This is a genomic window from Sphingobacterium puteale, from assembly GCF_003627955.1.
GTDB classification, from domain to species: Bacteria; Bacteroidota; Bacteroidia; order Sphingobacteriales; family Sphingobacteriaceae; genus Sphingobacterium; species Sphingobacterium puteale.
The window spans coordinates 1-187,585 of sequence record NZ_RBWS01000015.1; the positions used below are offsets into that span (position 1 = coordinate 1).

Annotated in this window: 155 protein-coding genes, 1 tRNA gene and 1 other RNA gene; 76 read left to right on the forward strand and 81 right to left on the reverse strand. The window is 40.3% G+C overall.

Annotated features, from left to right (window positions below; translation table 11 throughout):
- Positions 1-389 precede the first annotated feature (389 nt).
- Complete coding sequence (locus D7322_RS18750) at positions 390-998, forward strand: MauE/DoxX family redox-associated membrane protein (RefSeq protein WP_183078766.1); 609 nt, start codon at positions 390-392, stop codon at positions 996-998.
- A 140-nt stretch (positions 999-1,138) separates the two neighbouring features.
- Complete coding sequence (locus tag D7322_RS18755) at positions 1,139-1,534, forward strand: hypothetical protein (protein WP_147430486.1); 396 nt, start codon at positions 1,139-1,141, stop codon at positions 1,532-1,534.
- Between the two features lie 80 nt (positions 1,535-1,614).
- Here the strand turns inward: D7322_RS18755 and D7322_RS18760 are convergent, their stop codons facing one another.
- Genes D7322_RS18760 through D7322_RS18770 form a run of 3 tightly spaced genes read right to left on the reverse strand, consistent with a single transcriptional unit; the run spans position 1,615 to position 6,973 of the window.
- Positions 1,615-2,952 (reverse strand): RagB/SusD family nutrient uptake outer membrane protein, encoded by a 1,338-nt coding sequence (locus D7322_RS18760; protein ID WP_121125784.1) that lies wholly within the window; start codon positions 2,950-2,952, stop codon positions 1,615-1,617.
- Positions 2,953-2,963: 11 nt separating this feature from the next.
- Positions 2,964-6,197, reverse strand: a complete 3,234-nt coding sequence (locus tag D7322_RS18765; RefSeq protein ID WP_147430487.1) for a SusC/RagA family TonB-linked outer membrane protein — start codon at positions 6,195-6,197, stop codon at positions 2,964-2,966.
- Positions 6,194-6,973 carry a TlpA family protein disulfide reductase gene (locus D7322_RS18770; RefSeq protein WP_183078767.1) on the reverse strand — a complete coding sequence of 260 codons (780 nt, stop codon included), beginning with the start codon at positions 6,971-6,973 and terminating at the stop codon, positions 6,194-6,196. The genes D7322_RS18765 and D7322_RS18770 overlap by 4 nt, the downstream gene beginning before the upstream one ends.
- 706 nt (positions 6,974-7,679) lie before the next feature.
- On the opposite strand from D7322_RS18770, the gene D7322_RS18775 reads away from it, so the two are divergent.
- Both D7322_RS18775 and D7322_RS18780 read left to right on the forward strand, forming a co-directional pair.
- Positions 7,680-8,063, forward strand: a complete 384-nt coding sequence (locus D7322_RS18775) for a hypothetical protein (RefSeq protein ID WP_147430488.1) — start codon at positions 7,680-7,682, stop codon at positions 8,061-8,063.
- A 43-nt stretch (positions 8,064-8,106) separates the two neighbouring features.
- Positions 8,107-9,351, forward strand: coding sequence for a hypothetical protein (locus D7322_RS18780; protein ID WP_121125788.1), 1,245 nt, complete (start codon positions 8,107-8,109; stop codon positions 9,349-9,351).
- Between the two features lie 477 nt (positions 9,352-9,828).
- On the opposite strand, the gene D7322_RS18785 is transcribed toward D7322_RS18780, so the two are convergent.
- From D7322_RS18785 to D7322_RS18795, 3 genes are all read right to left on the reverse strand, one after another.
- The gene (locus tag D7322_RS18785) at positions 9,829-10,392 is read right to left on the reverse strand and encodes a PIN domain-containing protein (protein ID WP_121125789.1); all 564 of its coding nucleotides are present in this window, start codon (positions 10,390-10,392) and stop codon (positions 9,829-9,831) included.
- Complete coding sequence (locus D7322_RS18790) at positions 10,382-10,837, reverse strand: helix-turn-helix domain-containing protein (protein WP_121125790.1); 456 nt, start codon at positions 10,835-10,837, stop codon at positions 10,382-10,384. The genes D7322_RS18785 and D7322_RS18790 overlap by 11 nt, the downstream gene beginning before the upstream one ends.
- A 247-nt stretch (positions 10,838-11,084) precedes the next feature.
- Positions 11,085-11,291 (reverse strand): hypothetical protein, encoded by a 207-nt coding sequence (locus tag D7322_RS18795; protein WP_220700119.1) that lies wholly within the window; start codon positions 11,289-11,291, stop codon positions 11,085-11,087.
- 155 nt (positions 11,292-11,446) lie between these two features.
- Between D7322_RS18795 and D7322_RS18800 the strand changes: the two genes are divergently transcribed.
- Positions 11,447-11,797, forward strand: a complete 351-nt coding sequence (locus D7322_RS18800) for a hypothetical protein (RefSeq protein ID WP_121125791.1) — start codon at positions 11,447-11,449, stop codon at positions 11,795-11,797.
- 260 nt (positions 11,798-12,057) lie between these two features.
- Positions 12,058-12,597, forward strand: coding sequence for a hypothetical protein (locus D7322_RS18805; RefSeq protein WP_147430489.1), 540 nt, complete (start codon positions 12,058-12,060; stop codon positions 12,595-12,597).
- A gap of 64 nt (positions 12,598-12,661) precedes the next feature.
- Here the strand turns inward: D7322_RS18805 and D7322_RS18810 are convergent, their stop codons facing one another.
- The 4 genes from D7322_RS18810 to D7322_RS18825 form a co-directional block, all read right to left on the reverse strand.
- A complete protein-coding gene (locus D7322_RS18810; protein ID WP_245971380.1) occupies positions 12,662-14,104 on the reverse strand; it encodes a SusD/RagB family nutrient-binding outer membrane lipoprotein in 1,443 nt (480 codons plus the stop codon).
- Between the two features lie 20 nt (positions 14,105-14,124).
- Positions 14,125-17,358, reverse strand: a complete 3,234-nt coding sequence (locus D7322_RS18815) for a SusC/RagA family TonB-linked outer membrane protein (RefSeq protein WP_121125793.1) — start codon at positions 17,356-17,358, stop codon at positions 14,125-14,127.
- A gap of 647 nt (positions 17,359-18,005) precedes the next feature.
- Positions 18,006-19,277, reverse strand: a complete 1,272-nt coding sequence (gene serS / locus D7322_RS18820) for a serine--tRNA ligase (RefSeq protein WP_121125794.1) — start codon at positions 19,275-19,277, stop codon at positions 18,006-18,008.
- A gap of 91 nt (positions 19,278-19,368) precedes the next feature.
- The gene (locus tag D7322_RS18825) at positions 19,369-20,442 is read right to left on the reverse strand and encodes a class I fructose-bisphosphate aldolase (RefSeq protein ID WP_121125795.1); all 1,074 of its coding nucleotides are present in this window, start codon (positions 20,440-20,442) and stop codon (positions 19,369-19,371) included.
- 92 nt (positions 20,443-20,534) lie between these two features.
- Between D7322_RS18825 and rsmI the strand changes: the two genes are divergently transcribed.
- The 4 genes from rsmI (at position 20,535) to D7322_RS18845 (ending at position 24,903) form a co-directional block, all read left to right on the forward strand.
- The gene (gene rsmI / locus D7322_RS18830) at positions 20,535-21,200 is read left to right on the forward strand and encodes a 16S rRNA (cytidine(1402)-2'-O)-methyltransferase (RefSeq protein ID WP_121125796.1); all 666 of its coding nucleotides are present in this window, start codon (positions 20,535-20,537) and stop codon (positions 21,198-21,200) included.
- Between the two features lie 36 nt (positions 21,201-21,236).
- Positions 21,237-21,956, forward strand: a complete 720-nt coding sequence (locus D7322_RS18835; RefSeq protein ID WP_121125797.1) for a PH domain-containing protein — start codon at positions 21,237-21,239, stop codon at positions 21,954-21,956.
- Between the two features lie 14 nt (positions 21,957-21,970).
- Positions 21,971-23,593, forward strand: coding sequence for an apolipoprotein N-acyltransferase (gene lnt / locus D7322_RS18840; protein ID WP_121125911.1), 1,623 nt, complete (start codon positions 21,971-21,973; stop codon positions 23,591-23,593).
- 173 nt (positions 23,594-23,766) lie between these two features.
- A complete protein-coding gene (locus D7322_RS18845; RefSeq protein WP_121125798.1) occupies positions 23,767-24,903 on the forward strand; it encodes a cysteine desulfurase family protein in 1,137 nt (378 codons plus the stop codon).
- A 97-nt stretch (positions 24,904-25,000) separates the two neighbouring features.
- On the opposite strand, the gene D7322_RS18850 is transcribed toward D7322_RS18845, so the two are convergent.
- The gene (locus tag D7322_RS18850) at positions 25,001-25,420 is read right to left on the reverse strand and encodes a copper resistance protein NlpE (RefSeq protein WP_121125799.1); all 420 of its coding nucleotides are present in this window, start codon (positions 25,418-25,420) and stop codon (positions 25,001-25,003) included.
- A gap of 84 nt (positions 25,421-25,504) precedes the next feature.
- Positions 25,505-25,837, reverse strand: coding sequence for a tetratricopeptide repeat protein (locus D7322_RS18855; RefSeq protein WP_121125800.1), 333 nt, complete (start codon positions 25,835-25,837; stop codon positions 25,505-25,507).
- A gap of 472 nt (positions 25,838-26,309) precedes the next feature.
- Between D7322_RS18855 and D7322_RS18860 the strand changes: the two genes are divergently transcribed.
- From D7322_RS18860 to D7322_RS18880, 5 genes are all read left to right on the forward strand, one after another.
- Entirely contained in the window at positions 26,310-27,047 is a 738-nt protein-coding gene (locus tag D7322_RS18860; RefSeq protein WP_121125801.1) for an electron transfer flavoprotein subunit beta/FixA family protein, read from the forward strand.
- A gap of 21 nt (positions 27,048-27,068) precedes the next feature.
- Positions 27,069-28,043 carry an electron transfer flavoprotein subunit alpha/FixB family protein gene (locus D7322_RS18865; RefSeq protein WP_121125802.1) on the forward strand — a complete coding sequence of 325 codons (975 nt, stop codon included), beginning with the start codon at positions 27,069-27,071 and terminating at the stop codon, positions 28,041-28,043.
- 201 nt (positions 28,044-28,244) lie between these two features.
- Complete coding sequence (locus D7322_RS18870) at positions 28,245-28,871, forward strand: bifunctional nuclease family protein (protein ID WP_121125803.1); 627 nt, start codon at positions 28,245-28,247, stop codon at positions 28,869-28,871.
- 45 nt (positions 28,872-28,916) lie between these two features.
- Positions 28,917-30,287, forward strand: coding sequence for a nucleoside permease (locus tag D7322_RS18875; protein WP_121125804.1), 1,371 nt, complete (start codon positions 28,917-28,919; stop codon positions 30,285-30,287).
- Between the two features lie 53 nt (positions 30,288-30,340).
- Entirely contained in the window at positions 30,341-31,639 is a 1,299-nt protein-coding gene (locus D7322_RS18880; protein WP_121125912.1) for a mechanosensitive ion channel family protein, read from the forward strand.
- A 441-nt stretch (positions 31,640-32,080) separates the two neighbouring features.
- Here the strand turns inward: D7322_RS18880 and D7322_RS18885 are convergent, their stop codons facing one another.
- The 3 genes from D7322_RS18885 to D7322_RS18895 form a co-directional block, all read right to left on the reverse strand.
- Positions 32,081-33,640 (reverse strand): calcineurin-like phosphoesterase C-terminal domain-containing protein, encoded by a 1,560-nt coding sequence (locus D7322_RS18885; protein ID WP_121125805.1) that lies wholly within the window; start codon positions 33,638-33,640, stop codon positions 32,081-32,083.
- Between the two features lie 431 nt (positions 33,641-34,071).
- Positions 34,072-34,491: a hypothetical protein gene (locus D7322_RS18890; protein ID WP_120260009.1), complete on the reverse strand. Its 420-nt coding sequence runs from the start codon at positions 34,489-34,491 to the stop codon at positions 34,072-34,074.
- A 175-nt stretch (positions 34,492-34,666) separates the two neighbouring features.
- Positions 34,667-35,332 carry a C40 family peptidase gene (locus D7322_RS18895; RefSeq protein WP_245971381.1) on the reverse strand — a complete coding sequence of 222 codons (666 nt, stop codon included), beginning with the start codon at positions 35,330-35,332 and terminating at the stop codon, positions 34,667-34,669.
- Positions 35,333-35,532: 200 nt separating this feature from the next.
- Here D7322_RS18895 and D7322_RS18900 point away from each other — a divergent pair, with 200 nt between their 5' ends.
- On the forward strand, positions 35,533-36,429 hold the full coding sequence (locus tag D7322_RS18900; RefSeq protein WP_121125806.1) for an EamA family transporter: 897 nt from the start codon (positions 35,533-35,535) through the stop codon (positions 36,427-36,429).
- 162 nt (positions 36,430-36,591) lie between these two features.
- Here the strand turns inward: D7322_RS18900 and mtaB are convergent, their stop codons facing one another.
- A complete protein-coding gene (gene mtaB, locus D7322_RS18905; RefSeq protein WP_121125807.1) occupies positions 36,592-37,914 on the reverse strand; it encodes a tRNA (N(6)-L-threonylcarbamoyladenosine(37)-C(2))-methylthiotransferase MtaB in 1,323 nt (440 codons plus the stop codon).
- A gap of 357 nt (positions 37,915-38,271) precedes the next feature.
- Between mtaB and D7322_RS18910 the strand changes: the two genes are divergently transcribed.
- From D7322_RS18910 to D7322_RS18920, 3 genes are all read left to right on the forward strand, one after another.
- Positions 38,272-39,093, forward strand: a complete 822-nt coding sequence (locus tag D7322_RS18910) for a thymidylate synthase (RefSeq protein ID WP_121125808.1) — start codon at positions 38,272-38,274, stop codon at positions 39,091-39,093.
- Between the two features lie 71 nt (positions 39,094-39,164).
- Positions 39,165-39,659: a dihydrofolate reductase gene (locus D7322_RS18915; protein ID WP_121125809.1), complete on the forward strand. Its 495-nt coding sequence runs from the start codon at positions 39,165-39,167 to the stop codon at positions 39,657-39,659.
- 44 nt (positions 39,660-39,703) lie between these two features.
- Positions 39,704-40,915 (forward strand): serine hydrolase, encoded by a 1,212-nt coding sequence (locus D7322_RS18920; RefSeq protein WP_245971382.1) that lies wholly within the window; start codon positions 39,704-39,706, stop codon positions 40,913-40,915.
- A 31-nt stretch (positions 40,916-40,946) separates the two neighbouring features.
- Here D7322_RS18920 and D7322_RS18925 read toward each other — a convergent pair whose 3' ends face one another.
- Both D7322_RS18925 and D7322_RS18930 read right to left on the reverse strand, forming a co-directional pair.
- Positions 40,947-41,423: a hypothetical protein gene (locus tag D7322_RS18925; protein ID WP_121125811.1), complete on the reverse strand. Its 477-nt coding sequence runs from the start codon at positions 41,421-41,423 to the stop codon at positions 40,947-40,949.
- 4 nt (positions 41,424-41,427) lie between these two features.
- On the reverse strand, positions 41,428-42,435 hold the full coding sequence (locus D7322_RS18930; RefSeq protein WP_121125812.1) for a D-alanine--D-alanine ligase: 1,008 nt from the start codon (positions 42,433-42,435) through the stop codon (positions 41,428-41,430).
- Positions 42,436-42,551: 116 nt separating this feature from the next.
- Here D7322_RS18930 and D7322_RS18935 point away from each other — a divergent pair, with 116 nt between their 5' ends.
- From D7322_RS18935 to D7322_RS18960, 6 genes are all read left to right on the forward strand, one after another.
- The gene (locus D7322_RS18935; RefSeq protein WP_245971383.1) at positions 42,552-43,538 is read left to right on the forward strand and encodes a PASTA domain-containing protein; all 987 of its coding nucleotides are present in this window, start codon (positions 42,552-42,554) and stop codon (positions 43,536-43,538) included.
- Positions 43,539-43,634: 96 nt separating this feature from the next.
- Complete coding sequence (gene mltG, locus D7322_RS18940) at positions 43,635-44,675, forward strand: endolytic transglycosylase MltG (RefSeq protein ID WP_121125813.1); 1,041 nt, start codon at positions 43,635-43,637, stop codon at positions 44,673-44,675.
- On the forward strand, positions 44,675-45,082 hold the full coding sequence (locus D7322_RS18945; RefSeq protein ID WP_121125814.1) for an acyl-CoA thioesterase: 408 nt from the start codon (positions 44,675-44,677) through the stop codon (positions 45,080-45,082). Before mltG ends, D7322_RS18945 begins: the two co-directional genes overlap by 1 nt.
- Before the next feature lies 1 nt (position 45,083).
- Complete coding sequence (locus tag D7322_RS18950) at positions 45,084-46,052, forward strand: YihY/virulence factor BrkB family protein (RefSeq protein WP_108636519.1); 969 nt, start codon at positions 45,084-45,086, stop codon at positions 46,050-46,052.
- Between the two features lie 253 nt (positions 46,053-46,305).
- On the forward strand, positions 46,306-48,237 hold the full coding sequence (gene rpsA / locus D7322_RS18955) for a 30S ribosomal protein S1 (protein ID WP_121125815.1): 1,932 nt from the start codon (positions 46,306-46,308) through the stop codon (positions 48,235-48,237).
- Between the two features lie 98 nt (positions 48,238-48,335).
- On the forward strand, positions 48,336-49,175 hold the full coding sequence (locus D7322_RS18960) for a sulfurtransferase (protein WP_183078768.1): 840 nt from the start codon (positions 48,336-48,338) through the stop codon (positions 49,173-49,175).
- Here the strand turns inward: D7322_RS18960 and D7322_RS18965 are convergent, their stop codons facing one another.
- The 4 genes from D7322_RS18965 to gyrB form a co-directional block, all read right to left on the reverse strand.
- Positions 49,176-51,077 (reverse strand): RecQ family ATP-dependent DNA helicase, encoded by a 1,902-nt coding sequence (locus D7322_RS18965; RefSeq protein WP_121125817.1) that lies wholly within the window; start codon positions 51,075-51,077, stop codon positions 49,176-49,178.
- The gene (locus D7322_RS18970; RefSeq protein ID WP_183078769.1) at positions 51,074-53,164 is read right to left on the reverse strand and encodes a ComEC/Rec2 family competence protein; all 2,091 of its coding nucleotides are present in this window, start codon (positions 53,162-53,164) and stop codon (positions 51,074-51,076) included. Before D7322_RS18970 ends, D7322_RS18965 begins: the two co-directional genes overlap by 4 nt.
- Positions 53,161-55,197 carry a ComEA family DNA-binding protein gene (locus D7322_RS18975; protein WP_121125819.1) on the reverse strand — a complete coding sequence of 679 codons (2,037 nt, stop codon included), beginning with the start codon at positions 55,195-55,197 and terminating at the stop codon, positions 53,161-53,163. Before D7322_RS18975 ends, D7322_RS18970 begins: the two co-directional genes overlap by 4 nt.
- A 155-nt stretch (positions 55,198-55,352) precedes the next feature.
- Entirely contained in the window at positions 55,353-57,311 is a 1,959-nt protein-coding gene (gene gyrB / locus D7322_RS18980) for a DNA topoisomerase (ATP-hydrolyzing) subunit B (protein WP_121125820.1), read from the reverse strand.
- 191 nt (positions 57,312-57,502) lie between these two features.
- On the opposite strand from gyrB, the gene D7322_RS18985 reads away from it, so the two are divergent.
- The gene (locus D7322_RS18985) at positions 57,503-58,120 is read left to right on the forward strand and encodes an OmpH family outer membrane protein (RefSeq protein ID WP_121125821.1); all 618 of its coding nucleotides are present in this window, start codon (positions 57,503-57,505) and stop codon (positions 58,118-58,120) included.
- 164 nt (positions 58,121-58,284) lie between these two features.
- On the forward strand, positions 58,285-59,190 hold the full coding sequence (locus D7322_RS18990; protein WP_121125822.1) for a CorA family divalent cation transporter: 906 nt from the start codon (positions 58,285-58,287) through the stop codon (positions 59,188-59,190).
- On the opposite strand, the gene tsaB is transcribed toward D7322_RS18990, so the two are convergent.
- The 5 genes from tsaB to mscL form a co-directional block, all read right to left on the reverse strand.
- Complete coding sequence (gene tsaB, locus D7322_RS18995; protein ID WP_121125915.1) at positions 59,185-59,886, reverse strand: tRNA (adenosine(37)-N6)-threonylcarbamoyltransferase complex dimerization subunit type 1 TsaB; 702 nt, start codon at positions 59,884-59,886, stop codon at positions 59,185-59,187. The two genes, D7322_RS18990 and tsaB, sit on opposite strands and share 6 nt — an antisense overlap.
- Positions 59,887-59,899: 13 nt before the next feature.
- A complete protein-coding gene (gene yidD / locus D7322_RS19000) occupies positions 59,900-60,154 on the reverse strand; it encodes a membrane protein insertion efficiency factor YidD (RefSeq protein WP_121125823.1) in 255 nt (84 codons plus the stop codon).
- Positions 60,117-60,533, reverse strand: a complete 417-nt coding sequence (locus D7322_RS19005) for a ribonuclease P protein component (protein WP_121125824.1) — start codon at positions 60,531-60,533, stop codon at positions 60,117-60,119. The genes yidD and D7322_RS19005 overlap by 38 nt, the downstream gene beginning before the upstream one ends.
- A 60-nt stretch (positions 60,534-60,593) precedes the next feature.
- Positions 60,594-60,752, reverse strand: coding sequence for a 50S ribosomal protein L34 (rpmH, locus tag D7322_RS19010; protein ID WP_075991291.1), 159 nt, complete (start codon positions 60,750-60,752; stop codon positions 60,594-60,596).
- Positions 60,753-60,989: 237 nt separating this feature from the next.
- Entirely contained in the window at positions 60,990-61,397 is a 408-nt protein-coding gene (gene mscL, locus D7322_RS19015; protein ID WP_108636508.1) for a large-conductance mechanosensitive channel protein MscL, read from the reverse strand.
- Positions 61,398-61,679: 282 nt separating this feature from the next.
- Between mscL and D7322_RS19020 the strand changes: the two genes are divergently transcribed.
- The gene (locus D7322_RS19020; protein WP_104384264.1) at positions 61,680-62,321 is read left to right on the forward strand and encodes a response regulator; all 642 of its coding nucleotides are present in this window, start codon (positions 61,680-61,682) and stop codon (positions 62,319-62,321) included.
- Between the two features lie 23 nt (positions 62,322-62,344).
- Here the strand turns inward: D7322_RS19020 and D7322_RS19025 are convergent, their stop codons facing one another.
- The 14 genes from D7322_RS19025 to mraZ form a co-directional block, all read right to left on the reverse strand.
- Complete coding sequence (locus D7322_RS19025; protein WP_121125825.1) at positions 62,345-63,487, reverse strand: sugar phosphate isomerase/epimerase family protein; 1,143 nt, start codon at positions 63,485-63,487, stop codon at positions 62,345-62,347.
- An 89-nt stretch (positions 63,488-63,576) separates the two neighbouring features.
- Positions 63,577-65,274 (reverse strand): cell division protein FtsZ, encoded by a 1,698-nt coding sequence (gene ftsZ / locus D7322_RS19030; RefSeq protein WP_121125826.1) that lies wholly within the window; start codon positions 65,272-65,274, stop codon positions 63,577-63,579.
- 140 nt (positions 65,275-65,414) lie between these two features.
- Entirely contained in the window at positions 65,415-66,788 is a 1,374-nt protein-coding gene (gene ftsA / locus D7322_RS19035; RefSeq protein ID WP_121125827.1) for a cell division protein FtsA, read from the reverse strand.
- A 25-nt stretch (positions 66,789-66,813) separates the two neighbouring features.
- The gene (locus D7322_RS19040) at positions 66,814-67,650 is read right to left on the reverse strand and encodes a cell division protein FtsQ/DivIB (protein ID WP_121125828.1); all 837 of its coding nucleotides are present in this window, start codon (positions 67,648-67,650) and stop codon (positions 66,814-66,816) included.
- Positions 67,643-68,998 carry a UDP-N-acetylmuramate--L-alanine ligase gene (gene murC / locus D7322_RS19045; RefSeq protein ID WP_121125916.1) on the reverse strand — a complete coding sequence of 452 codons (1,356 nt, stop codon included), beginning with the start codon at positions 68,996-68,998 and terminating at the stop codon, positions 67,643-67,645. Before murC ends, D7322_RS19040 begins: the two co-directional genes overlap by 8 nt.
- 9 nt (positions 68,999-69,007) lie before the next feature.
- Positions 69,008-70,111: an undecaprenyldiphospho-muramoylpentapeptide beta-N-acetylglucosaminyltransferase gene (murG, locus tag D7322_RS19050; RefSeq protein ID WP_121125829.1), complete on the reverse strand. Its 1,104-nt coding sequence runs from the start codon at positions 70,109-70,111 to the stop codon at positions 69,008-69,010.
- A 14-nt stretch (positions 70,112-70,125) separates the two neighbouring features.
- Positions 70,126-71,334, reverse strand: coding sequence for an FtsW/RodA/SpoVE family cell cycle protein (locus D7322_RS19055; RefSeq protein WP_121125830.1), 1,209 nt, complete (start codon positions 71,332-71,334; stop codon positions 70,126-70,128).
- A gap of 31 nt (positions 71,335-71,365) precedes the next feature.
- On the reverse strand, positions 71,366-72,739 hold the full coding sequence (gene murD / locus D7322_RS19060; protein ID WP_121125831.1) for a UDP-N-acetylmuramoyl-L-alanine--D-glutamate ligase: 1,374 nt from the start codon (positions 72,737-72,739) through the stop codon (positions 71,366-71,368).
- 2 nt (positions 72,740-72,741) lie between these two features.
- Positions 72,742-73,986 (reverse strand): phospho-N-acetylmuramoyl-pentapeptide-transferase, encoded by a 1,245-nt coding sequence (gene mraY / locus D7322_RS19065; protein WP_121125832.1) that lies wholly within the window; start codon positions 73,984-73,986, stop codon positions 72,742-72,744.
- A 4-nt stretch (positions 73,987-73,990) separates the two neighbouring features.
- Positions 73,991-75,451 carry a UDP-N-acetylmuramoyl-L-alanyl-D-glutamate--2,6-diaminopimelate ligase gene (locus D7322_RS19070; RefSeq protein ID WP_121125833.1) on the reverse strand — a complete coding sequence of 487 codons (1,461 nt, stop codon included), beginning with the start codon at positions 75,449-75,451 and terminating at the stop codon, positions 73,991-73,993.
- Positions 75,451-77,568 carry a penicillin-binding protein gene (locus D7322_RS19075; protein WP_121125834.1) on the reverse strand — a complete coding sequence of 706 codons (2,118 nt, stop codon included), beginning with the start codon at positions 77,566-77,568 and terminating at the stop codon, positions 75,451-75,453. The genes D7322_RS19070 and D7322_RS19075 overlap by 1 nt, the downstream gene beginning before the upstream one ends.
- An 8-nt stretch (positions 77,569-77,576) precedes the next feature.
- Positions 77,577-77,990 (reverse strand): FtsL-like putative cell division protein, encoded by a 414-nt coding sequence (locus D7322_RS19080; RefSeq protein WP_121125835.1) that lies wholly within the window; start codon positions 77,988-77,990, stop codon positions 77,577-77,579.
- A gap of 16 nt (positions 77,991-78,006) precedes the next feature.
- Positions 78,007-78,921 (reverse strand): 16S rRNA (cytosine(1402)-N(4))-methyltransferase RsmH, encoded by a 915-nt coding sequence (gene rsmH, locus D7322_RS19085; RefSeq protein ID WP_121125836.1) that lies wholly within the window; start codon positions 78,919-78,921, stop codon positions 78,007-78,009.
- A gap of 4 nt (positions 78,922-78,925) precedes the next feature.
- The gene (mraZ, locus tag D7322_RS19090; protein ID WP_121125837.1) at positions 78,926-79,387 is read right to left on the reverse strand and encodes a division/cell wall cluster transcriptional repressor MraZ; all 462 of its coding nucleotides are present in this window, start codon (positions 79,385-79,387) and stop codon (positions 78,926-78,928) included.
- Positions 79,388-79,820: 433 nt separating this feature from the next.
- Between mraZ and aspS the strand changes: the two genes are divergently transcribed.
- Both aspS and D7322_RS19100 read left to right on the forward strand, forming a co-directional pair.
- The gene (gene aspS / locus D7322_RS19095) at positions 79,821-81,572 is read left to right on the forward strand and encodes an aspartate--tRNA ligase (RefSeq protein WP_121125838.1); all 1,752 of its coding nucleotides are present in this window, start codon (positions 79,821-79,823) and stop codon (positions 81,570-81,572) included.
- A 96-nt stretch (positions 81,573-81,668) separates the two neighbouring features.
- Positions 81,669-83,060, forward strand: coding sequence for a LutB/LldF family L-lactate oxidation iron-sulfur protein (locus D7322_RS19100; protein WP_121125839.1), 1,392 nt, complete (start codon positions 81,669-81,671; stop codon positions 83,058-83,060).
- 113 nt (positions 83,061-83,173) lie between these two features.
- Here the strand turns inward: D7322_RS19100 and D7322_RS19105 are convergent, their stop codons facing one another.
- Both D7322_RS19105 and D7322_RS19110 read right to left on the reverse strand, forming a co-directional pair.
- Positions 83,174-83,680, reverse strand: a complete 507-nt coding sequence (locus D7322_RS19105) for a hypothetical protein (RefSeq protein WP_121125840.1) — start codon at positions 83,678-83,680, stop codon at positions 83,174-83,176.
- A gap of 128 nt (positions 83,681-83,808) precedes the next feature.
- Positions 83,809-84,717, reverse strand: coding sequence for an energy transducer TonB (locus D7322_RS19110; RefSeq protein WP_121125841.1), 909 nt, complete (start codon positions 84,715-84,717; stop codon positions 83,809-83,811).
- A 72-nt stretch (positions 84,718-84,789) separates the two neighbouring features.
- Between D7322_RS19110 and D7322_RS19115 the strand changes: the two genes are divergently transcribed.
- Positions 84,790-85,611, forward strand: coding sequence for a hypothetical protein (locus D7322_RS19115; protein ID WP_121125842.1), 822 nt, complete (start codon positions 84,790-84,792; stop codon positions 85,609-85,611).
- Positions 85,612-85,662: 51 nt separating this feature from the next.
- Here the strand turns inward: D7322_RS19115 and tsaD are convergent, their stop codons facing one another.
- The gene (gene tsaD / locus D7322_RS19120) at positions 85,663-86,664 is read right to left on the reverse strand and encodes a tRNA (adenosine(37)-N6)-threonylcarbamoyltransferase complex transferase subunit TsaD (protein ID WP_121125843.1); all 1,002 of its coding nucleotides are present in this window, start codon (positions 86,662-86,664) and stop codon (positions 85,663-85,665) included.
- A gap of 52 nt (positions 86,665-86,716) precedes the next feature.
- Between tsaD and D7322_RS19125 the strand changes: the two genes are divergently transcribed.
- The gene (locus D7322_RS19125; protein WP_121125844.1) at positions 86,717-91,102 is read left to right on the forward strand and encodes a translocation/assembly module TamB domain-containing protein; all 4,386 of its coding nucleotides are present in this window, start codon (positions 86,717-86,719) and stop codon (positions 91,100-91,102) included.
- A gap of 198 nt (positions 91,103-91,300) precedes the next feature.
- Here D7322_RS19125 and D7322_RS19130 read toward each other — a convergent pair whose 3' ends face one another.
- Together D7322_RS19130 and D7322_RS19135 are read right to left on the reverse strand one after the other, a co-directional pair.
- Entirely contained in the window at positions 91,301-92,626 is a 1,326-nt protein-coding gene (locus tag D7322_RS19130) for a trigger factor (RefSeq protein WP_121125845.1), read from the reverse strand.
- 68 nt (positions 92,627-92,694) lie between these two features.
- A tRNA-Leu gene (locus tag D7322_RS19135) sits at positions 92,695-92,776 on the reverse strand.
- A 149-nt stretch (positions 92,777-92,925) separates the two neighbouring features.
- On the opposite strand from D7322_RS19135, the gene D7322_RS19140 reads away from it, so the two are divergent.
- The 5 genes from D7322_RS19140 (at position 92,926) to D7322_RS19160 (ending at position 98,118) form a co-directional block, all read left to right on the forward strand.
- Positions 92,926-93,537, forward strand: a complete 612-nt coding sequence (locus tag D7322_RS19140) for a hypothetical protein (RefSeq protein ID WP_121125846.1) — start codon at positions 92,926-92,928, stop codon at positions 93,535-93,537.
- A complete protein-coding gene (locus D7322_RS19145) occupies positions 93,534-93,836 on the forward strand; it encodes a winged helix-turn-helix domain-containing protein (protein WP_121125847.1) in 303 nt (100 codons plus the stop codon). The genes D7322_RS19140 and D7322_RS19145 overlap by 4 nt, the downstream gene beginning before the upstream one ends.
- Before the next feature lie 50 nt (positions 93,837-93,886).
- Entirely contained in the window at positions 93,887-94,378 is a 492-nt protein-coding gene (locus D7322_RS19150; protein WP_121125848.1) for a hypothetical protein, read from the forward strand.
- Positions 94,379-94,382: 4 nt separating this feature from the next.
- Positions 94,383-95,870, forward strand: a complete 1,488-nt coding sequence (gene creD / locus D7322_RS19155) for a cell envelope integrity protein CreD (protein WP_121125849.1) — start codon at positions 94,383-94,385, stop codon at positions 95,868-95,870.
- Between the two features lie 166 nt (positions 95,871-96,036).
- Positions 96,037-98,118, forward strand: a complete 2,082-nt coding sequence (locus D7322_RS19160; protein ID WP_121125850.1) for a S9 family peptidase — start codon at positions 96,037-96,039, stop codon at positions 98,116-98,118.
- A 62-nt stretch (positions 98,119-98,180) separates the two neighbouring features.
- Here the strand turns inward: D7322_RS19160 and D7322_RS19165 are convergent, their stop codons facing one another.
- Together D7322_RS19165 and D7322_RS19170 are read right to left on the reverse strand one after the other, a co-directional pair.
- On the reverse strand, positions 98,181-99,128 hold the full coding sequence (locus D7322_RS19165; protein WP_121125851.1) for an MlaD family protein: 948 nt from the start codon (positions 99,126-99,128) through the stop codon (positions 98,181-98,183).
- A 62-nt stretch (positions 99,129-99,190) separates the two neighbouring features.
- Entirely contained in the window at positions 99,191-99,991 is an 801-nt protein-coding gene (locus D7322_RS19170; RefSeq protein ID WP_121125852.1) for an N-acetylmuramoyl-L-alanine amidase family protein, read from the reverse strand.
- Between the two features lie 156 nt (positions 99,992-100,147).
- Here D7322_RS19170 and D7322_RS19175 point away from each other — a divergent pair, with 156 nt between their 5' ends.
- From D7322_RS19175 to D7322_RS19185, 3 genes are all read left to right on the forward strand, one after another.
- Positions 100,148-102,823, forward strand: coding sequence for a putative LPS assembly protein LptD (locus D7322_RS19175; protein WP_245971384.1), 2,676 nt, complete (start codon positions 100,148-100,150; stop codon positions 102,821-102,823).
- Between the two features lie 144 nt (positions 102,824-102,967).
- The gene (locus tag D7322_RS19180; protein WP_121125853.1) at positions 102,968-104,215 is read left to right on the forward strand and encodes a competence/damage-inducible protein A; all 1,248 of its coding nucleotides are present in this window, start codon (positions 102,968-102,970) and stop codon (positions 104,213-104,215) included.
- A gap of 123 nt (positions 104,216-104,338) precedes the next feature.
- Positions 104,339-105,688, forward strand: coding sequence for a dihydrolipoamide acetyltransferase family protein (locus D7322_RS19185; protein ID WP_121125854.1), 1,350 nt, complete (start codon positions 104,339-104,341; stop codon positions 105,686-105,688).
- Positions 105,689-105,839: 151 nt separating this feature from the next.
- Here D7322_RS19185 and D7322_RS19190 read toward each other — a convergent pair whose 3' ends face one another.
- The gene (locus D7322_RS19190) at positions 105,840-107,213 is read right to left on the reverse strand and encodes an MATE family efflux transporter (RefSeq protein WP_121125855.1); all 1,374 of its coding nucleotides are present in this window, start codon (positions 107,211-107,213) and stop codon (positions 105,840-105,842) included.
- Between the two features lie 239 nt (positions 107,214-107,452).
- Between D7322_RS19190 and D7322_RS29115 the strand changes: the two genes are divergently transcribed.
- The 9 genes from D7322_RS29115 (at position 107,453) to D7322_RS19235 (ending at position 121,786) form a co-directional block, all read left to right on the forward strand.
- Entirely contained in the window at positions 107,453-107,968 is a 516-nt protein-coding gene (locus D7322_RS29115) for a Sec-independent protein translocase subunit TatA/TatB (protein ID WP_121125856.1), read from the forward strand.
- 85 nt (positions 107,969-108,053) lie between these two features.
- A complete protein-coding gene (locus D7322_RS19200) occupies positions 108,054-110,291 on the forward strand; it encodes a Tex family protein (protein WP_121125857.1) in 2,238 nt (745 codons plus the stop codon).
- A 127-nt stretch (positions 110,292-110,418) separates the two neighbouring features.
- Positions 110,419-111,126 carry a hypothetical protein gene (locus tag D7322_RS19205; protein WP_147430490.1) on the forward strand — a complete coding sequence of 236 codons (708 nt, stop codon included), beginning with the start codon at positions 110,419-110,421 and terminating at the stop codon, positions 111,124-111,126.
- A gap of 4 nt (positions 111,127-111,130) precedes the next feature.
- Positions 111,131-111,409 carry a hypothetical protein gene (locus D7322_RS19210; RefSeq protein WP_121125859.1) on the forward strand — a complete coding sequence of 93 codons (279 nt, stop codon included), beginning with the start codon at positions 111,131-111,133 and terminating at the stop codon, positions 111,407-111,409.
- 1,382 nt (positions 111,410-112,791) lie between these two features.
- Complete coding sequence (locus tag D7322_RS19215) at positions 112,792-115,926, forward strand: SusC/RagA family TonB-linked outer membrane protein (RefSeq protein WP_121125860.1); 3,135 nt, start codon at positions 112,792-112,794, stop codon at positions 115,924-115,926.
- Positions 115,927-116,004: 78 nt separating this feature from the next.
- Positions 116,005-117,444: a SusD/RagB family nutrient-binding outer membrane lipoprotein gene (locus tag D7322_RS19220; protein WP_121125861.1), complete on the forward strand. Its 1,440-nt coding sequence runs from the start codon at positions 116,005-116,007 to the stop codon at positions 117,442-117,444.
- 97 nt (positions 117,445-117,541) lie between these two features.
- Positions 117,542-117,967 carry a tetratricopeptide repeat protein gene (locus tag D7322_RS19225; protein WP_121125862.1) on the forward strand — a complete coding sequence of 142 codons (426 nt, stop codon included), beginning with the start codon at positions 117,542-117,544 and terminating at the stop codon, positions 117,965-117,967.
- Positions 117,968-118,291: 324 nt separating this feature from the next.
- Positions 118,292-120,622 carry a TonB-dependent receptor gene (locus D7322_RS19230; RefSeq protein WP_121125863.1) on the forward strand — a complete coding sequence of 777 codons (2,331 nt, stop codon included), beginning with the start codon at positions 118,292-118,294 and terminating at the stop codon, positions 120,620-120,622.
- Positions 120,623-121,786 carry a PepSY-associated TM helix domain-containing protein gene (locus D7322_RS19235; RefSeq protein WP_220700121.1) on the forward strand — a complete coding sequence of 388 codons (1,164 nt, stop codon included), beginning with the start codon at positions 120,623-120,625 and terminating at the stop codon, positions 121,784-121,786.
- 354 nt (positions 121,787-122,140) lie between these two features.
- Here D7322_RS19235 and D7322_RS19240 read toward each other — a convergent pair whose 3' ends face one another.
- The 5 genes from D7322_RS19240 to D7322_RS19260 all read right to left on the reverse strand — a co-directional run bounded on the left by D7322_RS19240 (position 122,141) and on the right by D7322_RS19260 (position 131,919).
- Entirely contained in the window at positions 122,141-122,866 is a 726-nt protein-coding gene (locus tag D7322_RS19240) for a LytR/AlgR family response regulator transcription factor (RefSeq protein ID WP_121125864.1), read from the reverse strand.
- Between the two features lie 76 nt (positions 122,867-122,942).
- On the reverse strand, positions 122,943-124,262 hold the full coding sequence (locus tag D7322_RS19245) for a RagB/SusD family nutrient uptake outer membrane protein (protein WP_121125865.1): 1,320 nt from the start codon (positions 124,260-124,262) through the stop codon (positions 122,943-122,945).
- A 20-nt stretch (positions 124,263-124,282) separates the two neighbouring features.
- Complete coding sequence (locus tag D7322_RS19250) at positions 124,283-127,621, reverse strand: SusC/RagA family TonB-linked outer membrane protein (RefSeq protein ID WP_121125866.1); 3,339 nt, start codon at positions 127,619-127,621, stop codon at positions 124,283-124,285.
- Positions 127,622-127,655: 34 nt separating this feature from the next.
- Entirely contained in the window at positions 127,656-130,259 is a 2,604-nt protein-coding gene (locus D7322_RS19255) for a zinc-dependent metalloprotease (RefSeq protein WP_121125867.1), read from the reverse strand.
- Positions 130,260-130,569: 310 nt separating this feature from the next.
- The gene (locus tag D7322_RS19260) at positions 130,570-131,919 is read right to left on the reverse strand and encodes a sensor histidine kinase (RefSeq protein WP_121125868.1); all 1,350 of its coding nucleotides are present in this window, start codon (positions 131,917-131,919) and stop codon (positions 130,570-130,572) included.
- Between the two features lie 180 nt (positions 131,920-132,099).
- On the opposite strand from D7322_RS19260, the gene D7322_RS19265 reads away from it, so the two are divergent.
- Positions 132,100-135,270, forward strand: a complete 3,171-nt coding sequence (locus D7322_RS19265; RefSeq protein ID WP_121125869.1) for an AsmA family protein — start codon at positions 132,100-132,102, stop codon at positions 135,268-135,270.
- Between the two features lie 80 nt (positions 135,271-135,350).
- Positions 135,351-135,884: a hypothetical protein gene (locus tag D7322_RS19270; protein WP_121125870.1), complete on the forward strand. Its 534-nt coding sequence runs from the start codon at positions 135,351-135,353 to the stop codon at positions 135,882-135,884.
- A gap of 23 nt (positions 135,885-135,907) precedes the next feature.
- On the opposite strand, the gene D7322_RS19275 is transcribed toward D7322_RS19270, so the two are convergent.
- Together D7322_RS19275 and D7322_RS19280 are read right to left on the reverse strand one after the other, a co-directional pair.
- Positions 135,908-136,324: an NUDIX hydrolase gene (locus D7322_RS19275; protein ID WP_121125871.1), complete on the reverse strand. Its 417-nt coding sequence runs from the start codon at positions 136,322-136,324 to the stop codon at positions 135,908-135,910.
- A 207-nt stretch (positions 136,325-136,531) separates the two neighbouring features.
- A complete protein-coding gene (locus D7322_RS19280) occupies positions 136,532-137,698 on the reverse strand; it encodes an aspartate aminotransferase family protein (RefSeq protein ID WP_121125872.1) in 1,167 nt (388 codons plus the stop codon).
- A gap of 220 nt (positions 137,699-137,918) precedes the next feature.
- Here D7322_RS19280 and pdxR point away from each other — a divergent pair, with 220 nt between their 5' ends.
- Together pdxR and D7322_RS19290 are read left to right on the forward strand one after the other, a co-directional pair.
- The gene (gene pdxR, locus D7322_RS19285) at positions 137,919-139,358 is read left to right on the forward strand and encodes a MocR-like pyridoxine biosynthesis transcription factor PdxR (protein ID WP_121125873.1); all 1,440 of its coding nucleotides are present in this window, start codon (positions 137,919-137,921) and stop codon (positions 139,356-139,358) included.
- 307 nt (positions 139,359-139,665) lie between these two features.
- Complete coding sequence (locus tag D7322_RS19290) at positions 139,666-140,664, forward strand: beta-ketoacyl-ACP synthase III (protein WP_121125874.1); 999 nt, start codon at positions 139,666-139,668, stop codon at positions 140,662-140,664.
- Positions 140,665-140,995: 331 nt separating this feature from the next.
- On the opposite strand, the gene D7322_RS19295 is transcribed toward D7322_RS19290, so the two are convergent.
- From D7322_RS19295 to D7322_RS19320, 6 genes are all read right to left on the reverse strand, one after another.
- Positions 140,996-143,230 (reverse strand): multicopper oxidase family protein, encoded by a 2,235-nt coding sequence (locus tag D7322_RS19295; protein ID WP_245971385.1) that lies wholly within the window; start codon positions 143,228-143,230, stop codon positions 140,996-140,998.
- 106 nt (positions 143,231-143,336) lie between these two features.
- Positions 143,337-143,612, reverse strand: coding sequence for a hypothetical protein (locus tag D7322_RS19300; protein WP_220700122.1), 276 nt, complete (start codon positions 143,610-143,612; stop codon positions 143,337-143,339).
- A 190-nt stretch (positions 143,613-143,802) separates the two neighbouring features.
- Positions 143,803-144,234 carry a hypothetical protein gene (locus D7322_RS19305; RefSeq protein ID WP_121125876.1) on the reverse strand — a complete coding sequence of 144 codons (432 nt, stop codon included), beginning with the start codon at positions 144,232-144,234 and terminating at the stop codon, positions 143,803-143,805.
- 8 nt (positions 144,235-144,242) lie between these two features.
- Positions 144,243-145,139 (reverse strand): DUF3347 domain-containing protein, encoded by an 897-nt coding sequence (locus tag D7322_RS19310; protein WP_121125877.1) that lies wholly within the window; start codon positions 145,137-145,139, stop codon positions 144,243-144,245.
- A gap of 277 nt (positions 145,140-145,416) precedes the next feature.
- Positions 145,417-145,905 carry a hypothetical protein gene (locus D7322_RS19315; RefSeq protein WP_121125878.1) on the reverse strand — a complete coding sequence of 163 codons (489 nt, stop codon included), beginning with the start codon at positions 145,903-145,905 and terminating at the stop codon, positions 145,417-145,419.
- A gap of 159 nt (positions 145,906-146,064) precedes the next feature.
- The gene (locus tag D7322_RS19320; RefSeq protein WP_121125879.1) at positions 146,065-146,871 is read right to left on the reverse strand and encodes an alpha/beta hydrolase; all 807 of its coding nucleotides are present in this window, start codon (positions 146,869-146,871) and stop codon (positions 146,065-146,067) included.
- A 230-nt stretch (positions 146,872-147,101) separates the two neighbouring features.
- Here D7322_RS19320 and D7322_RS19325 point away from each other — a divergent pair, with 230 nt between their 5' ends.
- From D7322_RS19325 to D7322_RS19335, 3 genes are all read left to right on the forward strand, one after another.
- Positions 147,102-147,542, forward strand: coding sequence for an SRPBCC domain-containing protein (locus D7322_RS19325; protein WP_121125880.1), 441 nt, complete (start codon positions 147,102-147,104; stop codon positions 147,540-147,542).
- 170 nt (positions 147,543-147,712) lie between these two features.
- Positions 147,713-148,171, forward strand: a complete 459-nt coding sequence (locus D7322_RS19330; RefSeq protein ID WP_104384189.1) for a MaoC family dehydratase — start codon at positions 147,713-147,715, stop codon at positions 148,169-148,171.
- A 48-nt stretch (positions 148,172-148,219) separates the two neighbouring features.
- The gene (locus tag D7322_RS19335; protein ID WP_121125881.1) at positions 148,220-148,690 is read left to right on the forward strand and encodes a GNAT family N-acetyltransferase; all 471 of its coding nucleotides are present in this window, start codon (positions 148,220-148,222) and stop codon (positions 148,688-148,690) included.
- A gap of 38 nt (positions 148,691-148,728) precedes the next feature.
- Here D7322_RS19335 and D7322_RS19340 read toward each other — a convergent pair whose 3' ends face one another.
- Positions 148,729-149,703, reverse strand: a complete 975-nt coding sequence (locus tag D7322_RS19340) for a YeiH family protein (RefSeq protein ID WP_183078770.1) — start codon at positions 149,701-149,703, stop codon at positions 148,729-148,731.
- Positions 149,704-149,983: 280 nt separating this feature from the next.
- On the opposite strand from D7322_RS19340, the gene D7322_RS19345 reads away from it, so the two are divergent.
- A complete protein-coding gene (locus D7322_RS19345; RefSeq protein WP_121125882.1) occupies positions 149,984-150,343 on the forward strand; it encodes a bleomycin resistance protein in 360 nt (119 codons plus the stop codon).
- 262 nt (positions 150,344-150,605) lie between these two features.
- Here the strand turns inward: D7322_RS19345 and cysM are convergent, their stop codons facing one another.
- The 4 genes from cysM to D7322_RS19365 form a co-directional block, all read right to left on the reverse strand.
- Complete coding sequence (gene cysM / locus D7322_RS19350) at positions 150,606-151,478, reverse strand: cysteine synthase CysM (protein ID WP_121125883.1); 873 nt, start codon at positions 151,476-151,478, stop codon at positions 150,606-150,608.
- A gap of 7 nt (positions 151,479-151,485) precedes the next feature.
- On the reverse strand, positions 151,486-152,295 hold the full coding sequence (locus D7322_RS19355) for a serine O-acetyltransferase (protein ID WP_121125884.1): 810 nt from the start codon (positions 152,293-152,295) through the stop codon (positions 151,486-151,488).
- Positions 152,296-152,591: 296 nt separating this feature from the next.
- A complete protein-coding gene (locus D7322_RS19360; protein WP_121125885.1) occupies positions 152,592-152,975 on the reverse strand; it encodes a DUF3037 domain-containing protein in 384 nt (127 codons plus the stop codon).
- A complete protein-coding gene (locus D7322_RS19365) occupies positions 152,953-153,750 on the reverse strand; it encodes a HipA family kinase (RefSeq protein WP_121125886.1) in 798 nt (265 codons plus the stop codon). The genes D7322_RS19360 and D7322_RS19365 overlap by 23 nt, the downstream gene beginning before the upstream one ends.
- A 286-nt stretch (positions 153,751-154,036) precedes the next feature.
- Here D7322_RS19365 and D7322_RS19370 point away from each other — a divergent pair, with 286 nt between their 5' ends.
- Genes D7322_RS19370 through D7322_RS19385 form a run of 4 tightly spaced genes read left to right on the forward strand, consistent with a single transcriptional unit; the run spans position 154,037 to position 157,246 of the window.
- Positions 154,037-154,579: a DUF1599 domain-containing protein gene (locus tag D7322_RS19370; protein WP_077438693.1), complete on the forward strand. Its 543-nt coding sequence runs from the start codon at positions 154,037-154,039 to the stop codon at positions 154,577-154,579.
- A gap of 4 nt (positions 154,580-154,583) precedes the next feature.
- On the forward strand, positions 154,584-155,768 hold the full coding sequence (locus D7322_RS19375; protein WP_317125735.1) for a BT_3928 family protein: 1,185 nt from the start codon (positions 154,584-154,586) through the stop codon (positions 155,766-155,768).
- A 6-nt stretch (positions 155,769-155,774) separates the two neighbouring features.
- The gene (locus D7322_RS19380) at positions 155,775-156,290 is read left to right on the forward strand and encodes a shikimate kinase (protein ID WP_121125887.1); all 516 of its coding nucleotides are present in this window, start codon (positions 155,775-155,777) and stop codon (positions 156,288-156,290) included.
- Between the two features lie 17 nt (positions 156,291-156,307).
- A complete protein-coding gene (locus tag D7322_RS19385; RefSeq protein WP_121125888.1) occupies positions 156,308-157,246 on the forward strand; it encodes a glycerophosphodiester phosphodiesterase family protein in 939 nt (312 codons plus the stop codon).
- 578 nt (positions 157,247-157,824) lie between these two features.
- Here the strand turns inward: D7322_RS19385 and D7322_RS19390 are convergent.
- The gene (locus D7322_RS19390; RefSeq protein ID WP_121125889.1) at positions 157,825-158,025 is read right to left on the reverse strand and encodes a hypothetical protein; all 201 of its coding nucleotides are present in this window, start codon (positions 158,023-158,025) and stop codon (positions 157,825-157,827) included.
- A gap of 328 nt (positions 158,026-158,353) precedes the next feature.
- Here D7322_RS19390 and D7322_RS19395 point away from each other — a divergent pair, with 328 nt between their 5' ends.
- Positions 158,354-158,878, forward strand: a complete 525-nt coding sequence (locus tag D7322_RS19395) for a hypothetical protein (protein ID WP_121125890.1) — start codon at positions 158,354-158,356, stop codon at positions 158,876-158,878.
- Positions 158,879-159,388: 510 nt separating this feature from the next.
- On the opposite strand, the gene D7322_RS19400 is transcribed toward D7322_RS19395, so the two are convergent.
- Positions 159,389-161,686 carry a TonB-dependent receptor gene (locus D7322_RS19400; RefSeq protein WP_121125891.1) on the reverse strand — a complete coding sequence of 766 codons (2,298 nt, stop codon included), beginning with the start codon at positions 161,684-161,686 and terminating at the stop codon, positions 159,389-159,391.
- A 117-nt stretch (positions 161,687-161,803) separates the two neighbouring features.
- Here D7322_RS19400 and D7322_RS19405 point away from each other — a divergent pair, with 117 nt between their 5' ends.
- The 3 genes from D7322_RS19405 (at position 161,804) to feoB (ending at position 165,088) form a co-directional block, all read left to right on the forward strand.
- Positions 161,804-162,463: a metal-dependent transcriptional regulator gene (locus D7322_RS19405; RefSeq protein WP_121125892.1), complete on the forward strand. Its 660-nt coding sequence runs from the start codon at positions 161,804-161,806 to the stop codon at positions 162,461-162,463.
- A gap of 195 nt (positions 162,464-162,658) precedes the next feature.
- Positions 162,659-162,907, forward strand: coding sequence for a FeoA family protein (locus D7322_RS19410; RefSeq protein ID WP_121125893.1), 249 nt, complete (start codon positions 162,659-162,661; stop codon positions 162,905-162,907).
- 6 nt (positions 162,908-162,913) lie between these two features.
- Positions 162,914-165,088 carry a ferrous iron transport protein B gene (feoB, locus tag D7322_RS19415; RefSeq protein WP_121125922.1) on the forward strand — a complete coding sequence of 725 codons (2,175 nt, stop codon included), beginning with the start codon at positions 162,914-162,916 and terminating at the stop codon, positions 165,086-165,088.
- 91 nt (positions 165,089-165,179) lie between these two features.
- On the opposite strand, the gene D7322_RS19420 is transcribed toward feoB, so the two are convergent.
- From D7322_RS19420 to fbaA, 6 genes are all read right to left on the reverse strand, one after another.
- The gene (locus tag D7322_RS19420) at positions 165,180-165,770 is read right to left on the reverse strand and encodes a 2,3-bisphosphoglycerate-dependent phosphoglycerate mutase (RefSeq protein ID WP_121125894.1); all 591 of its coding nucleotides are present in this window, start codon (positions 165,768-165,770) and stop codon (positions 165,180-165,182) included.
- Positions 165,771-165,981: 211 nt separating this feature from the next.
- Positions 165,982-166,431: a tetratricopeptide repeat protein gene (locus D7322_RS19425; protein WP_121125895.1), complete on the reverse strand. Its 450-nt coding sequence runs from the start codon at positions 166,429-166,431 to the stop codon at positions 165,982-165,984.
- On the reverse strand, positions 166,421-166,597 hold the full coding sequence (locus tag D7322_RS28505) for a hypothetical protein (protein WP_183078771.1): 177 nt from the start codon (positions 166,595-166,597) through the stop codon (positions 166,421-166,423). Before D7322_RS28505 ends, D7322_RS19425 begins: the two co-directional genes overlap by 11 nt.
- 238 nt (positions 166,598-166,835) lie before the next feature.
- Positions 166,836-167,504 (reverse strand): sterol desaturase family protein, encoded by a 669-nt coding sequence (locus D7322_RS19430; RefSeq protein ID WP_245971386.1) that lies wholly within the window; start codon positions 167,502-167,504, stop codon positions 166,836-166,838.
- 233 nt (positions 167,505-167,737) lie between these two features.
- Positions 167,738-168,412: a head GIN domain-containing protein gene (locus tag D7322_RS19435; RefSeq protein WP_183078772.1), complete on the reverse strand. Its 675-nt coding sequence runs from the start codon at positions 168,410-168,412 to the stop codon at positions 167,738-167,740.
- Between the two features lie 218 nt (positions 168,413-168,630).
- A complete protein-coding gene (gene fbaA, locus D7322_RS19440; RefSeq protein WP_104384168.1) occupies positions 168,631-169,710 on the reverse strand; it encodes a class II fructose-bisphosphate aldolase in 1,080 nt (359 codons plus the stop codon).
- A gap of 243 nt (positions 169,711-169,953) precedes the next feature.
- On the opposite strand from fbaA, the gene D7322_RS19445 reads away from it, so the two are divergent.
- From D7322_RS19445 to D7322_RS19470, 6 genes are all read left to right on the forward strand, one after another.
- The gene (locus tag D7322_RS19445; protein WP_317125736.1) at positions 169,954-170,337 is read left to right on the forward strand and encodes an ArsC family reductase; all 384 of its coding nucleotides are present in this window, start codon (positions 169,954-169,956) and stop codon (positions 170,335-170,337) included.
- 93 nt (positions 170,338-170,430) lie between these two features.
- Positions 170,431-172,377, forward strand: coding sequence for a M1 family metallopeptidase (locus tag D7322_RS19450; RefSeq protein ID WP_220700123.1), 1,947 nt, complete (start codon positions 170,431-170,433; stop codon positions 172,375-172,377).
- Positions 172,378-172,534: 157 nt separating this feature from the next.
- Positions 172,535-173,221, forward strand: coding sequence for a hypothetical protein (locus D7322_RS19455; protein ID WP_121125899.1), 687 nt, complete (start codon positions 172,535-172,537; stop codon positions 173,219-173,221).
- A gap of 117 nt (positions 173,222-173,338) precedes the next feature.
- On the forward strand, positions 173,339-173,752 hold the full coding sequence (locus D7322_RS19460) for an RrF2 family transcriptional regulator (protein WP_121125900.1): 414 nt from the start codon (positions 173,339-173,341) through the stop codon (positions 173,750-173,752).
- Between the two features lie 6 nt (positions 173,753-173,758).
- Positions 173,759-174,406 (forward strand): NAD(P)-dependent oxidoreductase, encoded by a 648-nt coding sequence (locus D7322_RS19465; protein WP_121125901.1) that lies wholly within the window; start codon positions 173,759-173,761, stop codon positions 174,404-174,406.
- Between the two features lie 142 nt (positions 174,407-174,548).
- Positions 174,549-176,033, forward strand: a complete 1,485-nt coding sequence (locus D7322_RS19470) for an amino acid permease (RefSeq protein ID WP_121125902.1) — start codon at positions 174,549-174,551, stop codon at positions 176,031-176,033.
- A gap of 125 nt (positions 176,034-176,158) precedes the next feature.
- On the opposite strand, the gene D7322_RS19475 is transcribed toward D7322_RS19470, so the two are convergent.
- Positions 176,159-176,701 carry a DUF1543 domain-containing protein gene (locus D7322_RS19475; protein ID WP_108636420.1) on the reverse strand — a complete coding sequence of 181 codons (543 nt, stop codon included), beginning with the start codon at positions 176,699-176,701 and terminating at the stop codon, positions 176,159-176,161.
- Between the two features lie 150 nt (positions 176,702-176,851).
- Here D7322_RS19475 and D7322_RS19480 point away from each other — a divergent pair, with 150 nt between their 5' ends.
- A complete protein-coding gene (locus D7322_RS19480) occupies positions 176,852-177,724 on the forward strand; it encodes a serine hydrolase (RefSeq protein ID WP_121125903.1) in 873 nt (290 codons plus the stop codon).
- Between the two features lie 262 nt (positions 177,725-177,986).
- On the opposite strand, the gene D7322_RS19485 is transcribed toward D7322_RS19480, so the two are convergent.
- The 4 genes from D7322_RS19485 to D7322_RS19500 all read right to left on the reverse strand — a co-directional run bounded on the left by D7322_RS19485 (position 177,987) and on the right by D7322_RS19500 (position 182,544).
- On the reverse strand, positions 177,987-178,508 hold the full coding sequence (locus tag D7322_RS19485) for a hypothetical protein (RefSeq protein ID WP_121125904.1): 522 nt from the start codon (positions 178,506-178,508) through the stop codon (positions 177,987-177,989).
- 151 nt (positions 178,509-178,659) lie between these two features.
- Positions 178,660-179,547 carry a bifunctional 5,10-methylenetetrahydrofolate dehydrogenase/5,10-methenyltetrahydrofolate cyclohydrolase gene (locus tag D7322_RS19490; RefSeq protein ID WP_121125905.1) on the reverse strand — a complete coding sequence of 296 codons (888 nt, stop codon included), beginning with the start codon at positions 179,545-179,547 and terminating at the stop codon, positions 178,660-178,662.
- A gap of 69 nt (positions 179,548-179,616) precedes the next feature.
- Complete coding sequence (gene lepA, locus D7322_RS19495; RefSeq protein WP_121125906.1) at positions 179,617-181,407, reverse strand: translation elongation factor 4; 1,791 nt, start codon at positions 181,405-181,407, stop codon at positions 179,617-179,619.
- A gap of 141 nt (positions 181,408-181,548) precedes the next feature.
- A complete protein-coding gene (locus D7322_RS19500) occupies positions 181,549-182,544 on the reverse strand; it encodes a cation diffusion facilitator family transporter (RefSeq protein ID WP_121125907.1) in 996 nt (331 codons plus the stop codon).
- A gap of 213 nt (positions 182,545-182,757) precedes the next feature.
- Between D7322_RS19500 and D7322_RS19505 the strand changes: the two genes are divergently transcribed.
- Positions 182,758-183,963 (forward strand): pyridoxal phosphate-dependent aminotransferase, encoded by a 1,206-nt coding sequence (locus D7322_RS19505; protein WP_245971387.1) that lies wholly within the window; start codon positions 182,758-182,760, stop codon positions 183,961-183,963.
- Between the two features lie 116 nt (positions 183,964-184,079).
- Here the strand turns inward: D7322_RS19505 and D7322_RS19510 are convergent, their stop codons facing one another.
- A complete protein-coding gene (locus D7322_RS19510; protein WP_183078773.1) occupies positions 184,080-184,559 on the reverse strand; it encodes a hypothetical protein in 480 nt (159 codons plus the stop codon).
- 143 nt (positions 184,560-184,702) lie between these two features.
- On the opposite strand from D7322_RS19510, the gene D7322_RS19515 reads away from it, so the two are divergent.
- The 3 genes from D7322_RS19515 to D7322_RS28780 all read left to right on the forward strand — a co-directional run.
- Entirely contained in the window at positions 184,703-186,733 is a 2,031-nt protein-coding gene (locus D7322_RS19515) for a M3 family metallopeptidase (RefSeq protein WP_121125910.1), read from the forward strand.
- A 160-nt stretch (positions 186,734-186,893) separates the two neighbouring features.
- Positions 186,894-187,261, forward strand: a transfer-messenger RNA (tmRNA) gene (ssrA, locus tag D7322_RS19520).
- A gap of 138 nt (positions 187,262-187,399) precedes the next feature.
- A partial coding sequence (locus D7322_RS28780; RefSeq protein WP_455430954.1) for an ISAon1 family transposase N-terminal region protein occupies positions 187,400-187,585 on the forward strand: 186 nt, incomplete at its 3' end.

Sequence of the window (187,585 nt, forward strand, 5' to 3'; positions counted from 1 at the left end):
CCAGTTCATCATCATTGTTAACAATGTTTCTGATACGATTTTTTAGCTGGCTACCATGTTTACCCATAATAAGCCGCAAACCCCGTTCGGGCTCTTTAACTAAAATTTCAAAAGGATCTTCCCCCATATCTCATCATTTAAGTATAACAAAGGCTTTATATAACCATCTAAATAAAAAAATAAACACCTAATAAACAGCTATTTAAAAAATAAAACCATTTATAGCAGGTACATATTGCTTACTTATGGTAGTTATATATAAACAGGAATGAAATAATTGAATTTGGTAAAACTAAGATACAAACACAAAACCGAATAAACAAATCTAAATATCTGATTTATAAATAGTTGTATTAAATATACGACCTGGAATTATAATGCTAAAAAAAATGAAAACAAGAGCTTCACATATCACCATCATCAGTATCCGCGCCTTTATGATACTCTTTTGGGCATACGTTGCGCTGGATAAGCTATGGGATCTGCCGGGCTTCCATCAGGCACTGAAACTGCAGCCCTTTCCCGGCTGGTGGGCAGGAATATTGTTCTGGTCCCTGCCACTGATGGAGCTGGGTATAGTGATACTGTTTTCTATTCATCCTTTCAGGAATACAAAACATCTATTTTTTGATCCGTTTGTGCTGTCTGCATTGCTGTTAACGGTCTTTACTGTCTACATCGGTCTTGGCGTCGCCGGTTTATACGCGCAGAAGCCCTGCGGCTGTGCTTCGGTACTGAGTAGGCTCTCCTGGGGCGGACACCTAGTTGTCAACCTGCTGTTATTGCTGCTGTCCATATTGGGGTGGTACTTGACTGGCCCAACTGCCCCCATGGCTAGGTGTAAGCGATATAAAAAGCAGGTCATTTTATTTTTAGCCAGGCCTCAGGTGGTACGTATTCCGGTCTATGCGGTTATGCTGGAGCGCGTCAAAAAATTTAAAATGCGGTTTGCTGTCTTCCCGGCCTGGCCGGTTAGAGCTATAAATTATGACACGTGAAGGCACAGCCCGTAAAAACAGATCCCGAGGCACAGGACAGACTGATGCACCTCGTTAAAGCAAAGTGTTGGTCAAAAAAAATTAACATAGAGTTTTTTGTGGAGGTAAACTTTTTTTGCTACTATAAAAAAGGCCTCGGTATGAAAGCAATATCTTTCATCAAAAAGCATGCAATGGCTATGGTAGCCGGCGCTGCAATTATCGGGTTCAGTTCGTTCAACCTTATTGACCGGGCGACCCAGAGTGAGGTAACCTTTATCTACACGCCCGGAGCTGGCGATACGCCATACGAACAGAGTTCCGTAGAAAATCCCGCAAACTGGGAACCCGGAAGTCCATGTAGCAATAGCCTCGCCCAGGATAAAGCCTGTTCGATCAAGGTGCCCCTTACAAACACCATGAACGGCGGAACAGAACTGGATCCCGCAAAGGTATCCATTCAGAGCCAGGAGCATCTTTCCTCCGGCCAGTACCGTGTGATCACAGGATCATCTTCCTCAGGATATTCTGATCCAGTAAACCGCCCCTTGAATTAAATGGTTTTCATGTGATAAGCATTTATTCAAAGGTTTTAAAACAGTCCCCGGCCATTTGCCCGGGGACTGTTGCTTTTGGATCATTCAAAAAATTTCTCCAGATCTTTGGGCAGCGGTAATATATAGGAGTCACTGCCGGGCTGCAAAACTATGGTTTCCTCCCCCAGCACACGTTTCAGCGTGATGCCATACCCCTCCCGGTTGAGCCGCTTGATATCGGACCAGCGGATCCCACGCATCGCCAGTTCTCTCCTGCGTTCATCCAGTACATTGCCCAATATTTTCTCCTTACTATCGGCAGGGATATCCTGATATGCAGTGGAAGCATCCCATCGGCTCTTCCGAAACGTATTTAAATACCGGACGCCCTCTGCCAGATTACCTGCCCGGGCATGGCATTCCGCGCTGATCAGATACATCTCGGCGGTCGTGAGTCCCGAAAAGAGCGAACTTATGGTATTCGAATGCGTGCCCTTGAACTTATAGTACCCGCCATCAGACTGGTAGTAGGCTTTTAGCCTCAGATCTCCGGCCTCAAAGAGTGCCATCAGCGCCGTATCCGCAAATGCTCTTCCCGGGTGAAATATGTTAAAGTTCTGGCTCATTTCCGAATAAAAGATGGTTTCCTTTGTAAACTTCCCAAATGGTGTTTCGGAGTTTATCGCTATTCCATCGGCCGGACTATTAAAGTTGATCAGGGCCTTATCGATCAGGAGTGCTTTCTCCGAATGGATCAGCGCCTGCCCGTATCTTCCCATGGAAAGCAATGCTCTGGCGAGTAGCGAATGGGCTGCAGGGACGGAAGGTCGCGCTTTAACAAGCGGTTTCTCCGGCAGATATTGCAGGCAGTCTTCTGCCAGCCGGATGATCTCCGCATAGCTCTCTCCAACAGTATAAAACACACTGGGCACATTAAAATCGGAACTGTTTCGCAGCACGATACCCCTGCTGTCATTTGAACCATCAGGGTCATATTCTCTGCAAAAAGCCCAGACCAGTCCAAGGTAACAATAAGCTTTCAGAAACCGGGCCGAACCATAGACGTTGTCCCATGAAGCCGTATTCTCCGCTGTCTTCGGGATTTTTTCCAATCGCTCCAGACAGTAATTGGCGGTATAGACTACATGATAAGCGGCAGACCAGTCATTACCGAAATAGTAGTCAAAGGGTTTCCAAGTATAGAGCAGCTTTTCTTCTGCTGCCAGCCCATTCAGTACATTTTCGGGTAAAAAATAGTCATCTGCACTTGCCTGCAAAAAAGCTGGGGTACGCTTGTCATTGATCATCGACTGATTGTCCAGCAGGGCCTGCAGGTCAGAAATACTGACCGGCACCGCCAGTTTGTTACTGCTCTTTTCATCCAGAAACTTACCACAGGATGTAAAAAGGCATAATATTATGATTAGTGTTATTTTCATCTTGACTGTGATTAAAATGATGTACGAAAACCAACGGACCACATGCGCTGTGGCGGAATACCGCTGAAATAGTCCGGGTCCAGGCCTTCCCTGTTGGCCGTCCAGAGCAGGGCCACATTGTTGACATTGAGGTAGAGCGAAGCATTGTTCAGATAGCGGAGCTTACTGATCCCTTTTAGGTCGTAGACAAGGTTCACAAACTTTAACCGCACGTGGCTTGCATTTCGGGCCAACACCTCGCTTGCCAGATAGAAATTGTCGCGTCCCGGCATTTTTAGCGGATACTCAAATGCAGGCACCTCGGTCTCATCTCCCGGTTGCTGCCACCTGTCCGCATAATCAGGATGCCCAATCCCAAAATTGATCAGCGAAGAATAATTAATGGAAGGTTTCCTGAAATAATAACCGGCTTTATAGGTCAGCGCAAAAGAGAGCGACAGGCCTTTGTAGCGGAATTCATGCTGCCAGGAGCCGAAACTTGTCGGAATGGCGGATCCCAGAAACCGGATGGTTTCCATACTGCCCTGCCCGTCACTGGCAATATTGCTCATGGCACTGTAGTTTGTGGATAGCTCCCCGTTCAGGTACCCCTGCGGGTTACCGCTGGCATCCAATCCGCACCATCTGTACGCGGCCAGGGAATACAGGGGATAACCCTCGACAGGGGTGATCATCTTGCCACCCTGCACGACCAGGCGCGCCAATGGGCTCTTGCGTGAAGGGCCATAATATTTGCTTGTCCTGCTCTGGTTGTAATTGTAGATCAGCGTATTGATCCAGCTGAAATTTCCTTTGTCCAGGACGTATTTCAATAGCAGGTCCACTCCATTCCCCTTCATGGAAGCCACGTTCATCACGATGGTCTGAAAGCCTCCTGCCGTGGTATAGTCAAAGTCACTGGGACCATAGAGGTCAGTTCCGTCTTTGCGGTAATATTCCATGCTCCCGCTGATCCCCCAGCGGCTCAGGGCAAAGTCGATCCCAAAGTTTACCTGCCGGATCTGCTCCCAGCGCAGGGATGGATTGTTCAGCGAATTGATCACCGCGCTTGGCAGTCCGCCCACATCCGCCGGGTTATTGCCGAATGTCGCTACCGGCAATGCTGACCGGCTAAGGTCAACATTGCCGCTATAGCCATAGGTTGCCTTCAGCCGGAGCTGGTCAACCGCCGTGGACCGGAAAAAATCTTCTTTAGTGATATCGTAGCCCAGGCCGACCGACCATAATGGTTTCCACTTATCGTTGGTACTGACGCCATAGATATTGGATCCATCCCGGCGCATGCTCCCGCTCAGCGAATACCGGTCCCGGTAAATGTAGTTAAAATTCCCGTAGATACTGGTGAACCTGTTCACCAGCGAGGGCTCCACCACCGGCGCACCCGGCATATACTCGTAGCCACTGAGCGGAAGGGTACGGTAGACATTCACAAAATCCACCGGAAGATAACCGAGCGGATCCTTTCTGTACCCCGCATACGTCCAGGACTCGCCGCCACTGCTGGATTCACGGGCTTCCATCCCCGCCATGGCCACGATACGGTGCGAGCCATAGGTTTTATTGAGGTTCAGCTGTGCCCTGAAGGACCGGGAGCCCACATAGGCGATGGACCTGGCCAGGATATCACCCTTGGGAAACCTGTAGGTCACTTCCCCCGACTGTTCGTTGATTTCTGAAAATCTATTGATATAACTCCGCGTGTAGTAACTCTGCTGCCCGTAAAGGTTTTCATTCCCGATATCCTGCCGCTGGAGCTGGTAGTAGGTAGCAAGGTTCAGGCCATCCAGGATCTTGACCTCTATTGCCGCATTTCCCAGAAGCTCGGACAGCCGTGATTTCCAGTCCGTATACTGTGGATCAGAATAGGGATAGTAATGCCAGTCCAGCAGACGCCCGCCCCCTACCGTATCGATAAGGAATGGATTGTAATCCCGGTAAAAAGCATTTTCCCGGCCATTTTGGTCAAACAGTGACATGTAGGGCACAGACTGGCGACCTCCTACTCGGCTCAGCTGTGCGAAGGTCGGGATCTGCCTATTGTTATTCCGGCTGTTGGTATACATCGTGGACAGGGAAAACTTCACCCGTTCGCTCAGCTGCATACCCAGTGAGAACCTGAGATTATCCTTTGCGCCTGCCTGTCCATAGTTATCTTTACTATCGTTATGTCCGGCGCTGATGGCATAGTTCATCCCCTTGCCACTGCCGGTGATCCCCAGGTTATATTGGCTGGTAACGGCATTTTTATAAAAATAATCGGTATAGTCCTTTCTGAAATCAGCTTTTTCCAGAAAAGCCCGCTCGGCAGTATACTCCTGCTCCGTTATCTGGCCACTGCGTTTCTTTGCGAGCAGATATACCAGTGGCGTGATGGGCGGGAATGTTGTCCTGCCCAGGTCACGGTCAAAGTATTTATTTTCGAACAGGAACTCCTCTACTGCGATATAGTCGGCACTGCTCATCTGCGGTACGGAAAAGAGGTCGGGTTTTTCAGCTATGGTTGTACCCGCATTCGCTTCTATGCGGAGCGGCTCGCCTGCTTTTGCTTTTTTTGTCGTCAGTACAATGACGCCATTGCCGCCCCGCGCGCCATAGATCGAAGTCGCCTCGGCATCTTTGAGGACAGTGACCGATGCAATATCACCGGGATTGATATTTTCGATCTTCCCTTCATAGACAAAGTTATCCAGCACAATGAGCGGATCGAGCGGTCCGTTGATGGTGCTGTATCCCCGTACCGTGATATTGGTTTTATTCTGCGGACCATACGGGTTTTCCCTGCCCACCTGAAAGGTCAGTCCGTTTGTAATCCCATCGAGCCGTTCCAGGATATTGGGGCTCACCTGAAGGTTCAGGGCTTTCTCACCAAGAACCGTCACAGACCCGTTTATCCGGTTTGCCGAAACGGTCTGATAACCGGTATTGACCTGTACTTCTTCCAGTACGCGCTGCAGGGTATCCAACTGGATGATGAGATCCTGATCGTCTCTGTTTATTGCTATTTTACGGGTCTTAAACCCCAGCGCCGAAATGACGAGCGTATCGGCATGCGCAAGGTTAAGCTGGAAATATCCATTTCCGTCTGTCCTGAAATCTTTACCGGAAAGGACGGTTTTGACCGTAGCATGGGAAATCCCTTTATTAGCTGTGTTTGTGGCTTTTCCTTTTATCAGGATCGATTTCGTCTGGGCCATACCGTTCAGCTGGAACAGTATAAAGATCAGCCCTATTACAACTGTTTTCATCTGCACTGTTTTTTGTTGTTATGGACTACTTCATCTTTAATAATCTGAGCAATAGTGTCGAATACTTCTACACTTCCCAGTGCCAGCACGGTGCCGTTGCTATCAATTAGTATGTAATGGGGGATATAGGTATGGGGGAAATAATCCATTAAGGTATCATCCTGAACGATCTTATCCATGTCTAACCTTAGCTTCTGCCGCTGTCCTTGCTCATCCAGTTTCTGGCTTATGTACTCAGCCGTACCGCGCCGGTATTGTTTGCTGCTGACAAGGACGATATTTCCCAGCTCCCCCAGCTGTGCATGGAGGGAATCCAGTGCGGGGAATTTCAGCAGGCAGGCGTAACAGTAGGGCTCCCAGAAGTCAAGCAGCAGCAGCTTACCACGGAATTTAGATAAGGCCGATTTGACCGCCTTGTTTCCAACCAAAAATGAATGTTCAGCATTCCAGAATGCTTCCGGAACCTTATTTCCGGGCTGTAATGGTTTGATTCTGGTGGTATCTTTTACCGGTTCAATCGCAGCAGGAAGAACAACCTGCGAGGTTTTAGCATTTGTTAAAAGCCCATCGGCCCCGCTGTCCTTGCGGGGCGTCTGAGCCGATAAACTAAACATAGAAACTAAAAGATATAAGATTACTAAAATTGTAATCTGTATGATTGGAACGCTCATCGTCTTATCTAAAAAAGCAATAGATCGCTTCCATCTTGTTTGTTTTGAACTGGGATATCTCTTCGTAATAGGCAGTTCTCCCCCAGCCTTATAAAAATTGTTCATTTTTAAGGTTCTAACAATGGTCATAATTCACCCCTTTCCTAAGCGAGTACCTAGGAGGAGCTTGTTATAATAACTCGTAAAATTCTTCCGATATAGTCGTCTAAAAATTGGTTAACACAGCAGTTGATATAAATACACTGACACTGTTTCGGATATGGTCGCTTTGACCTGTCACTACGGATAAGCTAAGGAGGGATTCCCATGAAAATTCCATGTTCATTGATGTTCATAACTCTCTTTTTTAAGTTTATAAAAAAGCTTGAGCGATGAATCTTAGTTGGTTTTGAACTATCTCAAAAAAAGAGATGGGACTTACCTATGAATTCTACAGACGGCCCTAGGAAGCCAAAAAGCGAATCAAGAGTAAGCCCATCTCTCCTTTGTATCTACAAAGGTAGAGATATGGCCTTTAACTCCCGATCTTGCGCTTTTGAAAATTTCCTAGGTTTTCTGTAACAAGATTCAGCGTTAAAAGCTATTCAAGATATTAATATACAATACTATATAACAAATATACAATACAAATATAAACAATTAATTAGTACAAATATACAAATTTTATCGGATTAAAACTTTTCACTCTATACACCATTTGAATGTATTATCGCAAATGGTGAAAATTAGTAGTTTGTCGTTGTATATCATTAATAGGGTAATCTATCGGTTATACGTATTAGGAATATTGCAATCGAAGTTTTCTTTAATTTTGGAAAAGAGAGACACTTATGTCAACAACGTTAAAAACGAGAACATGGATGCCGTTTTCAATCCTATTGATTTCCCTTTAATTGCTGCTGCCCTTAATTGGAAAGTGCATGATCTTCTACCTCCTGATAATTCCCCATATAGTGATGGCACACTGGTTGACAAGGTAGTTTTTAGCTTAATTAATCCATCAGACGCAGCAGAAGTAATCGTAGGAATGAAAGAGATTGGCTATTTCAAAAAGAAAAAGTCATTGAAAGATATTTTTGAGTATCTCTATTTGACAGAGGATATGATTGAAAAACGCCAAGTCATAAATGACGTTTTAGAAAAATTGACTTCGAATAGCGTTTTAAAGCTCCAAAACGGAAATTACATAGCATAATTTAAAATTTTCTTACTTTTGGGTCGAGTAAATTTACCACCTAATGGAAGAGAAAACAGATAACCATATTATTTCCACCACGGAACAACTCAGTAGGCAGAAAGTCCCAAGAATTGACTTCGAAATTCTTGTCCGTTTCTATGAGATCTGCAAAAAGAAAAAAATATCTGAGCGGGAAGTTTCGTTTTTAATGGGAAAGGTAAACAAATACTTTTCAGAGATTCTCAATCCATTTTTTAAGGAGCATATCAAGACGGAATACTTGGATATCCTACCTGCTATTGCATCGACTGGGATTCGAAAAATTATACCAAACGATCTGGCGCCGAAAGAAACTATTGATATTCACGGCACACACCTCCATCAAAAAGACGAGCATTTAGAGTTAGATTATTATAAATTTACCGTCACCTATAAAGATCGCACAATTAGAAATTATCGTTGGAAAATAGAGGTTAAAAAAGGGGGGCGTTCAAAAGTTAATCATGAATTATTAGAGATTCTAAAAATATTAGTCTCACGCGGTTATTTTAATAAACCTAAATTCGCGCTTACAATCTATCTTCTGATCAAGAAAAACTATAAAAGTGCATTCACCCCTTTAGAGTTACAAATTGCGCTGGCGAAATTGACGAATAAAAGCACTAACCCTGAATTTGCATTGGAGGAAGGCGTTGACAATATGAGGATTACATACAAGAAGATTCTTACCGAAAGTGAAAAATTTCTGGAGCATTGTCAAGATTATAGAATTTGGATTTCGCAATATGCACCATTAGACACCCCCTCAGGCCAATTTTTCATTTGGTATGAAGACACCGACGAAAATGACAAATTGCTTATTTCTTTCGATGGAAAAGTGCTTCTCTCCTCATCGATAGAAAGTTTGCTTAGTTTACTGATGAATAACAGCGGGAATTTTAAAGCACCTTTCAATTTAGAAGCATGGTTGTCCGGTATAGGAGAACTACCTCCGATTGAAGCCATTATTTATTCTTCAAAAGAAATTATCGAAGGCTTTGAAGCAGATCCTGTCCAAGTGGACACACTCAACAATTTTGTAAACTTTTTCAATTTAGTTGGTGATCTGGGTTGCCAAGATAAAAGATTTGAAGACCTCCTCGAATTACGTGAAGCTGGAGAACTAATAAAAGTTTGGGATTACTATTGCAATAATCACCTCTTCAAAGCGAAAAAACGCAAGGAACTATCGTTTGATAAGACGAAGTTTATTGTTGATTTCAGGGAATTGGTGGGTAGATTTGAGGTACTGATGCTGATTGTTTAGGTATTTAAGAGAAATACCCTTTTAATGAAATAATTCTTATGGTAAATTTACTTGAAACCTATATACCCAGTACTTGGCTAAACAATGAAATAAAATTGCTTGCCATTGATATACGATAAAAATTCCTTTTATGGTCGTTTTATGTCTTTTGAAGCAAGCTACTTCTCAATACATCACAATTATCACACATCAATTATAAACCGTTTGGGGACGAATATCAATATCCGAATATTGAAAAAGAAAATCTAGCTACAAATTTATATTATAATTCGATAAAGCGCGAAAATCCAGAAATTGATGATTTTGATATATACATTGCTTTATGAAAAGTTCAAATCTCTCTATGAGCCGAAGATCACCCGTGAATATTCCCAAGGAAACTGCTGATAAAATTATATTCTACTTTCAGAATCGAATCACTCTTTGGGCAGTCATAAAGTTTCAATAGGGAGATTGTTTTTTTATTTTGCGTGATCCTTAAAGTAATGCATGAAGATAGTTTGCCGTATCTGTTAGACCCGATTTACGGAGGCTATCCAATACCTCAAATTCATTCATAGCTGGATTACGACGGTTCAGTACCATTTCTTTAAATGCCAATATTGCCTGTTCCGGATTTAAATCTATAATATCCGTCAGAAAGTCGTCTGCACTCTTGGCTGTCAATCCAAATGATGTGAGGTACTCTGCTGGAAAATCCTTTAAATTATTGGTAACAATGACGTTTGCATTCGTTTTTATTGCTGCTGCCAGTACATGACAATCTCTTGGATCTGGCAAATTCAAATGTTCAATCAGTACCTCATAGTTCTTAACTAGAGCTTCTGGAAAAGCTTTATTTGCGCGCTGTATCCTTTTTTCAGCTTCTACTACCGAAACATCTTTGCGCAGCATAACATCTTTCCATTCGTCAAAAATATGTGCACTCCATTTTGGCGTATAAAGCTCATAATAGGCTAGCCAAAAAAGTAGATCGCGAATGACAATGGGAAACACGACATTCGTATCTAAAACAGCCTTGAACCGAACACTATGAATCATACAAACCGGTTTCTTCATCGGCATTCATCATATCGATGATATGTTTCTTTTGTTCCTCCTTCATATTTTCCTTATATCTCAAAACATCTTCAAATCGGATACGGCGATGTTTCCCTACCTTCGTATAAGCAATTTCACCTCCCTCCAGAAGTTTAACAAGATGTGGTCTAGAGCAGCCAAGGATCTCAGCGGCCTTTTGTGTAGTTACCTCTGTAGCAACGGGAACTATAGAAACGGGCTTCCCCTCCCCCATTGCTTTTAGAATATCTCCCAAAAATCGAAGAGCTTTAAATGGTATTTTGATACGATCATTTGTCTCTTCTATTTCGATCTCAGTATTATCGGACTGGATCTGTAATAACGCAGCCGCTAATGTAGTATAAGAAGCATTAGCTACTTTTTGCTCCGATTTCGTAGGGCGTTGTATTTCTTCAAATATAGTCATGATATAAGATTTTATACTACAAATTTAAACGAAATAAACGAAACAAACAAAATAAACAAAAATCAAACTTTATAAACATTAAACTTTTTGGAGGAGTTATTAAGATTAAAGTTCATTCTCCTTACCTAAAATAACAACTCGGATTGTAATTTCCCCAAGTTCGAGGTCACGGAGAATCAGAAATAATAAAAACACAAAAAGCGATCCCTTTCGAGATCGCTTTTTGCCTTATATTGAATTAAGTGTACTAGCGAGTACCGCCTGCCCACCAAACATTTTCGGTATAAACATATTGTCCGTTACCGTATGCTGCCTGAACATTTGGATTCGTTGTTGTATCATCATTACCATATGGTAAGCGTAATGGAAATTTACCTGGGTTTTTAAGATCAATTCCAGTTTTCTCCCAATGCTTTCCAAAGACAAATATTACTGTACATTTCTGTAGATTCACCCGATGCACCAAAGAATGCCAAATATTTTGGTTTGCAATAACTTCAATCTCAGCAACCCGCTCATCTAAAGGTTATATTACCCACAAAAAGCTCTTATCTTAATCTAATATCGACCGTGGACAAAAGCTATCAAAATCTCATATAACTCGAAAATGTGAATAAATTGGACTCAAATCTGGATCAAACTAAAACATCTTTAAAAGCCGCCAATATACCAACTAGCGGTGGGTCGGCCCAATCATTAAGTGGTTTTATTGATAATAAGCAAATCACGCTGGATGCTATGAAATCGAATATTTTTTATGTCAGTACTGGGAACATGACCAATGGGAAACTCGACACATCCGTTAATATAACTCTAAATCCATACACCCAAGCAAATGGGGTTATTAAAGGTGATTTTCAGCGAGGTAATGAATATACCATCTCGATACCTCTAGATATTGTTGGTATCGATAAAAAAGCTTTCTCGCTGTCAGCAGCAAATCGTACTTTCCAGAAATAACATTCTTCACATTAAAAAACGTTTCTGGGGCTACCCTAGTTTCCGATATTAGTAAATTAAATAAAGGAAGTGAGGATATTGAGACTAGATGGTACAGACAAGGCCCTCTTGATATTAACCGTAAACAGTCAGCAACACTCACACTAAAATTCACGCCAGATAAATGTTTCAAATACATAGGTTTTACAGCTGCATCTAATGGTTTAGATGAAAAAGCAAGTATCCATATAAAACACAGTAAAATAACTGCAACACCTCTAATGCTACTAGATGGAGAACCTGAAATGTGTTTAGGATCGACTCAAAATATTTCTTACAAAACAAAATCTGGCTATACTATAAATGAACCTGTATATTGGTATGTAAAAGGGGATCTGGAAATTGTTGGAAATAGCTTTGGTCACAATGTCACAATAAAAAGCATAGGTTCAAACGCTGGTACTGTGGGCTACAATAGTTGCTCAAATAATAATCCTAAAGGAATTGAATCTAAAATAGCTATTCGTAACACAGAAAACGTAGAAATATCTGGCAATACATTTGTGTTCAGCGGAAATTCTTCTCAATACAAATTATTCAATGCTAAAGATGTTGTATCCCAATCCTGGTCTGTTAGTGGTGGAAGAATTATATCTGATAAAAATTCAAGTTCTGTGGAGATACAAGCAGACTCTTTCCCTGCAGGTGCTTATGATGGCTTGATGATTATCAGATGTACAATAACGGATAAATGCGGAATGACAAAAACAATATCAAAAAACATAAAGATAAGAGCATGTTCGGACTGTCCTAATATATAAAAAATCAAAGAGCGGCAATTTCGAAAGAAATTGCCGCTCTTAAAATATATAACCTAATAACCGATTATTTTACGTCCCACCAAACACGATCTGTTAAAGGCTTAATGCCCGGGAAGTTCGCGTTAGAGGTTGCTTCACTATTTGGATAAATCAAACGTTGCGGCATTTGACCATTGCCAATCACAGACCCTTTTGAAACAATAAAGAAACTAGGATATCCAGTTCTCCTCCATTCATTCCATGCCTCAAAATTCTGAAAGCCAGCCAAAGCAAAGTATTTTTGGGTAATGATCGCTTCCAATTGTCCATCTTTAGCTTTAGGAAATGTAGCATTTGTCATATAGGCTTTCAAGTCTTCAGCTGATAAACCTAATCCTGCAAAGCTAGCTTGAATTCCTTTGTTGTAATTCACTTCGGCGTCACCTGTTGCCCAACCTCTGTAAGCAGCCTCTGACTGCAAGAAATAACTTTCTGCTTGAGTAAACAAATTAGCTGGAGCAAGTGCTGATTTCGCATCTCTGACATTAGCTCCTACCAATGCAGAAGGTGGAGATACTCTTTTCTTAGTATTAGCCCTAAAGTCGCCTTGGTCGATAAAAGCTATAGTATCTTGTTCTGAAAGCTTATCGAACAATTTAAATCTTCTTGGATCATTGTTGTTTAAAAATGCTTTAACAATAGTTCCGCTGGCAACCAAATTCTGTACACTTCTCAGCCCAATCATTTCATTATACAGCGGATTCTCATTTCCTCCAGTGGTGGTATAAGTAATAGAAACATTTCTTTCCAAAAATTTTGGATTAGTTGCATACAAAGCTTTTATACCTGCGGCAGCAGTAGTTGCATCAACTTCAGAAAGTCTTAAGTACGCTTTTAATTTCAATGTATTAGCAAATGCTTTCCAAGATTCCAAATCACCTCCGAAGAACATATCTTGTTGACCGGGATTCGTACCCGTTTTGTTGTTTAACAATTCAATGCCTTTGTCGATATCTGCAAAAATTTGTGTATATACTTCTTTTTGCGATTGATATCTTGGGCTACGGAAATCTACTCCTTGTAACGCATCATCTAAAGGTACGTCGCCAAAAGCGTCTGTTGCCAATTGAAAAGTGTAGGCCTTTAAGATGTATGCTATCCCCTTATAATAATTATCTAATGTACTTTCAGATTTAGTAATTACCTGTGCATTATAAAGAGCGTAACGATACATGTTAGACCATACGCTATTTGTAGCTGTACTTTTAACATTATATTGATCAATAGTAATATATTGAGAGGAAGTTGGATTTTGTGTCCAAACTTGGGACCATAATCCTCCATATACCTGCAATTGATTGCCGATGATCTGTCCGATACTTGCTTGCACTGTTGGCAACAAGAGACGAGGCTCAGCTGTCTCTGGATAATTTGGATTCTGGTTGATATCCAGATATTTATTACAACTTGTAAATGCTATTGTACCTAGTAGGAACGCAAATACAATTTTTTTAAAATTTCTTTTCATTTCTTTTTATCTTAAAAACCTTAGAATGAAACCTTTACATTAACTCCGTAGTTACGCAATGAGGGTTGGGCAGTATAGTCAAATCCTTGCGCATTTCCTGCACCGGCAGAGTTAACTTCCGGATCAGCATATTTATTTTCTTTAGGCGTCCAAATAAATAAGTTATTACCGAACAGCCCAACAGTTACATCTCCAAAAGGTGTATTTTTCAATTGATCCTTTTTGAACTTATAAGAGATTGCTAGGCTACGTAATTTGATGTACGAAGCATCTACAACATTTTCGCCCGCTTCCAGATAAGGATAATAATCGACTTTATCGTATTTGGCTGTAGTATTAACTACACTATTGCCATTCTCATCCAAATAAACAGAATTTGGAAAAATTTGAGCAAAACGTTCGCCACCAGTTTCAGCAGAAGTACCCGTAAAAGCCATAATGTCTTTTGTTCTTGAAAAGAAAACACCACCATGTTTCATATCGAACAACGTATTTAAAGACCAATTCTTATAGCTTAAAGTAGTCCCCAAAGATGCCTGGAATTTAGGATTATAACTTCCTAAGTATTGAGCTTCCGTCGTAGGAATTGGTAATCCTGTTTCTTGATCAACAATTGTTCGTCCTTGATCATCTTTTTGGTTAGCAATTGCATAGAACTCACCATATGGACGACCTTTTGCCGCAACGATAGACATTCCCGAGAAACCTCCCAAAGTAACTTGGTCAACACCTTCCATTAACTCGACGACTTTATTATTGTTTTTGGTAAACGTACCCATCAGCTCCCAAGTAAAATCCTGTGTTTTGATTGGTGTGCCTCTTAAAGCCAGCTCAACACCGTTATTCGTTATTTTACCAGCATTAACTACTGAGAAGCCAAATCCTGTGGAGTTAGCAATCGGAATGCTTAAGATCTGATCTTTCGAACTATTTTTATAGTAGGTAAAGTCCACAGACAATCTATTTTGAAAAAATCCCAACTCTGTACCCACTTCAAAAGATGTAGTAATCTCAGGTTTCAATTCAGAATTTCCGATAGTTGAATTAGCCATCAAGCCATACACATTCCCAAATGGAAATGTCGTACTACCAAAATTTCCATCAATTTCACCTCTACGGTAGGTAGTCAGTAATTTATAAGGATCGGTATCACTACCTACCTTCGCAATATTGGCTCTCACTTTACCATAACTCAAGATTCTCTTTGCATCTGGACTCATCAATTCAGAAAATACAAATGAACTGCTCACACTAGGATAGAAGAACGAATTATTTTTCTTTGGCAAAGTAGATGACCAATCATTACGCGCTGTAGCTTGCAAAAACAAAAAGTTTTTGTATGACAAGTTTAAATCTGCATATACCCCTACTAATCGGCGCTTTTCCCAAGAATCTTCAATTAAATCCAATGGCCCTAAGGAATTTGCCAAATTATACCATCCTGACTTCACCAATCCTCCACTTGCATTTGTCGCTGTACTATTGACTGTGGCATAACGTTGTCTGATATTGTTACCAATCATTAATGACGCGTCAAAATCCTCATTAAATTTATGATTAGCAGTAACCATAAAATCATGGATTACCTCGGTTACATTATATTGATCTAGACGATATTGCCCATTGCTAGTCCTAACGTTTGAATCCGAATAATTATCGGTAGTATTATCCGCTGGAAAAAAAGTATATTTAGGTGATTCAGATCTTCTGCGATCAGAATAATGATCAACACCTACCCGTTCTTTAATGTCTAACCATTCAAAAGGCTTATAGCCTACGTTAAAATTACCTTGTACACGATTAACGTCATTATAGTTATTATAATTTTGAAGCACCCAATAAGGATTCATTGTGTAGGCTCCATAGTAACCAAATCTATCACTATGATCAACGCCGTCTGCCCCAACATAGCCATAACCAAAGTAAGGATTATTTAAATCTTTTAAGTCAGTAACAGGAATATCTCTTGGTGTTTGCAACAAGTTGTTATACACCGAAGCATCTCCTTGCCCACCACCAATATTATTACTATTGATCTTATTGTAATTAGCTGAGATCCCAGCATAGAATTTATTGGAAAACTCTGTAGTTCCATTAAATCTAACACCGTACTTGTTATACGTATCTTTGTTTCCCGGATAAACACCATTAGAATTCAAAGAATTCAGCCCTAAATAAAAAGTGCTTTTTTCCGAACCGCCAGATAGGCTTAAATTATTATCTGAAGCTATACCTGTTGAAAAGAAGTCTCGTACATTATTTTTAACAGCTGAATACGGCTTCGACAAACGTTTGCCGTCGATAGCTTGTCCCCATTCTTTCATTTCACCAGTAAATGGAGCACCCCAAGACCAGTTTTCCTTTGGATCATCTACGAATACCAAATTCCCTTTACTATCATAAGTAGATGCACCCTGTCCATATTCATTTTGAAAATCAGGTAATTTTAAAATAGATGAAAACGTATTTGATGAACTAAAAGAAATATCAGTTTTACCACCTCCTTGTTTACCTGTTTTGGTGGTAATGATCAATGCACCGTTGGAAGCGCGTGAACCGTATAAAGCTGCAGCAGCGGGGCCTTTTAAGACAGTAACGGATGCAATGTCATCTGGATTGATATCATTACCACGGTTACCGAAATCCACACTGGCAAGTGAAGATGCTCCTCCAATTACGCTTGAGTTGTCAATTGGCACACCATCTACAACGATCAATGCCTGGTTATTTCCAGCAATAGATGAACCACCTCGTAATACCACTCGTGAAGAACTACCCGGAGAATTTGATGTTGATGTGATATTCACACCTGCTACTTTACCCGCCAATGAGTTAATCGCACTTGCATTTCTACCACTTGTCAATTCTTCACTATTGATAGTCGGAGCAGAATATCCCAATGTACGTTTTTCTCTTTTGATTGCATTTGCAGTCACAACAACTTCTTCCAATGCATTGTCCTGTCCTGACAAAGATACATTGAACACAGTGCTGTTGTTGTTAACAATAATGGTTTTATCATCAAAACCAACTGAACGGAAGACGACAACTTTGCCTGCAGGCACATTCAAAGAATAATTACCATCAGCATCTGTTTGTGTCGCTTGATTAGTGCCTTGTACTACCACTGTCACCCCAGGTATTGCTTTACCATCAGCAGATGTAACACGACCACTAATCTTTTTTTCCTGTGCGAATGCGACCGAAGTCAAGATCATTCCGCCAACAAGAAAACTTAGTAATGTTTGTTTCATGTTTTAGTTAGTTAATTTTATTATTTTTCTAATCCTATATATTGATATAAATTATATCCGTCAACATAACTGTCTAAACACACATTGCTTAGACAATAAACAACAATATGCAAAATAGCATACCGCCATTCATGGGATAACAGTTGAAAATATTAATGGAAAAAATATACCCTAGGTAGATGTAGAGTCAATCCGTTGAAAATACTCAGCTGTAAAATTTGCTCTTTTCAGCATTTACAGTATATAATAGTTAGTGCGATTTTTATTAACGGTCTCAAATATAGAAAGCCAAAGTTGCTTTTACAAGTTTTTTAACATTCTCTCCTAAAAACAAAAAATAAGGCAACAAAGCCTTCAGTATCTTGCAAATTCAAACGCAAGATTCATTTTAGAATAAAAACTCTTCAAACAATTTCAAAACAGAATTTTATACGGAATCACACATATTTAACAAAACATTAACAATGTATTAAGAAAACATTAACATGACATTCCCTTATTTTTCATCCCTAAAAAAAAGAGTAATTTATAACGATTCTAAAGTTCGGTTGAATGGAATTCTCAAAAAAAAGAGACTTTACCTACTCAGATAAAGTCTCTTGCTATCACAAATCCTACGATGGGAATCTGTTATTTGATAGGTTTCATTAATCAATATATTCGAATTTCGTATAAGGAACCAAAACTGCAGGTATCCGCACTCCTTTATCCGTTTGATTATTCTCTAAAATCGCAGCAACAATGCGTGGCAGAGCTAATGCTGATCCATTTAGCGTATGGGCCAATTGCATTTTTCCATCTGCATTCTTGAAACGGACTTTCAGACGATTGGATTGATATGTTTCAAAATTGGAAACAGAAGAGACTTCGAGCCAGCGTTTTTGTGCAGAGCTGTATACTTCCATATCGTAAGTCAGTGCAGAAGTGAAACTCATATCACCACCACATAAACGCAACACGCGATAAGGCAGTTCTAATTTTTGAAGCAAACTTTGTACATAATGGCTCATTTCTTCCAGGACTTCATACGATTTTTCCGGATGAACAAGCTGTACGGCTTCAACTTTATCAAACTGGTGCAGACGATTCAAACCGCGTACATGGGCGCCATAAGAACCGGCCTCGCGACGGAAACATGGGGTATAAGCACAATGTTTAATTGGAAACTGTGCTTCCTTGACAATCACATCTCTGTAGATATTCGTAACCGGCACTTCCGCTGTGGGGATCAGGTATAAATTGTCATTGTTGACGTAATACATCTGTCCCTCCTTGTCCGGCAATTGCCCCGTAGCAAATGCAGAATCTTCATTAACCAGAATGGGCACCTGTACCTCTTCATATCCTTGCTCAGCTGCCTGATCCAAAAAGAAATTGATCAATGCTCGTTGCAATTTTGCTCCCTTACCCTTGTAAATCGGAAATCCGGCTCCTGCAACTTTTACACCGAGCTCCAGATCTACAATATCATATTTGCTTAACAATTCCCAATGTGGTAACGCATCTTCTGATAAAACGGGAATTTCCCCGTTGGTTAAAACCACCTCATTGTCATCAGCACTTACACCTGCAGGAACCGATTGATGCGGTAAATTAGGCAATTGAACAATTTTATCGTTCAACTCGATTTCGATTGCTCCTAATTTATCCAACAGTTGCTTCACCTGTTCTTTATATCCGGACGATTGGGATTTAACGGCTTCAGCTTCTTCTTTTTTTCCTTGGCGCATCAGATCTCCAATCTGTTTTGCTGCCGCATTAGCTTCTGCCGAAAGGGCGTCAGATTCCGCTTGGATCTTACGGCGGTCTTCATCTAAACTGATGATTTCATCGACCAATCCAATTTCCTTGAAATGCTTGACAGCCAATCTTTCGATAACCGTATCCCTGTTTTCACGGATATAATTTAATTGCAACATAATATAAATGTGTTATTTAAAAAATAGTGAACAAAGATAGTGAAAATTGCCGCTTTTTGGCAATAATTACAGTGATTATCCACTACACATCTTATACTATCGTAACTTCTTTACATAAATAGACATCTTGAATTGCATGAAGCAATTCTACACCTTCGCTCATTGGCTTTTGGAAAGCCTTCCGTCCTGATATCAAGCCTGTCCCACCCGCTCTTTTGTTGATCACAGCGGTTTTCACAGCTTCCTGTATATCATTCTGGCCCGAAGCCCCACCTGAATTGATCAGTCCTGCCCTACCGGCGAAACAATTGAGCACCTGATAACGGCATAGATCAATCGGATGGTCTGATGACAACTGCGTATACATGCGTTCATCTAATTTTCCATAGCTACTTTTACCCATATTCAACGCCTTAAAACCACCATTCAATTCCGGAAGCTTTTGTTTAATAATATCTGCCTTTATGGTTACGCCGAGATGATTGGCCTGCCCCGTTAGATCCGCTGCTAAATGATAATCTTTGTCTCCTGCTTTAAACGCCGAATTTCGCAGATAGCACCACAATACCGTAGCCATACCAAGTGAATGTGCTTCCTCAAATGCCTTTGCCACTTCGATAATCTGACGGTCAGATTCTTCTGAACCGAAATAAATAGTCGCCCCAACGGCTACTGCTCCCATATTCCAAGCTTCGCGTATAGTTCCGTACAGAATTTGATCAGCACGGTTGGGATAGGTCAACAATTCGTTATGATTGATTTTGACCAGAAAGGGAATCTTGTGGGCATATTTTCGGGATACCGCGCCCAATACGCCAAAAGTCGATGCTACCGCATTACAGTTGCCCTCCAATGCCAGTTTCACGATGTTCTCCGGATCAAAATATTGCGGATTGGGTGCAAAAGAGGCCCCGGCACTGTGTTCTATTCCCTGATCTACCGGCAATATGGACAGGTATCCTGTATTGGCTAAGCGGCCGGTTCCAAAAAGCTGCCCCAAACTGCGTAAAACCTGTGGTGTACGGTCACTGCTACCATATACCTGATCGATAAATTTCCCTTCGGGAAGATGGAGCATCGTTTTAGAAACTGCCGGTTTGTCAAACGCCAATAGGTAATCTGATTCGGCACCTAGATGTGCTTGTATTTTTTCAATGTATTGCATAATTTATACGTGCATTTATATTAGAAAATAACTCCAAAAGAGGCAGAATGTTTTAGCACATATTATATAGTAAAAAAAACTTAACTTTGACCATGTTATATTTAGTTCCAACACCTATTGGCAATCTGGAAGACATGACCTTTCGTGCAGTCAATGTTCTGAAAGAAGTAGACATCATCTTAGCAGAGGACACAAGGACAAGTGCTCCTCTTTTAAAGCATTTTGGGATAGATAAAAAGGTCTTTGCGCACCATCAGCATAACGAGCATAAAGCGGTTTCTGAAATCATCAAATTTCTGAAAGAAGGGCAACATATCGCTCTCATTTCAGATGCTGGAACACCAGCAATCTCCGATCCCGGTTTTTTATTGGTCCGCGCGGCCATCAAAGAAGGGCTGGAGGTACAATGCCTACCCGGCGCCACCGCTTTTGTTCCGGCACTGGTCAACTCAGGCCTGCCTAATGACCGCTTCTGCTTTGAAGGTTTCCTTCCCGTAAAAAAGGGACGCCAAACACGTTTAAAGGCATTGGCGGAAGAAAAAAGAACAATGATTTTCTATGAATCTCCACACCGTATACTCAAGACAATAGAAGAATTTATTACTGTTTTCGGAGCAGAAAGGCAAGCCTCTATCTCCAGGGAATTAAGTAAGCTGTACGAGGAAAATGTCCGCGGAACTTTAACTGATTTAAAATTACACTTTGAAAACAATCCAATCAAAGGAGAATTTGTATTTTGTGTAGGTGGATTGGAATAAATTTTGACAATCTTTGATTACTAAAACGTATTTGACATGAACATGGAACAATTTGCACAAGACGGACAGGATATAAAAATCATTGAAAAATTGATTACTAAAGTCCAGGACATGCTTACTCCAGGAGAAAAAATAGATTATATCGCGGTACAGAAAAAACCTGCTGTGACAATTTTACCGGACAGTATCACCATTAGTAATAAACGCATTTTTATGTGTGAATTTACCAAATTGGGCTTAGCGACGGATTTTGAAATTTTCGGATGGCAGGATATTAAGGATATTGCGTTCAAAGAAGAGATCTTTGGTTCAAAGGTCACTGTCATTCCTTTTACTGGAGAAAACTTAAGCATTGACTACATTCCAAAAGTTCAAGCCAGAAAACTCTACCAATATATCAAGGCTGCTCTCGAAAACTATAAAAAAGCGGAATTGGCCGCTGAAAAGGAAAAGATCGTCATTGCGCCAAGCAGTCCCCGGGAGACCATTGTTGAGAAAGCTGAACCAAGCCAGCAAGCTCCGGCTCCGGCAGCAGCACCGGCACCGGTCATTGCTCCTCCGTCCGCTACTGTACAACCTGCGGCCTCTGCGCCGGTTACACCTCCGGCGACTCCCGTTCCGGTTGCTCCGATAATAGAAGAGGAAGATGATGAAATTACTTTAAAACTTAAAAAACTAAAAACACTCTTCGACAAGCAATTGATCACTCAGGACGAATACGAGCAAAAGAAAAGAGAAGTTTTATCCAGTTTATAAAATAGGTGGGTATTGTGAAGAATAACTATTTATTGGCACTTTTAAGTGCCTTTTTATTGTGGTTGGGCTGGCCTCCTATCCCCTATTCCAGCCTGCTGCTCTTTATTGGGTTTCTGCCCTTATTGATTGCACTGGAAAACATCATCCGCAGCGAAACAATTAAAAAAAAAGGGAAGAAGATTTTTCTAACGGCGGGTCTTATGGCTGTTGTCTGGAATACGGCATCCATTTACTGGGTATACAATTCCATCTCCGCAGTTATGCCTCCTTTTGCGGCTATTGTGATCAGTTTGATCCCTTTCTGCCTTGGGGCAGCTTTAATGGCGCTTGCGTTTTCCCTATATTATCAATTAAGGCGTAAAACTTCACTGCTATTATCCCTTTTTGGATTAATGGGATTCTGGATCAGCTATGAATTTCTCCACGCCTCCTGGGATCTGGCGTTTCCATGGATGACTTTAGGAAACGGCTTTGCCAACTTTCATCAATTGATCCAATGGTACGACATGACCGGCATATACGGCGGGTCTATGTGGATCTGGCTGGTAAATATCCTGGTTTTCGTACTATACCTCAATCGGAAAGGAATCTACCAGCTCAGAAACAGGCTTGTCCCTATCCTTTGCCTGGTTTTGATTTTAGCGGTTCCTGCTACTTATTCTCTGTTTCGTTATTTCAGCTACGAGGAGCATCAAAACCCTGCCCAGGTCGTGGTAGTACAGCCGAACGTGAATCCTTACATTAAGTTTCGGATCAGCCCTGAAGAACAATTGAACACCTTGTTTTCTCTTTCCAATTCTGTAGCGAAACCAAACACGGAGTTTTTTATCTGGCCCGAAACCGCCCTTTCACAAAACGGTGATTTTGATGAAGAAAACCTCCGTGAGACCTATTCCTATCAACGGATTCTACAATTTTTGGATCAGTACAAAAATGGCAATGTCTTATCGGGCATAGAGAGTTATCAATTATATAATTATGCGAAGACAACGACAGCACGTGAAATTACACCTCATATTTACCAGGACAACTTTAACGCTGCAACATTGATCGATTACTCATCCAAACTGCAATTTTATCATAAATCCAAATTGGTCCCCGGTGTGGAACAGATGCCCTTTGGCGCGGCGATGAATTTTTTAAAACCATTATTTAAAGCTTTTGGTGGCACGACAGGCGGTTACGGGAAACAGGCCGAGCCTTCGGTTTTCTATGCCCAGAGTGGTATCGGTGCTGCCCCGGTCATTTGCTACGAATCCATCTGGGGTGACTATGTAGCGAAATATGTTAAAAAAGGAGCTCAGTTTATCGCGATCATTACCAATGACGGCTGGTGGGGCAATACTTCGGGGAAAGACCAGCATCTGCAATATGCTAAACTAAGAGCCATTGAAAATAGACGCTGGGTTGCCCGGTCGGCAAATACTGGGATATCCGGTTTTATCAATCAACGCGGTGATATTGTACAGCGGACAAAATGGTGGGAACCCGCAGCACTGAATCAGGAAATCAATTTAAACGAAGAAATTACAATATATACCAAAACTGGCGATATAGCTGCTTACCTGGGCTTAGCAATTGCCCTGGGTGGATTCCTTATTATAATTATACGTCGGCAACATGCTCATTTACCATAATCTACGCGGGTTCAAAAAAATATTTCCCCAAAAACGGGAATGATCGACGCTCCCCCGGTTCATACGGAATTTGTCGCAACGATTTCAGCACAGCCTAAAAAAACGACCAAATTCTGATGAAAATAAGTCATTTAATGCATTTGATTTACTTTTGAGATTTGTAATTTTGCACCATGCAAGTATATTTTGACAATGCTGCGACTACAGCCTTAGATCCTGAAGTTATTAAAGTAATGGTAGATGTCATGGATAACAACTTTGGAAATCCATCTTCTATTCACAGTCACGGAAGACAAGTAAAAACAATCGTAGAAAAAGCGCGGAAAACGATCGCCAACCTACTCCATGTATCTCCGGCAGAAATTTTCTTTACTTCGGGGGGCACCGAAGCCGACAATATGGCCATCGTACGTTCGATCACGGACTTTGGCATCACGCATGCGATCACTTCACCAATAGAACACCATGCTGTCCTGCATACGCTGGAGGAGCTGGAGAAAGCGGGAAAAGTTCATCTTGATCTACTCAACGTAGACAGCAAAGGTAATTTAGACCTTAATCAACTGGAAGAGCTCTTAAGTAGCAATCCCCGTACGTTTGTTTCTATCATGCACGCCAATAATGAAATCGGCAACCTCAACGATATCCAACGTATATCGGAATTATGTCAGCGCTACAATGCCGTATTTCACTCCGACACGGTACAGACCATGGGGCATTATCCGCATGATCTGGGACAGCTTAAAATTGATTTTATTACTGGTGCAGCCCACAAGTTTCACGGTCCGAAAGGCGTAGGTTTCCTCTATATCAATGCCAATAACAAAATCAAACCGTTGATTTATGGTGGCGCCCAGGAACGGAATATGCGTGGCGGCACCGAAAATGTTTATGGGATAGCAGGTCTCGCGAAAGCGTTGGAACTCGCTTATGAGCATATGGATGAGCACCAGGCTTATATTCAAGCTCTTAAATCCTATATGATTGAAGAGTTACAAAAAGCTATTCCAGCTATCGAATTCAATGGCGTTGTCGAACCAGAAAAATCTTTATATACCGTACTGAATGTCTCTTTCCCTTGCAGTGATCTTGCAGATATGTTATTATTCAATTTGGATATAGCAGGCATATCCTGTTCCGGTGGAAGTGCCTGTAGCTCGGGGACCGATATTGGCTCACATGTGCTTGGGGCGATCAAAACAAATTCTGACCGGCCTTCGGTGAGATTCTCCTTTTGCAAGAACAATACAAAAGAAGAAGTGGATTTTGTTGTGTCGACGTTAAAAGAACTTTGTTTAAAAAGTAGCTAAAACTGTGGGAATATAAAAGCAAAAAAATCCGAAGAGTATTCTCTATTCTCTTCGGATTTTTTTGCTTTTATATAAATGTTATTTCCCGCGGCGGATTTCAATTCTTCGTCAGCACATAGTATTTGGAAATATCTCCCGTAATATCATTACCTGATAGATCCAATTGACTCAAGATATGGTTGCCCAATTTGAATTTATAATCGACACCATCCAACGTGATTATATTTTCATCCAATTTCCATTTTCCCTCGCGCACAAAAACATCATCGCTTTTGTTAAGATATTTGGACGAGTATTTATAGGTATTGTCTTTATGTAAAGAAATAAGCGTCTCTATACCATCGCAATCCGCACAGGGCATCACCCCTTTATATTCTCCGATCACAATTTCAGCTTTGTCTCTTCCTTTTAATTCCTGCAAATTATCTTTATAGGCAGCCACACTCTGTTTCGGATTATCACACCCTCCTAATCCAATCATTATCATCACTCCTACTGTCCAAATAAACCTTTTCATCTCTTTCCAAATTCAAAAAATCAGCATCTATTAGTTACACCCTTAAAATTCATAACAAATTAGATACCAAAAATTTAGAAAGAACTAAAAATCATCATCTTCTTCTTCGTCCAAAAATGATAAAGCGCCCTGCAACTCGCCCAATGCATGGAAATTGCGGCTTTTACGTGCCACATCAATTCCCTGTTTATATGTTTTGATCGCAAGTTCCTGTTTGTCCAGTTTTTCGTATAATTTTCCCAGATGATAATACGTTCCGACGTAGTCCGGATGGCTATTGATCAGCTTCTCAAATCTGTCCAAAGCTTCCTGCTCATTATTTTGTTTCAGGTACTCCGCAGCAATGGCATATTTTAAAAAAGGATCTTCAGGGCTCTCTTTCAAAAATTCGTTGAGTTGATCCAATCGTGTTGACATATCTTTTTTATTTCAAACTTAATTAAAATTGGGCTCATCTGTAAACAATTATTTTTTTGCGCCCGCGTTCCCAAATGTAAATTATCTGATCGCTCCCCCTTTTTTCTGCATTTTCCACACATAGCAGGTGTTAGCTAACACTTTAGGTTTCTTTGTCGCCACTCCGTCCTTCCCTATCGAGCAATAACTTCGCAACAGATATATTCTATTAAAAATACTATGCTAGCATACAAAATGACATTATGCTGACGGATTGTTTCTATTCAAAAAATAGATATAGAGTTGAACAAAATTTATTAAAAAAACCATAAAATTGAACTTAATTTACAAATAAAACAAAATAAGTAGTAAAAAACCATTGTAAATTCAAAATAACGTAATAGCAAAACCACGCGGTAAACCAAAATTTTAAGCGGTTGGGGGCTTTTTATTTGGGAGAAAATATGGTAAGTTTGGGTAAAACCAATCGTATATGAAAATATTAGTTTGTATAAGTAATGTCCCTGACACTACATCGAAGATCACTTTTACAAATGACAACACTGCCTTTAATACAACTGGGGTGCAGTTTATTATAAACCCTTATGACGAGATTGCCCTTTCAAAGGCAGTTGAATTAGCTGAGGGAGGAAAAGGTACAGTGACTGTTATTAATGTCGGAGATGCATCAACTGATGCGACCATTCGCAAAGCATTGGCTATAGGCGCTGACAATGCAGTACGTATTAATGCCATTCCGAGAGATGCCTGGTTTGTTGCGAATCAAATCGCAAATTATGCCAGGGAAAATGCTTTTGACCTTATTTTAACCGGACGGGAATCCATTGATTATAATGGTGCGCAAGTTGGTGCAATCGTTGCAGAATTACTGAATATACCATCGGTATCCATTGCCAAGAAGATCGATATCGCTGCTGATGCTGTCAGTATTGAACGTGAAATAGAAGGTGGCAAAGAAGTGTTAACAGCCAAACTGCCAATTGTTATTGGTACAGCAGAAGGAGTCGCGGATCCTAAGATACCTAACATGCGTGGTATTATGAGCGCACGCACCAAACCATTGGATGTGCTGGAACCATCCGCAGTTGATACGCTTTCCCACATTGTTAATTATGAGACTCCAGCTCCACGCAGCACTGTAAAACTAGTTGATGCTGCAGACGTTGAGAAACTGGTTGCTCTATTACATGATGAGGCCAAAGTTATTTAATCATTAAATTCCGAAAAAACTATGTCAATACTTGTATATGTAGAAAATACCGATGGAAAATTCAAAAAGTCTGCTTTTGAAGTCGTTTCTTATGCGAAAGCCATCGCCGATAATATCAGCACCGACCTTGTTGCCATCTCGATCGGCAACGTCGCGCAGGATGAACTCGCTACACTGGGCAGCTACGGTGTTTCAAAAGTGCTTACGGTCAATAATGAGCAGCTTTCCTCTTTTGTCAACCAAGCTTATGCGAGCATTATCGCGGAAGCCGCAAAGAATATAGGCGCTAATTTGCTGGTACTTTCCAACTCTTTTTCCGGCAAAGGTCTAGCACCTCGCATCGCGGCAAAACTTCATGCTGCACTCGCTGATGGGGCTTTGTCGTTACCGACTATCGAAGGTGAAAAGTTAACCGTCAAAAAGACCGCGTTTTCAAATAAAGCATTTGCTACAGTGGAATTGACCGCAGCGATCAAAGTGATCGCTTTAAATCCCAATGCTTATGAAACCAAGGTAACTGGAGGTACCGCCGTTGTTGAACCTTTTGCAGCCAATATTGCTGCCACGGACTTCTCGACAATTGTTAAAGAAATTGTGCGCGCAACAGATAAAGTTTCCCTACCGGAGGCAGAAATCGTTGTCTCTGCTGGCCGTGGGCTAAAAGGTCCGGAAAACTGGGGGATGATCGAAGAACTCGCAGATGTCCTTGGTGCCGCGACAGCCTGTTCAAAACCTGTTTCTGATGCAGGATGGCGCCCACATTCCGAACACGTCGGCCAAACGGGTATCGTTGTAAGTCCCAACCTCTATATTGCTATCGGTATCTCCGGTGCTATCCAACATTTAGCCGGTGTTAGTTCTTCAAAAACAATTGTAGTGATCAACAAAGATCCCGAAGCACCATTCTTTAAAGTTGCGGATTACGGTATCGTTGGTGATGCATTTGATATTGTACCCAAATTGACACAGGCTTTAAAGGCTTACAAAGGTCATTAAGATTTTACCGCATATTTTCCTCCCCATTCATTCCAAACATGATTGGGGAGTTTTTATTTACCCTTTACCTAATTGCAATTTCCTCGATTAAAAAGGTCGGCGCAATCGAGGGAGATCGATAAATTTGTTTCACACGGAACGTAATTATAATTGCATATAAAAGCAAATTTATCTAAGTTTGTAGACCGCTTTGGAATTAAAATGAAGAAAATCAGATTAGATATCGTTGGTTTATCCTATAGTCAAACGCAATCTGGGGCTTACGCCCTTGTATTGGGAGAAGTGGAGGGCAACAGAAGACTGCCCATCATTATTGGTAGCCATGAAGCTCAAGCCATCGCTATTCGGATAGAAAAAATGATTCCAAGCCGTCCCCTTACGCACGACCTGTTTCAGTCCTTTGCAGAATCTTTTGGCATTAAACTCGTCGAAGTACTCATCTACAATCTGATTGAAGGCATTTTTTATGCAAAGATCATTTGTTCTGACGGCAATAAGATGGTCGAAATTGATGCGCGTACTTCCGACGCGGTTGCCTTGGCAGTTCGTTTTGAAGCACCAATTTATGCCTACGAATTTATTATGTCATCTGCAGGGATTATTATTGAAGGACATGAATTCGCATTTTTGGAAAATCTCGACAAAGCCAACAAGGTACAAGATCCCAGTATGGTCGAGGTCGAAGAGAAGACTCCTTCCCAATCCGCTAACAACCCTTTTTCTTCGTTGACAGATGAACAACTGGAGCAGGCGCTCAACCAGGCATTAACGGAAGAGAACTACGAACAAGCCGCGTTGATTAGGGATGAAATTTCCAAAAGAAAATAACTCCTCTCATTAAAGCGAAACAAAAACTCTAAATAATATCGTTTTATGTCTATTAAATTAAGATTGACCATTATGAGCTTCTTTCAGTTTTTTGTCTGGGGAGCATGGTTGATTACAATAGCTAACTATTGGTTTGGCACAAAGCAATGGGATGGTACACAATTCGGTGCCATCTTCGCTACAATGGGGATAGCTTCGCTATTTATGCCAACATTGATGGGGATAATTGCTGACCGCTGGATAAATGCTGAAAGACTATATTTTTTCCTTCATTTATCTTATGCTGCTGTTCTTTTCTACTTACCACAAGTTAATGATCCCAACACTTTTTTTAATGCGATGCTCGCAGCAATGTGTTTCTATATGCCGACATTGGCTCTATCCAACTCTATTGCCTATACCGCATTGAATGAAAACAACTATGATCTGGTCAAAGCATTCCCCCCTATCCGTGTTTTCGGAACTGTTGGATTTATCGTAGCGATGTGGATCACAAATCTGACAGGTAACAAAGCAACAGCATACCAATTTTATATTGCGGGAACAGCGGCCTTGGCCTTGAGTCTCTATGCCTTTACATTACCGAAATGCCCACCTAAAAAATTACAGCAGGAAAGTGCATCTTGGATACAGCTGTTGGGCTTAGAAGCCTTTAAATTATTTGGAAACTATAAAATGGCGCTGTTCTTTATATTTTCCATGTTCTTAGGAGCCGCATTGCAGTTGACCAACGCGTATGGGGATGTATTTTTGGACGAATTTAAATTCTATCCAAAATTTGCGGAATCCTTTGTGGTGAAATATTCGACAATTATTATGTCGATCTCGCAGATATCGGAGACGCTTTTTATCTTGGCTATCCCATTTTTTCTGAAGAGATTCGGGATCAAAAAAGTTATGTTGATCTCTATGTTTGCCTGGGTATTACGTTTTGGGCTGTTCTCATTTGGAGACCCTGCTGGCGGCCTGTGGATGATTGTACTTTCCTGTATCGTTTATGGAATGGCATTTGACTTTTTCAATATCTCAGGCTCTTTGTTTGTTGAGACATCCACAACATCAAGTATACGTAGTTCTGCTCAAGGCTTATTTATGATGATGACCAATGGTTTCGGAGCAGTATTCGGCAGTTTTGCATCCGGGTGGATAATCGACCATTATTTCACCAAAAGCTTTCAGAATGGGCAGGATCTGGCCAACTACCTGGATACGGATATCAATGATATGCATTTCCTGAATTTCTTAAAAGAGAAAAGTATCTCGCTGTTGCCTGATGGTACCCTGAACAATAATATTATGCTCAAGGACTGGCATGACATCTGGCTAGCCTTTGCCATCTACACCCTGGTTATCGCAGTACTTTTTGCAATATTCTTTAGACATAAACATGAGCGCGAGCCGCTAAATTCAAAATAACAAAAAGTCGCAAATGCGGCTTTTTGTATATTTGCAGGATGCAAAATACATCAATGGAATTGTTAACGGATTCACAATCCCAAATTTACAACTGGACTTTTCAATGGATTAACAAGCTAGGTTTGGATAACCAGACCAATCATTTTATCAATTCCATTGTTTTATTATTGCTGGTTGTCTTATTTCTGTTCATTGTCGATTACTTCAGCAAAAAAACGCTTCTGCTACTCACCATTAAAGCGATCCGGAGAAGCGCCAACCGATTTGACGACTTATTAATCCGGAATAAGACCTTAAAACTGATCGCGCATTTCGTCCCCATATTAGTTGCCCAATATATCATTCCCATTATTTTTATGGGCTTTCCGAACTGGAAAGAAAATATCAACAAATTATTGGCCATCGCAACCACCGTCGTCAGTTTGTTGATCATCCATTCCTTATTAAAAAGTATCCGGGATATCCTGCGTACCAAAAAGTCCTTTGCCGATAAACCGTTGGAGAGCTACTTACAGGTCTGTCAGATTATCATGTACTTTATCGGCGGCACCATCTGTTTCTCGATCTTGACAGGAAGCTCTCCCTGGTCATTTTTGTTGTCATTAGGAGCAGCATCAGCGATCTTAATGTTGGTATTCAAAGATACGATCCTGGGTTTTGTTGCAAGTATACAGGTATCGGCCAATGATTCAATACGTGTAGGGGACTGGATCGAAATGCCCAAATACGGCGCAGATGGGACGGTAAAGGAAATCAACCTCAATAATGTCAAAGTGCAGAACTTTGACAAGACCATCACGACAATTCCGACACATACCCTATTATCGGATTCCTTTAAAAATTATAGGGGTATGCAGCAATCTGGAGGAAGGCGCCTGAAAAGGGCGATAAATATTAAAATTTCCACGATCCGATTTTTGGACAACGAAGAAATCGAAAGACTAAAACACATACAGATTCTCCGTGCCTATATAGAAGATCGCGCGAAGACAATAGACGAATTTAACCGTATTCATCAGATAGATCCTTCCAGTCCAATAAACGGCAGGAAAATGACCAATCTGGGCATGTTCAGAGCTTATGCGCTTGCCTACCTGCGTCAAAATCCTCAGATCCACAAAACCATGCCCTTAATGGTGCGACAATTGGCATCAACCGAACATGGTGTACCGGTCGAACTGTATTTCTTTGTCAATGACATACGGTGGGAATATTATGAAGGTATTGTCTCCGATGTTTTTGATCACCTCTTTGCCGCCACAAAATATTTCGACCTTGAGATATTCGAAAATCCGGCTTCGGATGATTTTAGACAATTTGTTAGGAAACAACAGATCAATGTACTGAATTAGTAAAAAAGAAAACAAGATCCATAAAAACAGTGAAAGGTAATCCGGGGAGATTACCTTTTCACTTTAAAAACAAACTAAATTTTCAGACGTGTTTCACAACAGATCTACACATTAACCCTAACTCTTTATGAATCAAAAATTACTCTACACAAATATAGGACTGCTATGTTAAGTCCATCTTAAGGGAACTTTAAACTTAAAACAATTCGACAAATAGTTATTTAAATCATTTAATTCGCATCTTTTATCAATAAATCAGACTTCAATACGCTTAAAATAACTCTTGGTTCGTCAACTGAACCAATCCTATAATATTGTGTGCCAAACCTGCTGGAATTGTTTTTCAATTAATTTCTTACCCCTATTGCAATAGGGCTACTCTGGTATTTCCAAAAAAAAGGCAATCCGAAGATTGCCTTTCCTGGGATAGTAAATACTCAATTATTCTACCACAATACTTTTCGTCGCGAAATGTTCTCTGTTGAACATATCAACTGCTTTAATTTCTAACTGATATGTCCCAGCTTTAAGTTTCGGCAAATTCGTTACCCACAAATGGCTGGATTTTTCTGGATTAGATGGGCGGCGAGTTGTCATCAGCTTTTCAGCGGTATCGTATTTCGCTAGGGACTTTAAGAAAGCAGGATCACTCTCGTTAACATATTCCATCTCTTTCCAATCTCCTTGGTTAATTCGATAAGCCACTTTGTCCCCTTCCCTACCAATGAAGAAGTTTGCGTAAATGGGGTATCTTTTCGTATACTTTTCGGGTACTACAGAAGCTCCATAAATATCGATCTGATAGCTTGCTGGCTTACCTACCACTTTATAATCGAAACTATATTGATTACCTTCAATTTTCAAAACGGCATAACCCTTTGGCGTACCGTCCCGCATGGTCGAAACCGGAATTCCCTTTTCGTTCAGCTCCCCTGAATACCAATCCCCTGATGTGGTTCCGACATTATATTCGTGGTGCGCATGTTCCTGTTTCCAACCATCTTTCTGTCCATAAAAATATTGGCGTTGAAAATGTGTATGTGCCGAAAGCGAAAGTGTGTGCTCAAAAGGGGCCAAAATATCAAATAGACGCTGTCTGTCTTCATTGCGAAACACATTTGAGTTTTCATGATATAATGGGATATGGAACGAAAGGACAATCAATTTGTCTTTAGCTACCTGCTTTAAGTCATTCTCAACAAAATCCAATTGATCTTTCCGAAAACCTCCAAGATACCCTTTTCCGGTACGTGGATTAGGATAGATAATATTGTCCAATACAATGAAGTGTGCATTGCCATAATTAAAGGAATAATTATTAGGGCCAAAAGTTCGCTCAAAAGACTCATCCGAAAGGCTGTCCGTTTTGGCATCATAGTTCATGTCGTGATTCCCCATGACATTATACCAAGGTAATCCCATCGTAGAAATGACCGACTTGTATTTTGGTTGAAGGGAAAGATCGTCACCGACCAAATCTCCTAGACTGATTCCGAATTTAGCGACAGATTTGTCAGCGATTTCATTGATGATGCCCTCCTTAAAAAATCCCAATTCTTCCTCGGTATATGCTTGTGGGTCACCAAAGACAAAAGCGGAAAAATTGGCTGGCTCATCTTGTTGATATAGCGCAAAGTTCACGCTGGAAGGGATTTTACCCGTTGCAGTAACACCGGGATACTTTGATGTTGGGCTACCATTAACTTTATGGATATAATAGAATTTTGGATGGTTATTCTCATCTACGGGTACTGCATATCCCGAAGGTTTGACAACGAAAATGATATTATCATTTCCCACTGGTAATTGATAGTTACCATCTTTATCTGTAGCAACAACTTCGCGACCGTTACTGACCGAAACAGATGCTATCCCCTTCTCATTCTTATCTAATTTTCCGTTTCTGTTTACATCTAGAAAAACTTTTCCCTTTGCAAATTCTTGTGCTTGTACTGTCTGGGCCAGCGCCAAAGAAATGGCCAATGCCATAAATGTTTTCATATCGAACGTTAGTTTTGCCGCTAAAGTACCCTATTAGCATTAAGATAATATCAATTGAATATAAAGGATTCGTAAATATAAACCCGTATCAAGCAGTGACCAACTTAACAAATAAGACCTAATTAGTTCTTATATAATAGGGATTTAAATCGGACTTTATACGTGTTTATCCGAATGAGGTCCGAGTGAAGTCCGAATAAGATCCGTATCAAGTCCCTATTAGTCTACTGTTTAATATGAATTTGTCCCCTACTTGATATAAAGTTTTCCGACATCATTTCATTCAAATTTTAGCATTATAATGGCGCGAAATTATTTGAATAGTTTGGCTTATCGATAATGGATCCCATTAAATCGGAAAAAGCGTTAAAAAAAGAAGGAGAAACCAAATGCTTGGTCTCTCCTTCTTTCAATAAATATATCTATCCTTATTATCTTGCTTGGGCAGTCGCTAACATACGGTTGACTTCGTCTATCATCGATTTGGCGGCATCATGCATCCGTGGATTACCTGCAAAGTCCGCATCTAAAGTGACACGTTTTGATTTATCTTTGTAATTATATTCCAGATAAAAACGAGGTACTTTAGAATTTGTTGAATCTTTCTTCCATTCCGGACCTGTCATATCTGTATCCAAATTCCAAAACCCCAATTCCATTGCTTTGCGGTGCAAATACAATAGATCATCTTTTGTGAACTTTACAGTATCCGTAATTAATGAATCTTGTTTGTCTAAATATTTATAGATACGCGTTTTTGAATTATATTCATTGACCATATGATTCGGTTCGCCATATTTGAATTCAATGGATTCAAAATCAGCAAAACGGAATGGTGCGTTTTTAATCATATTGCTATAATAATAAACACAATACATTAAAAATGGCACAATAATACAAAGGCCTAAAAAAATCTTTTTACTCTTTATTGTCATTTCTATAAAATTTTGACAAAAATAAGGATTTATATAGGGTATAAAAGTTTATGTCAAGATATGACATAAAACCTACATGGATTTCACCAGGTTAGATCTTTGGAGAACCTGCATCAACGAAAGTTTTGGCGTACCAGCTATCCGTCAGATCTGATATAATAACCCCTTTACGCGTTGAGACATGAACAAATTTATTGTTGTGTAAGTATACGCCCACATGGTCAATCCCATTCTTACCAAAAGAAAAAAACACCAAATCACCTTCTTCCAATTTCTGAGGTTTCTTTCTTTTCACAATGCCTTCCATATCGCGTGATGTCCTTGGAAGATTACCTTTGTAGACTTCGATATATAACAGATTAACAAAACCCGAACAATCCACTCCACTTTTGGTCTGTCCCCCCATTCGATGCGGTATTCCCATCCAATCGTCGATAAATGAATAGAGCTGTGGGTTTAACTTCTTTGTATTTACATTCAGTAAGGAGGCATAATTATCAAGACGAGATCCAGAAAAGGTTTTTCCCCGCGCCGAGCTCGCATCTGTCAACACCGAACCACTGGAGGAACGAGAACCGGAGGTAAGTACCTTTTTCTTCGTTGAACAACTGCTCAAGAATAGGAGTGCGCTTAAACAGAAGATAAAATAAGACTTAGCAATCATTATGTTCGATTTACTTTCCTGTAAGACAAACTTAAATAAATTGCTCCTGATATACAACCTATTTACCCCCTTCATAAAAAACAATTTATTCATTCTCCCTATTTTATTGATAAGCTATTCGTTATAAAGGATTATTTCCATGTACTGAGTAATTAGGATTGGTTGATCTTCATTGAAGCTTTTAGTTCAACTATCCTCAATAGCTGCGGATCTATCCTTTTCCATACCAAGAACGAAGGATCGGAAAAAGAATTGTCCAGAAATCGTAACTTTGCCGCCTAATTTATTTGAGAATGGAAAAATTAAAAGGGGCATTAGCCGTCTTTTTAGGTGCGAGTAGTTTTGGGATACTATCAACGTTTGTAAAAAAAGCATATGGCCAGGGGCTTACTTTAGGAGAAGTAACAGGGATTCAGGTATTATTTGGCATGCTTATGCTTTGGCTTATCTTTATCGTGATCAAGCTATTTTCTGGAAAAACCTTTCGATCTTCAACTAAAAAATCATCTTGGGTCAAAATATTGATCAGTGGTACATCAACGGGGCTTGTGAGTGTCTTATACTATAAATGTGTGCAGCTGGTGCCGGCATCTCTTGCTATTGTCCTACTGATGCAGTATATATGGATCGGTGTGGTCATTGAATTTATCTTTTTCAAAACAAAACCATCAAAAAACAACTTGATCGGTATTGGTATCGTATTGATTGCAACGTTATTGGCAACAGGGCTCATTGAGAAAGGACTGGAGGATCTCAACTTAACGGGCCTGTTATTTGGACTTTTGGCTGCTACGGCTTATTCTGTATTCATGATCGTGAATGGCCGTGTAGGCAATGATTATCATCCGATCCAAAAAAGTGCAATCATGGTAACAGGTTCCTGTATTTTGATTTTCACGTTATTTCCACCGAACTATTTATTTAATGGTCAATTTGACGCTAATTTTCTGCATTTTGGTCTGATTCTATCTTTATTTGGCACCGTCATTCCACCATTGCTATTCGCTTATGGTTTACCAAAAACGGGCTTCTCTTTAGGTGGAATATTAAGTTCTGCAGAATTGCCTGTAGCAACCTGCATGTCTTATTTTATATTACATGAATCCGTTTCGTTGGTACAATGGATCGGTGTTCTTTTGATTTTAGGGACAGTGATCTGGTTAAATGCCGCAAAAAGCAGTGCGCACTAATCAAAAGCGTACATTTCAAAACACGAGCTCAGATATTCTATACAATCATATTGGATAGAATATCACCTAAGATCGAAAGATCTTGCAATGGAGTTTTTCTTTAGTAAAAAAAGGCAATCTTATAGAAGATTGCCTTTTTTTGAATGTATAATTCTTAAAAAATTAATGTGCTAATGTTTCAGGAACCTCCTCGACTTCTACTTCACAAGTATCTGTTACTTCCATAAATTTGACTGGTACAACCTCGTTCACCAATAACGGATCATACACAGTCCTCACCTTGACATAATTTTTAGAGAAACCGTGCATATAACCATCTTTTTCATCTGCTTCGAACAGGACATCTCCCTGAGCTCCAAGCTGTGATTCATAAAAAGCGCGACGTTTCTTCTCTGAAAGAATATGCAGCATCTTACTTCTATCACTACGTTGTGCTCCGGGCACAGCTCCTTCCATTTGGGCTGCAATCGTATTTTCACGTTCCGAATAGGTAAAAACGTGCAAATAGGAAATATCCATATCGTTCAGAAAATTATAGGTATCGATAAAGTCCTCGCGCGTTTCTCCAGGAAATCCAACAATCACGTCAACACCTATACAACAGTTCGGCATTAATGACTTGATGAATTCCACACGTTCAGTATAAAGCTCCCGTTTGTATCTCCGGCGCATCAGACCCAAAATCTTGTTGCTTCCTGACTGTAATGGCATATGAAAATGCGGAACAAATCGCTTAGATTGTGCCACAAACTCGATGATATCGTTTGAAAGAAGATTAGGTTCAATAGAAGAAATACGTATCCGATCAATACCATCCACCTCATCCAGGGCTTTTACCAAATCCAGAAAGCGGTCTTCACGCTTACCATCCCGAATACCAAAATCACCAATATTAACCCCTGTCAATACGATTTCTTTTACACCCGAAGCAGCAATTTCTTCCGCTTGCTTGACAATCTCTTCAATCTTTCCTGAACGGCTTCCACCACGTGCCAAAGGGATTGTACAGAAAGTACATGAATAGTCACATCCATCCTGTACTTTTAAAAAGGTACGCGTACGGTCGCCAATGGAATAAGCCGACACAAATTGATTGGTTTCATCAATCGGGCCATTATAAACAATTGTTTTTTCCTGTTTGGTCAAGTCATTGATATGTTCAATAATATTAAATTTCTCAGCAGCCCCCAATACCATATCTACCCCAGGAATCTCCGCGATCTCCTTTGGTTTTAGTTGGGCATAACAACCAACAATGGTAATATAGGCATTCGGAGAGTGCTTTAAAGCTTCTTTGACCACTTTTCTACACTTCTTGTCAGCATTGTCCGTTACAGAACATGTATTGATTACATAGACGTCCGCACGGCTATTGAACGCTGTTGTATCATAGCCCGCATCCTTAAATAAACGTCCTATGGATGATGTCTCCGAATAATTCAGTTTACATCCAAGTGTATAAAAAGCTACTTTTTTATTCTCCATAATATTTTGCAAAATTACATTTTTTTTCAGTAACCCTTCTTATCATTTTAAGTTTTGACTTTCTCGTTATAAGGATTTTCCTTAGTTTTGACTATCTTGAAAGGTTGGATGCGCTAGAAGATTTAAATTTTATAGCTAAAGACAGATACTGCATCCACTGGTTATGGTTTTAATGCAATTTGGATATAGAAGGGCGTGTAAATTTTCATCTAAGCTAGATGCTTCTAGCAAGGGAAGTTTTAACCGAACAGCATAAATCCTGCTGGTGCAGCTAAAAGCACACACCTATAATAGTAAGCAGTAGAACATACAGATACAGACCTCGGATATTAAGCATTTAATAAATAAAACTTACAAATGAAACAATATTTAGATTTACTCAGACACGTATATACGAATGGTGTTGTAAAAACGGATCGTACCGGAACAGGTACCAAAAGTGTCTTTGGTTATCAGATGCGTTTCAATCTTCAGGAGGGATTCCCGCTAGTAACAACAAAGAAATTGCACTTGCGATCAATTCTTCACGAGTTGATCTGGTTTTTGAAAGGTGAAACCAATATTCAGTATTTAAAAGAGAATGGGGTGAGTATCTGGGATGAATGGGCTGACGAGCAGGGAAACCTAGGCCCTGTTTACGGTTCGCAGTGGCGCTCTTGGCCAACACCTGATGGCCGTCATATCGATCAGATCACACAGGTTATCAACCAGCTAAAAAATTCACCGGATTCCCGCCGCATTATTGTATCGGCATGGAATGTTGCTGAAATCGAAAACATGGCCTTGCCTCCTTGTCATGCTTTCTTTCAATTTTATGTAGCACCAGCACAGCCTGAGAAAGGGATTTTGAAGCCGCAATTATCCTGTCAGCTTTATCAACGTAGCGCCGACATATTTTTAGGTGTGCCTTTCAATATTGCCTCTTATGCCCTGTTGACGATGATGGTGGCACAAGTCTGTGATATGGAAGCAGCAGAATTTATCCATACATTAGGTGATGCGCATATTTATAGCAATCACTTTGAACAAACGGAGTTACAATTGAGCCGCGATCCAAAGCCATTGCCACAAATGAAGATAAACCCAGAGGTGAAAGATATTTTTGATTTCAAATTCGAAGATTTCGAATTGCTGAATTATGAATCACATGCTCATATCAAGGCGCCGGTTGCAGTTTAGGAAAACCGCTAAGAAGCTGTCCTGTACGCAACATCACTTTATACAACAGAACTAATCTACACGACACAAAAATGAGTAACCCAACGATCACATTAATCGTAGCTGCCTCGGAAAACAATGCAATCGGCATCAATAACCAGATGCCTTGGCATTTACCAAATGACTTTAAATATTTTAAAAGAAACACCATTGAGCATTCTGTCCTGATGGGCAGAAAAACTTTTGATGCAATCGGCAAAGCATTGCCTGACCGTAGGAATATTGTCATCACGCGTAATGCTAATTTTCAGGGAGAGGATATTGATGTTGCCAACAGTATCCAAGAAGCACTTCTATATTGCCGTGACGAGCGTGAAGTATTTATCATCGGTGGAGCAAATATCTATCAACAGGCTTTACCATTGGCAAACAAAGTACTTTTAACAAGAGTACACACAACAATTCAGGGAGATGCGTTTTTTTCCGAACTATCATCGGAAGAATGGGAACTAGTTTCCGCGGAACCACACCAGGCCGATGATAAACATGCCTTCGATTATACTTTTGAAGTGTATAATCGCAAATAGCCATTGGAATGTTTAAATATTTATCGCTCGTTTTTATTTTACTTATGTCCAAGACATATGCTCAGAAGGTAGATACGGTTTATCTCGAAAAATTGCTTCAGAGCCGTCCTGATTTATTTCAACAGCTATTAAATCATCCGACAAAACATGAAGTGCAGATCCTCTACACTCAAATTGATCGCGATCAATCCAATGTCCCACATTTCAGGTCTTATAGTTATCGACTAAACCCCAATTGGTATTTCTATCCAGCAAGCACCGTAAAATTGCCAACGGCAATCTTAGCATTGGAAAAAATTAATGATTTGCATATTGAAGGATTAACTGGAGATACTCCCCTGCGCATAGATTCCGCTTTTGAAAAGCAAACCAAGGTATCCGTAGATGAATCTGCGGCCAACGGGCTGCCATCTATCGCTCAATATGTCAAAAAAATATTATTGACCAGTGACAATGATGCCCAAAATAGATTGTTCGAATTCATTGGCCGTGCCGAATTAAATGCAAAACTCAAAAAATATGGCACAAAATATAGCCGAATTGTCAACCGCCTCGCTATTGGAGACAAGGGAATTTGGGCCAAGCATACCAACCCGTTCACTTTCTATCTGGACGACCATATCCTCTATCAGCAAAAAGCGCAATTCGATCCCAAGGATTATGATATCAAGTTAGCCAATACCCTGCAGGGGAAGGGCTACATGAATGATAAGGATCAGCTTATCCATGAACCGTGGAGCTTTGAAGGTTTAAATGTATATGCGTTGGAGGATCAACAATTGATCCTAAAAAAATTATTATTTCCTGAAGCGTTCAAAAGCAAAGAGAGATTCAATTTAAAAAAGGAAGATTATAACCTACTCTATGACTACATGTCCCGCTATCCGTTTGAATCGGACTTTCCAAAATATGATCCCATAGAATTCTGGCCAACATATAGCAAATTGCTGTTCTATGGCCGTGAAAAAGATACCGTGCTGAATCCTAATATCCGAATATTCAATAAATATGGCGATTCCTATGGTTATAATATTGATAATGCTTATATCGTAGATTTTGAACATGGCGTAGAATTTCTCCTTGCTGTAGTAATTCAGTCGAATGAAAACGGTATTTACAACGATGGCATTTATGAATACGAAACCGTCACCTATCCATTTTTGAAAAACATCGGTCAGCTTCTCTACCAGGAAGAGCTAAAACGAACAAAAAAAATCAAACCCGATTTGTCCAGGTTTGATTTCAGAAAATTATAGAAAACAGCTTTCAGAATCTGAAAGCTGTTTTCTATACAATATATTCTTGTTCCTGATTGATCCAGGGATATTCATTTTTATGCAGCCAAAAATAATACGGAATTAATAATAGTCCTTCGAGAGGAATCCTTATAACACCGGAATTTATCAGGCAATCAACGATGAGAATGCTATAAAAAATAATACTTATCAGTACATCTATCTTTCCATACGAAATGGCCCTGCCTTTCTCAAACCAAAACATATAAGCCACTACGACTTTAAATAGCATAGATAGATTGCCAAGCACAACGACCGGACTTTTAAAATTTACAATTTCAAACCGTAGCTGATACACTCCAAGAATAACCGCCTCGCCCTGAACCAATGACAATAACATTAACAGAATCAAGAAAAACGCATTGACAGTAACTACCCAGCAAAACAGCTTCATCCACCAAGGCAGTAAATTTCTGCGTTTTATCTTGTTTAAACCAAAATTCCCTGTCTTTTCAAAAAAATCCGTCATAGCACTAATGTCCCTGCAAAGCGCTTTCGATCAATTCACCATAAAAGTCACCTTCTTTCATACCAAAAGCACGTACCTGTTGCGGGATAAAACTTTGCGCTGTCTGCCCGGGAATTGTATTGATCTCAATGAAATAAAAATTGTCGGTCTCACTTTCCAAAAAGAAATCCACACGCACCATACCTTTACAGTTCAACCTAACATAAATTTCCTTCAGAATACGTGCAGCGCGCTCTCGCTGTTCCACGCTCAGGTCCGCAGGCGTAATTTCCTCCGCCAGACCAGGAACATATTTGGCTTCAAAGTCAAAAAATTCACGTGTCGTACGAACCTCCGTTGCAGGCAATACAACCAATTCTCCCTTTGCATTTCGAAATATTCCTTCCGAGAATTCGCGTCCGGTCACAAATTCCTCAACAATAACCTGTTTTCCCGTATTTTCGGCATCGAAAGCCTTATCAATAGCTTCCTGTAGCTGAGCCGATTCTTTGACCTTCGTCATCCCGATACTACTTCCCCCAGCATTAGGTTTCACAAAATACGGAAGGGAAAGATTGCTTTCCACGGCGCTGACTGCTTCCGCCCGCTGTGATTCAAATAATAAAACTGATTTGGCCAGATGTAATTCAGGAATATTACTTAAAATCGCTTTGGTATAGCCTTTATTCATCGTTAAAGCTGAAGTCAGCGCATCGCATGAAGTATAAGGAATATCCAGCAAATCAAAGTAGCTCTGTAGTCGTCCATCCTCCCCCGGTACGCCATGTACCATAATAAAAGCAAGGTCAAAATTTATCGTTTCTCCAAGTAGTGGTAAGGTAAAGTTTTCGCGCAGAACAGGATGCTGCTGACCGTCTTTATCTGTATAAAACCATGCTTCTTTTGATATGGTAATCGGGTATACATCGTATCTCTCATGATCAAGTTGAGAATAGACAAAAGCGGAACTTTTAAAAGAAACTTCGGCTTCCTCTGTATAACCTCCAGTTATTAATGCTATTTTTGCTTTCATAAATTTTAGCGATTCGAATAGCAAATATAATTTGCTATACACGGAAAAACGAATAATTTTGTGAGGAATAATTTTATTTAATCATTCTGTAAAACTGGCTTCAATATTGCGGTTCTATGCAGAATTCATTTTTATCAAATACAGTAATGTCCAAAGTCGTACAATATCTTCAGACGCCCGCGTTCAGAAAAAATCTCATTGCCGCTTTCGTTGCGATAATCTGCCTATTTCTTGCGGTATATGTCGGGCTGAAAATATATACCAAACATGATGAATCCATTGCAGTTCCAAAAATAAAGGGACTTCATATCAACGCAGCCATCCAAGCGTTGGAAGATGCGGGACTAGAATATCAGATTGACTCCGTTTACCAGATGGATGCCAAACCTGGCCTGGTGATCGAACAGGACCCTGAGCAAGGATTTCACGTGAAATCCGGTCGTACAATATATCTAACAATTATCACGCAAGTAGCACCTGAGGTCTCTTTTCCAAATATCAAAGATAAAACACTGATCGAAGCAACAGCTATTTTGAAAAATCACAATCTTAAAATTGGTGATACCTCTTATGTCGCAGATATCGCCAGAGATATTGTTTTAGATGCCCAATTTGCGGGTCAATCCATTCGAAATGGACGTATGATCCCGAAAGGTTCACGAATAGATCTTATCCTTGGAAATGGCCTTGGAGCAAATGAAGTTGAAATTCCCAATTTGGTCGGACTTCCGCTAAATGAAGCTAAATTTGCACTTACGGGTGCCGGACTTGGTCTGGGAACGGTCACTTACGATCCAAATGTGACTGATACGACAACAGCCGTTATCAGCGCGCAATCTCCGGGTATAGAGAAGGGATTAACGAGCTTAGGGGCTAAAATAGATGTAACCCTTTCGTTGATGGCACCGACACCTACAACTGGTACTCCTGGAACAACAACAACGCCTAAGCCACAGGGAAATCCGACACCGTCAAATCCTCCTGCGGCGAAACCCGCGGCTCAGGGAAAAACAACAACAAATAATCCTCCTGCCAAAGCGACAAATACAACACCTCCAGCAGGCCAGAAAAAGGAAAATAAAAGTAATAGTTTAGGCTTCTAAAATTATTTTTGAAACCTTTACAAACATCAGATTGTTTGCATAAAAATGATTCGGATGTATGCGAAAGTTTCATTATTGATATAAAAAATCATTCTGATGGAAAATAAAAAAGGAATACCGAGTTGGTTAAAAATTGTTGCATTAATTGTCATCGTTATCGGAGGTTATTTTGCATGGACATTTTACAAGGCTTTTTTTGCCTCAAATGTTTCTGGAGAAAAGAAATACCTTTATATTCATGAAGGCGCAAAATACGAGGATGTGCTCAAATCAATTCAAGATTCTAGTCTTCTGGATGATATCGCTTCATTTGAACGTGCCGCCCAATATAAAAAGTACGAACAAAGCGTAAAACCGGGCCGTTATCTATTAAGTCCGGGAATGAACAATCGACGTCTGATCGGTAATTTAATAGGTGGTTATCAGGAACCCGTAAAATTCAGGTTTGCCAATGTAAGGCTAAAAGAAAATATGGCGGCCTTATTAGACAAAAATTTTGAAGCAGATTCAGCACAATTTATTGCGGTATTGAATGATGAAGCTACCGCTCAAAAATTTGGTTTTACCAAGGAAAATTTAATTTCAATTTTCATTCCAAATACCTACGAAATTTACTGGAATACAAGCCCAGAAAAGGTTATTGCGCGTTTCGATGACGAATGGAAAAAGTTCTGGAATACGGACCGTATTGCGAAAGCCAAAGCACTTAACTTAACGCCACAACAGGTCAGCACATTGGCCTCCATCGTCAAAGGCGAGGCGTTGCATCAAGACGAAATGCCTATGATTGCCGGCCTCTATTTAAATCGTCTAAAAAAAGGAATGCTTTTACAGGCAGATCCAACAGTGATCTTTGCGAACAATGACTTTACCATCAGAAGGGTCTTAAATAAGCATTTAAGAACCGACAACCCATACAATACGTACATCTATAGAGGCTTGCCCCCAGGTCCTATTTCTATTCCAAGTATTGCAGCTATTGATGCGGTCCTAAACTTTAAACAACACGATTATATCTATATGTGTGCAAAAGATGATTTCTCCGGATACCATAATTTTGCGAAGACAGAAGCAGAACATCTGATCAATGCGCGCAAATTCCAGCAAGCCTTAGACGCAAGAAATATTAAAAAATAATGTTTGTATTTGATCATCAGATTCGTGTCCGCTATGCAGAAACAGACCAGATGGGCTATGTCTATTATGGCAATTATGCTGCATTTTATGAGATAGCACGAACGGAAATGCTGAGAAGTACAGGAATATCCTATAAAGAACTGGAAGAAATGGGCATTATGCTGCCTGTTACAGAGATGAAAACCAAATATCTCAAACCAGGTAGGTATGACGACCTGATAACGATCCGGGTAACGATACGTAAGAAACCAGCGGTTCGTATTATTTTTGAATACGAACTGTTCAACGAAAGTGGTGAATTACTCAATCAAGGCGAGACAACATTGGTGTTTGTCAATATGGAAAAAAACAAACCATGTATGCCCCCGCAGATCTTTCTGGATAAGATGAGTAAATACTTTAACTGATATGGGGAAATTCCACCAGTGGCTATTAAATTTTGAACCTTATTTTAGATTAATCGAATGGAGTAAACGGGTAGTTTTACCTGGGTTCGGTTCACTTCCACTTTATACAGTGGCAGTATTTTTCTTTCAGGAACTCTCCAGAGATTCAATCGTAAGCAAGGCTTCATCATTGTCATATAGCTTCCTGTTGGCCATATTTCCCGGTATCATCTTCCTATTTACGTTAATTCCCTATATTCCGATCAACAATTTTCAGGAACAATTACTGGATTTCCTAGCGGTTGTTATCCCCAAAAACGCATTCCTAGTAGTCGAAACCACCCTGGAAGATATTATCAAGAACCAAAATGGGGGGCTGTTATCTTTCGGTTTTCTGTTCGCCGCATATTTTGCGACTAATGGCATGGCCTCCTTAATGAATGCTTTCAATAAAGCATCTTTAATGACGGAAAAAAGACCTTGGTTGAGGAAAAGGCTCATTGCGCTTACACTGGCATTCTTGATCATCTTTGCCCTTACCGTGGGCATGACCATATTCACGATTGCGGGGGTGACAATCGACTATCTAAAGGAAACAACAGGTATTAAATCCAGTATGTGGGCGACACTATTAAAGCTCGCGCGATGGATCATTATTTTTGCTATCTATTTTTTTACTGTAAGCTGTATCTATAAGTTCGGCCCCTCTACCTCCAACAGATGGAAGTTATTCAGTCCAGGAGCGTCCATGGCTACCATATTGGCGATTTTAACTTTTTCGATTTTCACATTCTACATTAATCACTTTGGCGCCTACAACAAATTATACGGTTCTATAGGCACCCTGATTGTGATCATGCTATGGATTTACCTGAATACGCTGATCTTATTGTTGGGCTATGAACTAAATGCGGCCATTGCATTGTCTAAGCAAACCATTGTGATTGCCAAACCCCGGATCTTCAATTCCTTTAAAAAGGATAGCGAATAATCTTCGGAAAATCTAAAAAGACAGCATCCCCCATAAAGAAGAAGTTATATTGCCATTGAGATATAAAGTCCTCCTATTCTGACAAATGAAGGGTATTCACATGAAGCTCCTAACGCCAAATTGGCCTATAACCTTCCTGACTTGAGTATAACTAAAAGTCTTTCAATAAAATAAGAAAAATAAAATTTTGCATTAAAAGTTTTTTTGTACCTTTGCAACTCCTACAAAGTAGGAAAAAGGAGAAAATTAATTAATGGCAAAAAAACAAGAAGCAGAAAAAGAATTAGCAGCGAAAAACGCAGAGCTACAAGGTGCTGACACTAAAGTAGTGAAAGACACTGAAAAAATTGAATCAGAAGCTGATTCAAACTTAATCGACGAAATCAAATCAAACACTTGGATCACACCAGAAGGTGAATTTGACTGGGATGCAAATGATAAAGGTTTCGGAAATTATAGCGAAGCTGAACGCGCTAAACTTGAAGCACAATACGCAGATACTTTCAACCAAGTTAACCAAGGTGAAATTATTGAAGGTACTGTCGTTTCTATCAACAACAAAGACGTTGTCTTAAATGTTGGTTTCAAATCTGACGGTTTAGTTTCTTTATCCGAATTCCGTGACTTACCAGAATTAAAAATTGGTGACAAAGTTGATGTATTCGTAGAATCTCAAGAAGATGCTAACGGTCAATTAGTACTTTCTCGTAAACGTGCTAAAACTCAAAAATCTTGGGAAGCTATCAATGAAGCATTGGAAAATGATGCAATCATTACTGGTTTCGTTAAGAGCCGTACAAAAGGTGGTCTTATCGTTGACATCAAAGGTGTTGAAGCATTCTTACCTGGATCTCAAATCGATATCAAACCTATCCGTGACTACGATGTTTATGTAGGTAAAACAATGGAATTCAAAGTTGTTAAAATCAACCACGAGTTCAAAAACGTTGTCGTATCACACAAAGTGTTAATTGAAAACGACTTAGAAAACCAAAAATCTGAGATCGTTGCTAAATTAGAAAAAGGTCAAGTATTAGAAGGAACTGTTAAAAATATCACTGACTTCGGTGTGTTCATCGACTTAGGTGGTGTTGACGGTTTGTTGCATATCACAGATATCTCTTGGGGCCGTATCGAGCATCCAAAAGAAGTTTTAGCTTTAGATCAAACAATAAACGTTGTTGTTTTAGACTTTGATGATGAGAAAAAACGTATCGCTTTAGGCTTGAAACAATTATCTGAGCATCCTTGGGAATCTTTAGATACAGCATTAGAAGTTGGTTCTAAAGTGAAAGGTAAAATCGTAACAGTTGCTGATTACGGTGCTTTCTTAGAAATCATCCCAGGTGTTGAAGGTTTGATCCACGTTTCTGAAATGTCTTGGTCTCAAAACTTACGTTCTCCACAAGAGTTCTTAAAAGTTGGTGACGAGATCGAAGCTCAAATCTTAACTTTAGATCGTGATGAGCGTAAAATGAGCTTAGGTATCAAACAATTGACTCCAGATCCTTGGAAAAACATCACTGAGCGTTACCCAGTAGGTTCTAAACAAACAGCTGTTGTTAAAAACATGACTAACTTCGGTGTATTTGTTGAGTTAGAAGAAGGTATCGACGGTTTGATCCACATCTCTGATCTTTCTTGGTCTAAAAAAATCAACCACCCTAACGAATTCACTAAAGTTGGTGAAACATTAGACGTAGTTGTTTTAGAACTAGATGAAGAAAACCGTAAATTATCTTTAGGTCACAAACAATTGGAAGAAAATCCTTGGGATACTTTCGAGACCATCTTTACGGAAGGTTCTATCCACGAAGGTACTGTGATCAAAGTTGGTGACAAAGGTGATATCGTAGCTTTACAATATGGTGTTGAAGGTTTCTGTCCTTCTAAACACTCTGTTAAAGAAGACGGTTCTTCTTTGAAAGTTGATGAAGTAACTTCATTCAAAATCATCGAGTTCAACAAAGAGAACAAACGTTTGGTAATTTCTCACTCTCGTATCTGGGAAGAAGAGAAAGAAGAAGCTCGCAAAGAAGAGTCTAGCAACCGTAAAAAAGACGCTAAAGCTGAGTCTTCAGCTGTTAAAAAAGTAAAAGATTCTGTTGAAAAATCTACTTTAGGCGACTTAGACGTGTTAGCTCAATTGAAAGAGCAAATGGAAAATGATAAAAACGCTAAATAATTAGCATTTCAATCCATAAAAAGCGGCTGTTCCAAAAGAACAGCCGCTTTGTTTTTAAAGGTATGCTTTGTAATTTTGTATACATAAGAATAATTGTTATGTCATTCAAATCAGCCTTAATTAGTCCATCCGATCTTCAGGATACGTTGACAAGAGATGAAAACGTGATCCTATTAGACTGTACCATCGATAAGGTCGGTCAATCTTTAAAAGACGCAAAGTTAGAATTACTTCCAAATTCATTATTTTTTGATATCGAGGGAAAGTTTTCCGACCACGTATCGAAATTGCCGCATACTTTAGTCGCTGAACAAGTTTTCGAAAACGAAGTTCAAGCTTTGGGCATTGATCAGGATAGTACAGTCGTATTGTATGACAGATGGGGAGTCTATTCGAGTCCACGTGCGTGGTGGATGTTTAAGGTAATGGGATTTGATCAGGTGTATATCTTGAATGGTGGAGTTCCTGCATGGAAAAAAAATAAATATAAACTCGCAGACAGTTATAAACAAGAGGACAAAGTCGGAAATTTTAAAGCTCATTTTCAGAAAAATTTATATGCCGACAAGGACTATATTTTAGCGCATTATAGAGCTTCCAATGTCACTATTTTTGATGCCAGAAGTAAAGGAAGATTTAGCGGTTTAGTACCAGAACCAAGAAAAGGACTCAATGGTGGTCATATCCCCCATTCCAAAAACTTACCTTTTGAAGAATTGCTCGAAGAAATCTATTATAAACCAACTGACGAACTCCAGCAGCAATTTGATCAATTTAAAACGACAGCTAATGAATATATATTCTCCTGCGGCTCGGGTATAACTGCCTCTATACTTGCTTTTGCATCGTATATTTCAGGTCATACCAATATTCGGGTATACGATGGCTCATGGTCTGAATGGGGCAGAGAGGAACTCAACCTTCCAATTGAAAAATAATCAAAATAAGGTATTCCAAGAATAGAGATTTTCCTCCAGGCGAATTACTTCGGCGTCAAGCAGATCACGGATAATCTCTATTCTTCGTTTTTCGGTTCCGAGCGTTAAACTTTCAACCAGATCATGTAGTCTCTTTGGAGCCTTCAACAGGCTGTTCTTTATCTCTTCCTTGATTTGCGTCCGCTGATTTTCTTTGTGTAAACGTATTAAACATAAATCGCATACCTGGCAAAAGCCGGCATTCTTCTCTCCAAAGTAAAGCAGTAGTGACTGGCTACGGCAATGAGCTTTCTCAATATAATCTATCATCCCATTGACCTCCTCCTCTTTCACCCGGTGACGATCGCGAATAAATATATGGTCGATATACAGATGCTTATAATCAACACGATTTTGTAAAAATGTCAGCTGTGGTGAATCGGTAGAAGGCAGATAACTCGCAATCTCCAATGCTTCAAGTGATTTCAAAAGCTCGACCACACGACCGTACGGAATACCGAGCTTATTGGCGAACTCATATTCATTAATCAAGATATAATTTTCGAAGATACCGCCATAGGTTCGTAAAATCGCTTTAATTAATTTATCATATTTCGCATATTGTACTTGGATTTTATACAATTCCGTACTGTCAATTTCAAATTTGAAACGGGAAGGTATTGTCACTGCTTCTGACAATGTTAGCCATCCATCACGTTCCAGAAATTTCATAGCATTCATGACAGGTATCAGTGGCAATTGGTATTTCTTTGCAAATGTGACTACATCAAAATCCAGCGTAAGCCCCTCACCTGCTCCATAAGGCACCTGAAAATGATTACATAGATAGTGATAAGTTTGCTGGATGAAAGAAATGTCGGGAAAACTAGCCTGCAAGGTGTCTACAAGCTTTTTTTTATCATTCTCTTGATAAAGAATAACAGGATATGCTTTTTTCCCATCCCGCCCCGCCCTACCGGCTTCCTGATAATACGCTTCCAACGAATCCGGTAGATCCAGGTGAATAACAAAACGAACATCTGGCTTATCAATGCCCATCCCAAACGCATTTGTTGCGACGATAACACGAATAGCATTAGTCATCCATGCGTCTTGCTTTTGATCGCGTTCCTGCCCTGAGAGCCCCGCATGATAGTAATCTGATGCTATTCCATTATTGATCAGAATACGTGCAATTTCCTGCGTTTCCCGTCGATTCCGGACGTATACGATACCAGATCCCCCCAATTTATGAATAATACGCACCATCCGCCCCATTTTGTCCTCTTCTTCGATAGCCATATAGGCCAGATTATCCCGAAGAAAACTTTTGACAAAGACATTTTCTTTCGGAAAATTTAACTTTTGCTGGATGTCAGTAATCACGCGTTCGGTCGCGGTTGCAGTCAGTGCTAAAAATGGTACTTTAGCGTGAAGCTCTTTCAGCTTTATTAACTCCAGATATGGGGGTCTAAAATCATAGCCCCATTGCGAAATACAATGCGCTTCATCTATGGCAAATAGATTAACGTTCATAAACCGGATTCGCTCCCGGACAAGATCACTGTACAAACGTTCGGGCGAAAGGTAAAGAAACTTTATTTTCCCATACACACAATTGTCGAGGGTAATATCCACCTCTCTCTTTTTCATCCCCGAATAAATGGCAACGGCCTGAATACCATTTTTCCTCAAATGTGCTACCTGATCTTTCATGAGGGCAATCAGCGGTGTCACGACAATACAGATTCCCTCCATCATCAAAGCTGGCACCTGAAAACAGATGGATTTTCCTCCTCCTGTTGGTAATAAAGCGAGTGTATCTCTACCCGAAATAACTGATTGAATAATTTCTTCCTGCAATGGCCGAAATGATTCAAAGCCCCAATATTGCCTTAAGATTGATATGCTATCTAAAGTCATAAACTCTCCTTATTCCAAACATACGCAAAATTATCTTTTATGAGATAACTCTTCATCCCCAAACTATCTAATATAGTTCGTGCCTGCAACGATTTTTTCAAGGAATTGGATCCATCCAAGATCACCTCTTTAGGTAAAATTTTGTTTACTGCAGCTGGTAGCTTTTGAATAGCATTCTTTCTGACAACCAATAATTCCGCTGCGGGTAATTCGTTGCTGAAATATTCCATCACAACTATTTTTCCGACCGGAAGTTCGACCAGATAATTATTCCTTACACTTTTATTTTTTAATGGGATAAATTGAACGTTTTCTTCGGATGCCCATACACGGATTTCCCGACCGCAGGCATATTGCAGCGCTTTGTGATTCAGCGAATCAAAAGTGCTATAAATAATAGCCTGTTTATTTTTAAAATAGGCTATTGTTAGCTCATTTCTTGTATTATATATCCGGAATCGCTCTGTATTTTCATCTATTATCTGTTGGACGATAGTTATAAATACGATCCCTGACACACAAAGAAGCCCAAGGTAGCAATACTTTCTGTCTTTCCATTGATAGGCATATAACCAAGAAAAAACAGCAGCATACGAAAGAAAAAGAAGAACCCCATCAATGAGATCAATTTGAATTGTTGAAAATGCCAATTGGTCAATAGCCTTCAGGCAATAGAGTATATATCCGATTAATTTCTCCAAAAGATAGCCCAAAAACTCATTCAACCAATCAATGGGATTGATCGTCATCAAAAAGCCCAAATACATCGTAACGGTTGAGGGAAGACCAACGAGTAGATTAGCCAATAAGAAATAGGTTGGAAACTGTCCAAAATAATATAGTGTCAATGGTGTCGTTAACACCTGCGCAGCGATTGAAATACCAACCGTATCTCTCAAAAAATGTATGAAGGAATTTTTTACAATAACGATCTTCTCAAAGATCGGCAAAAATAACAGCATGCCCAATACGGCAAGAAAGGAAAGTTGAAATCCCACATTTGTAATCGCACGGGGATCACAGAGCAGAATAATAGATGCCGCAGCAACTAAGGCGTTTAAAGTCGAACTATTTCGTTTAAAATACCGTGCAAATAGAACAAAACTTATCATAATCGCTGCTCGGACGATAGGTGGATCTAAACCAGCAATAAAAGCATAAATCCAAATAATAGAAAAAGTAATAACAACAGGTACCCAGTTCAATCTTAGCGGCCAAGGGATATACCTAAACACGAGTGATAGAAACCCGAAAAGTACCGCTACATGCATTCCAGAAACACTAAGTACATGTATGGTTCCCGTGTTTGTAAATGCCTTTATGCTTGCTTCGTCTATTTCACCTCGAAAACCATACAGTAAAGCTCCTGCAATAGCATAATATTCCCCATTCTTACAATAGCGCCTTAATTTTTTCAGAAAGCTTTCGCGTGTCCGCAAAGCCAGCTCCCTGACGTCCGGGAAATGTGAATCGTCTCTTTCAATCCGTATATAATTACTTGGATGCAAAAAAATTTGATGATAGATAGCTGATCCTTTTAAATATTCCCTGTAGTCAAATTCGAACGGATTGAAAGGAGGAGGCACCGCCGACATGGTCCCTTTCAACCACAACCGATCGGCATATCGCAATGGCCTTTTCGTAGTAGCCTTCAATGAGATCATCAGCTTCCCCGTGGTGACTATGAGACTATCCTGTATATAACCACCTAATACTTCAACCGAGAATCTCGTGGTTTCTGATTTAGTGCTGGGCTCCTGTACAATTTCGACGACATAACTGTCGAGCTGAAAATGCGAAAAATGGTTTTCCACATAAAGCGGGTCACTACGCCAAAATTGCCAGATGCCAAATAACAGGATGAGTATATAATATCCTACCAAATAGCAATATTTAAACAACGTACCCTTAAATAGGAAACAACAGAGGATTATACCTGATAATAAAATCAAGCTAACTTGCAGGTATTGAAAGCTGGAGAACGAAAACTTCAGCATTGGGGCGACAAATAAACCAATAACGTAAATAGTAGCAATCTTTAGTAAAGGAATTCGTTCCAGCTTTTGGTAAAAACTCAATTCAGTCATAACTGCCATCTTAATTGCACCTTGATTTCGGACTTTCGGTTTCCGATGATCTCATCCAGCCCCGTTCCTATTTTCTCATTGTCAGGATAATAATAGATTCCATACTTTGTCCATATATCGAGATGACGGTTTATTCGATATCGTAAATTAAGATATGTACGCCAGCCTCTCATATTATACATGCCAAATCCCGAAGCATATAAGACATCATTCTCATAAGCATAAATCCGATTATCATAGGTGTCTGTTTGAAAATAAGCTAAGCGCGAATTCAATTGTATCTTTCCCTTATCAGGTTTCCAGAAAATATCCTGATAAAACATATAACCTAAGCTATTATCTTCATATTCCTTCTGAAACAAATTACCTTCTGCCCGGTACCGAATTGTCCAGATACGGTTTAGCTTATATTGAAATTCTAGTCTCAGCTGTTGTTTTGAGCTATTTACCAATCCTGATTCCGTCTGCCCCATCCCCATATAGTTGGTTTGCTTTAACCGAGTTCGATACCTCAAACTAAGCTGCCCCTTCTTATACCAGATATAACTAAACTGGCTAAAGAAGTCCGCTCCCAATGAACTGCTGTCAGCCTGATATTTAGCTTCGGGAAACCGGAACATATCGATGTAATTGGACCAAACTAATTTTCTTCCCAATTGGTATATAAGCCCTAGATAGATTCCCTCTTCATTAGCCGTGTTACTCGATTCTCCAAACCCCTGTCCATAAAAAGTATGGTAGTTTTTCTTATAGTCACGAACAAGGACTACGGTGGATAAACGTGGGTGCAAACTAGCGACTGCTCCCATTAACAGAGCGGATCCTCCATCTACACTACTGGCATATTCCCCAAACAGATGCACATTACGAAAAGTATAATTTGTGTAAAGGCTGATATTCCGCAGTACATCTCCTTCAAAATCATATTGCTGTCTTTTGCTCGTGCCCTTGACTTTGACAACGTCCAATTGAGATTGATTAAAACTTATTCCTACCTTGAAACGATTGTGCCGCCATAAAACATTCAGTCCGTAGGTCATTTGATGAGCTGCATTTCGATAACGCTGTTCTGTTGGGGTTCGATGTAGTCCTGTTTTCGAAATCGTCTTAATTACCCGGGATTCAATGTTGTCTTCAACATTGCCGTCAATAGCCCGATAGGAAAAATAAGGGGTGATCTCAAAGCGATCTAAGTGGAATGTTCCTGTTATTCCCCGCATAAAATCAACCTCATTCAACGAAGTATATTGTTTTACCCCCATACCCTGCCGTGCAGTATTCTGCACCAGTCCTCCTTTACCAAAGCTCAAACCATTCCACATGCCAAGTCCCTGACCAAACTGCAATGCGTAATCTCCGATAACAAGATTTCGGACCGGACCTATTGCTTTAATGTATAGACTTAATCCGTAGAAATCAAATCCCAGTTTTTGTTCACCGTAAAAAATTGGTTCCCCAGCATCTTTCTCCATATTAATTGCTAAACGAATTTTATCTTTTAAATTCGCCCGGTATCGGATAGTATATCGGTTGCGATCGCCAAGATATCGGGATTTCGTTGTATCCGTAATTTGGTACCCTTTTTGCTTTTCTAGGATCCGCCCATAACGCATCATAAATTCATGCGAAAAATCGTTGAATTTACTTCCCGCAAATGGACCGGTTTCACCAACTTTAATAAAAGGAAGCAGCAAGTTGAGTATCTTCGCGTCGAAACCATCAATAGACTGGAGCTCCAAGACGTTAATAAAATCACCGGAAACCTGACGATGATCGATCAGACGCCGCAATAGCAGCGGATCTATAAATTGTAATTCGATTAATTCTGTCCCATCAGTCTTATTGAGGTCAATCGGATGCTTTAGATAGTAGGACCATTTTTCACTTAATTCGCTTAAATCGGCATCTTCGGGTAATTCTTCCGATAAGCTCTCAAATAACTCTTCAAGATTGATTTTTTCATTTGTTTGTGCCATACAGGTTATCCCAATAAAATAACCTATAAAGAGCAAAATCTTGCTACAATATTTCATAATAGGTTTTATTTAATATTGGCTATCTGTTGGCTGAGAAACATTTACCCCGGCAGATAAATGATTCATCAGTATGAAGTTAAAAAATAAATTGAAATAAAAAAAGGTCTGATGAAAAATTCATCAGACCTCTTATTCTCGTTATAAAATTGGTATTAGATATCAATTTTTGCGTAACGTGCATTTTTTTCGATAAACTCACGGCGAGGCGCTACTTCATCACCCATTAGCATCGAGAAAATACGGTCACATTCAGCTGCATTTTCAATTGTTACTTGACGTAAAGTACGCGTATCGGGATTCATTGTCGTATCCCACAGTTGCTCTGCATTCATCTCACCAAGACCTTTATAGCGCTGTACATGTACACTATCCTCTTTACCTGTTCCTTTCAAGCGCTGTATGGCGTTGATACGTTGGTCTTCGTTCCAGGCATATTCATGTTCTTTACCTTTCTTCACAAGATACAAAGGCGGAGTGGCAATGTATACATATCCTCTTTCTATTAATTCTTTCATATATCTAAAATAGAATGTCAGAATCAAAGTTGTAATGTGGGAACCATCCACATCGGCATCGGTCATAATTATGATACGGTGGTAACGCAATTTCTCCAGATTCAAGGCTTTTGCATCTTCAGCTGTGCCCACACTTACTCCCAAAGCAGTAAACATATTTTTGATCTCTTCGTTCTCATAGATCTTATGTTCCATTGCTTTTTCCACATTCAGGATCTTACCCCGTAGTGGCATAATGGCCTGATGTTTACGGTCACGTCCGGATTTGGCTGTACCACCCGCGGAATCCCCCTCGACAAAGTAAATTTCGCATTTTGTTGGGTCATTATCTTGACAATCGGCCAATTTACCAGGAAGCCCAGAACCACCCATTACAGTTTTGCGTTGTACCAGGTCACGTGCTTTACGTGCTGCTGCACGCGCTTGAGCAGCGATGACAACCTTTTGAACAATCGCTTTTGCTTCACGTGGGTTTTCTTCAAGGTAAACACCCAAAATCTCACCTACAGCCACATCTACCGCTCCCATTACCTCGGAGTTCCCTAATTTAGTTTTCGTCTGTCCTTCAAATTGAGGTTCTGCAACTTTAACAGAAATTACAGCTGTCAAACCTTCACGGAAATCATCACCTGTAATTTCGACTTTCAAGTTTTTAAGTAAACCTGACTTATCTGCATACGCTTTTAAGGTACGTGTCAAACCTCTACGAAAACCCGCTACGTGTGAACCTCCTTCGATCGTATTGATATTATTCACATAAGAATGGACGTTCTCAGAATAGGTATCGTTATATTGTAAGGCCAGCTCTACAGGAATACCTTGTTTAATTCCCTCGACATAGATAGGTTCAGGAATCAAGGCCTGACGTGTACCATCCAAGAATTTAACAAATTCCTTTAGGCCGCCTTCAGAATGAAAAGTCTCCTTCTTTTCCGAACCGTCTTCATTCGCTTCACGCTCATCCTCTAACGTTAAGCTAACGCCTTTATTTAGGAACGCAAGCTCGCGAAGGCGATTGGCCAAGGTATCGTAATTATATACCGTGGTCTGCGTAAATATTGTTGCATCCGGATGGAATGTTACAATTGTACCCGTCTTATCCGAAACCCCAACTTCTTTAACATCATATAAAGGCTTACCAATTTGATACTCCTGTTGGTATATTTTTCCATCACGGTGTACCTCAGCTTTCAAAAGTGTAGACAATGCGTTCACACAAGATACCCCCACACCATGTAGACCACCAGACACCTTGTAGGTATCTTTGTCAAACTTACCACCAGCATGTAATACCGTCATCACGAGCTCCAACGCTGATTTATTCTCTTTTTTGTTGATTCCAGTTGGGATACCGCGACCGTTATCCCGAACAGAAATTGAATTGTCTTTATGGATGGTAACAAAGATATCTGTACAGTACCCTGCTACAGCTTCGTCGATTGAATTGTCTACAACCTCGTATACCAAGTGGTGTAATCCTTTTACACCGGTATCACCAATATACATGGATGGACGCTTACGAACCGCCTCTAAACCCTCTAATACCTGAATATTATCAGCCGAGTAGGTGGATGCATTTTTCTTTTCTTCGCTCATTGAAAAACTGTTAAATGTAATATTCAAAAATACGAAATTTTGGCCGATTTATCAAGTCTGCGGTGAAGTATTAAGCCGATAATCTGAAACAATCAAATGGCCGATAATTTTACTTTTTTAGGATTAAAAATTAAAATTTCGATTTTTTTATGTTAGGTTTGTTTCAGTATTAATTTGCAAATAATAAAAAAATGAACACTATATTTTCAATTGTATCGAAAGTTTCCTTTGGTCTTTTATTGGCTGGAACAATCGTATCATGTAACCAAGGTACTAAAACGCAAAGCGAGCCTTCAAAAAATGATTCAAACGCCGTAAGCAAAGAGAGTCAAGGTAGTACCAAGGATAAAATTGTCTATCTGAATTCAGATTCGCTTTCTGAAAAATATCAATACTTTAAAGATATTAAGTCAAAACTTGAAAACAAAGTAAAAAAAGCACAGGCTGATCTTCAAGCTAAAAGCGCAGCATTTCAACGCGAGGTTGCTGACTACCAAAAGAATGCAGCTACAATGTCCGCAACAGACAGACAAGCTACCGAACAGAAATTGGCCCGTAAACAAGATGAACTAGCACGATTAGACCAAACTGCCTCTTCATCCCTAGCCAAAGATGAATCAGAGGAGTTCAACAATGTGTACAATAAAATCACTGAGTTTTTGAAAAAACATGCTTCAGATAACGGCTATAAACTGGTGTTGACCTATTCAAAATCCAATCCTACTGTATTGTATGCTGACCCTTCACTGGAAATTACCAACGAAGTTATCAAACAGTTAAACGAAGAATATAAGTCCTCGAACAAATAAGAAGACCATAATAATTTAAGGAAAGCCATCATAGCATTTGATGGCTTTTTTTAGTGATAAGCCTTCGTGAGCCCATCACTAAACAATAAGAACGATATTTACCTTGCTATAGCTATTCGCAGCTAACAAAATTGTTTAGTATCTTGTATTGTAAAATTAGATTTATGATCAAAACGATTGTTGAAAAGGAAATCGCAAACTACGAATGGATTGATATCTTTGAACCTACCTCGGAAGACTTTACATTCATCAAGGAAAGATATAATCTAAATGAAGCCTCCATTAAAGATTCTAAAGAACCGGAACACCTTCCTAAGATAGAGGAATTTGAAAATTATACCTTTATTATTCTCCGCGTCATGTCCGACAATTTTAAAGAGAATTCGGATAGTATAGGAGAAGTAACGGATCGTCTAACCATCTTCTATGGCAGTGATTTTGTGATCACCGTCCATAAGCGTCGCATCGAATTTCTGGAGAAACTCAAAAACATTGAATTTACGAGCGTAAAGACAAAAAATAGCCGAAAACTCTCTGTATTTATTACGACAGCTGCGGTGTTCACTTTTAGCAAGACATTAGAACAATTATCCACACGCATTGATTCCTACGAAGAACTGATCTTTCTGAAACGTATGAAACAGCAGCCTGTTCTGAAAAACCTATATTTTATCAAACGACAGATAGATGTCGCCAGAAAGGTTATTTTTCTTTATAAAGAGGTTATTGAACATTTCCATTCTTCTTCGAAGAAGGATGTTTACACTCGGGATTTAAAAGACCTTCAAGTACGTACATCGACGCTATATGAAAACTTATCTGAAAACGTAGCACAATTATTAAACGTTTTCTTTAACATATCATCGAACCATACCAACGAAATCATGCGTATTTTGACTATTTTCTCTGTTTTTTTTATGCCAATTACGTTTGTGGCTGGAGTATATGGGATGAATTTTAAAAATATGCCAGAGCTGGAGTGGTATTATGGCTACCCCATAGCGATTGCGATCATGATCGCAATTTCAGTAGCCATCTATCTTTGGTTCAAAAGAAAAGGCTGGTTATGAGCCACCCTTTTTCTTGGTCATAACCACAAAGTCTTTCAGATAGAAGGGCTCAAAATAGGCAACGTCCTCAAATTCTTTATTTTGAAACTTATCAAATGCCAATTTAGACAAAAATGCAGCAGAACCTTTAAATTCCATTTGTACATGCACACGATCATTTGTTGCAAACAATACATCAAATTTATCAGCCCCTGAGCCAAATAGATGGACGCGGCTATAAGCAGCCAACAATTCGTCGTAATAGTTAGCATCTATAATTTCTGCCGAAGTAGGTTTCACCAGTTTACACTGATCGTTATAAACAGCGGAATACACTTCCATGCGACGTGCGTCCAACATAGGGATAAAAGCTTCCCCTTCCTGCAGTCCGAACTGTTCCTTGTACCCTAAAAATAATGCTTCTAATGTATTGATTGCAATCAGCGGTATATCCAAGCCATAACAAAGACCTTTTGCTGTAGACACCCCAATACGAAGTCCTGTATAGGATCCGGGGCCCATGCTAACCGCTATTGCTTTAAGTTCTCGCATAGAACGTTCTGTTTTATCCAAAATCTGTTCAATCAAAACAGTCAATTTCGCAGCATGTGCGTTCGGTTCGTCCAGATCAATCACAGCAACAGTCTGTCCATTCTCACTGAGAGCAACCGAGCATACAGTGGTTGAGGTATCAATTTGTAAAATTAAATTATTCATTGTTTTATTGAAATCAAGGTACGGGGTCATGGCCATGGCCACCCCATGGATTACAACGTGCTATTCGCTTCAAAGCCATCCAGCCGCCCTTAAATGGTCCATTTTTCAAAATAGCTTCCTTGCCATATTGCGAACAAGTTGGTGTATATCTGCAATTGGCGCCCAGGAAGGGCGAAATAAATAGTTGATAGAAACGAATAATAGCTAAGAAAATAAAACTAAAGAAAGGTTTAATTCCCTTTTTCCAAATAAGCATCGGCACATTCATCCTGTAATTTTTTTAGCATTTTATTCATCGCAGTATGAAACACATCATATGCTAAGATCTGTTTGCCCACGTATTGAATAGCTAAATACAAAGTTACATTATGTTTTAACAAAAAAGGAATCAAATCATTGGATTTCTGAAGACGATAGCTTTCACGCATCATACGTTTAATTGTATTGCGATCAACTGCTTTTTTAAACCGACGTTTGGAAACGGATATAATCGACTGACAGCGGGATAAAATGTCAGTCTCGTTGTTTTTTTCTAGAACAAAAACAATTCTAAAAGGATACAAAACAAAAGAAGAACCGCTTTTAAAAAGCGTATCAATACGCTTTTTCGCACATAACCGTTCTTCTTTTGTAAATGTATTTCTCATACGATGACTTAATCTTATCAGAAAAAGCTCTTATAAGCGGCCACCGATCTTTGTCAAAGATTAACCTTTGTGACGGTATTCGTCAGACACTGTAAGACGTTTTCTACCTTTAGCTCTACGTGAAGCTAATACTCTTCTACCGTTTGCGGAGCTCATGCGCTCTCTAAAACCGTGTTTGTTTCTTCTTTTTCTTTGCGATGGCTGAAATGTTCTTTTCATGACGCTATTATGCTAATTTGTTCTTACTTCAATTAATACAAAACTCCCCAAGAGGAATGCAAAAGTAAAGTTTATTTTAGACAAAAACAAACAATATTAAGAACATTTAGACTTTAAGTCAGAAGCCTGCGCTAATTAATTCATTGACAGCCTAAAAAACCATTTTAGAAATTCTTTAAATAAAAACAGAGCAATAAGCCCTGCTCTGTTTTATTTCACATCAAATAAGAATTTGGCTTATTTCGTTTTCAGAATATCTCTGATCTCGGTCAATAATGTTTCTTCTTTTGTCGGTGCAGCTGGTGCAGCCGGGGCAGCTTCCTCTTTACGTTTCAAAGAATTTAAACCTTTAATAACACAGAAAATACAAAATGCAACGATCAAAAACTGGATCACTACATTGATAAAATTCCCGTAGTTAAGGGACACTTCGGCTTGTTTGGCAGCTTCATCAGCAGCTTTAAGTATAATTTTCTTTGAGGAAAAGTCAACTCCGCCCGTCAAATATCCTATGGGAGGCATGATAATATCGTCAACCAATGATGTAACAATTTTGCCAAATGCCCCACCGATAACAACACCGACAGCCAAATCAACAACGCTACCGCGCATTGCGAACTCTTTAAATTCTTTTAAAAATCCCATATTAAACCATTTAATCTTTTAAAATTTTACCAAAACTAGTAATTGTCACATAAATCTAATTAAAATATACTAATTTTTTATACTAGTTCATTTATTGTCCTGCATTTTCTAACTTAAGTCCTATTTTTAAAATTACCGCTTAAAACGGTACGCTAAAGTTTTTTATTAACTTAATTTACTATATTTGCTCGTTAACTAGGGCAAAATATCAAGATATATTGTATATTGATAGTACTTTAAATTTCACACGGTAATTAAAGCCCAGAATAAGATAAAGTATCTATGAAGAAGATTCTTATTGCAGACGACCATGGCATTGTACGATTAGGTGCTTCCGTTATTATCAAGGAAACGTTAAAAAAGGCGGAAATATTTCAAGCCGAAAATTTCGATGAGGTGCTAGAAAAGATAAAACTGGAAGAATTCGACCTATTATTGCTGGACATCAATATGCCCGGAGGAAATAATATTCGAGTTGTCGAGGAAATCCTGCAAATCCAACCTGCTATTAAAATTTTAATTTTCTCATCCTATGATGAGTCGTTGTACGCATTGCGTTATATTGAAGCAGGAGCAGTAGGTTATCTTAATAAAACTACTGCAATGGCAGAATTGAGTCACGCTATACTGGCTATCCAGGAGCGCGGCAAATACATGTCAAGTAATGTTCAGGATCTCTATGTCCAAAAGCTGACGCAGAGCAAATCGGAACTCACAAAGTTAAATCCTTTAGCACGTCTGTCAAACAGGGAGGTGGATGTTGCAAAACAATTGATCAAGGGCTTAGGAATTATTGAAGTTTCCGGCTTACTTGAGCTAAGTCCATCAACTGTAAGCACCTATAAAAGCAGGATATTTGAAAAATTAAATGTTTCTAACATTCCCGAACTCATTGAGCTTTTCAGAATACACTCCAACAATTAGAATATTGATGGAGTGTATTTTTTTTAGATTAGATCATTCATTGTAACAACTGGAATATCTTTTACATTTAAATCTTTTAACGGATCAGATTTCTTATAAGAGTATCCAACTTCCGCTTCCAAATCCCATAACATAGGAGCTAAAAAATTAAGACAAGTCGTAAATCCTTGTACCGTTGCGGAGAAATCGCCCGTATCCTTTGAATTCTTTGCCTCATTCTCTATTTCAAAGGGGCCTTTGAAGCCGCGTTCCTGGAGTAGATCCACAAAGCCTCGCCAGTCCATACTATCTGAGCCCCCAAAGCCAGGAAGCATTGCTTCGTAGTGATGCCTATCCCAGTCATGTCCGGGAATACCTACATTTGCTTTTTTTGCTAACTCAGCATCCACATGTTGCATGGGATACATCCCCCCCCAATCTATGCGAGCGGTCGTCTGTAGATTGCGTGTGGTCTTCACATGTATACGCTGTAGTCGACTTATATCGGTATTACGAATAACATCAATTGGGTTTGTGTTTTGCCAAACATCATGGGAAGGATCATAAATTTCGCCATGCGCCTTACTAGGCACCATCGCATACATCAATTTACGGGCGGCCAAAACAGCGGGTAGGTTATTATAGGTAGAGCTATAACGTGAAGAACGCCAGCCCTCCATTGGACAATTTTCATATAGTATTGTTACCCCGAGGCTTTCAGCATAATTAACAATCGGTTCAAATACACGTTTGTATTCATCCAGATTTTTTTGAAATCCATCCAGCTGGTTTCCCAACTCATGATTATAACCGACGAAAGTCCCGACTTTAACATTATTTTCATCACCTCCCAACAAATGCGCTATTCGAATCAGTTTTAATAAATGATTCTGATTTTTGATCCGTTGTTCCGGATCTCCCCCAATCATATTTTCGAAGGCTCCGAGCGAAAGTTTCAGATCCGCCTGATTAAACAGCTCGAGTATCTCTTTAGCTTTAGCTGGTGTAAACCCTTCATAGTCCAAATGCGTAGCTGTATGGTCTTCACGTGTGCCGTCCTTTCTAAAAACACAAAGGTCAATTCCACCAGCACCAATTTTTTTTGTTGTCTGAATCAATTCTGGTAATGACAATTTATCAAAGGCAGAACTCATCACCCATACGGGGTTATTTAATTTTGTAGTCATAGCTTATATAATTGTATTCTATCGGAATTTAAAGATACTAAAAAAGCCATCCGATCGGATGGCTTTTTTAGTATTTTATCTCAATTCGATTAATCTACATTATCGTGTAAAAAGGAGTTGTTTGGACGAATTTCCGTATTTCCATCTTCAAACGACAGTGTAAAGCGAGACACCTGTGATTGAGAAGAATGCGGCGTATCCTCCAGTGACATTTGCTTTCTTTTATAAGCCGGCTCATTTTCAAGCTCATGAAGACCGTTCGAGGATTTCAATTTCATACTCAATTCTTTCAATCTCAGAATACGCTCTTTGGTGCGTACCAGTTGATCTTCAAATGATACCTGCTCTTCTTCCACCTGAGGCACTTCAACTTGCTCATTTGTTGTGCTGGAAGAGAACGTCGGCTTTTCGTCATAATCTGAAGCAGACGGACCTGAATATGAATCAAATACCGTTGGCATCTGAAATTGGAAAACAGAAGGCGAAGTTTTTAATTGAAAATCACTTTCAGTAAATGAGGTTTCCTCTTCATAAGCGCCATCAAAACCTAAGTCATGACGTATCACTTGCGGCTCTTCTACAACAACCTGTTGTTGGACAACATTTTTTGGAGAAGTAAACAAGTCGGACTGCAAATTATTGGTTGTCGATGTATTTGCTGAAGGAGCTGGTGTATCCACACGTTGAACCGGAGTGACAAAGCTATTGGCCACTGGTGCTTCCTTTGGGGCAACCTGCGAAACAGGTCTCACAAAAGAATTAACCGGTTCAGGTGTCAAGGGCATAGATACTTTTGTGTTTTCACGCTCTTTATCGCGTTCTTCAGAAGTCTGAAAACCTGTCGCAATAATTGTTACGGACAGCTCATCTTCAAAGTTTTCATCGATACAGTTACCCCAGATCAAATCAGCAGATAGTCCGGCTTTTTCCTGAATATAATCCGTAATGATTGCCACCTCATCCATCGTCACTTCTTTTGTTCCAGAGGTAATATTCAACAGGATATAACGAGCACCTTCAATCTCATTGTCTTTCAACAATGGTGAAGCCAAAGCACCTTCTACTGCACGTAATGCACGGTCTTCGCCTTCGGCAATCGCGTTACCCATAATCGCTACACCGCTATCATTCATAACCGTGCGAACATCTTTAAAATCGACGTTTACATAACCGGGGATAGTGATAATTTCGGCGATACCTTTTGCAGCAGTAGTCAATATATCATCTGCTTTTGCGAAAGCTGCTGTCATCGTTAAATTTCCAAAGATTTCCCGCAAGCGATCGTTGGAGATAACAAGATAAGAATCTACATATTTACGCAATTCCGAAAGTCCCTCCTCTGCTTGTGAGCGACGGCGTTTACCTTCAAATGTAAATGGTGTAGTAATGATCGCAACAGTAAGAATACCCAATTCTTTAGCGGCCTTAGCCAAAACGGGACTTGCTCCGGTACCTGTACCACCACCCATACCGGCGGTAATAAACAACATCTTAGTATTGGTACCTAACATGCGTTTGATATCTTCAATACTTTCGATAGCAGAATTTTCACCCACATCAGGATCGGCTCCAGCACCCATACCTTCGGTTAGACTTATTCCCAATTGAACTTTATTTGGGATCGGGCTTAATTCCAACGCTTGCGCATCCGTATTACACACGATAAAATCTACTCCACTAATTCCTTGTTTATACATGTGGTTTACGGCATTGCCGCCACCACCACCAACCCCAATAACCTTAATTATTGAAGATTGTTCTTTTAACATTTCAAACTGTATTGACATAACTTATCCCTATTTAACTTATAATGAACACGATATCAAATTGAACCAAACCCACTATATGTAATGTAATAATAATATAATTTCAACAAAAGTTTTCCACATTTGTGAAATTGTGGAAAACTTCAATCATTGTGGAAAACTTACTTTTTATCTAAAAAACTTGCGTCATCAATCTCGTTCCCATCCTTAATAAATCGTTTGAACCATGACAGCAATCCTTGTTCTTTTTGCTGCTGCTCCGAAACCTCTTTCGTAGTCGTAGTCGCCTGCACTTTCTTAGCGGGTGTATGCGCTTCTCTACGACTGTCTTCTTCTTCCTCGTGCGATTGTATACCTTTGATTAACAAGCCAATACTTGTTGCATACAATGGGCTTTTCAATTCTTCAAAAAGCGGTTTTGGCAGTACTTCGTTCTTGGAGAGATATTCGTTCGGAAAACCGACACGACAATCAATTCCAGTAATATACTCCACAAGTTGTACCAGGTGCTTCAATTGAGCCCCACCTCCAGTAATAACGATGCCGCCGATAAGTTTATTTTCATAACCGGAGGACTTAATCTCGTAATACACATGTTCGATAATTTCCTCCATTCTCGCCTGAATAATATAAGCTAAGTTTTTTACGGAAATTTCTTTGGGCTCACGACCTTTCAATCCAGGCACACAAATGACTTCGTTTTCTTTATTTTCATCAGCCAGGGCAGATCCAAATCGTGTTTTCAGTAATTCTGCCTGTGAACGCAATACAGAACAGCCTTGACGAATATCTTCGGTCACGATATTACCGCCTAATGGGATTACAGCAGTATGACGAATAATTCCTTCATGGAAGATTGCAACGTCGGTTGTTCCACCACCGATATCAACTAATACAACACCAGCATTTTTTTCATCTTCATCCAATACAGCTTCAGAAGACGCCAAAGGCTCTAGAATTAATTCAGCAACTTCCAGATTCGAATTATCAATACATTTTTTAATATTTTTGATATCGGTAACTCTTCCCGAAATAATATGAAAATTTGCTTCTATACGACGTCCAGCCATGCCGATAGGTTCGCGGATCCCCGGTTCATTATCTACCGTAAATTCCTGAGGTAAAACATGTATAATTTCTTCTCCTGGAGGCAGTACCAGTTTATACATATCCGAAATCAATCGTTCGATATCTCTTCGAATGATCTCATCATCACCATCAGTTTTGGTAAATATTCCACGGTGCTGGATGCTCTTAATGTGTTGACCGGCGATGCCCACATTGACAACCTTAATATCGACATTAGATTGTGCTTCGGCAATTTCTACCGCTTCCAAAATACTTCCCACAGTTTTTTGGATATTGGCTACCACCCCTCTACTTACTCCCGCAGAGTCGGCCTTACCCACACCTAATAATTCGATTTTGTTCCCTGAGCTACGTCTCCCAACCGTAACACAAATTTTGGTAGTACCAATATCGAGTCCCACGATAATTGGATTCTCTCTTTCAATTTCTGCTGCCTTTGAGTTCATAATTTCCTGTATTGTTGCTGTATTACTATAATGTATTATTTGCTACTTTTTTTGTCTGATCATCCGAGAAACTCCAATTTCCACGTTTCTCACAGATGATTTGACCTCCATATTTTACATTCACCACACCATAAGCGTTAATACCCACTTTCGGCATGATCTGCGTATAAAATGTTTTTAATAATTCAAATTTTTGTTCCAGTGAATCGGCTGATCCAACAATTAACTGCTGGGTTCCGACACGGGGCACAAGTTCGATATCATGATCCGCGTTTACATAAATCTGTACAACCTGATTACTCCACAATTCATCTTTTCCAATAAATTCCGCCACTTTCACCAAATCTTTTACCAAGGGGGTCGAAATCGTATCCAATGCCTCATTATACCCTTCGGAAATATTACCCGTAGCTACCATGATATGCGGAATATACTTCAATGTTGTCGGTATCTTTAAACCTTTGGGGTCAACATAAAACTCACGTCCATTTTTGTTGATAACCCGCATGACCGCCTCGCGCTGATCTATATTGATCCGTACTGTCCCGTCCATGTCAGCGTGAATGCTTGCATTCGACACATAAGGCAATTTTTTCAATGTCTTTTCTACACGTTGAAACGGAATATCATTGACTTTCTTTCCAACAAAACTTCCATAGTTTTGCGCAATCAGTTTTGATATATCCGCTTGATCGATAAAAGCTTCTGTACCCTCTATAACGATTTTCACTTCCTTACAAAGCTGTTGTTCATCACGTTTACCCACAATGGTCATAATCACAACAACTACGATGACCCCAATAAAAAATAGGGTAAAGTAAAGTACACGATTCCATTGTATGTCACGTAATTTTCTAAGCATGCTCAAAAATAGCTTGTAATGGTTTCACCAATTTATCTATATCTCCCGCACCCACCGTTACGATCAAATCCGGCTTTTCATGCCGGGCAAAATCCAGTACCTCTTCGGCCGTCACAATCTGTTTATGCTGTGCAGTAATTTTATCCAATAACCAGCTTGAACTAACCCCCTCAATCGGAAGTTCACGCGCAGGATATATCTCCATCAAGAGTAAATTATCTGCCATGGACAATACTTCAGCAAATCCATCTACAAAATCTCTGGTTCTCGTAAACAAATGCGGTTGAAATACGACGTTCAGCTTCTTTGTCGGATATAATTTGCGCATTGAAGTCAAAAACGCGCGTAATTCTTCAGGGTGATGCGCATAATCGTCGATATACACCACTTCAGGTCTACGGACAATGTATTCAAATCGTCTTTTTACCCCCTTAAATGTGGTCAATGCATTTTTAATTGCCTCCGCTGAAATACCTAACAAACGAGCCACGGTAATAGCGGCTACGGCATTTTCAACATTGTGAATTCCCGGAATGCCCAAATGAATGTCCTCGATTTTTCCATGGACATCCTGATAATCAAAGTAAAATTCACCTTCCCTGACATGGACATTTGATGCATAAGCGTCGGCCACCTCATGCCCGGAATAGCTGATCTGTCCTTTAAATTCCAATCCTTTTTTTATAATACGCGTACCGTCTTGAACAACCTTATCCAAAAACAGCTGGAACGATTCAAGTAAATGGCTCTTATCCCCATAAATATCCAAATGATCTGCATCCGAAGAAGTCACGATCGCAACATTCGGATGGAGGGTTAAAAATGAACGATCGAATTCATCTGCTTCGACGACCACTGTATTATTGTTGCCGTAAAGCACATTGGTACCGTAGTTCGAACTGATACCACCTAAAAAAGCGGAACAGTCATATCCGGAATCTTTCAACAGGTGCGCGACCATCGTAGACGTCGTTGTTTTACCATGTGTCCCTGCTACCGCAATTGTAAACCGGCTTTCGCTGATGATACCCAGTACTTGTGATCTTTTATATAACACGTGTCCCTGAGATTCAAAAAAAGCTTTAATTTTGGAATCTTTAGGAATTGCAGGTGTAAATATGACTAGTGTATCAGCCGCTGGCTGATGGAAAATAGGATCAATGGAACCCACCTCATCCTGATATGTGATCGAAATACCTTCTTCGGCCAAAGTCTTGGTCAATTCGGTCTCCGTACGGTCATATCCATTCACTTCACAGCCCAAATGCTTAAAATAGCGTGCAAGGCCACTCATTCCGATTCCGCCTATTCCGATCAAGTAAACTTGTTTTATTGCATCTAGATTCATGCTCATCATCTATTTCTTATTTGCCAATTTATATACTTGCTCTGCAATCTGAACGTCCGCGTCCAGCTTGCCCAGTTCTTTTATATTTTCACTCAATTGCGTTACTTGCTCCAGGTTCCTGAATAAATTCAAAGCCGCTGGAATTAATTGTTGTGCAGCATCAATATCCTTCACCAACAACGCAGCATTTTTGTTGACCAAAGCCATTGCATTTTTAGTTTGATGGTCTTCCGCAACATTAGGTGAAGGAACAAGAATAACAGGCTTCCCAACAACACAGAGTTCGGAAATGGTACCTGCTCCTGCCCGGCTAATAATTACGTCAGCAGCAGCATAGGCATAATCCATTTTTTGAAGAAATGCCATCATCTTCACATTCGTAGGAAGTTTTCCTTCGAGTTCCAGACGAAGTTTGTCGATATAAAAACTTCCACATTGCCAAATCACCTGCACATCCTCTTTGGATAGCGAATCCAAATAGGCGACCACACTTTCATTCAATGTTCTGGCGCCCAGGCTCCCGCCTAACACCAAGATTGTCTTTTTGTGTTGTTCCAAGCCAAAAAACTCCAATGCCACGTCTCTTTTACCTTCAATTGCGACGGACTCTCTCCGGATGGGATTTCCCGTCAACAATACTTTATCAGCTGGAAAAAACTGTTCCATACCCTCGTAGGCTACACAGATTTTTGCCGCTTTAGCACCAACTTTTTTATTTGTTACGCCCGCATAAGAGTTCTGCTCTTGTACCACTGTCGGAACCCCCAATTTATTCGCCATCATCAATAATGGCCCTGAAGCGAAACCACCAACACCTACGGCGACATCCGGTTTGAAATCCCGGATTACTTTTTTTGCCTTATTCAGGCTCTTCATTAATTTGAATGGCAATAGGATATTTTTCCAAAGTTGCTTTCTATTGATTCCTTGAATATCAAGTCCAACAATAGAATAACCTGCAGCAGGCACCTTATCCATTTCCATCCGGCCATTGGCACCTACAAATAATATTTCATTTGCAGGATCCATCGTCTTCAATGCATTTGCAATTGAAATCGCCGGAAAAATATGTCCTCCGGTACCACCCCCACTTATTATTACTCGAATTGCCATGCTCAATATATTGTTTAGGCAGGAATTGAACCGATCACCACTTTCTTAGGTTTCGGCTTTTCGTCCAGCTGCTCTTTACCTTTTAATTCTTCAATATTTCTGCTCACACTCAGGATAATCCCAAGGGCGACACTTGTAAATAAAATGGATGTCCCACCCATACTCACTAATGGCAACGGCACACCTGTCACTGGTCCCAGCCCTACTGCCACCGCCATATTTGCCAGCGCTTGTATCGTCAAACTAAATCCTAAGCCTGCGGCCAAGAATGTCCCAAAAGCTTTGGGACTCATCGTGACGATGCGGATACACCGATACATAAAAGCCAGATACAGAAATAGCAAGATTACCCCACCAACTGTCCCATACTCCTCAATGATAATTGCATAGATAAAATCGGAATAGGGATGCGGCAATACGTTTCGTTGAACACTATTTCCCGGACCTTTACCGAAGAGTCCTCCCGTCGCGATTGCAATCTTGGCGTTATTAGCCTGATAGTTCTTATCATCCTGAAATGAGACCGGACTAGCTGACTCGTCCTTCTTTTCTACACCCAAAAATGTCTTTACCCGACTATAGTAAGTTGCCCGCCTCGGTCCGATGGAGACAACAATAATTCCCAACAAAACCACACCTGCAGAAACAATTGCGATCTGTTTAAAGGATATTCGGCCAATCAACAACAACAGTACGCTAACACCAAATAACATAATCGCAGTCGACATGTTGGCCCATGCTATCAGTACGAAAACACCACATACTGATCCCATAATAGGAAGAAAAGCTTTCTTCACATCTTTGATTTCCTCTTGTTTGCGAGACAGCATCCGTGCAAGGAAAACAATCAATGACAACTTGGCCAAATCGGAAGTCTGGAAAGTCATCCCAATACCCGGAATTGTCAGCCAACGGCTCGCCTGATTTACACTACTTCCAAACAATAAAGTAAATAGTAACAAAGGTATCGTGATCCCCATTAAGATTTTAGAAATACCCGCATAATACCGATAATCCAGTTTATGCGAGAGATACATCAAAACAAATCCAATGGCGATGATCGAAAAATGCTTCAACAGATACATTTCTGTCCCCTTACCTTCTTTATAGGCCAAGGTCCCGACCGAACTGTATACGGCCAAAAGTGACCATCCCGATAAGATAATCACAATGATCCATATCCAGCGATCACCTTTTAATTTAGACATTATGTTCTGTAACATATCCTTCTCCCTTTTATGGTTGTACCATTTATTATAATTCCATTACAGCTGCTTTAAATTTATCACCACGGTCTTCATAGTTTTTAAACCAGTCAAAACTCGCACAGGCAGGGGACAGTAATACCGTATCTCCCTTTTTGGCTAAATGTGAAGACAGGACAACAGCATCTTGCATGGAAGTACTGTTGACAATGATTTCAACATCTTGTTCAAAAGCCTTATGAATCGCTGCAGTATCCTTTCCCAGACAAACTATTGCGCGCACTTTATCCTTTACCAAATCAGTCAGCATGCTATAGTCATTTCCCTTATCCACACCGCCTAATAACAATACGATTGGCGTCGAAAAACTCTCCAAAGCATACCATACGGAATTGACATTGGTAGCTTTCGAATCGTTGATATAATTGACTCCTCCGATACAAGCAACATGTTCAAGACGATGTGGAATATTCACATACGATCCCATGCTTTCCTTCATCGCTTGATTTCTCAACTCCTGTACTTTTGCAATTAATCCAGAAGCCATACTATTATAAATATTATGCTTCCCTTGCAATGACAATTCCTCAGTTCTCATAGTGAATGTATCGTTATTTGGTGTATTAATAATCATTGTTTTATTGGCCGTTAAATAAGCGCCCAATTCAACAAGCTGTTCTTGTGTAAAAGGCAGATACGTCCCTTTACTATGGTGTCTTTCCAGACCTTTTATTGTCTCAGGGTCATCCAGACAGTATATAAAATAGTCCTTCTCTGTCTGATTTTGAATCATTCTGAATTTAGAATCCACATAATTTTCCATTTTATGGTCATAACGATCCAAATGATCCGGAGTGATATTAAGTATTACAGCAATATCTGCTCTAAAATGGTACATATCGTCCAGCATAAAGCTGGATATTTCCAACACGTAACAATCAAAATTTTCACGTGCTACTTGAAGCGCAAAGCTCTTTCCAATATTACCGGCCAAACCAACATTAAGACCTCCATGCTTTAGCATTTCGTAAGTCAACATGGTCGTTGTTGACTTTCCATTAGATCCTGTAATGCAAATTAACTTGGCCGCAGTATATTGGGCAGCAAATTCTATCTCGGCTATCACAGGAATCCCTTTTTCTTTTAAGGCAATCACCAATGGCACTGTTTCTGGAATCCCGGGACTCTTAACAACAAGTGCAGCGTTCAATATGCGTGATTCGTCATGGTTGCCCTCCTCGAAAGCGATGCCTTCCGCTTTCAACTGTTCCTTATAGTGATCCGCTATCAGGCCTTTATCCGATACAAATACATCATACCCCTTCTCCTTCCCCAGGATTGCAGTCCCCACACCACTTTCACCTGCGCCTAGAACGACCAAGCTGCCGGATTGAGGATAATATGTTGTTGCAATATTTGACATCGTTATCTAATTTTTAATGTTACAATTGTCAGAATGGCCAAAATTATTCCCACAATGACAAAACGAGTGACAATTTTCGCTTCATGGTAACCCTTCTTTTGGAAGTGATGGTGCAAAGGCGACATTAAAAAGATCCTTCTTCCTTCACCATATTTCTTTTTGGTGTATTTGAAATAGGAAACCTGTAAGATGACCGAAAGATTTTCCAACAAAAACACACCACACAAGATTGGAATCAATAACTCTTTACGAATCAAAATAGCAAACGCCGCTATAATACCTCCGATTGCCAGACTCCCCGTGTCCCCCATAAAAACTTGTGCAGGATACGTATTATACCATAGGAAGCCTACACAAGCCCCAACAAATGCTCCAGCAAAAATTACGAGTTCTCCCGAATTGGGGATATACATGATATTGAGGTAATCAGAAAAGATTACGTTACCCGATACATAAGCTAAAATTGCCAAAGTAACTCCGATGATCGCCGAAGTACTCGTTGCCAGACCATCAATACCATCGGTAATATTTGCGCCATTGGATACCGCAGTAACGATAAAAATGACGACAACTAAAAAAACGATAAAAGTCAGGTAGTCGCTTTGCAAACCAAACATCTTGAAGACCTTGGCGTAGTCAAATTCATTATTTTTATAAAATGGGATATTTGTTTTAGAAGATTTTACATTTTCAGCGTATGTTTTTTCTCCTGTGCCCTCATTGATAACCACTTCCACCGGTTTAGTAGATGTCGGCTTGTCCACACCTTTGCGTACCACTATATCCGGATGAAAATACATTGTACAGGCAATTATCGCCCCTAAACCGACTTGACCGACAACTTTAAATTTACCCGCCAATCCTTCTTTATTATGTCTAAAGACTTTAATATAATCATCCAAAAAACCTATTGCACCCATCCACAATGTCGTTATAATCATGATAATCACATAGATATTGGTCAATTTGGCAAATAATAGTGTCGGGATCAATATACCGGCGATGATTATTATCCCCCCCATAGTAGGTGTACCAGCTTTCTTTTTTTCACCTTCTAGCCCCAAATCACGAATTGTCTCCCCAACTTGTTTATTATGCAAGAATTGGATCAATTTTCCCCCAAAAACCGTGGTAATAATTAATGAAGCAATCACAGCCATGGACGTCCGAAAGGAGATGTATTGAAACAATCCGCCTCCAGGTATATGGATATATTCACTAAGCCACGTAAATAGATGGTACAACATATTTCTATTTTTCGTTAAATGTATTCTCTAAAATTTCTTTATCATCAAAATGCTGTTTTACACCATTCACATCTTGATATTTTTCATGTCCTTTTCCTGCAACTAAAATAATATCACCCGGATCTGCCAGTTGATAAGCTGTACGAATCGCCTCTTTACGATCAGCTATTGAAAGTGTTTTTGCCTTTTGATCAGCTCCGACACCAGCCTCGATATCTTTGATAATCTGATAGGGATCTTCCGTGCGCGGATTGTCCGATGTAATCACAAAACGGTCGCTATAACGTAAAGCTGCTTCCGCCATTTCTGGTCTCTTCGTTTTATCCCGATCACCACCACAGCCCAACACTGTAATAATTTTTTGTTCCGGACGTCGCAAAGAACTTATTGTTTTTAAGACATTTTCTACAGCATCCGGTGTATGGGCATAATCAACTATACCGAAAACACCTGATGCAGATTTCATCGTTTCAAAACGACCTTCTGCTCCTTTTAATGTACTTAAAGCGGTCAGCACTTTCACTGTTTCTTGCTCCAATAAAATCGCAGCAGCATACACGGCCAACAGATTATACGCATTAAAGTCGCCGATCAATTTGACCCATACTTCTTGCCCATCTATACTCATCAGCATACCATCAAAATGGCTTTCAATAACTTTTGCTTTAAAATCGGCTCCAGAACGCAAACCATAACTCTTTCTGTGCGCAACCGTATTTTGCAACATAACCTGACCATTTCGATCATCGGCATTCGTCAATGCAAATGCATGTATGTCCAGATCATCAAAAAATTTCTTCTTTGCTTTGATATAATTATCAAAAGTTTTATGAAAATCCAGGTGATCATGTGTAATATTCGTAAATATTGCACCGGCAAACACTAAGCCTGCAATACGTTCTTGCACTAGCGCATGGGAGCTCACTTCCATAAAAGCATAGTCACAGCCATCATCGACCATGTCCCGTAACAGTTTGTTGAGCTGAATCGGATCCGGTGTCGTGTGTGTTGCAGGAATTACCTTTGCACCAATTTGATTCTGTACTGTTGACAATAAGCCAACATGATATCCCAATTCAGTAAACAACTGGAATAACAGTGTAACCACCGTTGTTTTTCCATTTGTTCCAGTCACACCAACTAGCTTAAGTTGTTCCGATGGATTACCATAGAAATTGGCAGAAGCAACCCCCAGTGCATATGCAGAGTCTGCAACTAAAATATAGGCTACAGAGTCCAATATTTCAGCAGGAAGTTCTTCAACAATAACTGCTCTCGCTCCCGAAGTAATCGCCTTATCCACAAACAAATGCCCATCAGTCTGAACACCACGCACAGCGATAAACAAACTTCCCAGCTCCACTCTTCTGGAATCAAAGCACAAAGAGTACACATCGACCTCTTCGAGGTTTCCCACCACCTGCTGAACAGGGATAGCATGCAATACTTTTTTTAAATCCATCATTACTTAAGTTCTAATTTTATCGCCGTTCCAAATGGAAGTTTTTGACCTGCAATCAATGATTGTGCTCCCACTCTTCCCTTTCCAAATACATGCGTTTTAAATCCTGCATTCTCCATCACATACAATGCATCCATCAAGCCCATGCCCACTACATTTGGGACAATTCCCTCTCTATATTTTAAATCCACAAAGGGTACACCTCTATTCGATGTATCTACTTCGCCTCTCGCCACCATATCCCAATTCACCGTATTAATTCCCAACTTATCATACACTTTCTTACTCGCTTCTCTTGATCCTTGCAAGGTCAAAGGCATTCTTCCACCTACATTCACAGCTTTGAATGATTTTTTGCCCTCCATCTCCATGTCATTGGCATAGACCATATCCGCTAATTCTTTAAAAACAGGCCCTGCTATCGATGCACCGTAATATCCATTTCTCGGATTTCGAATCACGACGATAATCGAATATTTCGGATCTTCAGCCGGAAAATAACCCGCAAAAGATGACTGATATCTCCGTGCGCCATAACCTCTGGAACCATCCGCCATCTGGGCAGTCCCCGTTTTACCCCCTGAAGTATACAATGGACTAGCAACACTCCTTCCTGTTCCTTCTGTCATCACTCCTTCCATCATCCCTCTTACTTCCGCCAATGCATGATCTGAGGCAATTTTTTCATTGATAACTTTTGCCTCGAAACGCTGAATTGTATTCCCTAAATGCCTAATCTCTTTCACAAAAAGCGGCGCAATCAATTTACCATTATTTGCAACCGCGTTATAAAATGTCAAGGTCTGTAATGGTGTAATCTTCATCTCATAACCATAAGCCATCTGCACCAATGACAAACCACTCCATGATTTACTTTTCGACGTTTTCACCAGTGGAACACCTTCCCCCGGAATCTGCAGATCCAACGTTTTTCCAAAACCGAAAGAATGTAGTTTCGATGTAAACTGATCTGGGTTATCTTTATAAGCTTGATAGACAAATTTTGTTACCCCAACATTTGAAGACTCTTCAAATGCTCGCTTCGCCGAGACTATAGATTTTTTGGGCGCATGCGAATCACGAATGGTATGCTTGTAAATCGGCCAGTTACCATTTCCGATATTTATAGTTGTACTTGAATCGATCTTCTTATCATCAATCAATGCCAGATAAGAAGCAAGTTTAAACGTTGACCCCGGATCGGCACTTTGCGCAATCGCAAGATTGAACTTTTCACGATAAACACCGTCTTTATCCCGCATGAAATTTGCAACGGCACGCACTTCCCCGGTTTTGACTTCCATCATCACAACACAGCCTTCATCCGCGTTACTTATGATCATTTGTTTTTCCAAAGCACGCTGAGCCATATCCTGCATATTCACATCAATGGTCGATATAATATCAGAACCGTCAACTGGTGCCACTTCAATATCCCGATTAACTGGAATCCAAACCCCACCAGCAATACGCTGCATCAATCGCTTACCACTTTTCCCATCAATGTACTCACCATATGCACCTTCTAAACCGACATGGATATTTTCCTTTACATTTTTGTAACCGATAGTCCGAGCCGCAAGGTTCACAAAAGGTAAGATCCGTTTATTCTGTCTATCCGTAATCAAACTACTTGGATAACGGTCTTTACCAATTCGAGCAGCCTTAAACAAAGGAAATTGCTTCACCTTCTTTAAATCCTGATGCGAGACATTACGCTTGATCAGCAAGTAACGCTGTTTTTTATTTCGCGCCTGTTTTAATAATGTCAAATATTGCCGGGATGATTTATCCTTAAAAAAACCAGCCAATTTTATCGCTAGAGAGTCAACTTTGAGATTGAAATAATCACTATCCTCTTCAGGTACAGCCATAGCATCAAAACGAAGTTCATATTCTGGAACAGAAGTCGCCAACAGACTACCATCGTTGGAATAGATATTTCCCCGGGCAGCTTCAACTTCGCGCTCCTGAATAGAAAGACTATCCGCCAATGCTTTCCAATGTTGCCCATCTACATATTGCAGCTTCAGCATTTTCCCAAACACCATAAATGCAAGTAGCACAATAAGTCCAAAGGCAAAATAGACGCGAACAAGAATCGTGTTTCTGATACTCATAACTCTCTCTATTTTTCTTCTTTTTTCTCTACAACTTCAATCTTGATCGGTGGCTCCAACCGTTCTTTCAAACCTAAGGAGTCTACACGTTTCGCAATCTCTGTCTGTGTGGACATTTTCATAAGTTCTGCCGACAGCGACTTATGATCCCAACCTAATTCTTTGACTTCCTTGCTTACTTTATCGATGCTCCGAATAGTTCGCTCAGCGAAGTGACGATTGGAGATATACAACAGCATCAGAAAGGCGATAAAAGCTCCAAAAGGCAAATACTCCAATATTTTGTTTAAGGAAAGGTCTCCAACGGTAAAAAGCGTTTTAATAAACGCTTCTGTTTGTTCCGCCTTTTCTTCGACAGTTTCTTGTAGTTCTTCTTGAACTTCTTCACTCAATTCTTTCTGTCTTATCGTATTCCTGCTCATCTTTTCGCTCCATTTTTTAAGACAAATCCAACCTTTCAGCAATACGCAGTTTCGCACTGCGCGATCTATTATTTTCAGCCAATTCCTGTGACGACGCCGTAATAGCTTTACGACTTAAAACATGGAACGGTTTGATTTCATTTCCAAAAAAGTCTTTCTCGACGTCACCTTTAAACTTCCCTTTGGCCATAAAATTTTTCACCAAACGGTCCTCTAAAGAGTGATAAGACATCACCACTAATCTCCCCTCGCTTTTCAACATATCAACAGTTTGCAATAAAAATTCCTGCAAAGCCTCAAGCTCACGGTTAACCTCGATGCGCAACGCCTGAAAAACCTGCGCATGATATTTATGTTCTTTCCCTTTCGGAACCATCCGTTGAATAACTTCCTTTAATCCAGCAACAGTATGTATCGGCTGAACCAAACGCGCCGTCACAATTGTTTTCGCCAGCGACTTTGCATTCATGATTTCGCCATACATCCCGAAAATCCGATGCAGATCTTCTTCTGCATAAGTGGCCAATACCGCTTTTGCATCCAAGTCCCCCACCTGATCCATACGCATATCCAAATCGGCATCAAAGCGAATGGAGAAACCGCGATCCGCTGCATCAAATTGATGCGACGAAACCCCCAGGTCTGCCAAAATCCCGTCCACCGTACGCACGCCGTACAAACGGAGACTATTTTTTAAAAACCTGAAATTCTGATGAATCAACGTAAAACGAGGATCATCAATCACATTTCCCAAAGCATCTGGATCCTGATCAAAGGCAAATAGCTTTCCCTCCGGCCCCAGTCTCCTCAGTATTTCACGAGAGTGACCACCACCACCGAAAGTTACATCCACATAAACGCCATTTGGCTTAATCGCCAAAGCATCCATGCATTCTTGCAACATGACCGGAACATGATAAACATTCTCCATATTACTATATTCCAAAATTAATATCCCCCATTACCTCGGCCGCTAAAGACGATATATCGTCCACTCCGCCATCTCCCATCAAATCATCATACCCCTCTTTAGACCAAACTTCAATTTTATTAAACTGACAGGCCAAGACCAGCTCCGTTGTTATGCCCGCAAATTCCAATAAACTTTTTGGCAACAACACACGCCCCGCTGCATCCAATGTCAACTCAGTTGCACCACGCGTAAACGCTCGCACAAATGCCCGCACCTTTGGATCAAATTGATTTAACTTCGCCAGTTTGGCTGTCATCAAATCCCACTCTTCGCGTGGATAAAAAACTAAATGTTTCTCAAAACCGCGATTCACAACAAGCCCATCGCGCTCAACATGAGGCATCTGCCTCTTGAGCGCAGCCGGCAACACCATCCTTCCTTTGGCGTCTAGCTTGCATTCGAATTCTCCGATTAATTGAGTCATGTAGTCAACTATCCTATTCTAATTTAAATGTAAAAGTATACACTTTCTCCCACTTTCCCCCACTTTGCAACATAAAAAAGTTTTCCACATCGAAAAATCGCTACAAGAAAAAATACTATCCATTTTCCATACAACACATAAAACCTTATTTACAAGCAGTTAAACACGCTTTTCATTCAAGTATATCCTCAAAACAATGGCATATATTTTTCGATTTTTTTTCCGCAAATAGGAAAGGAATTGTAAAAATTTCCTCTCTGGAAACTTAATTTTGGTTCATTTTTACAAAAAAATGGGAGAAAGTGGAGCTCTGGAAAATGAAAAATTGAAAGCGTGGTTGAAAGTGGGAGAACCGAGCTGAAATAAGAACTGTAGAATTCGTTATTGTCGAGTAAAACCAATAATTTTGCATAAATTTTATTTTAATTAAGATATGCACAGAACACACACTTGTGGAGAATTAACATTGGCTGACTTAGGGAAAACGGTTACCCTAAGTGGATGGGTTCAAAAATCCCGCGATTTGGGCGGCATGACTTTCATCGATGTTAGAGACCGATATGGTATCACACAATTAACGTTCAATGCAGACGATGATGCGACTTTACGCGCGAGTGCCCGTGAACTGGGAAGAGAATATGTCATAAAAGTAACCGGAGAGGTTATTGAGCGCTCCAATAAGAATTCTAAAATATCCACCGGAGATATTGAAATCAAGGTTTCAAACCTTGAAATATTAAATGCAGCAAAGTTACCTCCATTTACGATAGAAGATGAAACGGATGGTGGTGATGATATCCGCATGAAATTCAGATACCTGGATTTACGTCGTAATCCAGTACGCGAAAATCTTATTTTGAGACACAGAACTTCACAGGAAGTGCGCCGTTATCTTGACTCTCAGCATTTTTTAGAAGTTGAAACACCATATTTAATTAAATCAACTCCTGAAGGTGCTAGAGATTTTGTAGTCCCTTCCCGCATGAATTCTGGTGAATTTTATGCATTACCTCAATCGCCACAAACATTCAAACAGTTATTGATGGTATCAGGTTTTGATCGCTATTTTCAAATTGTCAAATGTTTTCGCGATGAGGATCTACGTGCTGACCGTCAACCCGAGTTTACCCAAATTGACTGCGAAATGTCATTTGTGGAACAGGAAGACGTGCTGAATATTTTCGAAGGACTTGCCAAACATATCTTTAAAACCATCAAAGGTATAGACCTTGGATCTGTACCACGTATGACTTATGCAGATGCGATGCGTCTCTATGGATCAGACAAACCTGACATTCGTTTCGGAATGCAGTTTGTCGAATTAAATGACGTTGCAAAAGAAAAAGGCTTCCCTGTATTTGATGCAGCGGAGCTGGTTGTTGGTATTAATGCAGAAAATTGTGCACATTACACCAGAAAACAACTGGACGCTTTAACAGACTTCATTAAACGTCCGCAAATCGGGGCGACAGGCTTAGTATATGCACGTGTCAACGAAGATGGCTCAGTGAAATCTTCGGTAGACAAGTTTTTCTCGCCAGAGCAGTTAATGACGATTGCAGACAAGTTCCACGCGAAACCGGGAGATCTATTATTAATTATGGCTGGCAGCAAGGATAAAGTTCGTAAACAACTGAATGAATTGCGCTTGGAGGTTGCTTCCCAACTCGGCCTTCGTGACAAAGCTACTTTTGCTCCGCTATGGGTCATTGACTTCCCGCTATTGGAATGGGACGAGGACAGTGCCCGGTATCATGCGATGCACCACCCCTTTACTTCACCAAAACCAGAAGATATTCCATTATTGGATACTAATCCTGGCGAAGTGAGAGCAAACGCTTATGACTTTGTCTTAAATGGTGTTGAAGTGGGCGGTGGGTCTATCCGTATTCATGACAGAGAGCTGCAATCCCTTATGTTTAAACACCTTGGATTTAGTCCTGAAGAAGCACAGAAACAATTTGGTTTCTTGATGGAAGCATTCACCTATGGCGCTCCTCCACACGGAGGTTTAGCGTTTGGCTTTGACAGACTTGTCTCGCTATTAGCCGGCTTAGATACGATCCGTGACGTGATTGCCTTTCCAAAAAACAACTCCGGAAGAGATATCATGATTGATGCTCCATCAACTATTCACCAAGAACAATTGGATGAATTGAGCTTAAATATTAATATAAAAGAATAAATTTCAAGCTCGCTTTTCGAGAAACAATTTATTAACACTATATTTAAAAGTTGGTAGGAAACGACCAACTTTTTTCGTGAAAAATCAGCAGATTAGATGTCAGAGAGTACGGCGAATACGTTTTTAAAGGAAAGTGCACAGAAAGCATTTGACACCAAACATCGCGATATTATCAATTACAATATCGACAAATACAATATTGCTTTCGAAAAAGGGAAAAGCAAATTTGCGGACCTCGAGAACTCCAAAACCAAAGCAAATTTGATCAAATGGAAAGTAATGGAAAATCTCGATCGATATCTATTACAATTTGAGGCAAATTTCACGGCGCGTGGCGGAAAGGTAATCTGGGCTAATGATGCCGACGAAGCACGGGAGGAGATTTATAAAATAATCGAACGAAAAAGGACACGGTCGATTGTAAAATCTAAATCTATGGCTACGGAAGAAATTGAATTAAATCAATTTCTGGAATCCAAAAACATAGAAGCCATTGAGACTGATCTTGGAGAATATATTATTCAGCTCCTAGACCAGAAACCCTACCATTTTGTCACACCTGCTATGCATTTAAGCCTGGAAGACATCGCTAAGCTTTTTCATGAAAAATTTGATACTCCTTTAGATGCATCCGCAGAACAGTTGACACTGAAAGCTCGCGAATTGTTAAGAGACAAATATTTAGCAGCAGAAGTAGGTATTACAGGAGCTAATTTTTTAGTCGCTGAAACAGGGAGTATATCAATTACAGAAAACGAAGGTAATGCGCGTCTGACCTCTACTTTTCCAAAAACACATATTGCTGTGGTAGGTATAGAGAAAATCATCCCCTCGCTACAGGATCTGGAAGTATTTTGGCCACTTTTATCCACTCATGGTACGGGTCAAAACTTAACAGTTTATAACACACTACTCACAGGACCAAAACAGTCTTATGAATCTGATGGCCCCGAAGAAATGTATGTTATCCTGCTTGACAATGGACGCAGTAATCTCCTTGCGCAGAAAGAACAACGTCAGGGGCTGTATTGTATCCGCTGTGGAGCTTGTTTAAATGTCTGTCCTATTTATCAAAATATCGGCGGCCATACGTATGAAACAACTTATCAGGGACCAATTGGGTCTTTAATTTCACCTCATTTAAATGGGATGAAGGAGTTTAAGCATTTAAGCTATGCATCCACCCTCTGTGGTAAATGTACTGAAGTGTGTCCTGTAGGGATTGATATTCAACGCATGCTTCTTGTTAACCGAAAGGATTCGGTAGAACAGGGCTTATCGACGAAAACAGAACAAAAAGTCTGGAGCTGGTTCACATACGGAATACAACGCCGAAAACTAATTGATTTTTTTGGCGGAAAATTCAAGAACTTTTTCCTCAGAAAGTTTTTTAAGAAAACCTGGGGCGAACAACGGGAGCTACCGAAACTAGCGGAAAAATCCTTTTCCAAACAATGGAAGGAACAGCAAAAAAATAAAGATTCATAAAGCTAGGTGGTGTGCAAACTTGATTGATATCAACATAGAAAAGGGGATCTATGATCCCCCTTTCAACTAACACTCACCAATTATTAATATGAAAACTATTCTATTTATTAACCTTATGTTGTTTTCGCTTCAGCGTCAACTGCTTTCTCGTTCACACCTTTCTGAAAATCTCCTTTCCGCATTTTTCGATCCTTTCTCCAATGCTCTTTGTGCATTTTATGGTTCTCAGCGTAAGAATCCTTCAATGTCTTTTGTTGCTCCGGAGTCAATAAAGCCATCATTTTTTTATGATCAGCAGCACGTTGTCTTCTCATTTTTTCGCGATACAATTTACGCTCTGCTGCTATTTTTTTATGATCCTGTGCTTGCTTCAAATGAAATGCATATACCTCTTTCCGTTGTTGATCTGTAAACTTCAATTTTTGGTCCATGCGATCTGTTTTGATCTTAGCCAATTCTTCAGGGTTTTTATTTTTTAAGCCATCATGCTTTCTACCTTTCGAATGCTTGTTTATTAGTGCACTCATTTCATTGGTATCTGATTTAAGATCCTCTTTCTCCTGTGCGAAACCTGTTAACATTAATCCGGATAACGCCAAACTTAACATCAATTTTTTCATCTCTCTATTTTTATAAATCAACAATCTATCAATTTAATAGGCCATCTTTTCAACCTATTTATCTATAAGAGTGCTCTTGACCACCAAAAGTTTAAAACGCGATCTGTTAAATAAAGTTAAGAAAGATATTATTGGGATACTGCGCTTAAACGGATAGGTAATGTATAAGCCACCCGCACTGCACGTCCATTCTGAACACCAGGCTTCCACTTTCTCGCCTTTTTCAACAGGTTAATCGCGGCCTCCCCTGTCCCGAACTTCATATCGCGTTTTACAGCAATATCAGTCAAGGATCCGTCCCGTTCCACAACAAAAGAAACCTCTATGATGCCGGACACACCTTGATCCAAAGCTGACTGCGGAAAACTATAATTTTCTGAAACCCACTTCATAAAAGCTGGCAGCCCGCCCACCGGAGTGGGCATGATTTCCACCGTAACAAAAGGTTGGTCAGCATTTCCATCTGTTCCCCCTCCTGACACAGTCCCCTTTGTATGTCCGGTAATTCCGCCATCCTTTTTAGACGAACCAAATTCACCTCGTGCAATATGTGTCCCGGCAGCATTCGCCTTTAATGTAATACGAGCAGTCATCGTATTGGGTTTATTCAGCTCATCCTGCGTAACAACATCCTCTGTCACTTTACTTGCTTTTGTGATCTTCGGCTCGGGCATACGCACCAAATCAAACTTCGAAAGATCCTGTGCTATCTGTTGCGGTGCTTTCTCCTGCATTAAAATAGGTTCTTCTTTCACCTCTTCTTTTTTCTCCGCCTCTTTCTGGATTTCATGGAGATCATCAGGTGTTAAATCGTCAAACGTAACAATTTTTACAGGTATATCTTTCTTAAAATAGTTATTATACCCATAAGATCCCGCAATCAAAAGGAACGCGAAAGAAACAACGATGGCCAGCCCCACATTCGTAGCTCTATTTGACAAATTCCGCAATTCATAAGCACCATACATCTTGTTGCGGCCTGCAAAGATAACATCCAGCCATTCTTTGCGATAGATATTCAATTTTGAGTTCATCATAACATTAAAGCTTAAATCTTTTCATTATGATGCGCGAAACCCTTATATTTCATAAAATTTTTGCACACTCTTATGAAATCACTTTTTTTAGCTATTCTTCTACTAACATTATACGGTTGTGACAACAGTCAGAACCAATCCAAACCATCGGTTAAGAGTGAAAATAAAAAACAGATAATTTCACCTTATTTTGGCTTTTTGAATCAACAGAAAGATTCATTAATTGCACTTCCGATGGATCAGGCGATGGAAAGTCCCGAAAAATACAATTATGTCATTATCGAAAATCAAGTTAGCCCGCTGGAATTTATACAGAACAAAACGGATAATAAAGAGAGTAATGGCAGACAAACAGCCCAGAACTTTGCAAATAGTGAAGGTTCATTATTTACGATAAAAAATGAAATTAAGTCGGGCGATTTCGGAATGCTCGTCAATCAGTCGTTCGTGAATGAATATAAAATTGAACCTTTTACAAAAGTTCAGCATGAAACAAGTCCGGAAATTAAAGAAAAACTTGAAAAAAAATACAATAGGAAAATAAATAAAAGTACAACCATTGCTATACTGAAAGACAAAGCTGAATTCAATCTAACAGTTTTTGAAAATCAGCAGGACTCGGCGCTAGCCGTATTCTCTTATGCAAAAGAAGACCAGCTGATTAACCTGGATTTTCCGGCCACTTACGATGACATTAGTACTTGGCGAGTCGATGATGGTGGACAGTTTGATAATGAGGCTTTTCAGATTCTCACCGTATTGCGATCAGAAATAGGTGTTAGTTTTGTGAGCATCTTTTGGGGTGCTGAAGGTTATGAATTAAATTTCTATCAACCCAAGAAAGATAAATTTAGCTCAGCTGCGCAAGCCTATGGCTATAGCTCACCCTTATAAAATAGAGTATTGTTCCGTTAATCACATCCGTTAGAGGAACAATACTTTATTCTAAAGATGCATCCTTGCCATCGGAGCGACATCCTGCCCAACAAACTCTCCTTTCAGATATTTATAATATCCAGCGATGGCAATCATTGCTGCATTATCTGTACAATATTCAAATTTTGGGATAAAAACATTCCAATGATATTGCTCTCCCATTTCAACCAATCCCTTTCTGAGTCCAGAATTTGCCGAAACACCACCCGCAATGGCAATATCCTTTACCCCAGTTTGTTTCGCGGCCTTCTTCAATTTGTTCAATAAGATAGAAACAATGCGGGATTGCACACTGGCACATAAATCTGCCATATTTTCTGTCAAGAAATCAGGATTCAATTTTAGCTGATCTTGAACAAGGTAAAGGATAGCTGTCTTCAATCCGGAAAAACTAAAATTGAGTCCAGGTATCTGCGGTTCAGGTAATTTGTAAGAACTGGGATCACCCTCCTTTGCAAATTTATCAATAAGCGGTCCACCGGGGTAAGGGAGATTCAAAACCTTAGCTGTTTTATCAAAGGCCTCCCCTGCCGCATCGTCAAGTGTCTCGCCTAATAACTCCATTTCAAAGTAATCTTTTACCAAGACAATTTGTGTATGCCCTCCCGAAACGGTAAGGCACAAAAAAGGAAAATTTGGCTTTGGTTCTTCAATAAAATGGGCCAAAATATGCGCCTGCATGTGATTTATATCTATTAACGGCACATGCTGTGCAAGCGCAAATGATTTAGCAAAAGAAGTTCCGACCAAAAGAGCGCCCAATAATCCGGGTCCACGTGTAAAACTCACTGCATCTATTTGATTTTTGCTTATTTTTGCTTGACGGATGGCTTCGTCCACCGTAGGAATAATGTTTTGTTGATGGGCACGTGAAGCTAACTCGGGAACAACTCCACCATATTTTGCGTGGATTGCCTGAGTAGCAATAACATTTGAATGAATTTCACCGTTAATACAAATAGAAGCGGAAGTTTCATCACAAGAAGATTCAATTCCTAAAATAATAGCCATAGCTAGAGGTAATAAATTAGAATACAAAAGTATCAAAAAAATAATTAAAATAATGTCAATAGTCCTAGGTAGTATATTCATCATACTGCTTGCAATGGCATTATCGCTACAGCTAAAGCCCGTACAAAACTTTGTTGCACAAAAGGCTGTCAACTATTTATCCAACGAGCTCGACACCAAAATCAATTTAAAAAACATCTATTTTAAACCCTTCAAATCCCTTGTCATAGAAGGATTCGAAATCTATACACCGGAAGGCAAAAAAATCATAAAGTCCGAAAAAATTGAAGCCAGTGTCAATCTATCGCAACTGATAGAATTAAATAAAGTAGTCATCAACAAATTGAAAATTGAGAATACGGAAAGTAATTTCGAACAATTTAAGGACAGCAGCAACATCTCATTTCTAATCCGGTATTTCAACCCACCGAAAAAGGAAAAGAAGAAAAGCTCAAAAAAAATAATTTTTGATATTAGAGAACTCATCATAAATAATAATTCCCTTAACTACGTTAATCACAAACAAAAACACTACAATAAAGTTGTGGACTTTGGCGATCTGGGTATATCCAAGTTCAATGCACATTTTAAGAATATAAAAATTGATTCCAATCAAATCTCAGCGGATATCAAAACATTCAATCTTTACGAGAAAAAAGGTTTGGTGATCAAAGGGCTCCTAGCCCATGCCTCAGTCAGCGCGAAAAGCATTGAACTGATTGACCTTATGCTTACAACCAACCGTTCCACATTCAAGAATTATTTAAAATTAAGCTATACTAATTTTTCGGATTTTTCGGACTTTATTAACAAAGTCAATGTAAGGATACAGGCGCGCGATTCGCGCATACACTCTGAAGATATCGCTTTCTTTTCTTCGCCCATGCACCAGGTCGAGTTTGATGTAAAGATTAAAAAATCCGATCTGGAAGGTACCGTTTCAGCTATCAATGCTTCACAGGTAGATCTGACCATCGGGAAAAATACGAAATTAGCGGGTAATCTCAGAATTATCGGTCTACCTGACATTGACAAAACAGAGTTTATTGTTCCAAATATTTTGATTGCCTCCGAATATCGCGATCTGGAAAATGTTATCCGAGAGCTTGGCCATTTAAAGAACTTCAAACTTCCTGAAGTAGTAACCTTATTCAATAAATTCGCGTTCAAAGGGAGTCTAAATGGGCAATATAATAACTTTAAAACAAAAGGAACCTTTGCCACAGCTATCGGCGATATCACAGCAGACGGAAAAATGGATCTACGGGAAGAAATAAAATACGCTGGTAAGTTTCAGTCACCGACATTTGATCTTGGTAAAATAACAAAAGTAAAAGATCTTGGAAGTTCGGGCTTCGATCTACAGCTTGATGGAATAGGCACCGATCCCAAGCACCTAAAGCTCAATATAACTGGTAATCTAACTAATTTCAATTTTAAAAAATACACCTATCAGCAAATACGAGTCAATGGAAACATAGACAAACAATTATTTCTTGGTTCAGGAGCAATATACGACCCAAATCTCAGATTACAGTTCACAACGGACATAGATTGGTCTAGCCGTCCCGACTATCACCTGGATGCGGATATCCAACAGGCTAATTTAAAAAAACTCAATTTCTTCCAGGGAGACTCGATCAATATTATTGACACTAAATTCCACACGAGCTTAATTGGAGACAACATCAATGACATTACCGGGGAATTTAAATCTGACAGTGTAAGTTTCACTTCTTCCAAAGGTAAATTTGCGATTAAAAATATTAATTTCCTTGCAGAAGGAGATCAAGAGGCGCGTTCGCTTACACTACAATCTGCTATTGGGCATATAGATCTCAAAGGGAGAATAGATCTAAATACGATCGTTCCTTATTTTAAAGCACTCGCCATGCGCTACGCGCCGGCAATAGGGTTTGAAAAGAGCGCGTTCAATCGTCAGGATTTTGACCTTAATGTCAATATTAAATCATTCAGACCCATTGCGACATTCTTTAGAAAAGATATTTCTCTGGATAGCGGGGCAACGTTGAATGCCAAATTTGCCAGCGAGAAGCAAACTGCAAATTTTAATTTTTATGCCCCTGAATTCAAATATAACGGTATTCGTCTCACCCATCTGATTATCGACCAAAACGCCAATTTAAACAATATGGAGTTACAAACGTCCATAGATCAGATCAATTTTACCGATAGTACATATATCAAGAATGTTAATATTTCAAACACCTTGGTCAACGACAGCTTACAGTTCAACATTAAGATGTCAGAATTGGAAGCAAGCAATAGTTTAGATCTAAATGGTGTTATCCGATTTGCACATGCGAGGCCAGCCTTCATCAATTTCTATCCATCTAATATACTGATAAATAAAGAACAATGGCTTGTAAATAACGACGCACAATTGAAAATTTCAAAGGGAAAATGGTATTTCGAGAAACTCACGTTAAGTCATGCAGAGCAAAAAGTACATATAGATGGCATCCTGTCAAATGACATTTCAGATCAAATCAATTTAAAATTCCAGGACTTCAATCTCACCTCCCTAAATGGGATTACGAAGCCCCACGGGATTAATTTATCAGGCAACCTAAATGGAAAGATCGAAGTTAACTCGGTTTTTAAATCCCCATTTGTCGTCGCCAATATTACGACCTCTCCGATCCTTTACAACAATATCCCAATTGGCGCATTAGCACTCAGTGCCAATTACGATCCGGAGAACCAGCTCGTCAAACTCGACAGTAAAATAGAAGAAGGTGATAAACTAATTCAGCTCACCGGATCTTACAATCATTTAAGCGAAAGTAATAAGCTCGACCTTAAAGCTACTTTAGTAAATACAGACGTATTCATTTTTCAACCGTTTCTACGAAGCTTGGTATCGAATATTAAGGGCAAAGTAAATGCAGACTTAGCGATTGCAGGCGATATCCTAAATCCTAAAATTAGCGGAACTGGAAAGCTTGACAATGCGTCAATGATTATCAATTACCTAAAGACGCCTTATCGCCTTTCCGATGAAATTAATGTGACCAATAATAGGATATTCCTTACGGGGCTCAAAATATATGATCAGAAAAATAATGTGGCCACAATCGACGGCGTTGTTGACCTCAATAAGCTAAGTGATCCTGATATAGATGTAACTGCTGAAGCAAAAAATTTCATGGTATTGAACACAACCATAAAAGATAACAACATCTATTATGGTACCGCATATGCCTCTGGAAATTTCCAGTTCAAGGGTCTGACATCTGCAATGAATATCAATATACGTGCTAAGTCAGAAGAAAATACCGTCATCAATATACCCTTTAATAGCGCCAGTACAATCTCGGATAGCGATTTTATCTATTTCATTGAAAAAGATTCCACCAAAATCAAGAAAAATCAAAAGAAACGCGATTTTGACGGTCTAACAATGAACATGGATCTGCTGATCACACCAAATGCTGAAATCAACCTTTTTTCTAGTATGGGAGAATTATCCGGAAAGGGAAATAGTAACCTCAATATGCGGATATCTTCGCTTGGAGATTTTGAAATGTTCGGTGACTTTATCATTAACAGCGGGAAGTTCAATTTCACAGCACAGGATTACATCAACAAAATTTTTGATTTAAAGGAAGGTGGTACGGTGCGATGGGCGGGTAACCCGGCTGAGGCAAATATTAATATCAATGCAATTTACCAACAAAGAACAAGCTTAGCACCACTCTATAATGCTGCGGGAAGGGAGGAAAACCCCGAGCGTGTATTAGCGCAGGCAGATATGATTTTAAAAGGACAATTGAGTCAGCCAGACATTACATTTGACATCAATTTCCCGCAAAACCCGGGGGTAAAGGATGAGTTGCAGGGATATTTTTCTGATGCCAATAATGTTAACCAGCAAGCACTTAGTTTGATTGTCAGGCGTAGCTTCACTCCGGGCACACAAAGTGATTTTGGAAAAGAGGTGAATAACACATTACTATCTGCAGGAACCGAAATTGCTTTTAATCAAATCAATAATATTATCGCGCAATCACTCAATATCAACTTCTTTGACATCAATATCAAGTCACTGAATGATGCATCCGCTTCGCTTCGTTTGTTTAATGACAGACTGGTTCTTACTGGCGGTATTTCAGATCGTCGAAGTCAGGCCCTAACTGACTTGAATGTATTCTCAGACCGTGTCTCCACTGATGCAGAAGCAATGTTTTATTTACGCAAAGACGGTCGTCTCGTCCTTCGGGCATCAAACCGTTTAAATACAAGAAATTTTCTTCTTAGCCCAAATGATGGGGAATACATCAGCGCTTTTGGACTATTATATCGGCAAGAATTTAACTCGTTCTCCGAATTTATAAAGCGGCTGTTTCCTTTAGGAAAGAAAAATAACAGCATTGTTCCCGCACAAACAGAGATAAAGAAAAGCCAGCCAAACTAACAGCAGAGAATTAAAATATAAGTAGTGACAAATCCTGGACTGTTTACTATTAACGACAAAGTATGTGGGTGGTTGACAGAATACCGCACCCCATTAATCAAATTCAATTGAGATCCAAAACAATAAAACAAAAGCGATCTACGACACAAAAAAAGGCTTCCAAGATATTTGGAAGCCTTTTTTTGTGTTTAAAATTGCTTACGCCAATTTTTCGAATTCCTTATATTCGATATCACTGCTGTTTAATTTCACCACACCTTTTAAGTGATCAAATACTTTTAAAGCTTTAGCTTCTTCAAACAAACGGTTACCTTGCTCTCTGTCTTGCAACAATTGAATTGCGAATTGATTCAATTGCTCATCAGAAGGCTCTTCGTTGATATTGTACATTTTAATTTGTGCGTAGATACGTTCTTTCGCTAAATTGATCACTTCATCATATTTAACTTCAAGACCGTTTTCAGTAACGACACGATTTTCAATGATTGTCCATTTCAAGTTGTTCAAGAAATCAGCAAAACCTTCGTTAAGCTCTTCATCAGAAATGCTAGGGTTAGTAGCTTTCAACCATCTTTTCAAGAACTCCTCAGGAAAAGTAACGTCTACTTTTTCCATACCAAAAGTATACATATCATTACGTAATTTTTGATCAGAATTTTGCTTGAATAAGTTTTCCACTTCTTCTTTGACTTTCTCCGTAAATTGAGCTTCTTCGGTTACTTCACCTTCAGCAAATAATTTATCGAAAAACTCCTGATTAAGATCAGCTTCTTCTAAACGGTTGATGTTTTTAACAGTCAACTCAAATTTAGTTACATCCAAAGCTGTCGCTTCTTCTTCAGTAATACCTAAAATACGTGCTAAATCTTCAGTTTTGAAAGCTTTCTTAACATCGATTTTAACAGTATCGTCTTTTTTAAGTCCTACCAAAGACTTTTTGATTTTTGCATCTTCAACGATATCCGTGCGGATGGAAGTTGTTTTTTCAAGACCTTCCTCTTTATCTTGTTTTAAGGTAGCATACAATACATCACCTTCTTCTGATACTTCAGGATTAGTCATCTTTCCATAGCTACGACGTAAGTTTTTGATACGATCCGCCAACGTCTCTTGATCGGCTTTGATATCGTAAACAGCAAACTCAGTCTCAGCTGTAAAAGGCAAATCAAAAGCGGGAGCTAAACCAATCTCATATTTAAAATTGAAATTATCTTTATAATCCCAGTTATATTGCGTGTCTTCTTCTAAAGGAAGTGGCTGACCCAAAACTTCTAATTTATTTTCTGAAATATAATTCGTGATTTTATCGTTCACTAATTTATTGATCTCATCAAATAAGATAGATTTACCATAGGTACGTCTGATATGTCCTACAGGAACTTGACCTGGACGGAAACCTGGTAATTTTGCCTTTTTAGCTTGCGCTTTAATCTCTTTGTCGACTTGAGGATTATAATCTTCAGGTGCTAATGCGACGTTGATTACCGCATTGATTGCATCTACATTCTCGTGTGAAATATTCATACTCTTTTTAGCTATATCGCATTCATAAAAAAATCCTCCCGAGGTTTTAAGTTCGGGAGGACATCAAGTGCGGAAGAAGGGACTCGAACCCCCACGCCTTGCGGCGCCAGATCCTAAGTCTGGTGCGGCTACCAATTACGCCACTTCCGCATTAGGATTTCTTTTGATGCCACAAAGATAGAAACCAAACCTATATCTTGCAAGTATTTTATACTCTTTTTTTTATTTTTTTTCAATATCCTATTCCCCGCTTGTATAATTCATTATTATTCATTTACTTTGAATATCAAAGTACTTTTATGGAACAGAAAGATTTATTTAAAGAGCTTGGACAAATTAGATCATTGATGGAAAAATCTTCCAAATTTGTTTCTATAAGCGGATTGTCAGGTGTACTCATTGGCTTTTACGCATTATTGGGTACCTTACTAGGTTATTATATCAGCACTAGTCATGAAACCTCGATGAATCGACTAAGGGATAATCTTACGCTATTAAACATCTTTTTAATACTTGCTATTGTCATTCTTGTGCTTTCATTACTGACCGGATGGCTCATGGCGCGTAGGAAAGCGAAGAAAAGTAGACAATCTATTTGGAACATTACAAGCAAATCTCTTTTATTTGCAGTTTCAATTCCATTGGTAACCGGGGGTGTATTAGCTTTAATTCTGCTTTCTCAGGGTTATTATCATTTGATTGCCGGAATGCTGCTTGTTTTCTATGGCTTGGCTTTAACTGCCGGCAGCATTTATACCTTCTCTGAGGTGAGATGGTTAGGTATACTGGAAATATGCTTGGGGGTACTGGCATTGTGTCTTCCCGACCACGGATTGATGTTATGGGGATTGGGATTTGGTGTGTTACATATCATCTATGGTTTTATCGTTTACAAAAAGTACGAATCGTGAAATTAGACCTTTCTTTATATGACAAAGTATTTGAAAACAGAGTCCGCTTACAGATTATGAGCGTTCTTGCAGCGAATGAAGAATACGACTTCAATTCACTCAAAGAATTATTGGATGTAACGGATGGCAATCTCGCTTCAAACCTCAAAACATTGGAGAAAGAAGAATATATTGTCGTGGAAAAAAGTTTTGTTGATCGCAAACCCAATACCAGATATAAAAGAACACCAAAAGGATTAAAAGCTTTTGAAAATCATCTCATCGCATTAGAAAATTTAATAAAACAACAATACAAATAATTTTTTTATCCATTTACTTTGAAAACCAAAGTACTTTTAAAAACGAAAACATGAAAAAAATTCGATTAAAACTCATGCTCCATCTCTACAGCTGGTCCTCCAGCGTGTATGCAGATATTTTTAAATGGAACAAAAAAGCATGGGGAATTAGCAAAGAGGAATTTTTAACCTATCCAGTCGGAAGCATCGGTCATGGTTTGGGTCTCTTTTACGCGAGTAAGGGATTTGATGTAATGGCGAAATTGGAAAATCATGATGTATTTCACATTATAACGGAAACGGGAACCGAAATACAAGATGAAATTGCCATGCAATATCTTTTATTGGGAAATGGAAAAATAAGCCTATATCTGATCGGAATGATTACTATTGGAGGAATCCTTTTTCCCGAACATTTCAAATATTACAGGAGAACTTTCCAAAAAGGTCGGTCCCTGCAAAAATTTCATCACATCGAATTCAAGACCATACTTCATTACCAACTGACTGAATTTCAAATTGCATTATATAGCAAAAATATACAAGTAGATTTAAACAAGTGAAATCATGGAAAATTATAATAGACCGAACTCTTCGTTCGATACCGCCCAAAATTCGCTATTTGATAAAATTAGCAACTCAACTGTTCTAAAATTATTTGTTATTCTATTTCTTTCCCTTCTCTTGCTCATCCCCCTGACACTCATCAGTGATCTCATTGAGGAACGCAAAACACGCGAGCAAACCGTATCGGAAGACATCGCCCTTAACTGGGCTCAAGAACAGGTTATTTCTGGTCCTGTCTTAGCAATCCCTTACAATGAACCTATTCAGAAGCCAGCTGAAAAAATTAATACTACTACGGCATCAGAATACAAACAGACAAAATGGATCTTCGTCCTCCCCCTAAGCGCAAATATCAGCACAGACATCAGCCCGCAACAATTATCACGTGGTATCTATAATTCCGTCGTATATAATAGCAGTATTTCGATAGATGGCCGTTTCAACAAAATTGATATAACAAAACTGGAAATTCCCACCGAAAAGATTGATTGGAAAGGAAGTCGGCTTGTATTTGGCATACAGGATTTTAAGGGACTGGGCAAACGCCCGCTCCTTACCTGGAATGAACAGGAATTGACTTTTGATCCTGATTTTAACAACCTCAAACTATTCAATCAAAATTTAGTCTGCCCCATTTCCATCAATCCCAATGAAAATGAAAACCATTTCAAAATCACACTGAACCTCAAAGGTTCCAAATCATTGAATTTTGTTCCGCTCGGTGATCAGACGAATATTTCCGCCAAAGGGAATTGGGTTAATCCAAGTTTTGTCGGTGCATTCCTACCAAGCAAACGAACGATTGACAAATCTAATTTCTCAGCCTCTTGGGAAATTCCCTCTTTTAGTCGTAAGTTACCCCAACAGTGGGCAGGAGATATCCTTCCGATCTATCATTTCGAAAAAAATAACGGAAGTTTAACAGATGAAGCTGAATCTACTCAAGCCGCTCCGACTACGCCATCTGACACAAACATACCTAATGGTATCTTGGTTAATTCGGATATGATCACGATAAACTTTCTGCCGGACATCAATAATTATCAAAAGACAACAAGAGTTGCTAAATACGGTATATTGATTATTCTCCTAACCTTCACTTCGCTCCTATTCACCGAAATAATCAAGAAAAAAAGAATACATATTATTCAATATGTATTAATCGGTGCCGCCATGGTACTCTTTTACACGCTACTATTAGCTTTATCAGAGCATATAGGATTTAATCTGGCCTATCTAATTGCTTCGATTGCAACGGTACTGCTCATTGGAAGTTTTATTAAAGCCATTACAAAAGACCGTAAGACGTCCCTCTTGTTCGGGACTATCTTAAGCACTTTTTATCTGTTCATCTACGTGCTTATGCAACTTCGGGACTACTCACTTATTGCCGGAACAATTGGCATTTTCATCATCTTGGCAATCCTGATGCGCGTTTCCACAAAAATCAATTGGTATCAATTTGACAATAATTATGCTGATCAATAGACAACATCTGAAAATTTACTGGGTCATTATCCGAATATTAATCAAAAAATAAACTTACCTCTCCAAATAGCCGCCTTTTCACAAATAAGGCGGCTATTTTTGTGCTTTACTTAACATTTACTGGCAAAATCTGTAACTTGCAGGGATATTTTTCAGCATTATATATATGAAAAAACTTACAATATTTACATTAGCGATTATGGCATGCAACCTCGGCAATGCGCAAGAAAGCAAAGGTGGAAAGTCCAGTTTTAAAATGGTTGCAGAAACCCCACAACCTATTACCCCCAGTAAGCTTTGGGATCTCGGACGAGTATCTGCTGAAGGACTTTCCTCAGATGGTAAAACGTTGGTGTACGGTGTATCCAATTACAACCTGGAGAGCAATACAAGTGAGAAGAATCTTTTTACAGCTTCATTGACCAATGGTGCAGCTAGCCAATTTACCGATCAAAAGGGTGGGGAAACTGTTGTCCAAATCGAAAAAAATGGTGATGTGATCTATCTATCAAAAGGACATCTGTGGAAAAAGAATCTGACCAAAGGTGAAGCATTACAACTGACATCCGGTGAGATCGCTTTGGAAAATGTTAAATTTTCTCCAGATGGAACACATATTCTTTTTAGCCAGCCCGTATTGATCAAAAAATACCATAGTACCGATAAATATCCAGAATTGCCGAAGTCTGATGCCTACATCTATGATAATTTAGATTACCGTCATTGGGATACGTTCAATGATGGTAAATTCAACCATCCTTTTATTGCCAGTTACAGCGACGGTAAAATAGGAGAACCAGTAGATCTGCTCAAAGATCAGCCCTATTATAGTCCACAGGCACCTTTCGGCGGTGCAGAAGATTTTATCTGGTCTCCTGACAGCAAAGCAGTATTATATGTTTGCAAGAAAAACTTCGGAACAGATTATGCCATAAGCACGAATACGGATATCTACCGCTATGAGATTTCTTCCGGAGCCACGACAAACATTACTGAGGGCATGAATGGTTATGACATCGCACCAACTTATTCGCCGGACGGAAAAAGTCTCACTTGGCTCAGCATGAAAACCGAGGGCTACGAATCTGATAAAAATGACATCATCTTATTTGATAAAAACAACGCTATCCGTTTAAATCTGACTTCGCATTGGGATGGCACGATCAACAGTTTTATCTGGAGCAACGACAATCGTAAGATTTACTTTACTGCTGCAACCAAAGGCACCGTACAATTATTCGAACTGGAAGTCCCTTCGAATGTCAAATCGAAAAGTCTTCCAAAGATCCAGCAAATTTCAACCGGAGATTTTGATATTACAGGTATTGTAGGGCAAACTGGGGATAAATTGATCGTCACGTTGACAAAGTTTACACGTGCGACCGAAATTTTCAGCTTCGATCTCAAAAATAAGTCTTTGACAGCCATTACTAGGGTCAATGATGACAAGTATGCAACAATTGCTGAAAATAAAATTGAGAAACGGATTACAAAATCATCTGATGGCGCAGATTTATTTTCATGGGTAATCTATCCGCCAAATTTCGATCCCACAAAAAAATATCCAACAATACTTTACTGCGAAGGTGGACCGCAATCGGCACTCACCCAGTTTTATTCATTTCGCTGGAACCTACAGTTGATCGCATCCCAAGGTTACATTGTTATCGCACCAAACCGTAGAGGTATGCCAGGCTGGGGAGTCAAATGGAACGAAGCGATCTCCCAAGACTGGGGCGGTCAGCCGATCAGAGACTATTTGGCTGCAATAGATGATATTTCCAAGGAATCATATGTTGACACAACTCGCCGTGCAGCAATTGGAGCCAGCTATGGCGGCTATTCGGTTTACCAACTGGCTGGCGTACATCAAAACCGTTTTAAAACTTTCATTGCGCACAATGGTTTATTCGACATGAGAAGTTGGTATGGCACCACAGAAGAGCTATTCTTTGCAAATCATGAATTAGGCGGAGCATATTGGGATAACAAAAATGAAAAATCCTATACAGAATTTAATCCGATCGAAAAAGCAAACAACTGGCACACGCCTATTCTAATTTTTCAAGGTGGGAAGGATTACCGTGTTCCCATTGGCCAAGGTTTGGCAGCCTTTCAACTTGCGCAGCTAAAGAAGATAAAAAGTAGATTGGTCTATCTTCCTGACGAAAACCACTGGGTGTTATCCGGACAGAATGCCCAAGTTTGGCAAAGGGAATTCTTTACCTGGCTTAAAGAGACCCTATAAAAAAAGAAATCCTGCTAGCATATAGCAGGATTTCTTTTTTTATACCGAGTATCTTGGGAAGACTATTGTTCACCTTTTTTTCCAAAAATAGAAAGCTTAATATATTTCCCTGGTTTTTCTTTAATATCCCTCATCAGATTATCCATTTCTTTAGAAGCATTATTCAAATTGTTATATAGTTCTTCATCATTGAGCAATAGACCTATTGATCCCTTACCGTTGTTAATCTTACTGGTAATATTCTGAAAATCAGACATCGTTGCATTCACCTTATTCATGGTTTGCTCAAAATCCAATCGTGCGGCCTTATCTGTTATAGTGTTAAGATTAGCCATTATCGAATTGATTTTTTCACCATTTTGCGAGAAATTGGATGTGATGGATTCCAGGTTTGCCATGATCCTATTCAATCGTCCCTTCTCATCTCCAACCAAGCCTTCCACATCTTTTGTAATCCCTTCGACATTCTTCAACGATGTTGAAATACTATGGATACTGCTTTTAAAATCGTCCTGAAATTGCTTATCTAAAACTGTATTAACCACGGAAAGTGTAGAATCCAGCTTAATTGTAATGGTCTCTATACGCTTTTGAATCGGCTCAACCTTGTCCATAATATTGGGCTGTACACCTGAATTAAGAAAATCACCATCCTTGGCCATATCCGTACTATTGCCCATTTCAAATACAATCGCCTTGCTACCCAATAAATCTGTGCTTGAAATCCGGGCGATGGTATTTTTAGGAATATGATAATGGGAATGGATCTTAAATTCTGTTTTTATTTTACCATCTGGCTGCAAAGTCATTTTGGACACCCTACCTATTTGATAACCATTCACTAAAACCGGTTTGGAAGGTGTTAATCCATCGACTGTGTTATAAGTAGTAAAAAATGTATTATCGCTACTGAAAACGTCGTTTCCTTTTAGAAAACTGTACCCAATAAATAATAGCGCAATCGCAACGGTTGCTAATATGCCGACTTTTGTTTCGTTTGATATTTTCACAAATTATTTCTTTTGTAATGCATCATTAATATAAGTTTAAAACAGTACAAAAGCAAATCTGTTTAGCGTTCTACTGAATTTTTATAAATTTTTAAAGCTGAAACCAGATTATCGACAATCTCCTGTTGTCCTTCCTCTGACAATAGATAACTCTCTTCTTCCCTATTGCTGATAAATCCAATTTCTGTCAAGACAGCTGGCATACCTGCTTCTGCAAGTACAGCTAAACCTTTTTCCCAAAATCCTCGACTATGCCTTCCTGCTTTTACATACTCACCTTCAATCATTTGTGCTAACCGGATACTTTTTTCCCGGAATCTGTTTTTCATCAATGAGAAAATAATTGCACTTTCGGGATCTTTTGGATCAAATCCCTGATAGTTTTCTTTGTAATTCGATTCCAGCAAAAGCGATGCATTTTCTCGAACGGCAGCATCCTGCTGTCCTAGACGATGAGAACCTGACACTAAGCTTTCTGTTCCATGAGCACTGGAGCCACCGGAGTTACAGTGAATCGAAATAAACAGATCCGCTTTGTTTGCATTCGCTAGGCGAATACGCTTATATAATTCCACAAATTCGTCTGTTGTCCGCGTATAGATGATTTTAATCCCTGGAATATCTTTTTGAATTTGCCTTCCGAGCTTTAGTGCTACATCCAAAGCTACATTTTTTTCTAGGGATCGACGGCCCTGTGCCCCAGTATCTTTTCCACCATGCCCAGCATCAATAACAATAGTCTTGATCTGATAGTCGGGTGGCTCGGGTTGACCGTTGTTTAATTTGAAAGAATTCAATAAAAAAAATCCCAAAGTAGCAACTATAATGCTACACCATTTTCTAATTCTTAAATCTGATTTCATTGAATAATTATTTGCTCTACTATAAACGCAACAAAATGAGTCAATATTATTTCTTTAATAGATAACGATATTTAACATATTTTCTATTTGTTTTTTGACTAATTTTGTCCTTCGAAGTTTAACATTATTTCACAAAAATAACATTTGTCTTTAATTTTGAAGTCGTTAATCAACATTTTAACACTATTTATCATTCTTGCAACGAGCAATTCAACGTTGGCTCAGAGCAATATTCCATTAAAACAGAACGGACTTCAAAGTAAGGACGCTGGCTCGGCGAACAGTAAACTGCAGGATACAACAAAAATTAAGCCTATAGATTCTACCAAATCCGTTCAAGACACCTCCAAGAAAAAAGGCAGCGGTCTGCAGGCGGAAGTCAGCATTATTGCTGTTGATTCTCAAAAATCGGAAGTAGCAAAGAATATTAGTCATTTATATCGCGGAGCAAAAGTAAAGTATCAGGATTTTGAGCTTTCGGCTGATTATATCCGTCTTGACCGCAATCAGAAAAAGATCTTTGCGTCGGGGATATATGATAAAAGTGGTAAATATGTAGGACGTCCTATTGTCATTATGGGTAATGGTGAATCACCCAAAACAGTAGATTCACTTTATTATGATTATGAGAAACAGGAAGGAAACACCTATGGTATTATGACTGAGGTCGATGGAGGCTTTATCCAAGCCAATATCGTTCGAAAAAATATCTATGATGAGATGTCAATCTATAAGGGGCTATACAGTACTTGTAACCTCCCACAGCCACATACTCATTTCGGAATACATATCTCGAAAGGGATAGTGACCAAAAATCAGATTATCTCTGGCCCTGCATACCTGGTGGTTATGGGGGTACCTATGCCCGTAGCCTTCCCCTTTGCATTTTTTCCAAAGCCGGATAAAAGAGCTTCAGGATTTCTTTTCCCCTCTTTCGGAGAGGACTATACGCGCGGATTTTCCATGCGTGACATTGGTTGGTATTTAGCCTTCAATGATTATTGGGATAGTGAGATTCGAGGCTCATTATATTCTAAAGGCTCTTGGGAAGCTTCAGTAAACACCCGATATACAGTCAATTACAAATACAACGGTGGATTTAACATACGCTACGCCAATACGAAAGTCGGTGTGGAAGGTACCGATAACTATGGTTCAAATAAAGATTTCAATGTAACCTGGAACCATACCCAACGCCAGGAAGCTAATCCTGGAACATCGTTCTCCGCAAGTGTAAACTTTGGTACGGCCTCATACTTTCAAAATACAGGTACAGGAAGTAACCAGACAACCTATCAAAACCTGGCTCAAAACAGAATGGGTTCTTCCATCAGTTACGGAAAAGTCTTTGCCGATGGTAAGGTTAACTTAACAGCCAGTTTAACACATAGTCAAGATATGGCTAATAGGACTATTCAATTAAGTTTGCCAAATATCAGCTTAAACGTTTCTTCGTTCAATCCCTTTGACAGCAAAGATCGCGTAGGCGAACAAAAATGGTATCAGCGTATTAACGTTGGTTATAGTTTCCAGGCGCAAAATACAGTCTCCACAGCAGATTCACTTCTTTTCTCGTCAGGAGGCTTCAAAAGGTTCCAAAATGGCTTCCAACACAATATTCCGGTTAGCCTCTCACTTAACGCATTTAAATATTTTCAATTCAACACAAGTGTAAATTATACCGAACGTTGGTATTTCCAAAGCACTAGACAACGTATTGATAACACGCCATCGGGTTATAGACAACGACTCGATACTTTACAGGGGTTTAATCGTGCTTATGATTATTCCGTATCTACTGGTCTTTCTACAAAAATCTATGGTATGTATCCAAAGATCGGAAAAATTCAAGCGATCAGACACGTTGTTACCCCGTCAATCAATCTGAACTACAGACCAGATTTTTCGGATCCCCGCTATGGATTTTACCAACATTATAATGACCAATACGGCAACCGCAACGTATATTCCATCTTCGCTCAGGGCATCTATGGATCTCCTTCTGCAGGAAAATCTGCTGGTATAGGCTTCTCAATTGACAACAATATTGAGGCTAAAGTAAAAAGCAAATCTGACACCACCGACGGCGGTTTCAAAAAGATTCCAATTCTCCAGGGTTTGACCTTTAGCGGAAATTACAATTTCGTAGCAGATTCATTGAAACTGTCTCCGATAACTTTTTCAGGCAGGACGGCCTTTTTCGACCAGAAGATGAACGTAAATTTTAACGGGACCTTTGATCCTTATTCTATAGACAATAATGGCGTCCGAATCAACAGATATGCGATCAAAGATGGAAGTTTGGCCCGCCTGACGAACTTCGGCCTATCCTTTGACTATAGCCTAAATCCAAAAGCAGCCAAATCACGTAATAACAATATTGATTCGCTGCGGAAAGAAATGTCCGGTGCCGGGATGACCCCGGAGCAGGCGCAGGCTTTAGCCCGGATCAGTTCCGATCCGAATGCCTTTGTGGACTTTAATATACCCTGGAATCTAGCGGCTTCATTCAGCTTTAACATGTCTAAGTTCTTCAACTCAAGCACACGTCGAATGGACAACCAGATTACAAGTACGTTGAATTTACATGGCGATTTCAGTGTTACCCCTAAATGGAAAGTTACCTTTCAATCCGGCTACGATTTCAAACAAAAAGAAGTCGTCATGACTTCTTTTAATATCTACCGAGATTTACACTGTTGGGATATGTCCTTTGGTTGGATGCCATTCGGACGATATCGGAGTTATAATGTCACTATCCGGGCGAAGGCATCCATCTTGCAAGACCTCAAACTGACAAAAAGAGCAAGTTCTGGAGGCGGTTATTTTTAAAATAACCGCTTTTTTTTATTCCACTTACCTAAGTTCCTATACAAGATTCACTTCCATTGTACTCGAATGCATTCATTTTAAACCCCTTCTTATCAAAACAATTTTAGCCTATCGTTGATCCGTAATTTTACGTAAGTTTATACTATGAAAGCAGAAATTATCACTATTGGAGACGAGATTCTTATAGGACAGATTATCGATACCAATTCCAGCTGGATTGCACAACAATTAAGAAAATTCGAAATTGATATTGTCCAGATGACATCCATTCCCGATACAGAGGAAGCTATTTTCAATACATTAAAAAGTGCTTCCGCAAGAGCCGATTTGATTTTAATTACAGGCGGACTCGGTCCAACAAAAGACGATGTTACTAAAAATACCGCTGCCAAATATTTTGGTACAACCTTAATTCGGGACGAAAAAGTACTCCAGCATGTCACCAGTTTCTTTGAAGCCCGTAATCTGGAAATGCTAGAGATTAACAAACAGCAAGCTGACGTATTGGCTAACTGTGAAATACTGTTCAACGATTATGGCACAGCTCCCGGCATGTTGGTTTCAAAAGAACAAAAGAATTATATCTTTATGCCCGGCGTCCCATTCGAAATGAAACATTTGATGGAAAAACGTGTCTTTCCATTGATCGCACAGCAAAGTAAAGATATATTTATCCATCATGAGACAATACTCGTTGGCGGTATCGGAGAATCCTATCTTGCAGAAGAAATAAAGGATATTGAAGACGAACTTCCCTCAACCATTAAATTAGCATATTTGCCCACATTGGCCTTTATCCGCTTACGGCTTTCTGGAAAAAGTAAAAACAGCGCAGATATTCTTCAAGAGGTCAAACTCTTTAAGAGTAAACTTCTGCATCGCTTAAAAAATTATGTCATTGCGGATTACGACACCAGCATTGAAGCATTTTTAATCAAGGAGTTTACGCATCAGGGGCTTACATTGACTACCGCTGAAAGCTGTACAGGGGGTAGTTTGGCTGCGTCATTAACAGCCAATCCGGGTAGCAGCGAGATCTTCGTCGGTGGTACTATCCCCTATTCCAATCGGCTAAAACAACAGTTATTGGCAGTCAAAGAAACGACTTTAGATCAATTCGGGGCAGTCAGTGAACAAACTGCCATCGAAATGGCAGCTGGAGCAAAAGCAACATTTAGTACCGATTATGCCATTGCCACCACTGGGATAGCAGGTCCGGGGGGAGGATCCGCGGACAAACCCGTGGGAACTGTCTGGATTGCAGTAGCCGGAAAAAAAGAAATTATCACAAAAAAGTTTCAATTCAACAATGACAGACTCGTCAATATCGAGCGCACACGCATGAATGCTCTTCTTCTACTTTGGAAACTGCTTATAAAAGAAGAAGAATAAGAACCGGATGAACATAAAATAATATTTCAATAAAATCGTTTTTTAAGGAATAATATTTTAAATTGTTGAAAGTAAACCACAATTTAATTAACTTCGTTTTTCTATAACGAGATTGCTAAAAATATGGCTTTATATAAACTCTTACTTCCAAAAATGGGAGAAAGTGTATCGGAAGCAACAATTACCAAATGGTTAAAACAACCAGGTGACCTGATTGAAGAAGATGACACTTTATTGGAAATCGCAACAGATAAAGTTGATTCGGAAGTACCTTCTCCTGTTAAAGGTATTTTGAAAGAACAACTTTATACCAAGGACCAAATCGTCCAGGTTGGGGATGTCGTTGCAATTATAGAAGTAGAAGGAGACAACGAAACAAGTGAACCAGCCGTTCAAGCGGAGGAAAGCCCAAGGGATCAAGCTACAGGCTCAGGCGAAGCTTCAGATCTGGAAATACCGGGTCTAGATCAATTAGAGAGTCCTAAAGAAGAAGTTACTCCGGTTCATTACGAGCACACGACTCGTTTTTATTCACCGTTGGTAAAAAACATAGCCCGTCACGAGGGACTATCTCTCGGAGAGCTTGATCGCATCCAAGGTACCGGAGTTGAAGGCCGGGTAACAAAAGAGGACATTCTTTCTTATGTTTCCAATCGAGGGTCTCGCCAAAATATAGATCATTCAAAACCGGAGATCGCTCCTGTTATCGAGAACGAACCTGTACAAGCTGTTCCGACGGCAACTGTCCATACTGTGGCAAATGGCCATGACGAAATTATTGAAATGGACCGTATGCGACGCTTGATTTCTGACCACATGGTCAAGAGCGTTCAAGTATCCCCACATGTCTGTTCATTTGTGGAAGCGGATGTCACTAACCTCGTGCTCTGGCGCAATAAAGTAAAAGATGCCTATAAAAAACGTGAGGGAGAGAATATAACATTCACACCACTGTTTATAGAAGCAATTACCAAGGCGCTAAAAGACTTTCCTTTGGTTAATATATCAATAGACGGTTATAATATTATCAAAAAGAAAAATATCAATATAGGTATGGCGGCAGCGTTGCCCAATGGCAATCTCATTGTCCCCGTAATAAAAAATGCCGATCAACTGAGTCTGGTAGGGCTGAGCAAATCGGTTAATGACCTTGCACAACGCTCACGCGCCAATAAACTAAAACCTGATGATACCCAAGACGGAACATTTACATTTACCAACATAGGTGCCTTTGGCAATATTATGGGAACACCGATTATCAATCAACCTCAAGCTGCAATATTGGCAGTCGGCACCATAACAAAAAAACCCGCTGTGATTGAAACGGAATACGGCGATATGATCGGAATCCGACATATGATGTATCTTTCCCTGTCTTACGATCATCGTGCAATAGATGGTGCCTTAGGCGGCATGTTCTTAAAACGGGTTGCGGACTATCTCGAAAACTGGGATAGCAACAGAGAAATCTAATGGCAACAACATCGTCAAAAAAATGGCTGTCAAAAAGTGATATAAATATTTTTGAACAGCCATTTTTTTATTTTAAAATATTTCTACACGAGGGTACCTCAAATAGTTTATTTCCGACACATCACACACATTTATAGATATTTATACGTTTTTATAGCTTACTATTTTCAAATTGGAATTTCTTTTTCTTTATCACCAATTGGAAGCGTAAATAAAGTAAAAGAGACGAAGTCAATAAGCCTAAAGTAAGACCATACCAAATGCCTTTAATACCCCAGTCAAAGAGTATCCCCATTACATAACCACTCGGCAACCCGATAATCCAATAGGCGATAAAAGTGATGATGGTTGGAATATTAACATCTCCCATACCTCTTAAAACCCCCAGCCCAACGACTTGTGTACCATCAAATAGCTGAAAAAGACCTGCAATGATCAGTAATTGAGCTGCGATAACAACCACTGCTTTATCCGAGGTAAAAATGTATGGCAAATAATTATTAAAAATTGCAAATAAGGAAGCAGTAATCAGCATAAAAAGTAAAACCAGCTGATAAGATGTGATGGCAAAGCGCTCCAAGCGGAACAGATTTCTATTTCCATAGCTATTTCCCACTTTAATTGTTGCTGCAGCAGCGATACCACTTGCCATCATATATGTCATCGCGGCGAGCTGAATAGCGACCTGATGAGAAGCCTGTGCGGTAGCACTAATTGTTCCCGCCAGTAATGATGCTCCTGCAAACGCACCGATTTCGAAAACATATTGCATCGCGACCGGAGCTCCGATCCGCAATATTTTCCCAAATCTTACCCGATCTATGACTGTAATTTTAAAATGTTGTATATAACCATTGAACTTCTTCGAACGCAAGACATAAGTCATCATCACTGACATCATCAAAATACGGTCAATCAACGTACTATATCCAACACCTTTCACTCCCATGGGCGTAATTCCGAACATGCCCTTGACGAAGATGATAGCCAAGATAATATTGAGAACATTTCCCCATATGGTTACGTTCATGGCTTGTTTAGTAAATCCCAAACCTTCGGCAAATTGTTTAAATGTACTGAATACCATTAAAGGTAACATGGAAAGACTTAGAATAAGTAAATAAGGTTTCGCCTCTTTGACAACAGCCGGATCCTGATTCAGATGATCAATTGCAAGCATAGAGCCAAAATAAACTAAACAGAACAATAATATTCCTGTAATGATATTCAACCAGAAACTATTTGATAACAATACTGCACACTCCTTCTTGTTATCACGGCCATTTTCCTGAGCAATCAATGGTGTGATACCATAAGCAATTCCTAATCCAATGACCATAACGATCATAAAAACAGCATTCACCAAGGACACAGCAGCCAATGGAATCGTTCCAGCAAAATGTCCGACAATAACGCTATCGGCGGTATGTACCAAGGTATGTCCCAGCTGCGAAATGACAACCGGTCCGGCCAATACAATTGTACTTTTATAATACGGCTTGAATGTTTTAAATTTTCCCAACATAATCAATTCCTCAAAAAATAGGCACAAAAATACGAAGTTATTTCCGATCTATCGTCATATTAAAAATTATTTAGCAAAAATATAACAAAATTTACCCGACAAGTATCAACCCATTGTTAAGTAATTTTTATGTTTCAAATACCTTAAAATTATCTTAAATTTACCCGTTGGTCTAAGAACTATAGAAATATAAATGTAACTTAGCATCTAGTTAGTAATCAAAAGAAGAGGAAAAGAGTATGTACAATCCAGTAATAACATTCCTAAACATCGGAACACAGGAAATGATTTTAATCGTGTTTGCGATCTTGTTACTTTTTGGTGGCAAGAAGCTTCCTGAATTGGCCAGAGGTTTAGGAAGAGGGATACGAGAGTTCAAAGATGCATCTGAAGGCATCAAACGAGAGATTTCAGATCAGATCAATAATTTCGAAAAAGACATAGACACGAAGACAGAGGTCAAAGAGGAGACCGTTCCAAATGAAGTAAAAGTTGCGGAAGAGCAAGCGAAAGCTGAACAAGAAAACCAAGCTGTGGAAACAGCTGAAAATACGGAATCTGAACCAGCAAAGAAAAAATATGAATTTTCAACTCCCGCAGGGGTGGTGGAGCACAATCCACATAAGCAATTGGATTACGGAGAAGAACCTTCTCATATCACTTACGGATATAATGACCACTTTGCTGAGGGCAAAAATAACGAAGGCGAGCAAAAGAAACCTTCAGAACAGGATAACACCAACAAACCTGCTTAACCTTATTACATTAATTTACAATTAGATATTTAATAGAGCTGTTGAATCGTTATTCAACAGCTTTCCTTTTTAAAGTATACCAATAATGAGCTTATTATCACACGAAATTACAATTGCTAACGAGCTATCCATAAGCGAAAAACAAGTTCGCACGACAATCGAACTATTAGACGAGGGCGCCACTGTTCCATTTATTTCCCGTTATCGTAAAGAGATGACCGGCAGCCTGGATGAAGTTCAAATCACCAATATCAGAGATCGCAATCAACAGTTAAAGGAACTGGACAAACGCAAAGAAGCTGTATTAAAATCCATCAATGATCAAGGAAAATTGACAGCAGAACTTGAACAACAAGTCATGACCGCCGAGACTATGGCAAATCTGGAAGATATTTACCTACCTTATAAGCCAAAGCGCAAAACAAGAGCCAGTGTTGCCCGCGAAAAAGGATTACAGCCTTTGGCAGATCTCCTTTTGGCCCAAGACCAGGTTGATTTTCTGGCACTTGCAAGTTCGTTGGTTGACGAGGAAAAAGGGGTTAAAAATACTGAAGAGGCTTTAGCTGGGGCACGTGATATCATTGCTGAAATTATTGCTGAAGATGCCACCGTGCGGTCTAAATCAAGAGCGATATTCCTGGAAAAAGGAGAATTTGTATCAAGAGTAGTTCCCGGAAAAGAGGAAGCAGCGATTAAATATAAAGATTATTACGAATGGTCAGAGTCATTAAAAGATGCTCCCTCCCATCGTGTTCTGGCGATGCGCCGTGGTGAAAAAGAAGAATTGCTTTATCTGGATATCGACATCAATGAAGAAGATATTCTCCCAACCATTGAATCTATATATATCAAAGCTTCCAACGAGGCGGCTTCACAAGTAAAATTAGCATTGACAGACAGCTATAAGCGATTATTGAAACCGTCTATGGAAACAGAAATTCGTGTGTTGACCCGTCAAAAAGCAGATGAAGAAGCGATCAAAGTTTTTGCGGACAATGTTCGCCAATTGCTTTTAGCAGCACCATTGGGACAGAAAAGACTACTTGCAATAGATCCCGGATTCCGAACAGGATGTAAAACCGTTGTATTGGATGAACAAGGTCAGCTCAAAGAAAACACGGCAATTTTTCCACACAATGGAGCAAATGGACTTGCAGAAGCACAGAAAACAATCAACTATTTAGTATCGAAACATGATATTCAGGCCATTGCGATCGGTAATGGAACCGCGGGACGTGAGACTGAAGATTTTATAAAAAAGCTGGGGCTCAACAACGTTACTATTGTGATGGTCAATGAAAGTGGAGCCTCTATCTATTCAGCCTCAGAAACAGCCCGGGAAGAATTTCCTGATCACGATATTACTGTACGTGGTGCCGTATCAATCGGAAGGAGATTAATGGATCCACTGGCTGAACTTGTCAAAATTGACCCTAAGTCAATTGGCGTAGGACAGTATCAACATGATGTAGACCAAAATAAGCTGCAGACGTCTTTGGACGATACTGTCATCAGCTGTGTAAACGCTGTAGGTGTGGAATTGAACACGGCATCCAAACAAATTCTTTCGTACGTCTCTGGGCTAGGACCATCCTTGGCACAACAGATTATTAAATATAGAAATGAAAATGGTCCGTTTACTTCACGTCGTGAATTAAAAAAAGTTCCGCGTCTCGGAGATAAAGCTTTTGAACAAGCAGCAGGCTTTCTTCGGATCAGACATGCGGACAATCCGCTGGATTCCTCGGCCGTACACCCCGAACGTTATGCCTTGGTTGAACAGATGGCCAAAGATTTAGGTAAAAAAGTAGAAGATTTACTCAAAGATGCTGAATTAAGAAAATCCATTCCATTGAAAAACTATATTTCTGAGGAAGTTGGGCTACCAACATTAAATGATATTCTGAATGAGCTTGCCAAACCGGGGCTTGACCCGAGGGAAAAGTTTGAAGCTTTTTCATTTACCGAAGGCGTCAATAGCATTGGCGACCTACGCATTGGGATGAAACTTCCTGGTATCGTTACCAACATTACAAACTTTGGTGCTTTTGTTGATATCGGTGTACATCAAGATGGCTTGGTACACCTGAGCCAATTATCCAACCGATATATATCCGACCCACATGAGGTAGTCAAAGTGCAGCAGCATGTGACAGTAACGGTGACCGAAGTGGATGAGAAACGCAACCGTATTGCCCTATCGATGAAAACAGATGAAAAACCTGTTCTCCCCAAGAATAAACGAAATGAGAGCAAACGGCAAGCGGAACCAGAAACAGACATGGCGAGTAAACTGGCCGCGTTGGCAAGTAAGTTCAAATAAATCCTACGATTAAATAAAGGCTGATTCTTTGCTAAAGAATCAGCCTTTATTATTGCTTCTCAATCTTCAATAGACAGTTCAATACTTTTATTTTGTATCTTTAGAAGACAACAAGCCTTAATATGATATGAGACACGGTGTTATACTCTTGTGCCTTTCACTGGTAATGCTGCATTTTCAAGCGAAGGCCCAATTGGGCGAGGGAGCGTATATTTCCCAAACCGGCACAAGCAAAAACTTAATTTTGATCAAAGATCATTATCTCTCCTTCATCGACTATGATGACAGCAAAAAGCAATTTGGTTATACCTGGGGTGGCCCCATACAACAACAAGGTAATAATACCAGCATTATGATCGAATATGACACAAAAGATTCGACCCATATTGGGAAGACAGCCAATCTTTACTTTAAAATACAAAATGACGCTATCCAAATAAAGACACCGGACTCCGAGCGAATTTTCAAAAGGCAGAAAGCCATCGCACAAGATTTAGATGCTTTATGGAGAATTACGGGCAGGCAGCAAGAAGCCAAGATGCATGAGATTCCAAAAGCGGACCGCAAGACAATAAAGATATTGGTAGACGGTTATTTCCAATGGATTGCCATTAACCCAGCCCAAAAAGGATTTTATGGAACAGGGGGTGGATACTATAGTTTCAAAAACAATCTTTACACAGAAAAAATACTTTTCTTTTCAAGGGATAATACAAGAGTAGGACAAGAGCTCCACTTTAACGGAAAACTGGAAAATAACGAATGGCACCACAGTGGAAAAAGTTCCAAGGGAGATGATATTTATGAAATCTGGAGCAAAGAATTAGCAAATTAACAAGATGACAATAGAAGAATTTCAATCATTAGACAGTCCTATTCATCATTGGTCTGCGGTACAAAAATCGTTGTGGTATGACAAAAAAGGGGATTGGAAAACAGCACATGATCTCATTGATCAGCTAGATGGATTAGATGCCGCCCATGTACATGCCTATCTACACCGCAAAGAAGGAGACCCTTGGAATGCCCGTTATTGGTACAACCGAGCCAAACAAACGGTCTATACAGGTAGTTTAGAGGCTGAATGGGCTGAATTATTCAAACTATATTTCCAATAGCGCGAATCATCATTATTCTAACCCCAAAAAGATGCCCCTTAGTCGGCCTGTGCGGGTATCCTCAGCTCCTCTAGTTTATTTCTCCTAAATTTTATTTACAAGCTGTTCACAAGCAAAACAATATATTTAGTGATTGTAAAAAATAATAAATATAGCCCATAAATACAACAACACAAATCCACAATGCATTTGAGTAACAAAAATAACACAAAGGAAAAATAATAAAAGACCAATAGCGAAATGGCATGAATATTGACCATAATTTTCTATACTTTAAAAAGTATACTTTTCATAAATTTAGGTTAATAATTGGTTAGGTTAAACACCTGAAGCTCCCCGCTTCAGGTGTTTTTTTCTACAACAACTAATGTCGATAATTAAATCCAAGTACCCCTTATCTGTCTTATTTTAAAATCAATAATTTATTCCTGAAAAAGATCCCAATGAACGACATAATGTATATAAAGATCCGGTGTATAAAAGTGTTGTCATCAGGATGAAAAAGAAACTTGCCAGCCAAATGCGCGAATTTGATGACAAGGAAGCCGAAGCGATTTATAAGGTAAATATCGATCGGTAACTAAAAAGAGGGAATCCGCCGCTGGAAATTTATGAATGAACAGAGCGATAAATGAAATTAGGAATAAAAACGCCTACACCGGAAATCTTGGCCGCCGGTTGCCCCAACCTTATACCGGCTTTTGTCCAGACTGCTTATGAGCAAATTCCACCATTCATCCGGCTATGACCGAGAGATCACCTATCGATGACCTACCCAGATAGGTTAGCGGTAGGTGCCAGTCTGAGATACTGGCGACCACAACCCATAGTCGGGGCGAACAAAGGCAATGATTGCTGCGAAGCGAAGGCTTACAACCAAACACTTCACTGCGCCTGCATTATCCGCCGTCGAGGAAGAGTCTGAGCTAGAAAGAAAAATCAATTTCGGAGAACAATAAAGCTGCACCTAACATCGGTTCGGCGAAATGCAGAATAAAAAGAAAAACTCAAATTTCGGATTTCTGTTCCAAAAATGCTGTTGATATTAGCTTTGTTTATTAATTCAGCCACTTTTTCAAAATCTTAAGCATCGGGCTTTTACCGATGAACGCATCAGTATACATTGGGCGCAACGGGCTTTCATCTTACTGAGAGTTCTATTCAAGCATTCTGACCTTTTTATTACAAAAAACACAAAAATAAAGTATAGTTATCAGGTGGATTTTATATATTTGCATTAACATTTTTTAACACATGAAACTAAACTATCTACTAATGCCTGAAAAACGAATGCCACAAGGAGATATTTTTCCAGGTAATTATTAAATGTCTCCGATAACCCTTTCAAACAGAAAATAATAACTCATTATTAATATTTTAATATGGCAAAAAACAACATAGATTTTGTCGTACTGGCAGCGCTTTGCTTAAGCACGGGCACGCTATACGCTCAATCTACCATAAAAGGTAAAGTAGTCGATAACAACAGCAGCCCTATTCAAGGTGCAACGATTACAGAAATAATAAGTAAAAAACAGGTGCAAACGGATGCAAACGGCCTATTCGAATTACCGTCAAATAGTAATTCCATCAGCATCCAGGTTCAATATATTGGTTTTGATTCCAAAACTGTCCAAACCAATCCAAATGGGCTTACCACTATTCAACTGTTACCAGCGAGTTCCCAACTGGATGAAGTCGTCGTGACAGCATTAAATATCTCAAAAGAAAAAAAGACATTGGGATATGCGATCCAAGAATTGAAAGGTAAGGATCTTTCAGAAGCGAAAGAAAGCAATCTTGTGAATTCACTCGCCGGAAAAGTGGCCGGGGTTCAAATAACAAATAGCCAAGGCAATATGGGCTCCTCCAGAATTATCATTCGCGGGGAAACTTCCATCGCGGGTAACAATCAACCTTTGTTTGTTATTGATGGAACGCCGGTAGACAACTCGCAGCTGGGGACAAGCGGCAATAGGGATTATGCAAATGCGATATCAGATATCAATAGTGAAGATATAGAATCCATGAGTGTATTAAAAGGTCCTAATGCTGCTGCACTATATGGGTCAAGAGCGGCGGCCGGGGTAATTTTAATTACGACAAAATCTGGAAAGAAGCGCAAAGGGCTGGGAATTAATGTAAACTCAAACAATACCATTGAACGTCTTGCTGTGCTGCCAGATTACCAAAATGTTTTTGGTCAGGGGGCAGACGGTAAATTCAGCTATGTCGATGGAAAAGGTGGCGGACTCAATGATGGCGTGGATGAAAGCTGGGGACCGAAAATGGATGGACGTTTGATACCTCAATTTTATTCGAAAGGAGAAGCAGTACCTTTCTTACCGCACCCCAATAACGTACGGAGTTTCTTCGGTACTGGCAGAACTTTAAACAATGGAATTTCCATTGCAGATGCTACAGATAAAATTGATTACCGCTTTTCATACAATAACAGTAATCAAACTGGTATCATTCCGAATTCTTCAATCGAAAAGAATAACTTTAACATTAACACGCGATACAAAATCACGGAAGATCTGACTTTGACTGCTAATGCGAATTACGTACGCACAAATTCGGGCAATTTGCCTGGTGTTGGGGGGTTCCGTTCCAATGGTTATATGCTTCAATTTACCTGGTTCGGACGCCAAGTTGACGTTGCGCGATTGAAAAACTACCGTGATGAGAATGGGAACCTTGTAAACTGGAATAACAGCTACTATAGCAACCCCTATTTTATTGCAGAAGAAAATACGGTACAGCAACAACGCGACCGTATATTTGGAAACGTAGGTTTAAACTATAAAATCAACAAGTTTCTGACAGCGAACTTCCGTTCCGGCAACGATTATTATACAGATCGACGAAAAATACGGATTGCCTATGGTACCAATGGTACACCTTATGGTTCCTATGAGGAAGATGCTTATACTGTAAATGAAAATAACACAGAGTTTACTTTAAATTACAATAGACCGCTTTCCGATGATTTTACTTTGGACATCTTAGGTGGTGGAAATATACGTAGCCAATCGCGACAACGCAACAACCAAAAAGCACCACGTCTGGCAGTGCCAGATGTATACACCTTAGCGAACTCAAGAGATGCCCTGATTTCAACAAGTGAGTATAGCCCATTAAAAGCATACAGTGTCTTCTCCTCAGCTCAGTTGGGCTATAAGAATTACGCTTTTTTGAACCTAACAGCCCGTAACGATTGGTCATCTACTTTACCAGTAGACAATCTTTCCTATTTCTATCCATCGGCAAATGCAAGTGTGGTACTGACAGACGCTTTCCCCATTCAAGGCGATATATTGTCATTCTGGAAATTACGCGGCGGATGGTCTAAAGTTGGTAAGGATACAGATCCTTTTAATTTAATTGATTCTTATCCTTTCAGTACCCCCTTTAATAATAACCCGATACTCTCAGTCAATGATATTAAGAAAAATCCTGACCTGAAACCCGAAACGACAACCTCTACCGAATTAGGGACTGAATTAGCCTTTTTCAAGAATCGGGTACGGTTAGACCTGAGTTTATATAATATCAATAGTATCAACCAAATCTTGGCCGTGGATGTGAGCCCCTCAACAGGTTATAAAAAGCAACTTGTCAATGCCGGAAAAATCAACAACAAAGGCCTTGAAATCCAGCTAGGGGTTACACCCGTGAAAAAGGAGAATTTCCAATGGGATATCAACGTCAACTTTGCAACCAATAAAAGTAAGGTCGTGGAACTTGACGAAAAGGGGTTATTACAAAGTTACATTATCGGCTCTTCGGGTACCGTCCAAGTCCTGGCAGCTGTGGGCAAACCCTATGGAACACTTTATGGAACAGGATTCTTACACGATTCTCAAGGTCGTCTCGTTCTAAGCGACGGAACACCCACCGCTGATCCTGTCAATCACTATTTCGGCAAATTTACCCCAGACTGGCTGGGCGGCATCACGAATCAATTCCGCTATAAAAACTTCGATCTAAGCTTTCTGGTCGATATCAAACATGGCGGTAAATTGTATTCGGGAACCAATGCAACAGGAAGGGGTACAGGAGTACTTGCATCTACGCTCCCTGGAAGAGATGCCGAACATGGCGGTTTAAATTATACCACGGTAGACAAATTAACAAATGAGACGATAGCGCATGATGATGGTATTCTTGTCGATGGCGTAAATGCAGATGGGTCAAAAAATACAACGGTCATCTCGGCACAACAATATTATAAAGCGCTATATCGGGTCAATGAACCAAATGTTTTCGACGCTTCCTATATAAAACTTCGTGAGGTGAAACTAGGTTACCAACTTCCGGGTCATTGGGTTTCTAAAATTGGTTTCCAAGGTGCTTCTTTCGCTCTGGTCGCTAGAAATCTATGGATTATCCATAAAAACACACCGAATATTGATCCAGAAACAGCTTTTAATACAGGTAATGCGCAAGGATTGGAAAGTTTGCAGTTACCAACTACCAGAAGCTTTGGTTTCAATTTAAATTTTAAGTTTTAAGTAATCGATATCATCTACGCTTAAGTCAGCGTAAATGATGCGGCAATAAGCAATTGATGAACAAATAATTATTTAAGAATGAAAATAAATATCACACATATATCCAGCCTCTTTCTTTTATTAGGTTTAACGGCCTCATGTAAAGATGAATTGGCCAAAATAAATAAAAATCAGAATGAAGCGGAAACACCACAGCCAGCTTATCTCCTAACGAGCACAATTAAAACAACGACAGACAGTTATTGGGGAGTAAGTAATAATCTCGCTTCGAGTCTACTGTTTGTACAGCACTGGGCGAGGGTTCAATATACTGATCCTGACCGTTATATTTTCACAAACAATGACTTTAACGAAGGATGGTCCACTTGGTATTCAAAGAGTATCAGCCAATTGAAGTTGATTCAAAAGCTGGTTGCAAACCCTGAAAACAACAACTACAAAGGTGTATCTCTTGTATTACAATCGTGGATCTTTTCATTACTAACGGATGCCTATGGCGATATTCCCTATACGGAAACGGGAGATATCAACAACTTTCTGACCCCTCGTTACGAAACACAGGAGTCCGTATATAGAGGTATTTTGAATGATCTCAAAAATGCACAAAGTTTATTGAAAGCTGATGGTGAAGCTATTCAAGGGGATATTATTTATGGTGGAAATATCATAAACTGGAAACAGTTTGCAAATTCCCTAAGATTGCGATTTGCACTGCGCATAGCGGATCGCCTGCCGGATCTCGCCAAAACGACATTGCAAGAAGTGGCTGCAGAAGGAAGTGGATACATTAAGTCGAACGATGAGATCGCTCAATTGATATATCAAGATGCCCCTAATCGGAATCCTGTAAGCAGTTCTTTTGAAGCAAGGGAAGACTACAGGGTGAGTAAAACAATGGTTGATAAACTTGTTACTCTCAGGGATCCGCGCTTAGAGATTTACGCCGATACTACATTAAAAAAAACCTCAGAAAAATATATCGGACTTCCGAATGGATTAACATCTAGTGAAGCAAGTAGCATTGGCTTTGACCTCACATCAAGACCCGGTATCTATTTCCGTCAGCCTAAAGCCCCAGCGGTGATCTTAAGTTATTCAGAAGTACTCTTTGGGCTCTCCGAAGCAGTAAGTAGAGGCTTTATTACAGGTGACGCAGCAGATCTTTATCAAAAAGCCATCCGTGCTTCTTTGGAGCAATATAAAATCAGTAATACTTTGATCGATGCCTATCTCCGTCAACCGTCAGTACGTTTCGATCCCAATAACTATAAAAAGTCAATCGGTGAACAAAAATGGATTGCTTTATATGGACAAGGTTTGGAAGCTTTTGCCGAATGGCGTAGATTGGATTATCCACAGCTTACTCCAGCCAAAGCGGGTGCTTTAGGCGGAAAGATCCCGACACGTTTCTTATATCCTGGAACGGAGCAATCTTTAAATGGAGCGAATTATCAGGAAGCCATTAAACATCAGGGCAGCAACAGCTTACTGACCAAGCTATGGTTTGATAAGGAATAAATTCAGCTAATTGGAAATAAAAAAGTGGAGGAATAATTTCTCCACTTTTTTATTAATAGAATGCTTAACTTCGTATTGAGTAAAAAAAGTAAATGCCATGGATGATCAAATATTAGATAAAATCGACCAACTGAGTGAAGAGGGTAATGCCTATTGTGATGAAGAGAACTTTCGCGAAGCAATTAGGGTATGGACTGAAGCGCTCAATTTAATCCCTAGCCCACAAAATGTCCACGCTGAAAGTCTTTGGCTGGAAGCCTCCATCGGGGATGCTTATTTCTTGGAGGATGATTTCGAAAATGCACTTACCCACTTTGAAAACGCCAAAGGCAATATCATCGAAAATGCCTATGAAAATCCTTTTATCATGCTACGGTTAGGACAGTGTTACCTGGAAACAGCGAATACCGAATCTGCACAAGAATACCTTCTTCGCGCCTATATGATGGAAGGAAAGGAAATTTTTGAAGAAGAATCTCCGGACTATTTTAACTTTTTGGCTGACAATGTGGAGTTAGATTAATCAATTGCATCTGCCATCTCAAAAGTAAATCAGATTCAAGAATAGGTGCTCCCTCGACAAATATGGTCCAATATTTTTGCTGTGGTTCATCCTTTCTCGTCAGCTTGTCATAGTATAGAAGCTGACGAAATCATCCCCTCTTTCATATTCACAGCGGCCAAGAAAGGATCTCTAAATTGAATTCCGATTTATCGTCGGAGATTGTGTGAATGAAATAACCAGTATAAATAGAATAATAAGCGAAAAAATAGCAGTTTTTTTAGATGAAGAAAAATTAAATATTCTATATTTGCATCAATTTATATTTGATCTAAATAAACTACCATGAAGAATAGAACACGATATATGATGTTCGCAGCAGGGAGCCTTGTCCTTCTCGGGACTCAGTTACATGCACAAGAGTTATCTCTCCTCGTTAAAAATACAGAAAATCAACCAGTGGCTCAAGCTAATATCAAACTCAATGGAAAAAACATTGGTTACTCAAATCAGCAGGGGCAATTTTACCTTTCTAAAGTACCGACAAATTCCCCGCTAAAATTTCGTGTTTCCTATACCGGTTTCTCGCCCCTTGAAAAGATGGTGCGCTTAGATACGGTCAGTGGTCCTATCCTATTTCAGTTAAATGCAACACAGACTTTAGACGAGATTATCGTTACCGCTGGTCGTAAAGCCGAAAGTATCTCTACAGTTCCCTCCTCAGTATCCATTTTAACAACAAAAGAGATCGAGGCACAGAGCCAGATCAGCACCAATCTTTCCACAATACTTGGCAATACAATTCCAGGGCTAGGAACAGCGACCAATAAAGCAACCAATTCGGGTCAGACCTTACGTGGACGGTCAGTACTGGTTTTAATAGACGGCATTCCCCAATCCACACCATTAATGAACGGCCAACGTGATCTACGCACCATTGATCCTAGCGTTATTGAGCGTGTGGAAGTTATAAAAGGAGCAACCTCCATCTATGGCAATGGTTCAGCTGGTGGGATCATCAATTATATCACGCGCAATCTGGCAAAAGATTCAGCTCCTATCCAAGGAATTACTACTCTAAGGACAACCTTCAATCCCATAAACAGTGCCGGAACGTTGGGTTATCGTGTCGCTCAAACATTCTATGGGCGAAAAAACAGATGGGATTACACCGTTAGCGGATCAGCGGATTACGTAGGTCTTCAACGCGATGGCGATGGAACAGCGCTCGGTCAAACCGACGGTCTTTCCAATACCTATCAATACAACGCATTCCTCAAACTCGGCTACACCATCGATAGCAGTTCCAATCTGTCCGCAGTATATAATTTTTATCGAAGCAACCAGCACAACAGATACATCAGCCAAACAGGTGTCTATGGACAGTCCCCTACCATCGGAGTAAAAGGAGATGACCCTGGCAAACCTGCCGGTACGCCATACAATCACAATGCAATGCTGACGTATACCAAAAATAATCTTTTTGCCTCCACCTCTCTCGTTGCATCGGCCTATTACAACACCTTTCGGTCCATGAATCGTTATGTCGAAAAAGCATCGGCCTGGTATGGTCCCGGCCAGACACAGATCAACTCCGAGAAAAAAGGGCTACGGATCAATCTTAACACCCCATTTCAAGTATTTGGCTCTAACGCAGATGTCACTTACGGACTTGATCTCCTGAATGATGTTACGGATCAAAATCTGACCGATGGCAGGGTTTATATTCCTTATATGGATATGCTCAATGTTGCTCCCTATGCCCAGGTAAAAATTGATTTCCTCGAAAATCTAATTTTCAAAGGTGGGGTTCGATATGAAAATGCAACAGTCAAGATCAAAGATTTTAACACCATTGCTACCGGACCGAATAATGAAGGCAGTATTGCTGTTAAAGGTGGTGAAATACCGTATAAAGGAGCCACGTTCAATGCCGGCCTTCGCTATAATAAATATGCATTCTTTAATCCCTTTATAAGCTTTTCACAGGGTTTTGCCATCAATGAACTTGGCCGAATTGTCCGCAGGGCAACCGACAACGATCTAGATAGTCTAAAAACAGATCCCATCATTACCAATAACTATGAAATCGGGTTTTCCAGCAACTACAGTATTTTCCAATTATCTGCTTCCTACTATTATAGTACTTCAAAAATGGGCGTGGAACTTGTAGACATTGGCGGTTATCTGATGCCACAACGACTTCCCGAGGATGTCTATGGATATGAAGTAGCCCTTAGTGCAACCATCAGCCCGCAACTGACTGTGGGTGGAACTTATGCTTATGTGGAGGGAAAATCGAAAAAAGAAGACGGTACGAAATCCTACCTCAATGGTTCGCGTATTTCTCCGATCAAGGCAACTGGATATATCTATTATACACCGATCAAGCCATTAACCTTCCAAATGTTCTGGGTGCATACCGGGGCTCGTGACAGATTCCTGCCTAACGACAAAGGTGTATATAAAAACAGCGAGGGGCCGGTTAAACCAGTAGATCTTTTTAACTTAAATGGTAATTATCAGATCAATAAACAATGGTCATTGGGACTAGGCGTTGAAAATCTTTTCAATAAGAATTACTACCCAGTTGTAAGTCAATACCGTGCGCTAAATGAGGAATATGTAAGAGGTCAGGGAATGATGGCTTCCTTTAACATCAATTACAAATTTTAGATGATTAAGTCGAGCATACTTTGGCTGCATAAATGGCTCGGGATTATCACAGGGATTGTCGTGTGTATTTTGAGCCTAACGGGATGTATATATACCTTTCAGGATGAGATCAAACTATGGGTTTATCCTGAAAAGTATTATATTGCACACGCAGATAATGCTACCGCTCCCTTACCGCTAAGTACCTTATTGAGCAATGCCCAAAGCAGTCTTGAAAATAATCAGAAAATCACACGGGTGGATCTCTATCCTGCCAAAGATCGGACCTGGATATTCCGCGCCATAAAAACAGACGAAGAAGCTTTTGGGCATTGGAATTACTTTCGGTATTATAAACGGGTATTTATCAATCCTTATACCGGAGAGGTTCAACAGGTTGAAAACACAAAAACAGAGTTCTTTCAGCTCGTTTTGCAACTTCACCTCAACTTGTTATTGGGCAAAAAATATGGCCATGCCTTAGTAAGTTGGTCTACAGCACTATTTATTATCATTCTATTAAGCGGGATCATATTGTGGTGGCCGAAAAAATGGAAAGGAAAAAATTTCCGCAGAAGCTTTTGGGTTGACACAAAGGTTAAATGGAAGCGCCTAAATCACGATCTGCACAATGTGATTGGTTTTTATAGTCTCTTTATTGCGCTGGCTTTTGCTATTACAGGATTGGCATTTGCATTTCCAGGATTCAAAAAGACTTATATCGATACATTCAATCTTTTTCAAAAGGAAGCGACATCTACGAAGCTACCTGTCCCGACACCGATTCCTTTGGCTTACGAAAAATTTCAGGACAATGCACTGCACTATAGCCTCAAAAATTATCCGCAGGCCGAAATGCTTTCCATCCGACTGAAAAAAGAGACCGAACCAGAAATAGATATCCAGATCAGAAGATATGAAAAACGAAGTGGCGTCTTTGACTGGCTTTATTTTGATAAAAAACGAGCTGCTCTAAAACAAATCAAATCCGGTGAGAATTTACGGCTGGGCGATAAGCTCGGAACACTCAATTATGATATTCACACCGGTAGCATTGGTGGCCTAACGACAAAGATCATTACGTTTACTATAAGCCTTTTTTGTGCTTCCTTGCCAATAACTGGTTATATTATCTGGCTGAACAAAAGCAAGAAGGCGAAAAAGAAGAAAAGGTTATCAACATAATGTTAATAAACACTGTTAATAACTAGCTATTTTGTTTTAAACAGGTTACTAACAGAGTTATCAACACAATGTGGAAAAAGTACATTAACAATGTTGCCATTGAGGAGCAAATAAATTATCCTGTCCAAAATCCTCAGAAATAAGATAGCACAGGAACTACACTATTCATAAAACATTCCAAGTATAGATATCAAAAAGCCGGTACACTCCCATATCGGCTTTTATTTAAACAAAATATAGATATTCTGATTAGAAAGTGCTACCACTACAACAGGAAAATAATATTTCAAAAATCAAATAGTTAACACAAGTAATCACGGTAAAAAAAACTAATAATAAGCAAGATAACAATTGTTATTGATCCAGCCAGCGCTGAAAATTCGGCGATCGTTCTTCACTAACAATAACCTCAATCCCCTTTGGAGTTGGGGGAATTAATTCCAATTTAATTCTATTCCGACTTATTTTTAACATAGAATGAATGGAATCAATACGAATAAGAAATTTCCGATTAATCTGAAAAAAGACGAATGGATCTACCTGCGTCACCAAGTGAACAAGGCTATCTTCAATGATATAAGCCACCCCCGACTCCCTCTCCACCGCATACAATTCTTTATCTTCCGCCATAAAGTAAGCAATATCAGCTATCGACAAGGACTTTAAGAAGTTACCGTACTTTACAAGGAAGCGTTGTTTGAAACGAACCTCTGCTTTGGGTAACAGCGGCTCAATACGTTTCATGGTCTGCGTGAGTTCTTCTGCATCGAAAGGTTTTAACAGATAGGCACAACCTTGATTTTGAAAAGCCTCCAATGCATATTGTTCATAGGCTGTTGTAAAAATAAGCGGCACATCAATAGATACCTGCTTAAATATTTCAAAACTCAGTCCATCCATCAGGTGGACATCCATAAAGATCAGGTCAAAATGATGCTTATTGATAGTCTTCACCGCTTCCTGAATCTCCTTTGCATTGGTAAAGGTCAATGCGCCATCCCCATAAAGGTCTGTCAACATCTCCTTTAAGCCTGCAAAAGCCCAGTCTTCGTCTTCGACAATCAATATATTCCATCCCATGGGTTGAATGTAATAAAAAATCCATTTTCTAAGAAAGAAAATGGATTAATATATAAAGGATTAAAAAAAATTGACCTTATTTTAATAGATCTGGATTATTATTGATCGCTTCCTGTGGATAACGGATCACATAGCGCGGATCGTTTTGCTGCAAGGTCACCGTTCTACCAAAACTCGCATGTGTTATTGCAGGCCTTGTTGTGCGTTTTAAATCATACCAACGCAGACCTTCAAGAGCCAATTCACGTTTACGTTCAAGTAATACCGCATCCAGCAATTGTTCTTTGGACAAATTTGCGTCAGCTTTGACTTGCTGTGTATAAGCATCAGCCGTAAATCTTTTTTTCTTTAACGCGGACAGATATTTTAAGGCTTCTGCTGTATTTCCTAAACGCACATCACATTCGGCAATTGTCAAATAAAGATCTGCATTTCTGAAGCTCACGTTAAAACGGTTTTCTCCACCTTTAAGGGAAACATAGTCACCCCCTCTTTTTTGGAAGTAACGTCCCTTTCTCAAATCACCATCTGAGTAGGACGACAATAAAGAAGGCGAAATAAATGAACTCGAACGTACTTCCGAGATAGATACTTTCTCCAGCGCCATAATGATTTCGGCAGACTCAAAATCATTAGGTAATAAACTTCCCGTAACATTGAGATCTACTAGCTTGTCGTTTATTTTCAAAGCTTGCTTTGCCGCTTCTATTGCTTCCTGCCATTCCCCGCGATATAAATGAAGACGTGATGCCATTGCATATGCACCACGTTTACTAAAGCGGTAATTCACACCTTTCGCCTGATCCTCTACTGTAAGCAATGCCGTCCCCTTTTCCATATCTGATAACACCTGCGCATAGGAATCACCAATGGTTGCAGGTACAAAACGTTGTTCCAGGTCGATTTTGGTCGATAACGGAACTCCACGCAAACCTGCATTGCTTGTTGAATAGACTTCACTGTAGCAATTCAATAACTCAAAATGCGCATAGGCACGCATCAGGTAAGCCTCACCTTTGATCTGATCGACGTTAGCGTTACCCGTCAATTTTTCGTCAATCGTACTGATGATCTGGTTACTGTAGAAAATACTCTTATAGAAGGCCAGATACGGATAAGCAGTGGTTGCCGGATCGGGATTTTGATCGTTCCAGAGATAAATATCTTTGGTCCGGGCAGCATCTGTAGAGCTTTCATCCAAAAGCAGTTCGTCGGTACGTAAAGACAGATACGATTTATGTGCCGGAAAACTCGTGTAGCCACTTGTCATCAAGCCTCTAAAATCACTTTCTGAGGTAGGAATGACAGTCCCCACCGGTTGTATATCTAAGTATTTATTGCAGGAAGTCAATACACTCGCTGTCATGATCATTCCAAAATAAACTATCTTCTTCATTTTATAATCAATTAAAAGAATTAAAAACTTGCCGAAAGACCAAAAGCAAAAGATTTGCTGATCGGTTGCGCATAATAATTACCATAGGTTTCTGGGTCAAAATATCCCTCATAATTCGCCCCAAAAACAAATAGATTACGCCCCTCTACATTCACACGCAAATTGTTTGCTCCGATCTTTTTGCTTAAGCCTGCAGGCAAGGTATATCCAAGACGAATACTATTGATACGGACATAACTCATTTTCTTCGCCCAGATATCGTACTGTTTAAATGAATTGATCGGATCATTACTTTCCATCCAGCCATACGCCATCCAACGGTCATTTAGTTCCGAACTGATACTTCCCAATGCCGGCAACGCTTTATTTCCTTGCAAAGCCATCAACAGATCTTTGGTATAATTCTGTCCACGATCTACGAGCGCCGGATTGTAGGTTGGCGCACGGTTTACCCAACGCTCTAAATTGAATACAGCTGAAATCGCCAGATCAAAATTAGCATAGCGAAAACGGTTGGTCATACCACCAGTAAACTTAGGGTCTTTACTGCCCTTATATTTAAATTTCGAGCGATAGACTGCCGCGGTCATATCCGTCTGCGACATATATCCCGGTAAGAACTCCGCCCATGGATCGTATAGCCCATAGAATTCTTCGAAACTCGAAACAGAGCCATCCTGATTTCTGAATTGCATCACACCGTCTTTATCCAATCCAGCTGTTTCCAGTACATATAGTCCATTGATGGGACGCCCCTCTTGTGTCTCTGGTGCATAAGCTTTGGGATTATTCATGACCTTCAATAATTTATTATTATTGTGGGCAATGTTAAAATCCGTTGACCAGGAGAATTTTTCGGTCTGAATCTGACGGCTCGTTATGGTCAATTCCACCCCCTGATTTCTTGCCGAAGCCCAGTTTACCTGGACATCCTGGAAACCATTTTCCATAGGTAAGGCACTATTTGCAATCAGGTCTTTACTTGTTCTATTGTAATAATCAACTGTAATATTCAGCCTATTTTTCCAAAGCCCCAAATCAATTCCAGCGTTATAAGATTGTGTGCGTTCCCAACGTAATTTGTCATTGGCAGGCATACCTACCACTACTGTTCCTTCTGGATAGCCAGGTAGTATGGTTGAATTGTCATAGTTTCCAACAATAAACGGATAGGTATTGCGATCCACATTTCCCTGAATACCATACGAAGCACGGACACGGAGATCAGATAAGGCTGTTTTACCCTTGATAAATTCTTCTTCCAGCACATTCCATGATCCGGACAATGACCAGATCGGCAGAAAACGATATTGCGGATCTACCCCAAACATATTGGAACCATCATAACGAATGCTACCATAGACATTATATTTGCGGTCAAAGGTATAAGTCGCATTTCCATAAAAAGAGGCATATGAATTCTCTATAAACCCTTTTTTATAGGGATTAAATCGTTTATCATCCTGATAGTTGCTATTCGGAAAAACAATATTCTGTGTAGTCAAAGTTGATGGATTATACCCAAAACCTTTGGATGAAACCATTGTATTCTTACTCCGTCTCAGTTCTGTTCCGCCCATGAGTTCCAGCTCATGTTTTTCATTCCAGGTTTTGTTGTATTTTAAGTAAGTTTTCCAGTTGTATTGAAAAATGCTATTATGGTTATTTTCAATTTTACCGCCCGTAGGTAAAAAATATTTAAACGTTTTACTTACGGAATCGTAATACCTTGTTGCAGCACGCAATTTACGGGTGTTGTAACTTTCCTGATCGGCAAATCGCTCCATACTATTTTCATCAAACTGCAAGCCAAATTCGGTACGTAAAGACAATTGCGGTATAATGGTATATTCCAGGTAACCAATCGCTTTCAACGCCTTATTTGTCAATGCATATTTGGTATTTTCCCGCTCCTCTATGGCATTGAAAGAAATGTAGGTATCTTTTTCATAGCCTTCGATATCCGGATCGTAATTATACTTCCCAGATTGATCGCGCACAGTCAAATAGGGGTTAACCAAACGCATATAATTACTCGGATTGGTAAATGCATCGTCATCCTGGATCGGGTTTCGTCTGTTTGAAACCGACCCTAGTAAATTAATTCCTGCTTTAAACCGATCGTTGATATTGAAATCATTGTTTAATGTCAATGAATAACGGCGTAGATCTGCTCCTTTAGTTGCTCCTTTTTCATCATAAAAGCCGCTGGACAGATAATAACGATGCGCGTCGTTACCACCTGATATTGAGGCCGAATATTGTTGATTGAGTGCCTGACGATAAAGTTCTTTTCCCCAGTCTGTCTGCTGAAGGCGCAATTGATTAATGGATTGCTGTACCTCTGGCGAAAGAGCAGCTAAACCGCCTGAACGGTAGGCTTCCAGTGCATTCGCTTTATCCAGGATACGCATAACTGCCCCCTTGCCTGTGCGATAATTTAAATCAGTACGATTAGCCATCAATAGCTCAAAATCCACTTTTTCGTTGGCGTTCATCAAGTTGAGTTTGCCAAAGTCGGGACGTTCGGTAACAAAGGTATTTGCTGAGACCTGTAATTTCGCCGGACCTGACTTACCTCTTTTTGTCGTGATCACAATAACGCCGTTAGCTGCACGCGCACCATAAATCGAAGTTGCTGCCGCATCTTTTAATACCGTGATATCTGCAATATCATCGGGATTGATTCCTGCGATCGGAAGATTATTCAGACTATTCAGGTTATCCTTATCAATCCGATTCGGCAATTCTGTCCCTTCTATAGGTAATCCATCAATAACCCACAACGGATCCTGCGTACCATTGAGTGATACTGTACCGCGGATACGGATCTGTGGCGCACTATTTGGACCACCATTAAAATTGCTCAATTGTAAACCTGCTACCTGACCAGCAAGCATTTCATCAATAGATGCAACACCTGTCTGCTTGATATCAGCTACATTGATTTTATTATATGCTGTTGTATTTTTACGTTTTTTGATATCGGTATATCCTGTTACAATGACTTCATCCAGTGATTCACCACTCGGTTGTAGCAAAATCGTTCTGTGATCCTGAAATACCGGAACCTGAATACGTTGGTATCCCACATAACTGATGGTGACGTATTTTAAGTTTCCCGGAACTTTTAAGCGAAATTCGCCCGAAGCGTCAGTCAATGATCCCAATGCAGATTGCTGTACCTGATTGGGTACGCCAATGTCCTCCGCTACTGCCGAACTTTCGACAACAACCGTCGCCCCCACGACGGGCTTTAATGTGACCGCATCCAGTACCTTTCCTTTCAGCTCCTTGGATTCCTGTGCCTGTGCCATTTGCACACACATAAAGGTCAGCGGTATTAAAAACTTATTCATTTTGGTAGATGTTGATATAATAGATGTTAATATATTAGTTCAATTCCAGGGTATTTGCAATACGCAATTGCAGATCCATATAATGTGCCTTTGTTGTGGCATCTCCTGTCCGGTGTTTCTGTTTCAACAATTGGTAGATCTCATACAGTTCAGCACGTTTATAGGTCAGCATATCCGATGTACGGATCATTCCTGTGACATGTACATTACGTAAACCCGTTTGTGCAGAAGCTGCATGATGCGGATGCAAGCACAGATTAGGTTGAGTTCCCTCAATCAATTGTTCGACACCAGCTAATTTCTTGGCATTTAATTTCTCCATGGACTTATTCGTAGAGACCATCAGTACATCCACGTAATTCTGCTGCAACATGCGTGTTTTAAGATCCAATGCCTGTTCACTGACCGTTTTTGCGAAGATCTCCTTGCGTACCGATGCTAAAAATGCTGGTGCACTCCATGCCTTCTTGTCGCCAAAGAGGTTTCCCATTTCAACCATGCGCAGTAGACGCTCATCGTTGACCAATTTATAGAGCATAGCATACTGAAATTCGCGCTGAAGATTATAAGGTGCATATTCAAACGGTCCCATAGGTGAATCTCTTAAAGGGAAAGTTTTCGCCATCAGTTCCGGAACAAATAGCCACTCCGGCATATAGAACACATTTTTCTTTAAATATTCCAGTGCAGCTACCTGCTTCTCCTTAGGGACTGGGCTATACGCATTCTTTTGGTCGCCCAAAACAGCATTTTCAAGATAAATACCACCAATATTATTGAGCACATGGTCAGCGTAAGCATACCATTGACCAACGACGCCCATATATAATTTACCGGCACGATAATAGTCGTCCCCCGTATTTGTGGTCCAGTTGATGATATTCGGCATCATTCGACGCAAATTTTTCATCCCATATTCACCAGCTTTCATTGCATCATCACCAAGATCTTCGGATTGTGCGCGTGGATCGACAATATTCTTGGAATCCTGTTGTTCACCATAATGATATATCGGGTCATGCACATGAGCATCAATTTCTTTCCGCAACAACGGTATTTCATCCCAAGGTTGTGCTTTGCCGTACCAGCGGTAAGCCCATCCGATAGCATACTTATCATAGGCTCCGATCACTGGTGTAATCTGTTCAACACCGTCTTCAGGTTGCGCGACATAGTTGAAGCGCGCATAATCCATAATCGATGGTGCCGTACCGCCCATTTTTGCCGTAAAGCTTTTGCTACGGAGTGAATCCACAGGAAAACTGGCCGACGACCCCATATTGTGCATCAGTCCCAAGGTATGTCCGATCTCATGGGAAGAAACAAAACGGATGGCATGGGCCATTTTTTCATCCGAGAACACGTTCGACCGCACGGAGGTATCCACGATACCTGTTTGTATGCGCATCCAGCTATTTAGGATCGTCATCACGTTATGCCACCAGATCACATCCGCTTCTAAAATTTCGCCTGAACGGGGATCCACCACAGATGGCCCCATCGCATTGGCCTGCGCTGACGCAGCGTATACAATAGAAGATACATTTGCATCATCCGGATCAAATTTGACACTATCCGGTTGTTGTTTGGCCAAAATCGCATTTTTAAAACCGGCTGCCTCAAATGCTTCCTGCCAGTCGTGAACACCGTCGATGATGGCTTGTCGCCATTGTTTTGGTGTGGCCGGATCCAGGTAAAAAACAATAGGTTTCTTTGGTTCTACCAATTCACCTTTCAGGTAACGGGCTTTGTCCTCATCTTTCGGCTCAAGCCGCCAGCGGTTCACCAGATTTTTTTTATCCAGTTCCTGTTGTTTATCGTTAAAATACCAACGCGGCGAGGTAAAAAAGCCAATACGCGGATCCGCAAAACGTGCTACCATCGGCGTTTCAGGCAGTTCATAAAGGTTACTTGTTACCTCTAATGAAACTGGTACCGATTCATTTCCCTCTGTTACCTTTGTCGACAGGACCGATTTCACAACAATATTATTGGAGTACGATTTAATTTCTTCGATGGTCGATATACTGGTTTTAGGAGAAGTACCTAAACCCAAAGAGGTGAAAACATCCGTAAAGCTCTTCTCTGATCCATCAAACACTTTATTGACTTTGATCACCACGGCACTGGAGTCTTTTGAATAACTCTCCACCTTGAAGGATTCAATGTAAGAGGGACGATAATTATCATAGACCGATGCAGCAATCGCATCCCCTTTAGGCACTTCCACCTGAGGTTTAATCTCCGAAACCCATACCTCTTTTTTCTCTTTGCGCAGGGTAAACCGAATAACCTTATTTTCATAGTTCATTCCCTTATTTACACCAGCTTCATTCAGTGCTAAGGGAACGGAAGACAATTTTTGGATCAGGAGAATGTCCTGTCCCATTTTTTTCAATGGAATTTCAAAGTAATAATTATTTTCCTTTCGGATCACAGCAAACATGCCGCTATCCACGCGTGCATCTTTAAACAGTTTGTCATAGGCAATCGTCGTATCTTTCTTGGCGGTAGAATCTTTCGCAGAGGTAACAGTCTCTTTTTTTCGTAAACCTACAGTTTGCAATACAGAACAAGATTGCATGAGGCCTGCCGAAAATAAGAGGCTTAGGGCTAGCTTGGTATAAGTGTTGTTCATTTAGAATAATTATTTCTGAGTGCTGTTTTTCAATAGCATCCATGCATTTGTTGCACCCGCTTTGTTTTTCAATGGCATTGAAGCGATCAGCTGCGCAGGATAGTTCTCTTATCACGCGCTATTGAGCTGAAGATCATTTCATCCGAATAAGATTAGGTTAATCTTGCAATTAAATTCCTAGATCAGGAGCCAAATTTGTTAAAAATATTGTACAGAATCACTTCAAAAGGGACGAGCACGTATTTCATACGTATGAACACGCGCTTCAAAACTACGAACACGTATCCAGCAGAACTATTCCTGTACTAATCTAACGATCCAGTAGGGGTAAATTGACAAAAAAACAGCCCTTTTCTTTTCCATAACCAAAGCCATCCAGTGTATAATGGGAATACATAGACGCTAGGTAATTAAGTCCATATCCCTCCCCTTCCGTTGCAGTTCCTTGCCGCGGCTGCCAATTGTTGCTTACTTGGATGATATTGACCTCCGATAGATAAACAATATAGATCTGAAGTGGATTTTCCGTTGAAATACGTGTATGCTTAATCGCGTTTTCCACCAGCATCTGCAAGGCCAGACGTGGTAGCCGCGCACCCATCACATCCATTGGAATGGAAATTTCCATATCTTTCAACGCAGTTCCAAAACGCACCTGCTGCAAAAAGAAATAAGCTTTTGCCAGTTCCAGCTCTTCCTGTACCGAAGACCAGTCCGACTCGTCCGTACGCAGCATTTTTCGATAGACCTTGGTCATTTTACCGACAAATGACTTGGCCAGATCATTGTCCTTCCCGATCAGATATTGGAGCGAGCCAAAGGTATTGAACAAAAAATGTGGATTGATCTGCTGCTGCAGTTGAACCAGACGCATCTGCGTATATTCATTTTCCTGTTGCAGCGCCATTAATTTGAGCTGCTGAGTCTTGCGGCGCTCCAGTACATTAAAATAGATAAGCGCTATGGCTACGAGCATCAGGCCTACGCCAAGTAATATACTATAGGTCATGACCCCCTGAACTTCCTCCTCAATGGTCAACAGCAGGGTACTTACCCGAATTTCACCCCCCACAAAAATAATGGAACAGGGATAGGAGGTAACCATCACATCCAGCTTTAGGTAATCCGATTTGACGATCTTCCCCTGAGTAATAATATCCCCGTCCTTCGGAAGCCCCCATTTTCGGTTTTCAGGTGAAACGATGCAGATCCCTTTATCGCTAAATATTTCAAAATAAGCCCTTCTGCCAAAATAGCGATTGGCGAAATAAGCATTTAATTTTTCAATATCGACATAGATATGGTATAAGCGATGCTGTATCGTACGCGTTTTGAGCAGTATCCACATCCTATTGTCGACACGGTCCAACTCGCTTGCAGGAATGAGAATAAGTAAGGAATCACGACCGATATCCCCTGACGGCACGGTTTCAATCAACCTTTTCTCAGACGTGTATAACTCCTGCTGTAACAATTCCAGTTGCTTATTCAGCAGCAGCATATTTTCATCGGCAAAATCTACCAATATTCTTTTATTCAGTCGATCTATTTTATGATGAATCATACCGAGCAGTCCCCCACCTATCAACAGCAACAAAAGCAAACAGAAAATGAGGATGGTACCGCTTTTCTGTTCAGCATTTTTAAATCGAAATTTCACGCTGCAAAAATACGGGAAAAATCCCGAGCATTACAAAACCAGCTGATAAGAAAGGACTTTTGCCGATCCGTTTGTCATTGAATCACGACATATTTTAGGTAAAAAGCCAAAAATAAATCTATCAATAAGCGAACTTTAGCAATAAATTTCGGAATTTTGTAGCCACAAAAAAACAACACTGTGTCAAAAGCAACATTTCTAAAACTTGCCAAACGAATCTCTATCGGTCTCGCAAGTTTAATAACACTATTAGTTCTTTGTATATTATCTATTCCCTATATCTTCGAAAAGGAAGTAAACGACAAAGTCAAGTCGTTGGCAAACGAACATATCAATGGGGATCTCAATTATACAAAGGTCAGATTGACCTTCTTTGATCAATTCCCACTATTGACAGCGTCAATGGATGACGTGTTGCTAAAGGGCGCTGAGCCATTCAAAAAAGACACCCTGCTTGCAGCCAAACAGGTAAGCTTTGGGATTGACCTCCTGAGCCTGCTCAAATCAAAAATCATTATTGACAAGTTTATCGTCAACCAAGGAAAGATCAATATTTTGGTTGATTCCTCAGGTAATGCAAACTATAATATCTACAAGTCTACACCAACGGATTCCACCAAGACAAAAGATAATTCCGAGAGCAGCGCACTGGCTTTTCAGCTGATCAGATTTGAAAAGACTAATCTACATTACGAAGATCAATCTATCCCATTATGGATTGACGCAAAAAATCTGGACTACGAGGGTAAAGGTGATCTGATGTCGAATATCTTTGATTTGAATACCAGAGCCAAGATTGCCGCTTTTTCTTTTTCCTTTGACAATGAACTCTATGTCGACAAAAAATCCATTGACGCCACCTTATTAACCCGTATCAACACCGATAATCTATCCTTTGTATTTGAACGAAATGATATCAAGATTAACCGGCTACCAGTAAGATTCCGGGGATTATTATCCTTTATCTCACACGGTTATCATCTTGATTTCAAGTTAAAATCCCAGGAGAGTACCCTGAGTGAATTGCTGTCACTGGTTCCAAATAGTTACGCCTCATGGATAAAGGATCTATCCGTAAAGGGTACATCCGAAGTATTTGTAAATTTAATCGGTGATTATATTGTTGACAATAATGAGATGCCCGATTTATCCCTGGGACTGACCATCAATAACGGATATATGGCTTATAAACAATCCAATAATCCATTGACAGACTGGAATGCAAAATTAAAGATTGATCTTCCGGCACTAAATCCCGACTCGCTCCGGATTGACCTCAGACAATTTGACTTTAAAGTCGCATCAGGTTACTTCAATGCAAAAGGACAGATCGTGGGGCTCCATCCGGTCACTGTACATGCCGACATGAAAAGCGATCTCGACCTAGGTATCCTCTATTCTTCCCTACAATTTCCCGGATTCTCCTTGGGCGGGCGATGGAATCTTGACGCAAAAATCGACGGAACCTATGCCCGTGCAACACGCAGAGTTGGTCTCCAGAAACGCGAGCAAGAATATATCGCTTCCATACCGACATTTGATATTAAAAACACCCTAACGGATGGACATTTCAAATTGGCCGATCTCCCTAAAGGACTTGAAAAGATCGCATATCGCTTAGAAGCAAAAGATCCGGACGGCCAAATGAAAAGCGCATCCATTTCTATTCACGATATCTCAGTTCAGGCGCTCAATAACTATATTAAAGGTTATGTTTCAATAACAGATTTCAACAAAATTGTGGTACAGTCCGATCTTAAGGCCCTATTCAATTTGGCCGATATCAAAAGCTTCTATCCGGTCAAAGATATCGAACTGGCAGGCCTGATCGATGTCAACCTCAATGCAAAAGGGTATGTCGATCTCAAACGGAATATTTTTCCGGAAACCAATACCTCCATTGTGATGAAAAACGGCTTTATCAAATCCAAGGAATACCCTATTCCAATGGAAAATATACATGTTGAAGCTTTTGTAAATAGCAAAAAAGGATCATTACGTGATTTAAGTGTAAAAATACTACCTGTCTCATTCACATTTGCCGGAGAACCTTTTTTCCTGCATGCAGATCTGCGCAATTTCAATAACATCAACTATAATATTCAATCCAAAGGAAAACTCAACCTTGGTCCCATCTATAAGTTTTTCGCCTTGGACGGAACCAATGTCGATGGTTTTATCCACACAGATTTTAGCCTCAAGGGACTCCAGAGCGATGCAACCAGTGGCCGCTATGCCAGACTCAATAATCGTGGACGCATCAATATCGGCCAGATCCAGGTACAGACAGACCTACTCTCTCAGCCTATAGCGATCAAAAGCGGTGACTTTAGTTTTCATCAGGAGAAAATGAACTTTGATAGATTCCTGGTCAACTATGGTAGAAATTCGATCTCCATAAAAGGTTACATGAATAATATCATCAATTATCTGACAAATAGCAACGCCGCTTTACAAGGACAGTTCACACTCAATAGTAAAAAAATCACTGTGGATGACTTCATGGTTTTTGCAGATACTCCTTCAGCAGCGTCCTCTTCTTCGGAGACTGGTGTGGTCCTTTTGCCTAAAAATCTTGATGTTCAAGTACTGGGCTTAGTCAACAATGTTTCTTACAACAACATGAACATCAAAGATTTTAAGGGGGATCTACAGATCAAAGAAGGCAAACTGACGCTCAACAACACTACTTTTGAACTGGCAGGATTAAAAGCAGCTATGAATGGAAATTATAGACCAATAAATCCCCGTAGAGCCTCATTCGACTACGCCGTAAAAGCGGACAGCTTTGATATCCAACGTGCGTATAAAGAAATTCCAATGTTCAGAGAGATGGTGACTGCTGCCAAAAATGCCCATGGCCTTGTATCGCTGGATTATAAATTAGGAGGGTTACTGAACGGTAATATGCAGCCTGTCATGCCTTCCATTGTCGGTGAAGGTACCCTGACATTGAACCAGATTAAATTCAGAGGTTTCAAATTACTGAATGGCATCAGCGAATCTACCTCAAAAGAAAAATTGAAAGACGGCGAAGTGAAAAAAGTCGTCATCAAATCGCATATCAAAAACAATGTCATGACCATTGAACGTACCAAAATGAAGATGATGGGATTCAGACCACGATTTGAAGGTCAAGTTACATTAGATGGACGGATGAATCTTGGGTTCAGACTCGGACTGCCTCCATTTGGAATCTTCGGAATCCCAATGCGCATCACGGGTACCGCTGATAATTTTCAACTCAAAATGGGAAAATATAGAGAGGAGGATCTCGACATGGACATGGACGATGAGGACAGCAAAATCTATAAAGAATCCCAAAAAGAAAATACCACGGCGGAAAAATAGATAGTAAAATCTAGATCCCATTATTTAAGAATATAGTGGGATTTATTATCTTTATTACTGCATTTAAACACATTGAAACTATGCGATATCTAACAAGCGTATTATTTGCGGTATTGGCCATCTGTAGCTGGTCAAGTTTTAGCGCCGTTCAAGATCAAAAAAATCCATTGTATGGAAAGATATTTCGGGAAATAAATGAAATCCCCGGATTGGGCAGTTACGGCCATGCTTCCGGAGCAGTAATAGATGCGGGTAAAAGTGCCAGTGGAGACTATCGCTTTGCCGCCGGATATTATACCAACGATAAAAACGGCATCTGTATTTTAAACGAATTGCTTGACGACAAGGAGAATGGAAAGGGGCAGGTAAAATATAAAATACTGGACACGATCAATATCCGTAAACTGAAATCCAACGAACAGCTTAGTCTCTGTAATTGCAGGTTAGGCAAAAAAGTAGACAGTGAAATTGTTGCCATTAGCGTTGTGGAAGAAAACAAAGAATACTTTGATCAGATTGTCGAAGCCTGGCGATTGAATACCAGGACCGGAAAAATTAGTCCGATAAAGCATACTAAAACAATCAATTGTACCAATGAAGGCTATGGCATCTAATAAGGCTGCCCGAGGCATTTCGCCTAGATCAGGCCATCAGCTTTCAATTTGTCAAAGACATATAATACACCGATGACCTGAATAGGTTCACGTAAATAATCTTCATGGGAGAAGTACTTCACTTCTCCTATTTCATTACTAGGCTGTATCGTTTCTGTGAGCGGATATAGAAAGCAGTCTTGTTCCATGATCACTTCGGGTACCATACCATACGCAGGGGCCGTGATGTGACAGTAGTATGAAATCTTTTTGGGATCAAGGTCGATGTTCAGTTCCTCTGAAATCTCCCGGCGAAGGGATTGCAGGGAATCTTCCCCTGCATCAATTTTTCCACCGGGAAGATACCAGGCTTTTTTATTGTTGCTATAAGCAAGTAATATTTTATGATCCGCTATACTAATCAATCCAGCTGTTGGTAAACCTTGTACAATTGTAGACATTCGTTTCCTTGTATATTCTAATTTAAAGTATCGTTCTGTATTAAAGTATCCTGTCGTGAAGTTACTTTTTTAACGGCATTTTTCCAAGTACAACTCTATCACCTCATCGAGGCAAGCTATGCCGCTGCACCCTGATTTATCAATAAAATTCCGCAGAGAACGGCGAAACACAATTCTCCAATTAATTAATGCTTGTGATAAGTTTAATTAATGCATCTGATACGAACGATTTTTGGAATAGTGATCATTTTTCAGAAGCAATCTTTTCAAGCTCCTAAGAAAAATCTGCGCATGTTCCATTGTAAAACATAGCGGTGGCAAAAGCCGCAAAGTATAAGCACCGGCATATCCCGTAAAGATTTTCTCGCCAAACAGCAGTTCATGACGCAGCTGCCGTATATCAGTGTCAAACTCCACACCGATCATTAATCCCTTTCCCCGCACCTCGGCAATGCCCGTCATGTCCTGTAATTCTTCCATTAAAAATGTACCAACCTTTGCCGCATTGTCCATCAGCTTTTCATCCCGAACAACTTCCAATACAGCAATTGCTGCCGCACAGGCCAGATGATTGCCTCCAAAGGTTGTTCCCAGTTGCCCCATTATGGGTGTGATGTCAGGAGAGATCAGTGTTGCGGCCATCGGGAGGCCATTGGCAATTCCTTTCGCCACAGTAATCAGATCCCCTTTTACTCCGGCATGCTGATGTGCAAAAAATTTCCCCGTACGGCCATATCCGGACTGGATCTCATCGAGAATAAGCATCGTTCCCGTCGCTGTACAGATCTGCCTGATTTCTCGTAAAAACGCTGCGGAAGCAACATGGATTCCGCCGACTCCTTGAATCGGTTCTATAATCAGGGAGCAGTATTCCTCCGTTTCCAGCTGTTTTCTCAAACTGGACGGGTCATTGAAAGGTGTAAAAAAATAATGACGATTATCGTTTACCGCAGCTCGGATACTAATTATATCGGTAGCGGATACAGCTCCCGAAGTGCGTCCGTGAAAAGCATTGGATAGGGATAAAACCTTTTTTCGTCCCGTAACAAAAGAAGATAGCTTCAAGGCATTTTCGTTTGCCTCCGCACCGGAATTAGAGAAAAACACCCCATAGTCTACATACCCACTGATCAGTCCCAATTGATCTGCCAGTTTATTTTGCAGATCATTGTATATCGTATTCGAATAGAAACCGATCTTATTGAGCTGTCGCAAGGTGCTTTCTACAATATGCGGATGGGTATGCCCTACAGCAATAACAGCATGTCCACCATACATATCCAAGTAAGCCTGTCCCGACTGGTCGTACACAAAGCAGCCAGCAGCACGGTCAATCTGTATGGCCAATTTTTCAAATACCGAAAATGGTTTCATCAAATGATCAAGATTTGGTTTACCCCAAAAATCAGATTAAATCTCCCCTTAGAGGTGGTCCAGTATCAATTTAAAGTCAATAGTCCAGTCTCGGATAGCGAATGCAAGCTACTCATCACAAGTCGAATGCATGAACAACAAATGCGCTCGGATCACTGTAAGAGGTTTCAATCTTGCAGAACAATTGTATCTTTGGGTGAATTACCCGATATAATTGATCATGCTCAGACCCTGGAATTTGACAATGGAGATTGACCGATCTTCCCCAAAGGCGATTTACTTACAGCTAGCAGATAGTATTGCTGCGGATATACAGTCGGGCAGATTAACCCGCGGAACAGCGCTGCCCAGCAGCAGGGCACTCGCGGCACAATTAAAACTAAACCGCAATACGGTTGTTGAAGCGTTCCAGCAGCTTCTGAGTGAAGGCTGGGTAGTGAGTGAGCAACGCCGTGGAATTTTCGTTGCCCAGCAGCTTCCACAATTAATTGCCACAACCGAATACACAGCGCACAGCATCACTGAACCACAGGCCTCAGTACCACTGCGTATTATCTTTGATGATGGTAATCCGGATAGTAAAATCGCACCCATAGATCAGCTTGGACGTGCCTATCGGCAGATTTTTAAACGGAGTGCCCGATGGAAAATGATGGGGTATGCTGATCCGAGAGGACATATTGATTTCAGGCAGGCGATCGCGGATATGCTCAATCAGGAGCGTAATATGAATATTACGCTGGACAACCTATGCATCAGCCGTGGTAGCCAAATGGCTATGTACCTCGTTGCTCAATGCCTATTGAAAAAGGACGATTTTATCTTCGTTGAATCTCCTGGTTATCATTCAGCCTGGAAGATTTTTGAGCATACTGGCGCACAACTCATAGAAATCCCTGTCGACCAGGATGGAATTCTTGTTGAGGAAATGATCCCCCATCTCAAAGAAAACAAAAATATTAAGGCAGCATACCTTACACCACATCGGCAGTACCCGACTACGGCTACATTAAGTCAGGCACGTAGATCCGAGCTGATTCAACTGTCCAATCGGTATGGATTTACGCTTATCGAGGATGATTATGACTACGAATTTCACTTCGACCATACGCCATGTTACCCGCTGGCTGCTGATACCGAACTACAAAGCTCGATCTACATCGGGACATTGAGCAAAGTGGTCGCCCCCGCACTTCGCATAGGTTATCTGGTCAGCAAAGATGAACATCTTTTGCAGGCTATCGCGCAACTGCGCTATATGGTCGATATACAGGGAGATAATATCATGGAGCAGGCAGTTCTGGAACTTATCCAGGATGGTACCGTTAGAAGACACATCCGCAAAGCCACCAACTATTACAGGAACAAGCGCGACTTTATGGTCAAACAGCTGGACCTGCATCTATCGGAGCATATCAGTTATCAACCTCCTCGAGGCGGATTGGCTGTCTGGCTTGAATTCAGACATCAGGTAAACTGGACATTATTGTTCAAAAAGCTGAAAGAAAAATCAATTCATATCCCCCACCCCGACAATTACCATAAAGACAATTGCTATGGAGGCTTGCGCCTAGGGTATGGTTCACTTTCCGAAGAACAGATCGAAGATGGAATCCAGATCTTAGCCGATCTCCTCCAGCTTGCCCGAATTTCGACATAAAATGCTCTCAATGTATCAAAAACAGATAGACCGTTTCCTTATTCTGAAAAGAACAAAAAGATTAATATTTCGGCAAACACGAAACAAACAACATATAATTTCGCTCCATTAAGACCAATTAAAAGAATAGTATAGACTAAAGGTTAAAAACGGTTAATTTTGCCACAAAACGTAATTATTTTGTCAAAAACCTATCTTTTCCGCTTTTAATTGTACAAATTAACCGTAGTTTTACGGCGCAAAATTACACCCTGTCTAATTTGTTAGATCTGGCTGTATAAAAAGAGAGAAAAGAGTACATTATTTTATGACTGAAAGAATACCGAGCAGGCCGTATGCAGCAATAACTGGGGTTGGAGGATATATTCCACCAAACAGAAGATCCAATACCGATTTAGAGCAGTTTTGCGAGACCTCCGATGAATGGATTATCAAACGTACGGGAATTAAGGAGCGAAGGATATTGGATGAAAATCTTGCCACATCGGACATGGCGGTCAAAGCCATTCAGGATTTAGCAAAGCAATACAATAAAGACCTTCGGGATGTCGATGCGCTTATTGTCGCAACTTCAACACCAGATATGCCTATGCCAGCTACGGCAAATATTATTCTCGAAAAATTGGGATTGTCCAACGTATGGGCTTTTGATGTCAATGCAGCTTGTTCAGGTTTTCTCTATGCACTGGATATGGCGTCGTCACTTGTGGAGACACAACGTTACAAAAATATTCTTGTTGTCGGCGCAGATAACATCAGTACCTATGTCGATCTAAAAGATCGTTCCACCAATATTCTTTTCGGCGATGGCGCTGGAGTTATATGGCTCGAACCTTCACTTGAAGGGGGCGTCATGGATGCCTACTTGCGTAGCAATGGCGCTGGACGTGAGTTTTTGAAAATCGAGGCCGGTGGTTCACTCTACCCGATTGACAGTAATCTTCCTGTAAACGACAACCGCTTTCTCAAGCAAGACGGCAAAACAGTTTTCAAACATGCTGTTCAGTCCATGAGTGATGCTTGTAATACCGTTTTACAGCGTAATAACTTACAAATTGAGGATATAAACTGGTTGATTCCACATCAAGCCAACCAACGTATCATCGATGCCGTTGGCCGCAGTCTTAATATCCCTGAAGATAGAGCACTTAGTAATATCGAATATCTAGGTAATACCATAGCAGCGACAATCCCTTTGTGTATCTGGCAGAATATTAAAAAACTGAATACTGGAGACTTAGTGATGCTGACTGCTTTCGGAGCAGGCTTTTCCTGGGGAGCGAGCATCTTTAAGTGGATGATCTAACAATCAAAACAGCGTCGGTCAAAAGTCCCTGAGCAATATAAAAAGCGCCAGAAATCGTTAAATTTCTAGCGCTTTCTTTTGTACTTTCCATTATGGAAAACATCTGCTTAAAAACGTTGGACTTCCGGAGAAACAAGAGGTCTAAAAATTCATCTCAATAAGTATATTAACAGGGAGCTAATAGGAACATTGTCCGTGCTCCATACGGACCTCATTCGGATGAAAGCATATAAAAGTCCGAATAATTTCACAATCAGACCTATGTTATTGAAGGAGATAATCCCCGCTTGCCCCTTTATTAGCCTGTAAAAGAGAAAAATAAAATCGTTCGTTAATAATTCAACGATAGTCCTACACCAAATCCCATATCGCTGTCATAATGCGTTCTGAAAGCCATATTTTTTGTAATGACATAATTCAGCCCTGCCATATATTCAAGGTCCGAGTTGACCATAAAATCACCACGTATTCTACGGGATATCGGGATATCCTCACGCATCATTTGCAATCGGACAATACCGTCATGATATACTTCGGCCTGAAAATTTACCAGCATCGGCAGTGTATACATAAAACCTAGACTCACCGCCTTGCGGCTATCTTTTTTATTGGCCTGACCAAAGATGTTTTTTTCATGTTCGTCTTCACCCATCCGACGGTAGCGGTAATCAAAGCCTACAAAAGGCATAAACCACTGCATCTTTCCGAAAAATCGTCCCAAGTGTGTCTCCACCTCATAACCATGCATATCGTTGTAACCCAATCGCCATTCCGATCCCAGTTGCCAGCGCGCATTCTGGAACATCGCCTGGCCATCATTTCCGTTGGTCGCAAAATCATTCTGCGCCATAAAATGCGTCATATTGCTTTCATGTTGCAGCTCCTTATATGCTTTGGCTTTATCGGGTAGATATGGATTTTTATAGTCATCCACAGCAAATACCCGGTTCATTCCGGCCATCATATGGTATAAGATATGGCAATGAAAAAACCAATCACCTTCTTCATTTGCCAAAAATTCTATGGTATCTGTTTCCATTGGCATGATATCGACCACATTTTTCAGCGGAGCCTTTGTCCCTTTACCATTTAGCAGTCTAAAGTCAAAGCCATGCAAGTGGATCGGGTGGCGCATCATCGAGTTGTTGTAGATGGTAATCCGTAACACCTCCCCTTTTTTCACCGGGATCTTATCCGTTTCCGAAAGGATCTTGTTATCCATGCTCCACACATAGCGGTTCATGTTTCCCGTAAGCGTAAACTTAAGGTTCCGCACGGGAGCATTCTTCGGCAATTCGGTCTCATGGGGAGATTCCAGCATCGCATAATTCAATGTGACGATATCACCCAGTGCATTCGCATTGTAACGGTTTGGATCCTCATCGGCCTTCATCTTCCCATGATCCATACCTCTATGCTTGCTGTGATCTTCCTTTTTCTTTCCATCTCCGGTAATTTCAGAATACATGACCACATTCATATCCATCTGATTCAGGCTCATATTCATGCCCATATCATTCAGATTACCATCCATCTTCATCATGTCATTCATCATCTTCATTCCCTCAAAATATTTGAGACGAGGGAGTGGTGAAATCAATTGCTTGATGCCATTACCAACAAAATAACTTGCCGATTGGGTCCGATCCTCCGTTGTCGCCATAAATTCGTAGGCTGTTCCCGCATTCGGGATCGTCACCACGACATCATAGGTCTCCGATACGGCGATCATTAGCCTATCCACCTCCACAGGTACCACATCATTCCCATCATTAGCGACCACGGTAATTTTTCCACCGGCGTAGCGCAACCAAAAATAGGATGAAGCGCCACCATTGGAAATCCGTAAACGCACTTTATCTCCCGCCTTCAATACTTTGCCGTCCACTTCCTTTAGATCCGTGGAATGGGCACCATTCAACAGAATCTTGTCGTAGTACACATCACTGACATCCATGGCGAGCTGACGCTTCCACTCATTGGTGATTTTCGTTCCAAATTTCCCCTCTTTGATCGCCTCCGCGTAAGATTGTGTCGCCCCTTTTTTAATGGCTGCCCAGTCATTTCCCGTATGCAGCATCCGCTGAATATTATCCGGATTATAATTTGTCCACTCGCTTATGATGACCGGAATAGTAGGTAAGTCATCTATCCCTTTGCGAAAAGTCTTGTCATCGCCCCGTTTGTTCAGAATAAGACTACCGTACATACCGATCTGTTCCTGCAAACCCGAGTGCGAATGATACCAGTGTGTTCCATGCTGGATGATCGGGAAACGATAGGTATAGGTTGAATTAGGCTTGATAGGTTCCTGTGTCAGATGCGGTACGCCGTCCTCTTTGTTCGGCAGAAAGATACCGTGCCAGTGTAGGGAAGTACTCTCTTTCAGTTCATTATGAACCACAATTTCCGCGGTGTCTCCCTCGGTAAATGTCAAGGTTGGCATAGGGATCTGTCCATTTACGGCAATGGCACGTTTTGCTTTGCCTGCATAGTTCACAATGGTGTCCCGAACATACAGTTCGTGACGTACCACCTTCTGTGCTAACACAGCAGTCTGTATCATCAATAGTAAAACAATTATTAATATATTTCTCTTATTACTCATTTTCATGCAATTACTTAATTAAAACTCCATTACTTTTAGGTCCCGCACCATACTGATAGACCAGCTATGCGCCATGGTGCCCCGTGATACATACTGCAACTGACAAACTTATCAACAAAATTACGATCAAACAGTTTGCCCAGATGACAGAACTCCACCTTAGTGACATGAACCGAACAGCTGTGGTAATTCCCGCCATCCAGAAGGTAAGCCAGGCATAACGCTGGTGAATATCAAACACAGCAAAGGCTTCTCCATCGGCATCTCCCGAAATATGGGATGCTGTCTGGATTGCTGCAAAAGCCCCTATTGTTCCCAAAAGCAATAGGACAAAAGTCACTATATTTAACTCCCGTCGGTATCGGTTATAGCTTACAGCCACCACCTGACTGAGCAAAGCTAAAAGCAGCAGTACAAATCTTCCTTCGCCGTATGTGCGGCCTGCGTATGATTCGGTTTTGAGTTGTTGCAGGCAGCAAGTGTCATTGCTGCAACTACAATCCGTATGATTCTTTTCATTTTAAATCTATTTATTGATTTAAATTTTCAACATACTTCCGATAATTATCTTCGTTCTCAAAGTAAGAAACCTCACCTTGATCACCAGTTATCGCAATTGCGGCACTGGCCTTATCTACCTCTTTCCCGGACAGAGGATCAATAGCAACACGAACAGCGGCTTCGTTAGGGATTCGTTCCTTACACATGTCACAGCAACCATAATAAACCCTACCCTCATGTTTAACCATCAGCTGTTTCTTGGCCATAAAAGCATCGTTGACCATGCACACCTCTTCAGTAGGCACAAGATCTCCCTTTTTGTATTGTTTCGTAGCAGCTGCCAACTGCATTATTGTATCCTTTTCGGACTCCATAAGTATCGCCTTCGATTTGCTTTGTGGATTGGTGCATGCCGTCAATAAGAAGACAAACACCGCTATAATAGCAACTAAATATTTCATTGGGTCTGCTATTTGTTAAGCGTTTCAACTGTACTTCCACAAGTGATCATCTGCGATCCGTAGAAGGGGTTTTTAACCGCTTTTTCCTTACTCAACCAGTTTGCACCTTTGCCGTCATTAAACATCGGACAATGTTGATAGTAGACAGGACTCCCGAAAGAACTCACTTTGGCCAATTCATAGAGCTTCAGGGAAAGCGAGGCAAATGCCACACGTTGTTTGGTCACATCTTTGCTCTTAGTAATGGCAGCGGCGTCAGTAGTCAGGTTGTCCATCACTTTCATCCATACGGTATGTTCGGCGGGAGCAAGCTTATTCATATTCACGGCTTTGATCGCCTCCTGCAATAGGGCAGCTTTATTTGCTGCCGCCGATGCATCTGTTTTGACCAGCGCATCTTTTAAAGCGAAGTATTGATTGAGCAGATTGGTCAACTGTGTGTCTTTTCCCTTACCCGCGTCCGTTTCCGCCGCTGCTTGATGGGCTGAATGATCGGCTGCCGGCATGCTCCGTTGTCCGTCCTGCGAAATGACTTTCATAGGCTGGCTTTCTGCCTTTGGCTTCAAGGTTCTGGCGTATTGATCGGCTTTAGGCAACTGTGCATAAACATCATCCGGAGCCAGAAATTTCTCATTATCAAATCCCGCCAGGGCAATCCGTTTTAAGATTTCATCTGCATTTGTTTTTGACGCATCATAGGTAATGGTCGCCATATTCGTTTCCCGGTCCCACTCCACCTGGGCAGACTTTCCAGACTTACCTTCTCCCTCAATGACCGCTTTCGCCGCCGGCGTATTTCCAAACACCTTTACGGTCGCTGTTTTCGCATTTTTGATCTGTGCATGTATTGTAACATTGGTCAGTAATACCAGGCTTACCATACCAATTAGTGAAATTGATTTCATAGTTAAATTATATATTTTGCGCTTGTTACGCTTGATTTGTCTTTAAACATCGTTTCCAATCCCTGCATATTTGATCTGTGTTTGTACTTTTCAAATAGGGATATTTCACGATAAATAAAATTTGATTAAATAAATACCAATGAAAACTGCTCTTCAAAGCAATTGAGCTGCTGACTGGCATCGGATAATGTCAGCCAATGGGAATTTTCATTGAATAACTAAAAGAGATTTTGAATGTAGAAAACGATTCAAAAGGAATAGCATGGGCTATTGTCGATTAGGCTATTTTGGGTGGTTGCCAGATCGAAAAATAAGCATCCGAACAAAAAGATTGCTTATACAGGGTATATAGTTTTAATTGATCCGTATCAAAAAGTAAGATCAGTTCCGCTTCATAAAAAGGAATAATGGGATTACACTGCGTGGAGGTTCGGCAAGACTTTTCGCCGCAATGTTTACTGCAGTCATCACCGTGATCTTGTGTTGTTTGTGAATCCTCGCTTTTATCCTTACAGCAATCCTTTCCTTCGATATCTTTTATATCGCGGCTATTCTGCGCATGATGTAAATCTTGACCTTTGTCAGTAGCTTTTATACCTTCACCCTTATCGGCCGCATTTACATATGGTTCTTTTTCCGAGCAACAGGACTTTTTGTCCTCCTGCTTGGTTTTTTCAGGACTCAGATGGCAGGCAAACACCGGGCTCGGAGCTAAAAACAGCCCCAATATACAGATGACCAACAGGATGTTGACTTTTACCCACATAACGGATTAAAATTTATCTTTTTTCAGCTACCCGATTACAAATGTCAGGTTAAATCTTCTATTACGGAATAAAGGTCGCAATTTTTTTCCAAATCGCTGTTGTACTATTTTTTATTTTATTTATAAGATTTCATTTCCGGTCTCCGAAATGACACCTATCTATTTCTCCTGTTCCTTGATCCATTTAAGCATCAGTAGGCAGCCGGGCTTATATACGCCACCGTGGTCAAAGCCCTGCAATTGATACAAAGACGTTTTGGTATGCCCAACCTGTTTTAGTATCGCTGCGAGATGCGCATTCTCTTCGTATCTAGCTGGAAGTTCCAATTGTGGATCACCGGTAATCAATACAGTAGCAGGTGCGTCCTTGCGTGCAAAGGATATCGGCGCATATTGATCCATCTGCGGGATTGCCATCGACTGTCCGCGTTCCTTTTTGATCGTATAATGTGTATTGGTCTGACCACTGATCGGTATCAGCCCCTTTATTTTATTTGCGCTGACCCCCAGTTTTTGCAGGTAACTGCTATCAAGTCCCACCATTAGCGCCAGATATCCTCCCGCAGAATGTCCCGAAACATAAATCTTCGCCGGATCACCCCCATAAGATGCAATATGTGAAAAGGCCCAGGCTACAGCTTCAGCAGCATCGTCAATATAATCCGGGGCTTTCACTTTGGGGCTCAGTCTATAATTGACCGCAACCACCGCCAGCCCTTTCTCCTTAAGTTCCAAAGGAATAAATTTATTCCCTTCTTCCAGTCCTCCGCCATGAAACCACACAATCGTGGAAAAGTTCTTTCGATCGGTCGGGACATAGAGATCGAGCTTGCAACGTTCTTTTTTATACCCGTCGGTATCAGTAATTTTACAATAGCTAATATTTTCTATGGTACGGTATTTTTGCGCAAAAATTTGGTTCGATGAAATGAGTAAAAAGAATACAATAAGAAATTTTGAAGACATATTAAATGGGTTTAAGGATTCATATCCATAAAGTTAGCAAAAACCTTTCAGATCCCTCTCTCCTCTGCACAGATTGTTTGTCCTGCCATACGAAGCAACGGTTCAACAGCATCTATACATTTTTTTCGGAGAATATTCAGTATTACCTCGTGGAGGACATAACAAAAGATAAATTTTCCTGTTATTAGTAAGGAAACTGTAATTACTTTAGAAAAAATTATTAACGTAATATGGAGCAGATAAAAATACAGACACATATTGCTGCGCGGGTGGAAACCATCTGGAATGCCTACACCTCTGCGGAGGACATCATGGAATGGAACCGGGCATCTGAAGACTGGCATTGCACGGACGCAATTAACGATTTACGCGTCGGGGGAAAATTTAAAAATCGCATGGAAGCAAAGGACGGTTCGGTCGGCTTCGATTTTACAGGAACCTATACTGCACTTGAGCCCTTTAAAAAAATCGCCTATGTGATGCCCGATGGCCGTCAGGTAACAATCAATTTTAATACAAAAAAATCTGCTACGGATATCGAGGTTATTTTTGATGCCGAGTCTGAAAATCCTATCGAGGTGCAACGCCACGGTTGGCAAGCCATCCTCGACAATTTTAAAGCTTATGTGGAAAAAACATACGGCAACACATCCTATGGACAGACGCATTAAATACATCGGTTATTGGCCTTTGCTGCGGCAACGATCATCCCAACGAATAGACATATAATAACGGACATACTTGGATTGCTAACGACAATGGTTATCTTTAGCCAAAATTTGATGTCCCAGTATATACCCTACGGATCAAATTCCAACGAAAAGCGATAAAGACATAACATATGACAATAATTAACAATTATGAAGAGTACAAAGCCTTTGAAGGAAAGTCATTAGGCGAATCTCAATGGCACACAATCGACCAAAAACAGATTAACCAGTTTGCAGATGCAACATTAGACCACCAATGGATTCACCTCGACAGCGAAAGAGCGAAAACAGAGAGTCCGTTTAAATCAACCATTGCACATGGTTATCTGACATTATCACTTATTCCTTATTTGTGGAAGCAGATTGCCGAAGTACGGAATGTCAAAATGGAAATCAATTATGGTATCGAAAATCTGCGTTTTGCGCAGCCTGTGCTGGTCGATAATGAAGTACAATTACATACACACGTTAAATCTGTTGCCAACCTCAGGGGAGTTGTCAAAGTAACCATTGAGGCAACCTTAAAAATTAAAGATAGTGCCAAACCGGCCTATGTGGGGGATGTCATCTTTTTATACCACTTCAATTAAGTCAATCAGAACAACATCCATTTTAATGGATTTAGACAGACTATTTGTATGTTAGCTGATTTAGAAATAAAACAGATCACAAATCATAAGGACTATCCTTATGATTTGTTGCTTTTGGCAGATGAGACAGTCGCTGCTATCAATAAGTATCTTTTTGATTCCGCTGTCTTTGTTGTCGAGGAACAGCAGCAGCCCATTGCTGTATTTTGTTTGTACCACATCGATAGTGAAACCCTGGAAATCAAAAATATCGCCGTCACCCCCGCGTACCAGAACAGCGGGCTTGGCAGTAAAATATTACGTCATATCCAACAAACTTATTCTGCGCAATATACAAATCTGATTGTTGGAACGGCAGATTGCGGTCTGGACCAGATCAGATTCTACGAACGCAATGGTTTTGTTAAATATGGTATCCGTCCGAATTTTTTTATTGAAAATTACGAACAGCCCATCTATGAAAACGGTCAATTGTTAAAAGATATGGTTTTACTGAAATACCAGTCCCAACATTCCTAAAGTCGGTTTTCTGTTGCTATTCGACGCGCACTATATTTCTACAGACAGAAATAAATATAAAGCAACACGGGGACGGCGAGGCTCAGCCACAATATCAGCCCCTGCAAGATCGCCTTACAACCTACAGACAGCAACACATCTCTCGACAGGCTGGCTCCAATCAGAAAGAGCGTCAAGGTGAGTCCGGCTTTAGCGATCTCAACAACATAAGTTCCCATACTCCTGAAAAATGGAATATAGCTATTCAGGATAATAGCCAATATAAATAATCCGATAAAATATGGAATCTTGATACGCGTCCCCTTATTTTTAAAGGCAAGGGCGCTCAACAACGAAATCGGAATTATCCATAATGCCCGTGTTAATTTAACGGTTGTCGCCACCTGTAGCGCCTCGGAACCATACTTACTTGCCGCACCAACCACCGAACTCGTATCCTGTATCGCAACGGCACACCAGAGTCCAAATTGTGTCTGGGAGAGATCCAGGAAACCACCGATGACCGGGAATACAAATAGGGCAACAGCATTTAAGACAAAGATGGTTCCCAACGCTACACTGATCTGCTTTTCATTCGCCTCCATTGTGGGTGAAACTGCAGCGATGGCACTCCCGCCGCAAATAGCTGTTCCTACAGTGATGAGATAAGCGGTCATTTTTTCTAGCTTTAACAATTCAGCCAATACATAGCCCAGCAACAATGTTCCGATAATAGAAATAACTGTTAGCAAAAAACCGTCTTTGCCCGTCTGAACAGCATTATCAATATGCATACCAAAGCCTAAGCCGACAACGGAGAGCTGTAACAGCATCTGCGTGGCTCTATGATTAACAGCCAAAAAGGGATGTCCGATCCATTGGGCAACAATAATACCTAGCAGCAGCGCCAAAGGAGCCGATATGATCGGTGTCAGACATAGGATAAGTAAGAGAGTAAAGATGATTTCCCGGATGGAGATCTTTTTATTGAGCATATGCTTGTATCGCATCGTAAAGTTTATCTTTTTGTACATGATAACTGTGTTTGATCTTGCACAAAATTGAATAACTTTTACTCATGAATAAAACTACAAAAACTAATGAGTCATAACTAAAAATTATACAGAGTTAAATATGGAAGAATCAGCATTTAATATCATTAGATGAGAGCCGGATTAATTGCGTTAATGGATAATTATCCAGAGACGTATTGCACTATGTTTGCTCAACCGGAAAAATAATAGGTATAAGCTAACATAAAGAATAAAAATAACCCTTATATTTCAGTAGGCTTCAAAAAAATTAAATAAAACAATGAGACTAACTGCGACACACCCCAAACTACCGATGCGCGACAAAGCTGTCACAAGTGATTTTTACTTAGGCCAGCTAGGGTTCATGCCTTGCGGCACCGAAGATTATGAAGGGTATCTGATGATCAAAAAAGATCAGATCGAGATTCATTTTTTTGAATTCAGGGAGCTGTCTCCCGAAGAAAATTATGGCATGATCTATATCCGCACCGATGATATTGATGCACTCTATCAATCTTTTCTAGCACGCAACATTGCTATCCATCCGAATGGCAAACTGGAGACAAAACCTTGGGGTCAGCGTGAATTTTCCATATTGGATCCGGATAACAATTTGCTAACGTTCGGACAGGAGGATTAGCGCTAAACATTCGACCCAAAGATCATCAACCTGATGCTAAGGTAGTTACTATATCGGACACAAGCAGACTGAACAGATGGCACTTTATTGAAGCTATGCTGTCCAATGGAAAACGACACGACATACAAAGAGGAAATATCCGTTCAGACGATTAGATACGACAAGAAAAAATAAAAAAAATGCCTGTCATCATCACGCGAAAACGGAGTATAACGATGACAGGCGCTATAATTTATATACGAGTTTACTGTCTCAGAATGGACTAACCGAATAAGTCTGAGCTCAGGTAACGGTCTCCTCGATCACATGCAATAAAAACAATGACACCTTCCTCAATTTCATCGGCAATTTTCAGGGCGCCGGCAAATGCTCCGCCTGTACTCATACCTGCAAAAACCCCTTCCCGTTTCACCAGTTCACGCGCCAGTTCGGTTGCTTCCTGTTGTGAAATATCAATGACACGATCCACGCGGCTCGGATCAAATATTTTCGGTAGATAAGCTTCTGGCCAACGTCTGATTCCGGGAATAGACGACTCAGGGGTAGGCTGACAACCGACAATTTGTATTGCCGGATTTTTTTCCTTGAGGTAAATGGAATTTCCCATAATCGTTCCTGTTGTACCCATTGCACTCACGAAATGGGTGATTTTCCCATCTGTGTCACGCCAGATTTCAGGTCCAGTCGTTTTGATATGCGCTTTGTAATTATCAGGATTGGCAAATTGATTTAAAATAAAATAACCTTCATTTGCTGCTTTTGCTTCGGCGTAATCGCGGCATATCTCCATTGATTCCAGAAGAGTAACCTTGGCACCGAAAGCTTCCATGGTCAGCGTACGCTCACGGGTAGAAGACGCAGGCATGACCAATTCAAGACTCAAACCATATATCCCGGCAATCATGGCCAGGGCAATCCCCGTATTTCCACTGGTTGCCTCAATAAGTTTACTTTCTTTCGAAATCTCACCACGCTCCATGGCCGAACGGATCATATTTAAGGCTGCACGGTCCTTGACAGAGCCAGCAGGGTTATTCCCTTCCATCTTTGCAAAGATCCGTACTTTTGGATTTGTATGAAATTGGGTGATCTCCACCAATGGTGTATTTCCGATGGTATCTATAATATTTCCCATAATGTATCTATATGATTGGTTTTGAATCAATGAATTTTGTGGTCGCCTGATGATACACAGTCGTATACGGTTCCACTGAACTTGTCAGCCAAACATTACCTCCGATGACCGAATGGTGGCCGATACGTGTTTCACCCCCCAAAATAGTTGCTCCCGAGTAAATAATGACGTGGTCTTCGATTGTTGGATGACGTTTGACATTTGACAACACCTTATCCACACTCAAAGCGCCCAGCGTTACCCCCTGATAGAGTTTAACGTAGTTTCCGATTGTACAGGTTTCCCCAATCACCAATCCGGTCCCATGATCTATGTGGAGATGATGACCGATGGTCGCTCCCGGATGAATATCAATTCCTGTCTTGGAATGCGCATGCTCAGTCAATATCCGTGGGATCAGGGGGACCCCCAGACGATGTAACTCATTTGCCATCCGGAAAATACAGATTGCAAAAAAACCGGGGTAGGTACGTACGACCTCGCGCTTGTTCTGTGCCGCAGGATCCCCATCCATCAATGCATCAGCATCCTGGCACATGAGTTCATACAAAGCCGGAATGCGTTCAAAAAACTGATGAGCTACTTGCGCATGATTGCAATGACCACAGGCTTTTGATTTGCTCAGGAGCTGCTCCAGCTCCAGCTCAAATTGTCCAAAAGCAAGCTTTACATCGTCCACCGATTTCATCTCGCCCGAATTTCGCTCCGGAAAAAGCACATCCAGAATTTTGGTAGCCCAGCCGCAGATCTTCTTATTGGAAGGCATTTCTAAAACAGCTAATTGCTGCTCGTAGATATGTTGATAAAAATCATGCATCTTCAAAAGTAAATATTAAAACAATCTTAGCTCAAGTTTCTATTGTATAGAATTCTAATGGAGAAACATACAAATTTAATGTCTCTCTTTGATCTGCAAGAGCTTTATTCTTAAACAAAGATACTATACAATATTGATAGATTAAGCCCTATTACCACTTAACTATGTGATTAAATCCTTTTTATTTTTATTTGAGTTTTAGGATAGCTAAAGATTTCCTCCTCATTGCTGTCTCATTGACGTCATTTCTTCTTCGCATCAACGCAAGTTGCAATTTAGAAACCTGCTTATGCTTCTTAAAGCACTAAGCGGTCAAACAGGTTTTGCAATGTTGCTTCGGGATCTTCACATAGTCCGGGATGCGAGGCCGAGCATTGGATGAGCGTACTCCGTTTGGCAGTAAGCCAACGAAAACGCTCGGTGATATCCAGGGCAGCCAACTTTCCGGCATCTTTATCTCCATTGCATATCCGTTGAAAGGAAGACAAGTGGTTTTCAATAAGTTCCAGTTCAATTTTTGGACAGAGTGCCCTTACCTTCTGCTCATCTATGGCGTAAACCATCCTGGCAAAACGATATTTACGGCAATAGAGCGCAATACCGACATTGATAAATTCCTCACGCTCTACACGCGGTACCAATCGTACCACAGCATATTCATATAAGGTTTTTTCTGGCATCTTCTATCTGTTTTACAAAAATTGACGAATTCGCCACACGTTGCTTCAAGAAGGAAACATACACTTCTCTGGCATCTGCCGCAGTCAGTTCGCGTTCAGAATCCACTAACCATTCGTCCGGTACGACAGCCAATATCTTACGAAAAACATCGTCCGTAAAAATAGAACTGAATTCAGCATCTATTTTTCCGACAACGCTCGCATTTTTTAACAACACATGGTCTTTAATCTGTACAAATGGTTTGACCGATTGCTCTTCCCAATTGTCCCAACTGTGGTGAAAATATAAGGATGCCCCATGGTCGATCAGCCATAATTCTTTATGCCAGATCAGCATATTGGTGTTCCGTACCGTACGGTCCACATTCATCAGTAAAGCATCAAGCCACACAATTTTTGAAGCCTCTTCTGCGCCGATCACGTCAACATTGGCATCAAAAGTAATCGCCCCACTCAAAAAATGAAGCCCGAGATTTTTCCCCACACTAAATTTGAGCAGGTCTTGTATTTCCTCATCCGGTTCCGAGCGCCCAAAAGATTCATCAAGATATGCAAAGACAATTTCGGGAACTCTTAATCTTAAAAGCCTTGCCAGCTCTCCACCGATGAGTTCAGCAATGAGTGCCTTACGGCCCTGCCCTGCTCCTCTGAATTTAATGACATAACTAAAGCCATCGTCTGCATCGACCAGCGCAGGCAAAGATCCACCTTCCCGAAATGGCTGAACATATCGGATAATCTCTACCTCGCGAATGATAGGTTGTTGAAAATTCATGAATTTCTTTTTTCTTTCTGTTCAAAGTTGACCGCCAACGCCGGACATGATATCAAACAAAGATAAAGTTACCTTTATTTATAAGTTTGTTCGTCATACCCGTAACAAATTTATTGTTATCCCACAACGGTCGAACCTTTTATTCGTGGAAATATCTTAAATATTTATTTATATTTTAGCAAAACAGCGCAAATTGTACATTCATTTGACCATTAGAAGTACTATTTTCTAATTATATTTGTCCTATAATCTCGACTTGTCTCATCAAGTTCTTTTCAAAAACGATATGGATACTATTCAGGAATATAACAGTGTGATCAAGCACTGCCAAGATTTATTTATAAAAAAAACAAAAGATTATGGTACGGCATGGCGGATTATGCGCCTTTCCTCCATTACCGACCAGATTTATATTAAGGCACAACGTATACGTACCCTCGAAGTCAAAAAAGTATCTAAAGTTGGTGAAGGTGTCGTGGATGAATATATCGGTATCATTAATTATTGCATCATGGCCATGATCCAGATTGATCTTGGTGAAGATGGAGAGGAAAACCTCGACCCTGCCTTTGTCAATCAAAAATACACGGAAAAGGTAACCGAAACAAGGGACCTCATGCTAGCCAAAAATCATGATTACGGTGAGGCCTGGCGTGATATGCGCGTTTCTTCGATGACAGATCTGATCTTAATGAAAATCCACCGCGTCAAACAGATCGAAGACAATGACGGGCAGACCATCGTTTCAGAAGGCATTCATGCCAATTACCAGGATATGCTCAACTACGCAGTTTTTGCGTTAATTAAGTTAGGACTCGCACAACAATAATCGGATGATGACAGCACAACAGACAACAAAAACAAATTACCTTTTAGGTTTTTGCCGCATTTTCACTGGACTTCTTTTTATTTTCTCCGGATTTATCAAGGCCAATGATCCTACCGGCTTCGGCTATAAATTGCAGGAATATTTCGAAGTGTTCCACCTGACTGCCTTCAATGAATATGCTACGGCCATGGCCGTGGTGATCTGTGGCTTTGAAATCCTATTAGGTGCGCTCCTGTTGTTTGGGGTCTACGCCAATCTGGTGGCTTGGGGCCTACTGTTGTTGATCCTATTTTTCACCTTTCTGACATTCTATTCCGCATTTTTCGAAGTCGTTACTTCCTGCGGTTGTTTTGGTGATGCCATACCACTGACCCCTTGGCAATCTTTTTCTAAAGATCTGGTGTTATTGGCTTTGATCCTGATCATCTTTTTTAATCGCAAACAGATCCGGTCTATTATCAAAGGTTCCGGCAATCAATTTGTTGTCACATTGATTACAGCTGTTGTTTCCTTGGGTATAGGAGTATATACGGTCAATTATCTCCCTTTTATTGATTTCTTGCCTTATAAGATCGGCAACAATCTACCTTCTCTGATGGTCCTTCCTGAAGGAAAACAGGCCGATGTCTTTGAACAGCTCTATACCATGAAAAACAAGAAGACCGGCGAGACTAAGAAAGTGAATGACAAAGTGTATATGGCAGATAAACTCTGGGAGGATGAGTCTTGGGAGATCATTGGCGAACCAGAAAGCAAACTCGTCAAAAAAGGATATGACATTCCTATTCCAGACCTTTTGATTACTGATGCGGACGGTGCTGATCATACACAGGAGATCATCGCCAACCCTTATTATAACATTATCATCGTCGCCAAGGATCTTTCATCGACCAATATAGATGCCATCCAGAAAATCAATCAGACGGTGACACAGATGACCAAAGATTACAATGGTCTTCGCGTTGTCCTGCTGACCGCCTCGGCTTCCAAAGATGCACAATACCTGAGTGACAAGATGCAATTGATTGCAGAAATCTATTATGCGGATTTAATTCCATTGAAAAGTATGGTCCGGGCCAATCCCGGTGTGATCCTGTTAAAAGGGGGGAATGTAATGGGCAAATGGCATTACAATAATTTCCCGGATGCAAAGACGATTGAAGACAATTTTTTAAGTAAGGACAAATAATACAATATGCCTAAACCTATATTTTTGATTGGCTATATGGGCAGTGGAAAAACCACACTGGGAAAAAAGCTGGCCAGCAAATTAGATTTACCTTTTATCGATACCGACGAGGAGATTGTGAAACAGATCGGCATGAGCATTACCGACTATTTCGGCCAGCATGGTGAAGAACAATTCCGAAAGCTGGAACGCGAGCAGTTGCGTAAATTTGCGGGCAGCTACGCGGTCATCTCCACGGGGGGCGGTGCCCCTTGTTTTTTTGACAATATGGATTGGATCGAAGCCAATGGTTATGCGGTCTATCTGCAAATGACTCCAAAAGCCTTATTTGACCGCCTGTCGCAGTCAAAATTACATAAAAGACCTATTCTGATCGGTAAATCACCGGAAGAACTACGGGCTTTTATTGAAGAGAAATTAACGGAACGCGAGCCTTACTATACTCGGGCTCATCTGACAATAGATCAGCTCAATACCACAGTAGAAACGTTAGTTGCCCTAATCAATCAGCATAATTTATAGTCGCATAATAGTTAAAAATGAGAATACGCCTGTACTGCTTCCTTTTATTCCTGACCTGTATAGCTGTTTGCAGCTGTTTTCGCCATAGTGGTGATACAGAAGGCTTACCTGTGGGCAAGCGCATCCAGCTGACCACAGTAGAGGATCTTTATCAGTTTCTGACCTATGATGACAACCGCTATCCATTGGTCAGTCTACACCGTGGCGGGCCTACTTCTGGCTATCCGGAAAATGCTTTGGAAACCTTTGCATATAATGCCAGTCTGCAGCCTGTTATTGTAGAGTGCGATGTTAGATTAAGCAAAGATTCGGCACTGGTACTCATGCATGACAATACCCTAAACCGCACGACAACAGGCCGGGGATCTGTTAGTGAACGTACTTTGGCGGAGCTCAAAAAACTGCGTCTGGTAGACAACGACAAGAAAATAACACCCTACAAAATCCCAACACTCGATGAAGCCCTGGCCTGGGGAAAAGGCAAGGTTATTTTCACACTGGATATTAAAAACGAGGTACCTTACGAATCCGTAATCAATGTCATTCGTAAACAGCGTGCCGAATCCAGTGTTGTTATCATTACTTATAGTGCCGGTCAGGCCGGAAAAGTACACAATCTTGCCGGGGATCTGATGATATCTGCTTCAGTGAAGAGCCTAGCGGATATCGCCCGTCTCAACGAAAAAGATGTACCGGACAATAAGTTACTGGCCTTCGTCGGTACACGGGAAGCTGATCCGCAGCTAACCAAAGTATTGCATGATCATGGGATCATGTGTATCTTGGGCACGCAGGGTAATCTCGACAGACAAGCTGCAAAGAAAGGATTTCAGCTGTATGCCAGCTTTATAGAACGTGGCGCAGATATACTGAGTACTGATCGTCCGATCGAGGCAGGTAGAGCGTTAAGTTTTTATATCAAGAAAAGGGGTATAAGTTCTAAATTTGTGCAGTAAATTATTGCTCATGTCAAACTGAACTATTCTTAATAAAAAAAAACAGCTCTCGACCCCAAAAAGAGAGCTACGGTTTTCAGAAAATTTATTCCGTTGTGCCGAGCCAGCTAACTAAGTTTCCTATTGAAAACTATAAAATTAATATATTAGACTTTGTTCATAATGATTCATCCGGAACCATAATCTTCCTATACTACTGCCCTAAATTCTCAGCAAAGAATAGTATAACTTTTTCCAGTACCTGTCTTTCGGGTTCAGATCGTTCATACAAGTCATAACATGGGTCACCTTTGACAATGAACAACTATTTTTTGGGAGGCCTCAATCCCAAAAACTTAATATAATTTAAAAAAATATTAAGCGCATACTACCTGTATCTTCTAAATATATACAACACGAAAAATCAGTTTACCAAACATCAAATCAGTTTACCAAACATCGCGATTAGATACATTTAGGCTATCTCGGATATAAAAAACCACGGGACGCAATTCCCTGATTTCTATGGGTAGTTCCTCTGCGTCAAAATCTATCGGAACTATCTTTTCCGATGCTATTTTCATTTGCTCCATATTTCCTTACAGTTTTTTAAGCTCTTCTTCAGGCCAAGTGACCAATTCTTTTAACAAGTAAGTCTTTGGCTCAGCTTCGTCATCAAATTGTTCCAAAAACTCCGGCAGGTCGCCTTCAACTTTTAAAAGCTTTCCTTCCTGCAGCACGTCATAGCCCTCCGCAAGCCATTGCTCTATTTTTTTCCTATTGACTTGAATATGTTCCATCTTAAAATATCTAAGTTTATACTTCCATTACGCTTTTTTAAATAAGTTAAACCGCCATGTATATACAAGATAAACAATGCTCCGGCAGATATCGTTTCGGCAATCTGAATTTGAATCCGCAAGCATTCGACTACAATATAAACAAGAAGCTAAAAAACTATCCTCAAGGATTAAAAGTAGAATAAAATAAAAAATAACACCCTTAAAATAAAATAGTTAATAAATAACGATATTTCGACCCATCGAAACACGAATAATTGGCAGAGTATTTGTATAAACAGCGAAAGTTCTCGATTCGAAAACTTAACGCTAACATTTTTTTAATATCATGAAAAAAGTACTTCTACCTTTTCTGACACTTTTTACACTTGTATTTGCCATTAACCAACAGGCAAACGCGCAAACTCCTTACCGTACAGCTCTTGGCCTTGGCATTGACGTCGGTGATGGCCCAACATTATACGGCCCACAGATCAAACACAATTTTGGTGGCAATGATGCCGGAAATGCACAGGTATTATTTGGCGACAACATCACGGTTGTCGGTGTAGATTATTCTTACAACCAACGTATCTCTGGAACACGCGGTTTATCGTGGTATGTCGGTGTGGGGCCACAAGTATCTTTTGTTGACTATGGCAAATGGCATGGCTACTGGGACGATGACTACCATTGGAAAGATGGTGATACCGAAACTTTTTTTGCTATCCGTCCAGCATTGGGTCTGGAGTTCAGAATTCCTTCAGCACCATTAGCAATGCATTTTGACTGGAAACCATGGTGGAACTTATCACATGGTTCTAACTTTGAACCATCCCGTTTCTCATTGGGTTTCAAATTCGTATTGAAATAAAAACAATATATCCAGAAACAAAAAATCCTGCTGGCGCTATGTCCATGCAGGATTTTTTGTTTTACAATTCTCGCGTCTCAATACTACACTCTTCCCATAGTATTTTGTCCTTTTTGTATTCTTTTAAATACCAGAGCTTCCCGTGCTAGCCCCATGCGTCCTTGATCTTCAACCCTCTAATTGGCTATTTGGCTATATCGAGCTCCTTATAAACAGTTTAATCTTACAGAACTATTCGGTGAAAGCCCCGCAAGTGCTTTACTATGCTCCTCCGTTTGTAATAATAGCACAACAAGACACAGCTTTTATACCCCTTATTTTTTCAGATAGTCAGTAGCCAATTGTATATATACTGGAGTTGCTTCTTTTGCATCTGGTTATTCGTAAAATCGCTCCACTGAGGTGACACGAAATTGATTTAAAAATATTTCTTTAAGCGTGACAAGATTATAATATTTTGCACAGATCCAGTCTAATACGCTGATCAATTTACTTAAAGGCTCTTTATCTTTAAACCAACAAAGAACGTTCGTGGCATATTAGGACCATAAATGTAATTGCTATCCCGATTTTACCGGTATCGAAATCATGTTGATAAGCGTTAAAAACATTCTTTACACCCCCATAAATTTCGATCATGTTGTTAAATTTTGACAGACTAAAAGTATGCGACACTTTACTATTTAACTCTGAGAATGCTTTTGTATGAACCATTTCATCCTCTGGAAAATTGTCCGCACCACCAGCATGAGCGATCTTCATTTTACCCGTGTACACATAGTTCAGATTGATTGTCCAGCGTTTATCCGGTGTGATATTGAGGTTTGCAAAACCATATTCATCTGGTGTTCTCAGGAATGATCTTGTCGCTTCTATACCCTCCAGGTAAGATACAGGATTTTCATATTTGCTCTGTTGCAAGGTAAAACCTGTTTCCAGTTGCATCTTTTTATTATAATTGGCACGTAATTCAAGTGTAGTTCCTGCTACCTTCGCGTTATTCCCATTATGTTTTTCAAACACCTTACCAAAGTCGTCCGTACCGATTTCTTCAAGTACAAAGGCATTTTTCAGCTGTGTATAGAATCCCTCCAATGTAAAACCCGCAATCCATTTCTCCGTGGCTTTATCATAGTTTACCGAACCGCTAAAACTCTTTGATCGCTCCTCCCGAAGATCTGGAGCTAATTGAACACATGAAACACCACCTCCCGCAAAGGCAATATGAAGGTCTGTATCAAATGCCTGTGGCGCCCGAAAACCCGTTCCATAGCTAAGACGGAACTGCGTATTGGCCGCATGCTTATATAACAGCGCTATACGTGGACTGACGATCACTTTGTCCAATAGGTTATGCTTGTCCACCCGAAGCCCGGATAGCAAGTTAAACTTGTCCGCAAAGTCCCAGTCACTCTGAAAAAAGCTCCCCCAATCTTTCGTGTGCTGATCGACCAAATAGTTATAACTCGGGATTTCATCGTAAACTTTATCGGACACATATTCCGATCCGACGGTCAATACATTCCGATGGTTCAAAAAATTGCTAACCTCGTGGTTCAATTGAAAACCGCCCTGCAATGTGGTTGTCTTTGAATCGCCATAAGGCGGGTTTTTGAGATGATTTTCGATCTCTTCCGGACTATCCGGAAATATCCCGGTATAATGCTTTCTATTGGTATTTTGAAAAGCTGTATAGAAGATCAATGCCGATTTATCCTGATTAAAATTGATCTGGTAATCCGTGCTCCCCATCCATATTTTATGGGTACGTTCCTCGGACTGAAGTGTAAGATAGGCCGGTTTTTTCGTCATCTCACCCCCAAATCTATATTCATTCAGATTGCTCAGGGAAACCTGCAATTTTTGATTGTCCGAGAACTGATAGAATGAGTTGATACCGAAGGAGGTATTTTCAATTTTAGGTATTTCCGAAAAATTATCGCCATTTGCATCGTAAAAGCCGCGATCCCGTTTATTGAAGAAAAAGGATGTTCCAGCATTCCCCTTTTCATTGACCAAGGTAGCATTTCCGCCAAGGTTAAAATCGCTTGTCTTGCCATCAATGCTTTGGTAAAAAGAATTGACTTCATAACCACTCTGCTTCGGTAATTTGGTGATCACATTGACTGTGCCCCCTATGGCACTTGAACCATATAACGAAGATCCGCCACCGCGAACCACCTCAATCTTTTCGATCATATTGACAGGCAATTGCTCCATACCATAGAGTCCCATCAGAGGACTGAAAATAGGCCGTCCATTGATCAGTATCTGCGAATATCCTCCCTGGAGTCCATTCATCCGCAATTGGGTGTAGTTACAGGTCTGACAATCAGTTTCCACCCGCAAGCCCGGCTGAAACTTCAGCCCTTCAGAAAGATTACATACTTGCAGATTGTCCAGGGTTTTACTCTCCAATATATTGACAATTACCGGACTCTCCGTTTTTCGTTTGAATGTTTTAGTGCCCGTGACCACAATTTCATCCAAAAAGAAAATGGAACGGCCTAAACGGATGTTCCTGGCCACAGTACCCCTATCGATCCGAATCGAATCACGATGGACATTAAAACCGATATGTTTGACTTCCACTCCCCAGGTACCATAGGGAATCTTTTCCAATGTAAATCGTCCAAGATTGTTAGACTTCGTACCCATCTTTAGTGCAGGAATCACCACGGATACCGATTTCAACGGGAGTCCATTGCTATCATAAATTTTACCTACTACCCCACCTGTCTGCCCAAAGGAAATAAATCCGATCAGCATGAATACTGTTGTCAAGAGAACTCTGAATCCCGTCATCATTGTTTTGTTTTGATTAATTATAAATTTAGATACACAAATCTAGTAAGTTAGATTAAACTAACAAAATATTTTCTAACATGACTATTAGACACAACTAATATTTGGTAAATTTGTACTATGATATCACAGACTGAAGAGAACTACTTAAAAGCATTATACAATCTGACCTACCTAAAAGGCGAGGCTAGCGTCAATGAGATCAGTAAACGACTGGAAATCAAAATGCCAACGGTAAATAGTATGATGAAAAAGCTATCTGAAAAAGGTTTGGTCCATTACGAAAGCTATAAACCCCTCAAGCTTACAGAAGAAGGAAAAAAAGAAGCTGCGCTTATTATTCGCAAACATCGACTTACCGAAATGTATCTCGTTGAAAAGATGGGCTTTGCATGGGATGAAGTTCACCAGATCGCGGAACAGATCGAGCACATCCATTCTCCTGAATTTTTCACCAAGATGGATCAATTATTGGGCTACCCGACAGTAGACCCCCATGGCTCGCCGATTCCTGACCATAATGGTGTAATGCGTTCGGAGAACTATGTCTTCCTTGATACCTGTGAAATCGGAAATGTGGTCACATTAATGGCTGTACAGCCTTCCTCCAAAGAATTGTTACAATACCTAAACTCTAAAAACCTAGAATTGGGTACAACATTAACGATTCACTCCATCGAACCATTTGACCGCAGTATCACAGTTAGTTATGACAAGCGGTCCGCAGAAGTACTCAGCAGCAAAGTTACCGCAACCTTACTTGTACGCCCTATTTCTTAAAAATATAGCTAACTACTATTTTAATCGACATCATCCTAATTGCTGGAGCCAGCTTCTATGGCTCCGCTGTCATCTATGGCAAAAAAAACAAACCAGTATAAACCTACAAAACAATCCTCGTTAAGATTTATTGCACAAAATTTTGTTAGTTTAATCTAATTTTATAATTTAGCTAAACTAAAAATAAAATAAGCAATGATAAACAATCAGGTAATAGCATTGGGGTTATTAAAAAAGGGGGAGCTTGCAAGCATTGTGGGGATAGCGACAGACTGTCGCCAGGAAATCCGACAGCGCTTGCTTGACCTAGGTTTTGTCAGGGGCGCGGAAATAAGCATCCAGAATATAAGTCCCCTAGGTGATCCGATCGCCTATAATATACACGGCACCGTGATTTCACTTCGTAAAGAGGATTCGTTACAGGTATTGATTACCCATAAATAGATGACGATGAAAAAACATACAGCATGTGAAACCTGCCAGCTGAATCCCACTTCAGATCTAAAACAATGGGGAACAGATTTGGGAAATTCCACCTACACTATTGCTTTAGCCGGAAATCCCAACACGGGTAAAAGTTCCATTTTTAACGCGCTAACTGGATTAAAACAGCATACTGGAAACTGGCCGGGTAAAACTGTTACGCGAGCTGAAGGAAGTTATTCACATAGAGGCGATAAATTTAAAATCATTGATCTCCCCGGCACCTACTCCTTACTTTCAACATCCGAAGATGAAGAGGTCGCCCGAGATTTTATCCTATTTGGCCAACCCGATGTCACCGTCATTGTCGTCGATGCCAGCAGGCTGCAACGCAATTTCAGTCTGGTTCTACAAATTCTCGAAATTAGCAACAAAGCGGTCTTATGCCTCAACTTGATGGACGAGGCGCGGCGTCATCGGATAGAGATTGATGCACGAACCCTATCAAAGGATCTCGGCATCCCTGTTATTGCCACCAGCGCCCGTACTAAAGAAGGACTTTCAGACCTCCTGGCGGCTATCCATCAAGTGGCTGACGGTAGTTTCCTCCCCGCAAAAATGACCTCTTTTCAGTTGACAAAGCAAACAGGCACTGCTGTTGCAACAATAGCCAACCATCTCGACACGCTGGACAGCAAGTTAACCAACACGAATTGGCTGGCCATGCGCCTGATCGAAGATGATAAAAGCATTATTGATGCCTTACAAAAAGGACAACTATCCAATTCCATTGACAGTGAAAACTTAGCCCCCATATTGCATTACGCCACAGCATATCGGTTTAAACTAGGAGATAATTATCGAAATGAGCTGGTTGAAGCGATCTATGCAAAAGCGAGCAAACTGGTAAAAGACCATGTTTCAACAGATTCGGACAGCTATTCATTTCGAGTGGACCGCAGTATCGATCATATCGTCACCCACCGTATCTGGGGATTTCCGATTATGTTTATGCTGCTCGGATTGATCCTTTGGCTTACCATCACGGGGGCAAATTATCCTTCACAAATGCTATCAACTTTATTGCTCGATTATGTTTATCCGTTTTTAAAGGAGGCGTCAACAGACATGGATATTCCTGTTTGGCTAGGTGGGTTTCTGATTGACGGGATCTATTTGGCTACTGCCTGGGTCATATCGGTCATGCTACCACCGATGGCGATCTTCTTTCCATTATTTACATTATTGGAAGATTTTGGTTACCTCCCTAGAGTTGCATTCAATCTAGATCGGATATTCAAAAAAGCCGGCGCTCATGGTAAACAGGCACTAACCATGAGTATGGGCTTTGGCTGCAATGCCGCAGGTGTTGTTGCAACAAGGATTATCAACAGTCCACGTGAAAAGTTGATTGCAATCGTCACCAATAACTTCTCGCTTTGCAATGGAAGATGGCCCACACAGATTTTGATCGCCAGTCTTTTTTTAGGTATTTTGGTTCCTGCCAAATGGTCTAGTTCCGTCGCTATGTTTGCTGTAATTTTCATTGCGATACTTGGTATTGCATTTACATTTTTAACCTCCTGGCTATTGTCAAAAACATTACTCAAAGGAGAATCCTCATTCTTTACGCTAGAGCTTCCCCCTTATCGTCCACCGAGGTTCTTTCAGACATTATATACCTCATTCATCGACCGCACATTGATCGTCTTGTGGCGGGCTATCATCTTTGCTGCACCCGCTGGTGCAATTATTTGGTTGATCTGCAATATTCATATCGCTGATCAAAATATAGCGCTCTGGCTCATTCATGGCCTCAACCCGATGGGTCTATTTATAGGTCTAAATGGTGTTATCTTATTGGCTTATATCGTTGCCATTCCAGCGAATGAAATTGTTATCCCAACCATACTCATGTTAACTGCGCTCACGGTAGGGAGTACCGGAGCTGGTACGGGTGTATTGTTTGAAGGCTCAGCAAACGAGGTGTCGACCCTATTACACGCGGGTGGGTGGACAACATTGACCGCCATTAATTTGATGCTGTTCAGTCTCCTACACAATCCCTGCAGCACAACAATATACACCATTTATAAGGAAACGGGAAGTCGCAAATGGACCGCAGTAGCGACATTGTTACCCGTATTTTATGGCCTGATCGTATGTTTCCTGGTAACAAAAGTTTGGTACTTTTTTGCCTAATCTGTTGACCTATGATGCCTGCCCATATACCGTGCTAATTGTTTGCAAACAGTTAAGTCTATTCGAACTAAACCTTAGCGACAAAATCCGGCTATCGTATGATTTTATTGTGATCCCATTGATATGTAATGGGATCTCCGGTCGCAATTTCTCGCTCAAGGATCTGTGCCGGGGTGAGATGTTCCAGATACATAATGAGCGCTCTTAAACTGTTACCATGTGCGACAATAAGAACATTGTTACCTGCGTCCAACTCTGGCTGTATGAAATTCTCAAAATAAGATATCACCCGATCGTAGGTATCTTTTAAGCTTTCACCGCCCGGGGGAGCGACATCAAAAGATCTTCGCCAGATATGTACTTGCTCCACCCCATATTTTTCAGCGGTTTCATCCTTATTTAGTCCTTCTAAGTTTCCGTAGCTCCGCTCATTCAGTGCAGCATCAACGATAATCGGAATATTGGGCTTTGCGATCTCGTTGAGAATGATCTCCAAAGTATGTTGTGCCCGGATCAGTGTAGAAGTAAATGCGATATCAATTGATTCTTTTGCCAATGCTTTTCCTGCCTTTTTTGCTTCCAGTTGTCCTAAAGCTGTAATATCAATATTTTGCCAACCTGTGAAACGGTTCTCCAGGTTCCATTGTGATTGCCCGTGACGGACTAAAAATAATTTTGCCATTACTCCTATTATTTATTGTTTTAGCGGATAGCTACCCAAAGTGGACCTACATCCAGCACACCACATCGATGAGATTTATTGAGGGAGTACTATATGGATCTTCACTTACCAGATCTTATCTATTGTAGCTATTCATAGATAAAATAATGCTTTGTGGTGTTTTGTTTTAAAGAGATAGCTAATCCACCCGGTATAGCATAAATTTTATTTATTATTCGCGTTCAAATAATTGTTCTTTGAATAAATCAAAAAAAAGCGCTCTCTTAGGCTTCTCCATATTTGTTTTTTCTGCAAATTGCTGATAGGCTGATGTCGCTCTTTTCAGTTCGGATTGAATCTCATTTTGATCGAGTTGAGCGTGAACAACAAGATGTAACAAATAATATAACACACGCTTAAGCATACGATCAGCCTGCTCGAAATCGCCTAAAGCAATATAAGTATTTGCGAGATTATTGCATGAGATAATATAGACCTGTATAACAGGAACTTCCAAATAAATACAGTCAGTAAGATGGTTATTTAATAGCTCCACACTGGCCAATGCACACTGATAACTCAATAAGGCCTCCTCAAATTTATCTGCATTATAAAGCAAATTGCTTGAAAGTGTTAACGTTTGCCAATACCGCTCTATAGCACGTAGATCGCTATTGGCCATAGCTTTTTGTTTTCTGTTTTAAGATTTTTATCGCTCGTTTCAATTGACCAATCTGCTGCATTTCTTTCGTTGCCAATTGAATATCAGCCTTCATCAGGTTGGTATCACGAACATGACGCTCTAATCTTCTTCTATTTTCCTCCAATAAGATGATCACATATTCCATTATTGTTTTTTTTCGTTATTTTATAAACAAAAATAATAAGTTAGCCAAATCTAACAAAATTATTAACAATAAATAACATTAAAAAAAACAACTTAGAGGAAGGATTAAACACGATAAAAAAAGCAACCTCTTTTAGTTGGCATTTTAAAATTCAAATTCGCCTACTAATATAAATATTGCCCACAAAAAAAGCCTCTGGAATTACTCCAAAGGCTTTTTTATAATCAATAGAAAAGCGTTATGCTTTTTCTTCTTTTAATTTCGACGATTCTTTTTTTGGTTCCTTTTCCTCAAAACCTGAGCGCAAGATTTCATCCCATAAGGACGAACTCACACCGAATCCTTTTTCTGGATCGGAATAATGGTGCAGCATGTGATGTTGCTTAATACGCTTGAAGATTCCGCTCTTAAAATTTGCGTGATGCATGGCGTAGTGACATTCATCATAGATCAGATATCCCACCATAAATCCCGAGAAAAAGCAAGCTAGGATAAATTCATTCGAAAAGAATAATGTAAATCCAAAATACACCAAAGCCGCTAAAGGAATACTGGCTGAAAGAGGCATAACCAAACGCATCCGATCCCTAGGGTAGTCGTGGTGTACACCGTGAAAGATAAAAGCGATCCGTTTCCCCCATTCCGATGTCGGGTGGAAATGAAATACCCAACGATGTAATGCATATTCAAATGCTGTCCAGAATGCCAGACCAAAAACAAAATAACCAATATATGTCAATAGATCAACATCACCCCAGACCAGAGCTTTATATGAAAAGAAAACAACTACGGGTACATAGAAAATCAAAGGTACGCTCCAGTGCACTTTCGTCAACGACTCTAAAAAGTCATTTTTGAACATGCGTGTAGATTCCGTAGAATTTGAAACATAATTACGCTTTGCCATAATACTATTTTTATTATTCCCTCACAAAAATAAGTATTTTAAGCACAAATGAAGAAGGGTCTAGGCTAGAAAAACAAAATATCTGACCTTTTCAACAAAAAAGTTAAACACCTGCTAACATCCTTTACAGCTTAAAACCTTTTATTTGATCTATTAGCTCTAATTTTCTTAAATTTTCAACGCTTTAAGCGCAAACCCACAAGAGTCAAAATTGACAAAATCAAGACAGTTTACTATTTAAAGTTGACTGTTCCGCCGGCCATTTTCTTTTCAATGCGTTGTTCAGGCTTGCCATAGACATCTATCGTACCGCCGCCACGTGTCTTTGTCTCGATGGAATCCACTGCATTGACTTCTGCCTTCCCTCCCCCGTTTACCGTAACTGTTGTTGTTGTTGTCTTAAAATCCTTCCCCTCATATTTGCCGCCAAAATTGGAGATAATCTCCTGTTTGTCCGCTTTACCATAAAGTGCTATTGTTGCACCGGAGGTCACTTTCACTTCAGCACTTTTTGCTTCCGCGTGCAAATCGACCAGACCACCTTCGGAAGCGTAGACTTTGAGATGATCAGCCAACACGGTATTGTTTGACGTAGCAAATACCTTTGCTCCTTTTTTTGCTTCTACATTTTTCAAACTTTTGTAGTAAACTTTCACAGAGATATTGCCCCCCTGCAGCATATTTAGCGTGTTCATTTTTAAAGCTAAAGCACCATTTGTATTGACCACCTTCACATTCTCGTAGTTCTGCCCTTCGAATGTCACCAGAGACTCATTGGCCTTGATCAATTCTACCTGTATTTTATCTGTCGCGACTACCGAACTAAAATCCCCCACATTTTGTTTAGCCTGTCCAAATCCCACCTGGGTCATTAATAAAAGAAACGCACTGATTCCTAAAATTTTCATAGTTATATTATCCGTTTTTTGATTACTTGATATGCCCTTTCCCGCTGTATTTTCACTTATTTTGTGTACAGGGATTATATGCGCATATTGACTTATTCCGTATTTTCGGTTGTCAAAAAACACGCCAATCATCATCCTCACGTTGCTTTTTAACCTATTTTGACAAAAAAAAGGTGTCCTAATTTTTAGGACACCCCGCTATTCATATTTTGTTTTGCTTATAACTTACTGTTTACATCTACCGCATTCAGATCAGCAAATGCTTCTTTCAAGCGAGCAACAAATGCTTCTTCACCCTTACGTAACCATACACGTGGGTCGTAATATTTTTTGTTTGGAGAATCAGTACCTTCAGGGTTTCCGATCTGTCCTTGCAAATAATCGTGATTTTTAGCTTCGTAAGCTCTAACACCATCCCAGAACGCCCATTGCATATCGGTATCGATATTCATTTTGATCGCTCCATAAGAAATAGCTTCTGCAATTTCTTCAGGTGAAGAACCAGATCCACCGTGGAACACAAAGTTAACTGGCTTTTCAGCAGTAAGCTTATATTTCTCGCGGATATACTCTTGTGAATTATGTAAGATGACCGGTTGTAATTTTACATTACCCGGTTTGTACACGCCATGTACGTTACCGAATGCTGCTGCAACGGTAAATTTGTCAGATACTTTAGACAATTCTTCGTAGGCATAAGCAACCTCCTCTGGTTGTGTGTATAATTTAGAGCTGTCCACATCCGAGTTGTCAACACCATCTTCTTCTCCACCTGTAACACCCAATTCGATCTCCACAGTCATACCCAGTGGTTTCATACGTGCTAAGTATTTTGCAGAAATTTCGATATTCTCTTCGATCGGTTCTTCAGATAAATCCAACATATGTGAAGAGAACAAAGGTTTACCATGTTGAGCGAAGAATTTCTCACCCGCATCCAATAAACCGTCGATCCAAGGTAAAAGTTTTTTAGCCGCGTGATCCGTGTGCAAAATTACGGCAACACCATAGTGTTCTGCCAATAAATGTACGTGCTGTGCTGCAGATACCGCACCCAATACACACGCTTGCAAGTTATCATTATTTAATGTTTTACCAGCATAGAATTGTGCACCACCGTTTGACAATTGAATAATTACAGGAGAGTTTACTGCTTTAGCAGTTTCCATTACCGCATTGATAGAATTTGTTCCGATAATGTTTACCGCAGGCAAAGCAAATTTATGTTTCTTTGCAACTTCAAACAACTCTTGTACTTGATCTCCCGTCAATACACCTTTAAAATCTTTTAGGCTCATATTACTGTTATTGATTTATTTTAATCTTTATTAACTCTTGAAGCTACTAAATTATTAAAAATAATTATTACTTCCTAATTTTTAGAGTGTACTAAATACACTATCATTTGTTTATTACTCTAATCACCCGAATCGCGATAGACCTACCCCGGTCTACCGCCGGGATTAAATCAGTTCATTCCATAGGGATATCGCTCCTTCTTTCAAAAAAATGCAGTGGATACTTCTATAATACATTAGGGATTGATTAAATTTGAGCTCACCAATATTGGAATCATTATGCTACAGGTATACGGTATCAAAAACTGTAACACAGTAAAGAAAGCCCTAACATGGTTAGAAGAAAATCAGATTGATTTTCAATTTCATGACTTTAAGAAAGAAGGCGTCAGTGATGAAAAACTTAAGGAATGGGAGAAAAAAGTGGACTGGCAGTCTTTGGTCAACAAAAAAGGGACAACCTGGAAGAAATTGACAGCCGAAGAGCAAGCGCAGGTTGTCGATTCCAGTAGCGCCAATAAAGTGCTCAAAGCCCACACAAGCATGATCAAACGCCCAGTGATTGAGTATGGTAAAGGCATCCTGCTCGGTTTCAGTGAAGACGACTATAAAATCAACTTAAAATAGTTGTTACAAGCTCCTTAAAAAGGAGCTTTTTTTTGCCTTATCTACTTTTCATTGTATATTGTGACCAATAAACGTAATTTAATTCGAACAGCTATGATGAAAAGACTTGCATTGGCTTCTTTCAGCCTTATTGCACTGAGCTATGCTTTTCCGTCCTTTTCCCAGGAAAAAACATCCAACTATAGTTATACTGAAGCCTTTGCGCCGTTGTTTTTCAAAAATAATGGCAATGATTATCGCTCCGCGGCCGGCAAACCCGGTCCCGGATATTGGCAAAATGCGGCGGACTACAAGATACAGGCTTCATTAAACGACCAAAATGATCAGGTAACCGGTGCAGTAGAGATTACCTACAGTAATAATAGTCCTGACAATATGGATTACCTCTGGCTACAATTGGACCAAAATATGTTTTCACAGCATGGACGTGGGCAGTTGATCTCTCCATTGACCAATAGCCGATATGGCGACGGAAATTCAAGATTTGACGGTGGGTATCAGATTCAGTCTGTCACCGACGTCAATGGAAAAGCCATAGAGCATATCATAGATGATACCCGCATGCAACTGCGACTTCCGACGGCACTGAAAAGTAAGGGTGGAAAAATTACTTTCAAAATCACCTATCAATATACAGTACCCCAATATGGTGCCGACCGTACAGGTATCCTGGATACTAAGAATGGAAAAATCTATGCCATCGCACAATGGTTTCCCAGACTTTGTGTATATGACGATATTAGAGGCTGGAACACCCTGCCTTACACAGGCCCCGGAGAATTCTACCGCGAGTTCGGAAATTATCAGGTCGAAATCACCGCGCCAGCCAGCCACATCGTTGTGCTGGGGGGTGAACTTTTAAATCCACAGGAAGTATTCACGGCGGACCAGTTCAAAAGATACCAGCTCGCCCTGCGCAGTGATGAAACCGTATTGATCCGCTCCGCCGAAGAAGTGACGGCAAAAAGTTCAAGACCGGCCAAAAAGACACTGACCTGGAAATATCAGCTCAATAATGCACAGGATATTGCTTGGGCCTCCTCCACCGCCTTTATATTGGATGGCGCAAAAATCAATCTCCCAAGCGGCAAAAAGGCACTTGCCCTATCAGCCTATCCAGTAGAAAGCAATAGCAACAATGCCTGGGAACGTTCGACAGAATATACCAAAGCCGCCATCGAAATTTATTCCAAAAATTGGTTTGAATACCCGTATCCTGTAGCCGTAAATGTTGCTTCCAATGTGGGGGGTATGGAATATCCTGCCTTGTCTTTCTGTGGCAATCAAGCTAAAGCAGCTTCCCTTTGGGGGGTCACTAATCATGAATTTGGCCATAACTGGTTTCCTATGATCGTCGCCTCCAACGAACGCGAGCATGGTTGGATGGATGAAGGGTTCAATACCTTTATCAATGAACTGGCAACTCAAGAATTCAACAATGGTGAGTATCATCGTCCACAGGCCAGTCGTTCGTATATTTTCACATCGCAAAATCTCGAGCCGATCATGAGTACACCACAAAATATGAAGGAACGTAATATTGGTGCCCTTGTGTATTACAAACCAGCTTATGGACTCAAATTATTGCGCAATGAGATCATTGGCAAAGAACGCTTCGATTACGCCTTCAAAAAATATATTCAGGAATGGGCTTATAAACATCCGACACCCGAGGACTTCTTTAAAGCGATCGAAAATGGAACCGGGGAAAGTCTTAACTGGTTCTGGCGCGGATGGTTTGTCAATAACTGGCAAATGGACCAAGCGATCAAGTCCGTTTCCTATGTCAACAATCAACCTATGTTAGGTGCATTGATCACAGTAGAGAACCTCGAAAAATTACCTATGCCCATTATCGTCGAAGCAACCACAGTTTCAGGTAAAAAAATAAGAAAAAAATTACCTGTGGAAGTCTGGGAAAGAAATAACGTTTGGCAGTTTAAAATCCCTACAGGCGAAGCCCTGCTTTCCGTACAGCTGGATCCTGACGATGTCATGCCCGACAAGAATCCGGATAATAATACATGGAAAGCAAATTAGAGCGTTAATTCAAAATCTATTCGTTATTTTTGGTAAAGAAATTCTACTTTATGAAACCATTATGAACACTTCAAAAAATTGCTCATAATGGTTTCATTGTGCCAGAGGAATAAAACGGAAGGTAACAAGCTCATTTATGTATATTTATTATATCCCCATGAAAGTCACACAAACGATTCTAAGCTGCTTATTTATTATATTGATCAGCGGGCAGCTATTTGCACAGGAAAAAACCAAAGGTATTATTATGGAGCTTGTCAGCGGAGAAAAAATTGAAGCTGCACAGATCCAGAATTTACGGAGCAAGGTAGAAGTTCAGACCAATAGGGATGGATCATTTGCGATTGATGCCAGTATCAATGATCTACTTTTGATTAAAGCAACCGGATACGAGCAGGATACTGTATTTATATATGACTCGAGCTTACGAAGAATTTATTTGAATAGAATAAATACTCCCATTGAATTGAATCAAGTTGTTGTTGAACGGATGACCGATAGTAGACTTGCAGCTGAAATCCAGCGCGAAAAAGTCGCCGGAAAATATTCGGATGCCAGCCAAAACCGCGGCGGGATCCGTATCTCTCCAAGCCGTATATTCAGCAAGGAAGGGAAACAGGCTCGCTCAAATTATAAACTTCTTGTCGCGGAACTCGAAAAAAGAACGGTTGACCGCAAGTTTACAGACAATCTCATTAAAGAAGTAACACCGCTTGACGGCTCCGAACTGGCTTTATTTAAAGAAAGATTCAGACCTTCTTATAAGTTTATCCAAAATAGCAGCCAGGAAACATTACGGGTCTACGTGATGGATAGTTACAAGAAATTTAACGAGAAAAAATAAAAAACAAGACTTTTTATCATGTGATTGTCAGAAGGTTTTAAACTGTAATATTTTTTATTTCAGTTTAAAACCTTTTCCATTACTTTTGTGTTATCAAAATCAGAAAATCAGCACGGGATGTTACACAACTTGAGATTTGCAACAGCTTTACATATTATGGTCTTAGCACAATTGGAGGAGTCCGGACAATGGCTTTCCTCTGAATATATTGCTTCAAGTATCCAGGTAAACGCTGTTGTTGTCCGAAAGGAAATTTCCTCCCTGAAAGCGGCCGCTTTATTAATCAGTAAAGAGGGCAAAGGTGGCGGCATTCGCATAAATAATGAAAAAGAGCGCATCACCCTTGCCGACATTTATCAAAGTACTAAACAAAATGAGCTATCGGGTAAATTCAACACCCCAAACCCAGCTTGTATTGTCGGTAAAAACATCAATGCCAAATTGCAGGAGCTTTATCAGGAAGTCGACACTGATATTGCATTGCGTCTGGAAAAAATGACGCTTGCTGATTTTAGTAAAACATTTAATTAAAAACACATGAAAGTAGCAGTAATTGGATCCACAGGATATGTAGGAACACATCTTGTGAAAGAATTGGTTGACCGAAATTACGAAGTCGTTGCACTCGCTCGCCATACAGAAAACATTCGATCGAATGACAGCATAACAAAATTAGCTGTTGATATCAATAATCACGATCAACTGGTAAGCGCTCTGACAGGCACAGATGTTGTTGTTTCGGCATTTAACGCTGGTTGGACCAACCCCAACCTCTACGAAGATTTTACTAAAGGGGCTTTAGCCATTCAAGAGGCGGTTAAAGATGCCGGCGTGAAACGTTTTATTGTCGTCGGTGGAGCGGGAAGTTTGTTAATCGAGGGTAATCGTCTTGTCGATTCACATGAATTTCCAAAAGAGATCAAACCTGGAGCACTGGCCGCCGCAGATTACTTAGATACCATCCGCAAAGAAGATCAACTCGAATGGACAATGATCAGTCCTGCCATAGAAATGAATCCACAGGCAGGTGGTGTGCGAACTGGTAAGTACCGTACAGGATTGGACGCGCCGGTATTTGATCACGAAGGGCGTTCAAGACTATCTGTTGAAGATCTTGCTGTTGCCATCGTTGACGAGATCGCAAATAAACAATTTATAAACAAACGCTTTACAGCAGCATACTAATAGGATACAATCATTTGATTTATATCTAATACAAAATTTTATTACAAAAGGGAAGCGCAATCTTCCCTTTTGTCGTTGATATCATTTATATTTGACATTAATTAAACAATTAAAAAGCTAAATATCGTAAAGAATTAACCCTATGCTATTTAAAAAATCGATTCCTAAACTGATTGCTGAGGCAAATGAAAATGGTGAACATACCCTAAAACGAACATTAACGAGTGGCGGATTAATTGCGCTAGGCGTTGGAGCCATTATTGGAGCAGGACTATTTTCCTTAACTGGAATTGCCGCTGCAGAGAATGCTGGTCCCGCTGTTATCCTATCGTTTATTATCGCTGCCGTTGGTTGTGCTTTTGCCGGCCTATGTTACGCCGAATTTGCGTCCATGATTCCGGTCGCCGGAAGTGCTTACACCTACTCCTATGCGACAATGGGGGAATTTGTAGCCTGGATCATCGGTTGGGATCTTGTTCTGGAGTATGCCCTCGCCGGTGCCACCGTAGCCGTCAGTTGGTCGCAATACTTTAATCAGCTCCTGATGATTTTCCACATCCATTTACCCGACACCCTACTGAAAGGCCCTTGGGAAGGTGGTATGGTTAATTTACCGGCAATCATTATTGTATGTTTGCTTTCTCTGCTATTAATGCGTGGAACACAGGAATCGTCACGCGTAAACAACATCCTGGTAATCTTAAAAGTAGGTGTCGTATTGATTTTTATCGCATTGGGCTGGAGCTTTATCAACCCTGCAAACCACGACCCATTTATTCCGGTAAATGCAGGCGAGGAAATGGTCAAAAATGGTCAACAAAGTCTGTGGACTTTTTTAAAGAGCGATGACTTTGGTCATTTTGGGTTTAGCGGTGTATTGCGTGCAGCGGGTGTTGTATTCTTTGCTTTCATTGGCTTTGATGCAGTAAGTACTGCTGCTCAGGAAGCAAAAAATCCCAAAAAAGGTATGCCAATTGGTATTATCGGCTCATTGGTTATCTGTACCCTTCTTTATGTATTGTTCTCCTATGTAATGACAGGTATTGAAAATTATACCATGTTTAAAGGCGATGCCAAACCAGTAGCAACGGCATTTGCGAAAACAGGATACCATTTTCTAAATACAGCATTAATTATTACGATTATTGCAGGTTATACATCCGTTATTCTAGTCATGTTACTAGGACAAAGCCGTGTATTCTACTCCATGAGTAAAGATGGCCTGCTTCCAAAAATATTTTCGGACCTTTCCAAAAGACAGACTCCTTGGAAAACAAATGCAATCTTTATGGTCTTCGTAAGTATCTTCGCTGGATTTGTTCCCGTCTCCGATCTTGGTCACATGGTGAGTATAGGAACCTTATTTGCGTTTACATTGGTTTGTGTAGGGATATTGGTACTCCGCAAAACAGATCCCAATCTGGAACGTCCATTCAAAACACCTTTAGTTCCATTTGTTCCGATCATGGGTATCCTTGTCTGTGTACTGATGATGGCCTCATTACCTATTGAAAGCTGGGAGCGTCTGGCAATCTGGCTGGCTTTAGGCCTATTGATTTACTTCGTTTATGGCAAGAAGCATAGTGTCATCCGTAAACAACATAGAGATCAACAAGGTATAGAATAATACAGACAAACACCATGCAGTAACACTTGTCTCGGTATAAAAATAGCGGGCTTCTTTTTAAGAAGCCCGCTATTTTTATACCGACAATATTGTTTTTAGTTACCAACGTATCCTTCCAAAATCGCTTATAAAGCGCTCAGTTTAAAATAACCATTTGCAATCACATCTTCTTTCAATCCTGTTTTAGGCACAATCTGAATATGGTATTTTTCCTTATCAGCATCAAGCAACAGGTCTTCTATTTCATAAATATCATCGACATCGAGGCCATATTTATCATCAATATGAGCGGTACTATGGTGTTTCCAAAAAACGGTTCGTTTAGCCTTCTCAGTAGCCTTTCCCAAATTCGGCGCAACAATAAGTTCTTTATAGTGAAATTCATCAAATTCATTCGGTTTATAACCGCCAAGATTGACAAAAAACAACTTCAATTCCGTGTCAGAAATTGCCGCATCATTTTTTTCCACGACCGCAATTTCATACTCGCCGATTTTATTGACGATCCGATAAGCATCAATATGAATTTTTCCATCGGCATCAGGCCAAAAATCTTTAATTGGATCTATAAAATCCTTCAGTTCATTTCCGATTCCGAAAAAAATATCATGTTGTTCCGTACGTCTATTTTTAGGTTTACAACCAATCAAAATCATAAATAATTTCATATGCAATAGTCTGTCTCTTGAGAATATCAAATATTCAGGTTATTTTCATTCCTGTTTTTGCTTTCGATCGTGGATATTTCATAACTTAAGCCCACTGAACAATAAAAATAACGATTATTCATCACATTTAATACACATAACCCCTTGACTATGAGTAAAATTTTATTATCATTTACGTTACTATTTCTATCCTTATGCTCTTTCGGGCAAAAACGAAGCACTGATAGAAAACTCGAACAACAAATTAAACAGCTTATTCATGGTTTTCAGGGAGAAGTAGGTGTCTATGTACATGACCTAAAAAAACACAAGGAAGTTAATATCGGAGCCGACAGCATCTTTCCCACAGCAAGTGTTGTCAAAATCCCGATTTTAGTGGGCGTCTTTGATAAAATTGAAAAAGGACAGTTGCAATTAGATCAGGAGCTTGTCTACCGCGAGAGCCAAAAATATGGCGGTTCGGGCCTGATGCAATTCTTTAAGGACAGCAGCAAGGTTGATCTCAAGACACTTATTGCTCTTATGCTTTCTTATAGTGACAATGTCACGAGTATCTGGAATCAAAAACTTGCAGGTGGTGGAATAGCTATCAATACGCTGATGGCCGACCTTCAATTGCGGCATACGCGTGTAAACTCACAAACGGAAGGAAGAAAAACGGACTGGGAAAAATATGGCTGGGGACAGACCACACCAAAAGAGATGGCCGACCTCCTTACCCTGATCCGTCAGGGAAAGGTCATCTCGGAAAAATCCTCCGATCGCATGTATCGTTTTCTGGGCAATATGTTCTATGATGAAAGAGGGCTTTCCCAGATTCCTTCGACCGTAAAGGCCGCCTCCAAAACGGGATCATTGGATGATGTACGTAATGAAGTAATGTTGGTCAATGCACCCAAAGGCGATTATGTCTTTAGTATATTCACTAAAAACAATCAGGATCAGAGTTGGGGCAAAACCAATGCAGCAGAAGTGCTGACACGTAAGCTCTCCAAACTGCTATGGGATTATTACAATAAATAAATTAAACCAAGTGGAGCGATAGCCGAACCACAAACAGATTACAAGGATAATAATAGGGCCAGTCATCGTATTGAATACTTTAAATTTTAAATACGTTGGATTATACCATGATGACATGGGCGCTGCCGGTCTATTCTTGAGCCTAGTATAAGTTGTAAAAAAATAGGAAACGTTTCTGTTCCCTACTTTTTTAACTTAATCCCGCACTACGTGGATTGGTTTTCAACTATACATTTTTTGGGCTTTGCCGCTCAGGTCGGTACTACTTTTTAAAAGCGTCTTTCACATCTTTAGCAGCTTCTTTTGTGCCAGAAGCAACATCTTTAGCTACCTTTTTAGTACCATCAGCAACATCACCGGCGACTTTTTTAGTACCATCCGCGACATCTTTTGCCACATCTTTGGTTTTATCGGCGGCTGTATTCGCAGCGTCTACCGTAGCATCTTTTGCGTCTTTCAACCCTTCCTTCACATCCTGCCCCGCGTCACGTAAAGCTGTTTTGGTTTTTTCCCAAGCTGTATTAGCCTCTTCCGAAGCAGCACGTGCTTTTTCTTCAGCAGCTTTATCACCTTTGGCAATCGCTTCATCTAAAGCCTTTTTTGCTTCCTCAGCTTTCAAACGCGCGCTTTCTTCGGCGTTCTTTAAGTCTGCAATCGCTGCATCTACATGCTCGCCTACTGTTTGTGCAGTATCAGTCGAATCTGACGCTTTTTTCTCTGAATTGTTACAAGAAGACATTACCAATGCTCCTGCTACTACCGCTAAAAGTGCAATTTTTTTCATTAGAATATTTGTTTTTTAATGGCAAGAAGTCATCAGGAGGTTATATTCATCTATTTATGAGTCATAACAACCACATGATATCTCCATGTAAGTTTGTAATTATATGATTAATTAGTCTTTAATTTACAACTTCTATGCCAAATAGACAAACTTACTGTTTCGGATAAATTGTTCCCTTGGCAGCTTCCAATGTATTTTTCAATAATCCAACAATTGTCATCAGCCCTACACCACCCGGAACCGGAGTGATCCAAGAAGCTTTAGGGGCAACATGCTCAAAGTCCACGTCACCATATAATTTAAATCCAGACTTTGTTTCAGTGGATGTTTCTCTATTTATACCCACGTCAATCACTACAGCTCCCTCTTTAACCATATCCGCAGTAACGAAATTCTTTCTACCGATCGCTGCCACGACGATATCCCCGCGCAATACTTCGGTCTTAAGATCTTTAGTACGGCTATGCGTTAAGGTCACAGTACAGTTTCCGGGGTTGGCATTACGTGCCAGTAAAATACTCATGGGAGAACCAACGATATTACTTCTACCAACGACTACGGCATGTTTACCTGCAGTCTCGATCTTGTAGTAATCCAACATCAACATAATACCATAGGGTGTCGCTGGGATAAAACACGGAAGATTGCGTTGCATACGACCCAAATTGATCGGGTGAAATCCATCCACATCCTTGCGATAATCAATGGCTTCGGTAATTTTGTCCGGGTCAATATGTTTTGGTAAAGGCAATTGAACGATCAGACCATCGATGGAATCATCTTTATTGATTTCTTTGACCTTAGCGATCAATTCCTCTTCAGAGATCGTCTCATCATAACGGATGTTTGTCGACTCAAAGCCTACCAATTGACAATTACGCATTTTGCTCGCCACATAAGTCTCGCTACCACCGTCGTTACCAACCAGGATAGCTACCAAATGTGGTTTCCGACCCGTTTGAGTTGTAAATTCAGCTGCATCTAACGCAATCTGCTCTTTAATTTTTTCGGAAACTAGTTTACCATCTAATAGATTCATGTTTAGGAGATTTGATTGTATTTAAAAGGAGCCCAAGAGCTCCTTTATTTTGTATAATTTAAAATCTTATTAATCCAATTTCAATACCGCCATAAATGCTGATTGCGGAATTTCTACGTTCCCAACCTGACGCATGCGTTTTTTACCTTTTTTCTGCTTTTCCAACAATTTACGTTTTCGCGAGATATCACCACCGTAACATTTTGCCGTCACATCCTTACGTAAGGCAGAAATCGTCTCCCGGGCGATAATTTTTGCACCAATAGAAGCTTGGATGCGGATCTCAAACTGTTGACGCGGAAGAAGTTCCTTCAGTTTCTCACAGATTTTCTTACCGAAATCGTAGGCATTGCTTCGGTGGATCAAAGAAGACAGGGCGTCCACCGGCTCATCATTCAATCGGATATCCAGTTTAACCAGATCCGAAGTACGGTAACCGATCTGGTGATAGTCAAATGAAGCATACCCTTTGGAAATTGTTTTCAACTTGTCATAGAAATCAAATACGATCTCACCCATTGGCATTTCAAAGACCAATTCTACACGATCCGAAGTCAGGTAATGCTGATTCATAATCGTACCACGTTTTTGAATACACAGTGACATGATCGGTCCTACAAAATCCGATTTAGTAATGATATTCGCTTTGATATAAGGTTCTTCAATCGAATCCAATTTACTTGGATCAGGTAAATCCGAAGGGTTGTGTACGATCACCTCTTCCTTATCCTTCGTCATATACGCTTTATAGGACACGTTGGGAACCGTAGTGATTACCGTCATGTCAAACTCTCTTTCCAGACGTTCCTGAATAATTTCCATGTGAAGCATTCCTAAGAAACCACAACGGAAACCAAAACCTAAGGCCGCTGAAGACTCCGGTTCAAAGACCAGAGAAGCGTCGTTCAACTGCAGGCGGTGCATTGATTCACGTAGTTCCTCGTAGTCTTCTGTATCTACAGGGTAGATACCGGCAAAGACCATTGGTTTCACTTCCTCAAATCCTTGGATTGCCTCAGCACAAGGACGATCTTTATGTGTAATGGTATCCCCTACTTTCACTTCACGTGCCTCCTTGATACCGGAGATAATATAGCCTACGTCCCCTGTTTTAATAACCTCTTTTGGCACTTGGTTAAGCTTCAAAGTACCGATCTCATCAGCAAAATATTCTTTACCCGTAGCTACGAATTTCACTCTGTCCCCTTTACGGATCTCGCCGTTTTCAACTTTGAAATAAGCCATGATCCCACGAAAAGAGTTAAACACCGAGTCAAAAATCAATGCTTGCAACGGTGCGTCAGCCTCCCCCACAGGATGTGGTATACGTTCAACAATGGCTTCCAGGATATCTGGGACCCCAAGACCTGTCTTTCCGGAAGCAGGAATAATTGCCTCACGTTCACCACCGATTAGATCCACAATTTGATCTTTCACCTCTTCGGGCATCGCACCCGGAAGATCCATCTTGTTTAAAATCGGGATGATTTCGAGGTCATGCTCTAAAGCCAAATATAAATTTGAAATTGTTTGTGCCTGAATACCCTGTGAGGCATCCACAATCAATAAAGCCCCTTCACAGGCAGCAATAGAACGGGATACTTCATAAGAAAAATCAACGTGTCCGGGAGTATCAATCAGGTTCAAAATATATTCTTGACCATCTTTTTTATAATTCATTTGGATGGCGTGACTCTTGATCGTAATACCACGTTCACGTTCCAAATCCATATTATCAAGTAATTGTGCCTGTGCTTCGCGCTGACTAATGGTATTGGTATACTCTAAAAGGCGATCTGCCAAAGTACTTTTGCCATGGTCGATATGCGCAATAATACAGAAATTACGAATGTGCTTCATATAGGATTTTTAAACTCTTTTGCTAAAGGGCAAAGATACCTTTTTTTATACATATTTATAGAATCAAGTATATTTTTCATCAGTTGACTTTAGTCTGATGAAGAGTTTTGCTATATACATGAGACACAAGCAAAAAGCATTTTATTTTTGATCCGCTACGGCATAGGAAAAATGTTTCTGGTTGCGTGTCACCTTATCCATATCCCATGCGATCTTACCTTTAAACTGTTCTGAACGTATCGGGCAGTCCGCGACCTGACAGTACCGGCAGCATTGCGGGAGACAGGGATCGGCATGGACAAAAAACTCCGTACGCACGGACATTTCTTTATTGACAATCTTATCAACAGCCGAAATCTCATCATGAACTTTTACCAGGTCAAGGTAGTTTGGCAAAGTGAGGTGACAGTCGACATGCAGTTCATTGCCATAGCGCTGCACCCGAAGATTATGCACGTCAATCCACTCATCCTTACGATTACGTTCCAAAATCGCTACCACATCCTGCACAAGTTCGGTATCTGATTCATCCATCAGGCCACCGATAGACTGCCGAAGTAATTTATAGCCATTTAACAAGATAAAGAGCCCCAATATAATAGAGATTACCACATCGATCCATTGGAATCCCGTTAGTTTCATCAGGATTAAACCCAATATCAATCCAATTGTACTGTAAGCATCCACCTGCAGGTGTTTGCCGTCGGCAATTAGGGTAATGGACCCAAGGGCGCGTCCCCTTTTCATGATATAAAATCCCACAGCAAAATTGATCAGCGAGGTGATTCCGATCAAGTAGATCCCCTGTATGAGATGAGTTATCTCTGCCGGAAAAAAGATATTATAACAGGCTTTGGCTAAAATAATCGCTCCAGCTATAAAAATCAGTCCCCCCTCAAGGAAAACAGAAAAGAACTCAACTTTACCGTGTCCATAGGGGTGATTTTCATCTTTAGGCTGTGCCGCAAGATAAATACTATAGAAAGCGAAACCAGACGCGATCACATTGACGATGCTTTCGGCGGCATCTGTAAAGATGGCACTGGAATCTGTCAAAAAATAAGCTACGAACTTAATGAGCATTAAGCCTAATCCTGTAAACAGCGATAATAAAACCAATCTTGTTTGTTTCGACATGACCTGTATTTTGTAGGGCAAAGGTAAATATATAACGCCAAATCAACTCGATTAGTTTTGCACATCAATAGCACAGCGATGTCAATTATTAGCGGGCTAAATCGCATCAATCGCTTTTTGTTAGCAAAGCCCCAACAAAAACAACCTTTTTCTTTGTAAATTTTCAAAAATAAAGACCATTATTTGCAACGTATATAATATCTTTGTCTTACCATGAGCACATCATCATACTTATCAGACAGGATAAATAATTTGTCCGAATCGGCTACACTTAAAATGACCAAGTTGGGCCGCGAATTAGCAGCAAAAGGCGTTAATGTAATCAGCCTTAGCGTAGGTGAACCTGATTTTAACACTCCTGAACATGTAAAAGATGCAGCAAAAAAGGCCTTGGATGAAAACTGGACACGTTATTCGCCAGTACCAGGATACCCTGAATTGCGTCAGGCGATTGTAAATAAGCTAAAAACAGAGAATAATCTGGATTATGATATTTCGCAGATCGTTGTTTCAACAGGTGCAAAACAATCCCTGTCTAATGTGATCCTAACGTTGATCAATCCAGGTGACGAGGTAATCATACCAACACCATACTGGGTATCCTACTCGGAGATGGTTATTTTAGCAGAGGGAAAATCAGTCTTTATCAATACAGAAATCGACAATAACTTTAAGATTACGCCAGAGCAATTGGAAGCGGCCATTACGCCAAAAACCAAACTGTTCATGTTCTCTTCACCAAACAATCCAACTGGAACAGTTTATAGTAAAGATGAATTAGCGGCATTAGCGAAAGTTTTTGAAAAATATCCACAGATATTTATTTTATCTGATGAGATCTATGAGCACATTAACTTTGTGGACAAACACGAATCTATCGCACAGTTTGACAGCATCAAAGATCGCGTTATTATCATCAATGGTTTTTCAAAAGCCTTTGCCATGACAGGCTGGCGTTTGGGTTATATTGCGGCAAACAAAACAATTGCTGCGGCAAATGATAAATTACAAGGCCAGACAACCTCAGGGACTTGTTCTATTTCACAACGTGCCGGTATCGTCGCTTACGAGCAAGGATTAGCGTCAGTCAATAAAATGAAAGAAGCTTTTGCGCGCCGTCGTCAATTGGTTTACGATCTATTGAGCGATATCCCGGGAGTACGTACCAATCTTCCAGAAGGCGCATTCTACTTCTTCCCGGAAATTTCTTCCTTCTTTGGTAAGAAAGATCAGGATGGTAATATCATCAAAAACTCGTCTGATCTAGCTTTATATCTACTGAATGTTGGCCATGTCGCTACTGTAGGCGGTGATTCATTTGGTAATGACAACTACATCCGCTTATCGTATGCTGCTTCTGACGAAAGTCTGATCGAAGCATTAAAGCGCATCAAAGTAGCATTAGGCAAATTAGCATAATCAGTATATATTATAAAAAATGGGCTGTTCAATCAAATTGGACAGCCTTTTTTTATCAATCTCAGTCTTATCAATCCCACTGTATTCCCTATAGCGGTATAATCCAATACATTCTCTCATTTAATCTGCTCCATCACTTCAATAAATTTTCTTCCTTTGTTCTTCGGGTCAAAAAGCATTTTTTCTACCTTATCCAGTTCAAGAGCCTCTAAATGCCCAGGCAGCAGACTCTCTTTCATCAATCTAAGTAATTGCGCCCAGTCGGCACGGTTAATGCTGTGCTGGATCAATTGCATCATCTGCACGGCATTACGGTATTCTTTTCCTGCTTTCAGTTCTACGACCATATCCATCCAGTCACCGTAAGTGAAAACTCTGTTTTTTTCCCGTTGCAGTTGCAATGCTTTCATCTTGACCATGTCATAGCCCAGCAGCGTTTCCGTTACAGAATCGATATTCATGCAAGCAGCGATTTTCACATAATCTTTTGGAAATTCCAAACGCGCATCGTCATCCAGGAGCTTACAGAACGCGGGTACCTCCTTTTTTAGAGAATCACAGTTCTGTTGTGCCTGCAGCTCTGTTATCATCATCATGACCAGTGCGATTGTTAATATCAAGAGATAAATAGATTTCAGTTTCATGTTCCGAATATACCCATTTCCCAGAAATATCATTCCCAGCACATAATTTACATTGATTTTAGCGCTTCATATAAATATTTATTACATTTACCTTTATGAGTATTTTAACAGAAAAATTCAAAACGAAGCATGATACCGCTCCGTTTTCACAGATAAAAAACGAAGATTATATCCCTGCGTTTGACGCAGCAATCCAAAAAACAAAAGCTGAGGTCGACGCCATCGTCGATAATCCCGAAGAAGCTACATTTGACAATACCATTGCAGCGATGTCTTATTCCGGACAGACCTTAGATAGATTGTCCAGTATCTTTTTCAACCTGCATTCCGCAGAGACCAATGATGAACTAGAAAAGATAGCACAGGACGTTGCCCCAAAATTATCCGCTTTAGGCAATGATATTACCTTAAACTTTGACCTGTTCAAACGTGTAAAAGCAGTTTATGATCAAAAAGATCAACTGACACTTACAGCAGAGCAAACAACGTTATTGGAAAAATCATACAAGGATTTTGTCCGCAATGGAGCACTATTGAACGATGAGCAGAAAGAACAGCTGCGCGCAATTGATGCTGAGCTATCGCTTTTAAAACTAAAATTCGGAGAGAATGTCCTTGCGGAAACCAATGCTTATCAACTGCTGGTTACTGAGGAAAAAGATTTGGCTGGACTTCCGGAGGGAGCCATTGAGGCAGCCCATGCATTGGCCAAGGCCAATGAAAAAGAAGGCTGGTTATTTACCCTGGATTTCCCAAGTTACCTCCCTTTCGTAACCTATGCCGACAACCGCGAATTGCGTAGGGAAATCACCTTGGCCGCAGGGCGAAAGGCTTTTCAGGACAATGAATATAACAACGTTGAAAACGTATTAAAAATTGTAAAACTACGTTTTGAACGCGCTAAATTATTAGGATATGCCACCCATGCAGATTTTGTGCTGGCTGAACGAATGGCACAGAATCCGACGAAGGTAACCGAGTTTCTGAATGATTTGCTCGGGAAGGCGAAACCAGCCGCGCAGCGGGAGTTCACTGAATTAAGTGCTTTTGCTAAGAAACTGGACGGCATCGAACAGCTGGAGAAATGGGATGGTGCATACTATGCGGAGAAACTAAAACAAGAACGTTTTAATCTGGATGACGAGAAGCTTAAGCCCTATTTCAAGCTCGAAAATGTGCTACATGGTGCATTTGAGGTTGCACACCGCCTATTTGGCATCAATTTCAAAGAAGTCAAGGATATTGAAACCTACCACGAAGAAGTACAGACCTTTGAAGTCACCAAAGATAACGGCGACCTCGTCGCTATCTTCTATGCCGATTTCTTTCCACGTAAAGGGAAACGAAATGGTGCCTGGATGACTTCCTTCAAGCCGCAGTACGTACAGGACGGAAAACAAGAGCGTCCGCATGTTTCCATTGTATGCAACTTCACCCGCCCGACGGCAACAAAACCATCCTTATTGACCTTTCAGGAGGTTACAACACTATTTCATGAATTCGGTCATGCGCTGCATGGTATGTTGGCTGACACTATTTATCCAACCTTATCCGGCACCTCTGTCTATTGGGATTTTGTTGAATTGCCAAGCCAGGTCATGGAAAACTGGTGCTACGAAAAAGAGGCCTTGGAATTGTTTGCCAAACATTATGAAACAGGAGAAGTGATCCCAATGGAATTGGTGGAAAAAATCCGTGAGAGTGCATCTTTTCTGGAAGGAATGGCCACGATGCGCCAATTGAGCTTTGGCTTATTGGATATGGGCTGGCATGGACAAAACCCAAGTGCTATTGCTGATCTGAAAACATTCGAAGATGAACAATTCGCATCCACCAAATTGTACCCTGATGTCAAAGAGAATGCGATGAGCACAGCCTTCTCCCATATTTTCAATGGCGGCTACTCATCAGGTTACTACAGCTACAAATGGGCCGAAGTACTGGACGCAGATGCTTTTGATTATTTCAAACAAAATGGCATTTTCAACACCGAAATTGCCCATAAATTCCAAGATAATATCTTATCCAAAGGCGGAACAGAACATCCAATGCTACTCTATAAACGATTTAGGGGACAGGAGCCGTCTGTTGAGCCTCTACTCAAACGGGCAGGTTTACTTAAATAAGCAGCATGCAACTTTTATAAAACCCCAGAAGATAAAATAGCTGGGGTTTTCTTATAGCGTATAAACAGGCTTAACAGCCTCGTTTCCCTCAATTTATCAGCTAGAATGAACCTTCAGTTGATTTATTATCAAAAAAGTCGTATCTTTGCTAAACATAATTGGGGTTGACCGGAATTGACAGGATGGAGACGGTTATGTAAGCATGTAGTGCGTTGTTAGTAGAGCACTTTAATCTGAACTTTCAGAATTATAACTGGCGAAGAAAACTACGCCTTAGCTGCTTAAGTTAGACTTAACATAGCTATTTGTCCCGTTAGATCCTGTTCTTTGGTTTAACATTTGGGGCATCGAACGATAGAACTTGCAAGTGTGATGTTGCTAAGCACTTGTGAGAAACAGCAACTACGGCGTACGGTATAGGTAAGCGACTCACCTTCCCTCGCCCGACAATCAAAGAGAAGCTAAACATGTAGAAAGCATATACAGTACCATGACTGGACGAGAGTTCGAATCTCTCCAGCTCCACTTAAGGAGACACTTAACAGAAAGTGTCTCCTTTTTTTATACCCATAAAAAACTATGAATCAAGCCATTAAAGGGATCAATCAGAATTCTTGGGGGAATATCAAAAATTTGCTAATTTAGCATCTTTAATACAGATCTCCCTTGCAAGACGCCGAACGCAAATTACTATCACTATTGATGCCCGAAGGGCTTTTAGAATACTTTCAGATTTTAGAAGTCGATCAGGTTGGCAATCAACTCCACATTTATTTAGATGAGCTTAATATTGCTCCAACAGGCTATGAGAACAGCAAGTTGGAGTCAAAGGGTTTTATGCCATCCACAGAG

Coding starts and splice junctions, on each gene's coding strand:
- D7322_RS18750 (WP_183078766.1), top strand. CDS start 390: ATGAAAACAAGAGCTTCACATATCACCATCATCAGTATCCGCGCCTTT.
- D7322_RS18755 (WP_147430486.1), top strand. CDS start 1,139: ATGAAAGCAATATCTTTCATCAAAAAGCATGCAATGGCTATGGTAGCC.
- D7322_RS18760 (WP_121125784.1), bottom strand. CDS start 2,952: ATGAAAATAACACTAATCATAATATTATGCCTTTTTACATCCTGTGGT.
- D7322_RS18765 (WP_147430487.1), bottom strand. CDS start 6,197: ATGAAAACAGTTGTAATAGGGCTGATCTTTATACTGTTCCAGCTGAAC.
- D7322_RS18770 (WP_183078767.1), bottom strand. CDS start 6,973: ATGAACAATTTTTATAAGGCTGGGGGAGAACTGCCTATTACGAAGAGA.
- D7322_RS18780 (WP_121125788.1), top strand. CDS start 8,107: ATGGAAGAGAAAACAGATAACCATATTATTTCCACCACGGAACAACTC.
- D7322_RS18785 (WP_121125789.1), bottom strand. CDS start 10,392: ATGATTCATAGTGTTCGGTTCAAGGCTGTTTTAGATACGAATGTCGTG.
- D7322_RS18790 (WP_121125790.1), bottom strand. CDS start 10,837: ATGACTATATTTGAAGAAATACAACGCCCTACGAAATCGGAGCAAAAA.
- D7322_RS18805 (WP_147430489.1), top strand. CDS start 12,058: ATGCTACTAGATGGAGAACCTGAAATGTGTTTAGGATCGACTCAAAAT.
- D7322_RS18810 (WP_245971380.1), bottom strand. CDS start 14,104: ATGAAAAGAAATTTTAAAAAAATTGTATTTGCGTTCCTACTAGGTACA.
- D7322_RS18815 (WP_121125793.1), bottom strand. CDS start 17,358: ATGAAACAAACATTACTAAGTTTTCTTGTTGGCGGAATGATCTTGACT.
- serS (WP_121125794.1), bottom strand. CDS start 19,277: ATGTTGCAATTAAATTATATCCGTGAAAACAGGGATACGGTTATCGAA.
- D7322_RS18825 (WP_121125795.1), bottom strand. CDS start 20,442: ATGCAATACATTGAAAAAATACAAGCACATCTAGGTGCCGAATCAGAT.
- rsmI (WP_121125796.1), top strand. CDS start 20,535: ATGTTATATTTAGTTCCAACACCTATTGGCAATCTGGAAGACATGACC.
- D7322_RS18835 (WP_121125797.1), top strand. CDS start 21,237: ATGAACATGGAACAATTTGCACAAGACGGACAGGATATAAAAATCATT.
- D7322_RS18845 (WP_121125798.1), top strand. CDS start 23,767: ATGCAAGTATATTTTGACAATGCTGCGACTACAGCCTTAGATCCTGAA.
- D7322_RS18850 (WP_121125799.1), bottom strand. CDS start 25,420: ATGAAAAGGTTTATTTGGACAGTAGGAGTGATGATAATGATTGGATTA.
- D7322_RS18855 (WP_121125800.1), bottom strand. CDS start 25,837: ATGTCAACACGATTGGATCAACTCAACGAATTTTTGAAAGAGAGCCCT.
- D7322_RS18860 (WP_121125801.1), top strand. CDS start 26,310: ATGAAAATATTAGTTTGTATAAGTAATGTCCCTGACACTACATCGAAG.
- D7322_RS18865 (WP_121125802.1), top strand. CDS start 27,069: ATGTCAATACTTGTATATGTAGAAAATACCGATGGAAAATTCAAAAAG.
- D7322_RS18870 (WP_121125803.1), top strand. CDS start 28,245: ATGAAGAAAATCAGATTAGATATCGTTGGTTTATCCTATAGTCAAACG.
- D7322_RS18875 (WP_121125804.1), top strand. CDS start 28,917: ATGTCTATTAAATTAAGATTGACCATTATGAGCTTCTTTCAGTTTTTT.
- D7322_RS18880 (WP_121125912.1), top strand. CDS start 30,341: ATGGAATTGTTAACGGATTCACAATCCCAAATTTACAACTGGACTTTT.
- D7322_RS18885 (WP_121125805.1), bottom strand. CDS start 33,640: ATGAAAACATTTATGGCATTGGCCATTTCTTTGGCGCTGGCCCAGACA.
- D7322_RS18890 (WP_120260009.1), bottom strand. CDS start 34,491: ATGATTAAAAACGCACCATTCCGTTTTGCTGATTTTGAATCCATTGAA.
- D7322_RS18895 (WP_245971381.1), bottom strand. CDS start 35,332: ATGAATAAATTGTTTTTTATGAAGGGGGTAAATAGGTTGTATATCAGG.
- D7322_RS18900 (WP_121125806.1), top strand. CDS start 35,533: ATGGAAAAATTAAAAGGGGCATTAGCCGTCTTTTTAGGTGCGAGTAGT.
- mtaB (WP_121125807.1), bottom strand. CDS start 37,914: ATGGAGAATAAAAAAGTAGCTTTTTATACACTTGGATGTAAACTGAAT.
- D7322_RS18910 (WP_121125808.1), top strand. CDS start 38,272: ATGAAACAATATTTAGATTTACTCAGACACGTATATACGAATGGTGTT.
- D7322_RS18915 (WP_121125809.1), top strand. CDS start 39,165: ATGAGTAACCCAACGATCACATTAATCGTAGCTGCCTCGGAAAACAAT.
- D7322_RS18920 (WP_245971382.1), top strand. CDS start 39,704: ATGTCCAAGACATATGCTCAGAAGGTAGATACGGTTTATCTCGAAAAA.
- D7322_RS18925 (WP_121125811.1), bottom strand. CDS start 41,423: ATGACGGATTTTTTTGAAAAGACAGGGAATTTTGGTTTAAACAAGATA.
- D7322_RS18930 (WP_121125812.1), bottom strand. CDS start 42,435: ATGAAAGCAAAAATAGCATTAATAACTGGAGGTTATACAGAGGAAGCC.
- D7322_RS18935 (WP_245971383.1), top strand. CDS start 42,552: ATGCAGAATTCATTTTTATCAAATACAGTAATGTCCAAAGTCGTACAA.
- mltG (WP_121125813.1), top strand. CDS start 43,635: ATGGAAAATAAAAAAGGAATACCGAGTTGGTTAAAAATTGTTGCATTA.
- D7322_RS18945 (WP_121125814.1), top strand. CDS start 44,675: ATGTTTGTATTTGATCATCAGATTCGTGTCCGCTATGCAGAAACAGAC.
- D7322_RS18950 (WP_108636519.1), top strand. CDS start 45,084: ATGGGGAAATTCCACCAGTGGCTATTAAATTTTGAACCTTATTTTAGA.
- rpsA (WP_121125815.1), top strand. CDS start 46,306: ATGGCAAAAAAACAAGAAGCAGAAAAAGAATTAGCAGCGAAAAACGCA.
- D7322_RS18960 (WP_183078768.1), top strand. CDS start 48,336: ATGTCATTCAAATCAGCCTTAATTAGTCCATCCGATCTTCAGGATACG.
- D7322_RS18965 (WP_121125817.1), bottom strand. CDS start 51,077: ATGACTTTAGATAGCATATCAATCTTAAGGCAATATTGGGGCTTTGAA.
- D7322_RS18970 (WP_183078769.1), bottom strand. CDS start 53,164: ATGACTGAATTGAGTTTTTACCAAAAGCTGGAACGAATTCCTTTACTA.
- D7322_RS18975 (WP_121125819.1), bottom strand. CDS start 55,197: ATGAAATATTGTAGCAAGATTTTGCTCTTTATAGGTTATTTTATTGGG.
- gyrB (WP_121125820.1), bottom strand. CDS start 57,311: ATGAGCGAAGAAAAGAAAAATGCATCCACCTACTCGGCTGATAATATT.
- D7322_RS18985 (WP_121125821.1), top strand. CDS start 57,503: ATGAACACTATATTTTCAATTGTATCGAAAGTTTCCTTTGGTCTTTTA.
- D7322_RS18990 (WP_121125822.1), top strand. CDS start 58,285: ATGATCAAAACGATTGTTGAAAAGGAAATCGCAAACTACGAATGGATT.
- tsaB (WP_121125915.1), bottom strand. CDS start 59,886: ATGAATAATTTAATTTTACAAATTGATACCTCAACCACTGTATGCTCG.
- yidD (WP_121125823.1), bottom strand. CDS start 60,154: ATGAATGTGCCGATGCTTATTTGGAAAAAGGGAATTAAACCTTTCTTT.
- D7322_RS19005 (WP_121125824.1), bottom strand. CDS start 60,533: ATGAGAAATACATTTACAAAAGAAGAACGGTTATGTGCGAAAAAGCGT.
- rpmH (WP_075991291.1), bottom strand. CDS start 60,752: ATGAAAAGAACATTTCAGCCATCGCAAAGAAAAAGAAGAAACAAACAC.
- mscL (WP_108636508.1), bottom strand. CDS start 61,397: ATGGGATTTTTAAAAGAATTTAAAGAGTTCGCAATGCGCGGTAGCGTT.
- D7322_RS19020 (WP_104384264.1), top strand. CDS start 61,680: ATGAAGAAGATTCTTATTGCAGACGACCATGGCATTGTACGATTAGGT.
- D7322_RS19025 (WP_121125825.1), bottom strand. CDS start 63,487: ATGACTACAAAATTAAATAACCCCGTATGGGTGATGAGTTCTGCCTTT.
- ftsZ (WP_121125826.1), bottom strand. CDS start 65,274: ATGTCAATACAGTTTGAAATGTTAAAAGAACAATCTTCAATAATTAAG.
- ftsA (WP_121125827.1), bottom strand. CDS start 66,788: ATGAACTCAAAGGCAGCAGAAATTGAAAGAGAGAATCCAATTATCGTG.
- D7322_RS19040 (WP_121125828.1), bottom strand. CDS start 67,650: ATGCTTAGAAAATTACGTGACATACAATGGAATCGTGTACTTTACTTT.
- murC (WP_121125916.1), bottom strand. CDS start 68,998: ATGAATCTAGATGCAATAAAACAAGTTTACTTGATCGGAATAGGCGGA.
- murG (WP_121125829.1), bottom strand. CDS start 70,111: ATGGCAATTCGAGTAATAATAAGTGGGGGTGGTACCGGAGGACATATT.
- D7322_RS19055 (WP_121125830.1), bottom strand. CDS start 71,334: ATGTTACAGAACATAATGTCTAAATTAAAAGGTGATCGCTGGATATGG.
- murD (WP_121125831.1), bottom strand. CDS start 72,739: ATGTCAAATATTGCAACAACATATTATCCTCAATCCGGCAGCTTGGTC.
- mraY (WP_121125832.1), bottom strand. CDS start 73,986: ATGTTGTACCATCTATTTACGTGGCTTAGTGAATATATCCATATACCT.
- D7322_RS19070 (WP_121125833.1), bottom strand. CDS start 75,451: ATGATGGATTTAAAAAAAGTATTGCATGCTATCCCTGTTCAGCAGGTG.
- D7322_RS19075 (WP_121125834.1), bottom strand. CDS start 77,568: ATGAGTATCAGAAACACGATTCTTGTTCGCGTCTATTTTGCCTTTGGA.
- D7322_RS19080 (WP_121125835.1), bottom strand. CDS start 77,990: ATGAGCAGGAATACGATAAGACAGAAAGAATTGAGTGAAGAAGTTCAA.
- rsmH (WP_121125836.1), bottom strand. CDS start 78,921: ATGGAGAATGTTTATCATGTTCCGGTCATGTTGCAAGAATGCATGGAT.
- mraZ (WP_121125837.1), bottom strand. CDS start 79,387: ATGACTCAATTAATCGGAGAATTCGAATGCAAGCTAGACGCCAAAGGA.
- aspS (WP_121125838.1), top strand. CDS start 79,821: ATGCACAGAACACACACTTGTGGAGAATTAACATTGGCTGACTTAGGG.
- D7322_RS19100 (WP_121125839.1), top strand. CDS start 81,669: ATGTCAGAGAGTACGGCGAATACGTTTTTAAAGGAAAGTGCACAGAAA.
- D7322_RS19105 (WP_121125840.1), bottom strand. CDS start 83,680: ATGAAAAAATTGATGTTAAGTTTGGCGTTATCCGGATTAATGTTAACA.
- D7322_RS19110 (WP_121125841.1), bottom strand. CDS start 84,717: ATGATGAACTCAAAATTGAATATCTATCGCAAAGAATGGCTGGATGTT.
- D7322_RS19115 (WP_121125842.1), top strand. CDS start 84,790: ATGAAATCACTTTTTTTAGCTATTCTTCTACTAACATTATACGGTTGT.
- tsaD (WP_121125843.1), bottom strand. CDS start 86,664: ATGGCTATTATTTTAGGAATTGAATCTTCTTGTGATGAAACTTCCGCT.
- D7322_RS19125 (WP_121125844.1), top strand. CDS start 86,717: ATGTCAATAGTCCTAGGTAGTATATTCATCATACTGCTTGCAATGGCA.
- D7322_RS19130 (WP_121125845.1), bottom strand. CDS start 92,626: ATGAATATTTCACACGAGAATGTAGATGCAATCAATGCGGTAATCAAC.
- D7322_RS19140 (WP_121125846.1), top strand. CDS start 92,926: ATGGAACAGAAAGATTTATTTAAAGAGCTTGGACAAATTAGATCATTG.
- D7322_RS19150 (WP_121125848.1), top strand. CDS start 93,887: ATGAAAAAAATTCGATTAAAACTCATGCTCCATCTCTACAGCTGGTCC.
- creD (WP_121125849.1), top strand. CDS start 94,383: ATGGAAAATTATAATAGACCGAACTCTTCGTTCGATACCGCCCAAAAT.
- D7322_RS19160 (WP_121125850.1), top strand. CDS start 96,037: ATGAAAAAACTTACAATATTTACATTAGCGATTATGGCATGCAACCTC.
- D7322_RS19170 (WP_121125852.1), bottom strand. CDS start 99,991: ATGAAATCAGATTTAAGAATTAGAAAATGGTGTAGCATTATAGTTGCT.
- D7322_RS19180 (WP_121125853.1), top strand. CDS start 102,968: ATGAAAGCAGAAATTATCACTATTGGAGACGAGATTCTTATAGGACAG.
- D7322_RS19185 (WP_121125854.1), top strand. CDS start 104,339: ATGGCTTTATATAAACTCTTACTTCCAAAAATGGGAGAAAGTGTATCG.
- D7322_RS19190 (WP_121125855.1), bottom strand. CDS start 107,213: ATGTTGGGAAAATTTAAAACATTCAAGCCGTATTATAAAAGTACAATT.
- D7322_RS29115 (WP_121125856.1), top strand. CDS start 107,453: ATGTACAATCCAGTAATAACATTCCTAAACATCGGAACACAGGAAATG.
- D7322_RS19200 (WP_121125857.1), top strand. CDS start 108,054: ATGAGCTTATTATCACACGAAATTACAATTGCTAACGAGCTATCCATA.
- D7322_RS19205 (WP_147430490.1), top strand. CDS start 110,419: ATGAGACACGGTGTTATACTCTTGTGCCTTTCACTGGTAATGCTGCAT.
- D7322_RS19210 (WP_121125859.1), top strand. CDS start 111,131: ATGACAATAGAAGAATTTCAATCATTAGACAGTCCTATTCATCATTGG.
- D7322_RS19215 (WP_121125860.1), top strand. CDS start 112,792: ATGGCAAAAAACAACATAGATTTTGTCGTACTGGCAGCGCTTTGCTTA.
- D7322_RS19220 (WP_121125861.1), top strand. CDS start 116,005: ATGAAAATAAATATCACACATATATCCAGCCTCTTTCTTTTATTAGGT.
- D7322_RS19225 (WP_121125862.1), top strand. CDS start 117,542: ATGGATGATCAAATATTAGATAAAATCGACCAACTGAGTGAAGAGGGT.
- D7322_RS19230 (WP_121125863.1), top strand. CDS start 118,292: ATGAAGAATAGAACACGATATATGATGTTCGCAGCAGGGAGCCTTGTC.
- D7322_RS19235 (WP_220700121.1), top strand. CDS start 120,623: ATGATTAAGTCGAGCATACTTTGGCTGCATAAATGGCTCGGGATTATC.
- D7322_RS19240 (WP_121125864.1), bottom strand. CDS start 122,866: ATGGGATGGAATATATTGATTGTCGAAGACGAAGACTGGGCTTTTGCA.
- D7322_RS19245 (WP_121125865.1), bottom strand. CDS start 124,262: ATGAAGAAGATAGTTTATTTTGGAATGATCATGACAGCGAGTGTATTG.
- D7322_RS19250 (WP_121125866.1), bottom strand. CDS start 127,621: ATGAATAAGTTTTTAATACCGCTGACCTTTATGTGTGTGCAAATGGCA.
- D7322_RS19255 (WP_121125867.1), bottom strand. CDS start 130,259: ATGAACAACACTTATACCAAGCTAGCCCTAAGCCTCTTATTTTCGGCA.
- D7322_RS19270 (WP_121125870.1), top strand. CDS start 135,351: ATGCGATATCTAACAAGCGTATTATTTGCGGTATTGGCCATCTGTAGC.
- D7322_RS19275 (WP_121125871.1), bottom strand. CDS start 136,324: ATGTCTACAATTGTACAAGGTTTACCAACAGCTGGATTGATTAGTATA.
- D7322_RS19280 (WP_121125872.1), bottom strand. CDS start 137,698: ATGAAACCATTTTCGGTATTTGAAAAATTGGCCATACAGATTGACCGT.
- pdxR (WP_121125873.1), top strand. CDS start 137,919: ATGCTCAGACCCTGGAATTTGACAATGGAGATTGACCGATCTTCCCCA.
- D7322_RS19290 (WP_121125874.1), top strand. CDS start 139,666: ATGACTGAAAGAATACCGAGCAGGCCGTATGCAGCAATAACTGGGGTT.
- D7322_RS19295 (WP_245971385.1), bottom strand. CDS start 143,230: ATGATACAGACTGCTGTGTTAGCACAGAAGGTGGTACGTCACGAACTG.
- D7322_RS19305 (WP_121125876.1), bottom strand. CDS start 144,234: ATGAAATATTTAGTTGCTATTATAGCGGTGTTTGTCTTCTTATTGACG.
- D7322_RS19310 (WP_121125877.1), bottom strand. CDS start 145,139: ATGAAATCAATTTCACTAATTGGTATGGTAAGCCTGGTATTACTGACC.
- D7322_RS19315 (WP_121125878.1), bottom strand. CDS start 145,905: ATGTGGGTAAAAGTCAACATCCTGTTGGTCATCTGTATATTGGGGCTG.
- D7322_RS19320 (WP_121125879.1), bottom strand. CDS start 146,871: ATGTCTTCAAAATTTCTTATTGTATTCTTTTTACTCATTTCATCGAAC.
- D7322_RS19325 (WP_121125880.1), top strand. CDS start 147,102: ATGGAGCAGATAAAAATACAGACACATATTGCTGCGCGGGTGGAAACC.
- D7322_RS19330 (WP_104384189.1), top strand. CDS start 147,713: ATGACAATAATTAACAATTATGAAGAGTACAAAGCCTTTGAAGGAAAG.
- D7322_RS19335 (WP_121125881.1), top strand. CDS start 148,220: ATGTTAGCTGATTTAGAAATAAAACAGATCACAAATCATAAGGACTAT.
- D7322_RS19340 (WP_183078770.1), bottom strand. CDS start 149,703: ATGTACAAAAAGATAAACTTTACGATGCGATACAAGCATATGCTCAAT.
- D7322_RS19345 (WP_121125882.1), top strand. CDS start 149,984: ATGAGACTAACTGCGACACACCCCAAACTACCGATGCGCGACAAAGCT.
- cysM (WP_121125883.1), bottom strand. CDS start 151,478: ATGGGAAATATTATAGATACCATCGGAAATACACCATTGGTGGAGATC.
- D7322_RS19355 (WP_121125884.1), bottom strand. CDS start 152,295: ATGCATGATTTTTATCAACATATCTACGAGCAGCAATTAGCTGTTTTA.
- D7322_RS19360 (WP_121125885.1), bottom strand. CDS start 152,975: ATGCCAGAAAAAACCTTATATGAATATGCTGTGGTACGATTGGTACCG.
- D7322_RS19365 (WP_121125886.1), bottom strand. CDS start 153,750: ATGAATTTTCAACAACCTATCATTCGCGAGGTAGAGATTATCCGATAT.
- D7322_RS19370 (WP_077438693.1), top strand. CDS start 154,037: ATGGATACTATTCAGGAATATAACAGTGTGATCAAGCACTGCCAAGAT.
- D7322_RS19375 (WP_317125735.1), top strand. CDS start 154,584: ATGATGACAGCACAACAGACAACAAAAACAAATTACCTTTTAGGTTTT.
- D7322_RS19380 (WP_121125887.1), top strand. CDS start 155,775: ATGCCTAAACCTATATTTTTGATTGGCTATATGGGCAGTGGAAAAACC.
- D7322_RS19385 (WP_121125888.1), top strand. CDS start 156,308: ATGAGAATACGCCTGTACTGCTTCCTTTTATTCCTGACCTGTATAGCT.
- D7322_RS19390 (WP_121125889.1), bottom strand. CDS start 158,025: ATGGAACATATTCAAGTCAATAGGAAAAAAATAGAGCAATGGCTTGCG.
- D7322_RS19395 (WP_121125890.1), top strand. CDS start 158,354: ATGAAAAAAGTACTTCTACCTTTTCTGACACTTTTTACACTTGTATTT.
- D7322_RS19400 (WP_121125891.1), bottom strand. CDS start 161,686: ATGATGACGGGATTCAGAGTTCTCTTGACAACAGTATTCATGCTGATC.
- D7322_RS19405 (WP_121125892.1), top strand. CDS start 161,804: ATGATATCACAGACTGAAGAGAACTACTTAAAAGCATTATACAATCTG.
- D7322_RS19410 (WP_121125893.1), top strand. CDS start 162,659: ATGATAAACAATCAGGTAATAGCATTGGGGTTATTAAAAAAGGGGGAG.
- feoB (WP_121125922.1), top strand. CDS start 162,914: ATGAAAAAACATACAGCATGTGAAACCTGCCAGCTGAATCCCACTTCA.
- D7322_RS19420 (WP_121125894.1), bottom strand. CDS start 165,770: ATGGCAAAATTATTTTTAGTCCGTCACGGGCAATCACAATGGAACCTG.
- D7322_RS19425 (WP_121125895.1), bottom strand. CDS start 166,431: ATGGCCAATAGCGATCTACGTGCTATAGAGCGGTATTGGCAAACGTTA.
- D7322_RS28505 (WP_183078771.1), bottom strand. CDS start 166,597: ATGGAATATGTGATCATCTTATTGGAGGAAAATAGAAGAAGATTAGAG.
- D7322_RS19430 (WP_245971386.1), bottom strand. CDS start 167,504: ATGGCAAAGCGTAATTATGTTTCAAATTCTACGGAATCTACACGCATG.
- D7322_RS19435 (WP_183078772.1), bottom strand. CDS start 168,412: ATGAAAATTTTAGGAATCAGTGCGTTTCTTTTATTAATGACCCAGGTG.
- fbaA (WP_104384168.1), bottom strand. CDS start 169,710: ATGAGCCTAAAAGATTTTAAAGGTGTATTGACGGGAGATCAAGTACAA.
- D7322_RS19450 (WP_220700123.1), top strand. CDS start 170,431: ATGATGAAAAGACTTGCATTGGCTTCTTTCAGCCTTATTGCACTGAGC.
- D7322_RS19455 (WP_121125899.1), top strand. CDS start 172,535: ATGAAAGTCACACAAACGATTCTAAGCTGCTTATTTATTATATTGATC.
- D7322_RS19460 (WP_121125900.1), top strand. CDS start 173,339: ATGTTACACAACTTGAGATTTGCAACAGCTTTACATATTATGGTCTTA.
- D7322_RS19465 (WP_121125901.1), top strand. CDS start 173,759: ATGAAAGTAGCAGTAATTGGATCCACAGGATATGTAGGAACACATCTT.
- D7322_RS19470 (WP_121125902.1), top strand. CDS start 174,549: ATGCTATTTAAAAAATCGATTCCTAAACTGATTGCTGAGGCAAATGAA.
- D7322_RS19475 (WP_108636420.1), bottom strand. CDS start 176,701: ATGAAATTATTTATGATTTTGATTGGTTGTAAACCTAAAAATAGACGT.
- D7322_RS19480 (WP_121125903.1), top strand. CDS start 176,852: ATGAGTAAAATTTTATTATCATTTACGTTACTATTTCTATCCTTATGC.
- D7322_RS19485 (WP_121125904.1), bottom strand. CDS start 178,508: ATGAAAAAAATTGCACTTTTAGCGGTAGTAGCAGGAGCATTGGTAATG.
- D7322_RS19490 (WP_121125905.1), bottom strand. CDS start 179,547: ATGAATCTATTAGATGGTAAACTAGTTTCCGAAAAAATTAAAGAGCAG.
- lepA (WP_121125906.1), bottom strand. CDS start 181,407: ATGAAGCACATTCGTAATTTCTGTATTATTGCGCATATCGACCATGGC.
- D7322_RS19500 (WP_121125907.1), bottom strand. CDS start 182,544: ATGTCGAAACAAACAAGATTGGTTTTATTATCGCTGTTTACAGGATTA.
- D7322_RS19505 (WP_245971387.1), top strand. CDS start 182,758: ATGAGCACATCATCATACTTATCAGACAGGATAAATAATTTGTCCGAA.
- D7322_RS19510 (WP_183078773.1), bottom strand. CDS start 184,559: ATGATGATGATAACAGAGCTGCAGGCACAACAGAACTGTGATTCTCTA.
- D7322_RS19515 (WP_121125910.1), top strand. CDS start 184,703: ATGAGTATTTTAACAGAAAAATTCAAAACGAAGCATGATACCGCTCCG.